Consider the following 230,686-nt stretch of genomic DNA (forward strand, 5'->3'; position numbering starts at 1 on the left):
AAAGCATGGAGCGCGATTCTGCCGTAAGCGGGAGGCATGATCCGCAGCAAAGCACGGTTCGGCTGTCGCGGCGCCGACGCGCGGAACTCGATTCCGCCGCGGACGGCAGCGCGACATGCAATGCCGAACGGGCACGAGTAACGATCGGCCGTCCCGAATCGCTTCGGAACCAACGAAAAAGGGCCCTCCTCCGCCTATTCAGGCGCGGGAAGAGCCCTTTTTCAAGTCTAGCATCGATGCGCATGATTTTTGCCCGCTGCGAACGATCGGTTTGACGCGATCGATCACCCCTTCACGGGAATCGGCAGCAGCGATTCGCGGAGCGGCCGGCGGCCGTTCGGGACCTCGCGCTCGCGGAAGCTCTCGTGAAGCGCGTCCGCGTCGCCGCGATACCCGAGCGCGATGACCGCGTGCAGGGCGATCCGCTCCGGCGTCTCCAGCGCCTCGCGCGCTTTGTCCGCGTCGAAGCCGCCGACGGCGCGGGTCGACAAGCCGAGCAGATTGGCCTGCAGCGCAAGAATGCCCCAAGCCGCGCCGGCGTCGAAGGCATGCGCCCCGCTCGGCTCGCCGTTATCCCGCAGCTTGTCGGAGGCCAGCAGCAGCAGCACGGGCGCATGGTCGGTCCACAGCCGGTTGTTCGGCTTGATGAACGAGCGGAATACCTCGTGCTCGGCTTCCGTGCGCGCCACGTAAAAGCGCCACGGCTGCGCGTTGCTCGAGGAAGGCGCCCAGCGGGCGGCCTCCAGCACCGTATGCAGCGTATCTTCCGCGACCGGCCGATCCGCATACGAACGCGGGGACCAGCGGTTCAGGACCAGCGGATGAACGGGATAGTCGGGCGTGCGATTCGCCGCGATCTTGGGGCGGTACGAGGCGGCGGCGCGAAGCGCGGCCTCGGTGTCGAATGCTTCAAAGGTTGGCGTTGTCATTTGATTTCCCCTCTCCTGGCAGGACGCGATTTAGTAATACGCAAATACCTTTCGCAGGAACGTCTCCGTCTCCTCGAAGGCAAGATCCAACGTCTCCGTCGTGCCTGCGTACGGGTCGACCGTGCCGAACGCATGATCGCCACCGAGAATCGAGACGAACGTCTGCGACGGCGCGATCTTCTGAAGCGCGCGATTTTGCGACAGCAGGCGTTCTTGATCCCGGTCGCCCTGCACGACGAGGGCCGGAATCCGGAGCCGGCCGAACTGGCGGCCCATCTGGTAACGGTCCGCATGGCGGTCCAGATCGTCCAGGATCGCCTGCTCCTTGACCGACAACGGCTGCCCGCCGGCCGCGGCCGGACGGACGGGGCTCGCGCCGCCGTTCCAGATCGCGGCGGCGCGCACCTCGGGATGCTCCGCAGCGAAAAGGATGGCCGTTCCGCCCGCGCGGCTGTGCCCGAGAATCGCCAGCCTGCTGCGATCCGCTTCGGCGGCGGATAAAGGCAGGCGGCCCTCCAGCAACGCCGTGACGACGTCATCCCAGTCGCGGAGCTCGCGGGATACCGTGGACGCCCGCGCCTCGGCTTCCTCGCCCAGTCTTCGGGCGTCGATGCGGGCAAAATCGAACGTCACGGTATAAAAGCCGCGTTCGGCGAAACGATTGGCGATATCCGGCCAGAAGCCCCAGTCCTTATGGCCGCGGAAGCCATGCCCCGCGATCAGGATCGGTTTCGCGATGCGGTTCTGGACCGTTCTGACTGCCCCCGACAAGAACAATCCGTCGTCGGCGTCGATCCGAAACTTCAATTCTTCGAGCAGCCGCTTGCCCATCTGCGCAGCCTCCTTATTGACCGTCCCGCAAGATCCACTCGTTCACGTCGAAGTCCTTCGTCGCCAGCTTCTGCTGCACGAGAAAGTTTTTGGTTCCGTCCAGCAGCTTGACGCCGTCGTCGGTGAACGGCGTATCCTTGATGTTCGCGACCGGGCTCACCTGCTTGAACAGCTCCGGCGTCGTCTTCTGGATCTCCGCCGCCAGCTTGTAATACTCGTCCTCATGCTTCTTCAGGTCCTCCAGCGCCTTCAGCCGGATCTCGTTCCATACCTTCGGAAAGTCCGGGAATTTCTTCAGATAGGCTTCGGAGACGACGGTGGCGCTGGTGCCTACCAGATCCGGATGGGTCGAGGCGTCGTCGATATGCGCGTACCCTTGCTCGATCTGCTTCAGCGCGTAGACGCCGTTGTTGGTCATCGCGTCCACCTCGCCGCGGGCCAGCGCCGCTTCGCCGTCCGGACGCAGCATATGCACGAGCTTATAGTTCTTCACGCCCGCCTGCTCCAGCAGTCCGACGACGTAGCGGTGCATGAAGGAGCCTTTTTGAATCGCGATCGTTTTGCCCGCCAGGTCTTGAACGGTCTTCGGTCCGTTCTTCTTGCCGATCAGGTAGCCGATGCTGTCCGTCGCGGCCTGCGTGATCAGACGCGTCTTCGCTCCGTTCGAGCGGGCAAGGATGGCCGGCGTATCGCCCAGGCTGCCGAAATCGAGCCGGCCGCTGATGAGCGATTCCGTCTGGTCCGGGCCGTTCGGAAACCCGATCAGGTTGACCTTCGTGATGCCGTATTTCTTGAGCTCCTCCTGAATGAGGCCGGTATGGAAGCCCCAGCCTTCCGCTCCCGTAGGCAGGTTCAGGTCGTTGAGCCCGATGTAGCCGTAATTGAGCGTGTCCGGGACGTCGCCCTCCGGCGGGTTCGCGGCATCGGCCGCATTCTCGCCATCGGCTGCATTCCCGGCATCCGGCGTATTCGCGGCGGTCCCGTTGCCGGAGCCGGCCGCCTCGCCGTTCGTGGTTCCGGTTCCCTTGCCGGCGCTGCCGCAGGCGCCGAGCAGCAGGAAGACCGCGACGAGCGCGAGAACGGACAGGGATTTCAAGCTTAACGATACGTGACGCATAATGACTCTCCTCCGAAATAAGCGATAACGTGCGTGCAAAGCAATCGGGGCGACGAACGTCAGAAGCTCGTTTTCACCGCCAGCTGGTACATGTATTCATGCTGCGATACGGGCGTCCGGCCCGGCCCCCAGCCGACCTTCTCGCGATAGCCGCCAAGCTGGCCCGCCAGCTCGAGCTGAGCTTCGCTGATCTGCGTCGGTCCTTCCGCATCGGGCGCGACATAGAGCGCGTCGACGGGGCAATACAGCTCACACATGAAACACGTTTGGCAATCGTCCTTGCGCGAGATGACCGGAATGCCGTCCTCCACCTTGTCGAAGACGTTCGTCGGGCAAACGGATACGCATTGATTGCAGGAAATGCATCTGGACGCGCTGATAATCTCGATCAATGCAACGCCGCCTCCTTTTCGACTTTCTCCGCGCGGACCCATATTCGGTCGAGTCCGCCGCTCAGCAGACGGTAATGCTGCGAACCGTCCAGCTGCGGGAAATCCTCCCGCTTATGCATGCCGCGCGTCTCGGTGCGCTGCAGCGCCGTATTGTACATCCAGCGCGCCGTCGCCGTCATGGCCGCCGCTTCCCGCGCTTTGACGGCCTCGACCGTGCGCCCCGCCGAGCCGTTCCGGATCTCGCTCCAGATGCCGTCCAGCCGCTCGATCGAGCCCTGCAATCCTTGCTCCGTGCGGAACAAATTCCGGTCGTACGGCATGACCTCCGCTTGAACGCCGCGCACGAACTCCGCCGACTTCGCGGCGGTCTGGCTGCCCTGCTTGCCGGCGATCACCGAGGACGACAATCCCTTCAAGACGCGGGTCCCGCTCTTCGCGCCAAGGCTCTGCGCATGCTTGGCCGCGCCTTCGCCCGCGAAGGAACCGGAGGACATCGCCCATGCCGCGTTATGGCTGCCGCCGCCCGTGAAGCCGCCGCAGATCAGCTGCCTGGTCGCCGCATCGCCCGCGGCGTACAGGCCTGGAACGGCGGTGGCGCAGCTCTCGTCCGTGATATGAATGCCGCCCGTGCCGCGGACCGTGCCTTCCAAGCGGAGCGTGACCGGGAATTTATCCTTGAACGGATCGATGCCCATCCGGTCGAACGGCAGGAAGAAATTCGTCTGGCCGATCCGCAGCAGCGGCCGGATATCCTCCGGCGCCTGATCGAGCGAGGCGTATACCTGCCTTCCCGCCAGCAGATTCCGGGCGATGATGGAGCGGCCGCGCTGCGAGCCCGCCCCCTCCACGACGCTGCCGTCCTCGTAGTAGAAGCTGGCCCATTTGTAATAGGCGGTCTTCGTCACCGAGGAGAAGGTCGGCGCGATCGCGTAGGCATTGGAGAATTCCATCCCCGACAGGCTCGCGCCCGCTTCGGCGGCGAACAGATAACCGTCGCCCGTCAGCACGTTGCAGCCGAGCGCCTTGCTCAGGAACGCGCAGCCTCCCGTCGCGATGATCACGGCCCCTGCCCGGACCGACCATTCCTGGCCGGTCTGCGTGCGAATGCCGGCAGCCCCGCCGACGCCGTGGTCGTCGGCCAGCAATTCGAGGGCCGGACTGTGATCGAGGATGCGTACGCCGGCCCGCTGCACGAGCTTGCGCATCAGCTTCATGTATTCCGGTCCCTGCAGGCCGCGCCGGTAAGGATTGCCGCCGTCGTCGAGCGGGAAAGGAAAGCCCCAGTCGCCGAGCTTGTTCATGTTCTCGTAGGTCCGGTTCAGCACCCGGTCCATCCAGCGGTTGTCGGCCAGGAACCCGCCGAGCGTGAAGCGGCTTTCCTTCGCCTGCCGGCGCAGTTCTTCTTCCGGCTTGATGTACCATACGCCGGTTCCGGACGGCGCCGTCGCCCCGCTCGTGCCGCAAAAGCCTTTGTCCACGAGAACCACCTTCGCGCCCGAGGACGCCGCCGTGATCGCCGCCCACGTGCCGGCCGGCCCGCCTCCGATGACGAGCACGTCCGCTTCCAGATCCAATCGCGCTTGTTCTGCCACTGTCATGTTCATGCCTCCAAGATTTCGTTTGATCGACCGCCGGGGCGGTCGCATGCTTAGCCTTGATAACCGTCCCGCCAATGCAGCCATTTCCGTTCCAGCAGCCTGACCAGCGAATCGACCGCTTTGCCGACCGCCGCAAAGATGAAAATGCCGACGAAGATCTCGCCCGTCGCGGAATTCTGCTTCGCCACGTTGATCAGAAATCCGATGCCCGACGTCGAGCCGAGCAGTTCGGCCACGACGAGGCCGAGCCACGACAGCGCGAGCGACAGCCGTACGCCGAGCAGGATATTCGGCATCGCCGCGGGCAGGATCAACCGAAAAACCTGGGTTCTCCGCCCGAAACCGAGCACGCGCGTTACTTCGAACAACCGGTTGTCCACGCCCCGGATGCCCGTCAACGTGTTCAAGTACAGCGGGAAAAACGCGCCGCAGGCGATGATCGCGATCTTGGATGTCTCGCCGAAGCCGAACCACAGAATCACGAGCGGCGCGATGGCCAGATGGGGCACCATCCGCAGCAGCTGGATGCTGGGATCCAGGAGATGCTCGGCTCTGCGGTAGAACCCGGCGGTCAGGCCGACGGCGAAGCCGAGCCCGCCGCCGATCAGAAACCCGGCCGCCGCCCGCCAGGCGCTGACGCCGAAATGATGGGCCAGCTGGCCGTGCAGCGCCAGCTCCTTGAACGCGTTCAGAATCGCGAACGGCGTCGGAAGAAACAGCGGATCGATCCAACCGGCGCCGCCCGCCAGCTGCCAGACGATCAGCACGATCGCCGGCAGCGCGGCGCCCAGCGCCAGATCGTCGAACGTCCAGCCGAACTTCCTTCCGCGGGCAAGCCGTCCCTTCGCCGGGGCCGCAGGCGCGGGATTGCCCCGGAGCGCTTCCATGTTTTTGCTCAATCGGTGATCCCTCCTTTCATCCTTTGAAGCCGTCCTGCCAGTGCAGCGCTTTGCGCGAGACGAGACGGACGATCGAATCGGCCGCCAAGCCGACGACGGCGAACGTCAGAATGCCGACGAACACGACCGGCGTCTGCGCGAACTGCCGGGCGTCCGACATCATGTAGCCGACGCCGGAGGTCGAGGCGATCAGCTCCGCCACCACCAAGCCCAGCCACGCCACGCCGAGCGACAGCCGCACGCCGAGCAGAATGCCCGGCAGCGCCGCAGGCAGGACGAGCCGCGCGACCCGCTTGAATCGGGAGAACCCCAGCACGCGCGAGACCTCGAACAGCTTGTTGTCCACGCCCCGGATCGCCAGAAAGGCATTGATATAGAGCGGGAAGAACGCGCCTTTGGCGATGAGCAGGATTTTCGACTCCTCGCCGATTCCGAACCACAGGACGAACAAAGGCGCCACCGCGAGATGCGGAACCATCCGAATCATTTGAAACGAAGGATCCAGCGTCTTCTCGCTCTTCCTCGACAGGCCGACCAGCAGGCCGAACAGCAAGCCCAATCCGCCGCCCAGTCCGAAGCCGAGCCCGGCGCGGACAAGACTGATTCGCAGATGGCCCCACAGCTCGCCGGAGCGGATCAAGGACAGCATCGCGTCCGCGATCGTCAATGGCGTCGGAAACAGCATCGTCGAGATGGCCCCCCGATCGCCAAGTGCCTGCCAGACGGCCAGCAGCAGCACGGGTAATGCCGCGCCGAGCGCAATTATCGCCGCCTTCCGCGGCTCCCCGTTTCGAACGGCGTTCCTGGAGGCCGCTTTGCCTCCGGATAAATCGCTCATCGCGCTTCCTCCTCTCGGATCCGGTTAAATGCCCGCCCGGTCGACGTATTCCTGCCGCTCGATCTTCCCGTGAAATTCGCTCAGCACCGCCAAACGAAGCTCCTGGAACGAAGCGCTCGCCTGCTTCCGGGGATACGGGAGATCATTGGCGAGAATGCCGCTGATCTCTCCGGGCCGCGGCTTCAGAATCACGATGCGGTTGGCCAAGTAGACAGCTTCGTCGATATCGTGGGTGACGAAAATCATCGTCGTCCGGTTCTGCTGCCAAATGTCGAGCAGCACCTCCTGCATATGCGATCTCGTGAACGCGTCGAGCGCGCCGAACGGTTCGTCCAGCAGCAGGATCTTCGGGCTCCGCAGCAGCGCCCGCGCGATCGCGACCCGCTGCGCCATGCCGCCCGACAGCTCGCGGGGATACGCCTTCTCGAAGCCCTGCAGCCGAACGAGCTCGATCAGCTCATCCACCCGCCGACGAATCGCGGGATCGCGGAGCGACAAATCGGCGGCGATGTTTTTCTCCACGCTCAGCCAGGGGAAGAGGCGCGGTTCTTGAAAGATAAACCCCTTGTCGATGCCGGCCGCGACGATCCGGTTCCCTTCCAGCTCGACGCTGCCCTCGTATGCGACGTCGAGCCCCGCCACGATCTTCAGCAGCGTGCTCTTCCCGCAGCCGCTCGGTCCGATGACGGTGATGAATTCGCCTTCGCGGATTCGCAGATTGAGCGAGCGTATCGCCTCCACGCCGCCTTTGTTCGTCTGGAAGGTTTTGTTCAGGTTGCGGATATCAAGCAGTACGCCATTGCCCATCTGCAGCAGCTCCTCGCGCGTCGATTTTCAAACCAAGCCTTTCAAATCAAGCTTTTCAAACCAAGCCTTTAAAACCACGTATCCAACCAAACAAAAACGGAGACATTCTCCGATTCGGTTCGGGAATGTCTCCGCTTGTACGGACGACAAATGAAGATGGCGAGGAACAGCACCGGCCGCCGGCGAACCGGCATCGCGGCGCCAAACGAAAAGGAGACTTCCCGGATGCCGTTCATCCGAAAAGTCTCCACGTAAGCGGTCGACCTTTTTCTTATTATTCCAAGTGATTTACTTGAGATTAAACACAATTTAACACCGCGGGGTTGTTTTGTCAATGGCCTGCGTCAAATCTTGTTCGGCGCCCGGAAACCTTCCCGCCAGGACCGGTGCTTCGGCTCCCAGCCTTGGCCGAGCGCCTTGGCGTTCCGCGCGCCTCGCTCGCCCCGGGCGCTGCCGGCCTCGGCGATCGGCGCAGGAGCGCCGACGGATTGCGCGAAGACCGGCAGCCACTCCGTGCCGGCCGCAGGCTCGCGGTCGACGATATTGTACGCGCCGGACGGCCAGTCCAGCGCAAGCTGCGCCGCTTGCGCGGCGTCGTCGACGTGCACGAACGAGCTGACGCCGTCCGTGGCCTTCAGCATTCGCCGACGCGCCCGCTCCGCCATCAAGCCGTCCGCCGCGTACCACGTGCCCGCTCCGTACAACAGCCCGTAGCGGAGAACGACATGCTCCGGCATCTCGGCTGCGGCGCGCTCCATGGCGGCAACGCCGGCGACCGTCGCGGCGCGCGGCTCCGGCGCTTCCACGTCCAGCGGCTCCGTCTCCTCCGCCGGTCCGACGCCCGGGGCATACGCCCAGGAAATGCTCTGCACGATCATGCGGCGCACCCCCGCGGCGAGCGAAGCGTCCACGAGATTGCGCGTGCCTTCCTTACGGATGCGCGCGTTGTCCGCGAAATTCAGCGCCCCGAGCGCCGTCCATTGATGAATGACGGCATCGGGCCGCAAGACGCTCATGGCCTCGAACAGCGCATCGCGGTCGTACGCATCCGCCACCGCGGCCGCGGCTCCCCGGCTTGCCAGCTCCGCTGCGTAATTCGGGGAACGGAGCAGTCCCGTTACTTCGTGTCCGGCATGGACCAGCCGCGGAATCAACGATCTGCCGATTACCCCGCTCGCGCCTGCTACGATGATTTTCATCCGGCTTCGACCTCCAATGCGGACGTATGGGTTTTCCTTCGCGGCGCATGCACCGCGAGCACGCCGCCGATGATCAGCAGCGCGCCGATCATATGGTAATAAGCCAGCCGGTCATGCTCGATCGCCACCCCCGCCGCAATCGAGACGAAGGTGCCGAGATTGACGAACAGGCTCATTTTGTACGCTTCGATCTTGGACAGCAAGCAGTTGGACAGCATCGAAGACGCGACCGAGGACAGCAAAGCGATGTACAGCAGCGGCCAGATGAATCCGCCTTGGGACAAAGGCTCCAGCATGCCGCCGACCGTACCGGCGTATGCGTGCCGGCCGACGGCCAGGACGCCGAAGGAGGTGCAGCCGACGGCCATCATGACATAGCTCATCTGATATGCCGTGAATTCGCTCCGCAGCCGCCTGACGAGCACGCTGTATAACGACAGCGCGACTGTCGATAGCAACAGCAGTCCGGCGCCGCCCAAGCTTGCGCCATGCACCGAAGCCCCGCTCATCGCCATGATGAAGACCACGCCGGCTACCGAGCTCAGCACGGCGAGCTTTTGCATCCGCGACGCGCGCTCCCGGAGCAGCAGCCCGGCGAGCACGAGCGTGAAGATCGGCGACGTCGCCTGATAGATCCCGGCTTCGGACGAGGTCGCGAACGTCAGGCCGTACGCTTGAAAGCCGAAGAACACCGTCGGGTACAAGAGGCCGACCGGGAGCAGCCGCAGCCAATCCCCCCGGCGCAGGCCCAGCTTGATCCTGCCCGTCATGACGGGCAAGGCGATGACGAGCAGCGACAGCGCGAACCGGAAAGCCATCGTATCGACGGGATCCGCGTACTGCAGCGCGCGTTTGGTAAACAAAAAAGAAAAACCGATCGTAACCGCGTATAATAAAGCCATTCCATAGATCGTTCGGTACTGGCCCACTTCCCTATCCCTCCGCTCCTGATCCGCTCAAGCCGGCCGGCTATGAGCTCAAGTGTAGCGGACGCGGGCGTCTCGTTCAATGCATGAATATGCAAACTGTACCGGTACAATTCCATCGAAGGAGTGAGCGCGTCTGCCATGAAAGCCTACGCCAAGATCATGCACGACATCGAATCGCAAATGCAAGACGGCGCGATCCGCGGCGGTCAGAAGCTGCCTTCCATCCGGGAAACCGCCGAGCGCTTCGGCTGCAGCAAAAGCACCGTCATCCGGGCTTATGCCGAGCTGGAGAAACGCCATCTGGTCTATACCGTTCCGCAGAGCGGCTATTACGCGGTCGTGAAGAAGACGGAGCCCGCAACGGAATCGGATCGCCGAATGCTCGATTTCTCCGCGCCGTCGCCGGATCCGGCCCTGTTTCCGTATCTGGATTTCCAGCATTGCCTGAACAAAGCCATCGACATGTACCGCAGCGAATTGTTTGTCTACGGAACGCCGCAGGGACTGCCCTCGCTCCTGGGCGTGCTCGGGAAACAGCTCGCCGGCAGTCAGGTGTTCGCGCGGCCGGATCGGCTCGTCGTCACGTCCGGCGTGCAGCAGGCGCTGTCGATCTTGGCCATGATGCCGTTCCCGGGCGGCAAACGCACGATTTTGCTGGAGCAGCCCACATATCATAAAATGATCCAATTGGTCGAGACGCTGGGCGTTCCCGTGCAGGGCATCGCCAGAACGGAGCGCGGGATCGACTTGGACGAGCTGGAGCACCGGTTCAGGACGGGGGACATCAAATTCTTTTATACGATTCCGCGGTTTCACAATCCGCTCGGCACGTCCTATTCGGAGGACGCGAAGAAGACGATCGCCGCGCTGGCCAAGCGGTACGGCGTCTACGTGGCGGAGGACGACTTCCTGCTCGATCTCGTGACCGATTCCAAATCGGACCCCGTTCATGCTTACGCGCCATCCCATGTGGTGTACCTGAGAAGCTTCTCCAAAATCCTGTTTCCCGGCCTGCGGATCGGAGCCGCCGTCCTCCCGGACGCGCTGCTGGACACGTTCAGCCAGTACAAGCAGCTCGCCGATATCGACAGTTCCATGCTCTCGCAGGCCGCGCTGAAAATCTACATACAAAGCGGCATGTTCGCGCGGCGCAAGCACCGGATCTTGACCTCTTACGGCAGGCGCATGGAACGCTTAAGCCGGGCCTTGGACGCCTATAACGACATGGACGACGTACGCCATCCGCCGGTCGATGCCGGCGTGCACACGCATCTCGCGCTGCCGGAAACGGTACATCTGCCGGAGCTGCTCAGCCGTCTGGAGCGCAGGCAGATCCGGCTCCTGGACTTCTCCGTCAACTTCCTGGCCGGGGCCGAGAAGCCGCCCTTCCTCAAGCTGAGCATCACGCGGATAGAGGAGGACGCGATCGAGGACGCGGTGCGGACGGTCATGGAAGAAATCAGGCGGTCGAAGCGATAGCTGGACGCAAAAAAGCCCCCGCCCAGATATCTCTGGTGCGGGGGCCTCCCCGTACGTCGCCTCTAACGCGTGACCGCGTTCTGCCCCGCGCGTTCGCGCAGCGCCTCCAAGCACGCCGTTCCGGCGTCGATGCTGCCGAGCGGCCACCGCGCGCTGCCGTAGCCGCCGTGGTAATCGGATCCGCCCGTGGCGATCAAGCCGTGCCTGGCCGCGGCTTCCGCCGCCAGGATGCAGTCCGCTTCGTCGTGCGACGGATGATGGACTTCGATGCCTTGCAGGCCGCAGTCGACCCAGTCCGGGATCGCTTCATAATTGCCCAGCTGGCCCGGATGGGCCAGCACCGGCACGCCCCCGGCATCGAGCACGGCGCGAATGGCGTCGCGCGCGTCCACGTATTGCATCGGCAAGTAAGCGATGCCGGGCTTGTCGCCTTCGCCCCGCGAGAACAGCTCGCGGTACAACGCGCCGAACAGCTCGTTCGCATAGCCGCGGTCGACCAGCGCATGCATCACGTGCTGCTTGAACACGGCGCCGCCGTCTCCCGCATGGCTGCGGACGAGGTCCCAGTCGATGCCGTAGCCGGCCTCGATCAACCGTGCCGTCATTTGCTCCGACAGCCGGGTACGACGCTCGACGATCGGCCCGCAGAGCCGCGCCAGCGCGGGATGCTCCGGCTCGACGAACAAGCCGAGGATATGGGCCCGCCGCTTGCGCCCGAAATCATACGCGGAAATTTCGATGCCGGGCACGATCTCCACGCCGAGCCGCTTCCCGGTCCGCATCGCGTCCGGCAGCCCCGCCGTCGTATCGTGGTCGGTAATGGCGAGCGTCGCGATGCCCGCGGCGGCCGCTTGCCCCACCACGTCCTCGGCGGAGAAGGTATTATCGGACGCCGACGTATGGCAGTGAAGATCGATTTTGCCTCCGGCTTCCGGCCGTCGCTCCCCGCTGTTCATAAGCTCGCTCCTTCCGGCTCGCCCTGCCGGCGCAGCCCCTCCGGCGCCAGCGTCTCCTGCGCCAGCATCGCCGCGGTCCGCCCGATCAACAGCGGCCACGAAGGCTCGTACGCTTCGCGCACCTCGTGAATGAGCGTACCCGCGAAGAACGGCGCCAGCGTCGACGCGATCTCGCCGAACGGCACCTCGCCTTCGCCGATCGGCATATGCATATCGCCCCGTCCGTGGGGGATGAGATCGTATTGGTTTTTCTCGATCGAGAAGTTCGCCTTCCCGAAATTGTCATGCACATGCAGATGAAACACATGGGGCGCCATCGCTTCGAGCTCGGCCTGCAGGTCGAGCCCGTACATCCGCACCGCCAGCAGCAGATGCCCCGTGTCCAGCGTCAAGCCGATCCGGTCGTGGCCGATGCGTGCCATCTGCTCGGCGAGCAGCGAAGGCCGCACCGCGTAGCAGTAGTTCGGGCAGTCCAGGTACGGGCGCATGTTTTCCATGCCGATCCGCACATTGCGCGAGCGGGCGAGATCCCCGGCGAGCCGCAGCTCCTCGCGTTCCTGCTCCAGCAGCCGTTCCTGCTCCTCCTCCGTATACACCGGCCAAGCATGACGGTAGATCAGTTCTTCCTCGCCGACGAAACGCGCCGGATGGTAGGCCATCGCGGCCGCGCCGAGGGCGCCGCTGACTTCGATCGACGCCTGCAGCACCTGACGTTCCTTCGACAAGCCGTCTTGGCGAAACAGATTGATCTCGAACGGGGCGTGCGTCGTAACCCGCAGCGAGAATTGCTTGAACAGCTTGACGTACCGCTCGAGCCGTTCCTCCAGCAGACGGCCGTTCACGATCACGTTCATGCCGTGGATCGGAAGCTCGACCGCCCGGAAGCCCAATTCCTCGATTTTGGCCAGCTTGGCTTCCAGACGATCCATGGAGCTGACCAGGTCGTTCGACAGCAGACTGACGCCCATCGCTTCTATATGCATCTACAAGCACTTCCTTCCCTACAGTGAGGAGACTGCCAAGCTTTGCTGATACGCCATCTGGCATACGATATTGCCTTCCACGAACACCTTCTCGGTCATCGGGCGGTCGCGGTGGATGCCGACGAGCAGGATATCCGCCGCTTTGCCCGCCTCGAGCGATCCCGTCACGCCGTCGATGCCGAGCGCGACGGCCGGATTGCGGGAGACGAGGTTGACCGCGTAGGGCAGCTCGTAGCCGAGGCCGTGGAGCAGGAAGACCGACTGCAGCAGCGCCGGCGGATAGTAATCGGAGCAGAGCATGTCGACCACGCCTTCGCGGATGGCCTCCAATGCCGACAAATTGTTGCTGTGCGAGCGTCCGAGCAGCACGTTCGGCGCGCCCATCACGACGTGAAGACCGCGGCGTTTCGCCTCGACCGCCACTTCGAGCGTGATCGGGAATTCGCTGATCGTCGCGCCCCATTCGCCGACCACGTCCAGCTTCTCCAGCGTGTCGTCGTCATGCGACGCGAGCGGAATGCCGAGCGAATGGGCGAGCGCCGCCAGCCGGAGCAGCTCGTCGGGATCGGCCTTCGGCAGACTCTTGCGCTCCTCCAGCTGGCGAAGCACTTCTTCTTCGGTTTTATTTTGCTTGTCCATGATGTATTTGATCTGGACGTCGGGCTGGCGGTACTGACCTTGACCCGGGGTATGGTCCATGAAGGACAGCTGGTCGATCTCCCCGTTGTTCAGGAAGTCCTCGACGAACGCCGATCCGGCCAGATTCGTCAACTCGTAGCGGATGTGGATGCGATGACGCAGCATGCGCTTCTCGCGCTGCAGCTCGCGGATATTGCGGACGTATTCGCGAACGCTGGCGTTCTTCCGCGCTTCGTTGCTGCGGTTGTCGCCCCATAGGCTGAAGGAATGGTAGATCGTCGTCACGCCTTGTCCCGCCAGCTTGCGTTCCAGTTCATAGAAGGATATGTCCACGGGAAGACAGCTCGTCGGACGGGGGAAAATCTCGTGCTCGATCGCGTCGCTGTGCGAATCGATCATGCCCGGCAGCACCCACAGTCCCGAAGCGTCGATGTCGCCCGCCTGGGCCAATCCCGCGGGACCGGAGCGTACCTCCGCGATCATGCCGTCTTCGATCGTCAGCGTGCCTCCGTGCAGGATGCCCTGCGGCGTCACGATGTTTCCGCCGCAAATCCGTTGCGTTCGCTTCATTATTTGCGATCTCCTCTCCTGAATTGCTTGCTTGCCGGCCGTTAACGCCAGAGCGGCGATCGGCTATTCGGCCTGCGCCCCGGCAGCCGCCGGCTTCGGACGCATCGTTCCGCCTCCGGAGAGGGTGATGTCCAAGATCTCGTCGGCGACCTGCTCCATGACGTCCCAGTCGTGGAAGATGCCGACCATCGTCGTGCCTTCGCGCTTCATCGCCTGGAGCATCTCGATGACGGCGGACGTGGTCTCGCGATCGAGCGAAGCGGTCGGCTCGTCGAGGATCATGAGCCGCGGCCGCACGATGAACGCGCGGGCCAAGTTCACGCGCTGCTGCTCGCCGCCGCTGAAGGTGGCCGGGAACGCCTGCCACAGCTTCCGCGGGATGCGCAGCCGCTCGAGCATCCGCTCCGCTTCCCGGCGGGCGTCGTCCTGCGACCAGCCGAGGGGGAGCAGGCGCTCCGCCACGATGTCGACCGCCGGCACGCGCGGAATGACCTTCAGAAATTGCGAGACGTAGCCCAGCTCCCGCTCGCGCAGGCGGATCATCTGCCGATCGTCCGCCTGCGCCAGGTCGACGCGTCCTTCGTGAAGCGAATCGTACCAGACCTCGCCGGAGCTCGGCATGTACGTGCGGAAAATGCATTTGAGAATCGTCGATTTGCCGATGCCGCTCGGGCCGGCGATGCCCAGGAACCGGCCCTGGCGGATATGAAACGAGAGCCCCTGGATGGGGTAGACCTTGCCGACTTGCGAGACGTGCAACTCGAAGGACTTGGTCAGGTTGACAACTTCCAGCATCTGCGATGCCCTCCCTTACAGCAAGGAATGAACCAGCAGCTGGGTGTACGCATGCTGCGGGTCCTCCAATATTTGATCGGTCAAGCCCATCTCGATGATCCGTCCCTGGCGAAGCACCATCGTCCGGTCCGCCAGCATGCGGATGACGCCGAGGTCATGCGAGACCACGACCATCGCGACCTTCAGCTCGCGCCGCAGGCTGCGGATCAAGTCGAGCACGCGCGCCTGCACGGACAGGTCGAGCCCCGTCGTGACTTCGTCCAGCAGCAGCAGCGGCGGATTGTTGGCCAGCGCCTTGGAGATCTGCACGCGCTGCTGCATGCCGCCGCTGAAGCGCTTCGGCGGCTCGTCCATCCGGCCGAGCGGAATCTCGACCCGTCCGAGGAGCTCCGCGGCCCGTTCGCGGATTCGGCCGACGTGGAAATGATCGGCGGCGAACAGCTTCTCGGCGATGTTACCCGAGCTGGAATACGACATGCGCAGGCCGAGATACGGATTCTGGTAGACCATGCCCATGACATGGTTGCGTATATATCGCTTCTGCTGCGCCGATTCGGCGAGCAGGTTGCTTTCCCCGTTTTTGCAAGACGAGATGAACATCTCTCCGGAGGTCGCGTCTTCGTCGAAATACAAGCTGCGGACCATGGTGCTCTTGCCCGAGCCGCTTTCGCCGACGACGCCGAGGATCTCGCCCGGATACAAATCGAAATTCAGGTCGATGCAGGCCTGGACCGACCCGCAGCGCGGGCAGCGGTTGCCCGGGTGCTCGACATGCGCCGGCAGGCAATGCGCGCAGCCGTCGCCGAACCGTTTATTCAAATTCCTAACCTGCAGAATCGGACGCTCGTCCGGCGCGGCATCCTGCGCGGCGCCCTGCCGTTGCTGCGAATCAAGCCTGGATGGAAGCGACATGGGATTCCCTTCTTTCTATCGTTTTCGCGCAAAACGCCGTATCCGAGCACTGGTGGAGGATCTCTCCGGTCTCTCCGTCCGTCACCTCGTCCAGGAACGTATGCGCGCTGCCGCACCGGCGGCAGGATTTGCCCACGAAATGCTCGATCTCGAACGGATAGTCCTCGAATTGCAGCGGCACGACGTTCGTATAAGGCGGCACGGCGTAGATCTTCTTCTCCCGGCCCGCGCCTAGCAGCGTCAAATGCTCGGCCTGGTGCAGCTTCGGATTGTCCCAGCGCGGAATCGGGCTCGGCGCCATGATGTAACGATCGTGCACCAGCACGGGATAATCGGCGCCGACCGTGATGCTTCCCCATTTGACGACGCTCTCGTACAACGTCAGCCAGATCGCGCTGTAGTCCATCTCGGCATGCAGCCTGCGGGTGATCTGTTCCTTCCGCTCGACGTGGCGCAGCGGCTCCGGCTGCGGCACCTGCAGCACCAGGATCTGCCCGCCGTTCAGCTTCTCCTCGGGCACCCGGTGGCGCGATTGGATGACGGTGGCCTCGGCCGCGTCTTCCGTCGTGGCGATGCCGCTCGTCTCCTCGATCAGCTTGCGGATGCTGACGGCGTTGACGCTGTCGTCGTTGCCCTGATCGATGACCTTGACGCTGTCGGCGCGTCCGATCAGCGAGAGCGTGAGCTGCAGCCCGCCCGTTCCCCAGCCGCGGCCGATCGGCAACTCGCGGGACGCGAACGGCACCTGGTAGCCGGGAATGGCGACCGCCTTGAGCGTCTTGCGGCGAATCTCGCGCTTCGAGCCTTCGTCCAGAAATGCAAAGTTGTACGCCGATTTAGGAAACGCCGGGTGCTGCTCCGACGGCCGGTTCATGCTGCTGCTCGTCATCTTCTTTCTCCTCCTCCGTGTCCGCCTGCCGCCGCTCCCGCTCGCCCTTCGCTTTGCGGATGCGGTCCAACGACGACTGGAACGTAATGTAATGCGGCAGCTTCAAGTGCGAGACGAATCCCGTCGACTCCAAGCCGTCGATGTGCGTGAGCACGAATTCCTCGTCCTGCGCCGGCGCGGTTCCTTCCGTGTCGAGACTCCGCTCCAGGATCGCCATGGCGATCGCCTTCAGCTCGTTCTGCCCCGTCACCAGCCCGTAGCCCATCACGAAATGAACCTCGCCCGTCGCTTCGTTCTGCTTGAACGAGTTGATCGTCTCGACCTCCGTGACCAGCATTTCGCCCAAATACAAGCTGTCGTCCGGATCGCCGGCGCCGTACGGATCGGCGATCGACACCTCGGCATAGCCGACGCGCAGCTCGCCGATCGTCGGATGCACCGAACCGTAGCCGCGCATGGAGCTGTAGGCCAGCGCCGTCATCGTGCCCGTCTCGCCGCGGGCCAGCATCTGCAGCCGAGCCGAACGGGAGGCGGGCAGGATCACCTTGCGCCGGGTGACGTCGAACGGCTCGGTATCGAGCGTCGCCTTCATCGGCGGCATCAGTCCCTGATCGCGAAGCAGGTCCGCGACTTTGCGGAACGCCGGTTCCTCCGTCAGCTTCGGCCCGCCTTCTGCCGGCGCGAAGCGGTCCATGAACGCCCGGATATCCTCGGCGCCCTCGCTGCGCAGGTTGAAATTCAGCAGCCGGTGCGTATAATCGTAGGTCGGTCCGAGCACCTGTCCGCCCGGCAAATCCCGGAACGACGAGGAGATGCGGCGAATGATGCGCATGGACGACGTATCCGTCACGCGCGACACGTGGTTCCGCGCCAGCGTCGACCGGTAGGCTCGCAGCAGGAATACCGCCTCGGCCGGATCGCCTTCCCCCTGCTTGAGCGCAAGCGCCGCGTATTCCGGCGCGTAGAGGCCCGCTTCGCCCATGACCTTGTCGATCAGCAGGCGCATCTGCTTCCGGATCGAGCCGAGCTCCAGCCCTTCTTCCGATTCTTTCAGCCGATAGTAATGGTTCAGTTCGCTTGCTTTCTCGATTGCTTCTCTTCCGCCCGTTACGGCAACATAAGCCACGCTTCATCGACCTCCTATGTGCGAATTATCCCTCTGCCCGCGTCGTCCGCGGCAGCGCGGCCAGCTTGCCGGACGCCGTGAACAGCACCACGTCGACGCCGAGCGGATACTCGACGTTCCATTGCCGGCGGCATGCCAGCCATTCCTTCGCCAACCCGGCGACGGTCATCGCGCGCTCCCCCGGAATGCCGGGACCCGACAGCGCGATGCGCGCCTCGCCTGCGCCGGCCGGTTCCTCGGCTGCGCCTTCGGACAAATCGTCCACCCGAAGAAACAAGGTCGCCCCGTGCTCGGGCTCGAGCAGCGTGCCCGTATTCAGCGCCTCCGCCCAGGCGGGAGGCGTCTCGCGGCCGTCGGCGAACACGTATTCCGCCTCCGCCGGCGGCACCGGCCGCGCGAAGGTATGCATGCGGATATAGGGAGTCAGCCGTTCCTGCCCCGCCAGCTCCGCCGCGAAGCGCACCTCGCTGTCCAGCAGCGTCAAGGCGATAACCGCGACCATCCGCTCGTCAGGTTCAAGCGACTCGGCTCCCGCTGTCAGCCGGCCGGCCGTCTTCACCTTGCCCGGCTCGGCGAAGGCGCCCAGCAGCTCGCGATAGAACAGCTGCGTGTCGTGCACGGGATCGAACAGCGTCTCATTTTGCGCGGTCATAGGATTCCTCCATCGTATCGAATTCCACTTTCGTCGCCTGCGTCAGCTCCTGCTCGCGCAAACGGCGCTTCAGCAGCTCCTGCTCCTCTTCCAGAAGCAGCGTCTCCCACGCCTCCGTTTCCGGCAGCTGCCGGTTGAACGCCGCGTCCACGACCGCGAGCCGATAAGCCAGCTCCGGCCGGTCGCCCATCAGAATGCCGTAGCCGAACGTGCCCTCGATCGAGACGGTGCATTCGGTCACGAGCACCTCCGTCAGGTAGAACGGTTCCCGGGATACCGAGTCGCGCGCCTTGGTCAGCACGAGGCTGTTCTCCGGCGGCTTCACGACGGCGACGTCGTAGCGCTCCAATACTTCGCGGGCCAGCTTATCCGGCAGCAGCGGCGAGCCTTCGATCAATATGCGGGTCATCCGGAATTTTTTCATGGTTGCTTTCCACCTTCCCTACTTGACGTTTAATTTCATCCGGTTGCTCAGCCATTCGACGCTGAATACCATCGCGAAGATGACGAGCGCCGCGAATATCACTTTGTCGAACTCGTACATGCGCATCGCGTTGGCGATCTCGAAGCCGATGCCGCCCGCGCCGACCGCGCCGAGAATCGTCGATTCGCCGATGTCGATCTCGAGCCGGAACACGCTCCACGCCACGAACGGGCGCACGACGTTCGGCAGGATGCCCTGCGCGATGACCTGCAGCTTGCCCGCGCCCGTCGCTTCCAGCGCTTCGATGACGCCGGGATTCACTTCTTCGATCGATTGCGCGAACATCTTGACCAGCATGCCGACCGCGTGGGTGCCGATGGCCAGGATGCCGGGCAGCGGTCCCATCCCGACGGCGACGATGTAGAGCAGCGCCCAGACGAGCGTCGGAATCGCGCGGATCAGCGAGGCCAAGCCCTTGATCGCCCATGCCGTGCGCGGGGAGACGTTGGACGCCGCCGCGAAGGACAGGAAGAAGGCGAGCACGACCGCGATGGCCGTGCCGACGACCGCGATTTCGAGCGACTCCAGCGCGGCCTTGAGCACGTAGCGCCACTCCGCCGCGTTCGGCGGGAACATGTCCCCGAACATCGTGATCAGCTTGCCGGTGCCGTGCGCCAGCAGCGAATAATCGAAATTCATCTTCACGAGGCAGAAGACGAAGAAGACGGCGCCGAACGCGGCCGCGCCCGTCAGCACGGGGTCGCGCCTTTTCCGGGCCGGCTCGCCGGAGGACCCGGTCGAGAGCCGCTCTTCCCGGTTCAGCAGCTTCGGGCCTGTCACGTATTCCGAGCTCATAAAATCCTCTCCCTGATTTTACTGGTCACAAACTCCGTGCCCGCCACGAGCAGCAGCACCAAAATGACGGCGAGGCTCACTTCCTTGAACTGAAACAGCTTCAGCCCTTTCTGGATGACGAAGCCGAGCCCGCCGCCGCCGACCATGCCGATGATCGTCGAGGAGCGAACGTTCAGCTCCAGCTTGTACAACGACCAGGCGACGAAGCCCGGAAAAAACTGCGGAATGACCGCCTGTCCCAGCACTTGAAAATACGAGGCGCCCGTCGCGCGCACGGCTTCGACCTGCCCCATGTCGATCTCTTCCAATATCTCGGCGTACGCCCGCGTCAGCGTGCCGATCGCCGTGATGATCAGCGCCAGCGTGCCGACCAGCGTGCCGAGGCCGTAGGCGGCGACGAGCACGATCGCCCAGATCAGCGTCGGAATGTTGCGCATGACCGAGGCGAAGGCGCGGGTCGCGACCTGCACGCCGCGGTGCGGCGCCGTCGTCTGCGCCGCCAGGAACGCGAGCACGACCGAGACGATCGCGCCGATCACCATGCCGATATAGCTCATGTAGATCGTGTCGAGCGCCGGACCGATCAGCTCGCGGAAGGTGGACAGATCGGGCGGCAGAAAGTCGTCGACGACGAACCGGAACATCTCGCCGACGCCCTGGAACACGGTGTACGGCGTGAATTCGGTACGCACGGCGGAGGCGATGACCATGGCCAACGCCAGCGCGACGAAGAGCAGCGTCTGCAGCCTTTTTTGGCGCCTAAGCGCGAGCAAGCGATTCTCCACCCTGCTCCCTCCAATCCGGCGCCGCGCCGTAGATCCGATGGATCGTTTCCTCCGACAGCTCGCCGGGCCGGCCGTCGAACACCACTTCGCCCTTATGGATGCCGATGATTCTCGTCGCGTAATCGCGGGCCATCGCCACTTGGTGCAGATTGACGATGCACGTGATGCCGTCCTCCCGGCAGATGCCGCTCAGATGCTCCATGATCGTCCGCGACGCGACCGGGTCGAGGCTCGCGATCGGCTCGTCGGCCAGGATGAGCTGCGGCTTCTGCGACAGCGCCCGGGCAATCCCGACCCGCTGCTGCTGGCCGCCGCTCAGCTCGTCGGCCCGTTTGAACATCTGCTCCGTCAACCCGAGCCGGTGCAGGATCGCTTTGGCGTCCGCGACGTCCTTCCGGGAGAACAGGCCGAGCGATCCGCTCACGGCGTTCATGTAGCCGAGCCTGCCATGCAGGACGTTGCGCAGCACCGTGACGCGCTGAATGAGATTGTACCCTTGAAAAATCATGCCCGTCTGGCGGCGCAGCAGGCGCACTTGGCGGCGGGAAGCTGCCGCGGCGTCGATATCCCGGAAACGGATCGCGCCGCCGCTCGGCTTGACCAGCCGGTTGATGCAGCGGAGCAGCGTGCTCTTGCCCGCGCCGCTCGGTCCGATGATGGCGATGAACTCGCCGGGGGCGACGGAGAAGCTGACGTTCTTGAGCGCGGCCGTGCCGTCCGCGTACACCTTGCTCAGCTCGTTGATTTCCAATAACGAAGCCATTTCTCGCATACCGCCCTTCTTTATTTCAGCAGTTCCTCGGGGCTCATGTTCAGCGCCGTCGCCGTATCCTTGACGACTTGATAGTCCGCGTCGGTGACCGGGAAGTACGCGGTCGTTTTGTCGTCCGTGAAGAACGACGGGTTTTGCGTATTGTAGTTGAAGACGAATGCCTTGATTTTCTCTACCAGATCCGCGGGCAGGTCGCCGCGATAGGCAAGCGGGGAGCCGGGAATCGGGTCGGACGTGCCGATGACTTTGTAATCCGATTTCTTCACGAGTCCGGCTTCGACGACGCGATCGATGCAGGTATCGCATACGCCGGCGCCGTCCGCTTGGCCCTTGGCGATCGCGATGATCGATTTGTCATGGCCGCCGGAGAACGAGACGTTGGAGAAGTACGATTCGACTTGGTCGTTCGTGATGCCGAGCTCCTTGATCATCATCATGCGGGGGAACAAGTGGCCCGACGTCGAGGCCGGATCGGCGAACAGGAACGTCTTGCCCTTCAAATCAGCGATCGACTTGGCCGGAGAATCGGCCGGAACGACGATCAAGCTATGGTAGAACGCCGACTCCTTGCTGGCTGCCTTGACCGCGAACGGAACCGCTCCGCTGCGCTGGGCCGCGATGATGTACGAGAACGGACCGAAGCTCGCGATGTCGATTTTCTTCGTGCGCATCGCCTCGATGACCGCCGTGTAATCCTCGCCGACGTACAGCTCCGTCTTGATGCCGAGCGCCTTGCCCAGGTCGTCCACGAATTGTTGGTTGCCGCGCGAGAGCTTGCCTTCTTCCTCGCCCGGAAGCACGCCGAAACGAATCACTTCCGGCCAGTCCTTCTTGTCGTCCGCCGGTTTGTCGGCATCCGCGCTCGTCGCGTTCGCGTTCGCCGCGTTCGTGCTGCCGTTCGTCGCTTTCGTGTCGCCATTGTTCGCTTGCGCCGCATTGGCGGCTTGGTTGTTCTTGCCGCAGCCCGCCGTAAACGCCAAAACTACCGTAATTGCCAGAATAGTCAGAATACTAAACCAATGACGCTGTCTCATTTCACGTGCACCTCCGAAATTTTTAACAACCCGCTTATGCTTCGAACTGGATCGACACCTTGCATAAATCTCCGCGGTATTTGGCCGATGTCAGCTCTACCCGGCGGCCGTGCTGGTCTCTCATGACGCTTTCGATGTGCAGAATGCTCGTGTTGGGGGAAATTTGCAGCATGCCCGCTTCCGCCAAGGTCGGATTCCCCGAACGAAACGAGGATTGCATGCGGAACAGCTCCATCCCGTAGCGCTGCTCCAGCAGCACGTACAGCGATGTCATATTCGCGACGGTTTCGAGCAGATCCGGAAAATAACGACTCGGCAGCCAAGTTTCGTTCCACGATAACGGGACGTCGTCCGCAAGCCGCAGGATTTGAAGCCTGTACGCCGGCTCTCCTTCCGCCAATCCCAGCGCTTCCGCGATATCCGCGGGGGTGCCGAGCTGCTCGCGGCTGAGCAGCTTCGCTTCCGGTCGGCGGCCGAGCCGGCGGATGACGTCGGAGAAGCTCATGGTCGGCGTGATCGTATATTGGATGTCGAGCGGCTTCTCGCACAGAAAATACCCTTTCCCTTGGTGCGCGCGCAGGACGCCGGTGTGCACGAGCAGCTCGAGCGACTGCCGGATCGTGTACCGGTTGGCGCGAAATCTGCGGCCGAGCACTTGCTCCGACGGCATTCGGCCGTCTTCGCTGTAGAGGCCGGCCTTGATTTCCGCGAACAGCTTATCGGCGATCACCTGGTATTCGGGGACTTCCTGCTTCGCGAATCGTTGCATGGTCGGCGTTTCACCTCCTTTTATCGAACGGCTTGTTGCATTGAAGCTAACTTGTCGACATCAGGTGAATGTTAAACCGGCGTGTCGTTTTTATGAAATCCCCTATGAAATGGCATATTTTTCGATAAATGATTCCAACTCCCCAAAATCGGCAAACCGTTCTTCGAGCTGTTCTCTCGTCCAGTCCCACCAGGCGATCCGCTCGAGTTTCTCGGCCATCTCTCTCGGAAACCGCTCGCGAATCGGTTTTGCCGGAACCCCGGCGACGATCGTATAGGACGGCACGTCTTTCGTCACGACCGCGCCCGACCCGACCACCGCGCCGTTGCCGATCGTCACGCCCGGCATGATCGTGGCTCCGTGGCCGATCCACACGTCATGGCCGATGACGACGGGATGCGAGCGGCGCCAGTCGAAGAAGGCCGCATCGTCCGTCTCGTCGAACCCGTAGGCGACGCGGCGGTAAGTCGCATGATGCAGCGTGACCCTCCACATGGGGTGATTGCCTGGATTTATGCACGCATGCGAGGCGATATTGCAAAATTTGCCGATCTGGGCATAGTGGATGATCGCTTCGTCGACGCAGTAGCTGTAGTCGTCCATCGTGCTTTCCATGATGCGGCTTCGCGCCCCGACGGCCGTCCATTCGCCCAAATGGCTGCGCTGCACGACCGCCGATTCGTCGATGTTCGGCTCCCGGGTCAATGGCCCCCGCCTCCGCGATTCCCGATGAACGTAAGTCAATGCCATGGCTGTTCACTCCTTCCTTTCGTTCTAGTACAAGCTTATCTTGTCGATATGTAGCGCGGGTTAAGGTTTGTTTAATTTCCTGTAAGGAGCGATGAAAGCCTCCCGTGCGGCCGCGGCAATCCAATCGGGCAAACGCAGGCGACCGCTGGGCTTGCGCGCGGCCGTCTTCGCTTTCATGAGAAAACTAAAAAACGAAGGAAACCGCGAATGTCGCGGTTTCCTCCGTTTCTTGCGCTGCCGACGTCCGGGCACGCGGCATCGCCCGCAAAACAAAAAACGGGACGGCCCTATCGGATCTTCCGATAAAGCCATCCCGTTTCGTTATCGCCGCAGGTCTCCTCACGCTTGCAGGAAATTGCCCCAGTTGCTGTCCAGCACTTCCGCTTCGTGCATGCTCACCTGGAACTGCAGCTTGCTCAACTGCTGCCGTCCGATGTTGCCCTGCCGGTACTCCAGCTGCAGCGCCTCCCGCTCGGCCTGGAGCGACAGCATCCGAAGCAGCTGAACCTGCTCCTCCTGGACGTCCATCGGATCCGGCGCCGCGAGCCGGTTGTTGAGCGTGTTGATCATCTGGCGGTAATGCCCGCACACCCGGCTGACGGTCGAATCGGCGCAGGTCTCGTTCACCTGCAGCTTGTCGAGCGCGTACGCGGCGGTCGCGATCCGCAGCTTGATGAACGATTTGCGGTCCTTCGCCCTCAGGCTGTCGTACAGCCTGCGCTTGGCCGGCTGGAACACGGCAAGGACTTTGTTCAAGAGCGCGTAGAGCAGCAGATAGAACACATGGAACCGGTTCGAGAAGACCATCTCGACGCGGCGGAACACGTTTTGCAGCACGACCGCTTCCTCCTGGTCGATCTCCCCCTGCTCCTTCAGCTGCTGCATGAATCTGCGTTCCTCGGCGATGCCGAGCTGACGCAGGTACATCTCTTCCTCGCGGGACTTGCGCGAGAGCATCTCGTATTTGGTCCGCTTCACGTCCGACAGCCGTTCGTCGTTCGCCGCGATGACGATCGCCGCGGAGTGGGTGTTGGAATCGTCGATCGCCAGGCGAACGGCCTGATTGGCCGCCTTGATCGCCAAGATCTGGGCGCGCAGCTCCAATTCCCGCTGGCGCGCCTCCTCGTTCGTATCCGGCGACTCCGCCAGCAGCGGCAGCGCGATGCTGGCCACCGCCAGCGAGACGAGGATGACGCCCGCGGCGATAAACAGCATGAGGTCCCGTTCCGGGAAGGGGCCGCCGCTGCCGAGCGCGAACGGAATCGTGAACGCCCCGGCCAGCGTGACCGCGCCCCGGACCCCGGACAGCGACGTCAGGACGATCGCCCGCCAATCGTAGCTCCGGCTGCCGAGCGGTTTGGTCAGCCGCTCCGACAACGTGAGCCACGCGAAGCGAAGGGCGAGCAGCAGCGCATAGATGAGCAGCACGTTCACGATCGCGCTGAAATTATCGTAAGCCCGGTTGCTGAAGATGCTGTGGGCGATATCGGGAAGCTGCAGGCCGAGCAGCACGAACACCAGCCCGTTCATGATGAACAAAATGACGTTCCACGTAATCTCCGAGACGAATTTCTGCTCGATCGACGTGAAGCCGGAGCGGTCCTGCTCGATCGCATGCAGGATGCCGCCGGCCACGGCCGCCAGAATCCCCGACAAGCCCAGATGCTCCGCGACGTAGAACAGGATGAACGGGGTCACGATCTGAATCAGCACGTGAACCGATACGTCCTCGATGCCGAACCGGCGCAAGGCCATGCGCGCCCAGATGATGGCGAGCGCGAGCGCCCCGCCGAGCAGCAGGCCGCCGAGCGAGATGACGAGGAAGCTCCAGGACGCGTGCCAAAACGAGAAGACGCCCGTTACCGCCGCGGCGATGGCGAACTTGAACGCGACGAGCCCGGAGGCGTCGTTCATCAGCGACTCGCCCTCGAGCAGCCGTTGGATGTTGGACGGCAGCCGGACGCGCGAGGCGATGGCCGAGACGGCGACCGCGTCCGTCGGCGAGAGAATGGCGGCCAGCGCGAAGGCCGCCGCGAGCGGGATGACCGGAATCAGCGCGTGGATGAAATAACCGCCCGCGAAGACCGTGACGAATACGAGGCCGACGGCCAGCAGCACGATCGGAAGCTTGAGCTCCCAGAGCTCGTCCCTCGGCGTCCGTTTACCGTCGTTGAACAGCAGCGGCGCGATGAACAGCATGAAGAACAGCTCCGGCTCCAAGGAAACATGGAAATGCCACGGCAAATAAACGACCGCTCCCCCAAGGGCCATCTGAACGACGGGCAGCGGAATGAACGGCGCCATCCGCTGCAGGACCTGCGAGACGGCAAGCAGCAGCAACAAGACGAGCACGACCAGAAATAATTGCATGGCAGTTCACTCCGACGTTCGAATTTGGTAATCGAGCTATGCCAAGTTCACCCAAGGCAGCTCTCCCGTTTTCAGGATACCCCGTTCATTATAACTCAAAACGCGTCCGCAACGCCTGCTTCGCCCGGCTGCCAATCCGCACGAACAAGCAAGGGCAGGCTATGCCCTTGCTTGTTCGCCTCCTAGGACGAGGCTTGCCGAATTCACTTGACGTCCGTCATGTCGTAAAGCCGGATTTGCCCGTTAAGAAACCGGCCGTACGCGACGAGCGCGTACATGGCCTGATCCGTTGCCATCGGATCCACCTGTCCCGGTTCGGCCCCGCCGTTGCCGGTTGCGCCCGCCTTCACGTGGTAGAATCCGCCGTCCTGCGCCGCGAAGCCGAGCAAGGCCTCCAAGGCCGAATGACCGTTTTTCACGAAGCGCGCGTCCTTCTCCGGATCGATGCCGAGACCGGTCAACGCGACGACGACCTGCGCGGCGCTCTCCGCGTTCTCCGCGCCCAAGCTGGCATAGCCGCCGTCCGAGTTTTGCGCCTTGGCCAACCAAGCAATTCCGCGGTCGACCGCCGCCCGCGCGTCGGGGTTGGTCGCACAATAAGGCGTCAACCCTTGGATCGCCATCGACGTCACGTCGGGATCCGGTCCGTCCGCGTCTTCCCCGAGCGCCCATCCGCCGCCCGGGATCTCCCGCTTCAGGATGAAGTCGATCAACAGCTCCCTGGTCGTCTGCGTCTTGACGCCCGGAACGACGGGAATGTCGTACTGCTTGCTGTCCAGCGCGATCAGCGCGAAGATCGGACCGTTGATGCCCTGCTTCGTCACGGCGCCGAAGTCGGCGAGCGGCTTCAATAGATTGTAGCCCGCTACGCTTTCGACCCCTCGCCCGATCGAAGACAGCGCCAAGATGACGCGATCGTATTCCGTGTATTTGACGGCGTGGAGGACGCCCGACTTTTCCTTCAGCGTCTTCTCCAGATTGGCGTAGTACTTCGCGTAATACGCCTCGGGAACCTGGCGTCCCGAACGCGCCAAGCCGAACACGGTCCATTCGCCGCCGAGCGTGCCCACGACCGGGTCCGCAATCGTCTTCAGCTGGAAGGCGGCCGTTGCCGCGATTTGTTTCTCGACCGCATGCAGGCGTCCGTCATCCGATTGGCCGCCCTGTTCCCCGCTGCCGGATCTGGCGTCGAATGCCCGCATCGCCACGACCGCCGCCATCTCCCGCGTGACGGGAGCTTTCGGCAGGAACAGTTTGTCCTGCCCCACCATGATCCCTTTGGAAACGACCGCTTGCACGTATGGTTTCGCCCACGCGGCTGCCTGATCCATATCGTTGGGCGCGTCCGACGACGCGATCGTCTCGATGCCAAGCGCTTTCGCCAGGATAACGGCCATCTGCTCGCGCGTGATCGTATCGTTCGGACGGAAGAGATGGTCGGCGTATCCGGTAACGAACCCGGATTGGGACGCGGCGTTCACGTACGGATAGTACCATGCGTCCCAAGGGACGTCCTTGAAATCGCCTGTCTTGGCGCCGTTCGCGCTCAGCTCCAATACGGAAACCATCAACTTGGCGAACTCGGCCCGCGTAATCGAGGCTTTCGGATTCAGCTTGCCGCCGCTGCCCTGGATGAAGCCTTTCTGGGTCGCTTTCCCCACGGCTCCATAAGCCCAAGACGCAATGCGGTCCGCATCCGAGTACAGCTTGCCTAGATCGAAGGTGCCGTTCGCGTCGCCCGGCGCCGGATTCGCGAGGGAATACGTTACGAATGAGGTGAAGTGGTTCGTCTTGATGATCAGGTCGCCGTCCTTCGCGAAAGCGTAGGCGAATTTATCCTTGCCTTTCGCGGCTTCGGCGCCGTCGGCCTCGGAGCCGTATACCGTGATCGGCGTGAAGGCCTTCCCCTCGATGAAGCCGGCGAGCTGCCCCTTGCCGCCCTTGATCGTCAGCGTCACGGGCTTGTCGAAGACGACCGATTGATCCGGCGATCCCATTGCGAAAGCGTGGCTTACCGTTCCCAGCCGATCGTCGGCGTTCAGACCGCCTTGAATGAGCGCCTTCAGCGCGGCGCCCGCATCCAGGTCCGTCAGCAGTTCGATGCTCGCGCGGCCGTATTTTAGCGCCGTGCCCTTGTCGATCAGCAGCGACAGCTGGCCTTTCGTCGCGGCGATCATCGGAATGTCATCCTTGACCTCGTCCAGATTCAGCACGACCTTCGGCTTCACGGCCGGAATCGTGATCGTGACGGCATCGGTATTCATCGCTTTCGTAATCGTAATGACGTGGTCCTTCGCGATATCGCCCGGCACGGCGATAACAGTCTTCTCCCCGTCGCCGCCGGGCGCATTTCCGCCGGAGCCTCCGCCGCCCGTCCCTCCATCTGCCGGGTCGTCGTCGCCCGGATCGCCTTCGTCCGGATCGGATTGATCGGGAGCTCCAATGTCCTTGCCCAGGTTCGTCGTGTACCGCCATTGAATGCTGTCTCCGTCGTGCAGCAGGTACTTGCTCGCCCCGTAGTTCGGATACGTGCCGTTGACGTTGTACATCCATCCGCTGTATTGGCCGTGATCGAATTCGCCGTCGCCGTCGATGGATTGGACGTACACGCTGTCGTACTGCGCGTTGAATTCGAATGCGAACGGAATGCCCTTGGCGTTCAATTCCCGCTGCAGTACGGTCCACACGGTATCCCCGGACTGCAGCTCGAGACTCTCGGGCGCGATTACGTAGCCTTTATCGATCGTCTGCTTGTCGATCGACAGCGTCACATGGCTTGTCGGCGGGGGACCGCCGCCGCCCGGCGTACCGGTCGCGCTTGTTGCATATGCGGCGAAGTCCGTAAAGTGGTTCGTGCGGACGATCAAATCATTGCCGTCCTCGTACGAGTACTCGTTCAGGCCGCTGGCGCTTCCGGCCGCATCGTCGGCGAATTTCCGAATCGCCTTCGCCGTCCCTTTGCTTACGAATGCCGCATTCTTTCCTTTCATGCCCGCGAACGAAAGCGTTACGAACCGATCGAACGTCACGGGATCGGCGCCGCCCATCATAACCGCCTTGGCAATGGAATCGAGCTTATAGCCGCTCGGCACGATAGCGCCTATTTGACCTGCGAGCGTTGCGTCCGCCGGATCCAGCGTCGTCAATATTTCAAGCGCCGCCGCATCGCCGCTCAGGATTTGCGCGCCCTTCGGAATCTGCAAGGCAACGCCGCCTTTATCCGCCTTGATCCCGGGAAGCGCGGTATTCGCCGCCGCGTCGATCCGCACCTTCGATTCCGGCGCGTCGGCGATATGGATCGTGAAGTCCTTGTTGCCGTCATAGGCATAAATCGGAATCGTGTAATCATGATCGCCTGCCGGGATGTCGATGACCGGCTCGAATCCGTCCGGCGGCGTCACGACGACCTCCCTGGCATCCCGCATATCATAGAGGCGATTTTGGCCGTACAACATGCGCTTGAACGCGACGAGCGCGTACGTGCCTTGATCGGTCGCCAGCGCGTCTACCCTTCCGCTCGCCGTATGCTTGAAGCCGCCGTCCGGAACGGCGAAGGCCAGCAGCGCGTCTACCGCGGAATAACCGTTCTTGACGAACCGCGGATCGGAGGAAGGATCGATGTTCAGGCCCGACAGCGCGACGACGACCTGCGCGATGCTCTCGGAGTTCACGGAGCCGAGCGCCGCGTAGCCGCCGGACGCGGTCTGGACCTTGGAGAGCCAAGCAAGCGCGCGGTCCGCCGCTTCCCGGACGGTGTCGCTATCGGCGTAATACGGCGTCAGCGCCTGCAGCGCCATCGCGGTCAGGTCCACGTCGGCGACCGTCGTCCCGAAGCCCCATCCGCCCGCGTCGGGCGTGCCTTTCTTGACCTCGCGCTGCACGATGTAATCGATCAGCTTCTCTCGCGTCGCCTGCGTTTTCCCTGCGCTCGCCGCAGGGAAATCGAAGCGGTTGGCGTCCATCGCGATCAGCGCGAAGATCGGTCCGTTGATGCCCTGCTTGACGTCGTAATCGAAGTCGGAGAGCGCTTGGGTCATATCGTAGCCCGCGAATTTCCGGGGATCCTTGCCGATCGAAGCGAGTCCCAGGATCAGCCGCGAATGCTCCGTGCTCTTGCTCGGATCGAGCACGCCGCCGTTCTTGGCCATCAGCGCGCCGGCGCTGCTCGCGGCGTTCGCGTAATACGTGCCGTAATAGCCGTCGGGAACGGCATAATTGGCCCGCGCCAGCGACAGGACGGACCATTCTCCGCCAAGCGTGCCGAAGGTCGGATTCGTAACCTTGTTCAAAATATAGGCGAGGTTCTTGTCCAACTGCGCGCTTGCAATCTGCTGAACGTCGTAATACACCGTGAAGGATTGCTTCGCCTGATTGCCGGCGGCATCGGTCGCCATGACGACGATCGTATTCTCGCCGGCGATCAGATTGGCCGTGTACGTGCCGCCCGTTCCCGTCAGCACCGCGCCGTTCAGCGTCACGACCGGAACGATGCCCGGCGTGACGTTATCCGTAGCCCCCGCTTGGAAGCTGAGCTGTTTGGCTGCCGATTCGGCTTGATCCGTCAGGCCCTGGATCGTCAGAACCGGCCGGACCACGTCCAGGTTCATCTCCGTGCCAAGGTCGGCAAGCGCCCGATCGACGCTCTCTTGGCTGCTTTCCATATTCCCGAGCACGTCGTACGAGTGCTCGTAAGCCGCGTCGATCTCCGGATCGGCCAGCAGCGCCGCCTTATCCGCCGCGCTGTTGACGGTCGCGACGAGCGCCGTCAGATCGTCTTTGTTCGCAGCATGAAAGGAGCCGCCGGGATTATAATCGGAACCGCCGAGATCGCTGCCGAAGCCGAATACCGTGAATTGGGTCCGGACGACATCGCCGTTCGACGGATGATAGTCCGTGAAGCCGACGTTCGGGAAGACGTTATTGACCGCGTACATCCAGCCGGACATGGGCGTATAATCGAATTCCCCGAGCCAGTCGGGGTCCTTCTTGTCGCCGATCTCGCTGTTCCCCTCCGCGACCATGTCGAGGATATACTGCGGGATATGCGTTTCAGCCGTTGCATCCTTGACCTTGGCCAAGTAAAACGCGCTGGTGATCTCTCCCGTGTGCGCGATGTTTTCTGCTCCCAGCGCGCGCGTCAGCACGGCGGCGCCGTTCTCTCCCGCATAGAACGGGACCTTCGCCGGTTCGAAGTAATAGCCTTGCCCGAGCGTGAATTTCTCCACGGACAGGGTAATGTATCCTTCCGGCGTTCCTCCCGCTTGCTCCGCATCCGCGTATGCCCGCGTCCCGCTTGCGGAGAACATGGAGACGATGAGGCCGACGACAAGCAGCCATGCAATGATTCGATTGTTTCTCACGAATTTCTCTTCCTTTCCCTTCCATCGCGTTCGCGCATGGGCAGTGTCCGAACAATTTGACTTCGAGCGCTAAGGCTCGATAAGGCCGTATTTGACTTTGGTCCGATCCAGCTTCTCGATCATCGGGCGCGAGAGGAAGAACAGGAACAGCACCGTGGCGACCGCGTGCACCGAGTCGAACCAGAAGCCGGAGGCGTAGGAGGCCAGCAGCGCTTCCTTCGTCAGGACCGGATCGAACATCATGACCGATCCGATGTTGATGATGCCGCCATAGACGACGAGCGTCGACAAGCCGCCGAAAACGCAAAGGGAAATCCGCGAGCGCTTCAGCCAGCCCTTCTTGTACAGCACGCCCGCGATGAATCCGATGATGCCGAAGCAGAACATCTGCCAAGGCGTCCATGGCCCCTGCCCGAAAAAAAAGTTCGAGACGAACCCCGACGCCGCGCCGACGAGAAATCCCGCTTCCCCGCCGAAGCAGACGCCGGCGATGATGACGATCGCGACGACGGGTTTGAACTCCGGCAGCATGAAGAATGCGGCCCTGCCGGCGACGGCGATGGCGGCCAGCACGGCGATGACGATCAGCTCGCGGGCCTGCGGCTTGCGGCGCTCGAAGACCAGGGCGAACGGGATCATCGTGTACAGCACGATCAGCAGGCTGACGAACAGGTATTTGCGGTCGTTCAGGGCGAAGATCCCGAGCAGCATCGTCGCCGGTATGACGACGAGGATAAGCGCCGCCGCAAGGAGCGTGCGCCGGGTCAAGCGCCGGTCGGTCAGCGGCTGTCGTCGCATCGCGCGATCACGTCCTCTGCCGTCACGGCGTCCGGCCAGCGGTGCCGTGCCATCCGATTGGCGGCCGTCGTATAGAAACCGTTGCCCGCGAAGAACGGCTTCGCCGCCTTCGAGGCGATGACGCCGCCGTCGAAGAACATCGCGCACGTCTCCCCGTACCGGGCGCAAAACTCGATATCGTGCGAAACCATGACGATCGTGACGCCGCCCGCGTTCAGCTTTTGCAGAAACTCGCCCAGCTTTGCCTTGAAGAAGCCGTCCAGCCCCTTCGTCGGCTCGTCCAGCAGCAGGATGGACGGCTCCAGCAGCAGCACCTTGGCTAGCGCCGCGCGCTGCTGCTCGCCCCCGCTCAAGTCGTACGGATGCATGCCAAGCAGCGGCTCCAGCTCGGCGAACCGGATCGCGGCCTCGACCTTCTCCCGCTTCTGCTCCTTCGTCAGCCTCGCGCCGTCGAAAATTTCATGAAGGTCGAGCTCCACGGTCTTCTTGACGAACAACGTCTGCGGATTCTGCGGCAGGACGGCCAGCAGATTCGCGAACAGCTCGTCCGCGCCGAGCGCCGCCGGATTCCGGCCGTCGATCCGAACCTTGCCGCGGTAAGGCCGAAGCAGGCCGCTCATGAGCGACAGCGTGGTCGACTTCCCCGTGCCGTTGCCGCCGACCAGACAGTAAAACTCGCCTTTTTTCACCTCGAAAGACAAATCCTTGATCGCGTCGGGGCCGTTCTTGTCGTACTTGAACCAGACGTCCTTGAACGAAACCGCGGGAGCGGCGGCGGGTGCCGCGACTGGCTTGTCCAGCAGCAACCGCCACGCGGACTTCCGCGCCTCTCTCGCGGTCGCTTCATTAATAGCGGGATTCGCAGGATACGCGCCGGACTGCGGTACATCGGCCGCTGGCGCCGAACCGGGCAGGTTGCCGGACATGGCTCCGGCGGGCATTCGATTATCGTCCGCAAAGGCGAGGTCGTTCGCCGAGGCCGGTCGGCTTTCTGCAACCGCAGCAGACGGAGGCACTTCGGACGGCAGAATTTCCGCGCCGTCTGCAGACACCGATTGGCTGCCTTCAGCCGCAGCCGGCGGCGCTTCGGACGGCATGCTTTCGGGCTTCTTGCCTTGCGCGGCTGCCGATTCGCCAATCAATTCGCGCTTCCGCCCGATCGCTGCATTCGCTCCCCCCGCCACCCCGTTCATGCGGCGATCCAGCCATTGCCGGCCTTCCTTGACGGTCAACGGACTCGGCGCGGCGGGATCGGCTCCCGCTTCCACGCCCGCGTATATCCGCATGGGCGAAGGCATGGAAGCGAACATCGGATGACCCAGGCCGTGCAGCCAAGCCCCCGCCCTGCGCGGCGAATCGTCGGCGATGACCGCGCCGTCGTCCAGCACGATCAGCCGATCGGCGAGCGGGAGCGCTTCCTCGAGCCGGTGCTCCGTCAGGATGACGGTCGTGCCCAGCTCGCGGTTGATTTTGCTGACGGTCTCCAGAAAATCCACGGCCGAGATGGGATCGAGCTGCGAGGTCGGCTCGTCGAGGATGAGCACGGACGGATGCATCGCCATGACCGAAGCGAGGTTCAACAGCTGCTTCTGCCCGCCGGACAGCTCGTTCACCGGCTTGCGGAACCAGCTCTGGATGCCGAAGAAGCTCGCCATTTCCGCCACCCGCAGCCGGATCGTCTGCTGGCCGTAGCCGAGGCTCTCCAGCCCGAACGCGAGCTCGTGCCAGACTTTGTCCGTCACGATGCCGTTGTCGGGATTTTGGAGCACGAAGCCGATGTCCGCCGCCTGGGTCCGCCGATCCGTTTCCGCCGCGGGTCTCCCCTTGTAATGAATCGTCCCGCTAAGCCTGCCGTGCGGGGCAAGAATCGGCTTGAGGTGCCGCAGCAGGGTGCTCTTGCCGCAGCCGGATTTGCCGCAGATCGCGACGAACTCGCCCGCGCCGATCGCGAGATCGATGCCGGAAAGCGCGTGTTTGTCCTGCAGAGGAAAAGCGAAGCTCAGTTCTTTGATGCGATAGATTTCCATTTGAGTTCCTCCACGATCTGAATGGCGGCCGGCAGCATGCACAGCATGAAGTAAGCCGCGTACACCGCGACGCCGAACGGCGACGCGTGCTTGACATGAACGGACGGGAAGTACCGGATGCCGTTCTCCCCGAACGCCGCGCCCAGCAGCACGACGCCGATCAGGCCGGCCATCGCCGCGAACGCGTTCCGGTCGCGGCCGTCGAACCGGTAGATCGAGAAGCTCGTGCGGTTCGGCAGCCCGTACCCTCTGGACTTCATGGCGTCGGCCGTTTCGATCGCGTTCTCCAGCGCCCAGGTCGTCATCACGGACAGGATCCGTATCCCGTTCCGGGCGCGCCGCAGCGGATTGCCCTGCGTTACGTCCCGCCCGACGCATTTCTGCGCATCGGAAATCGCCTTGACCTGCTGCCGGTATCGCGGGACGAAGCGCAGCACCATCGAGAGAATCAGCGACAGGGCGGGCATGATCCTGCCGAACAAATAAATGAACTTATCCGACGTCATCACCGCGTTGTAGCAGGAGAACCAGACGATGACCGTCGCGTACGCGCAGGAGGCCGCGATGCCGTACAGAATCGATTCCAGCGTGACCGGGTTGCCGTCCCGCAGATAGAACAGGATCGTCACGCCGGCGTGGCTGAAGGCCGGATTGACGACCGCCATGAGCACGAACAGCGGCAGCAGGAAGCGCAGGTTGAACCTGACCGCCCGCCTGCCGTTCAGCAGAACCGAGTTGACGAGGGCGGAGACCAGCGCGACCGCCTGGAAGACCGGATGCATGAACAGCATGGCGAAGACCAGCACCGCGGCGAAATAGGTGAAATTGACGATCGGATGGTACGAAGAGAAGGCCGTCCGCCTCACTTGTCCGATCCCCCCGCCGCCTGATTGTCGCCGACGTCGCGGCCCAAATCGCAGGTGTACACCCAGTCGACGACATCGCCGTCCTTGAGCAGGTAGCGGCTGCTGCCGTAATTCGGGAACCAGCCGTTCACTTTGTACATCCAGCCGCTCAGCTCGCCGCAGTCGAATTCGTAGAGGTTATGAATGCCTTCGATATAATTGCTGTTGTATAGCGGCGTCATCTCGAATTCCATCTGGATTTTGTTTTTCTTCATCTCGCGGAGCAGCACGTCGAAGACGGATTCCCCCTCGTAGAACGAAACCTTCTGCGACCGGTAGATGACTCCGTCCGCCGGCAGCACCTCCAGCTTGTCCTTGTCGAGCTGGTCGAGATTGTCCAAAATCGTCTTGCAGGAAACGGATAACGTGGCCGTGAGCACCTTCTTCTTGTCGACCTCGACGTCCTGCCATTCGACGGGCTTCGGCTTGCCTGCCGGAACCGGATCGGTCTGGTATTGATCCTTCTTCCCGCCGGAGGCATCCGTCCGTCCGCCCGTCTCCGCCTGATCGCCCGAAGCGGTTCCCTCGGCGGTCTTGGACGGTTTCCCCGCTGCGGCGCCGTTCCCGTTCGAATCGGCGGCGGGCTGCTGCGGCGCGGAAGCGGGCGGCTGTTGAGGTGTCGCGGCAGCGCTGCTTTCGCCGGACGGGGAGCCCGGATGCGCTTGCGATGCGGCAGGCGGCTTGACCGCTCCCGCTTTGCCGGGCTTCGCGGCAGCATCGCCGCCGGAACCTGCCGCAGCCTGACCGCCTGGATTGGCGGTCGTGCCGCCGGCGGCTTGGCCTCCCGGCTTGGGAGCCGTCTCGCCGCCCGGCTTGCTTCCCGGCTCGGCCGCGGCATCGACATCGACTGCGCTGCCGGCAGTCGCAGCGGCATCGCGGCTTGGCTGACCGACTGAACTCTCGTCCGCGGCGGCCTCTGCCGAGGGCGCGCCGGACGCATCCTGCCCGCCCCCTTCGTTCTGCCCGGTTCCACCGGCCGGGTCGGCCTCCGCGTTCGCTCCGCTTGCCGTCTCGGACGAATTCGAGACCGGCTCGCGGACGACCGAGATGCCGGAGGAACTGCCGGCCGGCTTGGGCGCGCCGCCGTGTCCGCTTCCTCCCCAGAAATAGGCGAGCGCCAGCGCGGCGGCTATTCCCAATGCGGCAAGCCGCTTTTTGAACGTTATTTTCATGTCGCATTCACATCCCCGCATGGGAACCAAGGACGAACCCCGTCGTCCTTGGTTCCCATGGCTTATTTAACTTCTCGCTTGCTGCGCATGCTTCTTCGCCGAGCGGCAAGCGTCGCCGGCCAACAAAAATAAGCCGCCCGAAAAAGGGCGGCTTAAACAATCGCGTTATCCATGCATACGCAATAGAAGCGCATCGGCTTCGAAGCGAAGTCGCGCGCATCCATGATCATTTCCAATTCCCACCCCCCGAGGAATTCAGAAAACATTCGCGTAAAGGCAGGTCTCCTGGCTCATGATTCATCGCTTCTCCAGCCTTCCCGGTTCAATGCCGAACCAGTGGCGCCTTGTGGAGTCGCTCCTCAATTACAGTGGCGGGACCGCGCCGGATTTTAACCGGGCTTCCCTTTTAAGCAGGCTTGCGTGGCAAAGCCTGCACCTTTACGGATCCATGTATTCAATTTCCATTCATCATAACGGCTTTCGGAGGGGTTGTCTATCATTTCCGCCGCGAGAGTCGCAGATTCGCCCGTCCGTCCGTTCCGTCAACCGATATACACGACGGCCCCGTCCCGTTCGAGCGCTTTGGGCAGTTCCTCGGCGAGCCGATCGAGCCTCGCCAGCATCAGCGCCTGCCGATCGCCGTCCAGTCCGCGCGCGGCCCACTGCTTCAGCTTCGCGAGCTCCTCCAGCACGTCGGGCAAATCCGCCTTCGTCACCTCGATGCCGGGCGCGAATAGCGGCACCCACCGCAGCCCCAGCGCCTCCGCGGCCGGCTCCCAGCATTCGCCGAAGAACGCCTCGGTCGCTACCGGCACGTTGAACAGCTTCTCGTACTCGCCCGACGGTTCGGGCATGAATGCACTGATCGACATTACGGTTTCCCCCTAAATAGAACGTTGAACGTATGGTCCGGAAATTCGGCCCTCAGCCGGTTCAGGCTGTTCTCCACCGCGCTTCGCAGCGCGGGCGTGTCCCCGTCCAGCCGGAAGACGAACCGCTTGATCGCCTTGATCTGCTCGAGCGACGGGATGTCCGCCGAGCCATGGGCGGTCGCCCGCGTGGATACGGCATTGGAGGCCATATTGTTGATCCGGTTGCGGGTCTTCGCAAGGATCTGCCTGTCGGCGAATTGCTGGGGCGTTTGCGCCGGCAGCCCCGTCCGCGGATTGACTTTGTCGAGCCCGCTAGCCGTCTTGTCCTCGTAGAATATGCCCTTCTCCGCGTCGATCTCGTCGAATTCCCCGACGGGATTGCCCTGCTGGTCGACAATTTCGACCTCGCGATACGATTTCCCTGCCGCGGGTGCCGAATCGTCCTTCTCTTCGCTGCCGGCGTCGTCTTCGTCATCCGATCGTTTCCCGTCCTTCCCCGGATCCGGCTCGTCGCTGTCCGGCTTAGGCCCGCTTGGTTCCTCGCGCTTCGGCGGCTTGCCGGCATCGGGCAGGTCCGGCTTCTCTCGACCGAGTTTTTTGAATCGTTTCTCGAGCGGCTCGCGTCCTTTCTTCGCGATCCATTCCATGGCTTTGCCGATCGGCAGACGGCTCAGCAGGATGGCGACGGCCGCGGCGAGCGCGTTCTCGGGCGTGAGCAGCCGCTTGGGATCGCGGATGTCGTCCGCGATCTCGTGTCCGCTTCCGGCGATGCCGGGCACGGTGAGCGCGATGCCGAGCGCCGGCCAGAATTCGAAGAACAGCAGCGAGAGCGCCAGCGCGCCGACGATGATCGCGCCTTGCTCGAATCCGCTCAGCCGGTCCCACCAGTTCTGGAGCGAGTCGAACATGCAGGCGAAGCACGCATCGCCCGAAGGAACCGAGACCGGATGGAACGCGAACGCGTGAACGCCGGCGATCGCGCCGATCGCGAGGAGCACGGCGGCGAGCCCGGCCGCCGCCCGGTAGTGCCGCTTCATCCGTTCCCTGACGCGCTCTTCCCTGCCTGCCGCTTCCGGGTTTCCGTGCAGCAGGATAAACGCCAGCTCGCGCCGTTCCCGATAGAAGGCCAGCAGGTAAGCGAACCTGCCGCGGCTGCGGCCCCCGAACAGCGCCTCGCCCATGCTCCACAGCTCGGAGAACGGGTTGAAGAAGGACTCGCCCGGCAGGGCGGGAAGCCTGCGCCGCATGAGATTCAGGGACGCATAGTCCCAGATTACCGCAATGGCCAGCATCAACAGAAACACCTGCTTCAGCATCAACAGAAACACCTGCTTCGTCTCGTATCCGCTGCCGGTCCAGCCGTGAACGGTCATCACCCAATCCGGCAGCCGGTTCTGCCCGTTGTAGGCGGCATGGTCGAGGATCGCCCACAGCAGCAGCGCCAGCGGGAAGAGGTATGCGGCCCTGCCCAAGCGATCGCGCAGCCGACAGGCCATTCCGCAGCCGAGCGCGATCATGGCCGTATGCACGGGATGGCTGACCGTCATGAGCGACGGCAGGATGCTCTCCTCGAAGCGCCCCGGAAACAAGTCGAACAAGTCCCAGTGGATCGTCTCCCCGCCCAGCATCGTGTAGCTGTAGCCGTACCTATCGGCGATGGCGCCGGTATTCGTCCACCGGCGGGACAGCTCCTCGGCCAGCTGGAAGCCCGCCCCGGAGGCGGCCCCGATCATGGCGAAATCGCTCAGGCTGAACGCGGATGCCCGCCGCGAGAAAAGGAGCATCGCGCCGAGCGGCAGCAGCTTCCATGCTTCCTCCGCGATCGGCGTCAGCCCGGCCTGCGACCACGTATCCGTCGTCCTTCCTCCGGCCAGCGCATGGACCGCATTGACGGTCAGCGCCGTGAACGGCACCACGAGCAGCGCGCCGGCCATGACGCAGAGCGCAGCCTGCCGCCAAGGCAGCGTTTTGCCGCGGCACAGCACCCAGAACTGCAGCACGACGTAGAACGACCACAAATATTGAATCAGCATCGCGCGCGACTGTTCCACGAAGATCAAGCTGAGCGCAAGCGCCGCCAGCGACAGCCATGAGAATGCCGCATACGCCAGGCGGATCGCGGGATACCGCTTCAGCGCGGCTTTGCACAGCCGGTATCCCGATTCCAGCGCGTCCCGGATGCCGGTACGGATGTGCCACAAGGTATTCGTGTCGGACTCCCTCCCCGATCATTGTTCGCGCGACACCAGGATATGCGCCGCCGCGCCGCAATCATGCCCGGATGAGCAAATGTTAATGTTTACCCTTTCGCGCGCGCGATGAAAAGTCCGGGGACGAAAATAAGACCTCGCTCCCGGTTCGGGAGAAGGTCTTGGTCTTGGGGTACGGCCTGACGCGGGACTTGCCGCTTATCGCCGCCGGCCGTAAGCAAGGACGGCATCAAGGCCGAAAGCCGCGCCGCAAATACGCGGTGGCGTTCCGGATCCAGCGTATGGCCGCCGAGGCCGTTCATTCGACCGCCCGGTCCCGGTTCCGGTACTCGGACGGCGTGCATTGGAACACGGAACGAAATAATTTGCAGAAGTAACTGAAATTGTCAAAACCGGCCTCGAGCGCCGCCTCGCCGACCGTCGTCCTTCGTTCGGCGAGCAGCGCGGCCGCGGTCCGGATTCGCTGCAGATTGATGTATTCGACGGGCGTCCTGCGCATGAACGATTTGAACACCCGCGAGAAATGCCCTTCGCTCATGCCAGCCTCGGCCGCCAGTTCCTTGATGCTCAGCCTGCGCGCATAATGCGCGTCGATGTAGGTCAACACCGCTTTCAACCGATCCTGGGTATGCGCGTCGAGCGCGGATCTCGATTCTCCCCGGACGAAGGCGTCGCGCGAGATATACTCGGCGAACAGCTGGTACAGCCCGCCCTTCAGCCGCAGCGGCTTCGCCGGATCGTCCGCATGCTCGAGCTCCAGCAGCGGACCGAGATGGCGGAAAAGCGCCGGAGCGAGTCCGTTCGCCGCCGCGGCATGCGGCTCCGGCACCGCGCGGCCGCTTCGCAGCGGCTCGAAATACCGCCGGTCCGCGCCATCTCCCGGGCTCGTCAGCCAATCCAGCCGAAACACGATCGCCGCGTACGAGCAGGCCGAGCCGTTCCGGGCATAGCCGCCGTGCAGCTCCCCGCCCGGAATGAACAATACGTCCCCCGCTTCCGCATGATACGCGGACAAGCCGATCTGGAAGACCGCTTCTCCGCTTTCGACCGCCAGAAATTCGGCTTCCTCGTGCCAGTGGGAGTCCAGGATCGGATCGCCGGCCGCCCGCTCCATGCGGTAGATGCCGACCGGAAAATCGGGACTGCCGTGCCGCCGCTCTTCCCGCAGATGCCGTCTGTCCATCGTACCGCCTCCGAATCAGAATACTGCTAATAATCAGCATAATAATACAAGATATTAACCATTTCAATCAGTATACTGTTAGCTATATCAGATATCAACGAGATGACGAGAGGATGAAGATGGATGAAATTCAGCGATGGCTACTGGATGACCCGCGAAGGCTACGAGGTGATCTCGCCGTACGAGGTGCACGACGTGGCGGTCGGGGCGGACGGCATTACCGTTTACGCGACGAACCGGCATTTGGAGACCCGCGGCAACACGTTGAACGCGCCTCTGATCACGATGGAGTTCTCCTCCCCGATGAAGGATATCATCCGCGCGAAGTTCTACCATCATAAGGGAACGAAGCGTCCCGGCCCAGACTCGTTCCCGCTGCATACGGCTGACCGCGTGCCCGTCGAGATCGAGAACACGGCGCAGTTCGTCAGCTTGAAGAGCGGCGACGCTGCCGTCACGATCACGAAAGCCCATCCGATCTCCATTACCTATACCTATAAAGGACGGAAGCTGACGCGCAGCGGCTCGCGCTCCACCGGCTACGTCAAAGCCGCCGACGGGAACCATCATTTCCGCGAGCAGCTCGATCTGGCCATCGGCGAAACCGTTTACGGTCTCGGCGAGCGGTTCACGCCGTTCGTGAAGAACGGCCAGTCCGTCGACATCTGGAACCAGGACGGCGGCACGGCTTCGGAGCAGGCGTACAAGAACGTGCCGTTCTACGTGACCAACCGCGGCTACGGCGTATTCGTCAACCACCCCGAGCTCGTCTCCTACGAGGTCGCGTCGGAGAAGGTGTCGAAGGCGCAGTTCAGCGTCGCCGGCGAGTCGCTGGAATACTTCGTGGTCGGCGGCGATACGCTGAAGGACGTGCTCGCCAACTATACGTCGCTGACCGGCAAGCCCGCGCTGCCGCCGGCCTGGTCGTTCGGCTTGTGGCTGACGACGTCGTTCACGACGAGCTACGACGAGGCGACCGTGACGAGCTTCGTCGAGGGCATGGCCGAGCGCGATATCCCGCTGGCGGTATTCCATTTCGACTGCTTCTGGATGAAGGAATACGAATGGTGCAACTTCGAATGGGACGAGCGCGTCTTCCCGGATCCGCGCGGCATGCTGGAGCGCCTGAAAGCGAAAGGCCTGCACATCTGCGTCTGGATCAACAGCTACATCGCGCAGCGTTCCCCGCTGTTCGACGAAGCGGCGGCGCTCGGCTACCTGGTGAAGCGCCCCGACGGCAGCGTGTGGCAGTGGGACCTGTGGCAGTACGGCATGGGCCTCGTCGACTTCACGAATCCCGCGGCATGCGACTGGTACAAGAGCAAGCTGGCCGCGCTGATGGACATGGGCGTCGACAGCTTCAAGACGGACTTCGGCGAGCGCATCCCCACGGACGTCGTCTACTTCGACGGCTCCGATCCGCGGCAGATGCATAACTACTACACGCAGCTGTACAACAAGGTCGTCTTCGAGCTGCTGGAAGAGAAACGCGGCCGCGGCGAAGCCGCGCTATTCGCCCGTTCGGCCACGGCCGGCGGCCAGCAGTTCCCCGTGCACTGGGGCGGCGATTGCGAGGCGACCTACGAATCGATGGCGGAGAGCCTCCGCGGCGGACTGTCGCTCGGCTTGTCCGGCTTCGGCTTCTGGAGCCACGACATCGGCGGCTTCGAGGCGAGCGCGACGCCGGACCTGTACAAGCGCTGGGTCGCCTTCGGCCTGCTGTCCAGCCACAGCCGCCTGCACGGCAGCACGTCCTACCGGGTCCCTTGGCTGTTCGACGAGGAAGCGGTCGACGTGCTCCGCCACTTCACGAAGCTCAAGCTGCGCCTGATGCCGTACCTGTTCGGCCAATCCGTCCAGTCCGTCAAGATCGGCTTGCCGGTCATGCGCGCGATGGTGCTGGAATTCGGCGACGATCCGACGAGCGATTACCTCGACCGCCAGTATATGCTCGGCGAATCCCTGCTCGTCGCGCCGATCTTCAACGCCGACGGCGAATCCGTCTACTACCTGCCGCAGGGCGCGTGGACGCATTACTTGACCGGCGAGCAGGTTGAGGGCGGGGGCTGGCGCAAGGAGCGCTTCGATTACTTCGGCCTGCCGCTGTTCGTCCGCGAGAATTCGCTGATCGCGGTCGGCGCCGAAGACGGCCGTCCGGATTACGACTATGCCGCCGGCACGACGCTGCAGCTGTTCGCGCTTCAGGACGGCGCGTCCGCTTCCGCCGTCGTGCCGACCGTTACCGGCGAAACGGCCTTTACCGCGACGGCCGTCCGCAGCGGCGCGACGATCACGCTCGACGTCGACGGCAAGGCCGAAGGCTGGAGCCTGCTCCTTCGCGGCGCGAACGGCGTCGCTTCCGTGCAGGGCGGCCAAGCCGACGCCGGCGCGGAAGGCGTGCGGATTACGCCTGTCGCCGGCGCCGCGCGAGTAATCGTTCGGCTGTAAGGCAACGCGCTTTGCGCCGTTTGCGGTTCCTGCCGCAGACGGCGCATTTTGCTTTTAGGACGGGATAATCCCGACTAATAGCGCGTCCGCGGTGCGTCTGACGCTCCTTTCCTCGGCCCTCATAATAAAAAAAGCCAGTCCGATCAAATGCGGATCGGACCGGCGGCGATTCAAGAGATTGGACGGCGGCTCAAATCATGAACCCGCCGTTCGCGTCGATGGACGCGCCCGTGATGTAGGCGGCTTCCGGGGAGGCGAGGTATGCGACCAGCCCCGCGATTTCCGCGGATGTACCGTATCGTCCCAGCGCCATCAGCGATTTCAGGAAGGGCGCGTTAGCACCTTCGGCCGGATTCATGTCCGTGTCGACCGGTCCCGGCTGGATATTGTTCACCGTCACGCCTTGCGCCGCCAAGTCGCGCGCTAAACCCCGGGTCATCCCCGCTACGGCGGCCTTGCTCATGCTGTACAGGCTCATCCCGGGAAATCCGCTGGCGTCCGCGTTTACGCTGCCGATCGTGATGATGCGGTCGCCTTCGACCATCGACGGAGCGGCTGCTTGAACGGCGGCGAACACGGCCCGAATGTTGACGGCGACCATTCGGTCGAACTCGTCCATCGTGAATTGGTCGTAAGGTTTCACGTTAAGCAATCCCGCGTTGTTGACAAGAATATTGATCGCGCCGAGCGTCCGGGCCGCCTCGTTCAAGGCCTTCTTCACGGCATCCGCGTCCTGGGCGTCCGCGCGGATCGCCAGCGCCCGGCCGCCGCCTGCCTCGATCTCCTTCGCCAGCTGCTCCGCCTTCACGGCGGAATTGGCGTACGTGAAAGCGACGGCCGCCCCCTCGCTCGCAAGCCGTTTGACGATCGCTTCGCCAATGCCGCGGGATCCTCCGGTCACGAATGCTGTTTTACCTGTTAAACCGCTTGTTTGAATGGTCATGGTTACGCGCTCCTCTGCATTATCGGGAATGATCGTTCCGGAAATAAACAAAAAAAAAAATAAGACAATGGCTGAAGTGAAACGACTATTTGGGGAATGATCGTTCCGATAAAGGCTAAAAAAAATTAACGCAAGAAATGCAGCGCGATCGCGACGATATTATCCAAGGCTTGCCGGTCCGCGGTAACGGCCGTGACGGTTATCCCCTGCATCGTGTTGACCAGAAATTGCGACAGGGCCCGCAGATCGGGATTGCCCTTGAGCTCCCCGTTCGAAGCCGCGCGCGTCAGCAGTTGATAGAAGGCCCTCTCGTTGCGGGCCACGTTGGCCTTGATTCGGCCGTTCACCTCGGGATGATCGCACATCTCGAGCGACGCGTTGACCATCAGGCAGCTTTGCGGCATATTGTGTACGATTAATCGGTCGAAAAAAGCCAACAGCAATTCCTTGGCCGGACCTGTTCCATACAACACGGACGTCAGATCATGCGCTTGGTCCTCGTATCGGTCGAGCGACACGAGATAAAGGTCCTTCTTGCTGCCGAACGTCTCGTAAATGCTGCTGCGGCTGAGGCCGGTCGCGTCCACGAGATCCTGCATCGAGGTGCCTTCATATCCTTTGCCGCGAAAGACGTGCATGGCTTGCTCGATTGCGTCGTCGATGTTAAACGTTTTGTTTCTCGACATCATTGATCATCCCCTGCCGTTGATTCTAAATCATGGCGCGTTGAAATTCAAGTCTTTTCGGAACGATTGTTCCGCATCGTTTGACTCAACCCCCCGGCAGCCCAGATCGGATACGCGTCCATCGTCACTGCGATTTGCCTCCTTCCGTCGTTTCGTCGTTTCGTCGTTTCGTCGCCGATTGCGGTACTTCGTTCTAATTGATAATCATGCTCGCAGTCACCGGCCGTTCTATGCCGCGCATGAATTCACGCGCAGCCTCGACGTCTTTACAACCGAATGCCTACATAAGAAAAGGCCCGCAAGGGATACTACGGACGGATGGAAAACGCAGCCTCCAACCTATGAGACGAAAGGGTCGTGAACGACGCATGTACTATTACAAGGAAGAATTGATCAACGTCATTCAGCCGGACCGGCCGGATCCCGCCGCGGCCAAGGTGTTGCAGGAAGCGCTGGGCGGACAGTTCGGCGAGATGCGCACGATGATGCAGTATTCTTTTCAAAGCGCGAACTTCAGGGGCAAGGACAAGCAGTTTCGCGATCTCATACGCGGGGTGTTTCTGGAGGAACTCGCGCATGTCGAGCTCGTGCAAAGCACGATCAATCAGCTGCTGAACGAATCGGGCTTGTCGGAGCCCGGGAATGCCGGGACCGACGCGGCTCCGATCGACGAAGCCGTCAAGCTCGCCAATCCGCATCACTACATCATGGCGGCCAAAAGCTCGCTGCCGGTCGACGCCGGCGGCAACCCATGGAGCGGCTCGTACGTGTACGCGCACGGGAACCTGATCGCGGACCTGCTCAACAACGTCGTGCTGGAGTCGACGGGCGTGCTGCAGAAGTCGCGCATCTACGAGATGAGCTCGAACAAAACGCTCCGGGAAACGCTCGGCTTCCTGATCGTGCGCGACAACGCCCATCAGAACGCCTTCGCCAAAGCGCTCGAGACGCTCGGCGTGGACTGGGCGAAGAGCTTTCCCATCCCCAACTACGACATCAACAAATACCCCGAATGCCGCAAATTCGTCGACATGGGCTACCACAACGCGCAGTTTAATTTCCGCTTGGACGCGACCCGCATCGGAGAAATTTTCCAAGGTCAAAGTCCGAGCCGCAACGGCGGCCAGCTCGCGGTCATCCCGCCTCCGCAGGGCTTCCCGGTGCCGCAGCTGCCGGATATGCCGAACGAGCACAGCCCCGGCTTGGTCGACATGCAGCGTTAATCGAACAGAAACGCCTCTAATGGCCAACGCTTATCGGCTCGCTTGAGTTAGAAATCTATTGCGCCGGGAATGCCGGGCATGGTATGATAGTGCTTGTCTTGTTAATGCGGAGCCGTGGTGTAGTGGCCCAACATGCCTGCCTGTCACGCAGGAGACCGCGGGTTCGAATCCCGTCGGCTCCGCCATCCTTCATACCAACCTTTTGAGCAGGAGCTTGTCTCCCTGCTCATTTTTGCATAGAAAGGAGACCGCGCCCGCCATGAGAGGACGATTTGCCCCTACCCCTTCGGGACCGATGCATATCGGCAACGCCAGTACCGCGCTGCTTGCCTGGCTGCAGGCGCGGAGCGCCGGAGGCACGTTCATCCTGCGCATGGAAGACGTCGACACGACCCGCTCGCGGCCGGAGCTCGCGGAGCTGGCGCTGGCGGATTTGCGCTGGCTCGGCCTCGACTGGGACGAAGGGCCCGACGTCGGCGGACGGCGCGGGCCGTATACGCAGAGCGAGCGAATGGCCCTGTACGAGGAAGCGCTCGCCAAGCTGGAGCGGGCCGGCAGCCTGTACGCCTGCTTCTGCAGCAAGGCCGAGCTCGCGGCGGTAGCGAGCGCGCCGCACGGCCTCGGCAGCGAAGGCGCGGTCTATCCCGGCACCTGCCGCGCGCTTACGTCTGAACGGCGCTCGGAGCTCAGCCTCCGCAAGCGGCCGTCGCTTCGCTATGCCGCCGGTTCGCAGCCCGTCTCCTTCGAGGACGGCGTCGCCGGACCGCAATGCTTTCCGCCCGGAGCGGGCGGCGACTTTATCGTGAAGCGCGCCGACGGCATGATCAGCTACCAGCTGGCCGTCGTCGTGGACGATGCCGCGATGGGCGTCACGGACGTGCTGCGCGGCGCCGACCTGATCGACTCCACGCCCCGGCAGCTGCAGCTGTACGAGGCGCTGGGGCTGCGTGCGCCCCGCTTCGCCCACGTGCCGCTGATGTTCGGCCCCGACGGCAGCCGGCTGGCCAAACGCAACGGCGGCCTGTCGCTCGCCGCGCTGCGAACGGCCGGCGCCTCGCCCGAGCAGGTCGTCGGCTGGCTGGCCGCCGTCAGCGGGCTGACCGACAAGCCGGAGCCGGTCCGCGCCGCCGAGCTCATCGGACAATTCCGGCTCGGCCGGGTCACCTCGAAGGATCTGCGGATCACGGACGAGATGCTCCAAAGACTGCTCTCCTGATCGGATGCCGCGGAAATCGCGTATGCCGCCGATGCCGTGGTTCCGAATATCGGACGCCGCGCGACATGCCTAACCTCTTCTCGATGCCTGAGCAGCGCAGCAAATAGCCTCCGTTGAATGCCGCTACCAAAAAACGTCGCCCGTAGCGGGCGACGTTTTTTGCGTTCTCATCGGCTCGGCATCAGCTTCTATCGTCGTTGCTCGGCTGCATCGCTTTCGTGCCGCTGCCTTCGGCCAGCTTCTCGCCGTATTGGTCGAGTCGGCCCGGATGCGACTCGGGGCCTCTTCGCTTCGGCTTATTGTTTCTTCCCGTCATTGCTCTCACCTCCATCCCACCTAAGATGGGCGGGAGGGGTTGATTTCATGCACGGCGAACGGCAGGCGAGTCGGGTTTCGGGCGGTCGGCCCTATGCGCTTGCAATCGAACGGCATGCAAGCGAGAGCCTCCGGAAAAGCTGCCGGCCGATTGCGCCGCCGCCGGCGTCCGCCGTCCGGGGCCGCGTATATTAACGAGAAGCGCAGGGCAACATGGAAACAGTTAATTCATGGAAATCGGGAGGCGGCGGCATTGGGAATCGGCGAACGGACGGTCGGGGAAATCAAGCAGCAGCTGGGAAAGTCCCCGGATTTCGTCTGCCAGTCCGCGCCGCTTCGCGACGACGACCGCGTCCATTGCATCTATCTCGCTTCCATCGTGATCTGCGAGCAGATCGACGAGCTGATCCTGAAGCCGATTCTGGAAGCATACGCCGCCGGACGGAACGAGGGCTTCTCGAAGCCCGCCGCGCCGGAAGCGTTATCGAGCTTGGTCCCCATCGCGAACAAAACGATCGCGGCCGGCACGGCTGCCGCCGTGAAAAAGCTGCTCGACGGCCAATGCGTGCTCGTCGCCGAGCATGCCCCGGGCTTCTTGAGCTGCGACGTCGCCAAAGGCGATTACCGCAGCATCACGGAGCCGAAGACGGAATCCTCGATCCGCGGACCCCGGGAAGGCTTCGTCGAAGATATCGAGGTCAACATGGCGCTGATCCGCAAACGGCTCAAGAGCCCGAACCTGATCTTCGAATCGTTCGTCATCGGCTCGGAAACCGCTACGAACGTCTGCATGGCTTACATGGGCAATATCGCGAACGAAGGAATCGTGAACGAATTCCGGAAGCGGCTTGACGCGATCCAAACGGACAGCGTGCTGGAAAGCGCCTATATCGAAGAGTGGATCCAGGACAAGACGCTGTCCCCGTTCCCTCAGCTGATCAGCACGGAACGCCCGGACGGCATCGTCGCGAAATTGCTCGAAGGGCATGTCGCCGTCCTGATCGACGGCACGCCGATGGCGCTTGCCGGCCCGATCACGTTCTTCCAGCTGTTCTCGTCGCCCGAAGACTATTACCAGCGGGCCGATATCGCGACCCTGCTGCGCTGGCTGCGCATGTTCGCCTTCGTCCTGTCCATCTTCGTGCCTTCCCTCTACATCGCCATCGTGAGCTATCATCAGGAGCTGCTGCCGACGCCGCTCTTGATCAGCATCGCGGCGCAGCGGGAAGAAGTGCCGTTTCCCGCCGTCGTCGAAGCGCTGATCATGTTCATCACGTTCGAGATCCTGCGGGAGGCCGGGCTTCGCATGCCGCGCATCGCGGGCCAGGCGATCTCGGTCGTCGGCGCGCTGGTCGTGGGGCAGGCGGCGGTCGAGGCCGGCTTCGTCTCGGCGTCGATGGTCATCGTGGTGTCGCTGACCGCGATCTCCAATTACATCTCGCCGACGTACAGCTTCGGCATCGCGCAGCGGATCGTGCAGTTCGTCTTCATGCTGATGGCGGGCGTGATGGGCTTGTTCGGCTTGATGTGCGGGGTGTTCATGCTGTTCATCCATTTGGTGTCCATCCGCTCCTTCGGCGCCCACTATATGGCGCCGCTGGCGCCGCTCATGCTGTCCGACCTGAAGGATACGCTCGTGCGGGTCCCGCGCAAGCTCATGACGCGGCTGCCCCAGGAAACCAAAGCGAAAAAGAATGCAAGGTGAGCGCATGAAAATCATCGGCATACTGATCTGTCTCCTGCTCTGCTCGGGCTGCTGGGACATGAAAGAAATCAACCAGCTGGCCATCGTGAACCTGGGTGCCGCCGACAAGGATCCCGAGACGGGCAGGATCACGGCTTATTATCAGGTGATCAATCCGAGCGCGCTGACGAACAAGCAAAGCGGCGCCGCCAAAGCCGCGGTCTACACGTTCAAATTCGAGGACTTCAGCTTGGGCAGGTTCACGAGGCAGACGACGACCATCATGCCCCGCAGCCTGTTCATGCCCCATATGCAGGCGCTGATCCTGTCGGAGCGTTACGCGAAGCAGGGCATCACGGACATGATCAATTTCGTCGAGCTCAGCCCGGATCGCCGGACGAATGTCATTTTCCTCATCGCGGGGAGTCCGATCGAGACGATCATCAACAGCTTTTCCCCCCTCGAGCGCATGCCGGGCCGCTATATTCGGTCGCTGATCAATCTTTCCGGCCAAGGATTCGAAACCGGGTACGAGCCGATTCGGATCAAGGATCTGGCCAAAGGCATGTACCGGAAGAAGCCGATGGTCATCCCCATCGTCAGCTATACGTCTTCCGAACCCGCGAAAGACACGAATCGCTTGGAAGACATCGACATCCGCAAGAAGACGTTCCTGTTCGTCGGAGGCGCCGTGTTCCGGCACGGGCGCATGGTCGGACGCTTGAATTTCGACGAAAAGCAACGCTATTTCCTGCTGAACAAGAACCTGACGAATTACATCGAGACGCTGACGGTGAACGGCGATTACGTGGACGTCGAAGCCAGCCATATCCGGGTTCGGCGAAAATTCAACGCTTCCGGCCTGACGTACCGGATCCGCGCGACGCTTAGAATCGTCAACAACCAGCAGACGACTCCCGTTACCCGGGGCAACATCCGGGACATCGAAGACAAATTCAATCGCCAATTCGAAGCCGAATCGCAGGCATTCGTTCGCATGGCGGCAAACAAAGACTGGGATCTGCTGGGCATCCAGGATCGCGGCATTCGGGATTGGAAGCACGTCAAGGTGACGTTCAAGGTCGAATCCGACATGTCGGCGATCGGCAATACGACCGGGCCGCATACGTTCGAAAGGGGGAATTGAAGGTGGAACAAGCACGGATAAGCGGCTGGCAGATGTTCACGGTCACCTTTTATTTCACGGCGGGCACGACCTGGATCGTGCTGACCAGCCAGATGATCGGCGACGCGAAGCAGTACGCCTGGCTCGTCTGCATCGGGGCTTTCGTCTACGGGCTCGCGCTCGCGCTGCTGTGGCTCTACCTGTCGCACCACTTTCCGGGAAAAAGCCTGGTCGAAATCGCCGTGGAGGCGCTGGGCAAATGGGCCGGCGGCGTCATCGCGCTGTTCTACATCCTGTTCTTCATCCAGATCGCGTCGTGGGTCACGCGGAATCTGGGCGATTTTCTGCATGCCAGCATGATGCCGCAGACGCCGCTCGCCTTCTTCAACATCATGGTGCTCTTCACCTGCGCCTACGCCGTCGTGAAGGGCGCCGCCGCCATCGCGATGGTGACCGAGCTGCTGACGCCTTATCTGACCCTGGCCTACTGGGTCCCGGTCCTCGTCACGCTCCGGCAGTGGGATTGGCAAAACTTCCACGAGAGCCATATCGCTTCGGTCTGGACGACGGTCGTCCATACGAGATACGCCTTCGCGTTCCCTTTCATGGAGACCGTCTCGCTCATGATGCTGTTCCCTTACGTCCGCAACCGCCTCAAGACCTCTTACCTGCTGGGCATTCTCGCGAGCGGCGTCATCCTGTCGCTAAGCCTGCTGTGCAACATCGGCATCCTCGGGGTGAACCGCAGCTCCCATCTGATCTATCCGGTGTTCGTGCTCTTCCGCGAAATGCAGTTCACCAGCTTCCTCGAGCATCTGGAGACGATCCTCGCCATCAACGTGCTGTTCATCGTCTGCCTGAAGCTGAGCATCCTGTTCTACTGCGCCGTCCTCGCCATCTGTCAATTGTTCAAGATCGAGAAGCGGCATTTCGTGGCGTATCCGCTTATCTGGGTCATCTCGGCGTATTCGCTGCTGTTCCGCAATATCGTGGAGAACGTGGAGTGGGTCAGAGACTATCTGTTCAGTTATTACACCCTCTACGCCATCTTTTTCCCGCTCCTGCTGCTGATCGGCGCCTGGGTGAAGAAAACGAGGCTGCACGGATTGCCGCAGGCCGATTAGGAACATCCCGAACGCATGCCGGACCAGACCTCGAACGACGCAAAAAAACCGGTGCTTCCGCGCCGGTTTTGCGTCACATCTTCGCGGCACATGGCTGCCAAGATCGTCCGTTTCCGAAGCGCCGCGCGCAAAAGGCCGCCCCCCTGCCAGTTGGCTTTCGGGACGGCCTTTTCTTGCGTGCGTTTCGACTTTGAATTCGCGCCTAAGGCTCTGCTATAGACGGTCATGCTCCGCCAGCTAGAACCCGGCCGCGCGAAAAGCGTTCGCCAAATCGCCGATCAAATCCTCGCGCTCCTCCAGGCCGACGTAGAGACGTACGGCTTGCCGCCTCGTCCGCGGCGAACCGGCCCTGCCTTCCTGCAGCGAGGCCAGGCTTTCGTAGCCGCCCCAGCTGAAGCCGATGCGGAAATAGTCCAGCGCGTCCACGAAGCGGACGAGCCGCTCCCGGTCGTCACCGGCCTCGAAGGACAGCAGGCCGCCGAAGCCCGACATCTGCGCGTGCGCCAGCTCCAGCTGCGGATGGGACGACAGGCCGGGATAATGGACCCGGTCCACGAACGGCAGCGAGTCCAGATAAGCGGCGACGGCCATGCCGCCGGCTTGGTGCCGTTCCATCCGCAGCGGCAGCGTGCGCAAGCCGCGCATGATCAGCGCGGCCGTCTGCGGGAGCATGACCGAGCCGAGCAGCACAAGCTCGCTGCGGCTCAGGGCTTCCACCGCCGCCGCGCTGCCGACGACGACTCCGCCCATGGCGTCGCTGTGGCCGCCGGCATACTTGGTCAGCGAATGGACGACCAGGTCGATGCCGAACGCGAGCGGGTTCTGATGGCAGGGCGTCGCATAGGTATTGTCCACGATCGTGCGGATGCCCCTGGCCCGGGCCAGCGACGCGCAGCGGCGCAGATCCTGCAGCTCGAAAAACAGGCTGGTCGGACTCTCCAGGTACAGCAGCTTCGTCTCCGGGCGAATCGCCGCTTCCACGGCCGCCAGGTCGCGGCCGTCGACGAAGGTGGTCCAGATCTCGAGCCGGCGCAGATAACCGCCCATGAGCTCCCGCGCCGGACCGTAAGCCTGGTCGACGCAGACGATATGCTCGCCGGCCCGCACGGAGGACAGCACGGCCGCCGAGATCGCGCCCATCCCGGTCGCGAAGCAGCGCGCCCGCTCTCCGCCTTCCAGCTCGGCGAGCTTGTTCTCGAGCGCGCGCACGGTCGGGTTGTTGCCCCGCGAATAGACGTACGTACCCTCATCCGCAGCCGCCCTCTCCATGCTGGCGACGGAAGGGAAGGTGAACAGGCTGGTATCGTAGATCGGGGTATGGACCGCCCCGTAATGCCGGTCGTCATGCCCGTCGTGCGCGACGGACGAATGCAGCGCGCGCGGATCGTTCATCGGGCCGCGCGCTCCCCGCGCGCATCCGGGATATCGCGGAAGGCGTCCGATACGGACGAACGCTCCGCCTCGAGGCACATGAGCGCGCTCGCGATGCCCATGGACAAAGGCGTCGCCGACTTCTCCCGGCCTTGCATGACGGCGATGAAATTCATCGCCAGCGCGGCGTCGCCGCCGAAATGCGGCAGCTTGGCCGCTTCGAGCTTGTAGGTCTCGACGCGCGGCGTGCCGTGCAGGAATACGTTGACCTCGTCCCGGTACCAATCGAACTCCACCGTGCCGTCGTAGCCGATCAGTCTGGCGCCGCGGCGCGCGGCCGCCTTGCGCGAATAGAAGTTCTGCGAGTAGACCGCGTGCATGCCCGTCTCGTAGCGGATCAGCACGCTGGCCGAATCGTGGTTGCCGGTATCGACCGCGAACGCGCACAGCTCGCCGGTGATGTCCTCGCCCCTGCGCTTCAGGACGTACGGGCTTTCCGGGCAGGTCCGGTTGTCCGCGCAGTCCGCGCAGCGCAGACCGGCGGGCTTGTCTCCCGCGAACACCTGCTTGGACGCCATCGCCGCGACCGATAACGGACGCAGGCCGAGCAGAAAGTTCAGGCAATCCAGATCATGGGTCGCCTTCTGCAGGAACAGGCCGCCGGTCTCCGATTCGTCGCGGTACCAATTGTGGTAATAGACGCCGCCGTAGGGGACGTTGTTGACCGCCTGCGCGTGCTCGATCGAGCCCAGCCGGCCCGAATCGACGATTTCCTTCGTCAGGACGGCCGCGGGCGTATTGCGCAGCGGGAAGGAGACGACGACCTCCGAGCGCGACGTCTCCGCCGCTTCCGTCAACCGCTGCAGATCCGCGCGCGCGATCCCGACCGGCTTCTCCAGGAACAGCGGCAGGTTCCGCCGCATGACCTTGACCGCCATCTCCGCATGCAGGGAGCAGCGCGTGCCGATCATGACGCCGTTCAGCGCCTCCCGCTCCAGCATCTCGTCCGCCTCCGCGTAGAAACGCACCGCGGAAGCGGCGATGCCTTTCTCCGCCAACAGCTTCGCGGCTTTGCCCGCATCGGGGTCGGCGACCGCCGCGACCTCCACGCCCGCCTCCAGCTCCAGAAGCCGATCGAGGAAATAATGCATCCGCGTCCCGTAGCCGATAATGCCGATCTTCATCTCGTGTTGCCCCTTTCCCCCGGAGGCTGCAGGGCTTATCGGCCCTCAGCCTGCCATCGTTATGGCATGATGCCTCCTACATGATTCTCGCCGCACGATTCATTGCTGTTTATCCTTGCTGCCTTTATGCTTGCTGCATTTATCCTCGCAGCACAATTCCTTTCATGCGGACCTCGATGCATAATCCGTCGCATGCGATCCTTGGAGCGCAAGCCCAGCGGCCGCTCCGCATTTCAAATACAACCCGCCGATGCTCAACCGAGCTCCGGCATATCCTGCAGCGTCACGACCGGCTCGTCCGTCCCGTGCAGCTCGAAGACGACGATCTCGTTCATTCCCTCGCGCAGCAACGGACCGGGCACGTACAGCGTCCGCTGCGGCCCCTTGTCCCAATAGCGACCGAGATTGAAGCCGTTGACGAACGCGACGCCTTTCGTCCAGCCGCCCAGCTTCAAGAACGTATCCGCGGCTTCCTCCGCCTCGAACGTGCCGCGGTAGAAAGCCGGCTCCTCCTCGCGAGAGCCGTTCGCCGCATGATCGATCGGATCCTTGGCGCCTACGCCGTTCGCCGCATGATCGATCGGATCCTCGGCGCAACCGCCCGCCGCCACTCCGTCCGGCAGCGGCCCGAACCGCAATCCCGACAGGTCGTCCAGCGGCAGGCAGCGGATCGTCCAACCGAACAGAAATTGATTGTACAGCCTCGCGCCGGCCTTGACGCCTTCGGTGATGCCCTTGGGATCGCGCAATTTGGAGCCGTAGTTGATGCGCCCCATGTTCTCGACCAGGATGCCGAGCTTCGCGCCCGCCGCCGGGATGTCCGCGACGACCGAATCGCTTCCCCAGCGCTCCGCGACGCCGCGATACGCGCCGTCCACGTAGACGGTCGCCCGGTCATGGACGTCCTGCAGCATGATCTCGCAGCCGGATTGCGGCCCGCTCAGCTCCGTCTCGTACCAGATGAACCCATAATCCTGACCGAGCCGCTCCATCGTCTCGGGAACGACCGCCCGCACCGCGGTCCCGAGGACGTCGAACGAATCGAACAGCGAGACGCGCTCCGTCATCCGCACGGCGCCGTAGCCGCGCTTCGCGGACGGCGCGGGCGGGTCCTCGGGCAGCTCCGCGTAACGTCCGATGACTTCGCGGATCGCCCAATATTTGTCCGTCGCGTCGCCCGATTCCGACAGCAGCGCGTTGTAGTCGTAGCTCGTCACCGTCGGCTCGTAATGCTCGATATGGTTCGCGCCGTTATAGAAGCCGAAGTTCGTGCCTCCGTGAAACATATAGAAATTGACCGACGCGCCAGTCGCGAGAATCCGGTCCAGCACGTCGACGACGTCCGCGAAGCCCCGGACGTGATGATCGTCGCCCCAATGGTCGAACCAGCCGTTCCAATACTCCATGCAGACGAGCGGCCCGTCCGGCCGATACTCGCGCAGCCTGGCGAACGCCTGCTCCGGCTTGGAGCCGAAGTTCAGCGTCGTGAGCACGCCTGGCAGCGTGCCTCCCTGCAGCATGTAATCCTCGGAGCCGTCCGACGTGAACAAGGGAACATCCATGCCGCCGTCCTCGAGCTCGTTTTTCAGAAAATTCAAATAATTATGGTCATTACCGTAGCTGCCGTATTCGTTCTCGATCTGCAGCGCGATCACCGGTCCGCCCGACGTGCAGAGCAGCGGCTTCAGCCTCGGCAGCAGCTCGTCGTAATAGGCCTTCACCTTCGCCAGGTACGGCGGATGGCTGCAGCGCAGACGCATGTCCGAATCGGCGAGCAGCCATGCGGGCAGACCGCCGAATTCCCATTCCGCGCAGATGTACGGACTCGGACGCAGGATCACGCGCAGCCCGAGGCTTCCCGCCAAGCGGACGAATCGCTCCACGTCGGCGGGACCGCCGAAGCGGAACTCGCCTTCCCGCGGCTCGTGCACGTTCCAGGCGATATACGTCTCTACGGTATTGAATCCGCAGGCGCGCAGCTTGCGGAGCCGGTCTTCCCAGTGCTCCGGTACGATCCTGAAGTAATGCATGGCGCCGCTGATGATGCGAAAGGGCTTGCCGTCGTAGACGAAGCCGTCGCCCTCGATGCCGAATACGGCCATAGATTCTCGCTCCTAGCTGTCGGGCACGCCGCCGCGATATTCGTTTGGCGTCATGCCGACCGTTCGTTTGAACAGCTTCTGGAAGTATATTTTGTCCCCGTAGCCGACGATATGGGCGATCTCGTACACCTTCAGGCCGGGGTGATCGCGCAGGAATTGCTTCGCCTTGTCGATGCGCACCCGGTTCAGGTAGTCGGTGATCGTCTCGCCCCGTTCGCGGCTGAACAGCTTGCTGATATAGCTCGCGTTAAAGCCGATCTTGTCCGCGATGTAAGGCAGATCCAGCTCGCGGTTGTATTCCCGGTCGATCAGCCGGCAGATGCGGTCGGCCGTCGCGGCCGCGGCGTTCTCCGCCGCCGGGGCGGCCGGCGCCGTCGGCCGGACGGCTCCGTTCGCGGCTTCGCGTTCGCGCTTGCTCTCCGCGCAGCGGTCGAGCAGCTTGAACACCTCGACCTTGTCCATCGGCTTGAGCAGGTAGTCCGCCGCGCCCGCCCGCATCGATTTCCGGGCATATTCGAAATCGTTGTAGCCGCTCAGCATGATGATGAACGCCTCGGGCAGCTTCGCCTTGGCCTGCTCGATGAAAGCAAGGCCGTCCATCATCGGCATCTCGATATCGGTGATGATGACGTCCAGATCCTCCGGTCCCATGTCCGAGAGCTTCAGCAGCGCCTCGAGTCCGTTGGCATGCTCGCCGGCGATCTCGAGCTCGCCCGGGTAACGCGACAATATCTTCACGATGCCGAGACGGATGTGCTCCTCGTCGTCGATGACCATGACCTTCAGCATTTACATCGCCTCCTCGCCGCCGCGCCCGGCCGGAATGGCGAGCTCGACCGTCGTGCCTTCGCCGGGCCGGCTCTCGATGCGCAGCCCGTAATGCTCGCCGAATTGCAGCTTGATCCGTTCATGCACGTTGTGCAGTCCGATGCCCCGTCCCGACGGATCGAGCGGGACCTGGCCATAGACGCGCTCCCGAAGCAGCCGCAGCCGCGCCTCGTCCACTCCGCTGCCGTCGTCGGCAACCGTGAACACGGCCGTCTCCCCTTCGCGGCGAACGCCGATCCGGATCGTGCCCGGTCCCGTCCGGTGCTTGAAGGCATGATGGATGGCGTTCTCGACGATCGGCTGCAGCATCAGCTTGATCGAGACGATCCGGCTCTCCCGCTCGGGAATGTCCACGACCAGCGTGTATTTGTTCGCGAAGCGTTTGTTTTGCAGCGCGACGTAGTTGCTCAGATGGTCCAGCTCGTCCGCGATCGTGACCCGCTGCTCGGCGTGATTGACGCCGTAGCGAAGCAGCTTGCCGAGCGTGAACGTCATGTCCGCCACTTCCTCGTCGTCGTTGACCTCGGCCTTCATGCGGATCGTCTCCAGCGTATTGTAGATAAAATGCGGATTGATCTGGCTCTGCAGCGCCGCGTACTCGGCTTCCTTCTTGCGCGTCTGCGTCTCCTTCACTTCCTCGAGCAGATCGCGGACGCGCGTCACCATGATATTGAAATGCCTGCCCAGCAGCCCGACCTCGTCCCGGTACTTCTGGTTGAAGCTCACGTCCAGGTTGCCGGTCTGCACCTCCTGCATCAGCGTCTTGATCTTGCTGAGCGGGCGGGTAAGCGCATACGAGATCGCGATGGCGATCAGCAGCGCGATCGTGACGAAGACGGCGGAGATGAGCAGCGTAACGTTGCGCGTGACCGTCGCCTGGCTGGTCGCTTCCGCCAGCGGGATGTAGACGAACATCTTCCAGCCGGTCAAGGCCGACCTGGCGTACGTCGTGATGTATTTCCTGCCGTCGATCTCGATCGGGAACGAGCCGCGTTCGGCCGTCGCCTTGCGGATCGACTCGTCGCCGGACAGGTCGTGGGTCGTCTGCGCGCCTTCGCTGTCGAAGACGACCCGGTCATGCTCGTCGACCAGGATGGTCTTGCCCTTCGTCACCTGATCGAAATCCTCGATCTGCCGGTTGATGGCGGTGGTGTTCGTATCGAAGACGATGAAGCCGATGGGACTGAGATCCTTGACCTGCTTCAGCTCGCGGATGACGGAGAACGCGTAATAGTTTTCCTTGCCGGCCGAGACCTCCTGCGTGCTTAGGAGCATCGGCTTGCCGTCGCCCTTGGCCGCGATCGCCGCCCATTCGTCCTTCACCTGGTCCAGGTTGCTGCGCTTGCCGCCGGACTTGATGTTGTAGCTGATATTCCCGTAGTTGTCGAACACGTAGACGGACACCGTGTCCGGCTTGATTTTGTTCAGATTGCTGATATACAGGTCCATCCCCTGCGACTTGGCAAGGCTCGTGCCCGGGTCGGACAGCCAATTCAGAAATTCCTTGTTGTACAGCGGCATCGCCGACATGTTATACAGATCGGTCACGTAATCGTCCAGCTTGAGCAGCATCTTGGACGTGATCTCGGTCGCGTACGCGGTCGTGGTCGCCTTGATCGAGCGCGTATAATAATAGGAAGAAGCATAGCCGATCATGAACAGCGGCAGGCAGACCAGCGTCAGGAACACGATGAGCAGCTTCTGCTGCATGTTCAGGTTGGCGAAGAACACCCACAATCGTTCTCCCGTCCTGCGAACCGTTCCGCGTATGCTGCCTCTCATGTCCGTTCCCCCTTGTGTCCGCCGCCTGCGAGTACAGTTATTTTACTGCACCGTTCACGATTCCGGCAAACACGTACTTCTGGAAGAACAAGTAGACGACGACGATCGGCACCATGATCAGCAATATCGCCGCGGACATCAGTTCCCATTCGGTGCTGCGCTCCGAGGAGAAATGCATCAGGCTCGTCGAGACGACCGTCAGGTTTTGGGACGGCATGTACAGGTACGGGATGAACATGTCGTTGTAGATATCGATCGTCTTGATGATGACGATCGTCGCCGTCGCGGGCGTCAGCAGCGGGAAGATGATCGTCCGGTAGATGCGGAACAAGGACGCGCCCTCCATCATCGCCGCCTCGTCCAGCTCCCGCGGGATGTTGCGAAGGAACTGCAGGTAGATGAAGATCTGCAGCACGTTCGTCCCCAGATGCAGCACGATCGACGCCCACAGCGTGTTGTAGAGATGCAGATTGTTGATCACGGTGAACGTCGCCACCTGCGTCGTGATCGTCGGGATGAACGAGACCGCGATGTAAGCGCCCAGGACGGCTTTCTTCAGCTTGAAGTCGAAGCGTCCCAGGATATACGCGACCATCGTGCCCAGCAGCACGTTGCCGATGACCGCGGCGACGATGATGATAAGCGTGTTGCGATACGCCCGGTCCAGATGGGCCCGGGTGATGACGGAGCCGAAGTTGTCGAAGTTCAGGAAGTTGTCCGGCAGCTTGAAGACGCTCGTCTGGGAGAATTCCGTCTTGGTCTTGAAGGCGTTCAGCACGAGCACCGACGGCGGGAACACGATCACGACGACGGCGGCCCATAGAATCAAATGCTGGATCAGCGAGAGCGGGCGGAATCCGGCGGCGTTCAATCCGACCACCTCCGGGTTGCCAGTCTCTGCAGGCCGAGCACGACGATGACGGCCGTGATCAGCGTCACGCTCATCGCCGACGCCATGCCGAAATTGTTGAATTTGAATGCCGTATCGATCGTCTTCGTCAGGAAGGTGTCGCTCGCGCCGAGCGGTCCGCCTCCCGTCAGGATGAACGGCAGGTCGAAGATCTCCAGCGTGCCGATGATCGTGAGGAACAGGTTTAGCTCGATGACCTTCGTAATATTCGGCAGCACGACGCGCAGCGTCGTCTGCAGGCGGGAAGCGCCGTCCATGCGCGCGGCCTCGATGATTTCCGACGGAACCGATTGCAGGGCGGCCAAGTAGATGACCATGTTGAGGCCCATGAATTTCCACAGCGTAATAAAGCCGAGCACGTGATTGACCGCCTTGGGCGATCCGAACCAGCTGATGGCGAGCGAATCGAGCCCGATGCCGTGCAGCAGGGTGTTGAACGAGCCGTACTCCGAATTGAACACGTAGTTGAACATGTACGCGACGGCGACGCCGTTCATGATATAGGGCATGAAGAGCAATACCCGGTATGCGTTGCGGCCCTTGACCTTCGAGTTGAGCATGATCGCGAAGAACAGGCCGAGCGCGTTCTGAAGCAGTCCCCAGCCCAGATAAACGAGGTTGTGCAGGAACGCTCCCCAGATCTCTTTGTTCGCGAATACTTCTTTGTAATTGCCGATGCCCGCCCACGTCTTGTCCGGACTGTAGCCGTCCCAGCTCATGAAGCTGAGGTAGACGAGGTAGAGCGCCGGATACAGCGCGAATACGGCAAGCAGCGCGATCGGCACCAGCAGGAACAGGATGATCAGAATCCTCTTCTGCAGCGCGTACGACATGCCGTTGACCATCCGATTCGACTCCTTTCGTGCCGCGCGGGCCGAGGACGACAATAGGGATGATCCGATTGCTCGGACATCCGTATCGTCGGTTTGTCAGCCGCGCGCGGCGTTGTGAACTGCCGTTCTTACTTGCCTACGGCCGCCTTGGCCGCCTGCCATTTCTTGTTGTAGCCGTCGAATACTTCCTGCATCTTGTTGACCGTCACTTCCTGGATGAACTTGAACGGATCGAACTGCATCTTGTTCTCGATCGCGGTCACGTCCTCGCTCACCGCCTGCGCTTCGAGCATCTCCGGCTTGAACGCCATGAAATCGGTGATCGGCGTCAGCGTCGCCTGCTGGTCCTTCAACGGCGAGATGATCATGTGGTCCTTATAGTCGCCGGATTCTTCGATCATGAATTTAATGAACGCCTTGGCGAGCGGTTTGTTCTTGCTCGTGGAGCTGACGGCGTACGCCCAGTCGTTGCGCATCATGCCTTTGACCGTGCCGCTGTTGTCGTACGGCATCGGCGCGAAGCCGATATCCTCCAGCGCCAGGCCGTTGCTCAGCAGGTTGGAGATCGCCCAGTTGCCGATGTACATCATGCCGGTCTTGCCGGAAGCCAGATCCTTCTGCGTCTGATCCCAGGTCGCCGAGTAGACGTCCTTCTCCAGGTCGCCGCTGTCGAACAGCTTCTTCAGAATGCCGAGCCCTTGGCCGTAAGGGCCGTCGACGGTGAACGGCGTATCCGAATTGATCTTGTCGTTGCGCAGCTTCGTGCTGCCGTAGATGAACTCGGCCGGATCCGTCCAGTACTGCAGGGTCCAACCGTCCTTGAAGGCGGTCGCCATCGGAACGATGCCGGCGGTCTTCAGCTTGTCGGCGTCGGCGTACAGCTCGTCCAGCGTCTTCGGCGGCGCCGTGATGCCGGCCTTCTCGAACGCCTTCTTGTTGTACAGCAGCCCGTTGATCGCGACCTGCTGCGTGATGCCGTACAGCTTGCCGTCGTAGGAGTTGTAGTCCTTGAAATAGATGTTGTCGTCGAGGCCCAGGTCGTCGAGCGGTTCGTAGAACTTCGGCAGATCGGCCTTCGTCGTCTCGACGAGCGAGAGCACGTCGGGCAGCTCGTTGGCGGCCATCCGCACGCGGATCGTCTGCTCGTAGTCCTTCAGCCCTTCGATCTTCACTTCCGTGCCCGGGTACTTGGCTTCGAACGCGTCGACGTACTTCTTCAGGTCGGTGTCGACCAGCTCGGTGCGGTGCGTCGCCCAGGTGATCGTGCCCTTGAGCGCCGAGCTGTCGGCTTCGCCGCCGGCGTTCGCGCCGTTTGCGTTCGTGCCGGCATTGCCCGCGTCCGCGGACGGCGCATTCGCCGCGTTCGTGTTCGAGTCGTTGCCGTTCGAGCTTCCGCAGCCGGCCAGCAAGCCGACGCCAAGCGTCATGACGAGACTTAACGCAACATTTTTGTTCATCTGTGTTCTCTCCCCGCTTTTGCTGATAGGTTATTGCCTAACTCCATAGTATGTAAATTTAATTCACATTCAAATGGCCTGATTTTGTTTTTATTAGTCAATTTTTGTTTGTTGGACGAGCAGCCCGTCATTCTCGCTCCATTGGTCTCGCTTACATGATTCGCAATCATTTCCATCTCCAAGAAATTGCCGTCATTATGTTATAATTACTAACATATCTCCGCACTAATATATAGGATGCCCTGTCCGCCGCCTTCCTCCGCGCTCATTGCCGCTTGAAGCATCCGCCTCGACTTATCATAACGCACGGACCGCGGCCAATCCTACCGAGTCCCCTTTAACGCGACTAAAATACGCCGGCCACGGACAATCGCGTCCATGGCCGGCGTACGCAAGCTTAGTGAGATTCGTTCATTCGATGCCCGCCAAAAAATTCTCGTAGGCGGCTATCATCCGGTCCATCCTGGCGTCCAATGCCTCGTCGATCGTCCGGAGCTCCGGATGCGCTTCGAAATACGCGATCGATTGCCGGATGCCCCGTTCGAAGCTCGTCGTCGCCTCGTAGCCGGGCACGAAGCGTTTGATTTTCCGGTTGTCGACGACGTAGCTGTTGCTCGCATCTCCGAACAGCCCCGCCTTGAACTCGGGCAGGAACGACGAGATGCAGGCCGACGTCATATGAATCGGTTGCGGCTTCGCGCCGATCGCCTGGCCGATCGCGTCCAGGTATTGGTTCCACGTCTTCACTTCGTCCGACGTGATATGGAACGCCTGGCCGAGCGTTTGGGTATTGCCCAGCAAGCCGACCAGCCCTTTGGCGAAATCGGTATTGTGGGTGATCGTCCACAGCGAGGTGCCGTCGCCGGGCACGACGATTTTCTTCCCCTTCCGGATGCGGTCGATCAGCGTCCACGGATGCGCTCCGCTCGTGATCGCGAACGGAATCGCGGTCTCGCCGTACGTGTGCGAGGGCCGGACGATCGTCGCCGGAAAGCCCGTTTCCCGATACGCCCGCATCAGCCGCTCCTCGCAGGCGATCTTGTCGACAGCATATTGCCAGCCCGGGTTATGCTGCGGCGCCGACTCATCGAATATATAATGGCTGGGCGGCCGTTGATACGTGGCTACCGTGCTGATGAAAATATACTGATTCGTCTTCCCCGCGAACAGCTCGACGTCCCGTTCGATATCCTCGGGCTTGAAGGCGATCCAATCCACGACCGCGTCGAAATGCTTCCCCTCGAGCAGCCGTTCCATGGCCGCCCGGTCGCGAATGTCCCCGTGAAGCACGTTGGCTCCTTCGGGCACGAAGGCTTCCCGGCGTCCGCGGTTCAGGAGATAGAGCTCCATCCCCTGCCGCGCCGCCAGCTCCGAGGCCGCCGTGCTGATCAAGCCCGTTCCGCCGATAAACAATACTTTCACCGCTATCGCTCCTTTGCATGATGAATGCCGCCCGTAGGGCGACGTCCGGCATAAAGAAGGGGCGGACGCTGCTGCGCCCTCCCCTTCGCCTGCCGGCTTAACCTTTGTTTATTCGCCTCCGCCAGCCTCGTCTTTGCCGCGCCTGGCGCCGGCTTGCCCGGCTGCCGCTTAGTCGAAGTATACCGGCTTGCCGGTCTCGGCGGAGATGTAAACGGCTTCCAAGATCGCCGATACGACCATCGCTTCCTCCGGCTTGACGAGCGGCTCCGTGTCGTTCGCGATGCAGTCGATCCACTGCCTGGCTTCGTACTCGAAGTCCGTCAGGTCTTCGCCTCTGAAGCGCTCCCTGGCCTTCGGATCGACGTCGATGACGTTCACGAACAAGTTGCCGTCCCGCTCCCCGTTGATGCGCAGGCCGTCCTTGAAATCCGCGCCGCCCTTCGTGCCGCACAGATACGAGCCCTCCGACTTGGCGATATTGAGCATCCAGCTGGTCTCGATCGAGACGACGGCGCCGTTCTTGAATTTCACGTAGCCGAAGGCGGAATCCTCCACCTCGAACTCCTCGGGATCCCAGGAGCCCCATTCGTTCGCCGCGTTTTCGGTATGCTTCAGCTTATGAAACACGCTGCCCGTCACGCTCTCCGGCTCGTAGTTGTTCATCAGCCAGAGGATAAGATCGAGCGAGTGGGTGCCGATGTCGATCATCGGTCCGCCGCCCTGCTTCTCCTTATCGAGGAATACGCCCCAGGTCGGGACGCCTCTTCGTCTGGTCGCGACCGCCTTGGCGTAATAAATCTCGCCGAGCTCGCCGTTGTCGATCATCCGCTTCAGCAGCTGGGACTGCGCCTTGCTGCGGTTCTGGTAACCGACGGACAGCTTCTTCCCGGTCCGGACATGGGCTTCGTACATCGCTTTCGCTTCGGCCCCGGTCTTTGCCATCGGCTTCTCGCACATGACGTGCTTGCCCGCTTCCATCGCATCGATGGAGAGGAACGCATGCGAGACGTTCGGCGTCAGCACGTGGACCACTTCGATCTCTTCCATGGCGAGCAGCTGCTTGTAGTCGGTGAACACCTTCGCCCCGGGCGCCCCGTATTTGTCGGCGGCCGCGCGCGCGCGTTCCTCGTTCAGGTCGCAGAAAGCGACCATCTCCGCGTTGTCCACCTTGGCCAGGCTCGGCATGTGCTTCCCGTTCGCGATCATGCCGCAGCCGATGATGCCTACTTTGATCGTCCGCATGCTCAGTTCCCTCCCGGCTGCTTGAACTCGACCGTTCTCCGCTCGCGGTGCGCGATATACGCCGCTTCGAGCAGCTCCGTCAGCTTCGTGCCGTCCTCGAGCCCGAAGGGCATCGGCCCGTCGTTCAGGATGCCGTCCACCCATTGGGTGAGCGGGAGCGGCTGCGCCTCGGGCAGGCGGAGCGAGATCCAGCCCGGCAGCCGGGAATCCGCGTGCTTCGAGATGAACCGGACGTTCTCCCCGGAGGCGATCAGCGTGCCTTCCGTGCCGTACAGCTCGAAGGCCGAAGGCGTCTGGTAGGTGACGAGGCTCGTCTCCAGCAGCGCGACCGCGTTGTTCGCGAACTCGATCGAGCACTGCGCGTTGTCTTCCACGGCCCGGCCGGTGAAATGGCTGAACATCGAAGTGATCCGTTTCGGTTGTCCGAGCAGCCAGCTGGCGAGATACATCGGATGGCAGCCGAGATCCATCATCGCGCCTCCGCCCGCCTGCTTCTCGTCGTACCAATACTCGGGCAGCCAATTGTTGAGCGCCCCGTCATGGCCGTTGCGGATGCGCAGCAGCGTCACCGCGCCGAGCAGCCCTTCGTCGAGCAGCTGCTTGGCGAGCAGCTGCGGCGGTCTGGTCCGCGCCGGGAACGAGATGCAGAACTTGACCCCGGCCCGCCGCACGGCCTCCGAGATCCGGTCGCATTCCGCGACCGTCAGCGCCATCGCTTTCTCCGTGAAGATATGCTTGCCCGCGTTCGCGGCGGCGATCATTACGTCGGCGTGCATGCTCGTGGGCGCGTCGACGACGACGGCATCCACGTCGCTTCGCTTCAGCAGCGCATCGAGATCGGATTCATAAGCCGCTCCGAGCTGTGACGCCCAAGCGCTCCCCCTGTCGGCGATTTCATCCCATACGGCCGTAATGTTAACGTTTCCAAGTGATTGCAGGTGATTCGCGTACCCTTCCGCATGAACATGCCACTTGCTTAACATGGCTACATTTAGCATTCGAGCGTCCCTCCAAATCGTAATATGAAACGGCGGCGCGTCTGTCGGTCTATGATGCGATCATTTTCGGGCTCGGCGATCTTGCTGCGGCGATGCGGCTCGGCGGGACCGGCCCAAGGCGCTACTCGTCCTCGAAGACGGAGGCCGGGTAGCCGGCGCCGAACGGCGCGTCGGGCCGCTCGTATTCGCCCGCCAAATAACGGCGCACGGTCGTGGTCCGCTCCAAATAATCCTTGTCGTTCGCGAACCGGTCGGAGAATCGGAGCCAAGGCGGACTGTAGATATAATGCATGGTGTAGCGGTCGTAATCGCCGTCATGCGCGTAGGTGCGATGCCAGACGGCGTTGTGGAACAGCAGCACGGAACCGGCCGGCGCGCAGATGACATGCCCGATCGGAAGGTCGCCTTTGTCGCGGCGAATGTCGGGCGGCAGCGGCACCTGCGCCCGATGGCTGCCCGGAATCATCTCCATGTTGCCCATTCTCGGGAGGGATTGATCGGTCAGCAAATACGAGGCGCGCAGCTGCAGCAGCGGAATCGGGTAACCCAGCTTCTTGAAATCGTAGGCGCCCGAGCCGTCCTGATGCCAGCCGCCCAAGCCGCCGAACGCCGGCTGCTTGGTGCACCAGGCGGATTGCAGAATGAAGCGGTCGCCGTACAAGGCCCTGACTTTGGGCAGTACGGCCGGATGGTCGATCAAGTCATCGAGCACTTGCTCCGTCTCGAAGCCGCGGCCGACCTGGGCCCATCCCGTCGTTCCCGCCTGCTCGTGAAGACGGGTCGCGGCTTCCAGGCATGCCTTCGCCTGGTCGGCCGTCAGTACGTTCGGTATGATCAGGTAGCCCCAGGATTCGAACATGAAGCGATCGAGCTCGGTGAATTCGCCCGGCTTGGAAATGGCGTTAAGTCCTTGAAACTGTTCAGCGGTCATGCGACAACCTCCCGACTGGATGAAGCGAGTTAGAAGCGATAGACGCGAAATCGGCGAATCTTTGCAAAGGAATGAAGCCAACGCAACCAATCCTGTAACCGTTCATTATTGCGCGCAGCCAACGACCACCACCTTCGGCATAAAGCACTCAACCAGAATATATCATACATATATAATATAAACAATTGTGAATTTTCAGACCGGAAAAATCTCGAAAACGGCTGCCCAATCGGATATGTTAACGATTACTTTTCGAAATTGAATCCAAACCGGAATTTAAATGACATATTCAATATGTCATTTAAATTCTCTTCTTCGCTTCCTTTCCTCGTTATCGGCAACCCGAATCCCGTTGCGGGACGCCATGAAGGCGCTGCCGCGCATAACAAAAAAGGCTGCGCCGTCCGCCTCCCGGCATTCGGTCGCAGCCTTCCGCATCGGGCCCTTCAAGGCCGCGGCGCTATTATCGTTCCTTCGTTCGTGCGTTATCCCCTTCAACCGGCCGCCGGCTCCGGCGGCTCCCGAAGCGCGATCGACAATTCCGCCTGATCTTCCGGCAGGTTCGCGCCGGTACGGCTCATCTCCCAATACGCCGGAAGCATGCTTCTCAGCAGATCCGCTTCGGCGCCGTTCAGCCGAAGCCCTTCGATCCGGTCGCCGGGGAAACGATAATCCGTTCCCTCGCGCTTGCCGAATTTGATGTCCAGCAGGCTCATGATGCCGCCGATCGTAATGAACGGAAAGGCGTAGCCGCCTTGCACGGCCGCCTCCACCGTCTCGAGATTATCCCGGGCGTACGTCAACAGCCGTTCCCATTTCACCTCGGGATCGACCAGCGCCGCCAGCTCTTCCTCGCTGCCCGCGCGAAGCAGCTGCACGATGCGCGCGGCCGGAAGCCCGCGCGCGATCAGCCGCTCGAGCTGCAGCGCGTACAGCTGCGGCACTTTCACTCCGGCGCCGCTCATACGAGATGGCACGCGACGCTGTGATCGTTTCCGACGTTCCGGAACAGCGGCACTTCCTCTCTGCAGCGGGCGACGGCGAACGGGCAGCGCGTATGGAACTTACAGCCGGACGGCGGATCCGCCGGATTCGGCAGCTCGCCGCTCAGCACGATCCGCTCGCGCTTCAGCTTCGGAATCGGAATCGGCACGGCCGACAGCAGCGCTCTCGTGTACGGATGAAGCGGATTGCGGAACAGCTCGTCGCGCGATGCGGTCTCCATCATCGAGCCGAGATACATCACGCCTATATGCGAGCACAGATGCTCGACGACGCTGAGGTCATGGGAGATGAACAGATAGGTCAGACCCTGCGTGTCCTGCATCTTGCGGAACAAATTGATGATCTGCGCTTGAATCGAGACGTCCAGGGCGGAGACCGGCTCGTCCGCGATGATCAGGTCGGGATTCAGGACGAGCGCCCGGGCGATGCCCACGCGCTGGCGCTGCCCGCCGGAGAACTCATGCGGGAAACGGTCGATGTGGTACGACGACAATCCGCAAGCGTTCAGCACTTCCATGACCCGGTCGCGAATCTCCTCGCGCGGCGCGAGCCCGTGATCGAGCAGCGCCTCGCCGATCGCGTCGCCGATGCGCACGCGCGGATTGAGCGAGCTGTACGGATCCTGGAAGATCAGCTGCATCTTCGGACGCAGCCGGCGCAGCTCCTGCGGCGGCAGATCGTAGAGATCGACGCCCTTGAACTTCACTTTGCCGTCCGTCTTGTCCGTCAGCCGCAGGATCGTGCGTCCCACCGTGCTCTTCCCGCTCCCCGATTCGCCGACAAGGCCGAAGGTTTCGCCTTGGCGAATGGTAAAGCTGATATCGTCGACGGCTTTGACGTTGCCCGTCGTGCGTCCGAACAGACCGGACTTGATCGGAAAATACTTCTTGAGCCCGTTCACCTCGAGCAGCGGCTGCTTCGGCTCAGACATGCGGGTTCGCCTCCTCGTACAACCAGCAGGCAACCTTCTGCCGATTGGCGGTTTCCTTCAATGCGGGCTCCGTCGTCCTGCAGATGTCCATGCAATGGGCGCACCGGTCATGGAAATAGCAAGACGGCACGAGCTCCAGCGGATTGGGCACCTGGCCCGGAATGGAATACAGCTCGTCCTGGCGCTGGTTGATGATCGGCTTGGATTTCAGCAAGCCCTGCGTGTACGGATGCTGCGGATTCTCGAACAACGCGACGACCTCGCCTTCCTCGACGACCTTGCCCGCGTACATGACCACGACGTAATCCGCCATCTCCGCCACGACGCCGAGGTCATGCGTGATCAACAGGATCGACATGCCCGATTCTTCCTTGAAACGGCGCAGCATATCGAGAATCTGCGCTTGGATCGTCACGTCGAGCGCCGTCGTCGGCTCGTCGGCGATCAGCAGCTTCGGGTCGCACGAGATCGCGATGGCGATCATGATCCGCTGCAGCATGCCGCCGCTCAGCTCGTGCGGATACGAATCCGCGATCTGCTCCGCGCGGGAGATGCCCACTTCGCCGATGAGCTCGATCGCCCGTTTCCGCGCCGCTTTCTTGCTCATTTTCCGATGCTCCATAAGCGGCTCCATCAGCTGCTCGCCGATCCGCAGCACGGGATTGAGCGACGTCATGGGCTCTTGGAAGATCATCGCGATCTCGTTGCCGCGAACGGTGCGAAGCTCGTTGCGGCCAAGCTTGAGCAGGTCCTCGCCGCGGAAGGCGATGCTTCCCCCGACGACCTGCCCCGCAGGCGCTTCGACGAGTCCCATGACCGACATGGCCGTGATGCTCTTCCCGCTGCCGGATTCGCCGACGATGCAGACGATCTCGCCTTGGCGAACCCGCAGGCTCACGTCGTCGACGGCGCGCACGACGCCTTCTTCCGTGTTGAAATGCGTGCTTAAATGCTCTATGTCAAGTACGGTATCCATGTTCGCGTACACCTACCTTTTCTGCTTGGGATCCAAGACGTCCCGCAGCCCGTCCCCGAAAATATTGATGGCGATGACGGTCGCGAAGATCGAGAAGCCGGGCGGAATCCACAGCCACGGATGGTCTTGGAAATCGATCATGTTGTTGGCCGCGTCGATCATGTTGCCCCATGTCGGCGTCGGCGCCATCACCCCGAGTCCGAAGTAGCTGAGCACGGATTCGTACAGGATGGCTCCGCCGATGTTGAGCGTGGCAATGACGATCAGCAGCGGCACCAGGTTCGGCAGCAAGTGATTGAACAGCTTCCGGCGGTCGCGAAGACCGAGGACGACGGTCGCCTGCATGTACTCCCGCTCCCGCAGGCTGAGCATCTGCCCCCGAACCATCCGGGCGAGACTCGGCCAGCCGACGATGCTGAGCATCAGCATGACGATGTACATGCGGTATTCGGTAGGCACCTTCCACTCCGACAGCAGCGCGCCCAGGATAAACAGGAGCGGCAGGCTCGGAATGGTCAGCAGCAGATCGGCCAGGCGCATGATGATTTGGTCGGCGATCCCGCGGTAATAGCCGGCGATGACGCCGAGCAGCGAACCGACGAAGACCGACAGCACCATCGAGGCGAGGCCGACGGTCAAGGAAATCCTGCCCGCCTGCAGCACGCGCGTCAGCACGTCGCGGCCGAGCGCGTCCGTGCCGAGCCAGTGCTTGAGGCTCGGCGCCTTGTTCATGAAGGCCATGTTGATCTTGTTGTCCGTATACGGCGAGAACAACGGGCCGATGAAGCAGGCCGCGAACATGAACGCCACGACGACGAAACCGAGCACGGCGAGTTTATTTTTGATCAGCCGCCTGAAGGATTGTCTCCACAGCGACGTATAGACGGGTTTGGGTTTGGGGGATGGCAGCGCTGCCGTCCCCTCTCCGTGAATCGTAGACATCCGATTGACCTCCTAAAGCCTGACCCGCGGGTCGGCGACATGGTACAAAATGTCCGAGACCAGCGTGCCGATGACGGTCAAAATCGCGATAAACAAGGTGAAGCCCATCAGCAGCGGATAATCCCGCAAGCCGAAGGATTGCATGTACAGCTGCCCGATGCCCGGCCAGTTGAAGATCTTCTCGATAATGAGCGAGCCGCCGAACAAGGCCGGAAGCTCGAAGCCGACCAGCGTAATGGCGGGCAGCAAGGCATTGCGCAGCGCGTGCGTGAACAAGACCTTGCGTTCCTTCAGCCCCTTGGCGCGGGCCGTGCGGATGTAATCCTGCTTGATGACGTCGATCATGTTGCTGCGGAAGTAGCGCGTCAAGGAGCCCACGCCGAGCAAAGTCATAACCATGACGGGCAGCATCATATGATGCACGACTTCCTTGACGTACGCGAAGCCCGTCGCGGTGCTGCCCGTCGTCAGCATGCCGCCCGGCGGAAGCCACTTCCAGTCGACGGCCATGATCTTGATCAGGAAGAGGCCGATGAAGAACGACGGGATCGACATCGCGGCGAACAGCGCCACCATGACGATCGTATCGAACCACGAATACTGCTTGTACGCGGCGATGACGCCGACGACGACCGCGATAAGCCACGTCAGGAACGTGGAGACGATCGCAAGCAGGAATGAATTCCAAATATATTGGTTAAACAAAGTGAGAACCGGCTTCTGCTGCGACAGCGAATAGCCGAAGTCGCCGTGAAAGGCGTTCTTCATCCAGATCGCGTACCGCTCGACCACGGGCTTGTTCAGCCCGTATATCTCCCGGAGCTCCGCTTTGCGCTCCGGCGTCAGCTTGATGTTGCCCGTGATGAAATCACCGGGCGTCAAGGCGTACAGGCAGAAGATCAAGAAGGAGGCCGCGAACAAAATAATGATCATGTAGAGGATCCGCTTCGTAATGTACGTGCTCATAGTCGACTCCTTAACCTGCGATTCCCCGCCCGGGGAATCGGGCAGGGAATCGCGTTCGTTTGGTTCCTTATTGGCTCAGCGACCAACTCGGCAAGCTTGGGGCGATGCCGTTGAACGGGCTGACGCTCAGATTCTGAATCCGTCCGTTGTAGGCGTACACGTTCTTCTTGTAGCTCGTGAAGATGACGGGCAGCTGATCGTTCAGCAGCTTGTAAATATCCTTGTACACGGCTTTGCGCTCGTCGATGTTCGAAGTTGCCAAGCCTTTGGCGTACAGTTCCTTGAACGCCGGATCGTCATAGCCCGGAATCTCGCCGTCGATGAACTGCAGCAGGCCGTCCGCCGGATCGGTCAAGAGCGACGTGGAGAAGGCCGCCATATCGTAATCGCCGCCTTCGACCTTGGAGACGAGCGCGTTAAAGTCCGCGAATACTTCAGGCTCGAACTTGATGCCGAGCGCTTCGAAATCTTCTTTCGCCACGGCGATGAAGACATCGGTCTCCGGCTTCTTGGAGCCGAGGTAATGGATCGTCAGCTTCTTGCCGTCCTTCTCGCGAATGCCGTCCGCGCCGGTTTTCCAGCCCGCTTGGTCCAGGAGCTGCTTCGCCTTCTCGGGATCGAATTTGTACGGGTTGATGCCGTCTTCCGTATACGACCACGAGATCAGCGACGACGGGATGTTCGCGATCTGGCCCGCGCCTTGGGCCGCGTCCACGTAGATGCTCTGACGGTCCAGGCCGTAGGTGAGCGCCTGGCGAACCAGCTTATCCTGCAGCGCCGGGTGCTTCAGGTTCAATTGCAGATAGCCGTAATTGCTCGGCGTGTAGGGCAGGATATTCACGAAGCCCATCGCCTTGAGCTTGTCGATGTTTTCCTTCGTCGCGGAGAACGAAGCGTAGTCGACTTCGCCCGTCTCGAGGTACTGCCACGTATCGCCTTGGGCCGTTTTATAGATGAAATGCTCCGTCTTCGGCTTGCCGTCGAAGTAATTCTCGTTCGCGACCATGCGAACCTCTTGGCCGGGAATGAATTTCTCCAGCTTGTACGGTCCGGTGCCGAGCGGGCTTCCGCTTAGCTTCTTCATGTAATCCAATTGTCCTTGCTTGTAATCCTTGCCATAGTACGCCTTGGACAGCACGTCCGAACCGAGCACGGTCAGGGCGCTTGCGTTCGGCTTCTCGAGCGTGACGGAAATCGTCTGCGGGTCGATCACTTTGATCCCCGAGACGCTCGTCGCCGTGCCGGCCTTGTAGGCGTCGCCGCCCTTGACGTTCAGCGTGTTCACGAGCGAATCACCGTCGTACGACTTGTCGTACAGGATCGTCCACGTGAAGGCGACGTCGTCGGCCGTAAGCGGCGTGCCGTCGCTGAATTTCAAATCCTTGCGCAGATGGTACGTATACGTCAGATTGTCCGCCGAAACTTCCCATTTCTCGGCCAAGCCCGGCGTCGGAAGTCCCTTGTCGTCGACTTTGATCAGCGGCGTGTAGAGCAGGCCCGACACGTTGCCGTCGTAGCCGCTTTGTTGGAAGTACGGCGTGAACGCGCCGCTCGGATCGGTCAGGCCGACGATGATCGTGTCCGTGCGCTGCTTGGCGACGTCCGGCAGCTTGGACATGTCCGACGCGACGACGAGCCCGGAAGCGCCCGATGCCGGGTCGGCCGCCGCGCCGTCGTTCGCCGCGGTGTTGGCCGGATTGTTCCCTGCGGGCTGGTTGGCATTCGCCGAGTTGCCGGCGCCTGCGTTGTCGTTCGCGTTGTTGCCGCAAGCGGCCAGCAGCAGCGAAGTTGCGAGTATGGCTGTGGATAACGTTACGATTCTTTTTTTCATGATACCCTCCTAAGTATAGACTGCTATTTATATCCCTTTGTTAATCCCGATAGATTTACTCAGCATTCTTTGTCCATTATAGTTACGATTTTCAGTTCTGTAAATAGAGAACCGTTAAAAAATTCTTTATATAAAGAATAACGCAATCGTTCGGCATGCGCGGCGAATTGGCCATCTTAGTGTAACCAACGAAAAAACCGCTTACGCATCGTCTTATCACGATGCGCAAGCGGCCGGTTGAGGCGCTGACTTTCAGCGTTCTCCCTTATACGCCTTGCTCGATATAACCCATGATTTTGCTATGAACCTGCTTCACGGCGCTTGTTCGGACGCTGTACGCGGTGAGCGTCTCGCCTTCGAAATGCGCCGTCAGCATGCCCGCATTGCGAAGCTTGGAGACATGATCGTGCGTGATTCCCTTGGACAGCTCCAAATGGCGGACGATCTCGATGAACGAGCGCGGTCCTTGGTTCAAGAACCGCAGGATCTTCAGGCGGCTCTTCTCCGACACGCTGCGTATCATCCGGTACTCGTGCGGCGTCAGAAAATCCTCGTCGCCCACGTACAGCCTTGCGGCGTAATGGCAGATGGTGACCTTGCCGAAATGGCTGATGACGTTGATCGGTTGAAAATGATACTGCGGCATGAGGATCACCCGCTCCAGCCCGTCCATCGGCGCGAACAGCAGCCCGTTCGTCGTCTCGTCGACGAACGCGAACGGATCCGCGGCCGGAAGCGCTTGCTTGCGGCTATGCGCTTCCTCGCCGAGCCTTTCGAGAATCAACGGATCGATATGCCGAAAATATTGCTCGTTCCACGCCTCGAACAACTTTACGGTATGATCGCGAAACTCCCCCATCTGATTCGGAAACTGGTTCCCGTAAGGCGACATTAATTCATAGAGCTCGCCGGCCGTCATCCCGCCCAGCCAATCGACGAAGTCGCCGACGTCTTCCCCGGGGCAGAGATGCACGAGCAGATACGTGAGCTTCCAGTCCCCGTCGATCTGAACGCGATCGAGCAGCTCCGCTAGTTCGGGCGTGATCCGTTGACGGACTTCCTTCGCCCAGGACGGGGATAAATCGAGCTTCTTATGCGATTTACGGCACACATAGGCATGCAGGCTGCCCATGATTTCGAACAATGGTTTGAACCTTACGTCCAAGCTGTAATCCATGACCGCACGCCCCTCTCTGTCTAGTATTATAGCAACTAGACTTCGCCGAGCACCACTTGGAATTTTCGTCGTCCCCCGGCAGCCGGATGCCGACCCCGAAAAACCGCGCCGCGGACGTTCCCTCCCGTCATCGAAAAATCATGTTCTCCATTCCGAACGCGCCGCGCAAAACGCAAGCACGCAAAAACCGCCCGCCGGTTCCCCGGCAGGCGATTTTCCCTGACTATACCTGTGCCAAATACGCCGCGAGCTGATCGAACGTGCCGCCATAGCCTTCGTCCATCGAGGCGAAGCCCTCTTTGAACACCCGCACTTCTTCATCCGTCGCGTTGACGGGAGCGCTCACCAGGGTAAGCATCGTCCTGCCGTCCGCCTCTTCCGCAAGCGTCACGGTGTTCAAGATCTCCGACGGCCACGGATCTTCGAACGGAGGCGCGGTGATGCCGCCTTCCGCGTCGGAAAAGGAATTGACGAAGACGATCCGCTCCGGCGCGGCGATCTCGCGAAAGACGAACCGGCCCCACATCTCGTGGCCGTCCGGCGTGCGCATGATGTAATGAAACATCCCGCCCGGGCGGAATTCCAGCTTGGCGACGCTCAGCGCGAGTCCCTTCGGTCCCCACCAGCGCTCCATGTGCGCCGCTTCGGTCCATACTTTGAAGACGAGCTCGCGCGGGGCATCGAAAACGCGCGTAATCACAAATTCAGTTTCCGTAGACATGTTCCATCCTCCGCATGCGTCGTAAGGCGTCCGCCCGAACGGACGACCTCCGCGAATTTCTCGTTCAGAACATACCCCGCAAGGAATATTTCTGTCAAGGAATACTATGAAACGCTAGCTGGATGAATGGACTGCATGTCCGCATGTCGATGCGGCGGCGTGCCCGCTTGATGCGCGGGTCTCGCCGTCCGCTTCGGATCGGGCAAGCCCGACCGCTCAACGAAACGGCCCGTTGCGCCTTCCGGTTATTGCCGCTGCCAATCCTGAATGAGCTGCAGCGCGTCCGTGTTCAAGACGGCTTTGGCTTCCGCTTTCACCCAGCGCGCCATCGCCGGATCGTTCAGCTGCTTGACGAAAGTCTGCATCTGCTTAATCGCTGCGTCCTTCCTGCCGAGCTTAAGCTGATGCCGCGACTGGTCGAGCGAGTCGTTCAGGAGCGGCACCAACGCGCCGCTCAGCGCGCCGGATTTCTTGTAGCGGTCGAGCAAGCGGTTCATCCCGTCCACGCTGGCGACCACGTTCAGCGCGAAGGACTTCCGAAGCTCGTTCCCGAGCGCGTCCCGTACCTCGACTACGACCTCCTTCATGCCGAGCCGGCCCGCCAAGTCGATCTCCAGGCCGTCCTTCTTCCGAAGGTCCGCCGCGTAGGTTTGGCCATCGATCGTGATCGCGGCCGATGTCAATGGCGCTGCCTTGCCCGCCGCCTTGAACGTCAGCAGGGCGGAATCCTCGAGCGAGCCGTTCTCCTGCACGTCCTTGCCGCCTGCCGTCAGCGCGTAGCCCGGATAATCGCCAAGGTTCACCGTGATGCCCTTCGATGCATTGCCCGACGTATCCAGCGCCTTGATCGCGATGACGAGATTCGGCGCGTCGGCCAGTCCGGTCAACGTCGCCGTCTGAACGCCGCGGCCGATGTCCACGGGTTCTCCGATCGCCCGCTTGCCGCTCATCGGCTGCAGCCGGACCTTCTGGCCGTCGATGTCGTACGGTCCGTCCCAAGAAAGCCGAATCGCGTCGTTGTCTTGGCTCGCGCGAACGTTCTCCACGTCTCCCGGAGCGGTATGGTCCGGAACCTGAACGGGCGGAACCTCGGGATCCGTGAACACCTTGGGATCTCCGAAGGTAAACTTGTCGAGATTGAATAAATAGTCCGTTCCCTTGAACAACAGGAATACGATGTGCTTGCCCGTGACGGGTACGGATACGTCCGTCGAGGTTACGGCGAAATTTTGCCAGCCGCCGGTGCCCGCAACCGCGTCGGTCGCGATAACCGGCCCGTTCAAGCTGTCAAGCCGGACTTCGATCGTGCCGCCGGCGGTATCGCTTGCGGCGTTCACGTATAATTTGGCCGGGCTCGACTCGCCGAAATCCACGTAGTTGAACATCGCATAGGGACTGTTCGCCCCGTTAATTCCCGCCAGGTAGGTCTGCCCGCCGCCGTTCTCGGTGCCGAAGCCGGTTCCGCCGGAATTGTCTTCCGCCTCCAGCTTCCCGTAGGCGTCCCGCGCTTTGCCTTTTACGGTCGTAAACGTGAACCAGTCCAGATTGCACGGATAATCGCTGCCGTCGGTTCCGTGAAAAACAAGGTAAACGTCGTGCACGCCAACTGCCAGCTTGTCGTCCATATTGGACACGATATCGACCCAACTCTCCCAGCCGCCCAAGGCCGGTATCTCGATCGTGCCTGCGGTCGGCCCGTCCGGACGGTCGAGCTTCACGTCGATCGTGCCGCCTTGATTGCCGCTCGCGACATGCACCGCGACGCCGCCCGCGCCGGAGCCGAAATCGATGCCTTTGTACAGCGCGTAGGCGTTGTTATGGATGCCGTCCACGAATCCTCCCTCGGCGTTTTTGCCCAGGCCCGAGCCTTCGTCGAAATTGCCGGCCGCGAGTCTGGCGTACGCGTCGGTCTTGGTGGGATCCCCCGCGGTAAATTGAAACCAATTGAGATTGAATAAGTACGCGTCGTTCGTTTTCGCGAAGACCAGATAAACGTCGTGCTTACCGGTCACTTTGCTTGCGTCCCCCTGTTCGTTCTTGAGGAGCATGTCGGCATTGGTGAAATTATTCCAGCTGCCCGTTCCCTTCACGTTCAAGGTGCCGACCTTGGGCCCGGTCAGCGAATCGAGCCGAAGCTCGATGTTGCCGCCGCCCGTCGCGCTCGATACCCGGGCGATAAACCCGGCTGCGCCTTTGGCGCCGAAATCCATGTTCTTGTAGACGGCGTAGCCGCCGGCTTGAATGCCGCCGAGCTGCAGCGTGCCTTCCGGGCTGCCCTCCAGGCCGAACCCGCTGCCGACGCGGTAGGCTTCGGCCTCTGTCTTCGCATACGGATCGCTCTTGCCGTCGCGCAGCTCGGCTTTGCCCGGCTTCAATACGGTCAACGCCTCGACGGCCGCGGCGGATGACCACGATTCGTACGTGCCGGAGAGCAGCTGCCCCGCCCAGTTGCCGTCCACGATATTGGCTGGGTTGCGATTGCTCCACGCCGTATCGGCATTCAAGGTCAGCCAGTCTCCGAACTGCTTGCCGAACTGCGCGTAACGCCCTTTGCCCTGCTTATCCAGCGCCCGCTGCAGGTAGTCCAGATTGCGGATCAGGATCGTCTTGCCGCCCTTCAGGTCCCCGTTCGGTCCTTCGTAATTCAACAGCCCGTTCTTGTCGACCAGGCGGGTTTTGGTAAACGTCGCCCCTTTCACCGCATCGTCCAGATAGACCTCGTCGCCGGTGATGCCGTACAGGCCGACGGCCGCGCCGATGAACGTTCCTTGGTTGTAATGGGTGGCGTCCGGCACGGCGCCGTTCTTCATCTCGATCCGGTCGAAAACCTTCCCCTCGCCGTCCGTCAGCATCGTCTTGCTCCAGCGGTAGATTCGGGTCGCCGCTTCCAGATAATGCTCGTCCTTCGTCGCGTTGTACAGCACGACGGCGGCTTCGGCGGCCGGGAAGTTGATGCAGGCGTTCTTGGTGGAATGATCGCTGTTCATCCACCAGATCCCGCCGTTCGCGAAGCCGTCGTCCCACTGCGTGTCGTACACGAAATCGAAATAATGCTTGGCTTTCTCCAGATACCGCGGCTCTTTGGTGATCCCGTACGCTCTCGCGCTCGCCATCGCCCACCACATGATATCGTCGTTGAAATGGTTGTCTGTCCAATCCTCCCCGTACTTCGCGACCGTGCCGTCGAAGATATCGTCGATCTGCGCGCGCAGCTGCGCCTTCAGACCGGCGTCGGACGTATGCTCGTAGGCGTCCATGACCAATTCCCACAGCTCCGCTTCGACCCAGAAGCCCTGATAATTCGCGTCGCGGTTCGAGTTCGTCCAGAAGTACTTGGCGCCGGCATCCCAGAAGGCGTCATTGAACGCCTTGATCGCCGTATCGGCGTCGGATGCGGCGAAGGCTTGCGCTTTGCGCGCTCCGATGCCGGACCAGGCGGATACCGTTAACGATAACGCGATGGCGGACACCCACAGGCGGGACGATTTGCTTGGCTTGCGTACCATTGAATTACCTCCATATCGATCGATTGGATTGCATGGATTTGCTTACGACAAAAAAAGGAGCCGAACGACGGTAGCGGTGTCGGCTCCCGATGCGTGAAGGGAACGCCGCCGGCACAGCCCGCTGCGGCGGTTGTCGCGAAACGGTCGGCACCGTGCGCGCCTGGGGCGACGCGCGGCGGTCCAAGAGGCGTTCCCGTCGCATTAGACTTCGACCGGACGGACGGTTACTTCGCCGCCGCTTGAATCACGGCATTGATCTTGTCGGCCATGCCCTGCAATTCCTTCTCGCCGCCCTTGCCGCTCAGCACGTTGTTCCATACCGTGTCGATGAACGGGTTGGCTTTGCCCGCCCAGGATGGCAGGAAGCGGATCGGCTGGGTATTCGGCGATTTCAAGATATAGTCGATCGCGTCCGCCAAATCCTGATGGCCCGCTTTCTTCAGCGCGTCGTAGTAGGCGGAAGCGGAGGCTTGGAAGGCGGACGGCGCCACCGGCGTCTGCGGCAGCACCTGCTGGTACATCGTCGAATCGAGGTATTTCAGCACCTTCCAGACCGCGTCCGGATGCTTGATGCTGGCCGGGCTGGCCCAGCCCACGGCATCGTAAATCTCGGATTGCGCGTTCTTGGTGGGCATCGGGGCAAATCCCCACTGCAGATCGGGCGCGTTGCGGATCAGATCGTCGGCGATCCATTGGCCTTGGTACGTCATGGGTACCTTGCCGTCCTTGAACGGTCCCATGACGTTGGTCAGATCGAAGGTCGGCGGATTCATCGCGCCGTCCGCGATCGCTTTCTGGTAACGGGTCACGAGCTCGACGAACTGCGAGCTGACCTCCACTTTCGTCGGATTGACGATGGAGTCGGCGAACGGCGCGCCGCCGGCGGACACGGAATACGTCGACACCATGAACGGATCCGGACGCCCGTAGTAGCCGTATTGCTGAACGCCGCCCTTCTTGGAGGCCAGCTTCTCCATCGCGGCGAAGAAATCGTCGTACGTCCAGCCCGGCTTCGGCTCGGGCAGGCCGGCATCCTGGAACAGCTTCTTATTGTAGAAGATGCCGTACGTATTCAAGAGGCCGGGCAGGCCGTAAACTTTGCCGTCGACATGCCAGCTGTCCGCCACGCCCGGATAAAAGCCGCTCATGAATTCCTGGTCCGCGTCGGCCTGGGACGTCCAGTCGTAGAGCAGGTTCTGCGCTTGGTCCTGCAGCATCATGTCGTTGCCCAATTCGAAGATATCCGGCGCCTGCTTGGCCGCGATCATGCCGTTCAGCTTCACGCCGTAATCGCTGAGCGGAGCCGGCAGCAGCTTGACGGTGATGCCCGGATTCTGCTCCTCGAACGGTTTCATCGCTTCCATGATCCGGTTGTTCATGTCCTGCGATTCCCATGTCATTAGCGTGACTTCGACCTTCTCGGCGCCCGCGCCGTTCCCCGAGCCGCCCGCCCCGTTCCCCGTGTTGCCCGTGCCGCCGGCGTTGCCGCCGTTGTCTCCGTTTCCTCCGCAGCCCGCAAGCATGCCCCCGACGAGCAGCAGCGCCGCCGATACCGTACCGAATTTAACCGCTTTCATATTTGACCCTCCCAATGTTTTAATTGAAATGCTTTATTTCAAGCCGGCGGAATTGACCGACCCGAGACCCTGCATAAAATACTTTTGGCCCAGGAAGAAGACGATGAGCATCGGCAGCATGTAGATGAGATCCGCGGCCATGAAATAATTCCACTGCGTCGTCCAGTTGGACGCGAAGGAGGCGAGCGCCACCGACAGGGTCCATTTGCTCTGGTCGACCACGTAGATGAGCGGTTCCAGGTACTGGTTCCACGCGCCGTTGAACGAGAAAATGATGATCGTGATCACGACCGGCATGGCCATCGGCACCAGGATGCGCCACAGGATCTGGCGGTCGCCCGCGCCGTCCATCTTGGCCGCTTCGTCGAACGATTTGGGGATGGTGCCGAGAAACTGGATGAACAGGAACGTGAACGTCGGATTGCCGAAATATGCCGGCACGATCAGCGGCAGCCAGGTGTTGTACCAGCCGAGCGCGGAGAACAGATGGAACACCGGCACCAAGCCGACGAACCCGGGCAGCATAAGGCTGCCGACGAAGCACGAGAACCAGAGCTTGCGTCCGGGAAAGCGCAGGCGCGAGAGCCCGTAGCCGACCAGGATGGAGCTGGCCACCTGCCCGATCGTGCTCACGATCGCGATGAAGATCGAATTGCCGAAGGTCCGCCAGAAATGGATCTGCTCCGTTCCTTTGACGAAGTTCTCGAAATGAAATTCCTTCGGGAACCAGTCCGGCGTCGTGGAGAAGATATCGTTGCTGCCTTTCAGCGCGATCGTGACCACCCACAGCAGCGGATACAGCATCGCGACCGTTCCTACCAGCAGCACCAGCATGCGGAAGACGTCCGTCTTGCGGATCTTGCTTCTCCGCGTCGCATAGCGGACCGTCCGGGTCGAATAAACCGTTTTCAAAACAGGCGCCCCCTTATCGATTGTCGTTCTCGTAATGGACGAACCGGTTGGAGTACCGGTACGTGACCACGGTGAACACCATGATGATCAGGAACAGGATCCAGACCTCCGCGATGCCGTAGCCGAACATGCGCTGGCCGAACACGTCGGAGTATATCTTGAAGTTCAGCAGCGCGGTGGCGTTATTGGGCCCGCCGGCGGTCATGACCTGCACCTGGGCGAACGACTGGAACGCCCCGATGATGCCGAGTATCAGCTGCAGGAACAGGATCGGCGTGATCATCGGAAGCGTGACGCTGCGGAATACGATCCATCCCCTCGCGCCGTCCACCTCCGCGGCTTCATAGAGATCCTGCGGAACGGATTGCAGCCCGCTGAGGAAAATGATCATGCCTCCCCCGACCTGCCACAACCCGGCGATAATGACGGACATCAGCGCCAGGCGCTCGCTGCCCAGCCAATTCAAGGGATTCGCGCCGAACAGGTTCAGCACGTGGTTGGCCAAGCCGTACTGCGGATGATAGATGAATTTCCACAAGGTCAGCGTGGCGATCATCGGCAGCACCGTCGGCAGGTAAAAGGCCGTGCGGAAAAACTTGATCGCCGGAAGCTTGCGGTTCAGCAGCATGGCCAGCAGCAGCCCGAAGACGAGGGAAGCCGGCACGTTGATGAGCACGTAATAGAACGTAATGCGGATCGCTTTCCAAAACACCGGATCCACGGTAAACAAATAGCGGAAATTGTCGAAGCCCACGAATTTGGGCTTGTTATAGCCGTTCCACTCCATCAGCGCGTAATAGACGGACATGACGAGCGGATAAGCCACGAACACGCCGAAGCCGATGATCGAAGGCGATATGTGCAGATAGCCTTTGATCCAGCCCCAATAATCCCGTTTTCGAACATTCGCGTTCACGATTCGCTTCCTCCTTTCCAATCGCACGAGTCATTGCCTTGCAATCGCGTTACGGCCGCGCCGGCACGGCGGCCGCCTTCCCTTCCACCCAGCGGCAGACGAACTCGCCGAACAGGCTGTTCGCCCAGGCGAACCACTCCCGCGTGAACGTCTCCGGATCGTCGGCGTGAAAGCTCTCGTGCATGAATCCGGTGCCGCCCGTCGTCGAAGCGAGCATGCGGATCAGCGCTTCCTGCTCGCCCGGATCGGTCGAGGTCAATCCCTGCATAATCAGGGCGATCGGCCAGATATGGCTGCTTGGCGTGTGGGGACTGCCGATGCCGCATGCCGCGATTCCCGCATAATAGCTGGGATTGGCGGGACTCAGGACGAATGCCCGGGTATTCCGGTAGATCGGATCGTCCGCGGGCCGGTACCCCAAGTAAGGGATGGAGAGCAGGCTCGGCACGTTGGCATCGTCCATCAGATTGTGGTTGCCGAAGCCGTCCGTCTCGTAGGCGTACAGCATGCCGTATTCGGGATGAATGACCTTGCCGTAGGTTTCGATGCCGAATTCGATTTCCGCAGCCAATTTGGAAGCGCTTTCAAATAAGGCGTAATCCGCATAGATATCCGCGGCCAAGCCCGCCAGCTTCTTCAGGACGACGACGGCGAACATGTTGGACGGAATCAGATAGCCGTAGGTGCAAGCGTCGTCGCTCGGACGGAAGCCGGACCATACCATCCCGGTAAAATTGGTCCGCGTTCCCCGGCCTCCGAACGGGAGCGTATCCGACGGGGGACAATCGGACCGTTCGAACGCATAGTCCGAATCGCGGTCGTGATGCTGTTCCGTCTTCATGACGTCGACGATCGCCGAGAACATCCGGTGAACGTCTTCGTTGAACACGCTCCGGTCGCCGGTCGCCTCCCAATACTGCGCGCATAGCTGCACCGGGTAGCAGAGCGAATCCAGCTCGAATTTGCGTTCCCATACCCAAGGCCCTTTCGGCGGCCGGTCGCCCGTATGCCCATGTCCGCTCGGCTCCATATTGAATGCGTTTGCATAAGGGTCCAGCGCAAGGTATCTTGCCTGTCGATGAACGACGCCTCGAATCAGCCTTCGGAGATCCTCGTCATCGCCCGCCAGGTCCACGTAAGGACGAATCTGCGCCGAGGAATCGCGCAGCCACATTGCCGGAATGTCGCCCGTGATGACGAACGAGGTGTCGTCGCTCAGAAGCTCGACCGTCGTCTCCAAGGTATTGGGGTAGCAGCCGCGAAAAAGCTCGGCCAGGCCGGGGTCGACTTGCTGGAGAGAGGAAGCGATTTCCTCGATTTTTCGATAGACCGCTTTGTACATGTAGGCGCTCCTTTTCTCGTTCTTCGTCCTGATTGCAAAATTAGTATATCAACCACAAATATGTAATGTCAACATATTATCTCAATTAAAATTTTTATAAAGTATATCAACTTGTCCGGCGCTGCTTGCCCTTCGATGCTGGGCCAATAACCACTAATGATAAAGAAATCGCGGTAATTCGGGCCATTTCTCCTATAGAATAGCCAACTTCCTGTTGCCAGCGCGATTTTCGTCATGTATAGTTGATATATCAATATTTAAAGGATGATCGCCACCTATGAACGCACCTTTGTACGAGCAGATTTACAACCACCTCTTCCAAAAAATCATGGACGGCGAATTGAAAAGCGGGGACCGCCTCCCCTCGGAGCATGAGCTCGCGGACCAGTTCGGCGTCAGCCGGATTACCTCCAAGAAGGCGCTGGAAATGCTGTCGAACAACCGGCTCGCGGAGCGGGTCAGAGGCAAGGGCTCGTTCGTCGCGAATCCCGCAAGCGGTCCCGACCATGCCGCCGCGCTCCGTACGGATGCGCCGGATCGAAGCGATCCTCCCCGGACGGAAGCCTGGCGGCTGGTGGGGTTGATTTTGCCCGATTTTGCCGATTCTTACGGACTGCGTCTCATTCACGGCGTCGAGGAGCGCTGCTCCTCCACGAACTGCCGGATGCTGATGAAGCTGACCTACGACAGCCGCGAGGAAGAAGAATCCGCCATCCAGTCGTTCATCGATCTGGGCGTCGACGGCTTCGTCATCTTCCCCGTGCACGGCGAGCATTACAACACCGCCCTGCTGCGGCTCGTGCTGGATAAATTCCCGCTCGTGTTCATCGACCGCTACTTGAAAGGCATCGCGGCCTGCGCGGTCTACACGGACAATCAACGGGCGGCGTTCGATCTCACCAAGCATCTGCTCGAGCGGGGCCACGACCATATCGGCTTCATCTCGCCGCCCGCGGAGAACACCTCCACGATCGAGGACCGGATCGCGGGTTTCACCGAAGCTTTGATCGAGAGCGGCAAGACCGTCAAGCCGCAGCATATCATGACGAACCTGTACAGCTCCCTGCCCCGCTCCTTCGAGGAGACGAACATCCAAGCCGATATCGCGACGGTCCGGCGGTTCGTCGAGCTTAATCCGGAGCTGACGGCCTTCGTGGCCTTGGAATACAACCTGGCCCTCGTGCTAAGGGAAGTGCTGCTCTCCATGGGCAAGCGTATTCCGGAGGATTGCCAGATCGTCTGCTTCGACTCCCCGGTTGATCCGTTCGGCAAGCATTTGTTCACCCACGTCCGGCAGAACGAGCTTGCCATGGGCGAGAAGGCGATCGACCTGCTGCACGACCAATGGGGCGGCAAGCCGTTCGAGCTCAACCATCTCGTCGCGTACGAGATCGTGAAGGGAGATTCGACGACTTAAGGACTGCGTGCCGCATTCGCGTACAAGCGCCCCGCTCCCGGCCCCCGCTTCCGAAAACAACAAAAACCGCCCTCTCCATCAAGAGAGGGCGGTGCTGTCGACGTCGCGGCGGCTCGGGGATCCTGGACTGCAATCCCCATGCCCGGCGCGCTCACGGAAGCAATGCTTATGCCTTTGCCGTTCCGGCCTTGAACACTTTGCCCAAAATAGTTCGGGTTCAAATACACCTGCTGGGCGACAGAACGGAAGCTGGCTTCGATGAGCTTGACCGTGCCGACGACGGAGTTCGGATTATGGCGGAAACGGCGCGGTCGGGATAAGCGTCGATCCCGCTCATTTCACCCGTCAAACGAGACATGTTTGCGGCATCGCCGGTATAGCCGGCATAGCCGGAACCGTGCAGGCGACAACACGAAAAACCGCCAAGGCGCCTTGGCGGTTTCCATGTTTCCGTTCCTATTGCCATGACATTCGCGAAGAGCTTATCGCTGGCGAAGCAGCGTTTGCGCCTGCGCGACGAGTTCCCGCACGATCTCCGCCGCATCCTGACCGGATGTCAGCATCCGCAGGCCTTGCCCGGCCCACAACGACATATAATCGGGGTTGCCCTGCCGCGCCGCGGCGTTCCGGATATCCCTGGTCGCGGTATTTTGCGTCGGGAACGGAAGCGGTTCGAGCCCGTTCTTCTCCCAGGCTTCGATGAACGCGTTCGCCACCCCTCGGGCCGGACGACCCGAGAACGCGTTGGTGAGCACCGTGCTCTCCTCCGTGCTCGAGAGCAACCGCTCCTGATACGACGGATGCGCTCCGGATTCGAGCGAGGTCAAGAAGCGCGTCCCCAGCTGCACGCCCTGCGCCCCGAGCGCGAGCGCGGCGACGAGCCCGCGTCCGTCCATGATCCCGCCGGCCGCGATAACCGGGATGCGCACGCTGTCGACGATCTGGGGCACCAACGCCATCGTGCCGATATTGGCCCCCATGGGACGATCCGCGATATCGAACGTCCCGCGATGCCCCCCGGCTTCGGTGCCCTGCGCCACGATCGCGTCGCTGCCGGCCCGTTCGGCCAGAAGCGCCTCGTTCACCGTCGTTACCATCGTAACGATCCGAAGGCCCGCGGCTTTCGCCTGTTCGACCATCGACGCGGGAAGGACGCCGAACGCCGTGCTGATCACCGGCACTCGCTCTTCCAGCAGAACGGCCGCTTGCCGCTCGAAGTAATCCGGCGTGTGCACGGATTCTCCCCCGGCCTGCGGAATCCCGAGCCGCTGCCGCATGCCGTTCAGCTCCCGCTGAACTTCCACGGTTCTCGCATTGTCGTCCGCTGCCCGCAGCGCGAACAGATTGACGCCGAAGGGCTCGCTCGTCAACCCGCGCAGCTCGCGGATCGCGCCGCGTATCGCTTCCGGCTCCATGTAGGCGGCCCCCAGCGTGCCAAGCCCCCCGGCATTGGATACGGCCGCGGCCAAGCGGGCGTTGCCGGGTCCTCCTGCCATGCCGGCCAGGAAGACGGGATAGCGAATCTTCAACATCCGGCAAATCTCCGTATCGAGCTTCATGTTATCGTATTCCCCTCGCTATCCGGCATCCCAAACGTCCCCGTCATCCGCGCCTGCCGTTCGCGGGACGCTCCGAGGACGTTCGCTCGGTTACTCTTCCCGCGCTTCCTTCTTCTTGGCGGCCAGCTGCCTGCGGTATTCCAAGGCGGGAAGTCCGCCCCAGCCCCAATTATCGGTGTCCACCTCTTCGATCACCACGAAGGTGGATTCGAAGGGTTTGTTCAGCACGTCGCGCAGCAGCTCGCTGGCGCCTTTGATCAGCGCCGCTTTTTCCTCCGCCGTGACGGATTGACGGTCCGGCGTCGTGCCCTCGCGGGTCACTTGAATCGTAACGATCGGCATCGTGAATCACTCCCGTTCAATTAGGTTAGGTTTGTCGGTCTGCATTTACGTTTCCCTCAAGAGCCTTCGCTTATCGCAGTCGTTCGCTATTATCGGCCTATCGCTTGCCATGCAAGATTCAAGCGGATTGGACCAACCATCGCATCAATTCGTCGGGCGGCTGCAGTCCGGACAAGCTGACCTTGCCGTTGATGACGTAGTACGGAACGCCCCGGATTCCCAGCTGTTCGGCATCGCGCTGTCCCGCTTCCACCTTGTCCATGCCTTCGCCTTGCGTCAACCGCACTTTCAGCTCGGACGCATCGGTACTCAGGACCTCGCCTCCGATCGCCGCCAGCACGTCCGCGTCGCCGATGTCGAGACCTTCTTCGAAATACGCCGCGTAGATCCGCTGAATCAAGGGCGCCTGCAGCTGCTCCGGCGCGATCGCGATCAGCTGGTGGGACAATACGGTATTCGGCGTATACTTCACGCGTTCCATATGATAAGTAAGGCCGTAGTTTTCCCCGTATTGATTATACTGCTTTTTCCTTGCCTCGAACTGTGCCGCGCCGCCCAACTTGCCGATCATGACCCGGCTGTAGTCTTCCCCTTCGGGCCGGATGCCGGGATTGATCTGAAAGGCATGCCAACGAATCGTCGCCTTCGCGTCCGGCGGCAGTTGTTCGACCGCTGCCAGCAAGCTCGTCGTGCCCATCCGGCACCATGGGCAGCTCGTGTCCATGTAGACGTCGACGGTCAAGTCCTTCATTGCGCCGCGCCGACCGGTTGTACCGTCTTGAGGTATTGCACGTAGTCGGCGCTGCTCTTCGCCAAACGTTCCGGCGTCACGTTAGAGGTATCGTTCAGCGCGAAGTGGGGCAAGTATTTGGCGCTGATGAAACGGGCAAGCGCTTGGATCGGGCGCAAAATCTCGTCCAGCGGTCCGTTCGATCCGCCGGCTTGATACGATTCTTCCGTGCCGTAAGTCGAGATCGCGACGCCGATTTCTTTGCCCGTCGTTTTCGTGCCTTCCGGACCGTATGCCCAGCCGTACAACAGCACTTCATCGAACCATTTCTTGAGCAGCGGCGGCGTGCTGTACCAGAACAGCGGATATTGGAAAATAATCCGGTCATGCGCTTCGATCAAGCGCTGCTCCGCGGCAACGTCGATATTTTGGTCGGGATACGCCTTGTGCAGTTCATGGACGGTGATATCGCCTTGCTCGCGCGCGGCTTTCGCCCATGCTTGATTCCAGTTGGATGCTTCGATGTTCGGGTGGGTAACGATGACGAGTGTTTTCATTTTAATTTGCTCCATTCATAGTGGTTTTTTGTTTTTGATCTTGCGTTCGTTCGGTCGATTGGCTATGTGTCGTACTATTATTGGCGCTGGAAAAACGGCGCGTTCTTCATGAAGACACTTTCCTGCTTGTCCACTAACGGTCCGTCCTGCTCCGAGACTCGTCTGACTTCGAGCCACTCGGGATCGGCGCGGAAACGCTCGTAGTTCAGGTTGCGGGCGTCCATATCGGCATGCTCGACGAGATAATAGAGACGGTTGCTCGCTTCGTCGGCGTCTATCCAGAATTGCGTCACTTTCATGTCGTGCTTCGCGAATAGCTTGATCGTGTCGTCCCGGAACCGGTCGAGTATGGCCGGCATGCGGCCGGGAACGATATCGTACATCCTCAGTTCGTACAGCATGAGCGTCAGCCTCCTTTTTAGTCGGGCCTTACCATTGGCCGGCGTTTTGGCCGCCGTCGACATGAACGACCTCGCCGGTCACGAATTGCGCCGACTCCAGGTACAAGACGGCGTCGACGATATCCTCGACCTCGCCCATTCGGCCCATCGGATGCAGCTTATCCAAATAATCATGCGTCTCGGCCGGATGCATCGGCGTCCTGATGACCCCTGGCGCGATCGCATTGACGCGAACCCCGGACTTCGCATATTCGATCGCCAGCGATTTCGTCGCCGTGCTTAATCCGCCTTTGGTCAGCGCGGCCATGACGGCCGGCAGGGAGGCAATCGGCTGCTCCGCGGTCCCGCTTGCCGTGATCGTCACGATATGGCCTTTGCCGGCCTTTAGCATTTCGGCCGCCGCATATTGCGTGACGTAGAAGAATCCCGCCATGTTGGTCGATACCACCGATGCAAAATCGGCCGTCGTGTATTCCGTGAACGGCTTCGAGACGAAAATCCCGGCGTTATTGACCAACGTGTCGATGCGTCCGAAACGGGACAGCGCCTCTTCGATCAAACGCTCGCCGGTTTGCGGATTCGAGATATCGCCGGCAACGGCGGCAACATGCTCGCCCGTCGGGTCGATTTCTCTTGCGGCCTCCGCCAACGCTTGCTCGCGCCGTCCGTTAATGACGACGTTCGCGCCTTGTTTCACGAACGCGATCGCGATCGCTTTTCCCATGCCGCTGCTGGCGCCCGTAACGACCGCTACTTTACCTTGCATCTTCATTTTTCTCGATCTCCTTTTTATTTCTACCTATTAAAAGGTAGATTTTTGTTTTTAAAAAATATCCGCTTCTTAAGCCAAAGCGGATAGCAATCCATCGGCAATCTTATTGAACCTGCTTATATCGCGAAAACTTCTTGCAAGCAGCTGCGCCCCTTGAAGCGAAGCCATGAACTGGTGGGCCTGAACTTCCGCCTCGCCTTGGAATCGCAGCTGCCCTTCGGCCCTTCCTTCTTCCAGCACGCGTTCCAGCCATGCCAGATTGGCCGAGAAGAACTGCGTAACCCCGTCGCGCACCTTGCCCGATAACGAGGCGAGATCGGTAGAGAGCATCACGCTCAAGCACGTGCAGTACACTTGAACGGGACCTTCGTAAAGCAAAATGAACTTGCGCAGTTTGTCCAGATTGTTCTGCGTCTCGGCATCGATGCGAGCGGCCGAAGCGAGGAAATTGCTGTAGTACCGCATGATCAGCGCTTCTCCCAAATCCTCCTTATTCGGGAAATAGTAATGAATACTGGCGGTACGTATTCCTACCTTCTCCGCGATATGCGCATAGCTGAAACCGTTGAACCCGAATTCCTGGACAATCGCTTGGGCAGTGTCCAATATCAGCTCTGCTGTGTTGTTGTTTTTGTTCATGTACGTATTCTACCTTTTAGTAGATAGTCTGTCAACTTCCATTATTATGCGTATAATCGTCCGGCGTTCCGTCAATACTTGAGACACTTCTGCGTTATAAAGGAGCGCTGCGCGTAGATGGAGACATCCGAGAAAATCACCGGATCCCAGTTAGGTTTTTTGCTGTTTACGTTCGTCGTGTCCACGAACATGCTGACCGTGCCCGGAATCATGGCGATGTTCGGCAAGCAGGATGCTTGGATGGCGATCGTGCCTTCCGCGCTTACCGGACTGATCAGCATATGGGTGATGACCGCGCTCGCCAATCGTTATCCGGGCATGACGATCATTCAATACAGCTCGAAAATCGTCGGAAATTGGCTTGGGCCGCTGATTGCGCTTAATTATCTGTATTACTGGTTCGTATCGATCGCAACGATTACCATGCAGCATACCGGGTTTATCAGCACGCTTCTGCTGCCGCGAACTCCCTCCATCGTAGCCAGCCTGTCGTTCCTGATCTTATGCGGGCTGGCCGTAATCGCGGGAATCGAAGTCATCGCGAGGTGCAATGAGTTCATTAGTATACTCATTCTCGTTTTTTTGATTCCGCTCTTGATTTTGACGGCCGGAGAAGCAAACCCCGCCGCGATCAAGCCCGTTTTGGGAAACGGCCTGCTGCCCGTATTGCAAAGCACGGTCAGCCCGGCGGGCGGATTCATGAATCAGCTCTTCATCCTCGGATGGCTGCTTCCTTATTTGAACCAACCGAAGAAAGCCCGCAAGGTATCGGTAATCGCGCTTGCAGGCATTGCCGTTTTGATTTCCTTCATCGTTATGCTCACGATCATGGTCCTCGGTCCGTTGACGGGCAAGCTGACCTATGCGTTCTTAAGCGTCATCCAATATATCGGCATCGCCGGCTCCTTCGAACGTCTCGAGGCGCTCGCGGTTTCCATGTGGGTGATGGGGTGTTTCGTGAAGGTGGCGGTTTCGTTGTTTATTCTGTGCTTAAGCGTAAGCCAGCTATTCAAATTGCGCAACTATCGCCAATTCGTGTTCCCGATTACCTTGTTCTCCCTCATCGGATCGGTTTGGATTTTCAAAAACGGCTCGGAGCTGCTGAATTACTTGGCCTTTACGTTTCCGCTCTTGGCCTTCTTCAATCAAAGCTTCCTGCCGCTGTCGCTTCTGGCGATCGACACGATCAAGAGGAGGGTCGAGCACCTACGGCTTCAATAAGAATTTGCCCAGGGGTTCCAGCAGCAGCCTGGCAGGAGCGGTAAAGCTCGGCAGGTTGACCCGCGCGATGACGAGGGAACCGATCAAGCAGCATCCGACCATCAGCGCGCCGTATAAGGCCGCTTCTTTTTTTTGGCGCTCGAACAGCATGGCGCGCGTCCGAATGACGGTCCATGCCGCCAGCACCAGGACATAGCCTCCGATTTGCACGATCATTTCCTAATCTCCTTTTCGTTCAAATACAAAGGGGAACCTCCCATTCCGGCTCCGTTCAAGCTTAACTCCGCATCGACCGTAACGTCGACCCGGGGAAACACCGTATCCCATTGCCGCTTGAGCGATTTCCACTGTTTCGGCCGGTTGCGGTAAATTTCTTGACCGAGACCCAGGCTATCCGTTTTGCATTTCTTTTGGATTTTGAACAGCGCGTCCCGGACTTGCTTCTCGACCGAGGCCTCCAACGCCCGCTGCGCGAGCTCGAGATTTTTCGGCCGGCTGACGTCGAGCGGCGTGTTGTTCTCGATCAGGCTGCCTTGCCCCCGCAGTTTAATCTTCACCTTGACGTCGGTCCCATCAACAGCCAAGTCGATTTTGCGCTCCGCATGATAGACCATCATCCCGACCAGTCCGCCGCCCTCCGGCAAATAAGCGTCGACCCTGCCGCTCTTCATGCGGTCGGTCATCCACATGAACCCGTTGGTTTCCGGATTGTCCAAAACCCCGACGACCTTCAGCTCCTTCAGGATGGCCAATCCGGAGAGCTGAAACAGGTTTTTTTTGCTGTGCTTCGCCTTCGTTCCCTGCAGATCGTCCACGGCCTCGATCACGCCCATGACCGGACTGATGCCGTCGCTCGAGGATGCGATGAAGAAATCGCGCAAGGTCACCGCCAATTCGCTTTTCAGCATTTCCATTTCCTTGATTGCCTCGACGGGCACTTGTTCGAAGGGGTACTTCGTTTCGAGAACTTCCCTTCCCTGTCCTCCCTTGACCATCATGATATAGGTTCTCAGTCGCTGGCGGGGATCGTGATTGAACACGTCGAGCAGATCGCCGATCCCGTGCTTGCCAAGAGATTCGCCGATGAAGATGACGCTGCGGTGCGAGGTGAACAACCGCCGGGAGCTTTTGTTCTGAATCTTGAGAAACGCTTCATTGGCATCCTTGCCCGTGGCGGACAAGACAAAAAACTTCCCTTGCTGGTTGCCCCCTCCGTTGCCGGGCCCGCCGAGGCCGGAGGTAGGAACGGCGATCTGGAGCGAAAGCAAATATTCGCCGTCGTCCGTCAAGTCGAACGCCGAACCCGAGATGAACGCCAGGTCGTTGATCTCCGTTCTGTCCCAACAGCCGCTTGTCAGCAATAGGGCGGACAGCAAGACGATGTGCAGGAATGCTTTCATGCAGAGGTTCCTTCCTCGTTGTTCTCGGACGGCGGACGTCATGTCGTCGGACCCGGTTCCTGCCCTGCCGGTTCGCGAACCGGATCACGGGATGCCGTTGTCTGCGGCCGGCGGGTCTGCGCCCATACGGGTGCCCGTATGACGATATCCTTCAAATTCATCCCTTTAAACGGGCTCAGCGAATTAAAGTAGGGCACGCCGAACGAACGCAACGAACCCAGATGCAGCAGAATGCCGAGAAATCCGAGCACAATGCCGTACAGGCCGAGCATGCCGGCCAGGAACAGCATCGGGAAGCGGAGCAGCCGGATGCCGTTCGCGAAGCTGTAACGCGGAATCGTGAACGCCGCGATCCCGGTGATGGATACGATGATGACGACCGGGGCGGATATGATGCCCGCCTGCACGGCCGCCTGTCCGATGACCAAGGCTCCGACGATGCTGATCGCTTGGCCGATTTGCTTCGGCAGCCGTATGCCCGCTTCCCGCAAGGCCTCGAAAATGATCTCCATCAATAAGGCTTCGACCATCGCCGGGAAGGGAACGGCCTCGCGGGAGGAGGCGATGCTCAGCACGAGATTCGTCGGGATCATCTCCTGATGGTAGGTCGTGACCGCCACGTAGAGCGGAGGCGCGAATATGGCGATGAAGACGAAGAGAAAGCGGATCCAGCGGACGAACGTCGCGATGGGCCAACGGATATAATAATCCTCGCTCGCTTGAAGACCCGTCCAGAACGTCATCGGAACGACCAGCACGAAGGGCGTGTTATCGACCAGAATGGCGATTTTCCCTTCCAGGAGCTCCGCCGCGACCACGTCGGGCCGTTCCGTGCTGTGCACCTGCGGGAAAGGCGAGTACGGCAAGTCCTCGATGAACTCCTCGACGTAGCCGGAGTCGAGAATGCCGTCGATTTGAATTCGCGTGACCCTTTTCCGCACTTCCTCGACCAACGAATCGGATGCGATGCCCGAGATATAGGCCATGACGACCTCGGTTTGCGACAGCTCCCCGATCGTGACGGATTCCGTTTTGAGCCGCAAGGTTTTGAGCCTGCCGCGCAGCAGGCCGATGTTGGTCGACAGGTTCTCGTTGAACCCGTCCCGCGGGCCGCGAATGACGGGCTCGGACGAGGGCTCTTCCAGGCTTCGCTGCTTCGTGCTTGCGGCTTTGACCGTTAACGCGTGGTTGTCCGCGCTCGTAAGGATGGCGGCATGGCCGGACAAGACATCGCGCACGATATCGGAAACTTCCGATCTCACTTTCGTCATGCCAAGGGAGATCATCCGGTCATCCAGCGCTTCCGCGCTCTCCGGGCTCCCGTCATCGGCGGCGATTGATTGGCGATCGCCCGCTTCCCCTGCTTCGGGCCGAGGATGCCCGGCCAGCAGCGGCTTCAAGATATGGTCGTCGATCGTCTTCTCGTCGACCAGCGTCATGAAATAGAAGACCAGCCAGCGGGCTTCTCCTGCCGCTTTCACCTCGCGAAATACGATATCGGCGTTGTTTTCGAACAGCTTTCTGAACATCGCTTCGTTTTGTTCCAAATCCGGCGCTAACTTGGCGTGGGCTATAACCTCGGCATGGTCGTCCGCCGAAATATCCGGATGCGCCGGTTTATTGCGCATCCATTTTCTGAACCGATTCACCGACTAAGCCCCCCGAAAACACTGATGACTATATTTTCCCATGTATCGCAAGAACTATTCTCGCGTGCCGCGGGATGGATGGCGATGGATGGATAACGAGGGGCCGAAAGCGATGCGCGAATGACGGTGAACGGCTGCCTCGTCGGTTGCGGCCTTTACAACAGGAAAAAGGAGCCCCTTAGCCTGTGGCTTTCGGGACACCTTCGTCGCGCAACGATATTATGCGGCCTTCAACGCTTTCAGAATCGCGGAGACGACGCCTGCGTGATTCATGATATGCAGCACCGTGGAGACGATCAGCTCGCCGATCGTTTCCGCCTTGAGGAAGTTCGGCTTCACGGGTTGGTCCAGCTTGTCCTGCAAGGATTCGCGGATCAGATAACGCTGTTCTTTCAGCTGCTCGATCAAGAATTCCCACGCGGGCGGTTCTTCCAGCCAATCCGCAGGCTTCGTGCCATAAGCGAATAGCGCCTGGTAGCTTTCCGGAAGCACCTTCGGCTGCCCCGAGAGGTCGAAGACATGGAACTCGGTAACCGTCAGCACATGCCCGACATGCCAATGAATATGGTTATTGAAGCCTTGGGGGATTACGCGGCGCCGGTCCTCCGGGCATTGCTCGAACAATTCGATCAGTACGTTCAGACGGCTGTCCAAGATTTCAAAAATAAACTCGTTTCTCATTGCTGTCCATCCCCCTCGAAAGTTTTGGCGTATTCGCCGTATCCTTGCTGCGCAAGCTGATCCTTCGGTATGAACCGCAGGGACGCGGAATTCGTGCAGAAGCGCAATCCCGTCGGCTCGGGCCCGTCATTGAACACGTCGCCGATGAAGGAATCCGCATACCGGCTTCGCACCTGGGTCGTGGACGAGAAGACCCCGCCGGCTTCGCGGTACACGATGTTGCCCGGCTCGAGCGGCCTCATGAAGCTGGTCCAGCCCGTGCCCGCGTCGAATTTATCCTTCGAGCTGAAGAGCGGCTCGCCCGACACGATATCCACGTAGATGCCTTCTTCCGTGCTGTCCCAATACTCGTTCTGATACGGCGGCTCATCCTGGTCGCGCTGCGTGACGTCGTACTGCAGCTTCGTCAATGAATTCAAGCTCGCTGCTTTGTCGATCTGCGCATAACGGCTTTCAAGTTCCTTCATGATGCGGTCATCTCCCCATACGCGATCCAGGAACGCGTCCCGTCCGGAGCCGGCCATGTTGCTTCGGAACCCGGCGGGATTCGTTTTGTAGAAATCCTGATGCTCGTCCTCGGCTTTATAGAACGCCGCGGCGGGCAATATTTTCGTGACGAGCGGCTTGGCGAACTTGCCTTGCGCGGCCAACGCCGCTTTCGACGCTTCCGCCGATGCTCGCTGCATCTCGCCGTCGTAGAAGATTACCGAACGATATTCCGTGCCTCGATCGCCGAATTGTCCGTTCGCGTCCGTCGGATCCGTATTCCGCCAGAACACCTGGAGCAGCTCGTCGTACGTGATCCGATCGGGGTCGTACTTTACCTGCACGGCTTCGAGATGTCCCGTCGTGCCGGTCGACACTTTCGCGTAAGAAGGATCGGTCGTATGTCCGCCCGTATACCCGGTGACGACGCTCACTACGCCGTCAAGCCGCTCGAACGGCTCCTCCTCGCTCCAGAAGCAGCCGCCGGCAAATACGGCGGTCTCGTACTTCGCGCCGTCCGTGAATTGCTCCAGCTGACTGCGCAATCCGGAGGCCTCCGCCGTACCGCGCTCATGCGCCGGGGCATACGCGAAATACAACACGACGGCCGCCAAACCGACGGGCAACGCCAATCGTTTCCAATTCAGTTTCATTCCCCTTCACCTCCGCGGGATCATCAAGGCTGCGCATGCGCGCTTAATAGTTCAAGAAGCAATTGATTTCGAAAAAAGATCCGACCACCAGCACGGCGAGCAGAGACACCGTCATGATCCGCAGCTTGAAGCTTGTTTTTTTCTCCGCCATCACGTTCACTCTCCTTTTGCGAATTGGCTTTTCGGAAGGCTTGCGAGGCGCTTCCTCCTCGTTTCCTCGCCCTTTGATCTTAACAAGGATCGCGCAGCGGCAAATCTATGGAAAGTCATGAATTCACGCAAAAAAAAAGCATCTCTTTCGGCCACCGGTCATGATCAATCTCATGCCCTATGCCGAAAGTAATGCCTTCCGCGTTAAATGGAATAGCGTACCGAAAACAAAGCCGCCTGCGTCCTGTCGCGCAGCCCGAGCTTCGCGATCAGGTTGGATACGTGATTTTTCACCGTGCCTTCGGTTATCGTCAGCGTCTCCGCGATTTCCTTGTTATTGAAGCCTTGCCCGAGCAAAGCGAGTATCTCCTTCTCCCGGTCGGTCAGCGCCGTCAATCCTTCCGGCGCGTCGTTGCTTAACGGATGCGCCTTGTCCGGATTCCACGCCGACATCTTCTTCATTTCCTTCAGCAGCACGTCCGTGATCTCCGGCTGAAGCACCGTGCCGCCGTTGTGCACCGTCTGAACCGCGCTCACGATCGCCTCCGCCGGCAGATCCTTCAAGAGATAGCCATGGACGCCCGTCTCCAGCACGCGCAGGATCAATTCCGCATCGTCGAACGTAGTCAGGATCAGCACCTTCGTATCCGGAAAATGCTTGAGAATCAGCTCGGCGCCTTCCACGCCGTCCATGCCCGGCATGCGAATATCCATCAGCACCACGTCCGGCCGCTTCTCGACGACTTGCGAATAGGCATCCCGCCCGTCCGTTGCCGTGCCGATGACCTCCATGCCCGTTTCCAAGCCGATGATGGTCGCCAGCCCCTCGCGCATGAGCCGTTGATCGTCAACAATCAGAATCCTCAATTGCTTATTCGCTCCGTTTCCGCCGCGGAATAAGGGAAATGGACTTCGACGGCGAAGCCCGTTCGCCGGTCCGCCCCGATATGCGCTTCCCCGTTCCACTCTCTTACTCTTTCTTGCAAGTTCATAATGCCGAAGCCCGGCTCGAACGACGCGGGCACGTCGCCGTCATTGCGGATGCTGAGCGAAAACCCGCGTTCGGAATAAGCCAGCAGGATCGCGGCTTTTCTCGCGTGCCCGTGCTTCTGGGCATTCGTGAGCGACTCCTGCGCGATGCGGTACGCGGTCATCTGCAGCTCGCCCGGCAGCGCGACGGGAATGCCGGCCACCTCCAGGGTCGTCTGCACCTCGGCCAGCTTGGTGAAATCCTGCGCCAGCTGTTCCAATCTGTCTCCCAAGGCGGTCGATCGGACCGGCTCGTCCCGAATCGCCCTGACCGACAGCCGGATCTCCTGCAGGGAAGCGCGAATCAAGTCCTCGCATTCGAGATAGGTCCGTTCGCTGCGCTCCGGATCCAGCTTGCTCAGCTTGCGCGCCGCCTGCATTTGAACCAGCAGCGCCGTCAGCTTATGGCCGACCGTATCATGGATGTCCCGCGCGATCCGCACCCGCTCCCTGGCCGCTCCCCATTCTTCCGTCTGGAGCGCGTACTCCTGCAGCCGCGCATGGGATTGCATCAATTGCGCGTACAGCCGCAGCGCGTTCTTGCGCGCGTCCCGGTAGAAATTCACGAGCACGCTCACGATGCCGGCGAAAACGATGAACGAGCCGGTCGTAAAATACCCGACTTCGTCGAACTGCCGGTATAAATGCCAATCGATGCTGCCCATCGTGACCACGTACAGGATCAACAGCAGCAAGCAGGTCAGGACCAGCGCGCGCGTATTCTTCATGAACATCAAAATCGCCAAAGCCGTAATCCCGATAAAGAGGTGATTGGGGAAGTTCCCCCCGATATAGACGTAACCGTACGATGCCGATACCAGAAAATCGATGATGAGCAGGTGGAACAGCCAATTTCGCTGCTTGTTCAGCTTGAAATAGAAGAGATTGACGAACAGGAAGGCCGCCAGCGAAAAGAGCACGAAGCTCAAGCGCCAAAAAATCGCAATCGAATGCTCGAAATAAAAAATGCCCGAAAGCGCCAAATCAAACGCGAACTTCAGCGCGAAAATCAGCTTCCAGGTCAAGGGATGCCATCTTATTCCGTCGGTTTCCGGGCTGTCGACGGGGCGTTTCATCGCTTCTCGGCTTCTATCTATCGGCGTCATGATAAGAGGATCACCCTGCTTTCCGTCTGGATGCCTTCTTAACTTACCACGACGGTTTTCCTAAAATCAATCGGCCGCTCTTACATGCGGCACTGCCGGCGGTACTCCGACGGCGTCAATCCGATGTGCTTGCGAAAGTTTTTGGACAGCACGTGGATGCTGGAATAGCCGTATTTCTCCGCGATCTGCGTGATCGACGCGTCCGACTGCCGCAGGTCGCACTTGATCCGGTGCAGCTTGCGCCGGGTCATGTAGTGCTTGGGCGACAAGCCCGTTTCTTCGCGGAACAGCGCGTAAAACCTGCTGCGCTTCAGTCCGATCTGCGCCGCGTACAGCACCAGCTCGGGCTCCTCGAATTCCGCCCGGCTCGCGATCAGCTTCAGCAATTCCCGGATGCGCGGATCGCCCGTGCCCCTTGAATCCTTGCACGCCTTCGAGAGGAACAAGGAAAGAAACACTTGGAATTCGCCGCGCAGGCGGATGGCTTCCCCTATCTCGGCACCGCCGCCGATCCGTCCCGGAATCGTAATGAACCGGTCGTGATAGGATAGCCACAACGGCAAATTCGCGACCGTGGATACGGGCTCGATGCCGATGGCCGGCTCCTCGTCCATGTACTTGGAGAGCGGGGCCGAATGGGCGGAAACGCCATGAAAAAATTGTCCTTCGTGGGCGAACGGGCGCCGAAGCGGGTTCCAATCGAAATACGCGGTCCGATGAACCATGGGATCATGGTCGGCCGCCTGCCAGCGATGCGTTTTGCCGGCCGGGATGTAGACGAGCGTCCCCGGCTTGATCGGATAGATCCGGCCGTCCATGCGCAGGGAACCCGCTCCAGCCTCCACGATGATGATGGCGTTCATGTACGCGACCCGCTCCGACGAAGATTCGTTCGGATGGAACGCGTACCGCTGGGCGAACAACAGAAAAGGGTGAAGGGCAGTCGGGTCGATCAATGCCTGCTCATTGCCGTTGTAGGCAGCGCTCATCCAGGGTTCCTCCTCGATCGTTCAAGTCCGGGGCGTTCGCTTCGGATGCCCACTCCTTATAAAACCGCCCGAGCGAGCGGGACAAGCTTGCGTCCCGGCCGCTCGGGCGGCGTTAGCCGGCCGGTTACGGTTGTTTTTGCTTATCGTACGCTTTCTGGTAGATGTCCAAATACTTACTCAGATTCAAACCGTCGAAGCCCTTCACGTAGCTGTCCCATTCCGCTTCCGTCAGCTTCTTGGAGCCCGTCACGAACTGCGCCATGTTGGAGCGGACGTATTCGTTGATCTGCGTGCGCAGCATGATCGCTTCGTTGGCGTCGTTCTCGTCCATGAAGATCGTGAGCGGGAACGTTTCCTCCGGCTGGCGATTCTCGTAGTTTTTGGCCGTTTCCGTGAACAGCCGGAATTCATAGCCCTGCTGCGACATCATGTCGGCCGGCGCGGTCCAAGATTCGCGGATCGCGCGCGTCCGTCTCGTGATGCCCATCTGATCCCAATTGTCGTTGAACGTCGTGCTTAGGTTCCAATATTCCGGCTTCAGGGTGTACTTCGCCGGATTGCCGTGCACGTCCTTCTCGTCCGGCTGCGCCTTCGTCCAGTATTTGCCTTCCAGGCCGTACTCGTTCATGATCGCGAATTCCTCGGAATACATGTAATCCGCCATCTTGATCGCCGCGATCGCCTGTTCTTCGGTCGCCTTGTTCGTGATCGCGAACTGGCCGTTGCCGTAGGCTTTGTAGTAACCGGAGTACGCGACGCCCCCGGGGCCTTTGAGCGGCGCGACCGTCACGTATTCCTTGTGGCGGTTCTGGCCCTCGGCCAAGCTGAAGTACATGCCGATGTGGCCGGCGGTCACGCTGCCGCTGACGTTGTCGCCCTCCTTGTTGCCGACCTGCGCCATTTGGTCCGCGTTTTGCGTGAACGCTTCCTTGTCGATCAATCCATCGGCAAACAGCTTGTTGATGTACGTCAGGCCGTCGCGCCATTCCGGCTGGTTCGCGGCCAGCTGGACCTTGCCGTCCTTCATTAAGAAGAAATCTTCGTCGTTGTCGTAGATGAACGAATTCATCAGGAAGTTCGACGGGATGCCGTGCCAGGTGTTGAACGCGCCGGACAGCGGAATTTCGTCCGCCTTGCCGTTGCCGTTCGGGTCCTGCGTCTTGAACGCCTTCAGCACCTCGTAATATTCGTCCGTCGTCGTCGGCATTTTCAAGCCCAGCTTATCCAGCCACGTCTTGTCGATCCACAGCTTCTGCGCGTACCAGCAGTGGAAGCAGTCGTTGATATGCGGCAGCGCGTAGATGTTGCCGTCCGGCGCCGTGATGGCCGCCTGCAGGTCCTTATCCTCGGCGAAGGCGCGCTTGATCTCGTTGCCGTACTTGTCGATCAGGTCGTTGAGCGGCTGCAGGATGCCCTGCTTGCCGTACGAGATCTGCTCGGCCTGCGTAAAGTCGCCCGAGAGGAAGACGGACGGATAATCGCCGCTCGCCATGATCAGCTTCTTCTTGTCCACGGCATTCGCGCTCGGCGTCGCGTCGAATTTGAATTTGATGTTCAGCTTGCTCTCGAGCGCCTTCGTGACGTCGTTGGTGTTAATGTCCTCGATGCGCGGGGATACGCTGATGTAGGTGTCCAGCGTGACCGTCTTGCCACTGTCCTCCCCGTTGCCATTCCCGGCATTCCCGTTGCCGTCCGCCGCTCCGCCGCTTCCCCCGTCGTTGCTGCTGCATGCGGTCAGGATCAGGACCATCGCCAGGATCAAGCCGAGCCATTTCACGCTTCTCTTCTTCGTTTTCAAGACAGACGCCTCCTTGGTCATATCATGGGAACCTTTTTGCCGTTATCCTTTGAGCGAGCCGATCATGATGCCCTGCACGAAGTACTTCTGCACGAACGGATAGATCGCGAGCACAGGCAGCGTCGCCACGACGATCAGCGAGAACTTGAGCAGGTCGCGCAGTCCCTGCATCGCCGCCATCTTGTTGGCATCCACCATCATGCTCGAATCGATCGAGTTGAGAATCAAGATGTTCCGCAAGATGATCTGCAGGGGAAAGAGGTTGGTCGATTTCAGGAAGATCAGCGCCTCGAAATACGCGTTCCACTGGCTGACCGCGTACATCAGCACGAGCACCGCCAGAATCGGCTTGGAGAGCGGCAGCACGACGCGCCACAGGAAGCCGAAGTCGCTGCAGCCGTCCAGCTCGGCCGCCTCGCCGAGCTCCTTCGGGATGCTCGACTGGAAGAACGTCCGGGCGATGATGACCTGCCACACCGCCATCGCGCTCGGCAGCAGCATCGCCCACCGCGTGTCGAGCAGATGGAGGTTCTTCACGGTCAAGTAATACGGGATCAGGCCGCCGCTGAACATCATCGTCAGCACCAGCAGGCCCATCAGGACGTGGCGTCCGTAGAACGTCGTGCGCGACAGCGGGTACGCCATCATCACCGTCAGGCTGACGTTGATCAGCACGCCGAAGACCGTGTAGAAGAGCGAGTTGCCGTAGCCCGTCATGATCTGCGGATTGGAGAAGATCGCGCGGTAGCCCGCCAGGCTGAAATCGACGGGCAGCAGCCATACGCGGCCGCTGATGACCGCCTGCGGCGAGCTGAAGGACGAGCTGACGATATAGATAAGCGGGTAGAGCACGACTAGCAGAATAAGGACAAGAAACGCGTACACCAGCGCCAGGAACAGCTTGTCGCCGAACGATTCCCGGATGGCGGTCGAACGTGTCATGGCCGATCCCCCTTTACCATAGGCTGCTTTCGGAGAAGCGTCTCGCCGCGTAATTGACGCTGAGCAGCAAAATGAGATTGATGACCGAGTTGAACAAATCGACGGCCGCGGAGAAGCTGAAGTTTGCGCCGAGCAAGCCGATCTTGTACACGTAGGTCGAGATGACCTCCGAGGTGCTCGTGTTGAGCGGATTTTGCATCAGGTAGATTTTCTCGAAGCCCACGTTCATGATCTGGCCGACGTTCAGGATGAGCAGCACCGTCGCGGCGGGCAGGATGCCGGGCAGATCGATATGCCATACTTTGCGGATGCGCGATGCCCCGTCCACCCTGGCCGCCTCATAGAGATCCACGTTAATGCCGGAGAGCGCCGCCAGATAGATGACCGCCCCGTATCCGATGCCCTGCCAGACGTTCGACCACACGAAGATGCTGCTGAAATAATCGGGGATGCCCATGAAATTGATCGACTCCATGCCGAACGCGTTCAGGATATGGTCGACGAATCCGAGCCGCGGCGACAGGAACAGAATGATCATGGACACCATGACGATCGTCGAGATGAAATACGGCGCGAACGTGACCATTTGCACCAGGCGCTTGAAGCGCATGCCGCGGACTTCGTTGAGCGCGAGGGCGAGCAGGATCGGCGCGGGAAAGCCGACGAGCAGCGAATAGAGGCTGATGACCAGCGTGTTCTTGATCAGCACCCAGAAGTTCGGCGATTCGAAGAACGTGCGGAAATGCTTGAACCCGGCCCAGTCGCTGCCGAGAATGCCCTTCACCGGACTGAAGTCCCGGAAGGCGATCTGCGCCCCGTACATGGGAATGTACTTGAAAATAATCAGATAGGCGACCGGTAACAGCACGAGCAGATACAATTGCCAATGCCGCCTTACCCGCTTGCCCCGATCCCTGAGCGCGAGCGATCCGGCGCCGATGGCCGACTTCGTTTTTTTCCTTTCGAGCGCTCCCGTCGTTGCCGGCATGTTGTCTCCCCACATCCTTTCATCCTTCGGTAAATTGGCGTTTGAAGTGCATGGACGCTGAATGATTCCAACGATAACGGAGCGGCGCGGGACGGACAACGGCCACTAATCCACGAAGGGATCATTTTTCCGCTCCCGCGCCGGCGCCGGCTTCCCGGCGGTCGCCGCGCGATTTTCCGATGCCGCTCAATTTTCCCGGCGGGGCTGGTCGGCCTCCCCGTGGGGCTGCCAGGTGTTCTTAGTCCGGCCAACGCAAGCAAAGCAAGCAAGGGCCGTCCGCGAGCAGTATGCCTGCAAGCGGACGGCCCTGTCGCTTCGCCCGTGTATCGCGCCTATTCATGCCCGCGAAGCCCGGGCGATCGGTCGAGCGGCTTCACATCGCGTTGCGTTTGCGGTAATCGACGGGCGAGACGCCCTCCATCTTGCGGAATACCCTTCGGAACGTCGCCGCGCTCGCGTATCCGACCCGTTCGCCGACCTCTTGGATCGAATCCGGCTGCTCCAGCAGGCGCTTCTTCGCTTCCACGATTCGCAGCTGCGACAGATAGTCCAGGAAATTCTCCCCGAATTCCTCCTTGAACAGCTGGCTGATGTATTTGGCGCTGATCCCGAACTTGTCGCCGAGGTATTCGAGCGACAGCTCCGGATTGGCATAGTGGTCTTCGATATATCCCCGGATGGTTTGCAGAAGCTGGCGATGCTGGCGATTGTTGGACAAGCGTTCCACTTGCCCGGCATAGCGCTCCAATGCCGTGCCGAACAGGCGCTGGAGCTCGTCCAGCGTGTCGAACTCCCCGACGGCCTGCAGCAGCGGCGCGGAAGCCTCGTTCATCCATGCGTCATAGTACTCCTTGGAGCCCTGCGACAGCTGAAGGTCCATATGGGCAACGAAGTAACGGCAGAGCCCCGCGATCTCGTTCTTCGGCAGACAGCATCCTCGCATGCCTTGGAAGAAATCGCCGCAGCGCTCCCGCCACTCGTCTTCTTGAAGACGCAGCTGGTCGGTCAGCCTATGGATCGCCTGCAGATGCTTATTGGTTTCCTTGGCCGCCGCGTGCCGCGTCTCGTTGAAGCCGATAACCCGGTTATGGCCGAGCGTCGCTTTGAACGTCAAGGCTTCCAGCGCTTGACGATTCGAGATGCCCGCACCCGAACCGGCTTCGGCCGTCTCGCCGAGGCCGATCGTCACCGAGAACGCCAGATGCTGGTCCACCCAGGAAGCGAGGCGCTCCGCCGTCTCCGCGGCGACGTCTTCGGCCGCGTCCTGCAGGAAGAGAATGCCCGTCAGCTGGAGCGGCGACGTCCACTCCAGCCATAGCTGGATCGGGATCCGCGACGTGAACATCTCGTGGGCCGCGCTGCTGACGACGAATTTGAACAACGACTGATCGCGGCCCGAGTAACGGCCGAACGCCTGCTCCGGATGATCGATCTCGGCGACGAATACCCGCAGCCTGTCGTGCGGCGGCAGCGCGGACGGCTCGATGGCATCCGATTCCCCGTCCGGAGCTTGCAGCAGCTCCCCGAAGAGCGCCTTCTGCTTGCGCGCCGCCGCCTCTTGCGCTTCCTTGCGGAACAGCTTCGTCTGCTCGGCGAAATTGTTGATGGCCGTCTCGATAAACGTGAATTCGTCCACCGCCAGCCTGCCGAGCGAGGGCTTGCCGGACCCGAACTGATCCTGCACGCGGAAGACGAGCTCCGCGATCGGCTTGTAGTTCTTGCGCGAGATGTACACGATCGAGACGCCGCCGGCGAGAAAGACGAGCAGGCCCAGCGCCAGCCAAATGCTCGATAAACTGGAGATCGCGGCAAGCGCCTTGCCGTTCGCGACGCTGCTCTCCGCCTTCCACCCGGTATAGGGCGACGTCTGCCCGGCGAGCACCTTCCCGCTTGCCGGCGCGTCGTCCGAGAAGAGCGGCCGTCCGCCGCGATCGTACAATTGCACGAACGCGCGTCCCGGATCGTACATCTCGCCCAGCATGCTCCGAATCGCCGGCAAGCTGACGTTCACCACGATCATCCCGTCCACGCTGCTGCTGAGCGAAACCTTGTGCACGAGGCTGACGACCTCCTTGGGCTGCTGGTTCGCGAATTCGCGGAACGAACGGAAGCCGCTCCAAGAAGAGGTATAGGACGTTCGGCTGTTCCGCTGGCTGCGGATGAAGGCGCTGTCCGCGAACGCGTCCGCGTTTGCCGTCGCGCCGCTGAACACGATGCCGTCCTTGAACCGAACCAAATAATACGAATCGATCATCGGCATCGCCTGCTTCAGCTGCAGCATCCGATTGACGAGCTGGTAGTTCAGGTAGACGTTGTCCTTGCCTCGCTCGAGGAAGAAATCGTTCAACAGTTTGCCCGTCACCATTTCGCGGATCAACATGTTATCGAGCGACCTTAGGCTGACGTCCACGGACTGCAGCAGTTGGTTCACGAAGACTTCGCTGGAATCTTTCGTATTGCGGTTGTTTTGTTCGACGAGGGTCTGAAAGAAGACGAAGAAGAGGAGGGAGAACATGATGCAGAAAATCGGCAGGTACGACCAGATCGTTTTGCGCAGCCATGTGCGATTCAAGGGCCATCATCCTTTGGAGGGAATTTGAATGCAAGCCTTATCGTGAAACGACATATGTAACCGCATACATTATTATCCATTATACGGCTGCCAGGGCGAATCGTCTTTGTTGTTCTCACCAACGATTTGTCGTTTTTTCCAATCGTTAGGCGGAAATTGCCCGCGCGCATGCCGCTGCTCAAGCCAAAAAGGCTGCCGTCCGGCAGCCTTTCCGATGCGTAATGGATGGTGCGGCTACGGGGCTTAACCCCTGCGCCCTGCTGCTCGCCGCCGCCCGAATCGAATCGCGGCCAGGACATCCGAAGAGACAGCCAGCTGGCCATGCGCGCCGAATCCCGTCCATCGTCAGCTTCGGGCATGCGATGCCCGGGCATCTAACCTGCAAAAAAAAGAGACCCGCGGCAACTGCCTGCGGGTCTAAGGTATATATACTAAAAGGGGGGTCGATTTCCAGTATAGCCTCGCCGCCTTAAGACAAGCTAAAGATCAGATTTCATTTTCCTTACAATTGTCTTACGAATCGGATATCGGCCGAATCGGTCGGTTTGTTGTTCCCGCTTCCCGGAATGGCGGGTTCATGCCTCAATACATGTTATGTTCCATAATCCAAATGGAACCGTAGACGACGACCGCCACGATGAGCAGGCCGAGAATGAGGGTCATGAGTTTATAACGCGGACGCTCCTCTTCCCGCAGATGCATGAAGAACAGCAGCTGCACGGCAAATTGCAGCGCCGCCGTAATCAACAGCACCAGGAACGTTGCCGTGTTCCCGAACCAGTGATTCATGACCGCCAGAATCGGGAAAATCGTCAGGATGATGGAGAGCGCGAATCCGATAACGTATTCCCTGAGCGAGCCGTGGCGTTCGGCATGGTCGCCATGCCCGATCGCGTTATGTTGCGCCATGTCACCTCACCCCCATCAAGTAAACGAACGTGAACACGAAGATCCACACGGCATCCAGAAAGTGCCAGTATAAACTCGTGATATGTACCTTGCGCTGCGTGACCGGCGTAATGCCGTGGCGGGTCAGCTGGATGATGAGCGCGGTGATCCAGCAGATGCCGAGCGAGACATGCAGTCCGTGCGTGCCGACCAGCGTGAAGAAGCCGGACAGAAACGCGCTGGAATGAATCGTGTGCCCCTCGCTTACGAGCTTCAAGAATTCGGTCACTTCCATCGCGATGAAGCAGGCGCCGAGCAAAATCGTCACGATCAGCCAGCCCAGCAGCCCTTTTCGGCTTCCCGCGTTCAATGCCAGCACGGCCAGCCCGCTCGTGAAGCTGCTCGTCAGCAGAATGAACGTTTCGACGATGACGCCCGGCATTTCGAAAATTTCTTTCGCCCCCGGTCCGCCCGCCGTGTGCTCACGAAGCACCAGATAAGTGGCGAACAGCGTAGCGAACAAAATGCAGTCGGTGATCAGAAATATCCAGAAGCCGAATTTTCGAAGCTCCTCCAAATCATGATGGCCTTCATGGCCGCCCTCATGCGCAAACGATGGATGGTGAGCGTGCGCCATTAGACAATCCTCCCTGCCTCTGCTTCGGTACGTTTAATTTCGTCCACCGGAATGTAGTAGTCGGTATCGTAGTTGAACGAATGCGCCAGCATGGTCGCCGCGATGCCGATAAAGCCCGGAATCGCGATCCACAGCCAATGAAACACGAGACCGAAGCCGACCGTAAACCAGCAGATCGCTTGGATAAACGGGATCGACGAGTTTTTCGGCATATGTATCGGCTCGAGCGCCGGCTTCGCCTTGGGCGCTTTCCCCGCGGCGATGCGCTCCTTCTCTTCCCACCAGTCATCTCGGTCCGTCACGACAGGCACTGTCGCGAAGTTATAGAGAGGCGCCGGCGACGGGATGGACCATTCCAGCGTGCGGGCCCCCCACGGATCGCCCGTGGTATCCTTTTCCATAAACTTGATGCTGTGCGCGATCTGCCAGACCTGGAACAGGAAGCCGAGTCCCATGAGGAAGCCGCCAATGGTTGACGTGAAATTCATCGCCCACCAGCCTCTGTCCCAGCCGTACGAGCTAAGCCGGCGGGTCATGCCGTCGAGACCGACGAAATACTGCGGCATGAAGCATACATAGAAACCGATGTTCCATATCCAGAACGCCCATTTGCCGATGGTTTCGTTCAGCTTGAAGCCGAAGATTTTCGGCCACCAGTAGTACAAACCCGCGAAGTAGCCGAAAACGGCCCCGCCGATGAGAACCTGATGGAAGTGGGCGATGAGGAAATAGCTGTTGTGGAACTGGAAATCCGCCGGCGCTGCCGAGAGCATCACCCCGGTCATGCCGCCGACGACGAAGCACGGAATGAATCCGAGCGTCCAAAGCATCGGCGTTTCGAACGATATCCGGCCGCGGTACATCGTAAACAGCCAGTTGAAAATTTTCACGCCCGTCGGAATCGCAATGATCATCGTCGTAATCGCGAAGAAGAGATTGACGTCGGCTCCCGAGCCCATCGTGAAAAAGTGGTGGAGCCAGGTAAAATACGCCAGGAAACTGATGCTGAGCATCGCGAACACCATGGACGCGTAACCGAACAAGCGCTTTCTCGAGAAGGCCGCCACGACCTCCGAGAACACGCCGAAGGCCGGCAGCACGATGATGTACACTTCCGGGTGGCCCCACATCCAGATCAGGTTGACGTACATCATGGCGTTGCCGCCGCCGTCCATCGTAAAGAAGTGCGCGCCCAGAAAGCGGTCCAGGAACAGCAGCGCGAGCGTGACCGTCAGGACCGGGAATGCGACGATAATCGCAATGCAGCTCGAGAATACCGACCACGTGAAGATCGGCACCTTCGACCAGGTCATCCCGGGCGCGCGCATCTTGACGATGGTGACGATGAAGTTGATGCCCGTCATCAGCGAGCCGATTCCGGAAATCTGCACGCCCCAGATGTAGAAGTCCTCGCCTACGCTCGGGCTGCCCGTCAGCTCCGAAAGCGGCGGATACGACAGCCAGCCGGCATTTGCCGAACCGCCGATAACGAAGGACATGTTAAACAGCATCGCTCCCATAAAAAACAGCCAGAAGCTAAGCGAGTTGAGGAACGGGAACGCGACGTCGCGCGCGCCCAGCTGCAGCGGCACGGCGATATTGAATAAGCCGAACATGAGCGGCATCGCCATGAACAGGATCATTTCGACGCCATGCGTCGTGAACACCTCGTTATAGTGCTCCGGCGATAGGAATTTCATATCGGGAAAGGCAAGCTGCGTCCGCATCAGCAGCGCATCGACGCCGCCGCGGAACAGCATAAGCAGCGATGCGATGATGTACATAATCCCGACGCGTTTATGATCGACCGTCGTCAGCCACTCACGCCAGAGCCAGCCCCATTTTCCGAAATAGGTGAGCACGAAGATAATGGCCACCGTCGTCAGCACGATCGACACATCCGCCCCGTAAATCAACGGGTCGCCCGTGACAAAGAACCATGAGACGAAATCCTTTATTGAATCAATCACGGAAGCCTCTCCTCTCATTTGCCATGATTCATGTGCATCGGGTGCGCCTTAGGATCGGATTGCCCGAAGCTGTTTATGTCGTGGGCATCCTTCTGCGCGTTATTGCCGGGCGGCAGCTGGCCGCTTTCCGGATGTTCCGTATGCTCGGCTTTCTTTTCTTCGCTGAGCGTCTCCGCCTTGATGGTGTATCCCGGAGGAGCTCCCCGGCTCGTGGAATATTCATTGACGATTCGCTCGAACAATCCGGACGGTACGGAAGCGAAAGTCATCCGGTTCGAAGGCCCGGGCTTGGCCAGCTGCTGATACCCCTCTTCGGACAGCGCATTCCCGCTATTCTTCGCTTCGGCTACCCATTGATCGAATTCCGCCTTCGAGGTGGCTTTGGCGGTAAACCCCATTTTCGCGAAATCGCGGCCCGTAAAATTGGCTCCGGTCCCCATATAATTGCCGGGTTCGTCGGCTTGCAGGTACATCGTTGTCGCCATGCCCGACATCGTGTAGATCATTCCGCCGAGCTGCGGCACCCAGAAGGAGTTCATCGGGCCGTCCGAGGTCAGCTCGAACTTAATCGGCGTCCGCTCGGGAATGACCAGATAGTTGACGGTCGCGATCCCTTGCTCCGGATACTGGAACAGCCATTTCCAGTCCAGCGACGTGACCTGGACCGTGATCGGCTTGTTGTCGGACGCGATCGGCTTAGCCGGATCGAGCGCGTACGTGTAGCGCGCGGTCACGATGGCCAGCACCAGGATGACGGCGATGGGGATCCCCCACCAGACGATTTCCAGCTTGGTGCTGTGGGACCAGACCGGCTGGTATGGCGCCTTGTTGCCCTTCTTGTCGCGGAAACGCCATATGATCCAGGCCGTAATCACTAACACCGGAACCAGGATAATGAGGCAAAGCAGCATGGTAATGTTAATCAAATCGCGCTGCTGGAGGCCGATCGGTCCCTTCGGATCGAAGACGATCATCGACTTGCAACCCGAGGCAAGCATGACGGTGCCGGCCAAGACGCCGCAAGTGATCAACGGCCGCATGAGCTTTGAAGTCGGCATAAGTTCCTCATCTCCTAAACATCATCTTGGGTTGACTTATTTTTCCCCAGATACCGGATCAATATTACGGCGGCTTCGGCTGGAGGTCATGTCAATAAAGAAGGACTGCTCCCGATGTGAAGGAAACAGCCCTTTTTACGAACCCTATGCAATTGCTTATTCGGATTCCGCCTTGCGTTTATGGACGAGGTTGATCGCCGTGCCGATCATGTAAATGAACACGCTGCCCACCAAAAAGCCGATGCCGGCCATTAACGGGCGATTACTGTCGCTGAAATTCCTGTAATTGGAGATACACAAAAAACCGCCTACGATAAGCGCTATCCATGCCGCGATTTTCATCGTTAGGAACAGGATGTTCCCCTCGCGCTCCGTTTTTTGTCCTGCCGTCGATTTCGTCGTCATGAACGCTTCACTTCCTCCTATAATGTAGCTGCCTTACTATCCTTCCTAGTATGAACAGATTTACGCTATTTTAGTTCGCGGCGAGATTCGGGGATTGCCAGACGGAGAGGTAAGCCCGGCGGTGCATAATGAAAACAAAAAAAGTACCCACCTCTGCATAAGCAAAGATAAGCACTTTTCTTGCATATTCAAAATTAATGAGGGCCCCTGCTAGTTTCGTCATAAAGGCAATGAAGTAAAGGTTCAGAACGTAGGATGGGCGGCATCGACGCGAGTTCCCCCCGAGCCTTGACGACGTTGGCGGTTCTCACTTTCACGGACATGGATTTGCCTCGCAGATCCTCTATCCGCTTCCCCCAACCCTCCGTTCAACGCTGCCCGGCTTCGGCTTCCTTCTCCTTCAGTTCTTCTCTCCATCTCGGCATGAAGCGGTTCTGCTCCGTCAGGTCGCGCAGCTCACGCAGCGACGCGTCCTTGTCCCCTTCCAGCCAGGCGATATCGCTGCGCAGCTTCCTATACCACAGTTGATCCGGCTGTGCCGACAAGGCTTTCGCGTTCTCGGTGCGGGCCACGTCCAAGTATCGAGCGTCCTTCCCTGCCTCGTATTCGGCGAGGTACAGGCGGGCTTTGCGGTCCTGAACGCGATCGGGAGCGATCGCCCATGCGGCGCTCCGATCCAGCTGGCGGACGGCATCCGCCTTGCGATTCTCCGCGATCGCGCGTTCGGCGGCCATCTGGAATCGGGCGGACGCGAACAGCATGACGGAAACGGCCAGCGCCGCGGCAGCGACCAAGCCGGCGGAGGCTTTCAGGACGGCCGCGCGGTTCGGCGCCGGCGTCGCCGCCCGGGCAGGTTCCCTGCGGACGGCCGCGCCCATCACGAGCAAGAGTCCCAGCAAATACGGAAACGACAGCGAAAAATCGGCCAAGCCGTGCAGCAGCAGCGCTCCCATGGCAAGCAGCAGGATTCGGTCGAATAGCTTTTCCCGGCCTGATCGACGCTTCGCCGCCGAGATCCCTCGAGCCATGAGCGTCGCGCAAACGCCGGCGAAGAGCATCAAGCCGGCGACGCCCGTCTCCGTCATGACCTGCAGCGGCTGGCTGTGCACATAGGCGGTAAAATAATCGGCCGACTGATAATGGTATTGCATGGTGCTCCATGCGCCAGCGCCGAAGCCCCAAATCGGCGAATCCAAGAACATGGACCAGGCGTCGCGGTAATAGACGAGCCTCGTAAAGCCCTCTCCCGTGCGTGAAAGCGCCGTGCTCCAGCGGCCGGCCATTCCGGAGCCGACGGCCATCGCGGCGATGCCCAGCACCGGCGCGAACGTCGTCTGGGCCAAGCGGACGGCGCGCCCGGACAGCAGCGCGTCAGGCATGCGAAGGCCGAACGCGAAGGCCGCGGCGACCGGCACGGCGAACCAAGGCGACCAATCGTAGGCCGCCGCCGCGACGATGCCCAGCATCGCGCTCGCGCAAGACCGCAGCCAGAGGGGAAGGACATCCCTCCGGCTCCACGCGTACAACGGGACAAATGCAGCAGCCGTCAAGACCAGCACCGTGCGGGATTCCGTCAAGTATAGGCCGCCGGCGCAGAGGAAGAACGCGGCCTGCAGCCACCGCATGTATACGACGGATCGTTCGCCGACGGATAACGCGAAGGCAAGCAACACGGCGATCAAGAGCAGGATCGCGTAGGCGTTGGCGTAATCGATGAAGCCCGCCAGCCGCCCGTCGACGAACCGGCCCGTCGCGACGGCAAGCGGTACGGACAGCGCCGTGAACGCGACAAGGAGCATCCAGATCCGCTCCATGGCGATTCGCGGCACGGCCGACGCGAAGACGTACAGCGGAATCAGGAGCGCCGTGCGGACGAACGCGGTCAACGCCTCGCGGTGGTCGGCGCCGTAGCCGATGCCGGCTCCGTATAGAACCGTCAGCGCCAACAGCGCATAGAGGAGGCGGTCGTGCGTCAGCCGTTTCCGGGCCAGGCCGACCAAGTACCCGAGCGCGGCCACGATAGCCGCGATCATCATTTCATGCTCGAATATAAAGCCGCGGAGAAAAGGACCGCAAGCCAGGAACAGCGCCAGCAGCCCGGTTTCGAAAGGTACGGCGCGAAGAGCGGTAGATCGTTTCGACATGGGAATCTCATCCATCTTTCTGCATCGAATACGGGAAGAGACCCGATCGCTCGGGTCTCCGTTTTTCTTTACTTAACGCGCTGCGCGGCGCAGCAGATTGACGAGCATTTGGGCCGCTTCCGCGCGCGTCGCCGAGCCTTTCGGCTTGAACAATCCGGCGGCGTCGCCCTGGATCAGGCCGTTCGCGTACGCGAGCGCGACGGCGTCCGCCGCCCAGCTGCTGATGGCCGCGTCATCCTTGAAGGCCGACGCCTGCGCAGCCGAAGCGGTTACGCCCAACTGCTTGAAAGCATTCGCCAATATGACCGCCATCTCCTCCCTGGAGATGGTTTTGTTCGGCGCGAACGTATCGGCGCCGATGCCTTGAATGAGCTTATGTTCGTAAGCGGCCGCGACATCGGACGCGTACCACGCGTTCGCGGGCACGTCCTTGAAGCCGGACGAACCGGATGCCTTCACTCCGAGCGCGTGCACGAGCATCGCCGTGAATTCGGCGCGGGTCACCGGCTTGTTCGGCGCGAACGTCGTCGCCGTGACGCCCGTGACGAATTGCTTCGCCGCCAGCTCTTCGATCGCGCCGCGCGCCCAGTGCGATGCGCCGACGTCCGCGAAGGCTTTATGCACTTCCAGCACGCCGTATTTGCTGAAATGGGATACCTTCGCCACCAGCTTGCCGTTCGCGCGCTCAGCCGGAACATAGGTCAGGCTGCCGTCGTCCGCGATGTAGTACACATTCGTCACATGCGGATCGGCATTCGCGTTCACGTCGAACGTCAGCGTAATCGGCGCGTTGAACGTCGAGAGCAGCGCAGGCTTGCCTCCCTTCGGCGTGATCGACAGCGTGAGGTCGTACACCGTACCGGCCGCGCGAACTTCCATGCCGGTTTCCGCGTGGACGGCGCCGGGCAGCGCGTTCGCGCCGATCGGCTTCAACGTCAGCGTGAATTGCGCGTCGGACAGCTGTTCGCTGCCGACGAGCCCGGCCAGCTGCTGCAGCACGGCCGGCGGGATCGAGACCTTGCCGTGCGAGCCCGCAAGCTCGAGCGTGCGGGTCGCGCCGTCGCCGCTCAGCATGCTGCCCGGCATGACGGCCGCCTCGCTGTCCTGAATCGGCAGCGTGACGACGCCGTTCACCGGCGCCGGAATGTCCTCCGGCTTGAAGGTCACGGCATTCGGCGCTGCCGGCAGATCCGTGTCCGAGTCGCCGACAGGCACCGCGCCGCCGGGAGCGCCGCCGCCGCCCGGAATGCCTCCGCCCGGGCTGCCTCCGCCCGGATTGCTTCCATTACCGTTATCGGCCGAAACCATGAAGGAATTCGACACGATGGCCTCCTCGTTCGGCCCGACAGGCTGGCGGTACGTGATGGAGTACGTGCCGGGCGCCAGGGTCTTTGTGATTTCATTACCCTCTGGCCAATTGTAAGCAATAGATTCGTATACCTTGCTTCCCATGCTGTTCTTGATCGTGACGATACCGGGAACGAGCGAATCAAACCCGTCCCTCGCATTCTTAACAGATGTGTTTTGCAGTTCCAAGTCTCCGCTGAGTAGTTCAGGGTTGACATTTAGAACGGTTTGCCCGTATGCCTTGTGCGGGCTGACAAGTAGCGAGGAGTTCGCGACATCAATGTGACCACTATACGGAACGGTAGTATCTTCGTCCATATCATAGGCGCTCCTTGTAAGCCAATCTTGTTCCCATGGCACCTCATCCGAACTTTGCGTGTTCATGACGAAGAAAAATCGCTGCTTGCCTGGACTGACATAGGCCTTGTCCATAAAACGATGAAACGAATAGCTGTAACCATTTTGGCCGGAACCCTCGATACGGACATCGAAGGCTGTAAACGGTCGATTTCCTTGGAGCTGCAGCAGGTGCATGCCCGGATTGGTAACCGACCATTTCCCCGTCGCGGAATCAACGTGTACGTCCCTCCTTAAGCTGTACGCGGTAGAGGCTCCGTCCCATCCATTGATGACAAGACCAAAATCTTGCGGATTCATCAAGATTTTACCATACGTTAAAGTACCGTTGAACCAATCAGTAACATTTACCTGCGTACGGTACGATTTCCCATATCCGGGAACCGGAAACTCGATCTCCGTCCTGTCGATCTGCAGTTTATTCGGTAAATCATTGGTTTTCGGCTGAATGATCCCTGCGGAAGACGCAGCGTCGATCTGCTTCAAATTCTTGAGCTCGGCGCCTGTCAAAACCAATTGACGATAGTAAACGACATTCCCTATAGATGAAGAATTTAAGTTCAAAACGACATGCAGGGCATACTTCCGGTCGGAAGCCAGATCCAGATCGATTGGAAGCTTTAATATTCCTTGATCGACCCAGATATAACCAAGGGATTCCGTACCTTGTAAAGACTGGAGGTTTGCTTCCCCGTAATTATTCGCGAGACGGTACCCCGCGGGCAGCGAGATCGGAATTTGTTTGTAATATTCGCTGTAATCGCTAATCGATAGATTGGCTTGCCCAGTCAGCTTGACGACATCCGTCGGAAAGTTCTGATGCGTAAGTTTCAGTGCGAACTCGCCTGCGTTCATCAAGAGATTCGCTTGTACCAGCACGGGCGATTGCGATGGCAGCTTATCCCCGAAAGCTTGATTGGACGAGTCGTACAATTGATAGTCGAGTACGGATCCGGCTGCCATCGCCGAACCTTGGTTAGCGGCTGCGGCAACCGCCTCGTAGATGAATCCGTTCTCCCCGTCGGTCTGAACCGTCATGTTCTGGTTCTTCCCGGCGTTATCCACCATGAATTGAACTCCCGACGCATCCACGCTGTCCGCGATCTTCGCTACCGCCGCGTTCGCTACGTCGATCAAGGCGTTATCGAATTGATCCCTATAATCGGTATAGACGCGGCGATTGACTACGCCAACAGCGAAGAATTGTTGCTCCGACCGCTTATTGACGAAGTCGCGGCCGACCTCGAGCGAGACATCCCGATTCGCAGCCGTCAGCGATTTCGCAAACGTGTACCGATAGCCTTCGGATTCAACGTAATACGTAGCCGTTAGATCCATTCCCTTACTCACCAAATAGCGATGTGCGTAACGCGCGTCTTGCGTTAACCTCCCATTGATGTCCACCCTGCCGTTATCCAGCGACGAGGCGGGTTTAATCTCGATCGTCTCGCCGTTCAAGTCAACCGTTTGCGCACCTGCTGCAGGATTGGCGACTCCGGACAGGAGGTATCCGGTATCGTTGGCGGTATCGTACAATTTCGTGATCATGGAAATCGGATTGTCGGACTGTACATAAAGCTCAGCCTGATGATTGTCGCCGAACAAGGTCAGCATAGGCCAAGCGGACAATTGATTCCGGTCGTCAAGTACGTTGAAGAACAGCTCGTCGCCCGATTTTGCCTGAATCGCCTTCACCGTAATATGCTTCAATTCGGTGCTGTTAAATTGAATGTCGCGATCTTCGCGAGACACGGCGCGGTGATAGACGACCTCGTGTCCTCCATCCGAAGAGTCGCCGACGATTTCTAGTTCGTAATTGCGCCCTTTCAGCAAATCGTTATACGGGATAACGATCATTCCGCTATCGGACATATCCGTGTCATAAGTAAGAACCGTTCGATAAACCGTACCGTCATTCATCCCGTCATTCCATGGCGGGAGCTTCTCGAATAGATAAACATGCCCGTTCGCCAGCGGTTGGCCGGCTTCGTTTTGGGCATGAACGACCAGCCCCTTTCCTTCATAGCTGTCGCTGATAACGAACGGTTTTGTTACGATAATCGGCTGATCAAAGCCCGTCAGCGAAAGTTCCATCGTATAGGATCCGTCTTTAAGCGGAGGCGCAAACGATTGATCGATGCAGCACCAGCCGTACATATCTTTCTCTACTGCGGCATTACCTTGAACGTCCGACACTTTAACATGCAGGTCAGGTATTTCCGAGCCAATGTTTCCGTCAGAAAAAAAAGCATAATTCAACTTAAATGCCCCGCTGGTCACGGCAACATCGGCCTTGATACGATCCGGAGATAGATTCAAAGCGGAGATCGATGCCTGCGGTTGACGATCAATGACCAGCACAGGGACTTCTTTGGGATTGAATGCGTCGTCGTTCCATGAAACAATGCGTTCGCCCCCTTCAACGTCATAGCGCTGAACTAAATCAAGCCGATATATACCGTTTGAAGCGATCAATTGATGAACGACGCTGAGTGAGGCTCCCCCACCTTCCCGCGACAAATTGAATCCTACGAAGGTCTCGGGTACTTGGGTTGTAGATGCCGCGTTCACGTCGTCTTCATTAAAGGTAAACACTGTGCCCGGTGTAACTTCAAGCGTTTTGTTTAGAAAATAACCTTTTGAGTCCTTCGTCCCCGTTAAACTTAATTCAAGCTTGCCGGGCTTCGTCAAAATCGAGCATTGCAATAGATTGTCGTATTCGTCGTCAACTACTTCGGCGAATTCGCCATGATGAATGATGAGCTGCCGTTCATTCCAATTTGCCGACACGTTCACGTCGAGCGGAACTTCCACCGCTTCTTCATCGATCTTCCACTCATTCAGCGAAGAAAGCTGCTCCGCGGTCATCGTTCTCTCGTCGATATAGAGAAGTGATTTGCCAGTCGCTCGTTGCATATACCGCACGGCCAGATCAATGGTGATCAATTTTCCCGAAGGGGCCGTAAGTTCCCCCAAATCAAATGCGTCGCCGAAAATAAATGACTTTATCTTCTTGCTGCCATCATCATCGGTATAACTTGCGTTCCCGTTATTAATATAACTAATTTCATACCCGTCGATCGTCTCCATCTGAATCGTCCTAAGGTCCGCTGTCGCCGATTGGCCCTCAGCTCCCGCATCGGTTTTCTGGCCATCCCCCGGCAGCGGAAGCGCCTGTCCGGCCGAATTATCGGCGGTCTGCTGCTGCCCTGATGGAGCAGCCGAGCCCCCGTCCCCTTGCTCCGCATGCGATCGCGCCGGCATCGCAAGCGCGAATACGATTACGAAACTGATGATGCCCGCCATCCATCGTCTTAACATCAAATTATGCTCCCGTCGTCCAAAAAATTAGGTATCAAATTGCTACGGTGCATTATAGCATCCGGCTTGGCCATTCAATTGTCGATTTATGTCGATTCACGAAAAATTTAAATTAAGACGCACCTATCGGCTACTTCCTAAGTCCCCCTATGTATGCTGTGTCCGGCGAATAAATAGAAAAAGCTGCCGGATGCTCGGCAGCACATTTTTCACGCCTCACTATGCCAGTTCCGTCCCCGTTAATCCAAGGTCTGAACTTGATCGATCCACAGGCTGAATCGCTGTACGTAGCGCTTCAAATACTTGCGGGTCGTTTCGTCCGTCAATAGGCGTCGCTCCGCATCCACTTTATCCATCACTTGCGAAATGTACATTTTCTCAAAAGGAAGCACGTGGGCGCGAATTGCTTCTAACGTCTGTCTTATCTGCTGCTGCGACAGGATCGTGCCCTTGACGCCCGGCGTCGCGCCTACCAGCCCGGTCGGCTTTCCGCGAAGCGCGGCGGTCTTGCCCGGCGTCGAGGCCCAATCCAGCGCGTTCTTCAATACGCCGGGAATGCCCGAGTTGTATTCAGGGCTAACGATCATGATGCCGTCGACCCGTGCAATCGCTTCGCGGAAGCGCCGGACAGGCTCAGGGCCGTCCCCATGATCCAGGTCTTCGTTATACAGGGGGAGCTCCGCCAAGGAGATCGACTCGAACGCGATGGATTCTTCCAACTCGGGTATAGCTGCGGCAATCATGCGGTTGAACGAATGTTCTCTTAAACTTCCGACGATCAGTCCTACCTTTTTCGTTCGATTGTCAGGCGCCATTTTTGTTTCCTCCCTTGAAGTATCTGTCATGCGTCATACAACGCTTACCTATTTATAACCGCATCAGTCCAACCGGCCCTGCTCCCTTTTCAATTTTTCGGGAGTGACGTCGTCTCCGTTCGGATCGACAATGGTCACGTTCAAGAGCACGCTATTTATCGTGCCGCGGAATTGATGGAGATACTCCCGACGAAGGCCGGCTTGTTCGGCTTTCTCCATTTCGCTCAAGCCTTGGTTTTTTTCTAGTTTAGAAAGCTCATTTATTCGTTTAAGCATGGTACGCATGTACAAGTCCCCCTTAAGGTTTGTTGATCGTTCCCGCTGTCGCGCTTCAAACTGCGAAGCGACGTTTTCCGGTCATCGACAATTATGTCTTTAAATTAATTATCTTAAATTAAAGATATATGAATGATTTCCATTTGTCAATGGGGGATCGAAGACATAGCGCGGATGTTAACCGTGTACATACTGCGTGCGCCATGTCTTGACCACAAAGTTTGACGACTGGAGCCTCGATCCCCACTTGTCCCGTCTAGCCGAAATACCGATCGGAAAGAAGTTCGTTAAGCGTACGTCGAGCCTCATTCGTTTTTATCGGGTTGTTGCTTGCGTTGTCGGCAAGGGTAATCAGCGCTTTCCACAACGCCCATCCGCGCGCACGCGACCATGTAGCTTCATCGGCCATAATGCCCGCTCGGAAGGCAGCCCGGCTTTCCTCCGAAAACAACGTCCACGCAATCGTCAAATCGCATGCCGGATCGCCTACGGCCGCGCATCCGAAATCGATAACCGCGCTTAAACGCCCTTCTTCTACTAACAGATTCGTTGGATGAACGTCTCCATGAATCCAAACCGGCTGGCGGCTCCACGTTGTTTTCGTGGCTGCTTCCCAAACGCCGGTTGCTGCCTTTGCATCGATCGTCGCGTCAAGGGCTTGAATTGCATGACGTGTCTGCTCGTCGTAAATGCTTGCCGGGCCGCCGCGATAAAAGTTATGGAGACCGGGCGGGGGGCCGCCGCTTGCCTCGATTTTTTGCAGCGCAGTCAGGAACTTCGCCAACTGATCCGCAAAATCATTCAGATCCTCGATGCTTTCCACCGACGCATTCTCGCCATCAATCCAGCGATAGATCGACCAATGCCAAGCGTATTCACTGGAAGGCGCCCCCATCGCAAGAGGGGCGGGAATGGGCAGCGGCAGAGCGGAGGCGAATCGCGGTAACCATCGCTGCTCCTTTTCTACCTGCGCGGCATATCCTTCCGCGCTCGGCAGGCGCACGCTCATATCGCGACCAAGACGAAACGTTCTGTTGTCCCATCCGCTCATCTCCACCGGCCTGACCGGAAGGTGCGCCCATTGCGGAAATTGATCCGCGATCAAACGCCTTACTAACGATACATCGATGTCCGCCATGCCATCATCCCCCATCTATACTTGCTTTTGAGCTCGAAACTCTATGCCCGCGAATATCCCTCTACCTCTAATGTATCAAATACGCGGCCGTAAAACCGGAAGAAAACAATTATAGCCAATAAATCCAACTCGCGACGATAACGAAACCAATCGCCCCGATAATGAGGTCAGCCTGCTGCGATGAAGAGGCGCGAATGTTCTTCCAACGCATCGTAACGAATTGAAAATGCACGAAACGAAGTCCTCCTCGGAACCTGTTTCGTGCATTGATCTGACAGGCTGAGCCGCGTTTTACAGCACTCGCTCCGCATTGTATTTCGCTCTGAATTTATTGGCGATATAGATTTCGTAGATGGCGCGATCCAGCAGGCCTTCCACGAGGCAAACCTCGATTTTCGCGACTTCTTCTCGATGGTCCTTGATGGGCGATACCGTATCTTCAAAATGCTTTTTGATTCTCGGGCGCAGCTTTCTCGCTTTGCCGACGAACAGCAGTTCATCTTTACTGTTGTAAAACATGAAAATACCGCCGGTTTCCCGCGAAATCAAGTGAAAGTCGGTAAATCCGTAAATATGGCTTACCTGGGGATCACGCTGCTTGGTGATGGTAACGTCCGGTTTGGGTATCGTTATGTTGATCACGATCGATTCACGTCCTCTTCAATAGTAGGTCTATATCGTAACATGAATGTTCGCGTAAAACGAGTTCGGAGCCATTCGCGACCGCGCGAGGCATGGAAACAAAAAGAAGCAGGCGCATGGGCAACTGCTACTTTTGGATGTTGGCGATCATATGGACGTCTGCTGCGTTGAGCGATTGAAGCCGTCTTGATCGCGGTGGCCGTTGTCGCTTCGCTTCTCTTATGCGCCCGCCTTCAATCTTCTCTCGAATACGAAAGGTCCGAGAGGCAGAAAAGCAGCGATGACGGCACCGACGATACGCAGCGGCTTCCAACGGAAAAGGATCGCCATCAGGACGATTCCGATCAGATAGAGCGAGAACAATAAACCGTGGATACCGCCTGTGACGGTTACGGCCTCCGGACGATCGCCGATGTATTTGAGCGGCATGGCGATGCATAACAGAAACAAGAACGAGGCGCCTTCCAAATAACTGATCCACCGAAAGTACTTCAAGGCTGATGTTTTCATCGTTTCTCCCCTTCGCCGATTCGCGTGCTCTCTCATCAGTTTACCATGAAAGACAGCGAGATTTAACGTTCCGGCTTGTCGGAAATAGGGCGAAAACGGTACAACCTTCTAAAGCGACGCCGAGTATGCCTGCCGTTCGCCGATCGTAGCTAATCGATAAATCTGCAGACATAGTTGGTTCCTGTCAACGGGAGCGGTTCCCGATTGAGCCGCAGCTCGACCAGCGTTGTCGTGAACGGATAAAAAAACTTCACGTCGCTTGCGCCAAGAAGACTGGATAGATCAAGCCTAGCATGCCATGTTCCTTCCTTTTGAAAGGCATCCATCAGCGTATTCGGGTCGTACTGATAACCTGGTTCCGGCCCATACGGTACGCAGACGTCCGTTGCCGACGCCTGCGCGGCGACCGGCGCGGATGCCGCCAATTGCGATGCGTTCATATCGGATGATATCGCGCAGGAAGCGGCATGGGCGAGACGAGAACAGCCAAAAAAGGAATCATTGATTTAACCCGCCAAGGTTCGGTTAGTCATAACATGCTATTGTGCTTTCACAAAACGGTAATGGTTTAATGACGCATGGGGCAGGTACGGTTCTTCCAGCAAATTGATTTCATCCGACGATAACTGGAGCGATACGGCGGAGATGGCATCTTGTATATGCTGCTTCTGGGTTGCGCCGACAAGCGGAGCGGCGATGACAGGCTTCGAAAGCAACCATGCCAATGCGATTTGGGCCATGGGAAGACCACGATTCCCAGCTACCTCGGCCAATCTGTCAACGACCGGTTTAACCATATCGGCATTGATATTGGTTTGCGCGGCATAACTGTCCGTTTTCGCACGTTCGGTTCGCTGTCCATCTTCCCAAGGCCGCGATAGCCGCCCGCGCGCCAATGGCGACCAAGGCGTAACTCCAATCCCTTCCGACTCGCACAGCGGCAGCATTTCCCGTTCTTCCTCCCGATAAAGAAGGTTATAGTAATTTTGCATAACGATGAACCGATGCCAGCCTTTGGCGCGTTGAATCTCGACTGCTTTCATCAACTGCCAGGCGTATAATGTAGAGGCGCCAAGATAACGGGCTTTACCCGCCTTCACCACATCGTTCAGGGCATCAAGCGTTTCCTCAAGAGGCGTGTCATAATCAAAACGGCCGATTTCATAAACATCGATATAATCCGTTCCCAATCTCCTCAGGCTATCGTCGATTTCCGTCATAATCGCCTTGCGGGACAGGCCCATTCCGTTGGGGCCGGACCTCATGGGAGCGAACACCCGATCCGCGATCACGACATCCTCGCGCCGCGAGAAATCGCGGATGGCGCGGCCCAGTATCCGCTCCGTATCGCCATCGGAGTAATTGTTGGAGACGTCAAAGAAATTGATGCCATTATCCACGGCCAGCTTGATGAAGCTGCGGCTGCTCTCCTCGTTCAGCGTCCACGGTCGGTCGTTGATGCCTGTGCCGGTATTTCCGTAGCTCATGCAACCCAGGCAAATTCGCGAAACCTCCAAGCCGGTATTTCCCAATCTTGTATATTCCATTCCCATGGCCTCCCGCTATTCTTCTTTTGAATCGGTATGAACCTTTCGGCGGATCAGCTCGGAAGGGGCATACCCGAAATGCTTTTTGAACGCATAGGAAAAATGAGATAAATCTTCAAATCCGATTTCGTCGTAGATCTCAATCGGCTTTTTATTTTTTTCGGCAAGCTGGTAATGGGCCAACTCGAGCCGTTTTTGGGTCAGCCATTTTTGAGGCGTCGAATGGAAAGATTTTTTGAAATCCCGCTTGAACGTGCTCAAGCTGCGGGCGGTGAGATAGCTGAACTGATTTAACGTGATGTTGAACATATAGTTCTTCTCCATAAACTCGGCAAGATCGATTTTGCCCGGTTCGTCGAAGTTGGACAGGACACGATCGGAATCGGGGTCAATGGCTCGCAGGATGGTGATTGCTTCTTCGAGCTTTAAGGAAATCATGGATTCCGGCAGTTGACCTTCCATCTGGAGATACGGCAGCAGGGAGGCAAAAAAACTGTCCAGCAGAGGCTCCTTCGCATATTTCTTGATCTTGTGCGAGCCGGCCTTGGCCACGTTAAACGGGTGTCGGATATAATAATCCTTCAATCGCTCGGCCTTCAGAATCAGCATGATGGCACGGTAGGGACGACCGTCTTTCGGATATTTGATCATCGTAGCCAATTGACGCCGGGGGAACAGAAATGTCTCTCCCGCTTCAATGATATAGCTGTCGTCGGCTTGAACAATCTTCATTTCACCGGAGATAAGCCTTACGATGCAATGATGTTCCAGCACGGCTTCTTCTTTATAATAATTGTCGTCCATGCAAGCCCAGATGATTTCAGCCTTCATTTTCTGCTCCGGTGCAGACATATGGAACCACCTCCCTCTCAGTCCTGAAAAAACAATTCAGGCTAGCGGCGTTTGTCGTCATGCCGCGGCGCGCGCTCACAGGCTGATATCGTGGCACAACCGCATCTGCTTGCGAGGCGTCCGCGGAACTCTTCGATCAGATGGTTACGCCATCGCTCAAGGTCATTATAGAGCTCAATCGTTTGAGGTTCCAATCGACGACCCGAGATCGAACGCGACCCCCGTAAGCCGTTCGCTCAGTGTCCAAAGCTTGCCGGCCGTTGCCGGATCGAGTGCAAAAGCCGTAACGCCGTTAAACGGCGGAAAGATCGTGGTAAACAGGTCCGCCGGCGTAACCGCTTCGGTGCGGGGATCCAGCACGGCTACTTCATTGTCTTCGCAATACACGCCGCCGATATCGTCGAGCAACGGACTGGTCGCGCACCAGACGGTCGTTGACGCGCCTTGCGGGATGGTTTTCAGACCCATCTGGGCATTATAAACGGCGTTCCCTTCCGGGTCCAGAAGCCCCTGCGCGATCAGATTTTCGGTCGACAACAACCGCTTCAGGTCGGTATCGATAATGGAGCCGGGATGCAGGGAGAAAGCCCGTACGCCATGGCTCATGCCGAGGTTGTCCAATTCCAGGGTAAACAATATATTGGCGGTTTTGGATTGTCCATAGCCTTGGAGCGTATCGAACTCGCGATGCTCGAAGCTGGGGTCTCCAAACTCGATAGAAGAAAAATGATGTCCCCACGAAGAAACGTTGACGACCCTTGCTCCTTCGGCTTTTATCAGGGCTGGCCACAGCCGCGCCGTCAAATGAAAATGTCCCAAATGATTGGCGGATAGCTGCGATTCGTATCCGCGCGCGTCGCGCTGCAGCGGAACCCACATGATCCCCGCATTGTTGATGAGCAAATGCAACGCTCTGCCGGACGCCAGAAATCGTTCCGCGAATGCATCGATGGAAGCCGGGTCCGTCAAATCCATCGGCAAAATTTCCACATGAGGGACGCCTGCCAAATTTTTTTGCGCTTTGTCCATATCTCTGGCCGGTACGACGACGGTCGCTCCCGCTGCAGCGAAGGTTTTGGTCGTTTCCAGGCCGATGCCGGCATAGCCTCCGGTGACAATGGCCGTTTTTCCGAACAGGTCAATGCCTTTTATCACGTCGCTCGCGGTCGATGCCGCGTCGAATCCCGATCCTACCGGCTTTTGCAGCATTCCCGCATTATTCTGCTTCATGTTTTCACTCTCCATTCATTAGGTTAGTGAAATTGTATCACGGCTTTTCCGTATTTCATTTTGTTCATAGGACCAAGTTTGCTTTGTTTATAGGGTCAAATTTTCTTGCGATTGCTAGGCGCAAGCCAGGCAATGTGGATTCATGCAAAGAGCAAGCCGGACACCAAAGCATGATGGGGGTCCGGCTTGCTCTTTCGGAATTGCGTCAAGTTCGTAATAATTTGATTATACGGCTGCCCGACCTCCATCGACGGGAACGATGGTGCCATGAATAAAGCTGGAACGATCCGTAGCCAGAAAAACGATGGCGGCCGCGATTTCGTCCGGCGAAGCGACCCGTCCGGCGGGAGCCTGGGCCGCCAAATGGTCGAGATACTCGCCCATTTGAGACGCGCCTTCGGTACGCGTCGGTCCCGGGCTGACCGCATTGACACGAACTCCGCGTGGGCCGTACTCGGCCGCCCATGATTTGGTAAGCAGATTCAACGCCGCCTTGCTCGCCCCGTACAAGCTAAACACGGAGGTCCCCAGATTCGATACCATGGTCGAGACGTTGACGATCGCTCCTTTGCCGCGTTCGGCCATTAACGGCGCAAGCTCCGCTACAAGGAAATAAGGAACTTTGGTATTCACCCCGAACACATGATCAAAGTCCGCCTCCGTTGACGCATCGGTCGGCCCAAACGAACCGATCGCGGCATTATTGATCAGAATGTCGATCGGACCGCCGCCAAGCTCGACCGCGTTTTTCGCAAGCGCACGCGCGCTTGCTTCGTCCTTCAGATCCGCCGGGATAAAATCGGCCTTTCCGCCATTGGCGCGAATTTCGTTTACCGTTTGTTCTCCACGTTCAACATGGCGTCCTGCAACAATGACGTGAATGCCAAGCGCGGCAAGCTCATTGGCGGTCGTTCGGCCAATTCCGCTTGTTCCTCCAGTAATAAGAGCGACGGTTGCCTGTTGATGGGAATTCATGAGTCACTACCTCTTTTCTTATTTTGAATTATTCAATACATTTTTTTGTATTAAACAATACATTTTTTTGTATTGAATGTTTCAATAGTATAGCTCGAGTTCTGGAATGTCAACTTCATTTTTGATACAATGGCACTATGAAAAATACGGACGATAACAATCAATCCTCTTATAAGCTAAAGCTCACCTTGAAAGGACAGGCTACACGGGCTCGAATTATTGAAGCGGCAGCGGACTTGATGGCCGAGCAAGGCATCGGTCGGACATCGATGGAGGATGTCCAGCGACAGGCGAAGGTGGGCGCTTCCCAGCTCTACCATTATTTCGATGACAAAAAAGAGCTGGTCCGAGCCGTCATCGCGCATCAGGCCGAAGCTATTTTTGAAGCGCAACAGCCTTATTTGGGCAAGCTTGACAGCTTTGAAGCGCTGCAGGCGTGGAGAAATCTCATTATTGAAATCCAGTCGGGGCGGCAATTCAAGAACGGCTGTTCCATCGATTCGTTAGTTGGTGAAATTGCGGAGAGCGAGGAAGAAGTCCGTTCCGAGCTCGTATCTTGCTTTGCGCAATGGGAAGGCGAAATTTCCAGGGGACTGCATGACATGCATGCTCGTGGCGTGTTGCGTTCCGATGCCGATCCCGACGGCTTGGCGTTAGCCTTGCTAACGGCGCTTCAGGGCGGTCTTTTGCTCTCGCGGCTGCGTAGAGAGGTAGCGCCGCTTGCCACGGGATTGGATGCCGCGCTGGGATACATCCGTTCCTTTGCCGCTAATTGATTGAAACGCGGACGGTTCTGCTCAGCAGGTTAAGAGATGCGGATTCGGTCTCTGAGCTACAAGTGTCCGAAGATCCATTGTGAAATGCCGTCGCGCGTTTGATTCGCCAACGTAACCGTTTCGTGGTTGCATATAAACCCACTAGTGTTCACGAAAGAAAAATAGAAAGCCCTCCACATCAAGAGAAGAGCTCCTATTAAGAAACCCCGGCCGTCGGGATTCCGACGGACCGGGGTTTTCGATTCGTATGCTGATTCAAATTCGGCTATAGCCCGAATTAATCCTGCTCTCGTTCCTTTAAATATTCCTTGCCGTCTGCTTCGGTCGTAAAGAAATGCGTCAGCGAAGCTTCCTCGATCTGGGCGAGCGCCCAATGACCGACCGGGATATCGCTCCAAGTCGGAACGGTAACGCCTTGCAATGGACCGCGTTTCATTACGCGGTTCAATACGGTGACGGCTTCCGCGCGCGTGAGCGAATCGTCCGGACGGAAACGGCCTTCGGTATCGACGGTCATAAATCCGGCTTGCAACGCGAGCCGTATTTGCTTCTCCGCCCAATGCCCTCCGATATCGGCGGCGTTCGCCGTTCCGGCATCCGTCAGACTTAAAAGTCTGGCGATCACGACGGCAAGCTCCCCGCGCGTAATGGCTTTGCCCGGGGCGAATTCCTTATGTGAATAGCCGTTCATCAGTCCGCTTGCCGTGACGTGCCGGATCCCTTTCTCCGCCCAGTGGCCGGGCTTTACGTCTTCGAAACCGATCGCCTCAGCTTCCTTTTCCGTACCCAATTGCAGTCTCGTCAGCATGGCCGCGATTTCCGCGCGGGTTACGGAGACGGACGGACGGAAGGTGCCGTCGGCATAACCATGAATATACGCTTGATGGGATTGTTCTTCTAAATCGCTCGCCAAGTCTCCGTCTACCGCGAGTATCGTAAACGTACTGAATTTGGTAACCGTAAACATGACGCCCAATCCGCCGTCTTTGTAAGGAACGATCGTAGGTTTAGCTATGACGCGTTCGCCGTCGCTATGCTCGATAAACACGATCAATCGCGCCAAGTATTTCTCCCGTTCCTTCGGATCCGACGGAATGGCGACGTCCCGTAGCGGCAAAATGACGTCTGCCGATCGGCTTGAAAGATTGGTTTCGATGGTCATCGGACGAGCGACGACCTGAACCGCGTGCTCTCCGTTTGTTTGTTTGACGATCTCTTCTTTTTTCGCCCGTTCTTCCACGGCTTTTCTCTCTTCTTCTTTCTTAAGCGGAATCAATCTGAAGTAGAGCGAATCCGTCAATCCGGAGACCGACGACTGCGGCACGATGATCCGGGCGTTATCCGTATAAATTTCGAAATCGACTTTGCCGGAGGCGATCTCCTCGACCGTTGCTTTCGGCAATTCGACGTTCAGCTCGGAAACCTCGTCCTTGGAATCGGGGATAACCAAGCGTATTTTCATCCGGCCCAATTCCTTCGCTTTTCCGATCGAATCCGCCGCTTTGTCGGCTTGGTATACGACGGTATCTTTTTTCGTGCCGTCCGGATTCGTAGTGCGCTCTATCGTCAGATTAACGAGCTGACTATCGTTGTTGCCGCCGTCTACGACGATCGGAACGATTTCCTTTGTCGGAATGCGCGGCCGAGCGACCGGCGTCGACGAGACGACGTTGGATAGTCCGTCGTACGCGCCTCCCGTGATATGGAGACGGAACTGGTAAGCCGTACCGTTAATCAGTCCGGTTACCGTCGCGCTCGTCGAACTTGCGTTAAGAGAGTCGCTCGTGGTCGCCTGCGTCCAAGTCGTGCCTCCGTCGGCGGACTGCTCGACGACGACCGCCGCCGCTCTCGTTGCCTGCCCGAAGTTCAAGTTGACGCTGGCGTCGGCGGGAACCGCCGCCAAGTTGCCCAACGTGCCGATCGGAGTAGCCGATGCGGCGTTCGAATGGCCGTTATGCACGCCGCCCGCCACCTTCAAGCGGAATAGGTAGGCGGTGCCGTTGACGAGCCCCGTCACTTGCGCGGCCGTCGAGTCGGCGTCCAGCGCGGCCGATGTCGTAGCGGGCGTCCATGTCGTTCCGCCATCCGCGGATTTCTCGACGATAACGCTCGTTGCGCCGATAGCAGCGCCGAATTGCAGCGTTGCGCTCGCATCTCCGGCTACAGCGGTCAAATCATTTAAAGGGATCGAAGGGAGCGCGCTTACGACGTTCGACTCGCCTTCTTTGGCGCCGCCCGTAACTATGACGCGGAAATGGTAGGTGGTGCCGTTCGTCAATCCCGTTACCGTCGCGCCCGTCGAATCGGCGTCTAGAGCGTCCGTCGTCGCCGCGGTCCACGTCGTGCCGCCGTCGGTCGATTGCTCCACGACGACCGCCGTCGCTCCCGTAGGCGCGCTGAACGTCAAGACGGCTTGCGAATCGCCCCCCGTTGCCGTCAGATCGCCGATCGCTAGCGTAGGCTTGGCATCCACGATGTTCGAGAGGCCTTCGTTCGCGCCTCCGATTACCGAGATCCGGAATTTGTATGTCGTGCCGTTCGTCAGTCCCGTTACCGTGGCGCTCGTCGAGCTAGCTGTCAAAGCATCCGTCGTCGCCGTCGTCCAAGACGTGCCGCCATCGGTCGACTGCTCGGCGATCACGCTCGAGGCGCCGGCCGCCGCGGTGAACGTCAATTGAACCTGCGAATCGTTAGCCGTCGCGGCCAGATCGGTAATCGGCGCCACGGGCGTGACAGAAGCTTCGTTGGACAAGCCGTTATTGACGCCGCCCGTTACCGAGAGGCGAAGCTTGTAGCTCGTGCCGTTCATCAGTCCCGTGACCGTCGCGCCGGTCGAGCTTGCGGACAACGCAACCGTCGTCGTCGCCGTCGTCCAAGACGTGCCGCCGTCGGTCGATTGTTCGACCGCGACCGTCGTCGCGCCGGAAGCGGCGCTGAACGTTAACGCGGCTTGTCCCGGACCCGCCGTTGCCGCCAAATCGGCGATCGGCAAGCACGGAAGCGCGTCGGCGACGTTCGACAGTCCTTCATGGGCGCCGCCCGTTACCGAGACGCGGAAGCGATAGGTCGTGCCGTTCGTCAATCCCGTTATCGTCGCGCCCGTCGAATCGGCGTTTAGAGCGTCCGTCGTCGCCGCGTTCCACGTCGCGCCGCCGTCGGTCGATTGCTCCACGACGACCGCCGTCGCTCCCGTAGGCGCGCTGAACGTCAAGACGGCTTCGGTATTGCCGGCCGTTGCGGCAACATCCGCGAGAGGCGCAGCCGGCATCGCGCTAACGACGTTGGAGAGTCCCTGGTACATGCCTCCCGAGACATTCAATCTGAAGCCGTAAGTCGTACCGTTCGTCAGCCCCGTTACGATCGCGCTCGTCGAACCGGCGCCAAGGGCTTCCGTCGTCGCCGTCGTCCACGACGTTCCTCCGTTATCGGATTGCTCCGCGACGACGCTTGAAGCTCCGATCGGAGCCGTGAAGGAGAGACTGACGGTGCCGTCTCCCCTCGTTGCGGCCAAATCGAAGATCGTACCCGGAGGAGTCACGTCGACTACGTTGGAAATGCCCGGGAAGGAGCCTCCGGACACATTGACCCTGAGCTTGTACGCGGTGCCGTTCGTTAAGCCCGTTACCGTCGCGCCGGTCGAGCTAGCGGTCAGCGCGACCGAAGTCGTCGCCGTCGTCCACGTCGTTCCGCCGTCCGTCGATTTCTCCACGATGACGGAAGTCGCGCCTGCCGGGGCGGTAAAGGTCAATGTCGCTTGTCCATCCCCGGGCATGCCGGCGACGTCGCTTAGCGGAGCGATCGGGGTCGCGGTCGCGACGTTGGAAATGCCGGGCTTGGCGCCTCCCGTGACGTTTACCCGGAATTCGTAGCTCGTCCCGTTCGTTAATCCGGTCACTGTCGCGCCAGTCGAATTCCCGTCAAGCGCTTCCGTCGCGGCCGTCGTCCACGAGCCTCCTCCGTCGCTCGACTGCTCCACGACGACTGAGGTTGCTCCCGTCGGATGCTTGAAGCTTAATACCGCTTGCCCGTTGCCAGGGACGGCTTTCACGCTCGATAGCGGAAGCTTCGCCAAGTAGAGGCCGAGGTTCGTCGACGTCGTCGACTTATAATGAAAATAGACGTTATCGTCGGGATTGACCGCCACGGTAATCCGATTGACGTCGTTCAGAAAATCGGCGCCTCCGACGTATTCCCAAGCTCCGTCTACGTATCGCATGACGTTCGCTTTGTAGGAATTCGCACCGAAAGCCACGTACGGCACGTCGGAACTGTCCAGGTCGAACCCCATGAACGTATCCGCTGCCGGCGAAAAGCCGGCGGAACCGATCGTTTCCCACGATCCGTTCACGTACCGCTTAACGGTCAGTTTGCCGGACTTCGCTCCATCGATGAAATCCACGTAGGGGACGTCATCCGACGATATTTTGAGCTTGAGCGTATAGTTCGAATTGACGCCGGTACCCACGGAAGAACCAACCATGCTCCAGATACCGCCGCTATATTGATAGACTTTGACTTGATTGCTGTCCGAGGCGTCGACGAACGCGACGTATAGCGTATCGTCCGAAGCGATCGCCAATGAAGGGGACGTCGTGCTGTTATTCCACGGAAGCGTGCCGACGTTGGTCCATGTTCCGCTTACCGGCGTCATGACTATGGTTTTGGTCGATTGGCCGAAATCCGTGAACGCCGTATACGGTTGGTTCTCGCTGTCGAACACCAAGTTCTGGTAGTAGCCGTTTGCAACAGACAATCCCTCGTTTCCGACTCTTTTCCACTCTCCGGAAACCAGTTGATCGATTTCGACCTTGTTGCCCGCTCCGGTGTTGTTAAAAGCCATATAAGGCATATTATCGTGATCGAAATACAGTCTCACCATATCGTTCGCTCTCATCGCGAAGGTTGCGGTCGTGCTTACGTCCTGCCAGCTTCCGGATACGTATTTCTTCATAAATATCGCAGAGCTCGCCGCATAGACGACATAAGGAACCCCATCGTTATCCAGACTCAGACTGTTGTGCGTTCCCGCGCCGAATCCGAAGGATCCTACCGACTCCCAAACGACCGCCGCGTGCGCGGTCGGCAAGACGGTCTGCGACCCGAGAGCCAAAGACAAGCCCAATAGCGCCTTCCCTAACTTAGTCATGAAACGTTTCATTATACCTGAGCCACCCCTCCTACTTTGTTCCTATTACTATGACGCAGTTCGACACAAAGAGTCATATAATCATATATATCGACATATAAATGTTTAAAATTCATGTCCAAAGACCTAATTTATTGGAAGAGACAAAAATATTTTATATTTGAAATTGAAAAAACGCTTCCGTCTCGGAGAGCGTCCATTCATAGATGCGTATGCCAACGCTCTTCGCGCATTTCATTGCGGGCAGCAGGAAATAGGCGCTCATCGACGAATATGCGGCGAGGGAGAATAAAGTTCTTTAATTGAAAATAAAGTTCTTTAACGCAGAATAAAGTTCTTTAATCAAGAGGTCTCTATTTGACTTTCTAAGTTCGATTTATTTCCGCAAAAAATAGAATTTGAAATGTGGTTTTCTAAAGCACTCCCATCGGGGGTGCTTTTTATTCTTAAGGAGGCAAGGTCAGATGGCGTGGGATCGTCCTTTTCGTACTCGCGGCTATCGCGGGGCAGGGCACACCCGAGTACCAAGCTTATACCAGGTTGGCGGGATCTGGGTCGGGTACGGCTCCAAGCCTGCCCACAGAAGGCGGAGGAGTGGGGAGCATTTACGATCATCCGAACCCGTCGAAGCAACTGAGATCTGATGGCATGATCGTGAATCCTGCTGACGGCGTTTATGGAGATGGCTCGATTAATGTCCGAGTGGTCTCCGGAGGCGATGGCGAAGGTGGTTCGGCGCCGATCAGCGTAACATTGCAGAACGCGGCAGCATCTCCCGGCAACGGAACTCCCTTTGCTCCGTCCGACGGCAACGTTACCTTAACCTTCACAATCACTGGAACAAGTACGAGCAGGACAATCGCCTTCGAACTCGCCGATCAAAGCGCTGTAGTACAAAAGCTCACACTCAGCCCTGCATTCATTCCTCTTGAAAATGAAATCAGACAACAAAACCGCCAAAATGGGGTTTTGTTGTCTTGGAGTTTCTAAAGTTCAATGTTTATTTTACAAATTCATTTAGCGGTCCTAATGTCACTGCGTTGTATTTCTCGGAAAGCTCCATAACTTTTTCGAAATCCCATGCTGTTGGAGGTGGAAGTTCTTTACGTGAAGCAGGCTCGGCCATTTCAAGGAACAAGCCTAAGAATTCAGCTCGGTTGAAGAAATTGAGCAAACGTACGGGCTTGTCGCCGACTGCTCTCACGCCATGAGGTACATTTCTAGGCAGGTAAACGAAGGTGCCTGGCTTGCCGCCCTCCATTTTTTTCCCATCTAAAAAGAATTCCATTTCGCCTTCAAGGACATAAAAAGCTTCATCTTCCTCTTTATGAATATGATAAGGAGGCTCGAATCCTGCTGGAACCAAACATTCAAACATTGCAAACTTATTATCGGTGGATACCGCATCGGCTTTAACAGTTATTAAAGTTCCAACATACCAAAAATCTTTCCCAACTTGGCTTTCTTCTTGCATCATTTTATTATCTGACATCGTTTACCCTCCATTTTCTTTTACCTTTTTTCAGTTATGAGGCACAGTGCGATTATATCCATTTCTTTAATAAAGTTCTGTAATATACATTGCTAAGCTTGAATTGTGAGGAAAATGGTAATTCTTTGGGGCAAAAGCGTTATGATTATTTGCTCCAGCATGATCCTAACTTATTTTCAATAATTTCAACCACGGCATAACTGTAATTGATCTCATTAATCAACTTTAACTTTCTTGTCGATGATTTCGTTCCTCAAGAACCTTTGATTTTACTGGATCATCATTAAAGAACTTTATTTTCTCTCACCAATATGAGAGAACCTTAATCGAATTTCCAGCCTCTGTAATGGAATTGTAATATTTCCTTCATGTTCCTTTCATAAATAGGCCCTATACTAAACACATGACCCCCCTTTATTATATATTTTCTCTCTTGCGCCTGCGGATATGCCGCAGGCCTCTTTGTTTTTATAGGCCTTCGCCGATAGAGAGACATAAAAAAAGAGCGCGGCCGCAGCCGCGCTTTCCATACAAAAACCTAACAGATTTTACAAATCGGCGTTGGTTTATTACCAGTTAGACCGACTTTGCCGCTTCGACGAACTTCCTGGCGCGCTCGGTCAGCAGATCGAATCGCCCGCTCTTCACCCACTCCAGATTAACGAGCTTGCTGCCCATGCCGACCGCGCAGGCGCCGGCCTTGAAGTAGTCGGCGATGTTGGCGAGGTCGACGCCGCCGGTGGCAAGCATCGGGATGCGGTCCAGCGGCGCGCGGATCTCGGTCAAGTATTTCAAGCCGAGCGAGCCCATCGGGAATATCTTGACCGCTTCGGCGCCGGCTTTCCACGCGCGCACGATTTCCGTCGGCGTCATGACGCCCGGCCATACGGGAACGCCGGTCTTCAAGCCGTATTCGACGACGGCTTCGTCGAGGTTCGGCGAGATCAGGAACTGCGCGCCGGCCGCGACCGCTTCCTTCGCCATCTCCAGGTCGAGCACCGTCCCGGCTCCGATCCCCGCTTGGCTGCCGTACTTGTCCAGCCACCGGCTGATCATGCCGGCTGCGCCTTCGGTGTTCATCGTGATCTCCATCAACGAGATGCCGCCGGCAAGCAGCGCCTCCGCCGCTCCGTCCGCATGCCGATCCTCGATGCCGCGGAATATTGCCACGACTTTCTCCTGCTTCAATCGTTCCAGCATCATGCTCACGTTATCGTTTCCCCTTCCGTGAATCGAGCAAAATACGATATCTTGCCGCCCGATGCAAGCCTGCGGCCTCGGCTGAACGCGCGGTTCGCGCGCTTCAATCCCGGTCGCGCCAATAATCCTGCAAGATACGGACGAATACGTTCGGAAATGCCAACGTCTTCATCTCCTCCGGGCCGATCCATGCGTAATTCGCCGGCGCGGCAACTTCCCCGTATGACGGCGAGGCTTCCGCCGCCTGTCCCGAGCGATCCGCGGCTTGGACGCCCGCCCGATGCCAGAACCCGAACTCCGCCCGGAACACCTGCATGTCCCAGACGATATGGCTGAACACATGATCCGTCTCGCCCCACCAGGAGACGGGACGAACGAGCAGGCCGTCCTCGGCCGACAGGGAGCGGCTGAGGAAGTCGGCCATCGCCGCATGGCGGTCCGGCGGCTCGACGCCTGCCGCTGTCGCGTGCCCGGCCCCGCTCGCATCCGCCCCGCTAGCGGCATCCGCAGACGCCTGCGGCCATTCTATCGCCGCTGCGACTTCCTGCGCGGCTGCGCCGGATGCTGACGCGGCTTTGCGTCCGCGGCGCTTCGCCGCCGGCGCAGGCGCGTCCGATTCCGGCGCGAGCACATGCGGCAGCTCCCACATCTGCGCGAGCAGGCCGCTGTCCGGCCGCCGGCGCGCGAGCAGCTTGCCGGCATGCTCGCCGCTGCCGGAGATGAGCGCGGCGATCCGCGTTTCCCGGCGCGGCGGCTTCGCTTTCGTCTTGATCGGCAGGGTGTGCTCCTTGCCGGCCATCCTTCCTTCGCAGTGCATCATGACCGGGCAGGTCAGACAGCCCGGCGACTTCGGCGTGCACACCAACGCGCCGAGCTCCATGAGCGCCTGATTGAAATCGCCGGCCGCCCCCTCCGGAATCAACGAAGCAGCCAGCTTCTCGATGCCGATCCGGGTCGAAGGCTTGGCGATATCGTCCTCGAGGCAGAAATACCGCGACAGCACGCGCATGACGTTGCCGTCCACGGCCGGCTCCGGCCGGTTGAACGCGATGCTCATGATGGCGCCGGTCGTGTAAGGTCCGACGCCGCGAAGCGCGGCTACGGCGTCGCGGTCGTCGGGCAGCACGCCTCCATGGCGGGCAAGCACCTCGCGGGCGCCCGCCTGCAGATTGCGGGCCCGCGAATAATAGCCCAGGCCCTCCCAGCACTTCAGCACCTCCGGCTCGGGCGCGGTCGCGAGCGCCGCGGCCGTCGGGAATTTCTCCATGAACCGTTCGTAATACGGAATGACGGTATCCACTCTCGTTTGCTGAAGCATGATTTCGGACACCCATACGCGGTACGGATCGCGGCTGATGCGCCATGGCAGCTCGCGCTTGTTGGCCAAATACCAGCTCAGCAGCTCTCGGCTGAAGTAAGACGCCGCTTCCGTCGACATGCCTAATCCCTCTCTTCCGCCGCGCCCGTATCCGTGCCTGGCGCAGCTTGATAATAAATTTGCCGGTATCGGCTCGGGGTCAGCCCCGTATACTGCCGGAACAACCGGGACAAGTAATGATTCTGCATCCCGACCTGCCGGGCAACCTCGGAGATGCTGATCGTCTTCTGCTCCAGCAGCACTTTCGCGCGCTCCAAGCGGCGAAAATTAACATACTGGGCAGGGGCGTACCCGACGAAATTTTTAAAATACCCGATAAAATAGTTCGGATGCAAAAACGCGAGCCGGGCCAGCTCTTCCACGGCGATCGTCTCCGACAGGTGATCCTCGATGTACGCCAGCACGCGGTCGATCTTCTCGATCGGCTCGGCCTCGCGCAGCGACGATTCGCCGATGCCGACGCATTCCAAATAACAGGCCAGCAGCTCGAACATCGCCGCCCGGATCCGCAGCTCCCTCGTCAGCAGCGGGGAGCGGTACGCTTCGATCAACTGGCGGAACAAGACGACGACCCGCTCTATTTCCCGCTCTTCCGGTATAACGCAAATCGGCAGATTGAGCAAGTCGAACATCTCGATATCCCCGATCGCCGCGCGAAAATGACACCAATATAAGCCGACGGTCATCATCGGCTCCGCCGAGAACGCCTGCAGCGTGCCCGGAGGGATGAGCAGCAGCTGACCCGGCTCCATGTCCAGCCAGCGGCCGCCGACCTGCAGGCGCCCGCCGCCTTCTTGAATAAACCAGAACCGGTAAAATTCGGGAGTTAAATGCGAATGGCGCCCCGGATTCGTGCGCGAGTACGCCGCCATGGACACTTCGGCATGAAATCGTTGAAAATAATTCTGAATGATCGTCTTGTATGTCAGTTTCATTGCGGTTCCAATCATCCCAATCATCAAAAAAGATTATATTCTCGCGGCTCGTGAACAATATGCTTCATTATAACGCACTGTTTCGAAAGGAACCACCGTGCTTCCGGTTGCATTTCACGTTTATTAAGGCCTATACTGGATAATAAATCCATTAAATGGAGGCTAAAGCAGAACATGCCGAACTATTCTACGCCTTCCGCCCCTCGCGGATCTGCGCGCTTCCTGCTTCTCGCGGTCCCGGCCGTTATTCTGATGCTCGGAGGCTGCGCGTCGTCATCGAAGGCGACGGTCGGATCCGCCGACACGCCGCAAGCGTTTAAATCCAACTGCATTTCGTGCCATGGCACGGACCTGCAAGGACGCATGGGCGCGACCACCAACCTGACCAAGGTCGGCAAGCGCATGACCAAGGAGCAGATCGCGACGCAGATCAAGCAGGGCGGCGGAGGAATGCCGGCCTTCTCCGGCAAGCTGTCCGATGCGCAAATCGAAGAGCTTGCCGCCTGGCTCAGCGCCAAAAAATAACCGAAAGACCCTTACGGAGCACGCATCGCGCTGGCCCGTAAGGGTCTTTTTCATCAGTTATAGCATTTTTAATTAGCCACGCTTTCTGCCCATTATCCCGCCGCGCCAGACGTCTACCGTTCCTTGACCTGTCTAATGAACGATGCCCGTTTCCGCTCCTCCGGCAAGCCCATACCAAGCGAGCCCTTGTACGTCCATTTGGATTCGCCCATTTCCCGATGCGACGGGAACGTCTCGCCTTGCAACAACGGCAGGAAGCTGCCCCACAGATCCCCGTACATGCCGTCCAGCGGAACAAGCTGCCCGCTTCTGAATATCCGTTTCGTCAACAGCTCCGGTCTCAACGCCATTACCATCCGCTCCCCTGCCCTGGTTTGCTACTTATGTATTCCAATTATGGGCAAAAGGTGACGCGGATATGCACGCGGCATCAGCCGAGCCGTTCGACGATCACGTAGGCGGAAGCCAGCGCGTGGTCGTGCGTGATGGATACGTGGATCGCGGTATCCGCTCCCCGCAGGCAAAGCCGCGCCCATGCTTCGTCGCTCAGGCGGCACACCGGCTTGCCGCCGGCCGCGCGGTCGATTTCGATGTCGTGGAAACAAAGCGTTTCCCCGATGCCGCAGCCGAAGGCCTTGGAGACGGCCTCCTTGGCGGCGAATCGGCCGCCGACGAATTCGACCAGCCGCTTCCCGCCGGAAGCCGAAGCCAGCTCCCGTTCGCGTTCCGTCAAGATCCGTTCCTGAAAACGCATCCCGGAATCGCCAAGCAGAATCCGCTCCATCCGGTCGAGCGATGCGAGATCATGTCCGATTCCCAGTATCATATTGAATCCACCGCCTACCCGGACGATAACGCCGATCGGCGCCCGCCCGTTATTCGTTTCCCAGCAATTCCGAAGGTCGCCGCGAACGCCACGGCTCGAAGCCGCGCGCCCGATGCCCGCTCCGCGATGGGATCCGGCATCTCTCCCTCTAGCATCGCCGCATGCATGCATCGGATATACGTATGCGGCAACGCCGCATTCCTGCCGCGCTTCCCGGCTGCTCCTCCGCGCATTCCGCTACGCTTCTCTAGGTCGTCGCGCCGTATCCGGTCAAGCATGATGCCCGATGAACGCGGGCTGGCGCCGCGGTCAGCTCGGGAGAACTGCTCTTATCATAGCAAATAATCGATTCCGATAGCAGGAGGAAGCTCCATCGGACCTCCGCCCGAGATGGCGGACCCAGATAGCGGAACCCATCGCCACGGGCGCAAAAGCAAAACGCCCTCCGGCCGTAGCCGAAGGGCGCGATCCGCGCAACCCGATACGATTCCCTTAAATGCCCGGAATCGTGTTCCGTTTATGAGCGGTCTTGAGATACTGCTTCTCCAGCTTCTCGCGGGCAGAGTCGCTGACTTGCTTGCCTTCGAGGTAATCGCTGTTCTCGTCATACGTGATGCCGAGCTCGTCCTCGTCGGTCTGGCCATCCCATAATCCCGCGGTCGGCGCCTTCGTCACGACCGCGCCCGGCACGCCGAGCGCTGCCGCGATCAGGCGAACCTGGCGCTTGTTCAAGGTGCTGAGCGGCGTAATGTCGACCGCGCCGTCGCCCCATTTGGTATAGAAGCCGGTAATCGCTTCGGACGCATGATCCGTGCCGACGACGAGCAGGTTGAGCTCGAACGCCAGCGCGTACTGCGTCACCATGCGGGTGCGCGCCTTCACGTTGCCTTTGCCGCCGCGGCTGATATGCCGGGACATGCCGATCGACTTCAGGCCGTGCTCGACTTCCAGCGCGATCTCGTCGACCGCTTCCTGGATGTTCGTCTCGACGCGATGCTTCAGGTTGAACGCTTCCGCGACCGCGTAGCTGTCGGAGATGTCCGCTTGCTCGCCATACGGCTGGAACACGCCAAGCGTCATGTATTCCTTGCCCGTCTCTTCGCTCAGCTCGTCGGTCGCTTGCTTGCACAATCCCGTCGCGACCGCGCTGTCGATGCCGCCGCTGATCGCGATCAGCAGTCCGGTCGTCCCGGATTTGCGGACATAGTCTTTCAGGAAATCGACCCGTTTGCGAATCTCTTGCTGCGGGTCGATCTCGGGCTTAACGCCTAGCTCTTGAATGATCTGTTCCTGCAAGCTCATCCTATCACCTCTTCATTATTAGCAATAGCGGTCGAACGCAGAAGTGAGATCTGCCGCGATATCGGCCGCCGAACGGTTCTCGATCTGGTGGCGCTCGATGAAATGAACCAGTTCGCCGTCCTTGAACAGCGCGATGGACGGAGAAGACGGCGGGTACGGCGCGAAGTATTCGCGCGCTTTGGCCGTGGCTTCCTTGTCTTGGCCGGCGAAGACGGTGAACAGGTGGTCTGGCAGCTTCTCGGCTTGCAGCGCTTGGGCGACGCCCGGACGGCATTGGCCGGCGGCGCATCCGCAGACGGAGTTGATGACGACAAGCGCGGTTCCTTCGGCGTTCGGAAGCTTCTCTTCCACCGCTTCCGGCGTGCGCAGCTCCTCGATTCCCAGACGTGTCAGGTCGTCGCGCATGGGTTGAATCATGTCAAGCATGTATCGTTCGAAAGACATCGACATATGTGATCGCTCCTTATAAGATCGTTTTGATTTCTATTATACCCCCCTCTCGTATTGAAAGCAAAGAAAAAGCAATCCGGCCAGCGCCCGATTGCCGATCTTCATGCCTCACGGTTTATTCCCGGAAGCGCCGTCGTTGCCCGCTTCGTAAGCCGCATCCTTGTCGGCATGCGTAAAGATGCCGCTCTCCGGCGCGATGCCCCGTTCGAAATAATCCCGGTTCTCGCTCGTCAGGAACCCGACATCCTTGAACGGATGCACCCATTCGCTGCCCGCCATCACGGCCGGGTCGGTGTCTTCGGTCCAGCTGCTGAGCGGCGACTGCGGCGATTCGTACATATGATCGCCGATGACGACGCCGCTGCCGTTGACGAAGGGCGCTCTCGGGCCGCGTCCGCTGCGGAACTCCGGAAGAAAATTGATCTCGTACGGGTCAAGCGCCGGATCGTCGCCGCCGGCGCTCGGGCCTTTTATCTGCGCTTCGCGTTCGCTGTCTGCGTCATGTTCGTCCATCCCTCTGCTCCTCCCTTTAAATGGAAGGGCGATTGGGGCCGTCTAGCTTCTTGTCGTAGCCTTCGGACTCCGGCGCTTTGCTGCCCTGCTTCTTCTTGCTGGCTGCCGGTCCGGAGGCATTGCGTGATTGCCGCTGGTTTTCCACTGCTGGCACCCCCTTCCAAAGGTAGTATGCGCGCGCGGAAATCCGCTTATCCGTACGTAAACCGTCTTGCTCGTTATGTAATGCGCGCGGTCAGCCCCTGCTGAGCGCCGCCGCCGCTTCGTAGGCGTTTCGGTTCCGGTCGAAACGGACGACGAAGGTCGTCCCCGCGCCTTCTTTGGAATCCACCTGGATGATGCCGCCGTGGCGTTCCATGATGCTGAGGCAGAGCGGCAAGCCGAGCCCGGTTCCGTGCGACTTGGTCGTATAGAACGGCTCGAACAGATGCTCGAGCTTCTCCTTCGGAATGCCGCTTCCCGTGTCGATGACGCGCAGCTCCACGTATTGCTCGTATGTAGACGTTTCCAATGTCAGCACGCCGTGCTGATTCATGGCTTCCATGCCGTTCCGGGCCAAGTTCAGGATCAGCTGCTTCATTTCTTTCTCGTTGAGCAGCAGCATGGGAAGCTCGTCGGCCAGCTTCAGTTCCAGCGTCTGGCCCCGCATGTTGGCATCCGCCCACAGCAGCGGCAGAATCTCGTTGATGATCTCGTGCAGGGACTGGCTGTCTTTCTCGATGACCCGGTTCTGGGCCAAGGACAAGAAGTCGCTGATGATGCTGTTCGCCCGGTCGAGCTCTTCCATGACGATCCGGTAATATTCCTTCTGATGATCCGGGCTGCGTTCCCGCATCAGCTGCACGAAGCCGCGGATGACCGCCATCGGGTTGCGGATCTCGTGCGTGATGCTGGCCGCCATCTGGCCGACGAGGCTGAGGCGTTCCATCCGCCCGATCTCGTCGCGCAAGCGATTGAGCTCCGTAATATCGTGGGCGATGATCGCCGCGCCGATGATTTCGCCGTTCTGCATATCGCGGACGCAAATGCCGGAATTCACGTAGATCTTGCCCTGCTCCTGGACGTATTCCGTCGTGATCTTATGGCCGTTCAGCGCCTGGTACAGCAGGCGCCCGATCACGTCCTTCTCGATATGGTCGTACATGATCGTGAACGGCTGGCCGAGCAGCTCGTTGCGCTGCTTGCCGCCTACTTTTTCCTTCATTAGATGAATGGCCATTTCGTTGATATGCGTGATCGCTCCGCCCGCATCGACGAAGATGACGCCGAGCGGCGTTTCGTCGATGAATTGCTGCAGCTTCTGCACCTCGATGCGGAAGCTGTTCGAGATCTGGTGCAGCCGGTAATTCACGTTCTGATGCTGGATGAAATGCTCCGAGCAGGCCAACGCCAGGACCATGACGATAAAATAAGCCAATTGATGGGCCAAAATCGCGTAGTAATCCGCGGCATGCAAATCGGGGTGCGCCACGTAGACGAATTGAATGAACGCGCAGCATTTGATCAACAGCAGCAGCGCCGTCAATCCGAGCACGACCCGGTATTTGGTCCGGCGGCTCAACTGATGAAAGCCTTGATTGTACATGGAAATAATCGGAATGATGAATAACACGGTGCCCGCCATTTCGATCCAGCCCCAGCTGCCTTCCATCATTAACTGTTCGGAAGCCAGGTAGATGACCGTCAACGCCAGCGTGACCCACCCGCCTCCGTACAAGGAGCCCAAGATCAATTGCGCGTAGAGGTAATCCAGATCGAACCCCTTCACTTCGATGCAGGCCGCAATGCCGAGCAGCACGCAGGCGCCGCAAAAAACGGTCAGGAGGTAAGGTACTCTTTTGCGTGGTTTCGAGTAGTCATACCAGAATTGAAAAATAAATACCGGTAGCAGGGCTAGAATGAACTGCAAAAGAATCAGCTTCCACACAAAATGAGTCCCACCCTTCAGAAGAAACCCAGTTAATGTATATCTTTGTTTATCTGTTAATCCGATTAAATCATAGGTCTATCTATTTTACAATGTCTTTCCGGTTTGTTTCGACGATAAACAAACTATGGATTATTCTCCCATATTTGAAATTTGGTGTATCGTAAATGCCCGCTGCGCCGAGTAGACGCTCTCCGAACTGGATAGTATGATAGATAACGGCGTCATGCCATGCCAAATCGAGCGAAAACCGAGGAGAAACCAGTGAATTACGAGGTCGTTATCATAGGAGGCGGCTCTGCCGGGCTCATGGCCGGGATTGCCGCCAGCAAACACGGGGCGAGGGTGCTGCTGCTGGACAAAGGGGACAAGCTGGGGCGCAAGCTCGGCATCTCCGGCGGCGGCCGCTGCAACGTCACGAACAACAAGGAATTGGACGAATTGATCAAGAACATCCCGGGCAACGGCCGCTTCCTGTACAGCGCGCTCTCGAGCTTCGGGAACAAAGAAATCATCGCCTTCTTCGAGGGCTTGGGCATCGCGTTGAAGGAAGAAGACAACGGCCGGATGTTCCCGGTCACGGACAAAGCGAAAACCGTCGTCGACGCGCTCGTCCGCCAGGTGCGGAAGCAAGGCGTGGAGATTCGGGTGAACGCGCCGGCAAGCCATATCGCGTACGCCGACGGGCAGGTGACCGGCGTGGCGCTCAAATCGGGCGAAACGGTCGCCTGCCGAAGCGTCGTCATCGCGACCGGCGGCAAATCCGTGCCCCATACCGGTTCGACCGGCGACGGCTATCCTTGGGCGGAGAAGGCCGGCCATTCCATTACGGAGCTGTTCCCGACGGAAGTGCCGATCACGTCCAACGAGCCGTTCATCCAGAGCAAGGAGCTGCAGGGGCTGTCGCTCCGCGACGTCGCGCTCTCCGTCTGGAACGCGAAGGGCAAACGCGTGACGGAGCATCGCGGCGACATGATTTTCACCCATTTCGGCGTATCCGGCCCCATCGCGCTGCGCTGCAGCCAGTTCGTCGTGAAGGAGCTGAAGAAAGGCGATGCCCGCAACGCGCTGCTGACGATCGACCTGCTGCCGGACCGAAGCGCGGACGAGGTCTACGGCGAGTCGCTGGAGCTGGTGCGGGCGGATTCGAAGAAAACGGTCAAAAACGTGCTCAAGGGGTATCTGCCCGAGCGGATGGTGCCTTTATTATTGAAGGAAGCCGGCTTGGACGAGCAGCTGACCTACGATAACATCCCGAAGCAGGCTTGGCTCGGCCTCGCGAAACTGATCAAGGCCTTCCCGATGCGGGCTTACGGCACGTTGAAGCTGGAGGATGCTTTCGTCACCGGCGGCGGGGTGAACCTGAAGGAAGTCGATCCCAAGACGATGCAGTCGAAGCTGATGCGGGGATTGTATTTCTGCGGAGAGGTGCTGGATATTCACGGCTATACCGGCGGATATAACATAACGGCCGCGTTCTCGACGGGTTATGCGGCCGGAAGCCATGCGGCGCTTCTCTAATCGCGAATAGAAGAGAAGGCCGACCGGTGGCAGCGCCGACCGTCGGCCTTCTTTCGTCGCGCGTTCAAATGTGGACGTCGCCGGAAAAATACCCGTACGACCCGTCGTCCGGGAAGAAATCATCTTCCGCCGCCGCATCGTCGTCCCGGTTGCGCAGGCTTCCGGCGGTCTCTTCCTGGGCGATCCAGTCCTCGTTCACGACATGCGCGGGTATCGTGATGTTTTCCATCCGGTAAAGCTCGTTCGTCAGCACGATATCCGGAATGGAGGATTGGACGGCCAGCTGCCCGCCATGCGCCTGGGCGATCTCCAGCGCCGAGGTCAGATCGTCCCCGAGCATGTGGATATGCACTTCGTTTTCTTGCTGGAAAACGGGGTCGTAGCCCAGTTCCTGAAACGTATCGCATGCAAGCGACGCGGTTCGCGAATCGGCGAATTGAAACAACAATGCGGTATCGTTTTGCAAATCGGCTCACCCTTATCGGCTAGTAGATTCCATACTCGCATAGCGTACCCTTATCAAGCCCCCGCCATACCGGATTCGGGCCGTCGCGATCCTCCCTTGACCCTCGCATTCATTAACCCTATCGCCTGCGTTATTGTGCTATAATAAAGCGACAATTTGAGCTGAGGTGCTGAAGATGATGGTGGATCTTTTCGCTTATTCTCCGGATGCGGTGACGGTCGTTCGAACCTATCAGGGCAAACGCTTCATCTATGCTTGCAATACGGCCTTCTATACGATGACCGGCTACACCGGCAATCAGCTGATCGGGCTCGAACTTTCTTCGCTGCCGCTGGACGGCAATCATCCGCTGTGGCCGATCGTCGATCGGTTATGCGCTTCCATCGCACTCGGCAATTCGGACGCCTTCGCCGAATCGCGGGTCACCCTGCCGAAGCATTCGCAGCTGTTCGGGGAGCTCCATGCCAAAAAGATGAAGGCCTCGCGCGAGGCCTTCATCTTGATCACGATCCGCGACCGGTCGGAGCATAAATGGATCGAAGAGATGACCTACGAACGCGATCCCATCGTCTCCATGCTGCTCACGACCGCGGGCACCGTCACTTCGATGCGCAGCTATCGCGGCCCGCTCTCTTACGACGTCCTGGAGCTCTCCCGCATGGACAGCGACCAATTCGTCGCCTTGCCCGACCGCGCGCGCGTGCGAAACGGGCTGCGGAGGCTGTTGTTCAGCAAGGAAAGCGGAGAATTCAAATTCACGCTTCAGCTATTCCAGGATCAGTTTCATGTCCATTCCATCGTCAAGCCGTTCTACAGCGGGGACGGATCGTTCCGATGCTTTGCCATCCTGGTCTTATCCATGGAGGCCGTTCCGGGCACGGAAACGGCGGAGGCATCCGCCCCTCCTGCCTTGCCCGAGGATTCGGGCAAGGCCGCGGACGTGGTGGCGGACTCCTCCTATAAACTGCGGCTCCTCATGCTCGAGAAGCGCGTATCCGTCACGCAGCTTGCCGAGAACACCCAGATCTCCCTCACGACCATCTCCAACATCCGGAACGGCAAGATCAAAAAACCGCAGCGGCTCACCGCGCAATTGATCGCCGACGAGCTCGGCGTGGCGCCCTCGGATATATGGAGCTCGTACAAATAGAACCGATCGCGAGCAAGCGCGGCGAATTCTTGAATGTACGACACGCAGCTCGCTCCGCATGAGCCGAGAAGCCGACAGCAACGCCGCGGCGATCAGCGTATTAGCGCAGCCGCGAATCTCGCGATCGAACGGCGAAAACCCTTCCCTTCCGCCTGGCGGAAGAGAAGGGTTTTATTTTCATGCTGCCGTGCGGCGCCACGGCCACTGCGAGCCGTTCGCGCGGCGGCAAAGGCATGTTCGGCTCGCCGGCATTTGGCCGCCCGACGCTACAGCTCGAAGCCGCCTGCCAGTTCGTTCATCCGTTCGGCGATCCGGCTTAACGAACGGGACGATACGGCGATCTGCTCCGCCGAAGCGGTCTGCTCCTCGGTCGTCGCGGCCACGGTCATCGCCGTCTCCGAGCTTTGCTTCGCATATCCCTCCAGGCGCAGCATCGCATCGACCAGCTGCCGCGAGCCCGCTGCCATCTCCCCGGACGCGGCGGCAACCTCCCGCATTTGGCCAGATACCCGTTCCGAGGCTTCGGCTATGCCCGTGAACGACGCGCCGGCCTCGCGTACGGCGAACACGCCCGCCTCCGCTTCTTTCGCGCTTTCCCGCATTTGCTTGGCCGTGTCGCGCGTATCCGCCGCGATCTGATCGATAACCCGCCCGATCTCCAGGACGGCTTCCGACGTTTGCTGCGCAAGCTTGCGGACTTCGTCCGCGACGACGGCGAAGCCCTTGCCGTGCTCGCCCGCCCGCGCCGCTTCGATCGCCGCGTTGAGCGCCAGCAGATTCGTCTGCTTCGAGACGCTGCCGATCAGCTGCGAGATGACGCCGATCGTTCGCGAATGCGCCTCCAGCCGGTCGACTTGACCGACCGCGATCCGCACGCTGTCGTTGACGGCAGCCATCCGAAGGACGGCATCGTTCACCGCTTCGCGTCCGATCAGCGCCTGCCTGCTGGCGTCCGCCGACAACGAAGCGACGACGGACGTCGATTCCGCGATCCGGTCGATGCCCATGCCGAGATCCCCGGTCGTCCGGCTGACTTCCCCGAATTGCGAAAGCGCGAGCTCCGTCCCTTCCGCCATGCCTTGCACGGCCTCGGCGGCTTGTTGAGCGGATCCGGCGTTCTGCTCGGACACCGCCAGCATCTGGCGCGACGAGGACGCGATATCCGCGGATGCTTCCTGCACGCCTTGCATCGCCGAGCGCAGCTGCGTCATCATCGACTGCAGCGAAGCGAACAGGCCGCCGATCTCGTCCCGGTTCCGAATCGCCGGCACGACCGCCCGCAGATTTCCTCCGGCCACTTCGTCGACGACGAGGGCCGCCTGCCGGATCGGCTTCGCGATCGCATGGCGCACGTAGCCGGTGAGCAGCACCACCAGCACGATGCCCGCGGCAAGCGCGGCCAGAATCGCGACCGCCGACTGCGAGCTCAGCTTCTCGCTCTTGCTCTTCGCCTCCTGCGCGCCGCTGTGATTGTTGAGCACGAGATAGTCCAAGTTGTTTTGCAGCGCCGCGAAGGAACTCTCGGACGCCTTGCGGTAGGACTCGGCCTGCTCGGCCGTCATCGGCTTGCCGGCAGCCGCGGCGAGGCGATCGTAATCGTCCTCGTATTTCTCCCAAGCGGTGACGAGGCTGGCGAACAGCTCGTTTTCGGCCGCATCTCCGGCGTCCAGCAGCGACTTGTATGTATCGAAGCTTGCATGAATCTTCTCCATCGTCGCTTCCGCGTCCGACAGGTATTGTTTCTTGAGGCTGGCGTTTTGCTCCGAAATCAGCCTGTACTGCAGGGTCATGGAGTGCTCGGTCAAATAATTGATGCCGTTGATCGTCTCCGCCCCGACGACCCATTTGCCTGCCAAATCCCCGTTCGTTTCCTTCATCTTGGCCATCATTGCGTAGCTGACGGCGCCGTTGGCGGCGAGCAGCAGCAGCACGCTCATAAATGCCGCCATCAGCTTGGCGCCGACCGTCCACTTGCGCTTTACTGCCGGTTTCTCCATGTCGTTCCCGCCTTTGTCGAAGATAGATTGATGTCAGCTAATGCCGGATAATCGATCATTTTCGGATACTTTGCACGCGATCGGACCGTCACTCCGGCTGATAGATTCGATTTTAACCTATCTTTTAGTGCGATGGAACTACATATATTTAAAAAATTAAACTTTCTCCGCGACTTATATGTCAGATTACCTATCGCATGCCTCCTCTCCCGATTCCTTCGCCAAGCACAAAATGCCGTTCCCCCGGAGGGGAACGGCCAATCAGCCAGTGCCTGGTCAGCGCTCGGTCGGTGCTTAATCAATACGCAACGCGGATGCAAACCGAAACGCGTCTCGACGAATCAGGAATTCCGATACGCCTGCAAGCCTTCGTTCAATGCCCGCGTCGAAGCGTACACGTCCTGGTAGATGCGGAACAGCCCGCCGTACGCGTCTACCGCGGCCGGATCCGGCTTGTACACCGATGCGCGCTTCACGAACAGCTCCGCGCACGCCTCGAGACTGTCGAACCAGCCGCAGCCGTACGCCGCCAGCATCGCCGCGCCGAGGCCCGGTCCCTGCTCGTTCTCCAGGGAAACGACTTCGGCATTGAAGATATCGGCCTGCATTTGCAGCCATACCGGATTGGACGCGCCGCCGCCGATGGAGATGATCGTATCGACCGTCTTGCCGGCCTGGCGGAACATGTCCACCGATTCGTTCAGCGAGAACGTGATGCCTTCCATGACCGCGCGGGCGAAATGCACCCGCTCGTGCGAGCCGTCGATGCCGATGAAGCTGCCGCGAATGACGGAATCCGCATGCGGCGTCCGTTCGCCGACGAGGTAAGGCGTGAACAGCAGCCCTTTCGCGCCGGGCTTGACGTCGCCGACGCCCTGCAGCAGCTCGTCGAACGACTCGCCCTTGGCGAACGTTTGCTTGAACCAGCTGAGGCTGTACCCCGCGGCCAGCGTCACGCCCATGGCATAAAACGCATTCTCCTTGCCGTGGTTAAAGAAATGCACCTTGCCGCGGAAATCGTTGCCGCTCGTCGCTTCATAAGAAAGAATGACGCCGGAGGTGCCGATGCTGCACATCGTCAGCCCTTCCTGCAGAATGCCGGAGCCGATCGCGCCGCAGGCGTTGTCCGCGCCGCCCGCGAACACCTTCGTGTCCGCGTTCAGCCCCGCCGCCGCCGCCCGCTCGGGAAGGAGCGTGCCCGTCAGCGCTTGCGATTCGACGAGCGGCGGAGCGAACGAGGCCGGCAGCGAGACCGCCTCCAGCACGTCGCTGCTCCAGCGTTTGTTCGCCACGTCCAGCAGCAGCGTGCCCGCCGCATCGGAGTAATCCATATGCAGCGCGCCCGTCAGCCGGTAGCGAAGGTAATCCTTCGGCAGCAGGAACGAGACGGCGCGCGCGAAGACTTCGGGTTCGTGCTTACGCACCCACAGAATCTTCGGCAGCGTGAAGCCTTCGAGCGCCGGGTTGCGCGTGATCGTGAGCAGCCGGTCCTTGCCGACCAGCGACTCGATCTCGCGGCATTCCGCGGTCGTGCGCGTGTCGTTCCACAGAATCGCGTTGCGGACGGGATTGCCCGCCGCGTCGAGCAGCACGAGGCCGTGCATTTGGCCCGAGAAGCTCAGCCCTTCGATCTCGTCCGGGGACACGCCGGAGCGTTCCGCGAGCTCGCGGAGCGCTTCGACCGTGCCGTTCACCCAATCGTCCGGCCGCTGCTCGCTCCAGCCGGAATGCTCGTGAAACAGCGGATAGTCGCGCGAGGCTTCCGCCGCGACCTTGCCGCTTCCGTCCAGAAGCAGCACTTTCACCGCGCTTGTGCCTAAGTCGACGCCGATGACGTATGACATGGAATCAAGGGCCTCCTCTTAGACGCTGTAGATGATTTCGTTCAGCTGCAATTTGATCCGTTCCAGGCGGCCGGATTCGTTCTTGATGACGTTGTTTTGCAGCGCGTACTGCTCAAGCGACGCCAGCGTGGCGCGGCCGGAGACGATCTCGGCGCCGATGCCTTCCTTGAAGCTGCGGTAGCGGTTGTCCACGAAGCCGTCGATGACGTTCTCTTCGATCAGCTTGGCCGCGGCTTTGAGGCCCCAAGCGTACGTGTCCATGCCCGCGATGTGGGCCAGGAAGAGATCCTCGTCCTCGAAGGAGCCGCGGCGCACTTTGGCGTCGAAGTTGACGCCGCCTTTGCCGAGGCCGCCGGCTTTCAGCACTTCGTACATGGTCAGCGTCGTGGAGAACAGGTCGGTCGGGAATTCGTCCGTATCCCAGCCGAGCAGCAGGTCGCCTTGGTTCGCGTCGAGCGAGCCCAGCATGCCGTTGATCGCCGCCACGCGGATCTCGTGCTCGAACGTGTGGCCGGCGAGCGTCGCGTGGTTGGCTTCCAGGTTCAGCTTGAAGTAGTCCTTCAGGTCGTACTTCTGCAGGAACGCGATCGTCGTCGCCGCGTCGAAGTCGTATTGGTGCTTCGTCGGTTCTTTCGGCTTAGGCTCGATCAGGAACTGCGCGCCGAAGCCGATTTCTTTGGAATAAGCGATAGCCATGTGGAACAGGCGTGCCAGGTTGTCGAGCTCGAGCGCCATGTCGGTGTTCAGCAGCGTCTCGTAGCCTTCGCGGCCGCCCCAGAAAACATAGTTCTCGGCGCCGAGGCGTTTGCCGATCTCCAGGCTCTTCTTCAGCTGAGCGCCCGCGTATGCATAGACGTCGGCGTTGGACGTCGTGCCCGCGCCGTGCACGAAACGCGGATTCGTGAACATGTTCGCCGTGTTCCAGAGCAGCTTCGCCCCGGAGGCTTTCATGCCTTCTTCCAGCAGGTCCACGATGACGTCGAGGTTCTTGTTCGTCTCGGCGAGCGAGCTGCCTTCCGGCGCGATGTCGCGGTCATGGAAGCAGTAGTACGGGATGCCGATCTTGCTAAGGAATTCGAAGTTCGCTTCGACGCGCATCTTCGCTTGGTCCATCTCGTTCGCGCTGTCCCAGCCGCGGACCGCCGTGCCCACGCCGAACGGATCGGCGCCGGAAGCCGTGAACGTATGCCAGTACGCGACCGCGAAACGCAGATGCTCTTCCATCGGTTTGCCGAGGACGATCTCTTGCGGATTGTAGTGTTTGAATGCGAGCGGGTTGTCGGAGCCTTTGCCTTCGTAAGCGATGTTGCCGATGTTTTTGAAGTATGCCATGTAAGATAATCCCTCCAAAAGTGTGGCCGCGCGAAGCGGCGCTGTTTTTGAAAACGTTCTTACGAACATTCTAGCATCGCCAAACTTTGTTTGTCTAGTAAACAAAGTAAGTTTTTTGAAAGTCGCCCGATCGTCTGGCAACCTGCACATCCGCGTGGTACAATCGTACCCATATCATTCACGGCAGCGGAGGAACCCAAGCAATCATGAAGCAAACCGGAGATTTGTCGCTCGTCAAAAAAATGAATACCGCCATCGTGCTGGACGCCGTGCTTCGCCACGCGCCGCTCTCGCGGGCTCAAATCTCGGAACGCACCGGGCTGAACAAAGCGACCGTATCGAGCCTCGTGCAGGATCTGATCGACAGCCATCTCGTGCTGGACCTCGGCCCCGGCGAGTCCAGCGGCGGCCGCAAGCCGAACCTGCTGCAGTTCCGTTCGCGTTCGGGCCATGCCGTCGGCATCGATCTCGGCGTCAATTACATCCGCGGCATCCTCACGGATCTGGAGGGCTGCGTCGTGGCGGAACGGCGCATCGCGCTGAAAGCGCATGACGCGAAGAGCGTCATCCCGCAGCTGCTCGCATGCATCGAGGCGCTGCGAGGCGAGATTCCTCCCTGCCCGTACGGCATGGTCGGCATCGGCATCGGCGTCCCGGGCCTCGTGAACGAGGACGGCACGATTCTCTTCGCGCCGAATTTGTCCTGGACGGAGGTGCCCTTGCGCGCGATCGCGGAGGAGCGCTTCGGCGTGCCCGTCACCATCGACAACGAGGCGAACGCCGGCGCCCAAGGCGAGCAGCGCTACGGCGCCGGCCGCGGCATCGCCAATCAGATCTACGTGAGCGCCGGCATCGGCATCGGCACCGGCATGATCCTGAACAAGGAGCTGTACAAGGGCTCGGGCGGCTTCTCCGGCGAGCTCGGCCATCTCTCCATCCATGCGGACGGCAAGCCGTGCCGCTGCGGCAACCGGGGCTGCTGGGAGCTGTACGCGTCGGAGAACGCGCTGCTGGAGCAGGCCGAACCGCTCGGCTTTCACGATCTCGACGGTCTGCTGGAGGCGGCCGGCCAGGGCCGCGAAGACGTCGTCGCGCTGTTCGAACGCATCGGGGAAGCGCTCGGCGTCGGCATCGCGAACATCGTCAACGTGTTCAATCCCGACGTCGTCATCATCGGCAACGAGATGCGGCGCGCGGAAGCATGGATCGGCGGGGCGGTTCAGCGTACCGTCGCCGCACGGGCGCTCGCGCACCACCAGCGGAAGCTGAAGGTGCTGTTCGCGGAGCAGGGCGAGAAATCCGCCGTGCGGGGAGCCGCTTATTACGCGATCTCCTCCTTCCTGGCCAAAATGAAAGGAAGCGGCGCCTGATGGGCTGCCGCTTCCTTTTTGCTTGCCGCCCGGTTCGGCCCGGTCACTTCGTTCGCCGATCGCCGTTGTTGTTCCATCGCAGCGTGCCCGAGCGGGTAATCTTCACCTCGGACCGAACCCGGAATTCCATCGCGGGGTAAAGCTCGTCCAGCCAATCCCGATCCAGCCTGGATCCGGGGTTCTTCGCCCAGTATTTCAAGCCGATGAAGAGCGGATCGACCCCATTGGCCTGCATCTTGAGCAGCAGCCTGGCGATGTCCGCGTTCAATTTGGTTTCCGCCATTTTTTTCAGATCGGCAGGGGTATAGCCCGATTGATCCGAATCCTCGATGGCCGCTTCGAGCTTCACGAATACCTCGCACAGCAGGCCGCCCTGCTTCTTACGAAGACGAAAACGCGCGCTTCCCTGCCTGATGCCCAGACCGGCCTGCTTCTTCGGCCCCAGGACGATAAATCCCCTGTCCAGCCCTCTCCGCAGAAGATTGAAATACTTCGTCTCTTCTCCGTTCAGCCGGAGGATCATCCGATTGTCGCGGTCGAACAGCGCGGTCGCGCCGGAGGTGATCTTGTTGCCCTGCACGCGCAGGATCGGGCAGTAGAAGGTGATGCCGGGCGTGAGCGAGTACTTGTAGATCTGCTGCAATTCGATGGAAGGCGTGTACTCCGTGTTCACCCCTTCGCCGAATTTCATGAACAGATTGTCGCCCGCCGTGCGTTCTCCCTTTTGCTGGAGCTTGATGATTTCTTCCGCGTTATCGGTGACGGCGACCATGGCCAAGTCTTGAAAGTCCCGGCGGCGTATGAAAAAATCGACGTATTTCAAAATACTGTCCGCTCTCGCCAATTTTTCGCCGATAATGACGCCTTTCAGGTGCGAATAATCCGGCTCCAGGAAAAATTGCTGCGTGACCTGCTGCACCGCTTGTCCGATCGATGCCGCGGTCGTTTCGTAGCTTTCGAACAGATTCTGCGCCGAGGACGAGCCCTGGTTCTGCGACTCCGGGATCGCTCCCCGGAGCGTCATGCGGAATCTTCCTTCCCCCTCCGCTTTATCCAGTCCCATGGTGACGACGAATTGCCGGCGGTCGATGTCCTTGTAATCGGAACGGCATCCCTGCAGCATCAGGAGGCACGCCAAGCCGAAGGCGAACGCTTTGCTAAGGCGCACTTACCCCACGCTCCTTTCTCTTGGCAAGCGCATACCAGAGAATGCCCACGATATTTTGAAGCACCGCCCAAACGACCATGTATTGTTCCCTGTACCGGATAATGACTTTCAGCTCGTTGACGGACAAGGCGAGAACCACGTAGCCCGCCAGGACGCAGCCGATGATGATTCTGGTGGCCTTCGGTTTGTTCAGCAGCAAATCGAGCATCCGGTAGCCCTTGTAGATATAGAGCAGCACGCCCATGTACCCGGTGATCAAGAGCAGCGGAACGATGAGGAACAGCCCGCGTTCCATCACGAATAGATCGAGAGACAGCGTCTCGGCCGTCATGACCCAGATCAGGTTCAGATTCCGGATCGCCCACGGCCCCCACACGGCCAACGGAATAATCGTGCCGCAGGACATCGCGACAAGACCGACCGAGACGAAAAGAAGCAAGGTCGCCTTCAGGCTCGTCCGCGCGAAGAAGGGATTCCAAATGGCAAGCCCGACATACCCTCCGCACACGAACAAGGACGCCGAGATTCCCTGAACCGTCGGCGGCTTCCAGCCATGGACCGCGACTCCCTTCAGCATGACCGGGTCGATCTCTTTGAAGCCCAGCCAGAAGATGATCAGCATCAGGATAAACGCGATGGCCGTGAAAAAGGCGACCAAATACAAAATCGTGCTGTCGTTGTGCAGCAGCCCGAACAGCGGGATGGTGATCAGCAGGATCGCCAGGAACCAGACCGGCGTATCGGGCATGAGAAATTCGATGATAACCTCCAAGGATCCCCGGAACATGAAAAAGCCGATGATGATCATCAATGCCGCGTACGAGGCGGATATGGCCCCTCCGAAAAACTTGCCGCATAAATGGCGGTTGATTTCGATCATCGTCCATTTCGGAAACCGGTTGTAGACGGACAGGAGCAGCCAGGCATTGATTCCCGCAAGCGCCAATCCGATGGGGATCGCCGTCAATCCGTGATGCAGGTAATTTCGGGCAATGACGTTCGGGGCATTGAATAAGGCGTTATTAATCATGTAATAGGTTAGCATCGCGATATAGAAGAGGATGTTCACTTAGGCTTGCCCCCCGCCGGCCGGGCTTTTCGGCGCCCGCCCGGTATTGAATTTCACCGGGGCCGTGTAGGATTGGACCAACGAATACTTGCCGTCATGCATCGTGAACAAATAACTGACCAGCAGCACGATGCCGACCGTAAGCCCGAAGAACCCGGCGATGGTGCCCAGGAAGAGCAGCACGTATTTCAATACGCGGACGGTCAGCGACATCGTGTTGATCGGGATCACGAAATTGGCGATCGCGACCGAGGCGACGACGATGATCATGATATCGCTGACCAGATTGGCCTGCGAGGCGGCCTCCCCCAGGATGAGCCCTCCGACCGTCGTGGCCGCGGGACCGATCGTTTTGGGTACGCGAAGCGAAGCCTCCACCAATAGCTCGGTCATGATCATCATGAAGGCGACCTCGAGAAAGGCCGGATACGGAAGTCCCGCCCTGCTGCCCGCGATCGACAGCGCCAGCTGCACGCGGAAGACTTCCGGGTTGAACGCCGTGAACGCGACGTACGCTCCGGGCAGGACGACGGTGGCGAACAAGGCGAAGTAGCGCAGCGCGATCAAGAAATAGCTGTACACGGGAAGCATGTAGGAATCGTCCATGGAAGCCATGAAATCATGAAAATTGATGGGAGCCAAGCTGGCGAACGGGGTCGTTTCGATCAGATAGGCGGACTTCCCTTTGGACAGCGCTTCGCTTACCCGGTCCGGGCGCTCCGTCACGACGGTTCTCGGAAATAACAAGGGTCGCTTCTTCGGCAAATACTGCTGCACCTTGGATACGGCTTGGGCATTCTTGGCGTTCAAGTTATCGATCTGCTGAAGCTCCCGCTTCACGAAGGCTTGATCGGCCAGTTCGCTGTCGTACAGCATATAACCGGTTATATGGCTTAAGGTCCCTACCTCGAATTTGACGATTCGGAGGTTGGGGCTCTGATAATGCTTGCGGATCAGATTCAAATTGACGGCCATGCTTTCCACGAAAGCTTCCAAGGGACCTACGATCGAAGCCTCGACCTGCGGGGTGTCCACGCTGCGCGTTCGGTAGGCGACCGACTTCGCGACGGTATAGACCTGATCGCCGTACAAGATGACCGCGCAGCCCTTGCAGAGCTTGCCGGGCAGATCCTCGGGCTTGTCGCCGGCCTGGCTGATCGACCGGAGGTGCAGCTCGTATTCCTCGCGGGAATAGCGGAAAAAGGGCATCTTCAGCTGTTGATCGATAAAATCCGGGTCGGTGATGGTCCAGATGTAATATAAAATGAATCCCGGCTCCGCGTCGATCTGTTCCCTTCGCGCGTCCGCGTTGTTCTCGAAGAAGGTATCCAGGGATGCGGCAATCGACTGCATCTGTTCGTTCATCGGCAATTGCCCCTTTTCGGCTCATGATAAGTCTGGTTATTATGAGCAATTTTGGCATTCGTATTCCCAGCCGCCAAAAACGCCCATGCTCGCGCTGCCGCGCAGACGCTCCCCCAATCCTCGGTTTTTCGATCCCCCTATGCAATTACGGCAGGAAATCTAACGCATTTTCTCTTGGTTTCGATAAGAACAACCAAATCTTCTAAATTTTCGAAATCTTCCAAATATATATTGTCAGAATATATTACACAAACGTATAATTAGCTTGCCAATATCTTCATATATGACATTAGGAGGTACTAATGATGACATCAAGCACGAGAAAGAGAATGACCCGCTTCTTCCTCGCCCCCTTCCTTGCAGTCGCGATGCTGAGTTTTACGGCTGCCGTCGCCAACGCGGCGGACGCGCCCGTGGTTCCCGCCCAGCCCGCGATTTCGCTTCCCGACGTGAAAGCCAAAGACATCTCCGTCAAGCCGAACATTCTCGTGATCGGTACCGGCGGCACCATCTCCGGGCAAGCCAACGACGGCGATCCTACCAATCTGCAATCCTATAAATCCGGTACATACAAAATCGAAGACATGGTCGCCCAGCTGCCGCGCAAGGACAAAATCGCCGACGTCTCCACGTATCAGTTCGCCAATAAAGGATCCGGCAGCTATGCGATCGGCGATCTGTACGATCTGTCGCTCGCCGTGGATCAGGCGCTGAAAACCTATGACGGCGTCGTCGTCACCTCCGGCACGGACACGATGGAGGACATCGCCTACTTCCTCGACTTGACCGTCCGCAGCGAGAAGCCGGTCGTCATTACCGGCGCGATGCGCCCATGGGACGTTATCGGCACCGACGCGCCGGCCAACCTCTACAATGCGATCAAGCTGTCCGCCAGCGGCAAGACCAAGTGGTTCGGCACCGTGCTCATGCTGAACGATATCGTGCAAGCGGCGCGCGACGTGACGAAGACGAACGCGCAGCGCCTCGACACCTTCCAGACGCCGGTTCTCGGCGCGCTCGGCTACATCGATCAGGACAACATCTCCATCTACCGCGCGCCGGGCAGAGTTAGCAAAGCGGGCACGCCGGCATGGTCTACGCCGTACGACCTGAGCAAGATCAAGAAGACCGATCTGCCGCTCGTCGAGATCGCCTACGCCTATCAGGACGCGGGCGGCGGCGCGATCAAGGGCTTCGTCGCGGACGGCGCGAAGGGTATCGTCACGGCAGGCACGGGCGCAGGCGGCATTTCTCCGAAAATGAGCGCGGCCCGCGCCGACGCGATCAAGCAGGGCGTGCTCTTCGTGACGACGACGAGGACGGGCTCCGGCACGATGTATCCGACCGACAGCGACGGCATCATCGCCGGCGACAGCCTCAATGCCACGCATGCGCGCATGCTGCTGCTGCTTTCTCTCGCCTTCTCGAACGACCAGAAAACGATTAAAGGCTGGTTCGCCGTTTACGGCGCGCAAAATGTCGCCGTCGGCGCAGCCACGCCATAATGAACGGACAGGAGGGATAGCCTTATGACAGCGACGCGGAACGGCATGCCTCGGAAGAGATTGCCCTTATCGATTTTGGTCCTCCTATTACTCGGCTTGTCTCTGCCCGCGGCCGGCGGTTTCATGCCGGCGGCAGCCGCGGCGGATGGGACGGCGGATACGGCAGCAGCTTACCCGCTTCCCGCGCTCAGCGATGCGTTCAAGGCGTCGCCGATGCCGAACATTCTCGTCATCGGCACGGGCGGCACGATCTCCGGCGCGGCGAACGGCGGCGATCCGACCAATTTGCAGGACTACAAGTCGGGCACTTACAAGATCGAAGATATGGTCGCCCAGCTCCCGCGCAAGGAGAAGATCGCCGACGTTTCCACCTATCAGTTCGGCAATAAAGGGTCGGGCAGCTATACGATCGGCGAGCTGTACGATCTGTCGCTGACCGTCGACCAGGCGCTCGCGTCCTATGACGGCGTCGTCGTCACTTCCGGCACCGACACGATGGAGGATATCGGCTATTTCCTCGATCTGACGGTGCAGAGCCCGAAGCCCGTCGTCGTCACCGGCGCGATGCGGCCGTGGGACGTCATCGGCACCGACGCGCCCGCGAATTTGTACAATGCCATCAAGCTGTCCGCCAGCGGCAAGACCAAATGGTACGGGACCGTCATCATGCTGAACGATCTCGTGCAGGCCGCCCGGGACGTCACGAAGACGAACGCGCAGCGCCTGGATACGTTCAAGACGCCGATCCTCGGCGCGCTCGGTTATATCGATCAAGACAACATCTCCATGTACCGCTTGAACGAACGCGCGCTGAAGGCCGGCCGGCCCGACTGGTCGACGCCGTTCGATCTGCGCAAGATCAAGAAGACCGATCTGCCGCTCGTCGAGATCGCCTACGCCTATCAGGATGCGGACGGCGGCGGCATTCGCGGCCTCGTCGCGGACGGCGCCAAAGGCATCGTCACCGCCGGCACCGGAGCAGGCGGCATCTCGCCGAAGATGAGCGCGGCCCGCGCCGATGCGATCAAGCAGGGCGTCATCTTCGTCACGACGACGAGAACGGGCTCGGGGACGATGTATCCGTCGGACGGCGAAGGCATCATCGCCGGCGACAGCCTGAACGCCCAGCATGCCCGTATGATGCTGCTCGTGGCTTTGTCGTTCTCAAGCGACTTTCAGACGATCAAGAATTGGTTCGCGGTCTACGGCAGACAGGATATCGTTATCGGGGAAGCGGAAGGCGAGACCCTGCCGCCGGCGGCAGTCGCGCTGAAGGATATCGGCGGCCACTGGGCGGCGGCTTCCATCGAGAAGGCCGTATCCGCCGGCATCGTACGCGGCTATGCCGACGGTACGTTCAAGCCGAATCAGAAGCTCACCCGAGCGGAGTTCACGGTCATGCTGATGAACGCGCTGAAGCCGCGAGGAGCCGGAGCCGGCTTGACGTTCACCGACGCCGAGGAGATCGGGAGCTGGGCCAAGGAAGCCGTCGCCCAGGCGGCAGCGGCCGGAATCGTGAACGGCTACGCCGACGGCTCGTTCAAGCCGGACGCGACCGTCACGCGCTCGGAGGTGGCGGTCATGATCGCCAAGGCGCTGAAGCTCGATAGCAAGACTGCCGGCACGACCGGCTTCGCGGACGATGCCGCGATTCCGGCCTGGGCCAAAGGCGCGGTCAAGGCGGTCAAGGATAATTCCCTCATCGGCGGCCGCGGCGATGGCGCATTCGCCCCGCTCGATACGGCCACGCGCGCGGAAGCGGCGGCGATTCTCGTCAAGCTTCCGGCCGCTGCCTAACGATCGAGAAGAAAGCGGAAAAACCAAACAAGACCATGCCCCGCGGGGCATGGTCTTTTCTAACGAGTGCTTACGGAACGGGCTTATTGCCGCAGGCTCCGTTTGGCCTGTGAGGGTGATCATTGCAATGGATAATGGCTTCCTCAACGCGGTTATTTCTTCGGCTTCGCCGCGTCCATCAACGCCTGGCCTTCCTTTTGGATGGCGGCGATGCTGGCGTCGGCGCTCTTCTCGCCATTGACGGCGGCGGTGATTTCGCGATCCTCCAGCTCATCGAACAGCCCGGTGAATTTGGCGTCGTAGCCTTCCATGGAATAGGACTGGTCGACGCTCGGCAGGATGTCGTACAGCTTCGGCAATAGCGGATTCTGATCGTAATTCATGTAGGACTTGCGCGTGGACAGGTCTTCTTGAAGTCCCGATCTGACCTTGGCCACGTAATCGCTCAGCATGAATCGAATCATTTCCCAAGCGGTGTCCCCGTGCTCGGCGCCAGTCGGAATCGCCATGTAATTGTACACGCCGAGATATTCCGAACGGCTGTCGACGGAGCTGACCGGCGGCGTCACCATCCCGGTCTCGAACGGCAAGTCCGACATCCCGTTGTAGCTGGCCGACATGCCGTTATAGCCCCCGATCGTCATCGCCGATTTTCCCTTCTTGAACAGATCCGCCTCGGTTACGTCGTCCGGACCGTACCAGACCTCGCCGTCCTTCGTTTCTCCTTTGACGTCCTGCATCAGGAAGGTGCCGCTCTTGTAGAGTCCGATGACCGTCGAGATGATGTTTCGCCATGCCGGCGTGTCCATCGTCACTTTGCCCGTCTGGAAGTTATAGGGGCGCAGCCCTTCCGGGGTCGACAAGCTGAAGAGCAAGCTGTGCGGCATGCTGCTGAAGGGCTGATGGTAGCCGACGATGCCGTCCCTGTTGCTGCCCGCTTTGCCGAAATCGCCCGCAAGCTTCATGACGTCCATGATCGTCATGCCGTCCCGCGGCAGCGCGACCTTGTACTTGCGGAACAAGTCCGCGTTGTAATAGAGGACGGAGGCTTGAAACGTAGGCGCGACCGCATACAGATTGCCGCCTCCGTTGCGCTTCATTTTGTCGATCATGCCCGCGTAGAAATCGTCTTCCTTCATCCCGCTGTCCGCCATGCGCGGCGCCAAGTCTTGCAGCAGGCCGTCGGCAGCCAACTGCTTATATCGAATATCGTAGCCGAGCAGGAGATCCGGCTTCTCTTGCTCCAGCTTCTGCTCGTATTGTTTAAGCGTCAACGGTTTCTTGTAGTCCGGGTCCATTTCCACGAGTTCTACCTGCAGGTCCGGGTATGCAACCGATAGATAATCGCCAAACGTAGAGGTGTAATACCCATTATTGGGGACGCCGATTACGATCCGCTCGGGCCCGGCACCGGCCGAATCCGTTCCGGTCGAGCAGGCGCCGAGCAGAAGGCCGAAGAACGGCAGAAGCATGAATCGAATGCCATTGGCCCGCACGTCGAATCGTCCGAATCCCATCATGGCCGCGCCTCCTTTCCGATCGCCGCGAGCTCGGCATTCAGCTTGGCTTGGAGGTCGCCGAGCGCCGTATCGATCGGGACCGACTTGTTCAGGATGGCGTTCATCTCTTCGCCGCCCAGGGCATAGAGCGACCGGTTGGCCTTGATGAATCGAGGGCTGGCGTTCGACACCGCGCTTGCCGCGGCTTTCGCCGGATCCGCGGCCGTCTCGTAGAAAGCCTCCCACTGCTTGCCGCTCGCGCCGTCCATGGCGGATTTATTGGCGAGCAATTGGATGTACATGAAGCTGTCCGGATTCAAGCCGGCGCGCCAAGCTCCCCCCGTCACGAATTGAACCAGCGCCCATGCCGCGTCGGCCTGGCTGGAATTCGCATTGACCGCATAGATGGTGCGCGTGCCGAGAAAAGCGTCTTGGTTCGTCGCGGACGCATCGAGGCGAATCGGCACCGTGGACCAGTTCGATTTCATCACGCCTGCCTGCTCGTACGACTTCAGGTTCATGTAATAATCGCTGGACCTGACGACCATCGCGACCTGTCCGAGCGCGAACGGGTCCTGCTTGCCGATCTCCGCCATGGTCGTGCCGTTCTTGCCGTAGACGACCGGCTTCGCTTGATTGATCCAGCCATCGCGGTAGCCGTCTACAACGGTGGTCCACACCTTCTTCCAGGCGTCGGAATTCAGCGTCGCTTTCATGTCTCCTTCCGTCTCCGCGATCGTCTGCAATCCGCCGGCTTGGCCGGCCAACGCGACCAAGGCGAATTTGTTGCTGCGATCGACGGCGGCCAGCCCGCTGACGCCGGAGCCTTGAAAACGGGCCGCAAGCTGCAGGATCTGCGCCATGGACAGGTCGCCATCCGGCAGCGGAACGCCGTGCGCGGCGAACACATCTTCGTTGACGTACAATGCCGTGGACGTCATGTCGGCGGATAATCCGTACACATCCCCGTTCCCGCCGGCCTGCCGCAAATAATCGACGAGCGGCGCATGGAGCGCCTGCAGATCGGCCTTGTTCGCTTTCGCGAGCGTATCGAGGGAGCTCAGCTTCCCGTCCGCCGCAAGCTTCGCGTAGACGTTCACCGGCACCTGCACGACATCCGGCTGCTCCGCGTCGAACCAGGCTTCGAATTTCTCCGGGTCGCCGTACAAATCGTCCGGCGACGTGTCGATGTTCAGCTTCACTGACGGATGCCGGATGAAGAACGGTTTCTTGAAGGTGTATTCGAACGTGTTGCTCATCTCGAACTGCTGGACCTTCAGCTCGTATTCCTTGTCCGCCAGCGGATCCTTGCTCAGCGCAGCCGGCACGTCGGAGCGCTCGGCGGGACGCAGCAGCTCCTTAAGGTCGTCCCGGAACCACCAGCCTGCGCCCAGCAGAATCACCATGCTCATGATCGCGGCAGCCGCTCTTAACGGCGCGCGTCGTGTAGTCGTATTCATGCGAATGCGTTCCCTCACTTTGCGTTCAAGGTCCGAGGTGAACCCGTTCTTGACGGGAGGTTTGCCCGCCAAACGATGCTCCCATTCGTTTGCATGCTTCTTCATGTCCACTCTTCCTCCCCGGTCCATGACGCTTCCTGGGCCAGCTTGCGGTTGACCGCCGCCCGGGCGCGGTGCAGCCTGGACTTCACCGTGCCGGCCGACACCTGAAGCATGTCCGCCATTTCCTGCATGGAGAGGCCGTAATGGCTGTTCAGGAGCAGCACCTCGCGCAGCTTGCGCGGCAGCTTCAAGACGATCGCCCATAACTCCTCGGTCATCAGCTTGTCCATGCTCTCCCGCTCCGCCGAAGGCGAAGTTCCCGTGCGCGAGCGGATCGTATCGAACAATACGACCCGTCTCACCCAAGCCGACCGCAGCACGTCGCGCGCCGTGTTGCGGGTGATGGCGAGCAGCCAGGTTTTGATCGACGATTGCCCGCGGAATTCGTAAAGCTGCTGGAACACTTTCACGAAAACGTCCTGGGTCACATCGTCCGCCGTCTCTTTGGAATGCGTGATGAAGAAGGCGAAATGCCAGACGTCCTTGCCGTACGCGGCCATGAGCTCGTCGAGCACCGCATGGCGGTCCAAGCCGTCCGTGACATGCTTCAAATAATCGAACTGCAAATTGTTCACCTCGGAAAGTAGACGATCGAGTCGCAGAATGGTTCCGTTGCCTTCAAGCTTAGTTGCAAAAATGATTGACGGGCTGGATTAGCCGCTGCCGGTTCCATTATTATACAAAACGCAGGCGCGATTGGGCCATCAAGCGTTTGGATACGAACGCCGCGCGATAAGCAGCTCCGATCAACTCTTCTTTATCCGGCAGCCCCGGATCGCATAGTTACCCAACACAAAAAAACGCGCCTGATCGGCGCGTTCTCCTGGTGATCCATTAATCGTGCGATGAGCTTCAGTGCCTATATCGGCAGCCCTCGCCGCGATGCCGTTTATTGCGCCTCCAAAGCCTGCAGCGCCAGCAAGACGCGCTCCGGCTCCGCCCGTCTCATGAAATCCGCGTCGACATGCGCGAAGCGGATCATCCCGCGCCCGTCCACGACGAATACCGCGGGAACCGGCAGCAGCCACTTATCCGTCCCGTTATATTCGGGCAAGCTCCCTCCGAACTCCCGCAGGACGCGTTGAAGCGGTTCGGGAACTTCGTAGAGAACGCGATAGCGCTCCGCGACGCGGCCATCGGGGTCGCTCACGACGGTGAAGGTCAGCTGCTCCTTCTCCTGTTGGGAAAGCGTATGGTCGGGACGCTGCGGCGAAACCGCGATAAGCGATGCGCCAAGCGCCCGGATCCGGGGCAATATACGTTCGTAAGCCCGCAGTTGCATATTGCAGAACGGGCACCAGCCTCCGCGATAGAACACCAGCACGACCGGCCCCTTCGACACTTCGGCCATCAAGGAAACCTCCTGCCCGACAGCGCCGGCAAGCGCAAAGCCGGGCGCGGAATCCCCCGTCTTCAAGCCTGCGGCCAATCCTTGCCGCCGGAGTTCCTCGACCGACTGCCGCAGCACATCGTAAACCGCGATCGGCACCGCCTTTCTCAGTTCCTGCTCCATGCCCTCCAATTGCGGATTCAAAGCATCATTGCTCATACTCGCCATCCTCCTATAATTATTGTATAAATACAATTATTATATTAATACATCTTTTGTGCGCGCGCAATAAAAAACGGGCCCTGTTTCAGGACCCGCCAGACGTACGCTATTCAATGAACGATACCGCTATCCGGATCAATGCGGAAATGTGGCCTTCCTGACCGCGCTCAGCAGCAGCGCGATTCCTTCCTCCACCCGCTCCAGCTTATCTTCCGGCACCTGACGCAAAATTTGCGTGCATACGCGAAGCATCTTCTCGTTCAGCTCCTCGAGAATCGCGAGTCCCTCGTCGGTAAGCCTGATCAATACTTCTCGGCGGTTATCCGGATTCAATCCGCGCGATACGAATCCTTTCTTGACGAGCGGATCCAGCAGCCGGGTCAGCGTGGACGGCTCCACCCCCAGCCGGTCGGCCAAATCGCCGTTGCGAAACGCATTCGATTTGATTTCCATGACGATATGGGCTTGTCTCGGCGTCAATGCTTCCACGAACGACTTCTCGGAACCCAAAATCGAGGATTTGACGAGAATTTCGTTGATCAGATCACTAAGCACAACTGGTTGCATCACTGTATCACCTATCGCGTTTTGATGTCATTGTAAGCTTTGCGGATGCAGCCATGCAATAGTTGCGCATCGCATGAATGGCTATCGTCGGCCTTAGGCGGGATGACAAACAACCGGAAGACGTGCTTGCGCATCGTCTGTCGGTCTATGCGCCCGTCCCCTGCTCACGGCTCTCTCGGCGGACGGTTGTACCCTGCCGGCCCATAGGGCTTCAGCTCGTCCAGCCATTTGCGCTCCAGCTTCTTGAGCGCGTCGCGATACGACTGCACGGCGCTCCGGCCCAGCACGGACGTTGCCGGCCGCTCCGCTTCCTTTCCGTCGTCCCGCGTCTCGCCGTCCAGCGTCTCCAGAATCTCGAAATGAAAGTCCGCGCCGGCCTGTTCCGTATACGCCCGCTGCAGAGCGGAATTCAGATGGCTGCCCGTGTCGAGCATGAATTTCTCCCGCTTCCAGGCCGAGTCCAGCGTCGGCGAAGACGAGACGTACCGCATCCCGCCGCGCGCGTTGACGATCTGGAAGACGCCCATCGCCCGCTGCTTCACGCCGAATTCGTTTTGCAAATCTTTGCGTCTGTTCATGATTCTCCCCTCCGTCCCGCGGCTTCGCTACACGCTCGGCCGATAGACGCTTCCGTCGCCTTCCCGGACCAGGAAACCGTAATCGACCATCTGCAGGCGAAGCAGCTCGTATTCGTCGGCCATGAACCGCCGGAGCAGCTCGTCGACCTCCGCTTCCTTGTACCTGCGGCCCTTGCGGAAGCTTGTCGCGATATGGCGAAACAGCGCCGCCCTGCGCTTCGCCTTGCGGGGCAGGCCGGCGAGCGGGCCTTCCAGGCCTTGCGGCAAATATTTGTCCAACAGCGATTTGTATTCCTCCGGCGTCAGCGCGAAGCGCTCGTCCGCGGGCGGCGCGTTCCGGCGCGCGGGATCCGTTTTGGCGCCTTGCTCGGTCCCTCCGTCCATCAGCTCCATGATCGCGAGAAACAGCTTCGCCTGCTTCGCCCGTTCCTTCAGCGAGAACCGGTGATTGCGGATCGTCGAGGCGCTGCCGGAGCCCGTCGACGCGACGATGTCCGCATCCGACAGCCCGGCGGCGAACATGCCGATCAGCTGCTTCTGCAGATCGGTCAAGCCGGTCGCTTTCTTGTCCAATTCGAGCAGCAGCTGCAGCATGGAACCGTGCGCGGTTCCGATGTGCCGCGCGACGGCCCGGAACGCTTCCATCAACCGGCCGTCCGCCTCGTACACGAAGCCTTCCTCGAACCGTTCTCCGCAGACGAGACAGCAGTAGCTGTCCGACTCCGCATGATACACATACCCTTGCTTCAATTCCGACAACGTCGCTCCGTATAACGCTTCCGGCACGTCCATCTCAAACCCTCCCAGTAAAGTTTGATCAATGCATTGAGCATAGCCGATCCTGTCGATCGGGCGCAAGGACAATCGCCGCACGTTTGTTCATTCGGCGAATGCAGCCGACTTGAGCACCGCGCGCCGTTCCGGCCGGCTTCCAGCTAACGAAAGAATGACGATGATCCAAGCTTCAAGCCGCTGCGGCAGGCTTAAAGCCTCGATCATCGTCATTCTTGGGATGCGCGCCTTTCCGTTTGTCCGGCTTCACTCTCGTCACCGGCTTCACGCCGTTCCAATTTCCCCTTTGCTGCCGGGGATCCAATCCACCCTGCCGCAATCGTTTCTCCATGCGCTTTCGCGCCAAGCTCTTCGCCATTACGATGCACGCTCCTAGAGTCCATTATTTCCGCCGCATGCGCGCGGCTTCTCTCCAGTGTACGCGATCGGCGCCGGTTCGTTCAAGCGCGATCGGCCCGGGGCAGCCGGAAACGGGCTGATAAGCCCCGCCCCAGTCGCGCGGTCGCGTCCGACTCTTCGCCGTCTGCCCGCACCGCCAACCATGCTCAAGCCGCTGTTCGCGGCTCGGGCTCGCGCGGAAATGTCAGGCGAATGCGCGCCGGATGTCCGCGCATTCGCCGCCGAGCATTCTCGGTCTATCGGCTCTTCGCCGCGGCGTAGGCGGCAAGAAGCTCGGCGACCGGAATGCCGTCGATCGTCATGCCGTCCATCCGGCAGCCCCGGATATCGACGCCGTTCAGCGCGCAATTGTCGAAGACGGCTCCCCCTAAGTCGCTGTTTCGGAAGACCACCGGCTCGACGTTCACCCAGCCGTCCGTGCCGGGCTCTTCGTCGAGCCGGCTTCGCTGCGCGTCCGGCCGCTTGATATTGTCGAACACCGTGCCTCCGAGCTGAATATGGTTGACATGCACGTTCGAGAAATAAATATGCTCCCACTCGGCATTGACGAAGTTCACGTGCCGCAGCGAGGCGTCCCGCAGGTCGCGCCGTGGAATTCCGCGCCTTTGCGATCGAACAGGCGCTTATCCGTCAGCAATGTCGGCGCTTCCGTCCCGATAACCGGCACATGCAGCTCGATGACGGACTCTTCGTTTTCCGGCCCCAGATACCGCAAGTCGTAGCGTTCGTATTCGTAATCGTCGACCGCTTCGTACGCCGAATGCCCGCGCCAGCTCCCGTGAAAGAATCCCCAAGCCTCCTGAATATTCGCGACCGGTCCGCGGTAGATTACCGCAGCGAACTCCCCGGCGGGAATCGTCCGCTCGACCATCCCGTCCGGAATCGGACTTCCGTCGTCCGGCGCTTCGACGCCGGCCAAATACAGGAAGTTTTGTCCGGGACCGAAGGGCAGCTCGTATGTAAACAAGCCGAACGACGCCTCGCGGCCGCTTGCACCGATCCATCCGTCGCTTAGACGGCGGTACGCTTCCCATATCGCGGGTATGGCCGATCCCGGATCTTCCCCGTCCCGCTGCCCGACGTAGCGCTCGACCCCGACGATCCGCCGCGACGGCTGCACGGTCACCTCGATGCTTTCGACATGCGGGAACTGGTCCGTATCGACCGCATCCGCATGCTTGATCGGCGCGTAGATGTCGTAGTCGAAGTAATCGATGTCCGAGCGGGGAATATCGAACGGATTGACAGGCTTCAACCGGTTCGCCTCGAAGCCGAAGGCGCCTTCCGTCACGTCGCGCTCGATGCCTTCCCGCTCGAACCATTGTTCCAGGAAAGCATAGGCTTCGTTCATCCGGCTTCCGTCGCCGCGAACCGTCAACTTGGCGAACTTGCGCCCCGGAATCGCGATCGTCTCCACGCCGTCCGGCAGTCCTTCGAAGCCGTCTACCTCGACTCCGGTCCACAGCTCCCGTACGCCGGTCGCCCACTGCCACTCCGGAATAAACACGAGCCCTTAGTCGTCGTTCTTCACTGCCGGATGGCCCTCGAGCAGTTCCCGGATGCGCCGCCAAGCGTTGCGCGTGCCCTCGCCGCCGAGCTCCGAGCGGATCGCCGCGGCTTTCATCGCCGGCCTTTCCACGATTCGTACCCTCATCGCGTTACCCGCCTCCTTAGGATCCCTCCGGGACGTAATCCTGCGTAATCATGACGACGTTGCCGTCCACGTCGCGGATGTTGAAATACGCGACCGACGGAAGCCGCTGAATGTCGTGCACGACTTCAAACCCGCATTCGACCGCTTCGCGCTTCGCCCGTTCGATGTCGTGCGTGCCCAGCTTCAGCGCCGGTCCGAGCTCTAATACCGGCACATTCGCCATGCCGTTCGAATCCAGCATGAGATTCGTCCCGTTATCGAGCCGGAAGAGATGCAGATGGCCGTACCGGTCCTCGTCCCGAACCTGCAGGCCCATCAGCTTGGCGTAACGCTCGACCGCGCCCCCCAGGTCGCGCACCCGCAGGATGCCGGCGTCGAGCTTCGGCTGTATACTGCAATGCGCCTTGGCGCCGTCCACCCCGCCGAACGCCAGATGGTAGCCGTCCGGATCTTCGACGACGAATTCCTTCCAGGGCCCGAAGTCCTCATACACGATCGGCTCCCGGGCGAACTTGGCTCCTTTGCTCTCGAATTCCGCGTACAAGGCATCGAGTCCGGCCCATGTATCGGTGTAGCCCTGCACGTCGATGCCGGTATCCGCGCCGCTCTCCGGCGGGTTCGGTACCGGCACGAAGCCATCCGGCGCCTGATGCAGCTTCAGCGCCATGCCGTTCAGTCCGTCCCGCTCGGCCCACCAGTCGGTTACGTCGAAGCCGAGCACCTCCCGGTAATACCGCCGCGACCGGGCAAGATCGGATACGACGAGCACGCTCAGCGAGCTGCCGATTTGTTTTCCCATTCCTTTACCGCCTCCATTTGCCGAATATAAGAAGAACCGACGGGCGCCCTCATTGCGGCAGGACGAGCCCGCAGTTTTTCCAAATGAATCCCGGCATTGCGCCGGAATGCGAATGTATATTCGCCTTTTTAAATGGAAATTCCTGCTAACCCTTCAAAATAATTGTGACCGACGATCCGCTGCCGGTTCGGCCGACTCCCAAGCGTCCGGATGATGGCATGAAAAAACCGGGAGCCGCAACGGCTCCCGGTTCAATTTCACGCCGCTTCCCGCCTGTCGGGCGGCAGCAGGATGGCAAGCAGTCCGAGCAGCGGCAGGACGCTCGAATAGTTCATGACCTTGCCGAGTCCCCACGCCTCCGCCGCGTTGCCGAGGACGATGGCGCCGAGCGCCCCCATGCCGAAGGCGAGGCCGGTGATCAGCCCGGACGCCATCCCGACGTTGTTCGGGATCAGCTCCTGGGCATATACGACGCTGACCGAGAAGCCGGACATCAGGATGAAGCCGAGCACGAAGCTGACGGGATAAACCCAGCCGAGCGGCATATGCGGCAGCAGCAGCGCGAACGGCGCCGCGCCTCCGACCGAGAAGATGATCATCTTCTTGCGTCCGAACCGGTCCGCCAGCACGCCGCCGAAGAACGTGCCCAGCACGCCCGCGGCCATGAACAGGAAGATCGGCACCTGGGCCGCTTTGACCGACAAGCCGTACTTCTCTTCCGCGAAGAAGTTATAGAAGCTGGAGATGCCGCTGACATACCAGGACCGCGCGAAGACGAGCAGCACCAGGATCGTCATGGCGAACGCGATAACGGACCGCCCTCTGCCCGCGGCCCCGTTCACGGTCCCCGCGGACTTTGCCTTCTTGACCGGTTTGCCGTGTTCGTTCAGCTGCGTTTTGTACCACGGCACGACGCGCAGCAGAATCGCGATGGCCGCCGCGGCCAGCAGCGTTCCCCAGACCGCGCCGGGCTGGCCGAGCGGGATGAAGACGAAGATCGTCATGAGCGGGGCGAGCGAGCTGCCCGCGTTGCCTCCGACCTGGTAGATGGACTGCGCGAGTCCGCGCCGGCCGCCGGCCGCGAAGTAAACGACGCGCGAGCCTTCCGGATGGAATACCGCGGAGCCGAGGCCGACGAACACGACCGCCAGCAGCACGAAGGAAAAGCCCGGCGCGTACGCGAGGCCCGCCATGCCGAGCAGGCTCAGGCCCATTCCGATCGGCAGCATCCACGGCATGGGCCGTTTATCCGAGAAATAACCCACGACCGGCTGCATGACGGAAGACGTCATGTTGAGCGTGAACGCGATCCAGCCCATCTGCCCGTACGTCAGATGGAGCGAATCCTGTAACACCGGGAACAGCGCGCTTACGACCGCTTGCATCGTATCGTTCAATAGATGTACGGAGCTGATCGCGAACAGAATGGCATAGACCGTTCCCGTCCGCAATGCAGCCGTACGTGCCGAAGCAGTTGTCATCTTGCTTTACCGCCTTTCGCGCGTGACCTCCAAGCCTGTCTTTCCGCTTTTCGTGCGTCTATCTGCTACCATAGCATAGCGGGAAAGGGGTGACAATTATCCGATTCTCAGGTTTTCGGGTTAAAATGACGCCCTCGGTCGACCATCCTGCCCCGCAGGCGCATGCAGCTCACGATGTTTGGGAACCGAGGGAAAATCAAGACCGCAAAATGGAAGCGCACACATTGACACCTCTATGGTCCGGGTTTATGCTTGAATAGACAAAGTTGTAAAAATAAGTATCCCATTATTCCATGATGAAGGGAGTACACTTCCTGCATATGGCTCACCCGACGCTATCAAAACGCCGGCGTAATCTTGCGGGGCGCGCCGCCGCCCTATGCGCCGCCCTCTCGCTGCTTGCCGGCTGCTCGCTGCTGCCGAACGAAGAAGAACCGCTCGATCCGCCCGCGCTGACCAGCAAAGCCGCCGTCCACGAGACGTCGCCCGTCACCCGCGGCAACATGGAGCTATACCTCTCCTCCACGGCGTCGGCCGTGTCCGAGGTCAATCAAACCGTCTCGTTCCCGGAGTCGGGCGGCATCCTCAAGAAGCTTTACGTCAGCGAAGGCGATACCGTCAAGGCGGGCGCGCCGATCGCGGAGCTGGACACCGGAGACCTGCCGATACGGCTGAAGCTGCAGGAATTGACCGTCGAGCAGCGCAGCCTCCGCTACCAGGACGCCGTCAAGCAAGATTCGGACAAGGATGCGATCGCCTTGGCGAAAATCGACCTCGAAGCGGATCGGCTGCAGCTGAACGCGCTGAAGGAGCAGTACCGCAAAGCGCTGCTCTTCGCGCCGGCCGACGGGCTGGTCACGTACCTGAACGACCTGAAGCCGGGCGAAGCGGTGGAAGCCAATGTCGCGATGGCAGTCGTCTCGGACCCCGCGAAAGTCAATTTCGTCTATGACGCCACCGACGCCACGAAAATCCGTTCGGTGCAGAAGGGCGCCGAGGTCGCGCTTACGCTCGACAAGAAATCGTATGCGGGCTCCGTCATCCAAACGCCGGCCACCGCGCCGAAAAGCGACGACGACGCCGTGAACCGACGCAACGCCAAGTCGCTCGTCATCGCTTTGAAGGATGCGGGCGCGCCCGTTCAGATCGGCACCTACGCCGACTTCAAGCTGTTCATCGAGAAACGCGACAACGTGCTCATCATTCCGCGCGAAGCCTTGAAAACCATGTTCGGCCGCGACTATGTCGAGACGATCGAGAACAGCCGGGTGAAGGAAGTCGACATCGAGGCCGGATTGAAGACGAGCAATCAGGTCGAGGTCCTCAAAGGCTTGGAGGAAGGCCAAGGCGTCGTCATCGATAATTAATCGCTCGCATGCGCGGCCGAAGGGCAGCCGATGGCGTCAGCGAGAATAGCAATCGAAATAAGAAGCCCCCATCAACGACCGAAAAACAAATAGCGAACACAAAGAAGCGCCTCGGCGGGCGGCATGCGATGCATGCCTTCCGCGCCGAGGCGCTTGTTCGTTATTCGGACAGGCCGGTCAACGTAAAGCGAAAACCGTACGTCCGGTTCGCGTGCAGCACGTATTCCGGATGCGCCTTCGCGCCCCAGCTGTCGTCGCCGCCGACGCCCATTTGCTTGTGGTTGATGCGCACGACCGTTTTGTCGCTGGCCGGCAGTTTGTAGGCATGGTCATGGGCTTCCAGCTCGAACGGCGTGTACGGCAAGGCGTTCAGCTCGATCAGCGGCTCGCCCGTGACGTGCAGCGAGGCGCCCTGGCCGTTGCCGACCGATGCGCTGCGGACGCCGACCTTGTTGCCGCATTCCTGCGGACGCAGGTACGGCACGAACTGCTCCGCGACCGTGCCGGCGTAACGGCCGAGCTTGGCGCCGTGCTGGCGGTCCCAGTACGATTCATGCGGTCCTTTGCCGTACCATTCCAGCCGGTCGAACGACCCGTCCATCGTCAGCATCAGGCCGATCTCCGGGATTTCCGGCAGGCCTTCGCCCGGAACCAGCTGCAGGCCGACCTCGATGGCGCCGCTGCTCAGGATGGCATACGACACCGAACACCGGGATTCCGTCGTCGTCGGCAGCGTGAATTCGGCATGCACCGTCACGCGGTCCGCCTGCGGCTCCCAGCTCAGCTCGCGTAGCTTGCGCTCTTCGCCCGCGGAACGCCAAGTCACGCAGCGCTCGTGATGCTTGTTGCCGCGGTCGTTGTCCGTGTACGCGCGCCAGAAGTTCGGCGCCAGCGCGCCGCGGATCAGCTCCGTGCCGTTCACGTTGTACGACGCGAGGCTGCCGTTCGCCTGATCGACGGCGACGGAGAAGCCTTCGCCTCGGACGACCAGCTTGCCGCCGTCCTCCGCGATCTCGAGCGCGCCCGGACGGCGCTTCGCGCGTCCGACGCTCGCTGTCGCCTGCTCCGCCTCCGGCAGCACGAATTGCTCGAAGGCGACTTCATGGCCGGCGTCGGCCCACGGCGAATCGGACTTCGTCAGCAGGCTCACGGTCAAGACCGCTTCGCCGTCCTCGCGGCTGCGCTCCGGCAGCGGGATCGCGATCTCGGCGGATTCGCCGGGCGCCGCCGACACGTGCATGGTTCCGCTCGCCGCTTCGACGCCGTCAAGGGCGACGGACCATCGCAGCGCGAACGCGTCCAAGTCGGTAAAGAGGTTCTTGTTCAGCAGGCTTACGGCGCCGCGGCTCAGATCCACGGCCGCGATCGTCGCGTTCTGGTAGCACTGCTTCACTTCCATGAGCTTCGGCGATACCGAACGATCCGCGAAGATCAGCCCGTTGCCGCAGAAATTGCCGTCATGCGGCTGCTCGCCGAAATCGCCGCCGTACGCCATATACGGGTCGCCGTCCGCGTTCGTCGATAGAATCGCCTGGTCGATCCAGTCCCAGATAAAGCCGCCCTGCACGAGCGGAAGCTTGTCGAACAGCTCCGTGTACAGATGCAGGCCGCCGACGGAATTGCCCATGGCATGGCTGTATTCGCACAGGATGAACGGCTTCGGCGAATTCGGATGCGAGCCGTACTCCGCCACTTTCGCGGGCGAAGAGTACATGTGGCTCTCGATATCCGACGCCGCGTCGGACGGCCGCCACTGCGTGACGCCCTCGTAATGGACGACCCGCGACGGATCCGCCTCGCGCAGGAAATCGTGCATGCGGACGAAGTTATCGCCGCCGAACGATTCGTTGCCGAGCGACCAGATGACGATCGAAGGATGGTTCTTGTCGCGCTGCAGCATGGAATTGGCGCGGTCGAGCACGTTGGCCGTCCAGGCCGGATCGCTGCCTGGCACGAAGTTCGGCTTCAGCACCGGCGAGTTGTATTCCCAGCTGCCGTGCGTCTCCAGGTTCGTCTCGTCGATGACGTACAGGCCATACTCGTCGCACAGCTCGTACCAGAGCGGGTTATTCGGATAATGCGACGTCCGCACCGCGTTGATGTTGTGCGTCTTCATCAGCTTCACGTCCGTCAACATGTCCTCGTAGCCGAGCGCCCGTCCGGTGCGGCTGGAAAATTCGTGGCGGTTGACGCCCTTGAAGACGATGCGCTTGCCGTTGATCAGCATCAGCTTGTCCTTGATCTCGAACTTGCGGAAGCCGATCCGCGAGCTGACGGTTTCCAGCAAGCGTCCTTCGCCGTCCTTCAAGCCGAGGACGAGCGTGTACAGATTCGGCTGCTCGGCGCTCCATTTGAGCGGATTCGCCACGTTCGCGGACGCTTCGATCTCGAGCTCAGCCGCGCCGCTTCCGAGCGCGGCATGGACCGTGATCGGCTGCGGCAGCACGGCTTGGCCGCCGCCGTCGTACAGCTGCGCCTCGAGCGTCACCGTGCCGAGGTCCTGCTCGAAGTAATTCAGGATCGTCGCGTTCAGCTTCAGCTCCGCGTCCCGGTACGCCTCGTCCAGCTCCGTCACCGCGAAGAAATCGTACACGTGCGCTTTAGGCGCGGTATACAGATACACGTCCCGGAAGATCCCGCTCATTCGCCAGAAATCCTGGTCCTCGAGCCAGCTCGCATCGCACCAGCGATAGACTTCCACGGCCAGCTTGTTGTCGCCCGCGCGCAGATACGGCGTCAGGTCGAACTCCGCGGGCGTGAACGTATCCTCGCTATAGCCGACGAGCTCGCCGTTCACCCAGACGTAGAAGGCGGACTCGACGCCTTGGAAGCTGATGAACACCGGCTGGCCTTCCCAGCCGTCCGGCACCGCGAAGCTGCGCACGTACGAGCCCACGGGATTGTATTTGGTCGGCGCGAACGGCTGCACGAGCTCCTCGGACGCTTCCCACGGATAGCGGATATTCGTATATTGCGGATAATCGTATCCCTGCAGCTGCCAGTGCGCGGGAACCTTGATCTCGTCCCAGCCCGCGTGGTCGAAGCCGTCTTCATAGAAGTTAACGATGCGCTGCGACGGATTCTCCGCGAACGCGAATTTCCACATGCCGTTCAGCGACGAATAACTGCGGGATGCCGCGCGATCGCCCTGCAGCGCCTCTTCGACGGAGTCGAACGGCATGAGCGTCGCGTGCGCTTTCATCCGGTTCAGCTCGAAAATTTCCGGGTTGTTGTTCCACTCCGGATAACCGTTGGCCGGCGGGGTATACGTGAATTTCGACTTCAAGGAAGCACCTCTTTTACGGGATTTAAGCGTTCACCCCTACTGTATATGAGGTCCGCCGTAGCGTAAATATAAAATAAGCGCGGGCAAATAGCTAATAATGGCGGTCTCCCGGCAGACATGCGAAAACGGCCGGACAGGGAGCGAGTCCCTGTCCGGCCGTTCCTTCAAAGCCGACTTTTATATGGCAGCGCCAGTGTCTGCTTCATCACGGTTCGAATACTATTCGAAGCGCAGCGCTTCGATCGGCCGCAGGCTGGAAGCCTTGTTCGCCGGGAAGAGGCCGAACACGACGCCGATGAAGACCGAGAAGCCGAACGCGAGGCCGATGACCGGGAACGAGACGACGACGGTCATGCTCGCGAATTTCTGCAGCAGCTGCGCCGTCCCGAGGCCGATCGCGATGCCCAGGACTCCCCCCAGGCCGCTCAGCGCGATCGCCTCGATCAGGAATTGGGTCAGGATATCGCGCTTCTTCGCCCCGATCGCTTTGCGGATGCCGATCTCCCGCGTCCGCTCCGTGACGGACACGAGCATGATGTTCATGATGCCGATGCCGCCGACGAGCAGCGAGATCGCGGCGACGCCGCCGAGCGCGAGCGACAGCGTATCCGAGATGCTGCTGAACGAATCCAGCAGATCCTGCTGGTTGAACACGCGGTAGCTGTTCGTGTCGCCGCGGAACTTCTTGCCGAGCGCGGTTTCGAGCTCGGTCATGACCGCGTCCATCTTGTCAGCGTCGGCCACCTGGACGTTGATCGACTTGACGCCCTTGGACTTGAACAGCCGTTCGGACGTCGTGATCGGAATGATGACGATCTCGTCGTTGGAGCCGGTCAGCGAGCTGCCCTTCGTCTCCAGCACGCCGACGACCTTGTAGCGCACGCCGTTGATCAGGAACGTCTGCCCGACGGCATCGGCCGTCCCGAACAGGTCCGTCGCCGTCGTCGAGCCGAGCACCGCGATCTTCTGGTAATAATCGAGATCGATCTGCGCGACGAACCGGCCTTCGGCGACGCTGTAGTCCTTAACGTCCAAGTAATCGGCCGTCGAGCCGACGACGCTGACGCTCGTGCTTTCGCTGCCGTTCTTCACGGTCGCGTTCGACTGGTTGTACGGCGCGGCGAACTCGATGTCTGACGTATTCGTGATGTCTTCCGCTTCCTTGTAATCGAGCGTCGTCTTGGAGCCGCGTCCCGTGATGCTCACGGTCAGCAGGTTCGTGCCGAGGCTCTGCACCTGATCGGTGACCTGCTTCGTCGTGCCTTGGCCGACGCCGACGAGCGCGATGACCGCAGCCACGCCGATGATGATGCCGAGCATGGTGAGCAGGGAACGCATCTTGTTCGCGAGTATGCTTTTAGCCGCCATTTTGAAGGCTTGACTGACGTTCACGTCTCTCACCGCCTTCTTCGCTGATTTGACCGTCCTGGATGCGAACGACACGTCTTGCCTGCTTGGAAATGGCGATGTCATGCGTGATCAGAACGATGGTATGGCCGAGCTTGTTCAGCTCCTGCATGAGCACCATGACTTCGGCGCCCGTGCGCGTATCGAGCGCGCCCGTCGGTTCGTCGGCGAGCAGGATCGGCGGATTGCCCGCCAGCGCCCGCGCGATGGCGACGCGCTGCTGCTGTCCTCCGGACAGCTCGCTCGGCTTGTGGCGGACGCGTTCCTCGAGCCCCACCTTCGTCAGCGCCTCGATCGCCTGCTCCTTGCGCTGCTTCGCCGGCACGCCGCGGTAGATCAGCGGCAGCTCCACGTTCTCGAGCGCGGACAATTTGTTGAGCAGGTTGAAGCCTTGGAAGATGAAGCCGATCTTCTGGTTGCGGATCTCCGCCAGCCGGTTCTCGCGAAGCCGGCTGACTTCCTCGCCGTCCAGCCAGTATTTGCCCGACGTCGGTCCGTCCAGGCAGCCGATGACGTTCATGAGCGTCGACTTGCCGGAGCCGGAGGGGCCGATAATGGCCAGAAAATCGCCGTGATCGACGCGCAGCGAAATCTCGTTCAGCGCATAAACGGTTTCGCCGCCCATCTTGTACTGCTTCGACAGCGATTCGATCCGAATCAACGGTTCGCGCGTCGCTTCCATTACCTTGTACCCCCGCCGCCGGCCGCGCGCGTCGTCGCACCGCCGGCACGGCCTCCGCCGCCGCCTCCGAAGCCGCCGCCGCCAAAACCGCCGCCGCCCCCGAAGCCGCCCGCGCCCCCGAAGGTTGCGCCGCCGAGGCCGCCGAAGCCGCCTGCTCCGAGACCGGCCTGCTGCTGGTTCGAGGAAGAAGTCACGACGGTCGGCAGGATGACGCGGTCGCCTTCCGAGAGTCCCGACAGCACCTCGATGTAATCCTCATTGTGGATGCCGACGGTAATGACGACCGGCGTTCCCGTGCCGAAACGGCTGTTCGCGCTGCTGGTTCCGCTGCGGTTGCTGCCTGCGCGGCCCGCAAAGCCGCCTTGGCCTCCCGCAGCGGCGTAGCCGCCTCCGCCGCCGCCCGTATAGCCGCCTTGGCCGCGTCTGCCGCCGCCCTGACCGCCGCCGTATCCGCCTGCGCCTTGACCTTGGCCACCTGCTGCTCCTTGGCCTTGCGCTCCTCCCTGACCTTGGGCGCCTTGACCGTCGGCCGCGCCTTGACCGCCAGAAGCTCCCGCGCCTGACGCGCCTTGGCCTTGCGCTCCGCCTTGGCCTTGAGCGCCTTGGGCGCCTTGACCGCCGGCTGCGCCTTGGCCTTGTCCGCCAGCCCCGGCTTGACCGCCGCCCTGGCCTTGAGTTCCTTGGCCGCCAGCGGCAGCGGCTCCCGCGCCTGACGCGCCCGTTCCCGTGCCTGAACCCGTGCCGCCAGCTGCCGCCGGCACGAACACCATGTACCGGTTGCCGAGCGATTGCACCGCGTCGATCGGCAGCATCAGCGTGTTTTCTTTCTTCTCGACCTCGATGCTCGCTTCGGCCGACATGCCGCTCTTCAGGCCGTCCGCTTTATCCAGCGCGACCGTTACGTCGAACGACGCGACGCCGTTGCTGGCCGTTCCTTCGTCGGCGATTTTGACGACCTTGCCGGTGTAGGATTTGTCGGCAAGCGCCTCGACGGAGATCGTCGCGGTTTGGCCGTTTTTCACTTTGGCGATGTCCAGCTCGTCGATGCCGACGACCATTTGAAGCTTCGCGTAATTCGAGATAGCCATCAGCTCGGTGGACGGATTCAGCGAATCGCCCGCCGCCACGCTCAGCGTCGTGATCGTGCCGTCGATCGGCGAGGTGATCGTGCTGCCGGTCTCCGCGTCCTGCAGATCCGCGATCTCCGCGCGCGTCTGGTCGATTTGCAGCTGCATCTTCTTCAAACTCAGCTTGATGCTGTCGATCCCGGCATCGTCCGTCGCGGTCTTCAGCTTGTTCTGCGTGTCCGCCAAATCGAGCAGCTGGCTTTCGAGGTTCAACTGATCCGACTTGATCTTGTCGCCGTTGTCCTCGCCTTCGATCGTGAGGAGCACGTCGCCCTTCTTGACGACCGCGCCTTCCGCCACGTTGACTTTCTCTACGGTACCCTGTCCGGATGCTTTGACGGTCGCTTTATCGATCGGCGCCAAGCTTCCCGTGCCGCTGACGCTCACCTCGATCGTCCCCTTCGTGACCCGCGCCGTCTGCACCACCGGAGCCGCAGCCGTCTCCTTCGTGTCCCGCTTCAAATAATAGACGACCCCGGCGGCAACGATCAGCACGCCGATTCCAAGCAGCCACCATTTTCTCATTGTCCGTTACCTGCCTTTCCCGTATTGCCCGCGTTTGCCGGATTGCCTGCATTTGCCGGATTAAATTGAAGCCTGATGTACTGCGCCGTCTTATTGTCGGAACCGAGCCATACCATGAGAATGTCGCCCGCCTGCAGATCGGCCGCTTTCATCGTATCGGTCGTGACGCCGTTCTGCCCGCGTCCGAACTTCACGATCTCGGTGTCGGCATTCACGGGAACGGTAATCTGTTCGTCCGCGAACTTCATCTGATTCGCGAAGCCTCCGCCTCCGGGACGTCCGCCCGGCCTGCCGCCTTGGCCCTGGCCTTGATCGCCGGTTCCTTGGCCGCCGGCAGATTGACCTCCGCCGGTTTGTCCGCCAGCCGCCGGCTGGTTGCCGCCGCCTTGACCGTCAGCCGTCTGGCCTTGGCCGCCTTGGCCTTGACCGCCGGTCCCGCCCGCTCCGCCGGTCCCGCGCTGCCAATTGCCCCGCTGGCCGCCGGCGCCTCCGCCGCCTTGTCCCTGGCCTTTGGCGCCCTCGCCGCCCTGCGGGCGTTGGCCGCCTCCGCGTCCGCCGCCGAAGGACGGCATATCCGCCGGGGACATCGTCGATTTCTGCACGATGATGGAATCGCCGGACACCTTCACCACCTTGGCGAAATAATCGGCCGTCCGGTCGGGCTGCTGCGGTCCGCTGCCGCCGCTGTCCGTTCCCTGCGCCGCTGCTGCTCCGCCGTTCGAGCTTTGGACGTCGGCTTGTCCGCCGTCCGCGGATTGCGTATCGTTTTGCGCGCCGCATCCGGCAAGCATGACCGAGATCAACATCGCGGCCGCCATCAATTTTATGCTTGAGCGTTCCATAAGGTTTGGTATCCACCTCTCTGATTCGTCTATCGCCTCCCACATTAGCAAACATAAATGAAATCCGTGTGAAGACGGCATTCGCGGACGAAGCGCGCGCAAAAAAACCGGCGGGAACTTTCGTTCCGGCCGGCCTTCAACCAAGCGTTTCCGTGACGCGCGACGTATGATCAGACGATCGTGAATTCGGGATGGACTTTATCGAAATTCGGGTTCTCGCCGCAAACCATCAGCCCCATGCCCCAATCGAAATGCTCCTTGGTCGTCGGGAAGTCCGTCGCGCTGCGGTATTGGAACAGCACGTTGCGGCGGTTGCGGTCGCTGCGGTTTTGCGGCGAGCCGTGAATCGTCAAATAATTGAAGAACAGCACGTCGCCCGCTTCCGCGATGCAAGGCACGCCGTCCGACACCGGATATTCCTTCGCGTTCAGGTAATGTCTGCCTACGTGCGGCAGCGTACCTTGTTTATGGGAGCCCGGCATAACGTGCAGGCAGCCGTTTTCCACGTTCGCGTCGTCCAAGTGAACGCTTGCCGCAAGCATGGTATGCTTCTCGTGCGGGAAGTATGGCGCATCCTGGTGCATCGGGAACGCGGCGCCGTTTTCCGGCGGCTTCACGAGCATCTTGGAATGGTGGAGCTGCACGTTCGGTCCGATCAGCTGCGACAATACGGACGTCATATTCGGATGCATCAGCGCGCGCAGGAACGAGGCGTCATGGTAATGCACGTCATGGAACCCTTTCAGCACGAGCTTCTTCAGCTCTTCCGGCGGAAGGAAATCGCCCTGCCACTGCGCGTTGTGATCGCGGTTCGCCTTCGCGGCGCGATCGATGATGGCGCCGACCGCCGTGCGCATCTCTTCGACCTCCTGCCGGTTGAACACGCCTTTCACGAGCAGGTACCCTTGTTCATTGTAAAAATCGACGTCCTGTGGTTTAATCATCGTAATAACCTCCTAAGTTGGAATCGCTTTCCCTTGTCTTTATTGTAGACGATTCAAGGACTTGCGATCTTTAGCGAAAGAAGTCAGCTTTTTGTCTTTTGAAGACATCCTTACGATCGGAGGCAATCGGCGTATGTATCTGTGGAACGAGACCTCTACCTGGTTGAATCAATACGCGCTTCGGCCGAAGACGGCGGACGCCGTGTTCACCGTCCATTATTGGGGCGTGAGCGAGCATCTGATGTCCAATTTCCTGCATAAGCATTCCTTCTTCGAAATCTGCTACGTGCTCGGGGGCCAAGGCACCTACTTGGACGACGGGAAGCTGTTCCCTCTCGCCCCGGGAACGCTGTTCTGCTCCCGGCCGGGCATCACGCACTATATCGAATGCAAGCCGGAGCTTGCGATCCTCTATGTCGCGTTCGAGCTGGAGGAAAGCGGAAGCTCGGAAGCCGCGCGCGCCGCTTTCCAGGCGCTGTCCGAGACGGACGCGGTCGTCGTCCGGGACGGCGACGATCTCGCCGCCGCCCAATTATGGCGCGCCATGCTCCGCCGCGCCGGCGACCAAGCCTCCCTGCCGGAGTCGGTGCTGACGCAGCTCGCCGCTTCCCTCCTGACGGCCCTGCCGTCCGTCTTTACCAAGCCGCCGCAGCGGGAATGGACGGCGCCGAGGCGCAGCGCGTCCGCCTTGCTCAAGCAGGCGAAGCTGTTCATTACCGATAACCTGAACGACGACGATCTGTCGCTGGAGAAGGTAGCGGCGCAGGTCAGCGTCTCGCCCAGGCATCTCTCCCGCCTGTTCTCCTCCGGCGTTGACGAGTCGTACACCTCTTACGTCCGCAAGCAGCGCATCCGCCGGGCAGCCGAATTGCTGCGCTACACCGACCGGTCGATCAAGGAAATCGCCGAAACGACGGGCTTCGGCTCCGTGCATTATTTCACCCGCACGTTCAGCAGCATCATGAAGGTGCCGCCGGCCAGGTTCCGCGAGGACGCGCGGGTGCATGATTGACGGGCCGCCGCTCGCGAAGCCCGCGGATGTCCGGGCAACAAAAATGGCGTGCAAACCGGTGAACGGTTTGCACGCCATGGAATTCGAATATGGTCAATGTCCGGAGCGGACGGTCAGAAGAAACTGAGCAGCAGCAGGGAGTAGAGCAGCAGCATCTTGCCCCACCGTTTCTTCATGAAATCCTTGCCCCGGTGAATGCGGGATTTGACGGTGTTGACCGGAATGTTGTTCGCGCGTCCGATGTCCTCCATGGACATCTCCAGCACGTAGCGCTGGTACACGACGGTCTTGTACTTCTCGGGTAGCTTCTCGATCATCCCCGCCATCGTGGAGGCGAGCTCGCGCTCGATCACTTCGCCTTCCGGCGTCAGGGAAGCATGCGGGATGACGTCATGCAGGGACAAATTTTGGTCGGAGTGTGCCGTTACGGGCTGATCCAAAGGCAGCGGCGGGGTCTTGCGGCGGCGCAGCAAATCCAGGCAAACGTTCTTGCCGATATGGAAAATCCACGTCGAGAACCGTTTGTTCTCGTCGAAGCGGTTCAAATTCAGGTATACCTTCAAGAAAGTTTCCTGAACGACGTCCTCGCATTCCGTCTTGCTGCGGAGGATGCGATGCGCCATATGAAACAGCTTATCCTTGTAGAGCTCGACCAGCTCTTTGAAGGCCGTCTCGTCGCCTTGCCTTGACAACATCACTAACTGTGCCTCGTTCACCGCGATTCTCCTTTGCCACCCGTCATCCATCTACCTCTTATTATAACAGGAAAAAAAAGAAACGCATCTTTTATGGCATGCGTTTTTTGTGACTTTTGTAAAGGAAGTGTTAACGGAGAGCGATCGGCGGCAGGTTGCATGAGTGCTGGTAATTAATCTGGCCAGGAAAATTCGTATCGTGCACCAACTTTTAATGCAGGATTGCGCGCAGTTTTATGGAATGAATTACCGGGAGAATTCATGCAGACACCATTTAATAATGTGATCAGATAAATTGAGACTAAAAATAAACGAAGAGTCGGTGCGGTGCATGAGTTATGATGTGAGGTTTTTCAAACTTCCCGGCTGGGATCGACAAGCATCACGAAGGATACTTGATTACCGACAGCTGCGCCATTACTTTTTATTTTCCTGACACCGAAACGGTTCGAATCTTGACTTTAAGTATTTCGGGTAACGAAGAAGCCTTCGAATTCATGAGTGCTTTGCATGAGCGCACCGGCTGGAGCGCAGCGGATGAAGTATTGATTGATTTCGATGAAGATTCCACAAGTGGTCTCCAATATTGGAGAGGTACGCTGGATGTTATACGAGAACACGCCGGACTTATGGTTAATGAACGATCTGGAACAAACAAACATTGGTGGCAGTTCTGGAAATGACGTTTCCGGGTTTGAAGAATGAGCTGCCGTCCGCGAGAAGCGCGTTGCCGCGCTTGACCCGGGCTTCAACCGGGACGGGCTCCGTGGGAACGCGCATCTCGTTTCCGGAACGTTTGCGAGCAACGATGATCGCCGAATAAAACAGCCTTAGTTCGGCGGTCGCCGAGCTAAGGCTGTTTTTGTCGCGTTATCCAAATCTCCCTATTCCTCGTACACCTCGAACTCCGAGAACTGCGCGGCCGGCCAGGCCGAATTGCTTCGGACGACAAGCCGCACATGCCGAACCGGTGCCCCGTCGAGCTTGATTTCGACCGTGTTGCCCGCTGCCGGGTCGAACGCATAGCCCTGCTCGGGAGCCAGCGGCTTGAACGTCTTCCCGTCATCGCTGCCTTCGATCGCCACCTCCTGCACGCGCGATTCCCACGCGTCCATCGGCGGCAGCTTGAGCACGAGACGCCCGACCTTGCGCGAACTGCCGAGATCGACGGTCAAGCTTTGCGGGAATTTGCCGCTGGCGCTTTCCCAATAAGTGAACGGGTCGCCGTCGACGGCCAGCTTTGCCGTCAGCTCCGCGTTCGCATCCGTATCGGACGCCGCTTGCCGCCGGAGCGCGAGGTTAACGGAAGTCGCCGCCTTCTTGAACGGCACGTCCCGAACGGCGCTGATTGCGTCCGCGGGCGTCAGCGCGACGTATGCGGCGCGCTTGCCCGATAGGTTGGCGATGAAATCCACCTGCAGCCAATCGTCCTGCTCGCGCACGGGAATATCCGCGATCTTCGCGCCGTCCGCCGCATACGCGGCCGCGGCGGCGTGCTTCCAGCCTTTCATCGTCTTCACCCGCAGCGTCGTGTCGGCGCCGAGCGGCTGATAGACGCGAATGTCCTTCTTGCCCCGCACTTCCGCCAGCAGATGCTCGCCGGGATCGAGGTCGAAGCCGTTGTAGCGGACGTAGCTGCCCGCGCGGACATCGCCGTCATGCGACCGGATATCGAAGCCGCCGCCGGACAACGTCGTCTGATCGTCCATGCTGTACGGCTTCTCCGTATCCCAGTTGGCGATGACGGTATGCGTGCCGAATTCCGTCCGCGTCGTCGTGGCGTCGATCGCGTCGTAGCTCTTCACGACCGCGTCCGCGTAACTCGCGAGCACGTATTTCTGAAACACGCCGATGACGCCGATCCACGGATTGTTGACGCCGGTGTACAGATCGCCGCTTAGATTGTAGCCCATCGCCGCGTTCCAACGAAGCAGGTCCATGTTGTCCGTCATCGTCTCCGCGGCCAGGTCGTGCTGGAAGAGCAGCACCTTGTCGCGGAAAAGCATGCCGGCGAGCGGGTAGTAGTCCGTATAGCTGGCCGTATTCTTGCGGTAACCTAGCAGATCCCATAGATAGTTCGTGCCCATGAAGCCTATGCTGTCGTTCGCCAGGACGTCGATGCCGTCTTCCGTGTACATGCGGGTATTGAGCGTAGCGAAGTAGCTGCGCACGCCTTGGAAGTACGCCGTCCAGGGATCGGAATTCGGCGCGCCCGTCACGTTGCCCATGAACGGCGCATCGCGAATTCCCCATTGATCCTCGAAAATCCCGTCCACGCCGGCCTCCAGCAGCCGCTCGTGTTCCTTCGCGATCCGCGACATGACGAACGGATGGTTCGGGTCCATCACGTACCCGCCGTGCTCGCCGTAGTCCTCCCGCAACAGCTCTCCGTTCTGGTGCTTCACGACGATATCCGCTAGCTTCGTGCCGTCCGGCAGCTTCGCCAGCGTCGGCGAATGCACGCCCCACCAGGAAAAGTTCGTGTACGGCACGACCTGGTTGCCCTTCGTCTTGGCATGCTCGATGAACGCCTTGAACGCATCCATCCCGCCCCATCGGTCGTCCGGCGGCATGAAGTCCGGATAGTTCTCGTCATGGCCGCCCGTCTGAAAGCCGACCAAATGCACGATCCCGCTGTACGGCAGCGCATCGACGTAATCGGCAGCCAACGACGGCCAGGTCTCGTCGCCCAGCGCCGCGACGTCGAGCTTATACAGCGGAAGCTCGGCGGCATGCGCCTTCTCCGCGCCCAGCTTGTCGTCCAGGCTGCGGTACTCGTCGATCCCGTTCAAGCTGCTGTAGCTGCCGATGGAATCAGGGTAATCCCCGCCGATCTCCAGCATGACGGCCGGACTTTGCCATTTGCCTCCGGCGGCGGTCCAGGTACTGTACTCGTGCACGAAGGCGCTCTTGCCGGCGTCGTCCGTCTGACTCTTGAACCCGAGCCGCGTCGTCGCGACCTGCTTGCCGGCCAGATCGTAGAGCGCGAGATTGCCGTTCTTCGTGCGCAGCGCCGCGTACGAGGCGAACATGACGCCGGGGTATTGCCCGGCGTAGGCGTTGCCTTCCGTGAAGAACGCCGGTTTTAATTTGGCGCCCGGAAGCATCGGCAGCATGCCGTCCACGACGTCGTCCGCCGCGAATTTGAGCTCGTACGGGAACCGGAACGACTGCAGCGTATCCCCGGTCCCGTTCGCGACGGCCGCCTGCAAGGACAGCCGGTTAGTCGCGTCGAACTTGACCGTCACGTCCACCTGCAGCGGTCCGCCGTAATGCAGCGTCAGCTCCGCGCGCTTCCGGTTCCACGCATAGCCGAACTTGGCGCTTTGCGCGCCGCTGACGGAGGAATCGTCCAGCATGATCCCCTGCCAGAGCGCGCCTTGCCGGTTGCCCGACGTCAAGCGCTTGCCCGACGCCGCGTCCTTCACGTACGCAATGCCGCCGTTCTTCGCGGAAAACGCGATCTCATAGCTGTCGTTGGCGATGCGCAGCAATCCGTCATTCTCGTCGAATAGTACCGCGCGCGGCGGGAACAGCGCGCTTCGGGCCGCGAAGACCGTGGCCAGCGCCGCCAGGATCAGCGCCGCGAACAGCGCCAGTCTCGTGTTTCCACGACCTTGTTTGGCCATGGCCTATTCCACTTTGATATTGTTGTAGAACTTCTCTTGCATTTTCTTCGCGGAGCTGTCGAGTGCCGCTTTGATATCGACGTCTTTCTTGGAGAAGACGGATTGAACGTTCAGCGTCATCTCGGCGTAGTAGTCCTGCGTATTGAACTGCGCTTCCGGCTTGCCGTCCAGCAGGCTCATGATTTCCGGGCTGTATTGGTACACGTTGTCGTATTTGTCGTAGACCGCTTTTACTTTCTGGCCGTAATCGGAGTTGTCCGTGAAGTACTGGATCACCGGCGGGATGAAATATTTGTTGTCCGTCTTGCGCTGCTGGATGCTGGCTTCGACCGACTCCAGGCCTTTATCGGAGAAGTAGTCGAACGTGGCGTATTTGAAGGCCATCTCCTGTTCGTCCTTCGTCGCGTTCGGATTGATGACGAGGAAATCCCCGCCGAGCACGCCCGTGTGCTTGCCGTTCGCGTCGGCCTTCGGCATCGGATAGACGAGGATGTCCTCCGGCTTCATGCCGCCTTGGTTCAAGCCCTGGTCGACCGGACCGTCCGGACCCGCGATGACCATCGCCGTCCTGCCCTGCGCCCAAGCGCCGACCGCGTCGCCCCAGCCGAGCGCGAAGTCCTTCGGAATCGCGTTCGCTTCCCAGGCCAGCTTATGGTAGAACTCGAGCGCTTTCGCGCCGGCTTCGGAATTGAAGGCCGCCGTGACTTTGCCGCCGTCCACCGTCTGGATCTCGCCGCCCGCTTCGAACAGGAAATTCGTCCAGTTCCAGCCGGCCTCGTTGCCCTTGCCCATCGGCGCGATGCCGGAAATGCCCTTCTTCGGATCGGCCACCGCTTTCGCCGTGTTCAGCATGTCGTCCCACGTCCAGTCGTACGACGGTACCGCCACGCCCTTGTCGTCGAGCATCTTCTTGTTCACGACGGTGCCCGTCACGTAGCCCTGCTGCGCGATGCCGTACACCTTGCCGTCGATGATGAATTGGTTCTGCAGGATCGGGTTCATCTGATCCTTGAACTCGTAGCCGTTGAACAAGTCGGTAATATCGGCCGCCCAGCCGCGCTCGGCCAGGAATTTGCCTTCCGTGGCGTACGTGTTGAACAGCGTCGGCGCTTCGTTCGCGCCCATCTTGATGCCGATCTCGTTGGGATTGTACTGCCAGTCGCTCTTGACGACCTCCACGTTCGGATACTTCTCGTTGAAGCGTTTGATCTTGTCGTCTTCCAGCGCCCGCTTCTCCACGAGGTCCGGCGTCGGATAATAAATGCTGATCGTGATCTTTTTCGCCGGCGCGTCGTCAGTCGCCGCGTTGCCGCCGTTGGCCGCGGCGGCGTTGGTGCCGCTATCGGTCGCTTTCGTGCCGCCATCGTTCGCGCCTCCGTTGGCCGCTCCCGCATTGCCCGTGTTGCCCCCGTTATTTCCGTTTCCGTCGTTGCTGCCGCAGGCGGTCAATACGCCCGACAGCAAGGCGACGCTGGCAAGAATGAATGAAGCCTTGCGAAGCTTTCGCATCGTGATATCCCCTTCTCGCTTTATTTTGCCTTACACGCTCATCATAAGGGAGGCGCAGGCAAAGCAGAATGTGTATTCCTATGTCGATCATGTGCAGGTCTACGATAGACGAACGCCCTGCGGCAATGCCTTATCCCTTCACGCCGCCCATGTGAAGCCCGCGGATGATGAACCGCTGGAACAGCAGGAACACGACGATCGGCGGCAGCATGACCATCGTCAGCATGGCGAACTTCACGTTCGTGTCGAGCCTGCGCACGTTGATGACGTAATTGTAGATCGCGGTCGCGAGCGGCCGCGTCTTGTCGGTATGCATGACCAGGGACGGCCAGAACCAGTCGTTCCACGCGGTGGAGAACACGAAGATCGCGAGCGTCGAGAAGATCGGCACCGACAGCGGCAGCGCGATGCGCGCGAACAGCCGGAGATCGGACGCGCCGTCGATGCGGCCCGCTTCGAACAGCTCGTGGCTGATGCCGTCGAAGAAGTTCTTTAGCAGCAGCAGGAAGAACGCGTTGGCGCCGGCCGGCAGCCAGAAGGCCTGAAACGTATTGAGCATGCCGAGATCCTTCAAGTTCACGAAGTTCGGCACGATATACGTCGTCGGCGGAATGAACAGGGCCGCCAGGAAGAAGAAGTTGATGGCCCTGCCGTACGGGATGTTGAGCCGCGACAGGCTGAAGGCGGCGAGGCCGAGCACGACGACGGTCACGACCATGTTGCCGCCGAAGATAATGAGGGTGTTGCGGAAGAACAGCGGCAGCTCGATGTAGTTCCAGCCTTTCTTGAACGTGTCGAACGTCCAATGCTGGGGCAGGAAATGCGGCGGGAAGGAGTTGACCTCCACGTTGGATTTCAGGCTGTTGAACAAGGTTACGAGAATCGGATACAGCATCGACGCGACCATGGCGACGATGACGAGCAGCATGATGGCATATGCGATCCGGTTCGGCGTTTTCTGCAAATCGTAGCGGGATAATATTCCGCGGTCGGCGCTCTTCATCCTAATTCACCTCTCTGCTCGAAAGTCTATGCTGCAGCACCGCAAGCCCGCCGAGCACGAGGAACATCAGCACGCCGAGCGACGAAGCCGCCCCGTAGTCGAGCCGCGTGAACGCGTATTTGACGATCAGCAGCGCGTAGGTCAGCGTCGCCTGGTTGGGCCCGCCGTCGAGCATCGCCATTTGGGATTGGTAGCCTTGCGAAGTCGAGATGAGCTGCAGGACGAACAGCAGCACGATGATGTTGCGGATGAACGGCAGGGTGATGTGGCGGATGCGCTTCCATACGCCGGCGCCGTCGATCTCCGCGGCTTCGTACAGGTCGCGCGGGATGCTGAGCACGGCCGCGAGGTAGATCAGCATGGCCGCGCCGAACTGCTGCCATGTCTCCATGAAGACGAGCGAGATCATGGACCAATTCGTATCCGTCATGAAGGAGACGGGATCCGTGCCGAAGCTCGTGATGGACGCGTTGATCGGACCGACCGGATCGTAGAGCCAGCGCCACAGGCCGTACAGGACCACGACGGGAATGACGTTCGGCAGGTAGGCGGCCACGCGGACGAAGCCCTGGAACCGCTTCAGCTCGGAGATGGAGATCGCGAACACGATCGGTACCCAGAAGCCGATCACGAGGCACAGGAACATGTAGTACAGCGTGTTCTTCGTGGCGGTCCATACGTCCGGATCATGGAGAACCGTGCGGTAATTGCCGAACCCCGCGAACGAATTGCCTTTGACGAAATCGATGTGGTAAAAGCTGTACACGAATCCTTTGACGATCGGCATCCACAGAAACAGCAGGAAGATGACGACCGCCGGCACAATGAACAAATAACCCCAAATATGTTTTCTAAGTCGCGCGGTTATACGCATAGCGTCCCCTCTCTCATGCTCGTTCCTCGAAGCTCCGGCTCCGCCGCCTGCGCGGACGGCGGTCGCCGGTTCTTCGCTTCCTCTTCATTCTAGAGTCGGAGGCCCGGACTGAACATGTGCAGTTCTATGGGGATCATAGGCGATATTACTTCATGCGGCGGCTGCGAAGCCTCCCCCTAAATGATAACCGATCAGGCACGCCTCTGAGTAGGCTCAGGGATTGGTTGGCTGCCGGAACGCCCGAATCCGGCAACGAACGCGACAACCTCGCGTTGGCCGCGGCGAATCGGGCTTCCCGCGCACGAAAAAAAGCCGCGAATCCGCGGCTTCTTCGTCAAGGCTATGATGGAAAGTGCGGCATGCAGGCGGCGGCCGCGAACAGCCGGGGCGGCGTTCGGCGAGCGGCTCCGAATAAGCAATGCCGCGTGCGGGCAGCCGCTTCGAACAAGCCTGCGGGCAGCGACTGCGAACAACCGGCCTGTCGTTCTTGCCGACTCGACGCCTATCAGGCGATTACAACTTGACCGCCTGTCCCGTCCGGGCGGACAGATTGGAAGCTTCCGTTCAAAGGTACGCGGACACCTGATCGGCGTTCCGCCTCATGTCCGCCGGGCGTTCCCGAAACGCGCAGTACGCGACATGGTCCAGCCCGATATGGATGAGGTAACAGCGCAGCCGCTCCTCGAACCGCTCGGGCGGTCCGCCCCGCCGTTCCCAGTGGCGCTCCAGCATCTCCCGCAGGTCGATCGCCTGCCACTGCGGATACCAGGGCCACCAATACAGAAACCACGCTTGATCGTAGAGCGGGTCGCCGTAGAACGCGTTGCCCCAATCGAACACGCCGCTCAGCTTTCCTTCGTGCACCAGCACGTTGCGGTTCAGGAGATCCATATGGACGATTCCCCTGCATTCCGGCAGATGCGGAACGAGCCGGCGCAGCTTCGCGACGCCGGCGTCGAAGATGCGCGCCTCGCGCGGCGAGGCGTCCAGCTTTTCGCGCCAGCCCGCAAGGCGCTCTCTCGGCCCGGCGATCGACAACAGCTCCTCCGCCCAGCTCGGGCCCGTGCCTGCCGGGCGCCACAGTCCAACGTCCCGCGCAGCCGCGAGATCGCGCTTCTGAAGCTCGCCGAGCGCGCCGAACAATTGCGGAAGAACCCGCCGAAGCTCCGGTTCGTCAAGCTCGTCGAGATGCTTCTCGCCCTGCACGCGCTCCGAGACCGCGAAGAATCCGCTCTCCGTCTCCCCCACCTCGATCACCGCCGGGATCGGCAGCTCCGCCGAGGCATACGCGCCCATGACGCGGTCCTTCTCGAAATCGTCCCGATGCGCCCCGAAACGGATCACCCTGTCCCGGCCATCGAGCAAGAACGAATACGCCCTCGACCAATCGCCCGATCCGAGCGGCGCAAGATTTCGGGCGCGTTCTCCGAAACGGTCCTTCACGAATCGGTTCGCTAGTTCCACATGATCTTCCACCGCGGTTCCTCCTCGCATGCCATGATACCTTGCTTCCCCATATTACCCCAGATTCGCGGGAAAGCGCGTGCCGCGATGACCTTCCTTGCCGTTGTCCCGATAGCCGCGCATTCCCGCAGACCCGGCTGCACCCGCTTGCTATTTTTTCAGCTCCGTCGGGCTCATGCCGAAATATTTTTTGAAAATCTTGCTGAAATGCTCCGGCGATTCGTAGCCGACGCGCTCGGCGATCTCGTAGCGGCGCAGATCGGTGTTCAGGATCAGCCTGCGGCTTTCTTCCATCCGCAGCTTGATGACGTATTCCCACAGATTATGGCCGGTGTCCTTCTTGAACAGGTAACTGAGATAATTCGGACTGACGTGATTTTTCTGCGCGACCTCGTGGAGCGTAAGCCCCTTCTGCGCGTAATGCATGTCGATGTACGCCTTCGCTTTCTCGACGATCAGGTTGTTGCGCGCGGTCATTTCTTCCTCGGTCGGCTCCTGCGCGTACCGGCTCCAGTTGAAATCCCCGTAGTAGAACACGCCGAGCTCCTTGCGTTCCTCGTTCCACCGGATCGCCTTGGCCGCCTGGACGCCGAGCTCGCCGATGAACGCCGCGCCCCGCAAAATCTGGCTGATGCCGACGACGCACGGCAGGCGCAAATATTTCATTATATTCGAATGCAGGCTGCGGCCCAGCATATCGAGCTGATTGATTTTGCTCGTGCCGTTCTCCTCGTAACGCGCATCGCTCCACTGGATGATGATGCTGACGGCATCGTCGTCCGTGTAGAAGGCCACCGGCCCCCACTCCTGATCCAGCAGCTCCATGGCGATATTGAGCGCGGCATATTGCAGCAGGTCGGACGATCCGCTAAGCTGCACGCGGAAGACCGAATAATACGGTCCGGGCAGAAACGTTGCGAAGCGGGCCGCCAGCGCGGAGACCGTGGATTCGGCGGACGCGGAATCGCCAAACAGCTTGTTCAGCAGCGCGGTCCGCTCCGAGATCGGCTGCTCCAGCCGAAACTGCTCGCGGAAGCCGGCCAGCGTCTCGTCCTGCGACGGGACGAGCTTGTTCACGCTCAGCAGCACGTTGCGCACGGAATCGAGAAACTGGTCGCCGTTCAACGGCTTGATGAGATAATCCTTCGCGCCGAGCCGGATCGCGAGTTGCGCGTATTGAAACGTCTCGTGGGCGGAGATGACGATGGCCTGCAGCCACGGCTTGATCAATTTGGCTTGGTGCATGAGCTCGATGCCGCTCATCTCGCCCATCTGGATGTCGGTCACGAGCAGATCGATATCCTCCATGCGCAAATAATCCATCGCCTCGTAACCGTTGTGCGCCGTGAACAGCTGCGAGATCGCCAGCCCCGAGGATCCGAGCAAGTTGCATAAGCCTTTGCAAATCAGCGGTTCGTCGTCGACGACCAGGATGTTGTACATGCTGAAGCCCCCTAAATAAAAATGCTTGATAAACTCGGTGAAACGTACGTGACCTGCGGTCACTTCCTCACCTATTCAAAAAGAGACTTCAACTTCAAGCATTCGACGCACCCGTCTCCGCCTGCAGCTCCTGCTCCTGCATGCGCGGCAGGACGATGATCGCGCTCGTGCCGTGGCCCTCCCGCTTCTCGTAATGAATGCCGTAGCTCTTGCCGAAATGCAGCCGGATCCGCTGGTGCAGATTGCGGATGCCGTAGCCGATCGACGGGTTGCCCTTCTCCTCGTTCAGGAGCCGGTGAATGGCATCGAAATCGACCTTTTTGTAGCCGTTGTCCTCGACGCGGATCATGACCTTGTCGCCGTCCAGGAGGGAAGCGGAGATCATGATCTCGCCGTCCTCGCCCATATGCCGCACGCCGTGGATGATGGCATTCTCGATCAGCGGCTGCAGGGTGATTTTCGGAATCAAGTTGTCGCGCAGCTCTTCCGGCACGTGCCAGCCGACCGCGAACCCGTACTCGTAACGCTTCGACTGCAGGCTGATATAAGCCTTCGCATGCTCCATCTCCTCCTCCAGCGCGATCAGCTCGCGCCCGCGGCTCAGGCTGATCTTCATGAGCTTCGACAGCTCCTTGATCATCTCCGCGGACTCGGAGTTGCCTTCGAGCGAACTCTTCCAATAAATGCTCTCGAGCGTGTTGTAGAGCAGATGCGGGTTAATCTGCTGATAGAGCAGCTGCAGCTGCGATTCCTTTTCCTTGATCTCGCTTTGGTATTTGTAATGGATCAGCACGTTCAGCCGCCTGGCCATGTCGTAGAGCGCGGAGATCAGCTGGCCGACCTCGTCCTTGCGTCCTTTGCCGGGCGTTTCCGGCACGCGCTTGCCCGGTTCGTAGGAACGGACGAAATGCGCCAGCCTCGTAAGCGGATTCATGAGCGACTGCCAAAAGTACAGCATAATGATGATGCCGAGGAGTATATAGACGACGGAAATCAGCTGGATGACGCGTTTCAGTTCGTTCTGCTGCAGCAGCAGGGACTGGACCGGGATTTTATAGACGAGCTTCTGCCCGAGCAGACGGTTATCGTTGATGACATAGATGAATTCCGGCGTGATGAGGTTGATCATGCCGTCCGGGCTCGCCTTCATCGTCGCCGCCTCCGGCGGCAGCTGGAGCACGGAGCCGATCAAGCTCGGCGTGGTCGCGGTGAGGACCCGGTTATGGCCGTCGGTGAAGTAAATCTGGCCGTCCGGGAGCGAGACGCCCCCGAGCGATTCTCCGATCTTCTTATCCATCTTCGTCGCGACCAGGACGCCGATGACGCCGTAATCGCTGATATTCGAGACGGAGCGGATGTACGCCAGCGTCGTCTGGGTGGAGAAGCCGATATTCGTGCGGATCAGCTTCATATAGCCGTCGCCCTTCTTGGATACCGCCTCGTCGAACCATTCCGGCTTGTCGTTGTCCTGAAAGAAGTAAACGCCGGTCTGGGTCATCGGGATTTTGGGCGCGAAGTCGTAATAATTGCCCGGATCGTAGACATAAAGGCTGTAATAGACCGCTTCCCCGCCGTTGACGCCGATGGAATACCCCGCGATAAGCTTGTCGAGCTTGGAGTACTCCTGCACGCGATCGAACACGGAATCCTTGGGATTCGGAATGAGCTGCTGCGTCAGCGGATTCTGGATGATCGTCGTCGTGATCTTGGTGACGGTGTCGATATCCCGATTGAGCAGCGTGACGTTCTGCTTGTTGAGCTCCGCGTACGCATTGGTCACGTGGTTCTTCAGGATCTGCTCCGCCCTCGTGTTGCCGTACCACTGCAGGAGCAGGATCGGGCAGACCATGACGATGAAGAGCAGAATGATTTGTTGTTTGACGTTCATCCGCGTCAGCGGGTTGGTCATCGTGCGCGCCATGTCCCCCGTCTCTCCTTTGCTCGTATGGCTAAGATAGCAGATCGTGCGGTTAAAACGTATGCCTATTCTTACCGAAATGATGCGCGCTTCTATCGAATGCCGGCGCTATACTTTGTCTCAGCAGGTATACCGCAGTACATTACATAACCCTATTTTCAGTACTTTTCATTCCTCGGCGCATGCAGCATAATGAGCGCTAGAGCTTTGGTACCCGGGATCCAATCGATACCAAGCTCGCGTTTAATTTCAAGATACCATATCGGAGGGCCTTATGACGAAACCAATTCCATTGCAAAAACGCGGCATTCCCGCGAGCCAGCTCGTGCTGGGCTGCATGCGCTTCGGCGGCGACTGGAACGCCGCGTCGGCGATTACCGCGGAGCATTATAAAGAAGGGCACGAGGCGCTGGACGCCGCGCTCGAGATCGGCATCAACATGTTCGACCATGCGGACATCTACGCGGCGGGCAAGGCGGAACGCGTCTTCGGCCAGGTACTGAAGGAACGCCCGGCGCTGCGCGAGAACATTATCCTGCAATCCAAATGCGGCATTCGTTTCCCGGACGAATCCGGCCCGCACCGCTTCGATTTCACCGAAGGGCATATCCTGCGCAGCGTCGACGGCATCCTGGAGCGCCTCGGCACGGAGTACCTCGACATCCTGCTGCTCCACCGTCCGGATCCGCTCGTCGATCCCGAAGACGTGGCAAGCGCGATCCGGCAGCTGAAGGCCTCCGGCAAAGTGCGCCATTTCGGCGTATCCAACATGAGCCAAGGACAGATTCGCCTGCTGTCCGCCTACAGCGACGAGCCGTTCATCGTCAATCAGCTGGAGATGAGCCTGCGCAAGCACGGCTTCCTCGACACGGCGATCAGCGTCAACCAGGAGGCGGCTCGCGACAACGTGTTCCCGGAAGGCGCGATGGAATACATGCGCCTCGAAAACATCCAGCTGCAGTCGTGGGGTCCGCTCGCGCAGGGCGTCTACTCCGGCCGTTCGCTGGACGGCCAGAGCGAATCCGTGGCAGCCACGGCGAAGCTTGTCGCCGAGCTCGCCGAGCGGCTGGACACGACGACGGAAGCCGTCGTGCTGGCGTGGCTCATGAAGCACCCGGCCGGCATCCAGCCGGTCATCGGCACGATCAATCCCGAGCGCATCCGCGCCTGCAGGGACGCGGCGGATCTGCGCCTGTCGCGCGAGGATTGGTACCGGCTGTACACGGCAACGCTGGGACGGAATTTGCCGTAAGCACGGCGGTGCCCAGCAACAAAAAACCGGCAGGCCCGGAAGTTCGCTTCCAAGCCTGTCGGTTTTCCTTTTGCCCGGCCGTTAGATTATCCTTCTCCTTGCTCGCTGCCCAATAGGTCGTACAATAGACTGGACACTGGGACGGGCGAATCCGCTGATTGCGACATTTTTATGAAGATGCCCACATCTTTATACGGGATATGGTTTTGCGTGAAGAGATGATCCTCCTTGTCGACGACCATCTGGCCGTATCTCTTATAGATCGGGCTGTTAAACAGCGTTTGGGTCAACATGTCGATCGCCGCTTTGGGATCGCCCCCGTTCTTCTCGACCATCGCGAGGCCTTCCCTGATCGTGTACACGGCCGAAGCGATCATGAAGTTTCCTACGAGCTTCACTTGATTCGCTGCGCCGACAGCCTCGCCGAAGTCGAAAATATTCGATCCTCCCATCGCCTCTACGATCGGTCTGACGCGTTCCTTGGCCATCCGCGGTCCTGCCATGGGAATGGAAAGTTGACGCGCGGCCGCGGCCTGCGGGACTCCGAAGATGGGCGCTTCCACCAAGGTACTGCCATGCTCGGCGTGAAGGGCGGCAAGCTTTATTGAGGTTTCGGGCGATACGGTGCTCATCGAGATATGAACGCCGCCCATGCCAAGCTTCTCTAGAAAACCATCGCTCGTGACGATGCTTTCCACGGCCGCGTCATCCCACAAAATAGTCGCCACGACTCCGCCGGCCGTTACGGCCTCGGCCGGTCGAGACGCCAGCCGTGCGCCCCGAGCCACCAAGGATGCGGCTTTACTCGCCGTTCGGTTGTATACCGCAAGCGAATATCCGGCATGAAGGAGATTGGCCGCCATCGGCGACCCCAAATTGCCAAGCCCGATGAATCCGATCGTGTCATTCATGACATGTATCCCTCCCAGGGAAAAGCTTATTCTCAGAACATGACGTAAACGTCATGTTTGAACCAAAAAAATTTAATGCTGCCCGTTTTCCTTCAACCAATGCTCGAAGCGTTCGATATTGGCCTCTAGCTCCACCCGGAAATGCTGTAAATCAACGATCTTACGGTCGGCTTCCGCTAAATGCCGCCGCAGGATGGCGAGGACCTTCCGTTTCGGCCGTACGCCGCTTTCATCGGTGAAATAGAGTTCAATCACGTCTCTTATTTCTTCCAGGCTCAGTCCGAGCTTCTTTAATTGGTCGATTTTCCGAAGTCGCGCAACCGACTCTTCGGTGTAGTAATGCTGACCGTTGCCTTCGCGCTCGCCCGAAGGCAGCAGTCCGATGCTTTCGTAATAGCGAACCGTACGATGCGTTACCCCGGCTCGTTTGGTTAAATCGCCTATGCGCATGTGGTCTCTCACGGGTCGCCTCCAAAACGTGACGTTAACGTCATGTTCGTAGCTTATCATCTTCGTAGGCCATTGTAAAGGGCATACGAAAAGCACCCCGTCAGCCGTTCGGCTGCTCGAGGTGCTCTTCTTACGCGAAAACGCTCGTATGTCGCTGTCTTATTTGCTCAGCGCTTCGGTCAGCACCGGAACGATTTGCGATTTGCGGCTTACGACGCCTTTGAGCACCGCTCTGTTGGCGTCCAGCTTCACGCTGTACGCTTCTTCGACCGCGCTGGCTTTGGCGCCGAGCGCCAGGGCGACGGAATCGTTGTTCAGGATGTCCGTCACGACGAAGACGAACAGGTCAAGCCCTTTGTCCGCGATGATTTTGTTAAGCGCGTCTTCGACTTCCGCTTGGCGCGAAAGCACGTCGTTCACGTCGACCGCGTTCACTTGCGCGATTTCGACTTTGCTGCCGCCCATCGAGAATTCTTTCGAGTCCAGGGAGATCAGCTGCGCGATCGTTTTCTGGCTCAGGTCCGCGCCGGCTTTGAGCATGTCCAAGCCGTATGTATCCGCGTCCACGCCCGCGATAGCCGCAAGCTCGCGCGCTGCCGCGACGTCTTCCGGCGTGCAGGTCGGCGATTTGAACAGAAGCGAATCGGAGATGATGGCGGAGAGCATCAAGCCCGCGATGCCGCTTTCGATCGCGATGCCGTTTTCTTTGTACAGTTTGTTCAGGATCGTCGCCGTGCAGCCGACAGGCTCGCAGCGGTAGTACAGCGGGTGAGCCGTCTCGAAGTTCGCGATCCGGTGATGGTCGATAACTTCAAGGACGCGCACTTTATCGATGTCGCTCGCGCTTTGTTGGCGCTCGTTATGGTCGACCAGGATGACCGTGCCCGTTTCGTTCGCTACCGTCTCCACCAAACGCGGCGCGGCCGCTTTGAATTGTTCCAGCGCGTATTGCGTTTCGCCGCTTACTTCGCCAAGACGAACCGCTTCAACCTCTTGACCGAGCTTCGTTTTGAGATCCGCATAGGCGATCGCCGAGCAGATGGTGTCCGTATCCGGATTTTTGTGGCCGAAAATCAATGTTTTTGACATTTAAGTTCTCCTTACGAAGTTATTTTGGTACCCTACCGGGTATTATACCGTTAAATGTCTGCAATGCCTATTCCTATACACGGAAATATCGAAAACGATTACTTCGTCCGTTTTCCCTCGAACGCCGTCCCCATTTCGCATCACGGCACCGACGTGCTATAATGCTTGTCAAAACGACCTAAAACGATCCATGCGATCGATTCCAAGCGAGGAGCGTGCCAGATCCATGTTCGAACATCTCGTCATTTTCAAATTCAATGCCGCCATTACCCCGGAGCGCGAGCAGGAGCTGATAGGCAAGCTGCTGGCGTTCAAAGGCCAAATCCCGGGTCTCGTCGAGGTGACCGCGGGGCTGAACGTCACGGAAGAAACGGACAACAAGCACGGTTATTCCCTCGGGCTTCGCGTCACGTTCGAGAGCCGGGAAGCGCTTCGCGCCTACGGCCCGCATCCCCTGCACCAGGATTTCGTGAAAGGGCTGGCCGGCGTGCTCGAAAACGTCGTCGTCGTGGACTATCCGATCCAGTAACCGGATATCGCGTCCGTCATTCGCGAGAATAGCGGCGGCGACGCGCAGCGGTCCGCGGAAGAAATCCCGCTTTACTAAAAATTGACGTTCCCCAGGAACAGCCCGGCGTCCGCGCCGGGCTGTTCCTGTTAGCTTCGTGGCGGTATAATGGACAATAGGGAGCCGGACAATCATATAACGGAGCCGATCCCGCGGCAAAATCAATCTCGCTTACGGGGAAACGATAACCTACTGGAGGAACGACCGATGCTATTTATCGACAACGGCAACAGCCACGATCCGTCCTGGAACCTGGCGCTTGAAGAATACGCGCTGCGCAATTTGGCTGGCGAGCAGGATTTTCTGCTTTTCTATATCAACGAACCGTCCATCATCATCGGCAAAAATCAAAATACCGCCGAGGAAGTGAACGCCGAATTCGTCGAACGAAACGGCATTCGCGTCGTCCGCCGCTTGTCCGGCGGCGGCGCCGTCTACCATGACCTCGGCAACCTGAACTTCAGCTTCATCACCCGGGACGACGGCAAGTCGTTCCATAACTTCCGCAAATTCACCGAGCCGGTCGTCGAAGCGCTGCGCAAGCTGGGCGTCGACGCGGAGCTGACGGGACGCAACGACCTGCAGGTCGGCGAACGCAAAATCTCGGGCAATGCACAGTTCGCGTCCAAAGGCGTCATGTTCAGCCACGGCACGCTGCTGTTTCATTCGGAAGTGGATGCCATCGTATCCGCGCTGAACGTGAATCCGGCGAAATTCGAATCCAAGGCGACGAAGTCCGTGCGCAGCCGCGTCGCCAACATCTCGGAATTTCTGAAGGAGCCGCTGACGATGGAGCAGTTCAAGGCCTTCATCCTGGAATCGGTCTTCGGCAGCGGCGTCGACGTGCCGGAGTACCGGCTGACGGAGGCGGATCAAGCCGGCATCCGGAAGCTCGCGGACGAGCGTTATCGCAATTGGGACTGGAACTACGGCCGTTCGCCGAAGTTCAACGTGCGCCAGGTGAAACGGCTGTCCGCCGGCACGTACGACGTCCGGCTGCTCGTCGAAGGCGGCGTCATCGCCGAAGCGTCCGTATTCGGCGACTTCTTCGGCACCGGCGAAGTATCCGACGTCACGGCCAGATTGGCCGGCGTGAAGTACGATGCCGCCTCCGTCGAAGAGGCGCTGAAGGACGTCGACCTGACCGTCTATTTCGGCCCGGTGGACCGCGGGGAATGGTTGGCGCTGTTGTTCTAGCCACCCGGCGGGCTTGGCCTTCGGGTCATGGCTTCGAAGCGGCGGACGTCATTTTCAAGAAGCATGGGAGAACGAGACGAACGAGGAGTGAAGAGAAGAAGATGAGCCGACCCGAAAATATCACTTCCTTCAAAGCGCTGCAGCTGTGGAGGGCGATTCCCCAGCAGTACAGGGACAAGCTTGTGCGCAACGTCTTCTGCGGCAATTGCGGCGGCGCGGTCGAAATCGTGGATTACAGCATCCGCGAAGAGAAATTCGCGCTGCTGCTGACCGGCAAATGCCGGACCTGCGGCAAGCCCGTTGCCCGCGTCGTCGAGAACGAATAGCAACGCGACTAAGATCGCGCTATAGAAGCGGCCGATTTCCTGCTGATCCTGGCAGGGAGTCGGCCGCTTCATCTCGTTTATGCCGACTTCGTCCGACAAGCGAGCGAAAACCAGAATGAATCCACCGTGTCCTCCGCTGCCGCCCTTCATAAAAAATTAAGTTTGCCAATAACTCAAATTTGAGTATAATGACTAATGGGTAATCAAATTTGAGTATGTCTCAATCGAAAGGGATGACACTATTGGACGCGAATCGCAGCAACGTGAAGCTTGTCATTGCGGGTCTGATGCTCGGCTTGTTCATCGCCGCGCTCGATCAGACGATCGTATCGACCGCAATGGGTACCATAATCAAGCAGCTCGGAGGCCTCGATAAATTCATCTGGGTATACTCCGCGTACATGATCGCGATGGTCGTGGCGACGCCGATCTTCGGCAAACTGTCGGATATGTACGGACGCAAGCGGTTTTTCCTGACCGGTCTTATTTTGTTCATGCTCGGCTCCATCTTATGCGGAACCGCGCAGAACATGGAACAGCTCATCATTTACCGCGCGATTCAAGGAATCGGCGGCGGCGCGCTCATGCCGATCGTCTTCACGATCATCTTCGACCTGTTCCCGGCCGAGAAACGCGGCAAAATGATGGGGCTCTTCGGCGCCGTATTCGGCATCTCCAGCGTGTTCGGCCCGATCCTGGGCGGCTTGATCACGGATAATATCAGCTGGCGCTGGATTTTCTACATTAACGTGCCGATCGGCATCCTGTCCGTGATCTTCATCGCGAAGGCGTATCAGGAGAACAAGAACACCCGCAAACAGTCGATCGATTGGGTCGGCGCCATCATGCTCACCGGCTTCGTGCTCTTCCTGATGTTCGGCCTCGAGCTCGGCGGTTCTGACGGCTGGGCATGGGCCTCCGCCAAAACGATCCTGCTCTTCGTCGCTTCCGCGGCTTTCCTGATCGCGTTCTTCTTCGTCGAACGCGCCGTGAAGGATCCGATCATCAAGCTCGACCTGTTCAAAAACAAAGTCGTCACGAGCAGCATGGCCATCAGCCTGCTGTACGGCGCCGTCATGATCGCGGCCGCGTCGTATATCCCGCTCTTCATCCAAGGCGTGTTCCACAAGACGGCCACCCAGACGAGCACCGTCATGATTCCGATGATGCTCGGCGTCGTCGCCAGCAGCCAGGTCGGCGGCCGCGTCGTGAACAAGTTCCGCTACCGCGACGTCATGCTCGTATCCGCGGTCATGCTGATCGTCGGCACGGCGCTGCTCGGCTTCGTCATGGACGACAGCACCAGCCGCCTGGTCATCTCGCTCTTCATGGTCATCGTCGGCCTCGGCATCGGCGTATCGTTCTCCTTGCTGAACATCTCCACGCTGAACGCCGTGCCGCCGCAGTACAAAGGCACGTCGTCGTCGCTCATCACGTTCTTCCGGACGATCGGCTCCGCGCTCGGCATCGCGGTGTTCGGGGCGATCCAGAAGTCCGCGTTCCAATCGAACATCGCCGATACGCCTAACCTGAATCCCGAGCTCGCCGCGCAGATCAAAGGCGGTCAAGCGCTGCTGGATCCCGAGGTGCAGCAGCAAATGGGACTCCCGGCCGATATCGTCAACAACCTGCTGAAGGAATTCGCGCATTCCGTCATCGCGATCTTCGAATGGTCGGTCATCCTCCCGGTCGTCGCGATCGTCTTCGCGCTGCTGCTGGGCCGCGCCCGTCTCGAAGTGAATAAATCCGGTCCGCAGGGCACGCCGGGCGCCGCCGGCAAACCGGGTCCGCAAGCCGGCGGCGAAGCCGCCAAACCGGCGCCGTCTTACCACGGAGGCTAAACCCGCATGTCGATGAGGCTGATGATACTGGGGCTGCTGATGGAGCGCGAACGGCATCCCTACGAAATCCGGCAAACGATCAAGCTCCGCAATTGGAACGAAAGCTTCAAGCTGCGGGACGGGTCGCTGTATTACGCGGTCGACCAGCTGCGGCAGGACGGATTGATCGAGGCGGCGGAAGTCGTCTCGGTTCCCGGCGAGAACCGTCCGGACAAGACGATCTACCGCATCACGGAGAGCGGCCGCGAGGCGTTCCTGTCCCTGCTGCAGGAGCAGTTCAAGCTGACCTCCTATCCGCAGCATCCGTTGTTTCTGGCGATGCCCTTCGTCCGGCACGGCGACCAGGCCATGATCGAGAAGCTCGTCCTGAAGCAGCTCGAAGCCTGCGAGGCGCGGCTCGCCCGGATGGAGGCGATCCTGGAGCTGAAGGGCGCGATCATTCCCCGCGGCTCCTCGCTCATGATCGAGGGCTTCATCCAATTCGGACGGACGGAGAAAGAATGGCTGCTCCGGCTGCTCGAAGAAGCGCGCTCCGGCAAGCTGTTCGAATCGCATCAAATGACCGAAGAGCAAATTCAAGCCTACGTGACGGGCTTGAAGGAATTCGAGAAAAAATACCCGCCGAGCGCCGCGGACCCGACGTGAACGGCAAGCCGCCCGATTCGAAAGAGAAACTTCTTTCGAATCGGGCGTTTTTTTATTTTCGGCCTCGAATTCATGCTGAAACCTTATTCCAGTATCTGACGTTCCTGTATAATAGAGCTACGGACGGGGCTGTCGCCGCGTCAAGACGAATCGCTATTCTCGGAGGAGCGTGCGTTTTTCGATGTTGTTCAACACCTATGTCTTCATCTTCGCCTTCTGGCCGATTACGGCCGCCGGTTATTTCCTGCTGAACCGGTTCCGCTATACCTTCGCGGCCAAATGCTGGCTGACGCTCTCCTCGCTCTTCTTCTACGGCTGGTGGAATGTCGGATACCTGCCGCTCATTCTCGGCTCCATCGCCTTCAACTACGCGTTCGGCCGGCTTCTGCAGGCCAAGAGCGAGACGGCGGCCCGTTACCGGAAAACGTTCCTGATCGCAGCCATCGGCGGTAATCTGCTGCTGCTCGCTTACTACAAATACGCCGACTTCTTTCTGGGCAATCTGTCGTCCTGGACGGGACACGCCTTCCCGGTGCTTCACCTTCTGCTGCCGCTCGGCATCAGCTTCTTCACGTTCACGCAAATCGCCTATCTCGTGGATGCCTACAAGGGCAAAGCGAGCGAATATAATATCGTCAGCTACATGCTGTTCGTCACCTTCTATCCGCATCTCATCGCCGGGCCGATCCTGCACCACAGCGAGATGATGCCGCAGTTCGACCGGCTCCGCAACAAAGTCTGGCAGTGGGGCAACGTCTCCAAGGGCGTGTACATCTTCTGCATCGGCTTGTTCAAGAAAGTCGTCATCGCCGATACGTTCGCCACGGCCGCGAACGACGGATTCGCGAGCGCGACGCATTTCTTCGCGTCCTGGACGGCTTCCCTCTCGTACACCTTCCAGCTCTATTACGATTTCAGCGGCTACACGGACATGGCGATCGGCGCCGCGCTGATCTTCAACATCAAGCTGCCGCAAAACTTCAATTCGCCGTACAAGGCGCTGAGCATCCAGGACTTCTGGCGGCGCTGGCATATGACGCTGAGCCGCTTCCTCCGCGACTATATCTATATCCCTCTCGGCGGCAACCGGCGCGGCGAAGCGGTCATGCTCCGCAATCTCGTCATTACGTTCCTGCTCGGCGGATTATGGCACGGCGCCGGCTGGACCTTCCTGTTCTGGGGACTGCTCCATGGCGTCGGACAAGTCGTCCACCGCTTCTGGGGCAAGCTGGGACGCCCGCTCCCGCGCTGGCTGGCCTGGTTCGTCACGTTCATGTTCATCAACGTCACGTGGGTGTTCTTCCGCGCCGACAGCTGGGGGCAAGCCGCCCGCATCTTGAAGGGCATGGCGGGCTTGCAAGGCGTATCGCTCGTCGACCTGAAGACGCTCGCCCCGACGATCCTGCTGCTCGCGCTGTTCCTTCCGATCGTGCTGGCCTTCTCCAACTCGTCGCAGCTGAACGACGCGTTCCGGCCGACTTGGCGCTCGGCGGTCGCCGTGGCCGCGCTGTTCGTGTTCTCGCTGCTCTATTTCAACCGCATCAGCGAATTCCTGTATTTCAATTTCTAGAAAGGACGATGACCTGCCGTGCAGACTCCCGCTCCCTTGCAGCCTAAACGACCGATCCCGACGCGCGCGCACGCCGCCCTCCCTTCCGCCCGCTCCAGAATAACCGCGAAAGCGGCCAAGCGGATGCTGGCCCTGACCGTCCTGCTGGCCGCGGCGTTCGCCTTGCTGGCCGCGCTCGTCACTTATCTCGTCGATCCTTTGCAATTTTACCATCGCCCGTTCGGATACAAGCCGGTGTTCTCGTCGGAGCAGCGCTACCAGAACCCGGGACTCGCGCTCCATTACGATTACGACACGATCATAATCGGCACGTCCATGACGGAGAATTTCCTGCCCTCCGAGGTGGACAACGCCCTGGGCGGCCGCAGCATGAAGCTGTCGATCCGCGGATCGACGGCGGACGAGCAGTACAAGATCGCCAAGCTGGCGATCGACACCGGCAAAGTCAAGCAGGTGATCTGGGGACTCGATTATTTCGCGCTGAAGACGGGCGACCAGGAAGCCGCCGGTCCGTTCCCGGATTACCTGTACGACGATAACCGCTGGAACGATTACCGCTACTTGCTCAATTACGACGTCTACGGCCAATTCTTCAAGGGGATCGCCAAGGTATTGACCGGCGGTTCGGGTTCGCAAAGCTTGGAGAAGCTCTACAATTGGAACGACAGCGTGCGGTTCGGCAAACAGGCCGTATTGAAGGATTACGAGAAGGCACAGCAGACGGAGGCTTACTTCGGATTGAACGAAGAGCCCCTCGACGTAATCAAGCGCAATTTCAACGACCGCGTCCTCTCGCTCGCGAAGGCCCATCCGGACGTGCGGTTTATTTTCTACTATCCGCCGTACAGCGTGCTGCGCGAGGTCGTCTGGCAACGGACGAACGCCGAACGTTACCGGAACCAGCTGGAGATGGACGTATGGATGTTCGAGCAGTTCAACGCGCTGCCGAACGCGCAGGTCTACGATTTCCAAACCGCGGGCGAGTGGACGTACGACCTCGATTCGTACAAGGATATGTCCCATCACGATCAGGACGTGAACACGGGCATCATCCATGCCATCGGCAAGCGGGATCCGCGTTATCGGATGACGCCGGCGAATGCCCGGGCGCTGTCGGACGAACTGGCCGAGCAGGTCCGGACGTTCGCGCTGACGGAAGCGGGCGATCCCAAGAGCGTTCGCGTGTTGACTAGCCTGAACGGGCAGGAGCCGCAAGAAACGTCCTTCAGCGGCCTGGTCATCCCGGGAGAAGGCGAGCTGCTCGTCCCCGTGAAGGAAGCCGCCGCCTCGCTTGGCGCCGCGTACGCCTGGGATCAGGCGACGAAGACGCTCGTGCTGTCGCGGGCTTCGTCCCGGGTGACGCTGACGTTGAACGACACGACCGCCGCCGTCAAGAGTGGCGATGCGGTGAAGCTGGCGTATCCCCCGAAGCTCGTCGACGGCCAGACGTTCATCCCGCTCCTGAAGCTGGCCCCGCTGCTCGGCTTCGATATCACGGCGGAACAGCCCAACGCCTGGAGTTATCGGTACACGCTCGCCGGGAAGCCGACCGCGCATTAAAACGGGCCTTTTCGGCGGATGGCATGAGACTTCCTACTTGCTTCTTGTCCGATCGCAGATCGTAGACGCAATGCGCATGGCAGTCCGCGCGGATACGTCGCAATTGTTATTTGCCCCGCGCGAATGATACGACGCAGACCGAAAAAGACCTTGAGAACGAGCGTTCTCAAGGTCTTTTTTTTCGATTGCTTAAGGCTTAGCCTCGTCGCTGCCCGTATCCGGCGTTTTCGGATGGGGCGTGCCGTCGAGTCCGACGTATTCGTCGTACGCGTCGAAGATCTTCCGCGCGATCGGAGCGGCGCCGTACGCGCCGAAGCCGCCGTCCGGCACGACCACCGCGACCGCGAGGACGGGGTCCTCCGCCGGCGCGAGCGCGATGAACACGGAGTTCTCGACCTTCTTCCGGTCGCCGACATCCTGCTCGGACGTTCCCGTTTTCCGCAGGAAGTCGTACTTGAAGTCGTCGAAGCCCTGGACGGAAACCTTGCTCATGCCGTCGTCGATCTCATCCCAGAACTCCTTCGGGAAGGAGACGGTGTTCAGCACCTTCGGCGTGTAGCCCTGCACGAGCTTGCCCTCCTGGTCGACGACCTTGTCGACGAACTGCGGCTGCATCCGCTTGCCGCGGTTGCCGAGCATCGCGGCGTACTGCGCCAGCTGCAGCGTCGTGTATTTGGCCTGTTGGCCGAACGATGCCCGGATAAGCGCCGATTGCGGGCTCGCGTTCTCGGCCTCGTGGTAATAGTCGATAACGCCGGTGTTTTCGCCCGGCAGCCCGCTGCCCGTCAAGACGCCCAAGCCGAACTGCTTCATGTAGCTGTCCCAGACGTCGACGCCCTTGATGCTGCCGTTGTATTTCTTGTACAGCTCGTTGCCGATCTCTTGAGCCATGAACGTATTGGACGAATGCGCGATCGCCGCCGCCGGATCGATCGTGCCGTAGGCATGGCCCTGCGAATCGTGGATCGCGACCTGATGGCCCGCTTTACCGAAGTAATAGACGCCTCTATCTTGGTAGAGCGTATGCGTCGTGATCAAATTCTCGTTCAAGCCAAGCAATACCGATAACGGCTTCTGCGTCGATCCGAGCGGCACCATCGAAGAAGGATGGCGGTTGCGCTCTTTGTCGTCGTCATACGGCGGATAGGATTGCCGGATCGTGCCGTTCGTTTGGAAATACTGGATCGCCTTCAAGTCATCCGTGCTGATCGTTCCGCCCGACCAGACGTTGGGATCGTAATCGGGCATGCTCGCCATCGCGACGACCTTGCCCGTCTTCACTTCCATCGCGACCGCGTAACCCGTCGTCGCGTCCGCGCCGTCCACCCACGAGCCGGAGGTCGCGTGCTTCATGAAGTCCAGATGATCCATGATCGCCTGCTGCGTCAGCATCTGCACCCGTTTGTCGATCGTCAGGTAGAGATTGTCGCCCTTCACGGGCACGGTGACGGTAGGCGGTCCGATGATCGTGTTCTGCGCGTTGACGGGATAGAGCTTGACGCCGTTCTGGCCGCGAAGCAAATCCTGGTACATGTACTCCAGTCCGTCGACGCCGACGTCCTCGTCGTCCAGATACTGCTTCTTGGCGTCTTCTTCTTCCGTGCTCTTCTTATACTTCGTCATGGTTTCTTTCACGCCGCGGTATTTCTTGAGATAGCCGACCAGCTGCACCGCGACGTCGTCCTTGTCGTAGTTCCGGACGCTCTCCTCGACGATGTCGATGCCGGGATACTGCTCGCGATTTTCGGCGAAATAGGCGATCTCGTCCTGCGACAGGCCGATCTTGATCCGCCGCGGCACCGAATACGTATTTTGAATATGGTCCATGTCCATCCGCTTCTTGATTTCCTCGAGCGTGATCGCCTGCTCCGGCTTGCCGAGCCGCTTGAAGATATCCAGCAGCTGCTGCGCCAGCTTATCCGCATCCGCCTTCTTGAAGCCCGGCTGGATGGTGAAGTAGAGCGATTGCGTCGACGTCGAGTACGCCAGCGGCGCGCCCTTGGAATCCAGGATGTTGCCGCGGATAGGCGGGATTTTCACGGGTCTGGTGCTGTTCTTGTCGAACTCGTCCTGCAGCGTCGGTCCGTCGACGAACTGCAAAATCGCGAGCCGGACGATCAGGATGCTGAACAAGAGAAAGGTGATGCCGAAAAACATATTCAATCGCAGCGTAAACGAGTTGCGGTTACGGGCGGCCTGGACTTTGGGGTCTTCATGCTGCTTCATGCCTGCACTCCTCTGAAAACATAGTCCGTTCTTATTCGAGATCGAACGCGCGATTCCTGCCGACCGAAGCCAATAGCCACAATATGGCCATAACTTGCACGCGGACCTAACTTCATTCCTTACCCGCTCAGGCGCCTTTTGTAACGGCTTCGGACAAAAAATTCCGATCGCAGGCGATGTTCCCCAGAAAGCAAAAAGCGTCCCTTTGCGGCAGCCGGACCAAAGTCCGAAACTGCGGCATAGGAACGCCGGTTAAACCGTGACGACGAATGAAGAATGACGGCTGAAGGATGAGTGAAAAATAAGAATCGTATACCTAACGGAAGATGATTTACGGCGCTCAGGCCGCCGTCCGCAGCGCGGCTGCTTTCTTGGCGATGCGCAGCGCCATCAGCGCGGCCAGCAGGCAGATGAAGCCGGCGGTCACGAACGTCGTCGAATACGTGCCGGTCATCTGCCGGACGAGGCCCGCCCCGTAAGCCGCCGTCGAGGCGCCGATTTGGTGGAAGACGACGACCCAGCCGAAGACCATGCTTGCCCGGTCTTTGCCGAATTCCTGCGTGGCCAGCTTCACCGTCGGCGGCACCGTGGCGATCCAGTCCAGCCCGTAGAAGACCGAGAACACGACCAGCATCGACGGGGTCGTATCCAGGGCGAACGGCAGGAAGATCAGCGATAGTCCGCGGAGGCCGTAATACCAGAACAACAGCTTCCGGGAATCGAAGCGGTCCGTGAACCAGCCCGACAGCGTCGTGCCGACGAGATCAAAGATTCCCATAAAGGCGAGCAGGCCGGCGGCCATGACTTCCTCGATGCCGTGATCGCCGCACGCGGCGATCAGATGCGTGCCGATCAAGCCGTTCGTCGAGAAGCCGCAGAAGAAGAACGTCACGGCCAGCAGCCAGAACGTCTTGTTCTTCATGGCGTCGCGCAGCGTCAGCAGCGGCGTCAAGAAGATGCTGCCGCGGAACGGTTCCGGCTTCGTCGCGTCGCTCGCGCCGTAAGCGGCCGCGCCGACATCGGAAGGGTGATTGCGCATAAAGATAGCGACGACAACCAACAATACGAGCACGACGGCCACGGCCGTGTACACCGCGTATTTCCAGCCATGGTTGACGGTGATATGGGCCAGCAGCGGGAGGAACAGCAGCTGCCCCGTGGCCGCGCTGGCGGTCAGCATGCCCACGACCAACCCTTTGCGATGCACGAACCAACGATTCGCGACAGTCACGCCAAGGACGTTGGCCATCATGCCGGTAGCCAATCCGGATACGAGCCCCCATAGCAGCTCGTATTGCCATAATGCCGTCATAAGCGGCGTTAGGGAGAGGCTCGCGGCCAAGACCGCGAGGGAGACGACCATCATCCGGCGGATGCCGAACTTCGCGAGCAGCGCCGCCGAGAACGGGCCGACCAGGCCGTAGAGCAAGATACCGACGGAGATCACGCCGGAGATGCCGCTGCGCTCCCAGCCGAAATCCTTCTCGAACGGCTGCATGAAAATGCTGGGCATCGACCGGATGCCGGCGGAGACGAGCAAGGCCGCGAACGTGACGAGCACGACGACCCAGCCGTAATGGATTTTAGACGTTTGAGCAGGTGGTTGCATGTTAAGGATGCCTCGCTTTCAATTTTGTATGTACAACAAATATAATAGCAATGAATCTGACTTGTCAATCCATTTTAGGAACGGCTTGATTATTCGCCTGGCGACGACGAATGGCGGTTTCTACTCTCGCAAGACGTGCCGGAATCCGAAAAACCCCGGCCAGCTTGCGCGGACCGGGGCCGATTCATATTAGGCGGGCGCCTGCACCTGATGCCGATACTTCCGCTATCTCGCACGGGATTTGACGTGCTTCATGCTATCAAGCCCTCAGGCCGAACCATCGACAACGGACTTTGCCGGTTACCCGGGCAGACCATACCGCACCGACAATCGCCGCCGGCTACAGCTTCCCCGGGTTCAGCAGGCTGAGCGGATCGTTGACGGTCTTCCGGGTGCGCATGCGGCCGATCGAGCCGCGTCCGCCGTCCTCGAGCATCCACGTGTGCGGATCGAAGATCGCGACGCCGATCGATCTGAAGTAGGCGATGATCTCGTACAGCCGCTCCTCCGTCGAGAAATAGACGACCGGCAACGCGGTCGGGACGAGCGCGCCGCCGCTCAGCATCCATTCGAAGTGAAAGAGCACCTCGTCGCCGTACTCGGCTTTGATCGCGCGGATTTGTTCCAAGTACCGGTCCGGCGCGAAGCCGGCCTGCAAGTACGTCCAGGAGGGGTCGGCCTTGATCGCCCACAGCGTCGTGTGGTTCCAGGTGAAATCCGATACGCCGATCGTTTTGCGGTATTGGGACGCTTCGATGGTATGGCCGAGCCGGCCGCCGTACGACTCGGCAAGCTTCGCCGCCGTTCCGATCGCATGCTCCGCGATCTCGGTCAGCACCGCGGCCTTGGACGGTTCGAGCGATTTGGCCAGCGGCTTGAAAAACGAGGGCAGCGGCCATTCCATCGGACTCACGAGCCTTTTCGGCACTGCCGACTCCCGCGCCAGCGCCTCGCCGAACCGCACGGCATCCTCGAAGGCATCGAACTGGAACACGCACTGCGCCCATTCCGTCCGCGGCGCGAGCGGGATCGTCACTTCCGTCATGATGCCGGTCGTGCCGTAGTTGTGAATGTAGTCGAACAGTTCATCGCCTTTAATGACAAGCCGCCGCGGCGTTTCTTCCAATGTATAGACGACCGCTTCCAGCACGTTTCCGTCCCATAGATTACCCCACGTTACCGAGCCGATGCCGCCGGAGCCGCCGCTGACGAAGCCGCCCACGGTCGCTTTCACGTACGTGCTCGGATAGATCCGCAGCTCCTGCCCTTGCTCCCTCGCCGTCTTGTCCATGACGCCGAGCCGCACGCCGCTCTGCGCTCGGGCATAGCCGTCGCCGAGTTCGACGATGCGGTCAAGGCCGCTGAGGTCGAGGACGATGCCGCCTTCGAGCGGGATCGCCTGGCCGTAATTGCCCGTCCCGGCGCCGCGGGCCGTAACCGGAACCCGCATGCGGTAGGCGAGCGCCAGCGCGTCGGCCACGTCCTGCTCGGACTTCGGCGCGATGACGGCGTCCGCCTTTTTGTCTTTGAGCCGTTTATCCAACACCGGCGAATACCAATAGTAGTCCTTCGACAGCTTCTCGACGGAGTCGGCGTCGGTCAGCACCATCGTTTCGCCGAGCGATTTCAGCATATCTTCCTTCCAAGCCAGCTTTTCCATCGCGAAATCCCTGCCTTTCCTTGTGGTTGCATCCGAGCCTGCGGAGAATGGGCATGCCGGCAAACTACACCTAGCCGCGCGCTTCCCGCTCCGCGATGACGGGATTAAGGAGCGGCGCGAAGCCGCCCAGCCTGCATTCGGCGACATCCCCCGGCCGCAGCGGGACCGAGCCCGGCGTGCCGGTCATGATCACGTCGCCGGGCCGCAGGGTCATCATGCCGGAGAAATAGGACACGATATACGGAATCGAATAGATCATGCGCGTCACGTCCGAGCGGTAAAGGGTCACGCCGTTCAACGCCGTCTCGATGGTCCACTGCCCGGGAGCTGGACATTCGTCGGGCGTGACGAGATGGGGACCGAAGCTGAAAAAGGTATCGAAGCATTTCGACCGGCCCAGAAACCGCGGATTCCGCGCATGGATATCCTGGGCGGTCATATCGAGCGTCGGCGTGAAGCCGGCAACGACGCCCATCGCGTCGGCTTCGGAGACGTATTTGCAGGTTCGCCCGATGACGATGCCGATCTCCGCCTCCGCCGTGACGCGATGCTCGCCTCTCGGCAGCACGATGGCATCGCCGGGACCGACGAGACTCGTCGTCGGCTTCATGAAGCAGATCGGCTCCCCGTCGGGCGGCGTAACCGCCATCTCCTCCGCCTTCTCCGCATAGTTGGCGCCGATGCCCCAGATTTTCGGCGGATTCCGGAGCAGCGGACCGCATGCGGCATCCGCGAACGCGATCGTTTCAAGCCTCTCCGCCTGCAGCGCGCCGCCTTCGCGGTACCATGCGTTCAAGCCGGCCGTCTCTTCGTTGCCGAGCAAGCCCGCGAGCGTCTCGCTCCAGGCGCTGCCCGTCGCGGCATTCAGCGTTTCCACCAGCACGTAGCCCCCGGCCGTCACGATCGCCGCTTTCTCCAGCCCGTCGGCCTTTATGGATGCCAATTTCATGCTCAGTTTCGCTCCCCGGGAGGTGATTGTTTGATTAAGCCTCGATCCGTTTCCGGTCGAGATCCGAAAGCTTGAACGTGCACAGCTCCTTCAGCGCTTTCGCGAGAATGCCGGCGACCCGCTCCATGATGATGACGCCTTTCTCCGCCGTCGCGACGGTCGCGTCTCCGGCGATGCCGCTTGCCGAGATGTCCGCCATCCGCCAAGCGAAGCGGATCTTGCCCTCGAGCGTCAAAAATTCGTAGCCGGCCATCTCGGGCACTTCCTTGACTGCGAATCGATCCTGCACCCAATCCGGCTTGATCGCCTTCACGATCGACGTCTCGTAATCGCCGCCGTGGATGCCGTATTCCAGCTCTTCCGGCGCGACGACGTCCTCGGCCCCGCCGAGACTGCTCGGGCTGAGGTAAAACACCGTCATCCCGCTGCGGATCCGGATCTCCCGCGCGACCATGTTGAGCAGATCCGTATTGCCGCCGTGCGTATTGAACAGCAGCAGACGGTCGAAGCCGCTGAGCTTCAGGCTCTCGGCGATGTCGAGAATGACGCCCTGCAAGGTCGCGGCCGAGAGCGAGATCGTGCCGGGCAAGCCGAGATGCTCGTTGCTCTTGCCGTACGGAACCGGGGGCAGCAGCCACACCTGCGCGTCCGGATCGAGCTTCTCCATGGCGGCGGTCAACGTCGCCTCTCCGATCAACGTGTCCGTCAGCACCGGCAGATGCGCGCCGTGCTGCTCCACCGCGCCGATGGGCAGGATGACGAGCGCGTCGTCCTTCGGCAGCTCCTTTACCTGTTTGCTCGTCAATCTCGGCAGGAAGCGCTGCTCCCATGCCGTTCCTTCGTATCGCAAGAACATCGTCCTCACCCTTATCCGTTTAGTTGTGCGCGGCCTTCGCCGGTCGCGCCCTTCGATGCGTGCGCCGGCATCCGGCCGCGCTGTCCGGCAGCCGCTTGCGCCAGACGGTTCACCCAGCGAAGCAGCGGGATGTCCATGCCCGCGCCGGCAATGAACGATACGCCTACCGGGACGCCGTCGACCTCGCCAGCCGGCACCGTGACCTGCGGGAAACCGCTCAGGCCGGCAATGCAGGACATCTGCATCGTCCGCGTCCGAATGCGTTCCAGCGCTTCGCCCGACGTCCCGATCTTCGGCGCGGTGCTCGGAATCGTCGGGATGACGAGCAGGCGGTCGCCGCCGAGCATCCCGTCCAGGGCTGCCCGGATGCGGAGGCGATTGTCGAGCTGACGGTCATAATCGCCGCGGCTCAGCGTCGCCGACCATGCGAAGCGCTCCGCGATGCCCGGCCCGAACCGGGGATTCTCGCGCGTAATCCACGCGCCGTGCTCCCGCCATATCTCGAAGCCCTGGATCGCCCGGAACGTCCCGAACCAGGACGCCAAGCCTTCCGGCGCCGCGATCACCCATTCGGGTCGTTCTTCGGCCGCGCCGGCGTCCGTCAGCCAGGACAGAATCTGCGTCCGGCATGCCTCGTCGGTTAGATCCCACACGTCTTCCGCGAACAGCAGACGAGCGAAGCCGCCTTCCCCCGCCGCCGCATCCGCCTGCCCCAGCAGCGCCAGCCCCGCGTCCAGCAGGGTCCGGCTGTCGCTCGACATCCATCCGACCGTATCGAAGCTTGCCGAAAGCGGGATGACGCCTTCCATCGGAACGGCGCCGTGCGTCGGACGGATGCCGTATAAGCCGCAATAGACGGACGGGATCCGGATCGAGCCGCCGGTATCTGTGCCGAGCCCGAAGTCGGCCGTGCCCGAGGCGGCCGCGACGGCCGAGCCGCTCGACGACCCGCCCGGGATCCGGTCCCGCGCGCGCGGGTTGACCGGCGTGCCGAAGTGGTGGTTCTCGCCGTTCAAGCTGAACATCAGCTCGTCGGTATGCGTGATGCCCTTCAAGCGGGCGCCCTGCCGAAGCAGCAGGTCGACGGCGGCGGCGTTCGCGCCGGACGGTCCGTGCGTGCGGTGCCAGTCGGGATTGCCGGCGGTATTCGTCCAGCCCGCAAGCCCGAACACGTCCTTGACCGCGAACGAGAGGCCCTGCAGCACGCCCGAGCCGGCCGGATCGATCCTAAACTCCTCATTCACGTAAGCATGCCATTGATCGGCCATGCGCAACTCCTCCATCCGTCCGTTGGTTCAGCAAGCTAGCGCGGCTGCAATAGTCCGTCCAACACCGCCATGTCGGCCTCGTCGAGCGAAGCGGCGGGACCGGATTTGATCAGATCGGAGAATTTCTCGTCCGGGACCATCGTCGTCAGCACGTACAGGCGGCCGCGGCCCGTATTCCGCACCTCGTGGTTGTTCCCCGGCGGCACGATGAAGAACGAGCCCTGACGGATCGGCAGCTCCGACTCGCCGACGACCGCGGCGCCCTCTCCGGCGAGCACGTAGAAATACTCGACCGCTGCCGCGTGCTCGTTGGGCGGCGTCTTGCCTCCTTCGTCGAAAATTTCCACCACCGAGACGAACGGCGCCTGCGTGCCGTCGCACAGCAGCACGAATTTATTGGAATCCTTCGGAGAAATTTTATGAACCGGACAATCCGCGTAATGGCCGGCTATCAATCCCGGTATGCTCATCGTTGTTCCACCTTCCCTTATCGGACTTCGACGGCGGTTGCCAGTTCGGCCGATTCCGCCACGAAGCCGTAGCATTGCTTGATATTGTAAATCGCGCCTTCGGCGCAGTAGGCCGGCGAGCTCGTCGCGCAGCAATCCGCCATCAGGATGACGTCGTAGCCGAGACAGCCCGCGTCCTGGAGCGTATGCATGACGCATTGGTCCAGATTAACCCCCGCGAAGAGCAGCGTGCGTATGTCCATGTTCCTCAAAATGCCGTCGAGCGGCGTATCCCAAAATCCGCTCATCCGGTACTTGTCGACGCGGATATCGCCCGGCTCCGGCACGAGACCGTCCACGAGCGCGGCGCCCCAGCTGTCCTTCTCCAGGACGCGGGAGCCGTTCCCCGGAAGCGGATCGCCGATGCCGACGCCCGTCCCGTCCGGATTGTATACATGCAGCACCGACGGAGGCAGATTCAGCCGGTCCGGCCGGTTGCCCCAATTGAGCCACACGACCGGCACGTCCGCCGCGCGCAGCGCCGGCAATAGCCGGTTCAGCGGCTCGACGGGGGCGAGCAGCGGCGCCGTATCGACGCCGATGGAAGCCAGCCAGCCGCCCGGGGAGCAGAAGTCGTTCTGCATGTCGACGACGACGATCGCCGTCCGGCCAAGATCGAGCGTCAACCGCTGCGGCTGCGCCGCGAACGTGATGGCGGAGGAGGCTTCTGCCTCTCCTTCCGCCGACGAGGCTCCCGCCCGTGCACTTGCATGCGCGACCCGTTCTCCCGCGCCGCGCAGATCCACATGCTCCCGGGACACGCGCCATGCCCGTTTGCGATTGCCTAGACGATGCATCGGCATCCCTCTTTTCTGCTCTTGGATTTGTTGAATCACAATGATTTGGCGAGGTGACCGGAGGTCGGTATGGAGCATGATTGTTTTAGCCGAAGTGACCGGAGGTCGGCAGGAGTCGGAAAAGCGTCAGCGTTCGCCTTTGTAGTCGGATTTCTACCTATAATCACTTCCATAATCAAAGAAATCGGAACCTACAACAGCGATTGTAGACCCTGCCGACCGCAGGTCATGCTCTTCTGCTTAGTGCTTCAATTGGTGAGACACATGACGCACGTACTCGCCGAACTCCGGCGACGACCGGAAATCGTGGTCGCGCGGGTAGGGCGCCGGAATATCGATGACGTCGGAGATCTTGCCCGGCCGCGGCGTCATGACGACGACCCGGGTCGAGAGAAACACCGCTTCGAACACGTTATGCGTAATGAACAGCACGCTCATGGATTTATCCTGCCGCCATATCTTCAGCAGCTCGTCTTGCAGCGTTTGGCGCGTAATCTCGTCGAGCGCGCCGAACGGTTCGTCCATGAGCAGCAGCTTCGGTCTCGAGATGAGCGCCCGCGCGATGGAGACGCGCATCTTCATGCCGCCGGACAGCTCGCGGGGCAGCACCTTCAAGTAATCCTTCAGGCCGACCAGCTCCAGCACGCGCTCGCCTTCCGCGATCCGTTCCTTCTTGGGCACGCCCCTCAGCTTCAAGGGCAGCGTGACGTTGTCGATCAGCTTCGACCAAGGCAGCAGCGTATGCTCCTGGAACACGAAGGCGATCTCGCTTTGCCTGCGCGCTTCCTTCGGCGTCGTGCCCAAGACGTCGAGCGTGCCGCTCGTCTGGCCGGTCAAGCCCGCGATCATATTGAAAATCGTCGACTTGCCGCAGCCGGACGGGCCGACGAAGCAGAGAAATTCGCCTTCGCCCGCCGACAGGTTGGCGTGCTGCACGGCAACCGTTCCGTTCGGATACGTCTTGCCGACGTCCTGCAGCCGGATCAGCGTATCCGTCGTCCGGTTCACGGCAGGGGCTGCCGCTCCGGCGGAGGTTAAGATCGTGGATAGAAAACTCATGTCGGTTGTCCCCTTTACGCGTTATTTGCCTGCCCGAAACCCGTTGTTCCTCAACGCTTCCGCCACTTGCGCCACCCGCAGGCCGAGCCGGCCCGCCATGACGAGCTCCCGTTCGTCCGGCGCGTTCGAGCTGTCCGGCCCCGCCAGCGTCGAAGCGCCGTACGGCGAGCAGCCGATGGCATCCGCCGTCAGGTACTCCGGATTCTCCGAATACGGCAGTCCGACCATGATCATGCCGAAATGGAACAACGGCACCATCGACGTGAGCAGATTCGCTTCGTGCCCGGTATGGATCGAGCCCGCGCTCGTGATGAGCCCGGCCGGCTTGCCTTCGAGGCTGCCGTCCGCGCACAGCTCGCTTGCGAACTCGAGGAACAGCTTCACCTGCGCGGGCATGGAACCGAAGTAGGTCGGAAACCCCCACACGATGCCGTCCGCCCAGCGCAGGTCGTCGTTCGTCGCGAACGGAATCGGCAATTGCGCTTCCTTGGAGGCTTCATACTTGGCGAAGCGTCCCACCGTCCGGAACTTGCCGGACAGCGCGCTTTCCTCCTGCTTCTTCCGTTTATCGAGATAAGGCGTGCGGTTGTTCTCCGACTCCAGCTCGGGAATCCGGACGACCCGCGCCTCGCAGCCCGCCAGTTTCCCGGCGCCGCGCGCGGCGGCAAGCGCCATCTCGTACACGTGGCCGTATGCGCTGTAGTAGACGACCAGTAATTTCGTCATCGCCGCGGCTCCTTCGTCTACGCCCTGGCGGCGGCCGCCGGCGTGCCGAACGCCAGCTTATCGGCCGCCGCCGCCCACTTGCGGTCCAGCTCGGGAAGCTGGAACCCGGTCCGCTTGGCCGGCAGCTTCAGCCAGCCGCCGCCGCGGAAGACCCAGCGCCGCTCCGGTACCATCGTGAACAGCTCCTCCGGCGTGGAGCCGTCGAAGATCACGAAATCCGCGTCATGGCCAAGCTCTACGCCGTAGCCCTGGAGACCGAGAATCGTCGCCGGAATCTCGGTGATCATGCGCAGGATCGTGCGCAGATCGGCCGGTCTTCCCATGTGGGCGGCGTATGCCGTGATGAGGCCGATCTGCAGCAGGTCGCCGCGCCCGAACGGATGGAACGGGTCGTGGATGTTGTCCGATGCCGTCGCCAGCGTGATGCCGGCGGCAAGCAGGTCCTTCACCCGCGTGACGCCGCGCCTGACCGGGAAGCTGTCGCGCCGTCCTTGCAAATACAGATTGGCGCCGGGCAGCGTCACCGCGTGCAGCTCGGCGGCCGCCATTTGCTCGATCAGCGTGCCCGCGTCCATGTCGTTCATCGCCGCCAGCGAGCAGAGATGGTCGACCGTCACGCGGCCGGACCACCCGTAATCGATCGTCCGTTTGGCGATATGGCTGACCGTTCGCTTCGCCGGATCGTCGCTTTCGTCGGTGTGGAAGTCGAGCGGCATGTCGTACTTCTCCGCGAACTTGAACAGCTGATCGATGTCGGCTTCCGCCGTCGCCGACATATGGGCGGCGGTGCCCACGCCCGTGACGCCCATGCGCAGCGTCTCTTCCAGAATGTCCAGATGTCCTTCGGCGAACCGGAACATCGGCGCAAGCGGGAACAGCTCCAGCTTCACGTACGGCTTCAGCTCCGCCTGCGCCTCCAGCGCCGCTTCGATCGTCCGCAGCGCAACGTCCGCGCCCCAGCGGACATGGTAATCGAGATGCGTGCGGATCGCGGTCGTTCCGAAGGAAGCCGCCTGCAGGGCGGAGCGGATGATCCGCGCCTTGATCTCCTCCTTGGAGAAGGCGGGCACGGCGTTGGAATAGTTGCTCACCGCCTCCTCCAGCGTCCCCGACACGTTGCCGACCTGCGGCAGGCAAAACGATTTGTCGAGGTGCATATGGGCGTCGACGAGACCGGGCAGCAGCACCTTGCCGCCGAGATCGACGACGCTTCCGTTCGCCGGACTGCCGGACAATTCGTCGATCGGCAAGGCGTCCGGCACGGCCGCGACCGCCGGCTGCGGCGCGATTTCCGTCCAGATCCCGTCCCGGACCGTAAGCGTATAGAGATGAGCCTCGTCCCGAAGCGGCAAACTCGCGTTGATCAGCTTCCATTCGTTCGTCATTCGCCAATGGCCCCTTTCGTAATCGGCTCGCCTGGAGCGTCGGCACGGCATCCGCTGATCGCGCGGGCCGCCCGCCGCCGCCGGCAGCCGGTCAATCGATTGTCAATCGGTCATCGCTCGCCCGCGACCGGAAGCTCGATCCAGGACTCCATGCCCGGCCGGCTCTTCACCGCCACGACGGCGATCGTCAGATCGCATTCTTCCGCCCGGTGCGCGCCGTGCATCGGAATGCCGTTGGGATGGCGCATGAGCGTCGGGAACGCGCTGCCCGTCAGCTCCAGGCGAAGCGCCGAGCCGGGAAGGAACGTCGCCGCGAACGGCCGCATGACGATCCGCGCTTGATGCCAGCCGCCGTCGCCGCTTTGGCCGATCTCCGTCCGTCCGACGGACAGGAACCGTGCGCTTCCGCCCGGCTGCAGCATCGTCAGGATCGCGACGAGATCCGTCGGCCCCTCCATCGATTGCGCGACGACGTTCACGACCGGCGCGCCCAGCACGCCGAAGCCCGTTTCGAACGGATCCCCCGTGTAGACCAGAATTTCCGTCCGGTCCTGAGTCGCGCTGCGGTCCGTCGGCGCGTAGCCGGCCAGCGGCATCGGCAGCCTGGCATCGTAGACGAACACGTCCGGCGCGGCCTCGGCGTCCAATTCCGCGCGCGTTTCCGTCAGCCTCGCCCCGCCCAGCGCGCCGTTGGCCGGCTTCGCCGATCCGCTCAGCAGCCATTTGCGGCCGCCGGCATGCTCGGGATACCGATCCGCCGGCTTCCACGCCTTCGCGTCGAGATCGAAATACCGGACGGCCGGCTCCTCGTACAAGCCGTTGTCCCGCTTGTTCTTCAGCCAATAATCGAACCACCGCGCCTGCTTCCGGTGCATGTCGCCGTCCGCTTCCGGCCCGTGGTCGATGCCCCCGGCCTTGCGTCCCCACGGAATGTGGATCCAGGGACCGATCTCCAGGCGGTGAAACAGTTCCGGCGAACGCCGCGGCGACGTTTCCTGCAGCGCCAGGTACGATTGGACCGTCCCGTCGAGCAGAAAGTCGTACCAGCCGCCGATATGGAAGGCCGGAATCGGCTTCTCGACGAAGGCGGGAAGCCAATTCAGCGACTGCCAGTACTCGTCGTACTCCGGGTGGTCGACCCAATCGAAGTACGCCGGACAATAGCGCGCGAGAATCGGATGGCGGTCGTTCAAAGGCAGCTGGCGCAGCATCGCGTCGGGATTGTTCATGATGCGCGTGCAGGCCAGCTCCGCTTCCGTGTCGCCGGCCCGCCTCGCGGAGTCCCGCGCCAGTTGGAACGCCCAGATGAGCATGCCGTTCGAGAAGCTGCCGTACGGGTAAGCCCAGCGGTGAACGTCGCCCGCCGTCATGCTCGGGATGATGGTCGCGAGGGAAGGCGGATGCAGCGAGGCGGCCGCCCATTGGGTAATGCCCTGGTACGAGAAGCCGTACATGCCGACCTTGCCGTTCGAATACGGGAGCTTCGCCGCCCATTCCACCGTGTCGTAGCCGTCCTCGGCTTCGCGTACGAAAGGTATGAACTCTCCCTCGGAGTCGCCTCTGCCCCGCACGTCCTGGACGATGACCATATAACCCTGCGAGGCATACCACACCGGATGCGCGTGGCTGACCGTCGAAGCGATCTTGCGGCCGTAAGGCTGCCGCATGAGAAGCACAGGATAGGAGCCGGACTCCTCCGGCAAATAAATATCCGCGTATAAGTTCACGCCGTCCCGCATCGTGCAGGGGACGTTGCGTTTCATGACCACGTCACCGAATCGCATGGGCGACCTCCTCTGTCTCTGTGATTCGGCGTCTCGTTTACCACCCGATGGCTTGACCGTCGCTGCGCGGATCGGCGCCGCCGAGGCGGAAGCCGTTCCCGTCGATCAAGATCGCATGCGCATGGCCGACGACGCCGTCGAAGGCGTCCACCGTCCGGACGAGATGACCCGCCCGGGCAAGCTCGCCGCGCACGGTCTCCGGCACGCGGCTTTCCACTCGGAGCCCTTGTTCTTCTTCCCCCCACGTCCGCCCCCATACCCACCTTGGCGCGCCGACGGCGGACTGCGGGTCCATGCCGTAATCAACCATGCGGGTAAGCAGCGCGCACTGCGTCTGCGGCTGGCCTTCGCCGCCCTGCGTCCCGTAGAGCAGATAGGGCGCATCGCCGCTGAAGGCCATCGCCGGCATCAGCGTATGGAACGTTCGCTTGCGCGGCTCCAGCGTATTGACGTGGTTCGGGTCGAGCGAGAAGAACGAGCCGCGATTTTGCAGCAATATGCCGGTATCCCCGGCCGTAACCCCCGAGCCGAACTCGAAATACAAGCTTTGGATAAACGAGACCGCGTTGCCCTCCCCGTCCACGACGGCCGCGTACGCGGTGTCGCTCCCGACCGGCTCGGACTTGATGGGGAGCGCCCTCGCCGGATCGATCCGGCGGGCAAGCGCCCGGCAATATTCCCGCGAGATCAGCCGATCGACCGGGATCGCCGAGAAATCGGGATCGGTCAGCACCGCGTCCCGGTCCCGGAACGCCAGCTTGAGCGCTTCGATCTGGAGATGGTAATACGCGAAGGATCCGTGCTCGACGGAGCCGCCTTCGCCGAAGCCGAAGCCCTCGATGATCTGCGGCGCCATGATGCCGGTGAACCCCTGCGAGTTCGGCGGCGCCTGATAAAGCGTCAGCCCTTTGTACGAACCGCGGAGCGGCGTCTCCCACGCTCCCTGATGGTCGGCGAAATCGTCCGCGTTCAGCACGCCGCCGCGATTGGCCAGATAGGCGGCGATCCGCCGGCCGAGCATGCCTTTGTAGAAGCCGTCGCGGCCGAATTGGGCAAGCTGCCGCAGGCTCTGCGCCAGATTGCGCTGCACGAACCGCGAGCCCGTGAGGGGCACCGTCCCTCCCGGCGTATACACGGCGGAGGTTTCCGGCATGACGCTCAACACCGGGTGACGCTGCAGCGTATTGCGATATTGGTCCCGCGACAGCGGGAATCCGCGCTCGGCGTACCCGATGGCCGGCTCCAGCGTCTCCGCGAGCGTCATCGTTCCGTATTCCCGCAGCACCGCGTCCCAGCCGTCGACCATGCCCGGCACGGTGACGACGCTGCGCACGCCGCGCTGCGGGATGGCGGTCAGGCCCGCGTACAAGGCGCGGCTTGCGCGGTAGCCGGACCGGCCGCTTGCGTTGTAAGCCCTGACGGCGCGGTCCGACCGGCTGTGCGTCAGCCAGAACGAATCGCCCCCGAGCCCGGTCATGTGGGGATAGACGACCGCGAGGCAGGCGCTGACCGCAACGGCGGCGTCGAACGCGTTGCCGCCCTGCTGCAGGATGCGCGCGCCCGCGGCGGAAGCCAGGTAGTGCGGGCTGACGACCATGGTTTTCGTGCCGATCACCGGCTGCTGCATCGGCAGTTGCATCGCCCATGCACCTCCCGATCATCGTTAATTTGGTTTGGCTGCCCGCTCGAGCACTTCCGTCTTATAGAGCTGAGGCGTGCGGAGCTGCGGCAGAATTTCCTGCTCGCCGTGTTCTTCGAACAGCTTGAGCAGCATCTCCCGCATGACGATGCCCGGCTTGTCGGCAGGCATATGCGTCTCCAGCCGAAGCTTTAGATCGAGCGGGATGTTCGCCTCGGTCGACTCCAGGATGCGCATATCCTCGTCGACGACGGCGCGGTCGAACGCGATGACCGCCGAAGCCGGCACGTCCGTCTCCTTGTCGTTGCGGAAGACGAACTGGATGAGGATGCACGATTCGTTGTCGATCGGCGTCGCGCAGGTGACGATCGAATGCACGAGCCCCGTCGGGTACGTCATATCCAGCTGCCGGACGAACGGCATGAACCAGGTCGCCCGGACCTTCCGCACCGTCTCGTCGGCATCGACGTCGATGGCCTTGACGGCTTTGTTCAGCTTATTGGTCACGCGCACCTCGTAGCGCATCTCGAAGCCGCGTTCGTTCGGCACGATCTCGAAGTCCGGCGGCACCGGATCCTGGTTGTTGCCGAACGTATTATGGTGCACGAACGCGATATGCGCCGTATCGAACGAGTTCTCCATCAGCCGGAGCGCCGAGCAGCGGATGACCTCGTGGAATTGATGGATCTGCCGGATCTCCGGATCGCCGTAACGGCCGAAATCGGGAATGCCCGCGAGCGGCTCGCCGAGCGCGATCCAGACGTAGCCGTACTTTTCTTCGCAGCGGTACGCCTTGATTTTGTACACCTTCGGCGGGTCCTCCAGCTCGGATTGCGGGAAATAGGTGCATTTGCCGTCGCGGTCGAACGTCCACCCGTGGTACGGACAGACGATGCAGCCGTCACGCGTCACGCCGAGCGACAGCTTCGCCGTGCGGTGGCAGCAGCGATCGACCGCCGCGGCCGGCTTGCCCCGCTCATCCAGCCAGACGACCACCGGCTCGCCGAACATGACGATCGGCTTCGGTCCCTCGCTCAGATCCCCGATCGGCATGACCGGATAAAAGTAATGGCGCAGCACGCGTTGTTCCGCTTGCAGCATAGCGCGACCTCCTCGCATCGCTCGGGCCGATTCCCTCCCGCGGCGCCTGGGCGGCGTCGCCTTGCGGTCGATCAGCCTTCGCGTTTCATTTCGGATTCATGCCACGAGCTGAGCATCCATTTGGCCAGCATGTTCACGAGCAGGAAGAACAGGATGCCGAGCAGCGACGCCGACAGTCCGCAGGCGAACAGATACGGCGTCTTGAGACGTCCCGCGGCATACGTGATCGCATAGCCGAGGCCGCCGTTCCCGCCGCCGATGCCGGCGATGTACTCCCCGACGATGGCGCCGATGACGGAGAGCGTGCAGGAAATTTTCAAGCCCGCCACGATGTAAGGCAGCGCGGCCGGAATGCGCAGGCGCCACATCGTCTGCAGCGGCTTCGCGTTATATAAATAAAATAAATTTCGCAGGTTATGTTCCGTGGAATTGAGACCGATCAGCGTATTGGACAGCATCGGGAAGAATCCGATCAGGAAGGCGATGATGACGATGGCTTGGAAGCCGGCGTCGAACCAGATGACGATCAGCGGCGCGATCGCCACGATCGGAATGGTCTGCATGATAATGGCGTACGGGTACACGCTCTCTTCGATGACTTTCGAGCTGGCCATCAGAATCGCGAACGAGATGCCGAGCACGATACTGAGGAGAAAGCCGAAGACGGATTCGAACGCCGTCGTCGACACCGCCGTCCACAGCTCGTGGCGGTTCTCGATCGCGGCTTTGAGAATATCCGACGGCTTCGGCACGAGGTAGGTCGGCGCATTCAGCAGGAAGCAGATCAGCTGCCAGCCCCCGATAAACACGATGAATGCCGCAAGCGGCGGCGTCAGCTTCTTGACAAAAGCCGCGAGCGAATGGTTTCCTTTGCTCGAGCGGCCTGCCAAAAGCTTGGCAACCCGGCTCGGCCGTTCGCGGGCAGGGTATATTTCGTCGGGCAACATGCGGGTATTCGCGTCTTCCGCTGCCATGGCGATGCTCCTTTCGTTTGAAACCGTGATAAGTTGACGCTCGATCCGAAGAGCGGGAGCGCGTTCCCGATGAAGGCCGACGCGCGTCTCCCGTCCGTTCGGCTACTTCTTGGGCAGAAACTCCGTCGTGAACGCCTTGCTGATGTCTTCGTCCTTCGTCAGGACGCCGACGTCCTTCAGCTGCTTCTGCACTTCCGTCCAGCGCTCGGCCGTCATGATGCCGGTGCCCATGGTGGCCGCATCGCCGCCGAAGGCGAAATCCATTTCCTGCTGCGCGCTGAATTTCATCATGTCGAGCGACATTTCCGGGTTCTTCTCTTGAATCGAAGGGTTGATTTCGTCGGAATTCGTTTTGTAGTAATCCCAGCCTTTGACGGTCGCTTCCACGAACGCCTTGACCTCGTCCGGATGCTCCTGAATCATCTTCTCCGTCGTGAAGTAGACGTTCGCGTAGATGTTGTAGCCGGAATCGGCGTTAAGCAGCACGCCGAAATCCACTTTCTCCTGCTGCAGCGTGTAGGTCTCGGAGGTGATATAGCCTTGCGTGACCGCGTTCTTGTCGTTGATGAAATTGACCAGCTGTCCGGTGTATTTCATCTCCTGCGCCTTGTCCAGGCTGTATTTCTTCTTCATGTACTGCCAGAAATTCGCGGTCGAGGCGACGTACACCTTATGATCGTTCAAATCGCCGAAATCCTTGATATTGGCGTCCTTATGGTAGAACAGCGCCTGCGGGCTCTTCTGGAACGCCGTCGCGATCGCGACGACCGGAATGCCTTCCTGACGGGCCACGAGAATGTCGTCGCCGTTCGCCATGCCGAACTCCGCTTTGCCGGAAGCGACGAGCTGGGTCGCGGATACCTGAGGGCCGCCCGGCATCAGCGTCATGTCCAGCCCGGCATCCTTGTAGAAGCCTTTGGCCACCGCCGCGAAATTCCCGCCGTGCTCCGGCTCGGCGAACCAGTTCAAGATGAGCGTCGCCTTTACCGGCTCCTTCGCAGGTTCGTTCGCGGCCGCATTCGCGTTCGTTCCGCCGTCGGTCGTCGCGTTCGCCCCCCCGTTCGTGGCCGGGGAATTGCCGGTTGCCGCGTCCGTGCCGGTATTCGATGCCTCGTTGCTGCCGCATGCCGAGAGTGCCGCCATCGCGGATACGAGACAAACCGCCAGCGCCGTCTGGCGTTTCGAGAAGCCTGCGGTGCCCTTTATCGTTTTCATCGTTCCTCTTCCCCCTTATAGATTGCGTTCGAAATATTCTGACTACAATCTCAGTGTAAGAATACGTCATGTCCATGTCTATATAGCTAACATATATTTGTGCATGATGACGAAATAGGCGTACGATATTGGCATGGATAACAATAATCATTCCGGAATAGCGTTTTCATTGCTTTATATATGACATGCATATTACACCGACATCGAACCTGCCTCAGATTGCCTCTCCGGCTCGATCGCTCTCATCGCAAGCATGATTAAGCCTCCATGGTTATTAGGAAACAAAAAAACAGCCGTCCGTCGCCTTGGTAATAGGTCAACGTCGACTGCGCGGTCCCGTTAGGAGACCTCTAGGCTTAGATATACGAAATGATGTCTTTGAGATGCAGTATCTGAGCTGATGTACCCGAACCGATATCTTCAAGCCGGTTTCTCAGCGCGGTATACGAACTCCAATTATACGAGCTCATGATACGAGCAGCGGTAAAAGCGCGGCAATCGCTTCCGCCGCCGCGCGTTACGGCGCAGAGGGCGCGGAACCGCGAAACGCGGACGCTCTCGGGGCCCCGACGCTATCCTCATGCGCCGCGCTCCCCTTCGCCCGATTCCGTTACCAGCATCCGGCGGAACAAGAACGCCAGCTTGAGCCGCATGAGCACGTTCACCTTTTTGAAATCGACGTCGAGCATTTCGCTCAGCTTCTCGATTCGGTACGTGGCGGTATTGCGGTGGATGAACAGCTTCTTCGCCGTTTCGTTCAGCTGTCCGTCGCAATCGAGATACGTCTCCAGCGTCTTCAGCATCTCGCCGACGTAGCCCGGCTCCTTGTTCAGCAGTCCGCCGAGCCAGCGCTGGCAGTATATGCGCATTTTCTCCCGGGACACGGGCTCGAAGATCATCGCCAGGTCGAGCGTCTCGTACCGGACGATCCGTTCCTCGACGCCCCATTCGCGTGCGAGCCTGAACGTGTTGCGGCATTCGGCGAAGGCTTCGGGCATTTCCTTCAGCTGCTTCTTGCGCGCGCAGATCGTCGCCTTCGGCGCCTTGCGCTCGTCGAGGCCAAGCCCGGCCAGGCAGGACTCCAGCGCGGCGCGGAGGGCCTCGCCCTCGGGACCGGCAGCCGAATCGGGAACGACGCAGAATACCCCTTCGTCCATGACGGCATGAATGCCGTTCAGCGCCTGCATCCGGGCGTTGCCGAGCATGGACGCCTTCAGTTCGTTCAAGCGCTCCGGACGACGGGCGGAGTCAAGCTCGGAGGGCAGATCGACCAGCGCGCAGTAGTAGCCCTGTCCGAGCCAATCCATTTCCCAGCGGCCGGCGTAATCCAGCACGGCTTCCACCGTTACGCCGTTTTTGAGAAACTGCTTGATCAGCGCGCCGAAATCCTTTCGGACCGACAGCTCGAAATAATCCTCGTACTTGTAATTCAGATGGTGGGAGATGAGTTCGGCGGCTTGGGTGTACAACCCTTCGTCGACGGCGGAGAGGAGGGGCTGCGTATCGAAAAAGAACACGAAGCCCGTGCAAGCGTCCCGGTTCATGAGCGGCATGCGGAAAGCCTGCAAGCCTTCGTGCTTGATCCGGTTCTTGTGCGGGGACCACGGCCATTGGCCCGTCAGCCAATCCGCGGATATGCCGGGCGAGTGATAGACGACCTGGCCCTTGGAGCCGACGACCGCGATCGGACATCCGATCACTTCCGTCACGGAGTCGAAGAGCGACGGCATCGATTCCGCCCGCAGCGCGAAGCGCATCAGCCGGATCTGCTTCTCCAGCGCCCCTTCGAGCTGCACGGTGCTGCGCTTCATCTCGGCTTGGAACAAGCCGTTCATCTGATCGGAGAAGGTGAATTGAAAGGGCAGCGCGATCAGCGGAAAACCGAGCTCGTCGGCCAGCCGGACCAGCCGCTCCGGAATCGCCTCCCAGAACCGCCCGAGCTTGATCCCGAGCCCGGACGCGCCGCGGTTGAACAGCTTCACGAGCAATTCCGACGCCTCGTCCGAATCGTCCTTGATCAGGTAGGCGGTCGTGAACAGCATCTCGCCTTCCTTGATCCAGTCCGCGATGTCCGGCGCGTCCATGACATTTATCGATTTGACGATGCGGTGCTTTCCCGACGCGCCCGCGATCAGTTTCCCTTCCGACAACGGATAGACAGCCAGCGCTTGTTCGACAGTCAAATGCATGTTCTGCCTCCTTCCGGGCCACTCCCCATGATGCAGCGAATCTCGTTATGTTATTTTAACTAACATCATATAGCGATTATCGATTGTTTTCAACGGTCCGCGGCAGGTGTTTGTCAGATACATTTTAGGAAAAGCCCATGTTTGCGCTTACTTCAACGCTGTAGAGAGATAACGCCATCGGCTTCCGGCCATTCGCGCGCGAAGACCGCCGGCATTATCGCTCCGGCGATCCATTGGAATGCCCCGCCGGCAAACGGCGCGGCGTTTTCGAAAACGATGCGGGCAGGGGGTTTTTCTTCCGCCGATGACAAATGATACAATACAACGTAACGCTTTACGCGCTGACTTCAACGACCCGCGAGGATGAACACGAGGATGAACGACATGGATTTCAATGCTTTGACCGCGGCCATCGCGCCGCTGAATTTGAGAAGCTGCCTGATCAGCCGGCAGGGCGAGCTTCAGTACGAGCACTACCGGGAAGCGCGCATTCCCGAGGAAGTCGCCAAGGTCAATTCCGTCACCAAAAGCGTCTTGTCTGCGCTGTTTTGCATCGCGCTCGACCAAGGCTTGCTGCCCGAACCGGAGACGCCCGCTTCCGTCTTCTTCCCGCGGCTGGCCGCGGACCGCGACGCGCGCAAAGGGGACATCACGCTGGCGCATCTGCTGACGATGTCCGCCGGCTTCGACTGGACGGAATTCGGCGGGCAAAATTCGTTCCCGCGCATGACGCGCGCCCCGCATTGGATCGACTTCGTGCTGGAGCAGCCGCTCGCGCACGCGCCCGGCACGCGAATGGAATATAATTCTGGCGCTTCGCAGATGCTGTCCGCCGTCCTGGCGCAGGCCGCGGGCATGCCGGTCGCCCGATTCGCCGATCTGCACCTGTTCGGGCCGCTCGGCATCGAACGGTACGAATGGGAGCAGGACCCGCAAGGCGTCCATACCGGCGGATTCGGGCTTCGTCTCCTTCCGGGGGACATGCTGAAATTCGGCCTGCTGTACCAGCAGCAAGGCAAATGGGAGAACGCGCGGCTGCTGTCGCGCGACCTGCTAGCCCGATCCGTGAAGCCCGCCATCGCCGCGAAAGCGCCGAATCGCGGCCGTTACGCCTGGCATTGGTGGACGGACTCGTTCGCGGAATCCGCGGACGGCCCGAATCCGCCTGCGCCGGATTATTATTACGCCCGCGGCTTCGGGGGCCAGTATATCTATATCGTTCCGGTCCAAGATACCGTCGTCGTGCTGACCGCCGATAAATGGCGGACGGACAAGCCGCCCACGGACGTGTTTCGCCGGCATATCGCGCCGCTGCTGGCCGGAATGCGTTGAACGGCCTCGTCGCCGGTAAGCTTCGCGATGCTCGCTCTCATGCGGAACCAGCCTCGCCGCCGACATGCTTCGCGATGCCACCCTCTCATGCGGAACCAGCCTCGTCGCGGCCGACATGGCTTCACGGTTCTGCCCCTCTCATGCGGGAGCGGCCTCGTCGTGGCCACCACGCTTCGCGGTGCCGCCTCTCTCATACGGGAGCAGCCTCGTCGTAGCAGCCACGCTTCGCGGTCCTGCCGCCTTCCATGCACGAGTACGCCTTACCGCATGCACGAGTACGCCTCACTGCGAATGCGGTTACTGGGGCTAGGACTGCGAATCGGGCAGATGGAGCAGCTTCGGCACGGTCACGAACGCATAGCCCTGCTTGCGCAGCGCGGGAATCAGCTGCTTGAGCGCCGCGATCGTGTTCGATAGATGCTCCTGTTCGCCCGCGCAGTGCTGCAGGATGATGCCGCCGGGATAAAGCTCCTTGTTCACCAGCTTCAATATATTCGGCGGCGTCGTGCCCGCCCAATCCCTCGTGTCCACCGACCAATCCACGATCGCCATATCCAGGTCGCGGACCGCGGCTTTCTTGTCGTCGTTCAAGGCGCCGTAAGGCGGCCGGAACAACGTCGGGCGTACGCCCGCGATGGCTTCGATCTCGTCCTGCGTGTCCTCGATCTGCTTCTTCGCGTCCTGCGTCGACAAACTGCCGAAATCCGGATGCGACCAGGAATGGTTGCCGATCGCATGGCCCTCCTTCACGATCCGGCGCACCATGTCCGGATGGGCTTTGGCCTGCTTGCCGACGATAAAAAACGTCGCTTTGATATGGTTGGCTTTCAAAATGTCGAGGATTTTCGGCGTCGCGACGCCATCCGGACCGTCGTCGAAGGTCAGGGCCACCTGCTTGCCGTCCTTCGCCAAACCGTTATAATACACCTTGACCGGGGCGAGCGGAGGCTTCGGCACGTTCGCCGTCGCCGGGGGCTTCTCGACCGCTGCGACTGTCTCGGAGGGCGCGCCCCCGGCAGGCCGGCTCGCGTCCGAAGCCAGGGCATTCCGCTCGGCATGCGGCGCGAAGGGCCGGACGATGACGACCCAGCCGGCGAAAGCAAGGACGATCAAAGGCAACAGGAGGCGCGGCAGCCGTCTTTTCTTGCGGGTTCGTCTCATCTGCGTCATCCTCTTTCTTTCGTTCGATGCTTGCTCCATCAGCATAACCCCCGCTTGTCACGGCAGCATGAACCCGATGTCAACAAAATGTCACAAGCGCGGGGCGGACTACAATCGAATTACCTTCTTCGCCGATATCGGAAACAGGGCGCGCATTCGCGAGAACCCCCGTCGGCGCGAAAAGAAGGCCGGACCGTCCCCCGCGGCCGGCCGTCGCGCGCAAAAAAACACCGGCCATTAAAGGCCGGTGTCCAAATCGTCGTCGCTTTCGCTTATTTTTCCAGCAACCCGCTCGTCTTCTCCAGCTCGGACGAGAGCAGAGTCGCTAATTCCTCGCCCAAAATCTCTTGGTAATTGACCTTGAAGTCTTTGGAGGCCGATCGGATCTGCGGCTCCAGGGCAAGTCCCTTATCCGTCGGATAGACAAGCACCGTCTTCCCGCTCACCTTGCGCTCCACGAGCCCCTTCGTTTCCAATTTATCGATAAACCGGGTCAGCGTCGAAGGCGTGATGTAAAGCTTCTCCGCCAGCAGCTTCTGCGTGATCCCCGGCGAGCCGTTCACGATTAGTATCAAGTAGCCGTACATCGGCGACAGGCCGGTCCGGGCGAATTGTTCCTCTGCCATCCGCGTCACGGCGCGGCTGAGCCGATTGGCGTTGAAAAACAGGCACGTGCGGAGGAAGGAGTCGTCCGCCGGTTCGGCTTGGGCGAGATCGACATGTTCGACGGCAGCGCGATCGGTTTGATTATCCATTCCGGTGCCTCCTTTATCGTTTTGTGTACATACAAGTTAAGTATACGCCATTGAAAGCCGATGTCAATTCGACCGGTGCTCCTGCAAGCTGCGCCGGAGGAGACCGGACAACCGAGTTCGCACGAATCGCCCATTTACAACGACGGTCGAGGTATGATATTGTTGTTTCTATAGTTTTCGAAATATAAGGGCAAAGGCGGTGAGAAACCATGGTCGAGGACAACGAGGAAGTCAAACGCGCAGTGAAAGTCTACAAAGCACTCGGAGAGCCGACCCGGATCAAAATAGCGATGCTTCTTACGGAAGAGATGAATCTCTGCTGCTCCGACATCGGCAGCAAGCTCGAGTCCGTTGCCGGTTCCACGCTGTCGCATCATTTGAAGCAGCTTACGGAATGCGGCCTGCTCACGCTGCGCAAAGACGGCACGTACATTTATTACAGCGTCAATAAGGAAGTCGCGCGCAAGTACGCTCCCTATCTGCTCGGATAGCCGTTTTTTTATGTCTTTTATTTCGATAAATTTAGAAATATAAAATTATTATTAAAGAGAGATACGGATAAGGAGCTGGAACGTTTGTCTTATAATGTGAAAATCTATATGCTGGCTTTGGTCAGCTTTCTCGTCGGCACGTCCGAATTCATCATTGCCGGCATTCTGGATAAAGTATCCGACGATATCGGCGTCTCGGTCGCCGCGGCCGGCCAGCTGATCACCGTATTCTCGCTCGCTTACGGATTCGGCACGCCCTTCCTGATGGCAGCCGCCGCCAAA

At 60.2% G+C, this 230,686-nt stretch carries 198 protein-coding genes, 1 tRNA gene and 1 riboswitch (1 of these 200 running past the window's edge); of the genes, 32 read left to right on the plus strand and 167 right to left on the minus strand.

Translation table 11 applies throughout. The features are described 5' to 3' along the window. Positions 1 to 284 precede the first annotated feature (284 nt). From GT019_RS07190 to GT019_RS07240, 11 genes are all read right to left on the minus strand, one after another. Positions 285 to 929: a nitroreductase family protein gene (locus tag GT019_RS07190; protein WP_161742349.1), complete on the minus strand. Its 645-nt coding sequence runs from the start codon at positions 927 to 929 to the stop codon at positions 285 to 287. Between the two features lie 30 nt (positions 930 to 959). Then, a complete protein-coding gene (locus GT019_RS07195; RefSeq protein ID WP_161742351.1) occupies positions 960 to 1,760 on the minus strand; it encodes an alpha/beta hydrolase family protein in 801 nt (266 codons plus the stop codon). Between the two features lie 13 nt (positions 1,761 to 1,773). Continuing rightward, positions 1,774 to 2,877: an ABC transporter substrate-binding protein gene (locus GT019_RS07200; RefSeq protein ID WP_161742353.1), complete on the minus strand. Its 1,104-nt coding sequence runs from the start codon at positions 2,875 to 2,877 to the stop codon at positions 1,774 to 1,776. Between the two features lie 59 nt (positions 2,878 to 2,936). Then, complete coding sequence (locus GT019_RS07205; protein WP_161742355.1) at positions 2,937 to 3,269, minus strand: 4Fe-4S dicluster domain-containing protein; 333 nt, start codon at positions 3,267 to 3,269, stop codon at positions 2,937 to 2,939. Further along, positions 3,266 to 4,873, minus strand: a complete 1,608-nt coding sequence (locus GT019_RS07210) for an FAD-dependent oxidoreductase (RefSeq protein WP_161742357.1) — start codon at positions 4,871 to 4,873, stop codon at positions 3,266 to 3,268. Before GT019_RS07210 ends, GT019_RS07205 begins: the two co-directional genes overlap by 4 nt. A 44-nt stretch (positions 4,874 to 4,917) precedes the next feature. Beyond that, a complete protein-coding gene (locus tag GT019_RS07215; RefSeq protein ID WP_161742782.1) occupies positions 4,918 to 5,754 on the minus strand; it encodes an ABC transporter permease in 837 nt (278 codons plus the stop codon). A 28-nt stretch (positions 5,755 to 5,782) separates the two neighbouring features. Next, the gene (locus GT019_RS07220; RefSeq protein ID WP_161742359.1) at positions 5,783 to 6,604 is read right to left on the minus strand and encodes an ABC transporter permease; all 822 of its coding nucleotides are present in this window, start codon (positions 6,602 to 6,604) and stop codon (positions 5,783 to 5,785) included. Between the two features lie 24 nt (positions 6,605 to 6,628). Continuing rightward, the gene (locus GT019_RS07225) at positions 6,629 to 7,411 is read right to left on the minus strand and encodes an ABC transporter ATP-binding protein (protein ID WP_161742361.1); all 783 of its coding nucleotides are present in this window, start codon (positions 7,409 to 7,411) and stop codon (positions 6,629 to 6,631) included. Positions 7,412 to 7,479: 68 nt separating this feature from the next. Then, on the minus strand, positions 7,480 to 7,647 hold the full coding sequence (locus GT019_RS07230) for a hypothetical protein (RefSeq protein ID WP_161742363.1): 168 nt from the start codon (positions 7,645 to 7,647) through the stop codon (positions 7,480 to 7,482). Positions 7,648 to 7,755: 108 nt separating this feature from the next. Further along, positions 7,756 to 8,610, minus strand: a complete 855-nt coding sequence (locus GT019_RS07235; RefSeq protein ID WP_161742365.1) for an NAD-dependent epimerase/dehydratase family protein — start codon at positions 8,608 to 8,610, stop codon at positions 7,756 to 7,758. After that, a complete protein-coding gene (locus GT019_RS07240) occupies positions 8,607 to 9,539 on the minus strand; it encodes a DMT family transporter (protein ID WP_161742367.1) in 933 nt (310 codons plus the stop codon). Before GT019_RS07240 ends, GT019_RS07235 begins: the two co-directional genes overlap by 4 nt. Before the next feature lie 138 nt (positions 9,540 to 9,677). On the opposite strand from GT019_RS07240, the gene GT019_RS07245 reads away from it, so the two are divergent. Continuing rightward, a complete protein-coding gene (locus GT019_RS07245; RefSeq protein WP_161742368.1) occupies positions 9,678 to 11,018 on the plus strand; it encodes an aminotransferase-like domain-containing protein in 1,341 nt (446 codons plus the stop codon). 62 nt (positions 11,019 to 11,080) lie between these two features. Here the strand turns inward: GT019_RS07245 and GT019_RS07250 are convergent, their stop codons facing one another. The 24 genes from GT019_RS07250 to GT019_RS07365 all read right to left on the minus strand — a co-directional run bounded on the left by GT019_RS07250 (position 11,081) and on the right by GT019_RS07365 (position 40,826). Then, entirely contained in the window at positions 11,081 to 11,974 is an 894-nt protein-coding gene (locus GT019_RS07250) for a PHP domain-containing protein (protein ID WP_161742370.1), read from the minus strand. After that, entirely contained in the window at positions 11,971 to 12,957 is a 987-nt protein-coding gene (locus tag GT019_RS07255) for a sugar phosphate isomerase/epimerase family protein (RefSeq protein ID WP_161742372.1), read from the minus strand. Before GT019_RS07255 ends, GT019_RS07250 begins: the two co-directional genes overlap by 4 nt. An 18-nt stretch (positions 12,958 to 12,975) precedes the next feature. Continuing rightward, positions 12,976 to 14,166 (minus strand): alpha-D-ribose 1-methylphosphonate 5-triphosphate diphosphatase, encoded by a 1,191-nt coding sequence (locus GT019_RS07260; protein WP_161742374.1) that lies wholly within the window; start codon positions 14,164 to 14,166, stop codon positions 12,976 to 12,978. A 63-nt stretch (positions 14,167 to 14,229) separates the two neighbouring features. Continuing rightward, a complete protein-coding gene (gene phnL / locus GT019_RS07265; RefSeq protein ID WP_161742376.1) occupies positions 14,230 to 14,961 on the minus strand; it encodes a phosphonate C-P lyase system protein PhnL in 732 nt (243 codons plus the stop codon). A gap of 15 nt (positions 14,962 to 14,976) precedes the next feature. After that, the gene (locus GT019_RS07270; protein ID WP_161742378.1) at positions 14,977 to 15,873 is read right to left on the minus strand and encodes an ATP-binding cassette domain-containing protein; all 897 of its coding nucleotides are present in this window, start codon (positions 15,871 to 15,873) and stop codon (positions 14,977 to 14,979) included. After that, a complete protein-coding gene (locus GT019_RS07275; protein ID WP_161742380.1) occupies positions 15,851 to 16,762 on the minus strand; it encodes an alpha-D-ribose 1-methylphosphonate 5-phosphate C-P-lyase PhnJ in 912 nt (303 codons plus the stop codon). The genes GT019_RS07270 and GT019_RS07275 overlap by 23 nt, the downstream gene beginning before the upstream one ends. Further along, complete coding sequence (locus GT019_RS07280; RefSeq protein ID WP_161742382.1) at positions 16,710 to 17,888, minus strand: carbon-phosphorus lyase complex subunit PhnI; 1,179 nt, start codon at positions 17,886 to 17,888, stop codon at positions 16,710 to 16,712. The genes GT019_RS07275 and GT019_RS07280 overlap by 53 nt, the downstream gene beginning before the upstream one ends. Positions 17,889 to 17,913: 25 nt before the next feature. Next, complete coding sequence (gene phnH, locus GT019_RS07285) at positions 17,914 to 18,540, minus strand: phosphonate C-P lyase system protein PhnH (protein ID WP_161742384.1); 627 nt, start codon at positions 18,538 to 18,540, stop codon at positions 17,914 to 17,916. Continuing rightward, complete coding sequence (gene phnG / locus GT019_RS07290) at positions 18,524 to 18,964, minus strand: phosphonate C-P lyase system protein PhnG (protein ID WP_161742386.1); 441 nt, start codon at positions 18,962 to 18,964, stop codon at positions 18,524 to 18,526. The genes phnH and phnG overlap by 17 nt, the downstream gene beginning before the upstream one ends. A gap of 18 nt (positions 18,965 to 18,982) precedes the next feature. After that, on the minus strand, positions 18,983 to 19,819 hold the full coding sequence (phnE, locus tag GT019_RS07295; protein ID WP_161742388.1) for a phosphonate ABC transporter, permease protein PhnE: 837 nt from the start codon (positions 19,817 to 19,819) through the stop codon (positions 18,983 to 18,985). Beyond that, entirely contained in the window at positions 19,816 to 20,604 is a 789-nt protein-coding gene (gene phnE / locus GT019_RS07300; protein ID WP_328803922.1) for a phosphonate ABC transporter, permease protein PhnE, read from the minus strand. The genes phnE (GT019_RS07295) and phnE (GT019_RS07300) overlap by 4 nt, the downstream gene beginning before the upstream one ends. Continuing rightward, positions 20,579 to 21,367: a phosphonate ABC transporter ATP-binding protein gene (gene phnC / locus GT019_RS07305; RefSeq protein WP_161742390.1), complete on the minus strand. Its 789-nt coding sequence runs from the start codon at positions 21,365 to 21,367 to the stop codon at positions 20,579 to 20,581. The genes phnE (GT019_RS07300) and phnC overlap by 26 nt, the downstream gene beginning before the upstream one ends. Before the next feature lie 20 nt (positions 21,368 to 21,387). Next, positions 21,388 to 22,410 carry a phosphate/phosphite/phosphonate ABC transporter substrate-binding protein gene (gene phnD, locus GT019_RS07310; RefSeq protein WP_161742392.1) on the minus strand — a complete coding sequence of 341 codons (1,023 nt, stop codon included), beginning with the start codon at positions 22,408 to 22,410 and terminating at the stop codon, positions 21,388 to 21,390. A 34-nt stretch (positions 22,411 to 22,444) separates the two neighbouring features. Beyond that, positions 22,445 to 23,179, minus strand: a complete 735-nt coding sequence (locus tag GT019_RS07315; RefSeq protein WP_161742394.1) for a GntR family transcriptional regulator — start codon at positions 23,177 to 23,179, stop codon at positions 22,445 to 22,447. Between the two features lie 102 nt (positions 23,180 to 23,281). Further along, entirely contained in the window at positions 23,282 to 23,929 is a 648-nt protein-coding gene (locus GT019_RS07320; protein ID WP_161742396.1) for a DapH/DapD/GlmU-related protein, read from the minus strand. Positions 23,930 to 24,268: 339 nt separating this feature from the next. After that, positions 24,269 to 26,299 carry a Na+/H+ antiporter gene (locus tag GT019_RS07325; RefSeq protein ID WP_161742398.1) on the minus strand — a complete coding sequence of 677 codons (2,031 nt, stop codon included), beginning with the start codon at positions 26,297 to 26,299 and terminating at the stop codon, positions 24,269 to 24,271. Positions 26,300 to 26,502: 203 nt separating this feature from the next. Next, positions 26,503 to 31,659 (minus strand): S-layer homology domain-containing protein, encoded by a 5,157-nt coding sequence (locus GT019_RS07330; RefSeq protein WP_328803923.1) that lies wholly within the window; start codon positions 31,657 to 31,659, stop codon positions 26,503 to 26,505. 69 nt (positions 31,660 to 31,728) lie between these two features. Then, the gene (locus GT019_RS07335) at positions 31,729 to 32,457 is read right to left on the minus strand and encodes an ECF transporter S component (protein WP_161742400.1); all 729 of its coding nucleotides are present in this window, start codon (positions 32,455 to 32,457) and stop codon (positions 31,729 to 31,731) included. Then, the gene (locus tag GT019_RS31865) at positions 32,439 to 34,484 is read right to left on the minus strand and encodes an ABC transporter ATP-binding protein (RefSeq protein WP_235947134.1); all 2,046 of its coding nucleotides are present in this window, start codon (positions 34,482 to 34,484) and stop codon (positions 32,439 to 32,441) included. The genes GT019_RS07335 and GT019_RS31865 overlap by 19 nt, the downstream gene beginning before the upstream one ends. After that, positions 34,457 to 35,350 (minus strand): energy-coupling factor transporter transmembrane component T, encoded by an 894-nt coding sequence (locus GT019_RS07345; protein WP_161742402.1) that lies wholly within the window; start codon positions 35,348 to 35,350, stop codon positions 34,457 to 34,459. The genes GT019_RS31865 and GT019_RS07345 overlap by 28 nt, the downstream gene beginning before the upstream one ends. Beyond that, a complete protein-coding gene (locus GT019_RS31870) occupies positions 35,347 to 36,561 on the minus strand; it encodes a DUF4430 domain-containing protein (RefSeq protein ID WP_235947137.1) in 1,215 nt (404 codons plus the stop codon). The genes GT019_RS07345 and GT019_RS31870 overlap by 4 nt, the downstream gene beginning before the upstream one ends. Before the next feature lie 258 nt (positions 36,562 to 36,819). Next, a riboswitch (cobalamin riboswitch) is annotated at positions 36,820 to 37,016 on the minus strand. A gap of 87 nt (positions 37,017 to 37,103) precedes the next feature. Then, complete coding sequence (locus tag GT019_RS07355; protein ID WP_161742403.1) at positions 37,104 to 37,433, minus strand: hypothetical protein; 330 nt, start codon at positions 37,431 to 37,433, stop codon at positions 37,104 to 37,106. Next, entirely contained in the window at positions 37,433 to 39,634 is a 2,202-nt protein-coding gene (locus tag GT019_RS07360) for a PrsW family glutamic-type intramembrane protease (RefSeq protein WP_235947140.1), read from the minus strand. The genes GT019_RS07355 and GT019_RS07360 overlap by 1 nt, the downstream gene beginning before the upstream one ends. A 307-nt stretch (positions 39,635 to 39,941) precedes the next feature. Further along, positions 39,942 to 40,826 carry an AraC family transcriptional regulator gene (locus tag GT019_RS07365; protein WP_161742405.1) on the minus strand — a complete coding sequence of 295 codons (885 nt, stop codon included), beginning with the start codon at positions 40,824 to 40,826 and terminating at the stop codon, positions 39,942 to 39,944. A gap of 123 nt (positions 40,827 to 40,949) precedes the next feature. Here GT019_RS07365 and yicI point away from each other — a divergent pair, with 123 nt between their 5' ends. Beyond that, complete coding sequence (gene yicI / locus GT019_RS07370) at positions 40,950 to 43,274, plus strand: alpha-xylosidase (protein ID WP_161742407.1); 2,325 nt, start codon at positions 40,950 to 40,952, stop codon at positions 43,272 to 43,274. Between the two features lie 190 nt (positions 43,275 to 43,464). Here the strand turns inward: yicI and GT019_RS07375 are convergent, their stop codons facing one another. Both GT019_RS07375 and GT019_RS07380 read right to left on the minus strand, forming a co-directional pair. Further along, complete coding sequence (locus tag GT019_RS07375) at positions 43,465 to 44,217, minus strand: 3-oxoacyl-ACP reductase family protein (RefSeq protein WP_161742409.1); 753 nt, start codon at positions 44,215 to 44,217, stop codon at positions 43,465 to 43,467. 125 nt (positions 44,218 to 44,342) lie between these two features. Next, the gene (locus tag GT019_RS07380) at positions 44,343 to 44,903 is read right to left on the minus strand and encodes a TetR/AcrR family transcriptional regulator (RefSeq protein ID WP_161742411.1); all 561 of its coding nucleotides are present in this window, start codon (positions 44,901 to 44,903) and stop codon (positions 44,343 to 44,345) included. A gap of 368 nt (positions 44,904 to 45,271) precedes the next feature. Between GT019_RS07380 and GT019_RS07385 the strand changes: the two genes are divergently transcribed. The 3 genes from GT019_RS07385 (at position 45,272) to gluQRS (ending at position 47,342) form a co-directional block, all read left to right on the plus strand. After that, complete coding sequence (locus tag GT019_RS07385) at positions 45,272 to 46,126, plus strand: manganese catalase family protein (protein ID WP_161742412.1); 855 nt, start codon at positions 45,272 to 45,274, stop codon at positions 46,124 to 46,126. Positions 46,127 to 46,234: 108 nt separating this feature from the next. Further along, positions 46,235 to 46,311: transfer RNA gene (locus tag GT019_RS07390), tRNA-Asp, on the plus strand. 74 nt (positions 46,312 to 46,385) lie between these two features. Beyond that, a complete protein-coding gene (gluQRS, locus tag GT019_RS07395; RefSeq protein ID WP_161742414.1) occupies positions 46,386 to 47,342 on the plus strand; it encodes a tRNA glutamyl-Q(34) synthetase GluQRS in 957 nt (318 codons plus the stop codon). A gap of 181 nt (positions 47,343 to 47,523) precedes the next feature. Here gluQRS and GT019_RS32260 read toward each other — a convergent pair whose 3' ends face one another. Then, entirely contained in the window at positions 47,524 to 47,658 is a 135-nt protein-coding gene (locus tag GT019_RS32260; protein ID WP_268896030.1) for a hypothetical protein, read from the minus strand. Between the two features lie 252 nt (positions 47,659 to 47,910). On the opposite strand from GT019_RS32260, the gene GT019_RS07400 reads away from it, so the two are divergent. From GT019_RS07400 to GT019_RS07410, 3 genes are read left to right on the plus strand one after another with little or no spacing between them, the layout of a single operon-like run. Beyond that, on the plus strand, positions 47,911 to 49,362 hold the full coding sequence (locus GT019_RS07400) for a spore germination protein (protein WP_235947142.1): 1,452 nt from the start codon (positions 47,911 to 47,913) through the stop codon (positions 49,360 to 49,362). 4 nt (positions 49,363 to 49,366) lie between these two features. Beyond that, the gene (locus GT019_RS07405; protein ID WP_161742416.1) at positions 49,367 to 50,488 is read left to right on the plus strand and encodes a Ger(x)C family spore germination protein; all 1,122 of its coding nucleotides are present in this window, start codon (positions 49,367 to 49,369) and stop codon (positions 50,486 to 50,488) included. 2 nt (positions 50,489 to 50,490) lie between these two features. After that, the gene (locus GT019_RS07410; protein WP_161742418.1) at positions 50,491 to 51,591 is read left to right on the plus strand and encodes a GerAB/ArcD/ProY family transporter; all 1,101 of its coding nucleotides are present in this window, start codon (positions 50,491 to 50,493) and stop codon (positions 51,589 to 51,591) included. 237 nt (positions 51,592 to 51,828) lie between these two features. Here GT019_RS07410 and GT019_RS07415 read toward each other — a convergent pair whose 3' ends face one another. The 25 genes from GT019_RS07415 to GT019_RS07535 form a co-directional block, all read right to left on the minus strand. Beyond that, positions 51,829 to 52,983, minus strand: a complete 1,155-nt coding sequence (locus GT019_RS07415) for a trans-sulfuration enzyme family protein (RefSeq protein WP_161742419.1) — start codon at positions 52,981 to 52,983, stop codon at positions 51,829 to 51,831. Then, on the minus strand, positions 52,980 to 54,146 hold the full coding sequence (locus GT019_RS07420; protein ID WP_161742421.1) for a Gfo/Idh/MocA family protein: 1,167 nt from the start codon (positions 54,144 to 54,146) through the stop codon (positions 52,980 to 52,982). Before GT019_RS07420 ends, GT019_RS07415 begins: the two co-directional genes overlap by 4 nt. A gap of 254 nt (positions 54,147 to 54,400) precedes the next feature. Further along, positions 54,401 to 56,248 carry a glycoside hydrolase family 35 protein gene (locus tag GT019_RS07425; RefSeq protein ID WP_161742423.1) on the minus strand — a complete coding sequence of 616 codons (1,848 nt, stop codon included), beginning with the start codon at positions 56,246 to 56,248 and terminating at the stop codon, positions 54,401 to 54,403. Between the two features lie 12 nt (positions 56,249 to 56,260). Beyond that, on the minus strand, positions 56,261 to 57,037 hold the full coding sequence (locus tag GT019_RS07430) for a response regulator transcription factor (protein ID WP_161742425.1): 777 nt from the start codon (positions 57,035 to 57,037) through the stop codon (positions 56,261 to 56,263). After that, positions 57,038 to 58,858: a cache domain-containing sensor histidine kinase gene (locus GT019_RS07435; protein WP_161742426.1), complete on the minus strand. Its 1,821-nt coding sequence runs from the start codon at positions 58,856 to 58,858 to the stop codon at positions 57,038 to 57,040. Positions 58,859 to 58,895: 37 nt separating this feature from the next. Continuing rightward, complete coding sequence (locus tag GT019_RS07440) at positions 58,896 to 59,738, minus strand: carbohydrate ABC transporter permease (protein WP_407945066.1); 843 nt, start codon at positions 59,736 to 59,738, stop codon at positions 58,896 to 58,898. Next, complete coding sequence (locus GT019_RS07445) at positions 59,726 to 60,613, minus strand: carbohydrate ABC transporter permease (protein ID WP_161742430.1); 888 nt, start codon at positions 60,611 to 60,613, stop codon at positions 59,726 to 59,728. Before GT019_RS07445 ends, GT019_RS07440 begins: the two co-directional genes overlap by 13 nt. Before the next feature lie 116 nt (positions 60,614 to 60,729). Beyond that, entirely contained in the window at positions 60,730 to 62,058 is a 1,329-nt protein-coding gene (locus GT019_RS07450; RefSeq protein WP_161742432.1) for an ABC transporter substrate-binding protein, read from the minus strand. A 411-nt stretch (positions 62,059 to 62,469) separates the two neighbouring features. Next, the gene (locus GT019_RS07455) at positions 62,470 to 63,480 is read right to left on the minus strand and encodes an SDR family oxidoreductase (RefSeq protein ID WP_161742434.1); all 1,011 of its coding nucleotides are present in this window, start codon (positions 63,478 to 63,480) and stop codon (positions 62,470 to 62,472) included. Positions 63,481 to 63,648: 168 nt separating this feature from the next. Further along, positions 63,649 to 64,722 carry a Gfo/Idh/MocA family protein gene (locus tag GT019_RS07460; protein ID WP_161742436.1) on the minus strand — a complete coding sequence of 358 codons (1,074 nt, stop codon included), beginning with the start codon at positions 64,720 to 64,722 and terminating at the stop codon, positions 63,649 to 63,651. Positions 64,723 to 64,724: 2 nt separating this feature from the next. Then, a complete protein-coding gene (locus GT019_RS07465; protein WP_161742438.1) occupies positions 64,725 to 65,720 on the minus strand; it encodes a Gfo/Idh/MocA family protein in 996 nt (331 codons plus the stop codon). A 121-nt stretch (positions 65,721 to 65,841) separates the two neighbouring features. After that, positions 65,842 to 66,651, minus strand: coding sequence for a phytanoyl-CoA dioxygenase family protein (locus GT019_RS07470; protein ID WP_161742440.1), 810 nt, complete (start codon positions 66,649 to 66,651; stop codon positions 65,842 to 65,844). A gap of 494 nt (positions 66,652 to 67,145) precedes the next feature. Next, positions 67,146 to 67,616, minus strand: coding sequence for a hypothetical protein (locus GT019_RS07475; protein ID WP_161742442.1), 471 nt, complete (start codon positions 67,614 to 67,616; stop codon positions 67,146 to 67,148). Continuing rightward, a complete protein-coding gene (locus tag GT019_RS07480; protein ID WP_161742444.1) occupies positions 67,613 to 68,587 on the minus strand; it encodes an ABC transporter ATP-binding protein in 975 nt (324 codons plus the stop codon). Before GT019_RS07480 ends, GT019_RS07475 begins: the two co-directional genes overlap by 4 nt. Next, a complete protein-coding gene (locus GT019_RS07485; protein WP_161742446.1) occupies positions 68,580 to 69,563 on the minus strand; it encodes an ABC transporter ATP-binding protein in 984 nt (327 codons plus the stop codon). Before GT019_RS07485 ends, GT019_RS07480 begins: the two co-directional genes overlap by 8 nt. A gap of 12 nt (positions 69,564 to 69,575) precedes the next feature. Then, positions 69,576 to 70,505, minus strand: coding sequence for an oligopeptide ABC transporter permease (opp4C, locus tag GT019_RS07490; protein ID WP_161742448.1), 930 nt, complete (start codon positions 70,503 to 70,505; stop codon positions 69,576 to 69,578). Between the two features lie 12 nt (positions 70,506 to 70,517). Continuing rightward, positions 70,518 to 71,471 (minus strand): ABC transporter permease, encoded by a 954-nt coding sequence (locus GT019_RS07495; RefSeq protein WP_161742450.1) that lies wholly within the window; start codon positions 71,469 to 71,471, stop codon positions 70,518 to 70,520. A 67-nt stretch (positions 71,472 to 71,538) separates the two neighbouring features. Beyond that, entirely contained in the window at positions 71,539 to 73,302 is a 1,764-nt protein-coding gene (locus tag GT019_RS07500) for an ABC transporter substrate-binding protein (RefSeq protein ID WP_161742452.1), read from the minus strand. A gap of 265 nt (positions 73,303 to 73,567) precedes the next feature. Continuing rightward, complete coding sequence (locus tag GT019_RS07505; RefSeq protein WP_161742454.1) at positions 73,568 to 74,479, minus strand: helix-turn-helix domain-containing protein; 912 nt, start codon at positions 74,477 to 74,479, stop codon at positions 73,568 to 73,570. Positions 74,480 to 74,702: 223 nt separating this feature from the next. Continuing rightward, entirely contained in the window at positions 74,703 to 75,200 is a 498-nt protein-coding gene (locus GT019_RS07510) for an SRPBCC domain-containing protein (protein ID WP_161742456.1), read from the minus strand. Between the two features lie 245 nt (positions 75,201 to 75,445). Further along, complete coding sequence (locus GT019_RS32450) at positions 75,446 to 78,706, minus strand: carbohydrate-binding protein (protein ID WP_161742458.1); 3,261 nt, start codon at positions 78,704 to 78,706, stop codon at positions 75,446 to 75,448. A 224-nt stretch (positions 78,707 to 78,930) separates the two neighbouring features. Further along, the gene (locus GT019_RS07520) at positions 78,931 to 80,283 is read right to left on the minus strand and encodes an ABC transporter substrate-binding protein (protein ID WP_161742460.1); all 1,353 of its coding nucleotides are present in this window, start codon (positions 80,281 to 80,283) and stop codon (positions 78,931 to 78,933) included. A gap of 33 nt (positions 80,284 to 80,316) precedes the next feature. Beyond that, complete coding sequence (locus GT019_RS07525; protein WP_235947156.1) at positions 80,317 to 81,195, minus strand: carbohydrate ABC transporter permease; 879 nt, start codon at positions 81,193 to 81,195, stop codon at positions 80,317 to 80,319. A gap of 13 nt (positions 81,196 to 81,208) precedes the next feature. After that, positions 81,209 to 82,111, minus strand: coding sequence for a carbohydrate ABC transporter permease (locus GT019_RS07530; RefSeq protein WP_328803925.1), 903 nt, complete (start codon positions 82,109 to 82,111; stop codon positions 81,209 to 81,211). Between the two features lie 49 nt (positions 82,112 to 82,160). After that, positions 82,161 to 83,453, minus strand: coding sequence for a glycoside hydrolase family 125 protein (locus tag GT019_RS07535; RefSeq protein ID WP_161742462.1), 1,293 nt, complete (start codon positions 83,451 to 83,453; stop codon positions 82,161 to 82,163). 277 nt (positions 83,454 to 83,730) lie between these two features. On the opposite strand from GT019_RS07535, the gene GT019_RS07540 reads away from it, so the two are divergent. Continuing rightward, on the plus strand, positions 83,731 to 84,870 hold the full coding sequence (locus GT019_RS07540; protein WP_161742464.1) for a LacI family DNA-binding transcriptional regulator: 1,140 nt from the start codon (positions 83,731 to 83,733) through the stop codon (positions 84,868 to 84,870). 482 nt (positions 84,871 to 85,352) lie between these two features. Here the strand turns inward: GT019_RS07540 and GT019_RS07545 are convergent, their stop codons facing one another. From GT019_RS07545 to GT019_RS07575, 7 genes are all read right to left on the minus strand, one after another. Continuing rightward, positions 85,353 to 86,429 carry an NAD(P)H-dependent flavin oxidoreductase gene (locus tag GT019_RS07545; RefSeq protein ID WP_161742466.1) on the minus strand — a complete coding sequence of 359 codons (1,077 nt, stop codon included), beginning with the start codon at positions 86,427 to 86,429 and terminating at the stop codon, positions 85,353 to 85,355. A gap of 90 nt (positions 86,430 to 86,519) precedes the next feature. Further along, entirely contained in the window at positions 86,520 to 86,771 is a 252-nt protein-coding gene (locus GT019_RS07550; protein WP_161742468.1) for a tautomerase family protein, read from the minus strand. A gap of 118 nt (positions 86,772 to 86,889) precedes the next feature. Further along, positions 86,890 to 87,522 carry a DsbA family oxidoreductase gene (locus GT019_RS07555; RefSeq protein WP_161742469.1) on the minus strand — a complete coding sequence of 211 codons (633 nt, stop codon included), beginning with the start codon at positions 87,520 to 87,522 and terminating at the stop codon, positions 86,890 to 86,892. Then, positions 87,519 to 88,058, minus strand: coding sequence for an NAD(P)H-dependent oxidoreductase (locus GT019_RS07560; RefSeq protein WP_161742471.1), 540 nt, complete (start codon positions 88,056 to 88,058; stop codon positions 87,519 to 87,521). Before GT019_RS07560 ends, GT019_RS07555 begins: the two co-directional genes overlap by 4 nt. A gap of 77 nt (positions 88,059 to 88,135) precedes the next feature. After that, positions 88,136 to 88,459 (minus strand): NIPSNAP family protein, encoded by a 324-nt coding sequence (locus tag GT019_RS07565; RefSeq protein ID WP_161742473.1) that lies wholly within the window; start codon positions 88,457 to 88,459, stop codon positions 88,136 to 88,138. Positions 88,460 to 88,487: 28 nt separating this feature from the next. Further along, positions 88,488 to 89,231, minus strand: coding sequence for an SDR family NAD(P)-dependent oxidoreductase (locus GT019_RS07570; RefSeq protein WP_161742475.1), 744 nt, complete (start codon positions 89,229 to 89,231; stop codon positions 88,488 to 88,490). A gap of 69 nt (positions 89,232 to 89,300) precedes the next feature. Next, on the minus strand, positions 89,301 to 89,870 hold the full coding sequence (locus GT019_RS07575) for a TetR/AcrR family transcriptional regulator (protein ID WP_161742477.1): 570 nt from the start codon (positions 89,868 to 89,870) through the stop codon (positions 89,301 to 89,303). Positions 89,871 to 89,987: 117 nt separating this feature from the next. Here GT019_RS07575 and GT019_RS07580 point away from each other — a divergent pair, with 117 nt between their 5' ends. Further along, complete coding sequence (locus GT019_RS07580) at positions 89,988 to 91,091, plus strand: GerAB/ArcD/ProY family transporter (protein WP_161742479.1); 1,104 nt, start codon at positions 89,988 to 89,990, stop codon at positions 91,089 to 91,091. Here the strand turns inward: GT019_RS07580 and GT019_RS07585 are convergent. The 29 genes from GT019_RS07585 to GT019_RS07725 all read right to left on the minus strand — a co-directional run bounded on the left by GT019_RS07585 (position 91,077) and on the right by GT019_RS07725 (position 125,646). Beyond that, positions 91,077 to 91,307 (minus strand): hypothetical protein, encoded by a 231-nt coding sequence (locus tag GT019_RS07585; protein ID WP_161742481.1) that lies wholly within the window; start codon positions 91,305 to 91,307, stop codon positions 91,077 to 91,079. The two genes, GT019_RS07580 and GT019_RS07585, sit on opposite strands and share 15 nt — an antisense overlap. Next, a complete protein-coding gene (locus GT019_RS07590) occupies positions 91,304 to 92,491 on the minus strand; it encodes a Ger(x)C family spore germination protein (RefSeq protein ID WP_161742482.1) in 1,188 nt (395 codons plus the stop codon). The genes GT019_RS07585 and GT019_RS07590 overlap by 4 nt, the downstream gene beginning before the upstream one ends. A gap of 38 nt (positions 92,492 to 92,529) precedes the next feature. Continuing rightward, a complete protein-coding gene (locus tag GT019_RS07595; RefSeq protein WP_161742484.1) occupies positions 92,530 to 94,140 on the minus strand; it encodes a spore germination protein in 1,611 nt (536 codons plus the stop codon). Between the two features lie 219 nt (positions 94,141 to 94,359). Next, positions 94,360 to 94,821: a DinB family protein gene (locus GT019_RS07600; protein WP_161742486.1), complete on the minus strand. Its 462-nt coding sequence runs from the start codon at positions 94,819 to 94,821 to the stop codon at positions 94,360 to 94,362. Next, a complete protein-coding gene (msrA, locus tag GT019_RS07605) occupies positions 94,818 to 95,960 on the minus strand; it encodes a peptide-methionine (S)-S-oxide reductase MsrA (protein WP_161742488.1) in 1,143 nt (380 codons plus the stop codon). Before msrA ends, GT019_RS07600 begins: the two co-directional genes overlap by 4 nt. 354 nt (positions 95,961 to 96,314) lie before the next feature. Continuing rightward, positions 96,315 to 96,977 carry a response regulator transcription factor gene (locus GT019_RS07610; protein WP_161742490.1) on the minus strand — a complete coding sequence of 221 codons (663 nt, stop codon included), beginning with the start codon at positions 96,975 to 96,977 and terminating at the stop codon, positions 96,315 to 96,317. After that, positions 96,974 to 98,245, minus strand: a complete 1,272-nt coding sequence (locus GT019_RS07615) for a sensor histidine kinase (RefSeq protein WP_235947159.1) — start codon at positions 98,243 to 98,245, stop codon at positions 96,974 to 96,976. The genes GT019_RS07610 and GT019_RS07615 overlap by 4 nt, the downstream gene beginning before the upstream one ends. A gap of 80 nt (positions 98,246 to 98,325) precedes the next feature. Further along, the gene (locus tag GT019_RS07620) at positions 98,326 to 99,234 is read right to left on the minus strand and encodes an AraC family transcriptional regulator (protein ID WP_161742491.1); all 909 of its coding nucleotides are present in this window, start codon (positions 99,232 to 99,234) and stop codon (positions 98,326 to 98,328) included. Between the two features lie 124 nt (positions 99,235 to 99,358). Next, the gene (locus tag GT019_RS07625; protein WP_235947173.1) at positions 99,359 to 101,032 is read right to left on the minus strand and encodes a type 2 periplasmic-binding domain-containing protein; all 1,674 of its coding nucleotides are present in this window, start codon (positions 101,030 to 101,032) and stop codon (positions 99,359 to 99,361) included. A gap of 42 nt (positions 101,033 to 101,074) precedes the next feature. Continuing rightward, positions 101,075 to 101,974, minus strand: a complete 900-nt coding sequence (locus GT019_RS07630; RefSeq protein ID WP_161742495.1) for a carbohydrate ABC transporter permease — start codon at positions 101,972 to 101,974, stop codon at positions 101,075 to 101,077. 13 nt (positions 101,975 to 101,987) lie between these two features. After that, positions 101,988 to 102,962 (minus strand): ABC transporter permease, encoded by a 975-nt coding sequence (locus tag GT019_RS07635; protein WP_161742497.1) that lies wholly within the window; start codon positions 102,960 to 102,962, stop codon positions 101,988 to 101,990. Between the two features lie 373 nt (positions 102,963 to 103,335). Beyond that, a complete protein-coding gene (locus tag GT019_RS07640; RefSeq protein WP_161742499.1) occupies positions 103,336 to 105,534 on the minus strand; it encodes a helix-turn-helix domain-containing protein in 2,199 nt (732 codons plus the stop codon). Positions 105,535 to 106,116: 582 nt separating this feature from the next. Continuing rightward, positions 106,117 to 106,443 (minus strand): cytochrome o ubiquinol oxidase subunit IV, encoded by a 327-nt coding sequence (gene cyoD / locus GT019_RS07645; RefSeq protein ID WP_161742501.1) that lies wholly within the window; start codon positions 106,441 to 106,443, stop codon positions 106,117 to 106,119. Position 106,444: 1 nt separating this feature from the next. Beyond that, positions 106,445 to 107,059 carry a cytochrome o ubiquinol oxidase subunit III gene (gene cyoC, locus GT019_RS07650; RefSeq protein WP_161742503.1) on the minus strand — a complete coding sequence of 205 codons (615 nt, stop codon included), beginning with the start codon at positions 107,057 to 107,059 and terminating at the stop codon, positions 106,445 to 106,447. Further along, entirely contained in the window at positions 107,059 to 109,029 is a 1,971-nt protein-coding gene (locus GT019_RS07655; protein WP_161742505.1) for a cbb3-type cytochrome c oxidase subunit I, read from the minus strand. Before GT019_RS07655 ends, cyoC begins: the two co-directional genes overlap by 1 nt. 14 nt (positions 109,030 to 109,043) lie before the next feature. Then, entirely contained in the window at positions 109,044 to 110,087 is a 1,044-nt protein-coding gene (gene cyoA, locus GT019_RS07660; protein ID WP_161742507.1) for a ubiquinol oxidase subunit II, read from the minus strand. A 156-nt stretch (positions 110,088 to 110,243) separates the two neighbouring features. Beyond that, positions 110,244 to 110,492 (minus strand): hypothetical protein, encoded by a 249-nt coding sequence (locus GT019_RS07665; protein WP_161742509.1) that lies wholly within the window; start codon positions 110,490 to 110,492, stop codon positions 110,244 to 110,246. A gap of 368 nt (positions 110,493 to 110,860) precedes the next feature. After that, a complete protein-coding gene (locus GT019_RS07670) occupies positions 110,861 to 112,636 on the minus strand; it encodes an O-antigen ligase family protein (RefSeq protein WP_161742510.1) in 1,776 nt (591 codons plus the stop codon). 72 nt (positions 112,637 to 112,708) lie between these two features. Continuing rightward, the gene (locus GT019_RS07675; RefSeq protein ID WP_161742513.1) at positions 112,709 to 116,434 is read right to left on the minus strand and encodes an S-layer homology domain-containing protein; all 3,726 of its coding nucleotides are present in this window, start codon (positions 116,432 to 116,434) and stop codon (positions 112,709 to 112,711) included. Positions 116,435 to 117,900: 1,466 nt separating this feature from the next. Next, the gene (locus GT019_RS07680; protein WP_161742515.1) at positions 117,901 to 118,476 is read right to left on the minus strand and encodes an NADPH-dependent FMN reductase; all 576 of its coding nucleotides are present in this window, start codon (positions 118,474 to 118,476) and stop codon (positions 117,901 to 117,903) included. 63 nt (positions 118,477 to 118,539) lie between these two features. Then, on the minus strand, positions 118,540 to 118,761 hold the full coding sequence (locus GT019_RS07685; RefSeq protein WP_161742517.1) for a DUF896 domain-containing protein: 222 nt from the start codon (positions 118,759 to 118,761) through the stop codon (positions 118,540 to 118,542). 247 nt (positions 118,762 to 119,008) lie between these two features. Further along, positions 119,009 to 119,890, minus strand: a complete 882-nt coding sequence (locus GT019_RS07690; RefSeq protein WP_161742519.1) for an aminoglycoside phosphotransferase family protein — start codon at positions 119,888 to 119,890, stop codon at positions 119,009 to 119,011. A 291-nt stretch (positions 119,891 to 120,181) separates the two neighbouring features. Next, positions 120,182 to 120,532, minus strand: a complete 351-nt coding sequence (locus tag GT019_RS07695; protein WP_161742521.1) for a nucleotide excision repair endonuclease — start codon at positions 120,530 to 120,532, stop codon at positions 120,182 to 120,184. Positions 120,533 to 120,751: 219 nt separating this feature from the next. Next, the gene (locus GT019_RS07700; RefSeq protein ID WP_161742523.1) at positions 120,752 to 121,042 is read right to left on the minus strand and encodes a DUF3817 domain-containing protein; all 291 of its coding nucleotides are present in this window, start codon (positions 121,040 to 121,042) and stop codon (positions 120,752 to 120,754) included. A 149-nt stretch (positions 121,043 to 121,191) separates the two neighbouring features. Next, on the minus strand, positions 121,192 to 121,482 hold the full coding sequence (locus GT019_RS07705) for a hypothetical protein (protein WP_161742525.1): 291 nt from the start codon (positions 121,480 to 121,482) through the stop codon (positions 121,192 to 121,194). A gap of 99 nt (positions 121,483 to 121,581) precedes the next feature. Then, on the minus strand, positions 121,582 to 122,589 hold the full coding sequence (locus tag GT019_RS07710; protein ID WP_161742527.1) for an aldo/keto reductase: 1,008 nt from the start codon (positions 122,587 to 122,589) through the stop codon (positions 121,582 to 121,584). Positions 122,590 to 122,604: 15 nt separating this feature from the next. Beyond that, entirely contained in the window at positions 122,605 to 123,441 is an 837-nt protein-coding gene (locus GT019_RS07715) for a helix-turn-helix domain-containing protein (protein WP_161742529.1), read from the minus strand. A 174-nt stretch (positions 123,442 to 123,615) separates the two neighbouring features. Continuing rightward, positions 123,616 to 124,671, minus strand: coding sequence for an SDR family NAD(P)-dependent oxidoreductase (locus GT019_RS07720; RefSeq protein ID WP_161742531.1), 1,056 nt, complete (start codon positions 124,669 to 124,671; stop codon positions 123,616 to 123,618). 225 nt (positions 124,672 to 124,896) lie between these two features. Beyond that, complete coding sequence (locus GT019_RS07725) at positions 124,897 to 125,646, minus strand: SDR family NAD(P)-dependent oxidoreductase (protein ID WP_161742533.1); 750 nt, start codon at positions 125,644 to 125,646, stop codon at positions 124,897 to 124,899. Positions 125,647 to 125,783: 137 nt separating this feature from the next. On the opposite strand from GT019_RS07725, the gene GT019_RS07730 reads away from it, so the two are divergent. Next, positions 125,784 to 126,422: a TetR/AcrR family transcriptional regulator gene (locus GT019_RS07730; protein WP_161742535.1), complete on the plus strand. Its 639-nt coding sequence runs from the start codon at positions 125,784 to 125,786 to the stop codon at positions 126,420 to 126,422. 277 nt (positions 126,423 to 126,699) lie between these two features. Here GT019_RS07730 and GT019_RS07735 read toward each other — a convergent pair whose 3' ends face one another. Further along, a complete protein-coding gene (locus GT019_RS07735; RefSeq protein WP_161742537.1) occupies positions 126,700 to 131,580 on the minus strand; it encodes an S-layer homology domain-containing protein in 4,881 nt (1,626 codons plus the stop codon). Positions 131,581 to 132,162: 582 nt separating this feature from the next. Here GT019_RS07735 and GT019_RS07740 point away from each other — a divergent pair. Continuing rightward, the gene (locus tag GT019_RS07740) at positions 132,163 to 132,558 is read left to right on the plus strand and encodes a hypothetical protein (RefSeq protein WP_161742539.1); all 396 of its coding nucleotides are present in this window, start codon (positions 132,163 to 132,165) and stop codon (positions 132,556 to 132,558) included. Positions 132,559 to 132,568: 10 nt separating this feature from the next. On the opposite strand, the gene GT019_RS07745 is transcribed toward GT019_RS07740, so the two are convergent. The 4 genes from GT019_RS07745 to GT019_RS07760 all read right to left on the minus strand — a co-directional run bounded on the left by GT019_RS07745 (position 132,569) and on the right by GT019_RS07760 (position 136,573). Then, complete coding sequence (locus GT019_RS07745) at positions 132,569 to 133,060, minus strand: cupin domain-containing protein (protein WP_161742541.1); 492 nt, start codon at positions 133,058 to 133,060, stop codon at positions 132,569 to 132,571. Between the two features lie 576 nt (positions 133,061 to 133,636). Beyond that, entirely contained in the window at positions 133,637 to 134,269 is a 633-nt protein-coding gene (locus GT019_RS07750) for a bifunctional 4-hydroxy-2-oxoglutarate aldolase/2-dehydro-3-deoxy-phosphogluconate aldolase (RefSeq protein ID WP_161742543.1), read from the minus strand. Positions 134,270 to 134,363: 94 nt separating this feature from the next. Further along, the gene (gene mutY, locus GT019_RS07755; protein WP_161742545.1) at positions 134,364 to 135,698 is read right to left on the minus strand and encodes an A/G-specific adenine glycosylase; all 1,335 of its coding nucleotides are present in this window, start codon (positions 135,696 to 135,698) and stop codon (positions 134,364 to 134,366) included. 2 nt (positions 135,699 to 135,700) lie between these two features. After that, complete coding sequence (locus GT019_RS07760) at positions 135,701 to 136,573, minus strand: AraC family transcriptional regulator (RefSeq protein ID WP_161742547.1); 873 nt, start codon at positions 136,571 to 136,573, stop codon at positions 135,701 to 135,703. Between the two features lie 174 nt (positions 136,574 to 136,747). Here GT019_RS07760 and GT019_RS07765 point away from each other — a divergent pair, with 174 nt between their 5' ends. Then, a complete protein-coding gene (locus GT019_RS07765) occupies positions 136,748 to 137,098 on the plus strand; it encodes a c-type cytochrome (protein WP_161742548.1) in 351 nt (116 codons plus the stop codon). Between the two features lie 113 nt (positions 137,099 to 137,211). On the opposite strand, the gene GT019_RS07770 is transcribed toward GT019_RS07765, so the two are convergent. The 7 genes from GT019_RS07770 to GT019_RS07800 form a co-directional block, all read right to left on the minus strand. After that, on the minus strand, positions 137,212 to 137,448 hold the full coding sequence (locus GT019_RS07770) for a hypothetical protein (RefSeq protein WP_161742550.1): 237 nt from the start codon (positions 137,446 to 137,448) through the stop codon (positions 137,212 to 137,214). Positions 137,449 to 137,528: 80 nt separating this feature from the next. Next, positions 137,529 to 137,924: a holo-ACP synthase gene (acpS, locus tag GT019_RS07775; protein WP_161742551.1), complete on the minus strand. Its 396-nt coding sequence runs from the start codon at positions 137,922 to 137,924 to the stop codon at positions 137,529 to 137,531. A gap of 492 nt (positions 137,925 to 138,416) precedes the next feature. Next, positions 138,417 to 139,226 (minus strand): ammonia-dependent NAD(+) synthetase, encoded by an 810-nt coding sequence (gene nadE / locus GT019_RS07780; RefSeq protein WP_161742553.1) that lies wholly within the window; start codon positions 139,224 to 139,226, stop codon positions 138,417 to 138,419. Between the two features lie 18 nt (positions 139,227 to 139,244). Next, a complete protein-coding gene (locus GT019_RS07785; protein WP_161742555.1) occupies positions 139,245 to 139,676 on the minus strand; it encodes a BrxA/BrxB family bacilliredoxin in 432 nt (143 codons plus the stop codon). A 108-nt stretch (positions 139,677 to 139,784) separates the two neighbouring features. Then, positions 139,785 to 140,189 (minus strand): DUF3905 domain-containing protein, encoded by a 405-nt coding sequence (locus GT019_RS07790; protein ID WP_161742556.1) that lies wholly within the window; start codon positions 140,187 to 140,189, stop codon positions 139,785 to 139,787. 16 nt (positions 140,190 to 140,205) lie between these two features. Continuing rightward, a complete protein-coding gene (locus GT019_RS07795; protein ID WP_161742558.1) occupies positions 140,206 to 140,334 on the minus strand; it encodes a spore protein in 129 nt (42 codons plus the stop codon). Between the two features lie 90 nt (positions 140,335 to 140,424). After that, positions 140,425 to 142,116: an ATP-binding protein gene (locus GT019_RS07800; protein WP_328803926.1), complete on the minus strand. Its 1,692-nt coding sequence runs from the start codon at positions 142,114 to 142,116 to the stop codon at positions 140,425 to 140,427. A 264-nt stretch (positions 142,117 to 142,380) separates the two neighbouring features. Between GT019_RS07800 and GT019_RS07805 the strand changes: the two genes are divergently transcribed. Beyond that, the gene (locus GT019_RS07805) at positions 142,381 to 143,637 is read left to right on the plus strand and encodes a BaiN/RdsA family NAD(P)/FAD-dependent oxidoreductase (protein WP_161742560.1); all 1,257 of its coding nucleotides are present in this window, start codon (positions 142,381 to 142,383) and stop codon (positions 143,635 to 143,637) included. 64 nt (positions 143,638 to 143,701) lie between these two features. Here GT019_RS07805 and GT019_RS07810 read toward each other — a convergent pair whose 3' ends face one another. Continuing rightward, complete coding sequence (locus GT019_RS07810; RefSeq protein WP_161742562.1) at positions 143,702 to 144,103, minus strand: hypothetical protein; 402 nt, start codon at positions 144,101 to 144,103, stop codon at positions 143,702 to 143,704. A 175-nt stretch (positions 144,104 to 144,278) separates the two neighbouring features. Between GT019_RS07810 and GT019_RS07815 the strand changes: the two genes are divergently transcribed. Continuing rightward, entirely contained in the window at positions 144,279 to 145,253 is a 975-nt protein-coding gene (locus GT019_RS07815; RefSeq protein ID WP_161742564.1) for a helix-turn-helix domain-containing protein, read from the plus strand. 266 nt (positions 145,254 to 145,519) lie between these two features. Here the strand turns inward: GT019_RS07815 and GT019_RS07820 are convergent, their stop codons facing one another. The 3 genes from GT019_RS07820 to xylA all read right to left on the minus strand — a co-directional run bounded on the left by GT019_RS07820 (position 145,520) and on the right by xylA (position 150,426). Then, complete coding sequence (locus GT019_RS07820; RefSeq protein ID WP_161742565.1) at positions 145,520 to 147,250, minus strand: methyl-accepting chemotaxis protein; 1,731 nt, start codon at positions 147,248 to 147,250, stop codon at positions 145,520 to 145,522. Between the two features lie 341 nt (positions 147,251 to 147,591). Continuing rightward, positions 147,592 to 149,094 (minus strand): xylulokinase, encoded by a 1,503-nt coding sequence (gene xylB / locus GT019_RS07825; protein ID WP_161742566.1) that lies wholly within the window; start codon positions 149,092 to 149,094, stop codon positions 147,592 to 147,594. Between the two features lie 18 nt (positions 149,095 to 149,112). Continuing rightward, a complete protein-coding gene (gene xylA, locus GT019_RS07830) occupies positions 149,113 to 150,426 on the minus strand; it encodes a xylose isomerase (protein ID WP_161742567.1) in 1,314 nt (437 codons plus the stop codon). Positions 150,427 to 150,632: 206 nt separating this feature from the next. Here xylA and GT019_RS07835 point away from each other — a divergent pair, with 206 nt between their 5' ends. Beyond that, positions 150,633 to 151,796 carry an ROK family transcriptional regulator gene (locus tag GT019_RS07835; protein ID WP_201755276.1) on the plus strand — a complete coding sequence of 388 codons (1,164 nt, stop codon included), beginning with the start codon at positions 150,633 to 150,635 and terminating at the stop codon, positions 151,794 to 151,796. Between the two features lie 43 nt (positions 151,797 to 151,839). Here the strand turns inward: GT019_RS07835 and GT019_RS07840 are convergent, their stop codons facing one another. The 3 genes from GT019_RS07840 to GT019_RS07850 are packed head-to-tail and all read right to left on the minus strand — an operon-like array spanning position 151,840 to position 155,398. Then, entirely contained in the window at positions 151,840 to 152,964 is a 1,125-nt protein-coding gene (locus tag GT019_RS07840) for a Ger(x)C family spore germination protein (protein WP_161742568.1), read from the minus strand. Continuing rightward, a complete protein-coding gene (locus tag GT019_RS07845; protein ID WP_161742569.1) occupies positions 152,954 to 154,033 on the minus strand; it encodes a GerAB/ArcD/ProY family transporter in 1,080 nt (359 codons plus the stop codon). The genes GT019_RS07840 and GT019_RS07845 overlap by 11 nt, the downstream gene beginning before the upstream one ends. Further along, positions 154,034 to 155,398 (minus strand): spore germination protein, encoded by a 1,365-nt coding sequence (locus GT019_RS07850; protein WP_161742570.1) that lies wholly within the window; start codon positions 155,396 to 155,398, stop codon positions 154,034 to 154,036. Positions 155,399 to 155,700: 302 nt separating this feature from the next. Between GT019_RS07850 and GT019_RS07855 the strand changes: the two genes are divergently transcribed. Further along, complete coding sequence (locus tag GT019_RS07855; protein WP_235947204.1) at positions 155,701 to 156,903, plus strand: asparaginase; 1,203 nt, start codon at positions 155,701 to 155,703, stop codon at positions 156,901 to 156,903. A 24-nt stretch (positions 156,904 to 156,927) separates the two neighbouring features. After that, the gene (locus GT019_RS07860) at positions 156,928 to 158,700 is read left to right on the plus strand and encodes an asparaginase domain-containing protein (RefSeq protein WP_161742571.1); all 1,773 of its coding nucleotides are present in this window, start codon (positions 156,928 to 156,930) and stop codon (positions 158,698 to 158,700) included. Positions 158,701 to 158,852: 152 nt separating this feature from the next. Here the strand turns inward: GT019_RS07860 and GT019_RS07865 are convergent, their stop codons facing one another. From GT019_RS07865 to GT019_RS07920, 13 genes are all read right to left on the minus strand, one after another. After that, positions 158,853 to 160,220 carry an ABC transporter substrate-binding protein gene (locus GT019_RS07865; protein WP_161742572.1) on the minus strand — a complete coding sequence of 456 codons (1,368 nt, stop codon included), beginning with the start codon at positions 160,218 to 160,220 and terminating at the stop codon, positions 158,853 to 158,855. Continuing rightward, complete coding sequence (locus GT019_RS07870; RefSeq protein ID WP_161742573.1) at positions 160,217 to 161,764, minus strand: ABC transporter substrate-binding protein; 1,548 nt, start codon at positions 161,762 to 161,764, stop codon at positions 160,217 to 160,219. The genes GT019_RS07865 and GT019_RS07870 overlap by 4 nt, the downstream gene beginning before the upstream one ends. Next, complete coding sequence (locus GT019_RS07875; protein ID WP_328803927.1) at positions 161,761 to 162,336, minus strand: RNA polymerase sigma factor; 576 nt, start codon at positions 162,334 to 162,336, stop codon at positions 161,761 to 161,763. Before GT019_RS07875 ends, GT019_RS07870 begins: the two co-directional genes overlap by 4 nt. Before the next feature lie 314 nt (positions 162,337 to 162,650). Next, positions 162,651 to 163,310 carry a peroxiredoxin-like family protein gene (locus GT019_RS07880; protein WP_161742575.1) on the minus strand — a complete coding sequence of 220 codons (660 nt, stop codon included), beginning with the start codon at positions 163,308 to 163,310 and terminating at the stop codon, positions 162,651 to 162,653. Positions 163,311 to 163,448: 138 nt separating this feature from the next. Then, entirely contained in the window at positions 163,449 to 163,880 is a 432-nt protein-coding gene (locus tag GT019_RS07885; RefSeq protein WP_161742576.1) for a MarR family winged helix-turn-helix transcriptional regulator, read from the minus strand. Between the two features lie 164 nt (positions 163,881 to 164,044). Continuing rightward, the gene (locus tag GT019_RS31890; RefSeq protein WP_235947215.1) at positions 164,045 to 164,458 is read right to left on the minus strand and encodes a GIY-YIG nuclease family protein; all 414 of its coding nucleotides are present in this window, start codon (positions 164,456 to 164,458) and stop codon (positions 164,045 to 164,047) included. Between the two features lie 27 nt (positions 164,459 to 164,485). Then, positions 164,486 to 165,250 carry a DUF2087 domain-containing protein gene (locus GT019_RS07895; RefSeq protein WP_161742577.1) on the minus strand — a complete coding sequence of 255 codons (765 nt, stop codon included), beginning with the start codon at positions 165,248 to 165,250 and terminating at the stop codon, positions 164,486 to 164,488. Between the two features lie 87 nt (positions 165,251 to 165,337). After that, entirely contained in the window at positions 165,338 to 165,463 is a 126-nt protein-coding gene (locus GT019_RS32265; protein WP_268896032.1) for a hypothetical protein, read from the minus strand. 422 nt (positions 165,464 to 165,885) lie between these two features. Then, a complete protein-coding gene (locus GT019_RS07900) occupies positions 165,886 to 166,206 on the minus strand; it encodes a pentapeptide repeat-containing protein (RefSeq protein WP_201755277.1) in 321 nt (106 codons plus the stop codon). Then, positions 166,203 to 167,156, minus strand: coding sequence for a GyrI-like domain-containing protein (locus tag GT019_RS07905; protein WP_161742578.1), 954 nt, complete (start codon positions 167,154 to 167,156; stop codon positions 166,203 to 166,205). The genes GT019_RS07900 and GT019_RS07905 overlap by 4 nt, the downstream gene beginning before the upstream one ends. Positions 167,157 to 167,162: 6 nt before the next feature. After that, positions 167,163 to 167,303 (minus strand): hypothetical protein, encoded by a 141-nt coding sequence (locus GT019_RS07910; protein ID WP_161742579.1) that lies wholly within the window; start codon positions 167,301 to 167,303, stop codon positions 167,163 to 167,165. Between the two features lie 16 nt (positions 167,304 to 167,319). Beyond that, a complete protein-coding gene (locus GT019_RS07915) occupies positions 167,320 to 168,102 on the minus strand; it encodes a VOC family protein (protein ID WP_161742580.1) in 783 nt (260 codons plus the stop codon). Positions 168,103 to 168,359: 257 nt separating this feature from the next. Then, the gene (locus tag GT019_RS07920) at positions 168,360 to 169,583 is read right to left on the minus strand and encodes an MFS transporter (RefSeq protein ID WP_161742581.1); all 1,224 of its coding nucleotides are present in this window, start codon (positions 169,581 to 169,583) and stop codon (positions 168,360 to 168,362) included. 320 nt (positions 169,584 to 169,903) lie between these two features. Here GT019_RS07920 and GT019_RS07925 point away from each other — a divergent pair, with 320 nt between their 5' ends. Continuing rightward, positions 169,904 to 170,950 (plus strand): efflux RND transporter periplasmic adaptor subunit, encoded by a 1,047-nt coding sequence (locus GT019_RS07925; RefSeq protein WP_161742582.1) that lies wholly within the window; start codon positions 169,904 to 169,906, stop codon positions 170,948 to 170,950. A 160-nt stretch (positions 170,951 to 171,110) separates the two neighbouring features. Here the strand turns inward: GT019_RS07925 and GT019_RS07930 are convergent, their stop codons facing one another. The 6 genes from GT019_RS07930 to GT019_RS07955 form a co-directional block, all read right to left on the minus strand. Further along, on the minus strand, positions 171,111 to 174,236 hold the full coding sequence (locus GT019_RS07930) for a glycoside hydrolase family 2 TIM barrel-domain containing protein (RefSeq protein WP_201755278.1): 3,126 nt from the start codon (positions 174,234 to 174,236) through the stop codon (positions 171,111 to 171,113). 219 nt (positions 174,237 to 174,455) lie between these two features. Next, the gene (locus GT019_RS07935) at positions 174,456 to 175,628 is read right to left on the minus strand and encodes an ABC transporter permease (RefSeq protein WP_161742583.1); all 1,173 of its coding nucleotides are present in this window, start codon (positions 175,626 to 175,628) and stop codon (positions 174,456 to 174,458) included. Beyond that, complete coding sequence (locus GT019_RS07940; protein WP_161742584.1) at positions 175,594 to 176,325, minus strand: ABC transporter ATP-binding protein; 732 nt, start codon at positions 176,323 to 176,325, stop codon at positions 175,594 to 175,596. The genes GT019_RS07935 and GT019_RS07940 overlap by 35 nt, the downstream gene beginning before the upstream one ends. Next, a complete protein-coding gene (locus GT019_RS07945; RefSeq protein ID WP_161742585.1) occupies positions 176,325 to 177,977 on the minus strand; it encodes an efflux RND transporter periplasmic adaptor subunit in 1,653 nt (550 codons plus the stop codon). The genes GT019_RS07940 and GT019_RS07945 overlap by 1 nt, the downstream gene beginning before the upstream one ends. Next, complete coding sequence (locus GT019_RS07950; RefSeq protein WP_161742586.1) at positions 177,974 to 178,819, minus strand: hypothetical protein; 846 nt, start codon at positions 178,817 to 178,819, stop codon at positions 177,974 to 177,976. Before GT019_RS07950 ends, GT019_RS07945 begins: the two co-directional genes overlap by 4 nt. Before the next feature lie 170 nt (positions 178,820 to 178,989). Then, positions 178,990 to 179,763: a phytanoyl-CoA dioxygenase family protein gene (locus GT019_RS07955; protein WP_161742587.1), complete on the minus strand. Its 774-nt coding sequence runs from the start codon at positions 179,761 to 179,763 to the stop codon at positions 178,990 to 178,992. Positions 179,764 to 179,896: 133 nt separating this feature from the next. Here GT019_RS07955 and GT019_RS07960 point away from each other — a divergent pair, with 133 nt between their 5' ends. Continuing rightward, entirely contained in the window at positions 179,897 to 180,775 is an 879-nt protein-coding gene (locus tag GT019_RS07960; protein WP_161742588.1) for a helix-turn-helix domain-containing protein, read from the plus strand. A gap of 113 nt (positions 180,776 to 180,888) precedes the next feature. Here the strand turns inward: GT019_RS07960 and GT019_RS07965 are convergent, their stop codons facing one another. Next, positions 180,889 to 181,470 carry a sigma-70 family RNA polymerase sigma factor gene (locus tag GT019_RS07965; protein WP_235947418.1) on the minus strand — a complete coding sequence of 194 codons (582 nt, stop codon included), beginning with the start codon at positions 181,468 to 181,470 and terminating at the stop codon, positions 180,889 to 180,891. A gap of 395 nt (positions 181,471 to 181,865) precedes the next feature. Between GT019_RS07965 and GT019_RS07970 the strand changes: the two genes are divergently transcribed. Further along, a complete protein-coding gene (locus GT019_RS07970; protein WP_161742589.1) occupies positions 181,866 to 182,153 on the plus strand; it encodes a hypothetical protein in 288 nt (95 codons plus the stop codon). Positions 182,154 to 182,354: 201 nt separating this feature from the next. On the opposite strand, the gene GT019_RS07975 is transcribed toward GT019_RS07970, so the two are convergent. The 7 genes from GT019_RS07975 to GT019_RS08005 form a co-directional block, all read right to left on the minus strand. Then, positions 182,355 to 185,099: a discoidin domain-containing protein gene (locus GT019_RS07975; protein WP_201755280.1), complete on the minus strand. Its 2,745-nt coding sequence runs from the start codon at positions 185,097 to 185,099 to the stop codon at positions 182,355 to 182,357. Positions 185,100 to 185,102: 3 nt separating this feature from the next. Beyond that, positions 185,103 to 186,608, minus strand: coding sequence for an ABC transporter substrate-binding protein (locus GT019_RS07980; RefSeq protein WP_161742590.1), 1,506 nt, complete (start codon positions 186,606 to 186,608; stop codon positions 185,103 to 185,105). A gap of 130 nt (positions 186,609 to 186,738) precedes the next feature. Next, positions 186,739 to 187,611: a carbohydrate ABC transporter permease gene (locus GT019_RS07985; RefSeq protein WP_161742591.1), complete on the minus strand. Its 873-nt coding sequence runs from the start codon at positions 187,609 to 187,611 to the stop codon at positions 186,739 to 186,741. Position 187,612: 1 nt separating this feature from the next. Beyond that, positions 187,613 to 188,485 carry a carbohydrate ABC transporter permease gene (locus GT019_RS07990; protein ID WP_161742592.1) on the minus strand — a complete coding sequence of 291 codons (873 nt, stop codon included), beginning with the start codon at positions 188,483 to 188,485 and terminating at the stop codon, positions 187,613 to 187,615. A 564-nt stretch (positions 188,486 to 189,049) separates the two neighbouring features. Further along, positions 189,050 to 189,961, minus strand: a complete 912-nt coding sequence (locus GT019_RS07995; RefSeq protein WP_161742593.1) for a phosphotransferase family protein — start codon at positions 189,959 to 189,961, stop codon at positions 189,050 to 189,052. 138 nt (positions 189,962 to 190,099) lie between these two features. Continuing rightward, the gene (locus GT019_RS08000) at positions 190,100 to 191,392 is read right to left on the minus strand and encodes a response regulator (protein ID WP_161742594.1); all 1,293 of its coding nucleotides are present in this window, start codon (positions 191,390 to 191,392) and stop codon (positions 190,100 to 190,102) included. A gap of 94 nt (positions 191,393 to 191,486) precedes the next feature. Next, a complete protein-coding gene (locus GT019_RS08005; RefSeq protein WP_161742595.1) occupies positions 191,487 to 193,313 on the minus strand; it encodes a sensor histidine kinase in 1,827 nt (608 codons plus the stop codon). 271 nt (positions 193,314 to 193,584) lie between these two features. Here GT019_RS08005 and GT019_RS08010 point away from each other — a divergent pair, with 271 nt between their 5' ends. Beyond that, positions 193,585 to 194,562 (plus strand): aldo/keto reductase, encoded by a 978-nt coding sequence (locus GT019_RS08010; RefSeq protein WP_161742596.1) that lies wholly within the window; start codon positions 193,585 to 193,587, stop codon positions 194,560 to 194,562. 86 nt (positions 194,563 to 194,648) lie between these two features. Here the strand turns inward: GT019_RS08010 and GT019_RS08015 are convergent, their stop codons facing one another. The 3 genes from GT019_RS08015 to GT019_RS08025 form a co-directional block, all read right to left on the minus strand. Next, a complete protein-coding gene (locus tag GT019_RS08015) occupies positions 194,649 to 195,473 on the minus strand; it encodes an NAD(P)-dependent oxidoreductase (RefSeq protein WP_161742597.1) in 825 nt (274 codons plus the stop codon). A gap of 72 nt (positions 195,474 to 195,545) precedes the next feature. Beyond that, positions 195,546 to 195,935 (minus strand): MerR family transcriptional regulator, encoded by a 390-nt coding sequence (locus GT019_RS08020; protein WP_328803928.1) that lies wholly within the window; start codon positions 195,933 to 195,935, stop codon positions 195,546 to 195,548. A gap of 147 nt (positions 195,936 to 196,082) precedes the next feature. After that, complete coding sequence (locus tag GT019_RS08025) at positions 196,083 to 197,012, minus strand: manganese-dependent inorganic pyrophosphatase (RefSeq protein WP_161742598.1); 930 nt, start codon at positions 197,010 to 197,012, stop codon at positions 196,083 to 196,085. A gap of 226 nt (positions 197,013 to 197,238) precedes the next feature. Between GT019_RS08025 and GT019_RS08030 the strand changes: the two genes are divergently transcribed. The 7 genes from GT019_RS08030 to GT019_RS08060 all read left to right on the plus strand — a co-directional run bounded on the left by GT019_RS08030 (position 197,239) and on the right by GT019_RS08060 (position 204,719). Further along, complete coding sequence (locus GT019_RS08030) at positions 197,239 to 197,541, plus strand: Dabb family protein (protein ID WP_161742599.1); 303 nt, start codon at positions 197,239 to 197,241, stop codon at positions 197,539 to 197,541. Between the two features lie 246 nt (positions 197,542 to 197,787). Next, positions 197,788 to 198,777, plus strand: a complete 990-nt coding sequence (locus GT019_RS08035; protein ID WP_161742600.1) for a lipoate--protein ligase — start codon at positions 197,788 to 197,790, stop codon at positions 198,775 to 198,777. A 101-nt stretch (positions 198,778 to 198,878) separates the two neighbouring features. Further along, positions 198,879 to 199,103 (plus strand): hypothetical protein, encoded by a 225-nt coding sequence (locus GT019_RS08040; RefSeq protein WP_161742601.1) that lies wholly within the window; start codon positions 198,879 to 198,881, stop codon positions 199,101 to 199,103. Positions 199,104 to 199,336: 233 nt separating this feature from the next. Continuing rightward, on the plus strand, positions 199,337 to 200,944 hold the full coding sequence (locus GT019_RS08045) for an MDR family MFS transporter (RefSeq protein ID WP_407945068.1): 1,608 nt from the start codon (positions 199,337 to 199,339) through the stop codon (positions 200,942 to 200,944). A 6-nt stretch (positions 200,945 to 200,950) separates the two neighbouring features. Then, positions 200,951 to 201,589 carry a PadR family transcriptional regulator gene (locus GT019_RS08050; protein ID WP_161742603.1) on the plus strand — a complete coding sequence of 213 codons (639 nt, stop codon included), beginning with the start codon at positions 200,951 to 200,953 and terminating at the stop codon, positions 201,587 to 201,589. A gap of 181 nt (positions 201,590 to 201,770) precedes the next feature. Then, entirely contained in the window at positions 201,771 to 203,159 is a 1,389-nt protein-coding gene (locus GT019_RS08055) for an MBOAT family O-acyltransferase (RefSeq protein WP_161742604.1), read from the plus strand. 36 nt (positions 203,160 to 203,195) lie between these two features. Next, a complete protein-coding gene (locus GT019_RS08060) occupies positions 203,196 to 204,719 on the plus strand; it encodes a copper amine oxidase N-terminal domain-containing protein (protein ID WP_161742605.1) in 1,524 nt (507 codons plus the stop codon). A 189-nt stretch (positions 204,720 to 204,908) separates the two neighbouring features. On the opposite strand, the gene GT019_RS08065 is transcribed toward GT019_RS08060, so the two are convergent. The 17 genes from GT019_RS08065 to GT019_RS08145 form a co-directional block, all read right to left on the minus strand. Further along, on the minus strand, positions 204,909 to 206,945 hold the full coding sequence (locus GT019_RS08065; RefSeq protein ID WP_161742606.1) for a peptidoglycan D,D-transpeptidase FtsI family protein: 2,037 nt from the start codon (positions 206,943 to 206,945) through the stop codon (positions 204,909 to 204,911). Positions 206,946 to 207,285: 340 nt separating this feature from the next. Then, complete coding sequence (locus GT019_RS08070) at positions 207,286 to 208,554, minus strand: MFS transporter (RefSeq protein ID WP_161742607.1); 1,269 nt, start codon at positions 208,552 to 208,554, stop codon at positions 207,286 to 207,288. Positions 208,555 to 208,894: 340 nt separating this feature from the next. Continuing rightward, a complete protein-coding gene (locus tag GT019_RS08075; RefSeq protein ID WP_161742608.1) occupies positions 208,895 to 210,214 on the minus strand; it encodes an FAD-binding oxidoreductase in 1,320 nt (439 codons plus the stop codon). Between the two features lie 70 nt (positions 210,215 to 210,284). Beyond that, positions 210,285 to 211,163, minus strand: coding sequence for a fumarylacetoacetate hydrolase family protein (locus GT019_RS08080; RefSeq protein ID WP_161742609.1), 879 nt, complete (start codon positions 211,161 to 211,163; stop codon positions 210,285 to 210,287). Positions 211,164 to 211,197: 34 nt separating this feature from the next. Next, the gene (locus GT019_RS08085) at positions 211,198 to 212,019 is read right to left on the minus strand and encodes a creatininase family protein (RefSeq protein WP_161742610.1); all 822 of its coding nucleotides are present in this window, start codon (positions 212,017 to 212,019) and stop codon (positions 211,198 to 211,200) included. Between the two features lie 11 nt (positions 212,020 to 212,030). Then, complete coding sequence (locus tag GT019_RS08090) at positions 212,031 to 213,287, minus strand: amidase (protein WP_161742611.1); 1,257 nt, start codon at positions 213,285 to 213,287, stop codon at positions 212,031 to 212,033. A 35-nt stretch (positions 213,288 to 213,322) separates the two neighbouring features. Further along, a complete protein-coding gene (locus GT019_RS08095) occupies positions 213,323 to 213,757 on the minus strand; it encodes a cupin domain-containing protein (protein ID WP_161742612.1) in 435 nt (144 codons plus the stop codon). A gap of 17 nt (positions 213,758 to 213,774) precedes the next feature. Beyond that, positions 213,775 to 214,593, minus strand: coding sequence for a cysteine hydrolase family protein (locus tag GT019_RS08100; RefSeq protein ID WP_161742613.1), 819 nt, complete (start codon positions 214,591 to 214,593; stop codon positions 213,775 to 213,777). Positions 214,594 to 214,833: 240 nt separating this feature from the next. Continuing rightward, complete coding sequence (locus tag GT019_RS08105; protein WP_161742614.1) at positions 214,834 to 215,652, minus strand: ABC transporter ATP-binding protein; 819 nt, start codon at positions 215,650 to 215,652, stop codon at positions 214,834 to 214,836. A gap of 21 nt (positions 215,653 to 215,673) precedes the next feature. Continuing rightward, positions 215,674 to 216,378, minus strand: coding sequence for an NAD(P)H:quinone oxidoreductase (gene wrbA, locus GT019_RS08110; RefSeq protein WP_161742615.1), 705 nt, complete (start codon positions 216,376 to 216,378; stop codon positions 215,674 to 215,676). A 17-nt stretch (positions 216,379 to 216,395) separates the two neighbouring features. Continuing rightward, the gene (locus GT019_RS08115) at positions 216,396 to 217,763 is read right to left on the minus strand and encodes an amidohydrolase family protein (RefSeq protein WP_161742616.1); all 1,368 of its coding nucleotides are present in this window, start codon (positions 217,761 to 217,763) and stop codon (positions 216,396 to 216,398) included. A gap of 110 nt (positions 217,764 to 217,873) precedes the next feature. After that, on the minus strand, positions 217,874 to 219,547 hold the full coding sequence (locus tag GT019_RS08120) for a CocE/NonD family hydrolase (RefSeq protein WP_161742617.1): 1,674 nt from the start codon (positions 219,545 to 219,547) through the stop codon (positions 217,874 to 217,876). A 37-nt stretch (positions 219,548 to 219,584) separates the two neighbouring features. Next, positions 219,585 to 221,174, minus strand: coding sequence for a gamma-glutamyltransferase (gene ggt / locus GT019_RS08125; protein WP_161742798.1), 1,590 nt, complete (start codon positions 221,172 to 221,174; stop codon positions 219,585 to 219,587). Between the two features lie 36 nt (positions 221,175 to 221,210). After that, the gene (locus GT019_RS08130) at positions 221,211 to 222,287 is read right to left on the minus strand and encodes an aromatic ring-hydroxylating dioxygenase subunit alpha (RefSeq protein ID WP_161742618.1); all 1,077 of its coding nucleotides are present in this window, start codon (positions 222,285 to 222,287) and stop codon (positions 221,211 to 221,213) included. Positions 222,288 to 222,358: 71 nt separating this feature from the next. Next, entirely contained in the window at positions 222,359 to 223,261 is a 903-nt protein-coding gene (locus GT019_RS08135; RefSeq protein WP_161742619.1) for an ABC transporter permease, read from the minus strand. 102 nt (positions 223,262 to 223,363) lie between these two features. Then, entirely contained in the window at positions 223,364 to 224,476 is a 1,113-nt protein-coding gene (locus tag GT019_RS08140) for an ABC transporter substrate-binding protein (RefSeq protein ID WP_235947221.1), read from the minus strand. 578 nt (positions 224,477 to 225,054) lie between these two features. Then, a complete protein-coding gene (locus GT019_RS08145) occupies positions 225,055 to 226,665 on the minus strand; it encodes a PucR family transcriptional regulator (protein WP_161742620.1) in 1,611 nt (536 codons plus the stop codon). Positions 226,666 to 227,040: 375 nt separating this feature from the next. Between GT019_RS08145 and GT019_RS08150 the strand changes: the two genes are divergently transcribed. Further along, on the plus strand, positions 227,041 to 227,997 hold the full coding sequence (locus tag GT019_RS08150) for a serine hydrolase domain-containing protein (protein WP_407945067.1): 957 nt from the start codon (positions 227,041 to 227,043) through the stop codon (positions 227,995 to 227,997). A gap of 306 nt (positions 227,998 to 228,303) precedes the next feature. Here the strand turns inward: GT019_RS08150 and GT019_RS08155 are convergent, their stop codons facing one another. Together GT019_RS08155 and GT019_RS08160 are read right to left on the minus strand one after the other, a co-directional pair. Further along, entirely contained in the window at positions 228,304 to 229,158 is an 855-nt protein-coding gene (locus tag GT019_RS08155; protein WP_235947233.1) for a polysaccharide deacetylase family protein, read from the minus strand. A gap of 272 nt (positions 229,159 to 229,430) precedes the next feature. Further along, positions 229,431 to 229,913 (minus strand): MarR family winged helix-turn-helix transcriptional regulator, encoded by a 483-nt coding sequence (locus GT019_RS08160; protein WP_161742622.1) that lies wholly within the window; start codon positions 229,911 to 229,913, stop codon positions 229,431 to 229,433. Between the two features lie 209 nt (positions 229,914 to 230,122). On the opposite strand from GT019_RS08160, the gene GT019_RS08165 reads away from it, so the two are divergent. Then, entirely contained in the window at positions 230,123 to 230,404 is a 282-nt protein-coding gene (locus GT019_RS08165; RefSeq protein ID WP_161742623.1) for an ArsR/SmtB family transcription factor, read from the plus strand. Positions 230,405 to 230,488: 84 nt separating this feature from the next. Next, positions 230,489 to 230,686 carry the start of an MFS transporter gene (locus GT019_RS08170; protein ID WP_161742624.1) on the plus strand. Its footprint extends 1,005 nt past the window's final position, so only the first 198 of its 1,203 coding nucleotides appear in the window; it begins with the start codon at positions 230,489 to 230,491; its stop codon lies beyond the right edge, outside the window.

It is taken from the genome of Paenibacillus glycinis (genome assembly GCF_009909185.1).
Lineage (GTDB): Bacteria > Bacillota > Bacilli > Paenibacillales > Paenibacillaceae > Paenibacillus_Z > Paenibacillus_Z glycinis.

Excerpts from the sequence above, each read along its gene's own strand:
- GT019_RS08085 (WP_161742610.1), bottom strand. The coding sequence starts at position 212,019 with ATGTTCTTGCGATACGAAGGAACGGCATGGGAGCAGCGCTTCCTGCCG.
- GT019_RS07485 (WP_161742446.1), bottom strand. The coding sequence starts at position 69,563 with ATGGATACCGTACTTGACATAGAGCATTTAAGCACGCATTTCAACACG.
- GT019_RS07670 (WP_161742510.1), bottom strand. The coding sequence starts at position 112,636 with ATGTCGAAACGATCTACCGCTCTTCGCGCCGTACCTTTCGAAACCGGG.
- GT019_RS07325 (WP_161742398.1), bottom strand. The coding sequence starts at position 26,299 with ATGCAATTATTTCTGGTCGTGCTCGTCTTGTTGCTGCTGCTTGCCGTC.
- GT019_RS08065 (WP_161742606.1), bottom strand. The coding sequence starts at position 206,945 with ATGAAGCAGCATGAAGACCCCAAAGTCCAGGCCGCCCGTAACCGCAAC.
- GT019_RS07955 (WP_161742587.1), bottom strand. The coding sequence starts at position 179,763 with ATGATTAAACCACAGGACGTCGATTTTTACAATGAACAAGGGTACCTG.
- GT019_RS07355 (WP_161742403.1), bottom strand. The coding sequence starts at position 37,433 with ATGTCGATCAGTGCATTCATGCCCGAACCGTCGGGCGAGTACGAGAAG.
- GT019_RS07495 (WP_161742450.1), bottom strand. The coding sequence starts at position 71,471 with ATGAGCACGTACATTACGAAGCGGATCCTCTACATGATCATTATTTTG.
- phnG (WP_161742386.1), bottom strand. The coding sequence starts at position 18,964 with ATGAAAAAATTCCGGATGACCCGCATATTGATCGAAGGCTCGCCGCTG.
- ggt (WP_161742798.1), bottom strand. The coding sequence starts at position 221,174 with ATGCAGCAGCCGGTGATCGGCACGAAAACCATGGTCGTCAGCCCGCAC.
- GT019_RS08075 (WP_161742608.1), bottom strand. The coding sequence starts at position 210,214 with ATGGAAAAGCTGGCTTGGAAGGAAGATATGCTGAAATCGCTCGGCGAA.
- GT019_RS07940 (WP_161742584.1), bottom strand. The coding sequence starts at position 176,325 with ATGGAAGCGACGCGCGAACCGTTGATTCGGATCGAATCGCTGTCGAAG.
- GT019_RS07700 (WP_161742523.1), bottom strand. The coding sequence starts at position 121,042 with ATGAAAACATCAGCCTTGAAGTACTTTCGGTGGATCAGTTATTTGGAA.
- GT019_RS31865 (WP_235947134.1), bottom strand. The coding sequence starts at position 34,484 with ATGGAAATCTATCGCATCAAAGAACTGAGCTTCGCTTTTCCTCTGCAG.
- GT019_RS07260 (WP_161742374.1), bottom strand. The coding sequence starts at position 14,166 with ATGAAGCGAACGCAACGGATTTGCGGCGGAAACATCGTGACGCCGCAG.
- GT019_RS08100 (WP_161742613.1), bottom strand. The coding sequence starts at position 214,593 with ATGCATCGTCTAGGCAATCGCAAACGGGCATGGCGCGTGTCCCGGGAG.
- GT019_RS07550 (WP_161742468.1), bottom strand. The coding sequence starts at position 86,771 with ATGCCGATCGTTACGATTCAAGTGACCCGCGAGGGCACGACGCCGGAC.
- GT019_RS07630 (WP_161742495.1), bottom strand. The coding sequence starts at position 101,974 with ATGACACGTTCGACCGCCATCCGGGAATCGTTCGGCGACAAGCTGTTC.
- GT019_RS07255 (WP_161742372.1), bottom strand. The coding sequence starts at position 12,957 with ATGCATATAGAAGCGATGGGCGTCAGTCTGCTGTCGAACGACCTGGTC.
- phnC (WP_161742390.1), bottom strand. The coding sequence starts at position 21,367 with ATGGCTTCGTTATTGGAAATCAACGAGCTGAGCAAGGTGTACGCGGAC.
- wrbA (WP_161742615.1), bottom strand. The coding sequence starts at position 216,378 with ATGACGAAATTACTGGTCGTCTACTACAGCGCATACGGCCACGTGTAC.
- GT019_RS08115 (WP_161742616.1), bottom strand. The coding sequence starts at position 217,763 with ATGACGAACGAATGGAAGCTGATCAACGCGAGTTTGCCGCTTCGGGAC.
- GT019_RS07475 (WP_161742442.1), bottom strand. The coding sequence starts at position 67,616 with ATGAGCGGCGCCGGAGTGAAAGTGCCGCAGCTGTACGCGCTGCAGCTC.
- cyoD (WP_161742501.1), bottom strand. The coding sequence starts at position 106,443 with ATGGCGCAACATAACGCGATCGGGCATGGCGACCATGCCGAACGCCAC.
- GT019_RS07200 (WP_161742353.1), bottom strand. The coding sequence starts at position 2,877 with ATGCGTCACGTATCGTTAAGCTTGAAATCCCTGTCCGTTCTCGCGCTC.
- GT019_RS08135 (WP_161742619.1), bottom strand. The coding sequence starts at position 223,261 with ATGGCAGCGGAAGACGCGAATACCCGCATGTTGCCCGACGAAATATAC.
- GT019_RS31890 (WP_235947215.1), bottom strand. The coding sequence starts at position 164,458 with ATGAACAGACGCAAAGATTTGCAAAACGAATTCGGCGTGAAGCAGCGG.
- GT019_RS07510 (WP_161742456.1), bottom strand. The coding sequence starts at position 75,200 with ATGTCTACGGAAACTGAATTTGTGATTACGCGCGTTTTCGATGCCCCG.
- GT019_RS07865 (WP_161742572.1), bottom strand. The coding sequence starts at position 160,220 with ATGATGGGATTCGGACGATTCGACGTGCGGGCCAATGGCATTCGATTC.
- GT019_RS07715 (WP_161742529.1), bottom strand. The coding sequence starts at position 123,441 with ATGTCTGCACCGGAGCAGAAAATGAAGGCTGAAATCATCTGGGCTTGC.
- xylA (WP_161742567.1), bottom strand. The coding sequence starts at position 150,426 with ATGGCATACTTCAAAAACATCGGCAACATCGCTTACGAAGGCAAAGGC.
- GT019_RS07215 (WP_161742782.1), bottom strand. The coding sequence starts at position 5,754 with ATGGAAGCGCTCCGGGGCAATCCCGCGCCTGCGGCCCCGGCGAAGGGA.
- GT019_RS07880 (WP_161742575.1), bottom strand. The coding sequence starts at position 163,310 with ATGAGCAATGATGCTTTGAATCCGCAATTGGAGGGCATGGAGCAGGAA.
- GT019_RS07745 (WP_161742541.1), bottom strand. The coding sequence starts at position 133,060 with ATGTCAGATAATAAAATGATGCAAGAAGAAAGCCAAGTTGGGAAAGAT.
- GT019_RS07405 (WP_161742416.1), top strand. The coding sequence starts at position 49,367 with ATGAAAATCATCGGCATACTGATCTGTCTCCTGCTCTGCTCGGGCTGC.
- GT019_RS07950 (WP_161742586.1), bottom strand. The coding sequence starts at position 178,819 with ATGGAACGCTCAAGCATAAAATTGATGGCGGCCGCGATGTTGATCTCG.
- GT019_RS07385 (WP_161742412.1), top strand. The coding sequence starts at position 45,272 with ATGTACTATTACAAGGAAGAATTGATCAACGTCATTCAGCCGGACCGG.
- GT019_RS07895 (WP_161742577.1), bottom strand. The coding sequence starts at position 165,250 with ATGGACGTGCCGGAAGCGTTATACGGAGCGACGTTGTCGGAATTGAAG.
- GT019_RS07195 (WP_161742351.1), bottom strand. The coding sequence starts at position 1,760 with ATGGGCAAGCGGCTGCTCGAAGAATTGAAGTTTCGGATCGACGCCGAC.
- GT019_RS07860 (WP_161742571.1), top strand. The coding sequence starts at position 156,928 with ATGACAGCGACGCGGAACGGCATGCCTCGGAAGAGATTGCCCTTATCG.
- GT019_RS07885 (WP_161742576.1), bottom strand. The coding sequence starts at position 163,880 with ATGCAACCAGTTGTGCTTAGTGATCTGATCAACGAAATTCTCGTCAAA.
- GT019_RS07580 (WP_161742479.1), top strand. The coding sequence starts at position 89,988 with ATGGAGACATCCGAGAAAATCACCGGATCCCAGTTAGGTTTTTTGCTG.
- GT019_RS07460 (WP_161742436.1), bottom strand. The coding sequence starts at position 64,722 with ATGCGGACGATCAAAGTAGGCATCATCGGCTGCGGCATGATCGCGAAC.
- GT019_RS07770 (WP_161742550.1), bottom strand. The coding sequence starts at position 137,448 with ATGGCGTTGAGACCGGAGCTGTTGACGAAACGGATATTCAGAAGCGGG.
- GT019_RS07465 (WP_161742438.1), bottom strand. The coding sequence starts at position 65,720 with ATGCTAAATGTAGCCATGTTAAGCAAGTGGCATGTTCATGCGGAAGGG.
- GT019_RS07710 (WP_161742527.1), bottom strand. The coding sequence starts at position 122,589 with ATGGAATATACAAGATTGGGAAATACCGGCTTGGAGGTTTCGCGAATT.
- GT019_RS07870 (WP_161742573.1), bottom strand. The coding sequence starts at position 161,764 with ATGAAGAAGCATGCAAACGAATGGGAGCATCGTTTGGCGGGCAAACCT.
- GT019_RS07635 (WP_161742497.1), bottom strand. The coding sequence starts at position 102,962 with ATGCCGGCAACGACGGGAGCGCTCGAAAGGAAAAAAACGAAGTCGGCC.
- GT019_RS07980 (WP_161742590.1), bottom strand. The coding sequence starts at position 186,608 with ATGCGAAAGCTTCGCAAGGCTTCATTCATTCTTGCCAGCGTCGCCTTG.
- GT019_RS07990 (WP_161742592.1), bottom strand. The coding sequence starts at position 188,485 with ATGCGTATAACCGCGCGACTTAGAAAACATATTTGGGGTTATTTGTTC.
- GT019_RS08010 (WP_161742596.1), top strand. The coding sequence starts at position 193,585 with ATGACGAAACCAATTCCATTGCAAAAACGCGGCATTCCCGCGAGCCAG.
- GT019_RS07615 (WP_235947159.1), bottom strand. The coding sequence starts at position 98,245 with ATGACGCCGATAGATAGAAGCCGAGAAGCGATGAAACGCCCCGTCGAC.
- GT019_RS07960 (WP_161742588.1), top strand. The coding sequence starts at position 179,897 with ATGTATCTGTGGAACGAGACCTCTACCTGGTTGAATCAATACGCGCTT.
- GT019_RS31870 (WP_235947137.1), bottom strand. The coding sequence starts at position 36,561 with ATGAAAATAACGTTCAAAAAGCGGCTTGCCGCATTGGGAATAGCCGCC.
- GT019_RS08150 (WP_407945067.1), top strand. The coding sequence starts at position 227,041 with ATGAACGACATGGATTTCAATGCTTTGACCGCGGCCATCGCGCCGCTG.
- GT019_RS07920 (WP_161742581.1), bottom strand. The coding sequence starts at position 169,583 with ATGACAACTGCTTCGGCACGTACGGCTGCATTGCGGACGGGAACGGTC.
- GT019_RS08050 (WP_161742603.1), top strand. The coding sequence starts at position 200,951 with ATGTCGATGAGGCTGATGATACTGGGGCTGCTGATGGAGCGCGAACGG.
- GT019_RS07570 (WP_161742475.1), bottom strand. The coding sequence starts at position 89,231 with ATGAAGATGCAAGGTAAAGTAGCGGTCGTTACGGGCGCCAGCAGCGGC.
- gluQRS (WP_161742414.1), top strand. The coding sequence starts at position 46,386 with ATGAGAGGACGATTTGCCCCTACCCCTTCGGGACCGATGCATATCGGC.
- GT019_RS07505 (WP_161742454.1), bottom strand. The coding sequence starts at position 74,479 with ATGGATTACAGCTTGGACGTAAGGTTCAAACCATTGTTCGAAATCATG.
- GT019_RS07910 (WP_161742579.1), bottom strand. The coding sequence starts at position 167,303 with ATGAGGGTACGAATCGTGGAAAGGCCGGCGATGAAAGCCGCGGCGATC.
- GT019_RS07315 (WP_161742394.1), bottom strand. The coding sequence starts at position 23,179 with ATGCAACGATTCGCGAAGCAGGAAGTCCCCGAATACCAGGTGATCGCC.
- GT019_RS07415 (WP_161742419.1), bottom strand. The coding sequence starts at position 52,983 with ATGAACGATCCGCGCGCGCTGCATTCGTCCGTCGCGCACGACGGGCAT.
- GT019_RS07275 (WP_161742380.1), bottom strand. The coding sequence starts at position 16,762 with ATGACGAGCAGCAGCATGAACCGGCCGTCGGAGCAGCACCCGGCGTTT.
- GT019_RS07335 (WP_161742400.1), bottom strand. The coding sequence starts at position 32,457 with ATGCGACGACAGCCGCTGACCGACCGGCGCTTGACCCGGCGCACGCTC.
- GT019_RS07850 (WP_161742570.1), bottom strand. The coding sequence starts at position 155,398 with ATGAACGAACAGATGCAGTCGATTGCCGCATCCCTGGATACCTTCTTC.
- GT019_RS07320 (WP_161742396.1), bottom strand. The coding sequence starts at position 23,929 with ATGGCATTGACTTACGTTCATCGGGAATCGCGGAGGCGGGGGCCATTG.
- phnH (WP_161742384.1), bottom strand. The coding sequence starts at position 18,540 with ATGACCGCGCAAAATGAGACGCTGTTCGATCCCGTGCACGACACGCAG.
- GT019_RS07820 (WP_161742565.1), bottom strand. The coding sequence starts at position 147,250 with ATGGAGAAACCGGCAGTAAAGCGCAAGTGGACGGTCGGCGCCAAGCTG.
- msrA (WP_161742488.1), bottom strand. The coding sequence starts at position 95,960 with ATGAAACTGAATTGGAAACGATTGGCGTTGCCCGTCGGTTTGGCGGCC.
- xylB (WP_161742566.1), bottom strand. The coding sequence starts at position 149,094 with ATGTCATACGTCATCGGCGTCGACTTAGGCACAAGCGCGGTGAAAGTG.
- GT019_RS07720 (WP_161742531.1), bottom strand. The coding sequence starts at position 124,671 with ATGAAGCAGAATAATGCGGGAATGCTGCAAAAGCCGGTAGGATCGGGA.
- GT019_RS07500 (WP_161742452.1), bottom strand. The coding sequence starts at position 73,302 with ATGAAAAAAAGAATCGTAACGTTATCCACAGCCATACTCGCAACTTCG.
- GT019_RS08090 (WP_161742611.1), bottom strand. The coding sequence starts at position 213,287 with ATGGCCGATCAATGGCATGCTTACGTGAATGAGGAGTTTAGGATCGAT.
- GT019_RS07585 (WP_161742481.1), bottom strand. The coding sequence starts at position 91,307 with ATGATCGTGCAAATCGGAGGCTATGTCCTGGTGCTGGCGGCATGGACC.
- GT019_RS08160 (WP_161742622.1), bottom strand. The coding sequence starts at position 229,913 with ATGGATAATCAAACCGATCGCGCTGCCGTCGAACATGTCGATCTCGCC.
- GT019_RS07535 (WP_161742462.1), bottom strand. The coding sequence starts at position 83,453 with ATGTACAAAGCGGTCTATCGAAAAATCGAGGAAATCGCTTCCTCTCTC.
- GT019_RS08000 (WP_161742594.1), bottom strand. The coding sequence starts at position 191,392 with ATGTACAACATCCTGGTCGTCGACGACGAACCGCTGATTTGCAAAGGC.
- GT019_RS07190 (WP_161742349.1), bottom strand. The coding sequence starts at position 929 with ATGACAACGCCAACCTTTGAAGCATTCGACACCGAGGCCGCGCTTCGC.
- GT019_RS07480 (WP_161742444.1), bottom strand. The coding sequence starts at position 68,587 with ATGTCTGAGCCGAAGCAGCCGCTGCTCGAGGTGAACGGGCTCAAGAAG.
- GT019_RS07230 (WP_161742363.1), bottom strand. The coding sequence starts at position 7,647 with ATGAACGGCATCCGGGAAGTCTCCTTTTCGTTTGGCGCCGCGATGCCG.
- GT019_RS07210 (WP_161742357.1), bottom strand. The coding sequence starts at position 4,873 with ATGAACATGACAGTGGCAGAACAAGCGCGATTGGATCTGGAAGCGGAC.
- GT019_RS07560 (WP_161742471.1), bottom strand. The coding sequence starts at position 88,058 with ATGAAAACACTCGTCATCGTTACCCACCCGAACATCGAAGCATCCAAC.
- GT019_RS07375 (WP_161742409.1), bottom strand. The coding sequence starts at position 44,217 with ATGACCATTCAAACAAGCGGTTTAACAGGTAAAACAGCATTCGTGACC.
- GT019_RS07520 (WP_161742460.1), bottom strand. The coding sequence starts at position 80,283 with ATGAAAGCGGTTAAATTCGGTACGGTATCGGCGGCGCTGCTGCTCGTC.
- GT019_RS07855 (WP_235947204.1), top strand. The coding sequence starts at position 155,701 with ATGATGACATCAAGCACGAGAAAGAGAATGACCCGCTTCTTCCTCGCC.
- GT019_RS08025 (WP_161742598.1), bottom strand. The coding sequence starts at position 197,012 with ATGTCAAAAACATTGATTTTCGGCCACAAAAATCCGGATACGGACACC.
- yicI (WP_161742407.1), top strand. The coding sequence starts at position 40,950 with ATGAAATTCAGCGATGGCTACTGGATGACCCGCGAAGGCTACGAGGTG.
- GT019_RS07945 (WP_161742585.1), bottom strand. The coding sequence starts at position 177,977 with ATGAGAAAATGGTGGCTGCTTGGAATCGGCGTGCTGATCGTTGCCGCC.
- GT019_RS07575 (WP_161742477.1), bottom strand. The coding sequence starts at position 89,870 with ATGAACAAAAACAACAACACAGCAGAGCTGATATTGGACACTGCCCAA.
- GT019_RS07680 (WP_161742515.1), bottom strand. The coding sequence starts at position 118,476 with ATGGCGCCTGACAATCGAACGAAAAAGGTAGGACTGATCGTCGGAAGT.
- GT019_RS07430 (WP_161742425.1), bottom strand. The coding sequence starts at position 57,037 with ATGCTGAAGGTCATGGTCATCGACGACGAGGAGCACATCCGTCTCGGC.
- GT019_RS07235 (WP_161742365.1), bottom strand. The coding sequence starts at position 8,610 with ATGAAAATCATCGTAGCAGGCGCGAGCGGGGTAATCGGCAGATCGTTG.
- GT019_RS08140 (WP_235947221.1), bottom strand. The coding sequence starts at position 224,476 with ATGAAAACGATAAAGGGCACCGCAGGCTTCTCGAAACGCCAGACGGCG.
- GT019_RS07790 (WP_161742556.1), bottom strand. The coding sequence starts at position 140,189 with ATGGACGAACATGACGCAGACAGCGAACGCGAAGCGCAGATAAAAGGC.
- cyoC (WP_161742503.1), bottom strand. The coding sequence starts at position 107,059 with ATGGCGCACGCTCACCATCCATCGTTTGCGCATGAGGGCGGCCATGAA.
- GT019_RS07590 (WP_161742482.1), bottom strand. The coding sequence starts at position 92,491 with ATGAAAGCATTCCTGCACATCGTCTTGCTGTCCGCCCTATTGCTGACA.
- GT019_RS07985 (WP_161742591.1), bottom strand. The coding sequence starts at position 187,611 with ATGAAGAGCGCCGACCGCGGAATATTATCCCGCTACGATTTGCAGAAA.
- GT019_RS07835 (WP_201755276.1), top strand. The coding sequence starts at position 150,633 with ATGAAGCAAACCGGAGATTTGTCGCTCGTCAAAAAAATGAATACCGCC.
- GT019_RS07765 (WP_161742548.1), top strand. The coding sequence starts at position 136,748 with ATGCCGAACTATTCTACGCCTTCCGCCCCTCGCGGATCTGCGCGCTTC.
- GT019_RS08080 (WP_161742609.1), bottom strand. The coding sequence starts at position 211,163 with ATGAAATTGGCATCCATAAAGGCCGACGGGCTGGAGAAAGCGGCGATC.
- GT019_RS07565 (WP_161742473.1), bottom strand. The coding sequence starts at position 88,459 with ATGCTGTACGAACTGAGGATGTACGATATCGTTCCCGGCCGCATGCCG.
- GT019_RS08165 (WP_161742623.1), top strand. The coding sequence starts at position 230,123 with ATGGTCGAGGACAACGAGGAAGTCAAACGCGCAGTGAAAGTCTACAAA.
- GT019_RS08015 (WP_161742597.1), bottom strand. The coding sequence starts at position 195,473 with ATGAATGACACGATCGGATTCATCGGGCTTGGCAATTTGGGGTCGCCG.
- GT019_RS07725 (WP_161742533.1), bottom strand. The coding sequence starts at position 125,646 with ATGAATTCCCATCAACAGGCAACCGTCGCTCTTATTACTGGAGGAACA.
- GT019_RS32260 (WP_268896030.1), bottom strand. The coding sequence starts at position 47,658 with ATGACGGGAAGAAACAATAAGCCGAAGCGAAGAGGCCCCGAGTCGCAT.
- GT019_RS08035 (WP_161742600.1), top strand. The coding sequence starts at position 197,788 with ATGCTATTTATCGACAACGGCAACAGCCACGATCCGTCCTGGAACCTG.
- GT019_RS07250 (WP_161742370.1), bottom strand. The coding sequence starts at position 11,974 with ATGAACAGCGGGGAGCGACGGCCGGAAGCCGGAGGCAAAATCGATCTT.
- GT019_RS07965 (WP_235947418.1), bottom strand. The coding sequence starts at position 181,470 with ATGTTGTCAAGGCAAGGCGACGAGACGGCCTTCAAAGAGCTGGTCGAG.
- phnD (WP_161742392.1), bottom strand. The coding sequence starts at position 22,410 with ATGAGACAGCGTCATTGGTTTAGTATTCTGACTATTCTGGCAATTACG.
- opp4C (WP_161742448.1), bottom strand. The coding sequence starts at position 70,505 with ATGTCTACGATTCACGGAGAGGGGACGGCAGCGCTGCCATCCCCCAAA.
- GT019_RS07270 (WP_161742378.1), bottom strand. The coding sequence starts at position 15,873 with ATGTCGCTTCCATCCAGGCTTGATTCGCAGCAACGGCAGGGCGCCGCG.
- GT019_RS07620 (WP_161742491.1), bottom strand. The coding sequence starts at position 99,234 with ATGAGCGCTGCCTACAACGGCAATGAGCAGGCATTGATCGACCCGACT.
- GT019_RS07245 (WP_161742368.1), top strand. The coding sequence starts at position 9,678 with ATGAAAGCCTACGCCAAGATCATGCACGACATCGAATCGCAAATGCAA.
- GT019_RS08070 (WP_161742607.1), bottom strand. The coding sequence starts at position 208,554 with ATGCAACCACCTGCTCAAACGTCTAAAATCCATTACGGCTGGGTCGTC.
- GT019_RS07470 (WP_161742440.1), bottom strand. The coding sequence starts at position 66,651 with ATGACCGCTGAACAGTTTCAAGGACTTAACGCCATTTCCAAGCCGGGC.
- GT019_RS07705 (WP_161742525.1), bottom strand. The coding sequence starts at position 121,482 with ATGAACGCATCGCAATTGGCGGCATCCGCGCCGGTCGCCGCGCAGGCG.
- GT019_RS07760 (WP_161742547.1), bottom strand. The coding sequence starts at position 136,573 with ATGAAACTGACATACAAGACGATCATTCAGAATTATTTTCAACGATTT.
- GT019_RS07675 (WP_161742513.1), bottom strand. The coding sequence starts at position 116,434 with ATGGAACTTTCGCTGACGGGCTTTGATCAGCCGATTATCGTAACAAAA.
- GT019_RS07555 (WP_161742469.1), bottom strand. The coding sequence starts at position 87,522 with ATGAAGGACTTGACCGTCGACGTCTACATGGACACGAGCTGCCCATGG.
- GT019_RS08095 (WP_161742612.1), bottom strand. The coding sequence starts at position 213,757 with ATGAGCATACCGGGATTGATAGCCGGCCATTACGCGGATTGTCCGGTT.
- GT019_RS07420 (WP_161742421.1), bottom strand. The coding sequence starts at position 54,146 with ATGAAGATCGGCATTATCGGCTACGGGACGCGGATGCATTATTTCCTC.
- GT019_RS07735 (WP_161742537.1), bottom strand. The coding sequence starts at position 131,580 with ATGAAACGTTTCATGACTAAGTTAGGGAAGGCGCTATTGGGCTTGTCT.
- GT019_RS08055 (WP_161742604.1), top strand. The coding sequence starts at position 201,771 with ATGTTGTTCAACACCTATGTCTTCATCTTCGCCTTCTGGCCGATTACG.
- GT019_RS07225 (WP_161742361.1), bottom strand. The coding sequence starts at position 7,411 with ATGGGCAATGGCGTACTGCTTGATATCCGCAACCTGAACAAAACCTTC.
- GT019_RS07690 (WP_161742519.1), bottom strand. The coding sequence starts at position 119,890 with ATGGCGGACATCGATGTATCGTTAGTAAGGCGTTTGATCGCGGATCAA.
- GT019_RS08145 (WP_161742620.1), bottom strand. The coding sequence starts at position 226,665 with ATGCATTTGACTGTCGAACAAGCGCTGGCTGTCTATCCGTTGTCGGAA.
- GT019_RS07435 (WP_161742426.1), bottom strand. The coding sequence starts at position 58,858 with ATGAGAGGCAGCATACGCGGAACGGTTCGCAGGACGGGAGAACGATTG.
- phnE (WP_161742388.1), bottom strand. The coding sequence starts at position 19,819 with ATGAGCTCGGAATACGTGACAGGCCCGAAGCTGCTGAACCGGGAAGAG.
- GT019_RS07220 (WP_161742359.1), bottom strand. The coding sequence starts at position 6,604 with ATGAGCGATTTATCCGGAGGCAAAGCGGCCTCCAGGAACGCCGTTCGA.
- GT019_RS08040 (WP_161742601.1), top strand. The coding sequence starts at position 198,879 with ATGAGCCGACCCGAAAATATCACTTCCTTCAAAGCGCTGCAGCTGTGG.
- GT019_RS07445 (WP_161742430.1), bottom strand. The coding sequence starts at position 60,613 with ATGGTCAACGGCATGTCGTACGCGCTGCAGAAGAGGATTCTGATCATC.
- GT019_RS08105 (WP_161742614.1), bottom strand. The coding sequence starts at position 215,652 with ATGAGTTTTCTATCCACGATCTTAACCTCCGCCGGAGCGGCAGCCCCT.
- mutY (WP_161742545.1), bottom strand. The coding sequence starts at position 135,698 with ATGTCGACGGAAGCGGCGTCTTACTTCAGCCGAGAGCTGCTGAGCTGG.
- GT019_RS08045 (WP_407945068.1), top strand. The coding sequence starts at position 199,337 with ATGACACTATTGGACGCGAATCGCAGCAACGTGAAGCTTGTCATTGCG.
- GT019_RS07365 (WP_161742405.1), bottom strand. The coding sequence starts at position 40,826 with ATGGACAGACGGCATCTGCGGGAAGAGCGGCGGCACGGCAGTCCCGAT.
- GT019_RS07925 (WP_161742582.1), top strand. The coding sequence starts at position 169,904 with ATGGCTCACCCGACGCTATCAAAACGCCGGCGTAATCTTGCGGGGCGC.
- GT019_RS07545 (WP_161742466.1), bottom strand. The coding sequence starts at position 86,429 with ATGAAGCTCGATACGGAGATTTGCCGGATGTTGAAGATTCGCTATCCC.
- GT019_RS07450 (WP_161742432.1), bottom strand. The coding sequence starts at position 62,058 with ATGAACAAAAATGTTGCGTTAAGTCTCGTCATGACGCTTGGCGTCGGC.
- cyoA (WP_161742507.1), bottom strand. The coding sequence starts at position 110,087 with ATGCCGACTTCAAAGCTCATGCGGCCGTTGATCACTTGCGGCGTCTTG.
- GT019_RS08130 (WP_161742618.1), bottom strand. The coding sequence starts at position 222,287 with ATGCTGCAAGCGGAACAACGCGTGCTGCGCCATTACTTTTATCCGGTC.
- GT019_RS32450 (WP_161742458.1), bottom strand. The coding sequence starts at position 78,706 with ATGGTACGCAAGCCAAGCAAATCGTCCCGCCTGTGGGTGTCCGCCATC.
- GT019_RS07665 (WP_161742509.1), bottom strand. The coding sequence starts at position 110,492 with ATGACGACGAAATCGACGGCAGGACAAAAAACGGAGCGCGAGGGGAAC.
- GT019_RS07380 (WP_161742411.1), bottom strand. The coding sequence starts at position 44,903 with ATGTCGAGAAACAAAACGTTTAACATCGACGACGCAATCGAGCAAGCC.
- GT019_RS07815 (WP_161742564.1), top strand. The coding sequence starts at position 144,279 with ATGATGGTGGATCTTTTCGCTTATTCTCCGGATGCGGTGACGGTCGTT.
- GT019_RS07540 (WP_161742464.1), top strand. The coding sequence starts at position 83,731 with ATGAACGCACCTTTGTACGAGCAGATTTACAACCACCTCTTCCAAAAA.
- GT019_RS08030 (WP_161742599.1), top strand. The coding sequence starts at position 197,239 with ATGTTCGAACATCTCGTCATTTTCAAATTCAATGCCGCCATTACCCCG.
- acpS (WP_161742551.1), bottom strand. The coding sequence starts at position 137,924 with ATGATACTGGGAATCGGACATGATCTCGCATCGCTCGACCGGATGGAG.
- GT019_RS07975 (WP_201755280.1), bottom strand. The coding sequence starts at position 185,099 with ATGGCCAAACAAGGTCGTGGAAACACGAGACTGGCGCTGTTCGCGGCG.
- nadE (WP_161742553.1), bottom strand. The coding sequence starts at position 139,226 with ATGAGCTTGCAGGAACAGATCATTCAAGAGCTAGGCGTTAAGCCCGAG.
- GT019_RS08155 (WP_235947233.1), bottom strand. The coding sequence starts at position 229,158 with ATGAGACGAACCCGCAAGAAAAGACGGCTGCCGCGCCTCCTGTTGCCT.
- GT019_RS07730 (WP_161742535.1), top strand. The coding sequence starts at position 125,784 with ATGAAAAATACGGACGATAACAATCAATCCTCTTATAAGCTAAAGCTC.
- GT019_RS07915 (WP_161742580.1), bottom strand. The coding sequence starts at position 168,102 with ATGGGAAAACAAATCGGCAGCTCGCTGAGCGTGCTCGTCGTATCCGAT.
- GT019_RS07425 (WP_161742423.1), bottom strand. The coding sequence starts at position 56,248 with ATGGCCGTATTCGGCATCGAGGGCGACGGCTTCGTCTACGACGGCAAG.
- GT019_RS08120 (WP_161742617.1), bottom strand. The coding sequence starts at position 219,547 with ATGCGATTCGGTGACGTGGTCATGAAACGCAACGTCCCCTGCACGATG.
- GT019_RS07685 (WP_161742517.1), bottom strand. The coding sequence starts at position 118,761 with ATGCGTACCATGCTTAAACGAATAAATGAGCTTTCTAAACTAGAAAAA.
- GT019_RS08005 (WP_161742595.1), bottom strand. The coding sequence starts at position 193,313 with ATGGCGCGCACGATGACCAACCCGCTGACGCGGATGAACGTCAAACAA.
- phnL (WP_161742376.1), bottom strand. The coding sequence starts at position 14,961 with ATGCTGGAAGTTGTCAACCTGACCAAGTCCTTCGAGTTGCACGTCTCG.
- GT019_RS07785 (WP_161742555.1), bottom strand. The coding sequence starts at position 139,676 with ATGTCGATGTCTTTCGAACGATACATGCTTGACATGATTCAACCCATG.
- GT019_RS07600 (WP_161742486.1), bottom strand. The coding sequence starts at position 94,821 with ATGAGAAACGAGTTTATTTTTGAAATCTTGGACAGCCGTCTGAACGTA.
- GT019_RS32265 (WP_268896032.1), bottom strand. The coding sequence starts at position 165,463 with ATGACGATGATCGAGGCTTTAAGCCTGCCGCAGCGGCTTGAAGCTTGG.